Source organism: Candidatus Saccharimonadales bacterium, assembly GCA_035697325.1.
In the GTDB taxonomy this organism is placed as follows: domain Bacteria; phylum Patescibacteriota; class Saccharimonadia; order Saccharimonadales; family Saccharimonadaceae; genus JALRBM01.
The window spans coordinates 280522-507390 of record DASSDB010000002.1; the positions used below are offsets into that span (position 1 = coordinate 280522).

Sequence of the window (226869 nt, forward strand, 5' to 3'; positions counted from 1 at the left end):
TTCTGGTTAAATAATGCTATGGCCCCGAAAGACAAAATAATCGTCGGTCGAAATGAGCCTGTTGACTTTGCGAGATACGCTCGCAAAGTTCCTGCTAAAATTGATACAGGAGCTGATTCGTCCTCCGTATGGGTAAGCAATGTGCGAGTGGATAAAAACGGCGTCCTACGGTTTAGCTTATTTGGAGAGGGATCTCCCTTCTACTCGGGAAAAACCCTTAAGCGTGAGCATTACAAAGTAGCCATGGTACGTAGTGCCAGTGGCCATCAGCAAATACGATACAGAACACAACTCAGTCTTCGTCTTGGGGGTAAACGTATTCGAGCGATGTTTAATCTCTCCGATAGATCGCAAAATAAATTCCCCGTCCTTATCGGAAGGCGGACGCTAAGCGGAAAATTCATCGTTGATGTGACCAAATCTCATTATACCGACCCAGATACAACGATAACGAAAGAATTAAACGGACAACTTAGCGAAGATCCGTACATGTTTTACAAAAAATATTACAAAAAAAGTGGCGTAGCCTTGAGGAAAAAACTATGAATATCGCAATCCTTTCAAACGGACCAGGCAACTACTCAACGAAGCGCCTCAAAGAGGAGGCTATAAAGCGCGGACATACAGTCAGTATTATTAAGTATCGTGATTGTTATGTATCTATCGAGCAAAATAACCCAACCGTAAGCTACAAAGGGCAGGATTTGGCACGGTTTGATGCGATTATTCCCCGCATTGCTTCGTACATGACCCGATATGGCACCGCGGTAGTGCGCCAGCTGGAAGCTCAGGGTATTTATACACTTTCAAGCTCGATCGCTATCAACCGATCACGCGATAAACTTCGCAGCATGCAACTTTTGGCCCGCGCAGGAGTGGGTATTCCAAAAACCGTTTTTTCACGGAACTCAACAGATATTGATGATCTCATTGAAAAAATCGGCGGAACACCCGTCATTATTAAGCTGGCGCGTGGTACGCACGGAAATGGCGTGGTTTTGGCCGAAACGAAAAAAGCGGCAAAATCTGTACTTCAGGCATTTTATCTTTCAAATGACGATGGTACCAACGTCCTATTGCAAGAATTCGTCGAAGAGTCTGCCGGAGTTGATATCCGTACGTTTGTTGTAGGAAGTCGTGTCGTGGCGAGCATGAAGCGCCAGAGTCTCGATGATGACTTTCGCTCAAATCTTCACAAAGGCGGACAGGGAACACCGATCAAACTAACCGATGAAGAGCGCAAAATTGCCGTCAAAGCCGCAAAAGCTATGGGTTTGAATGTTGCCGGAGTCGATATGATGCGCAGCAGTCGCGGTCCGCTTGTACTTGAAGTAAACGCGAGCCCGGGGTTTGGCATTGAACAAGTAACGGGTCGCGATATCGCAGGTCCGATTATCGAATATGTCGAAATGAATGCCAAGCGACGAGCCAAAAAAGACAAAGTCGGCGCGTAATCCTCTTAAACTGATATAATAGTACCCATGAAACAGAGAGTGGGTACTCAAGTATGAGCGTTCGTAAGAATGTGCTTTCCTGGGGGCTGGTAGTTCTTGTCTTGGGGCTTATCGCGGCAGCGGCGTATTATGTTATGGCTCCCCAATTGCGACCCCATGTCACTATTCGTTTAGGTGACGGTGTATTTTTGGCCCAAGTTGCTAAAACGCAGGAGACACGCGAGAAAGGCTTGTCAAACACACCAGGTTTACGGCCAGAAGAGGCAATGCTTTTTGTATATGGCTCGGATGATAAATGGCCAATTTGGATGAAAGACATGAATTATCCGATTGATATTATTTGGCTTGATAAAGATAAAAAAGTCGTTTATATCGTAAAGAACGCACCGCCGGAGAGCTATCCCTATGAAAACTTCACGCCCAAGCAGGAGGCTCGCTACGTTGTAGAGGTGGCTGCCGGTACGGTAGGAAGCAAATCGATTTCGATAGGTACAATCGCGTCATTTGATGAAAATAACATCGAAGGGTGGAACTTATGAGTTTTCTTATTGTCGTAGGAGTTCTTTTTGCGGCATTGTTTTTAGCTGCATATGTGACCAAGCGACGGGTTGGCGTGTTAGGACTTGCACTTGCGGCCGGGTTTATCGTAGCTTCCTTTTGGACGAGTGAGTTGACGCCTATAGTTGCAAAAGCCGGCATAGAAATTATACGTCCGCCTCTTGGAAGTATCGTCGCGACACTTCTCACACTCCTTCCTGCATTCCTTATTTTCTTTAGCGGAGCGAGAGTAAAAGGAATGATACCGCGCCTTATGCATTCTGGTGTTTTTGCGATTCTGGCCATCGCGTTCTTGGTAGAGCCGCTTGGTTCGGCGTTGGTTGTTGATGGAACAGCCAAACCTATCTATGATTTCTTAGAAAGATATCACATGATTCTTATAACTGCCGGATTGGCATTTTCTACCCTCGACCTTCTTATTGGCGCGAAAAAGCCTCACCGCGAAAAAGAGTCCAAACATTGACAAATACCTCTTAAAAATGCTATCTTTACTGGAGCGTACGGCACGTAAAGTAAAATGACGTTAACAAATTATATGGGTCCATAGCTCAGCTGGTTAGAGCACCTGCCTTTTAAGCAGGGTGTCGTGGGTTCAAGCCCCACTGGACCCTCCATGAAATTATAAAATAGTCGCTTTCTAGCGGCTATTTTTGATGCAAAAACATTATGTACTATCACTCATGTAAGAAAGTGTGTTAACTTTCAGTTTGTGGCTTATGCTTATTGGTATAAAATAGGTCCATGAGTAGGATGATTTTTGTAAACTTAGCAGTAAAAGACCTCAATGCATCAATGGATTTCTTCAAAGCGATCGGTTTTGAATTCAACGAACAATTTACAAGTCCTGAAGGTACGGGTATGGTTGTGAACGACCGAGCATATGTAATGCTTTCTGTTGAACCTTTCTTCAAGACATTTATTAAAGGCAAAGAACTCGCCGATACATCCAAGACCGTAGAAGCAACGGTAGCATTCTCGGCTGAAAGTAAAGAAGACGTCGACACGGTGATTGAAAAAGCTATTGCGGCGGGCGGTATCTCGACAGGTGAAGCCATGGATCAGCCAGGTATGTACAGCCGCGGTTTTTATGACCTCGACGGCCATCAGTGGGAGTTCGTTTGGATGGACATGAGCGGTTCAGTGTCGTAATTTTTCAAAGATCAACAGGAATTGATATAGTAGAAGAGCCAGCAACTTCTGCGAAGGGATGAAACGTGTCGAGTATTACTCGTACGGAAGGCGACCTACGCTTGGAGGTCGTTTTTCCTGCCGGTGTCTACCCAAGAGAGCGGAATGCCGGGCTGGGACGGTGGGGCTATCAGGAATCTGAGGTAATGCCTGGTTCCGCCATCATCATCGACCTGCAACTCCGCACAGTGTTGGAAGAGGCGGATGCATCGTTTGAATACACCATATTTCAAGGTGATACCAAGCTTCTTCACGTGTATACGGAGGAAGGGCGGCGCAACTATGAGGGCGGTGAGATCGTGCAAGACGCCCAACCGAAGATAATTCGGTTCTAAGGTCCTGATGTACAGCTTTGGAACTGTGTAACGCGTGCCTGGCTTTTGTTGGTAACTTAAGCCAGGCACCATTAAAATGCTGCTCTAAATTACCATCTGGTTTGGATGCCGCCTTGAAAAAGCTTTTTGTTTGTTATATAATTTGACGCTGTTTATGGCGTCAAGATTTAAAGAACAATTTCATATTATTGATTCAACTCCCGCGGGCGATGACCTACTTGATAAGAATGAAGCCCTTCAGACTGCGATGGAGACATATATCGGGGCTGAAGATGCCCATCTTGAGCGCGTGTCCGGATCACGGCTTCTAGGCGCAGGAAAGTACTCGTTTACTTTTGCGCTTAATAATGAGCTAGCGATAAAAGTTAGTGGTCCGCGTACGAGTCAAATGGCACATGAGAAAAAGAAATCGTTTTGGCCGGAAGACCTTGGCGAACAATTTGCCGTACTTTCAGCACTTCGAAAACATGGTAGGTTAGCACGCGAAAATATTTCGGTGCCGAAGCAGTTTTTTGTTGCACATTCTCCTCATGACAATTTTATTTTAGCCCAAGAATATATGAAGGGCTGGGAACCAATAGTCGCCAGAACTTTGAGAGAATATGGTGACCGAGTTGATGACCCTGCGGCGCATGAAGAAGTAGGAAAGTGGACAGCAATTTTTCGTCGGAGGCTTCAGGCCGGTGTGGAGGATTTTGAACACGTAGATCGATTAAATGATCTTGGGTTGCAGCACGAAGCAGGTATTCATGCGGGCAATGTTCTTATTCCGGTGGGGGCTGAGTTAGGTGAAGAAACGCCGCTTTGTATTATTGACCAGCCAAAGATTAAAATGAATATATAAATCAGTATTGACCAAATAGCAAGAATCGTTTAACATAGCTCAAGTGCTCAATTGTCTACTCAAAGGAGGAGCACGGTGCACGGAATGGAAGAGCAGCGGTTCTGTTCGGCTTGTCGGAACCCCATGGAGAAGGTCAACAACCGCGGGGTGACGGTCGACCAGTGCCGGCGCTGCGGGGGTGTTTTCCTCGACCACGGTGAGCTGGAGATCATCATTTCCACCCTCGCCAGCCAGTCGGGTTTCCGGCCGCAGCCGGTCGAGGTGCTGCGTGCGCGTCCGGCGTACGGTCACACTGGCCACCACGGTGGTCACCGCCACCACCACACCAGCAGTCCGCGCTTGTTCGACGGGATCTTCTCGAGCAGCTGATACTGGCCGAGTGCTCGTCGCGTGAGTTCTGAGTAACATCAGTGCTTGGCTTGAGGGGTACCCTTCAAGCCAAGCACTGCTTAAAACGATTAAAAAAAGAGTCTTCGTGACTCTTTTTCTTTTGGTTCGTTATATACTGTGGCCATGAATTGGTGGATATTGCGGCGCCGCGTGCACATCTCGTGGCTGATTGCTTCGTTGTGTTTTGGCATTGCACTGGGAGTAGTATTTTCCAAGGAAAGTGCCGTTTTATTTTTTGGCTCCTGGATTTGGCTTTGTGTTGCCCTGAGCTTAATCGCACTGTCATTATGGCGAAGCAAGCTCTATGTTATTCCAATTATTATCATCGCGGGGGGTGTCGTGGGATTGTGGCGAGGCGCGATCGTACAGGTCGCATTACAGCCGTATGCAAATTGCATAGGTAAGCAAGTAATACTGCGAGGAGTCGTTGATGAAGACCCTGAAGTCGATGCCAAACAGGCGATGACGCTCCATGTTGCCGTAACCACGATTAACGGTCATTCACTTCCCGGAAAGATATGGATTACTCTACCAGAAAGTCGCGAAATAAAACGAGGTGACGTACCGACACTTAAGGGTATACTCCAGCCTGGTTTCGGGGCTTTTGTGGGAAGTATGTATCGGGCGGATGTACAGTCTGTCATGCGCTCGCACCCCCCGGACTTTGCGATGACCATACGCCAATGGTTTGGAGAGCAAATTCACAAGGTACTTCCTAGCGACCAAGCAGCTCTGGGTATTGGTTTTTTGACCGGACAAAAGCAAGCGATTCCTCCCGAACTTGACGAGGCAATGCGAACAGTCGGCTTGACACACATCGTGGTAGCAAGCGGATACAATCTCACCATTTTAGTGAGGCTGGCAAGAAGAGTATTTAGCCGCATATCAAAATATCTTGCAGGTTTGTTTGGAGCCGGTATGATCGCCGGATTCATGGCAATTACGGGGCTAAGCCCAAGCATGTCACGTGCTGGGCTGGTCTCCGGGTTAAGTTTAGCTGCTTGGTATTATGGTCGTAAGTTCCATCCGCTTGTATTGTTGCCGCTAACGGCTGCCGTGACACTTCTTATTAACCCTGCTTATGGGTGGGGCGATTTGGGCTGGCAGCTGAGTTTTGCAGCCTTTGCTGGTGTGATGATTGTTGCTCCGCTTTTGCAGGCTTATTTTTTTGGGAAGAAGAAGCCAGGAGTGCTTCGCCAGGTTGTTGGTGAAACGATTGCAGCCGAGATGGTAACACTCCCCATTTTGATTGCTGCATTTGGTCAGTTTTCGAACGTGGCACTTCTTGCCAATGTTTTGGTAGTTCCGCTCGTACCGGTGGCTATGGCACTCACGTTTTTGGCAGGAATAACAGTACCGATTTTTGGGTGGCTTGCGGCTGTGGTAGGGTGGACCGCCCATGCCGTATTGACGTATATGATTGCTGTCGTTGATTTTTTGGCAGTGCTGCCTTTTGCGACGACAGAATTAACATTGCCATGGTGGAGTGTGGCGCTGGCATACGGTGCTTTAATTTTAGGATGTTTTTGGATGTGGCGTGTCACGAGGTACGATTTACGAACGGCAAACCTGGTGGAATAACAGATAGGGAAATGGTATAATAATAGTAACGAACAGAATTATGTAACCTGGAGAATATCTATGTCAGGACACAGTAAGTGGTCAACGATCAAACGTGAAAAAGGGGCAAAAGATGCGAAACGCGGTGCTATTTTTACTAAAATTGGTAATCAGATTGCCATTGCGGCGCGCGGTGGCACCGATCCATCAATGAACTCAGCGCTTGCGCTTGCAATCGAAAAAGCAAAACAGGCCAACATGCCAAATGCCAACATTCAACGTGCAATTGATCGTGTAGACGACAAAAATGCTGCCGTGCTTGAAGAGGCTACCTATGAGGGATATGGACCAGGTGGTATCGGCTTAATCGTTGAAGTGGCAACGGATAATAAAAACCGCACATACCCTGAAGTAAGGACTGCTTTTACAAAAAATGGTGGGTCGATGGCCGAGCCGGGAAGCGTAGCGTTTCAGTTTACACGTAAAGGTGTCATTCGGGTGGGAGCGACCGGTGAAGATGCGCTTCTGACCGTCCTTGACGCAGGAGCGGAGGACGCAGTTGAGGAAGGTGATGGAATTACGGTGTATAGTGATCAAAAAGATCTGGCAAAAGTTAGAACCGCGTTAATTGAGGCGGGGCTTGAAGTAAGGGAAGCCGAACTTCAGTATGTGCCGAATGCTCCTGTTGAGATAAGCGATCCTGAGGTTGCTCGGAAGGCTTTCAAGCTGCTTGATGCGCTCGATGACCTTGACGATGTGGTGAATGTCCACACGAACGCTGACATTACTGTTGAACCTGCGCAGTAACATTTACTTAATAATTTGTTAATATCTGTTGCGTATATTGCTAAGCGTATGCGTTATTTGAAGTTAGCGTGGCTTGTCGCGAGTATTACGATTTGTCTTTTGATCGCTCCCAACGTTCATGCAATAATGGTCGGTGAGCCCGTGGTAGATACGCGGACTGATTCACCGGTTATTGTAACAGGGTATGGTATTGATGGTGCACAGGTATCGTACGTGCAATTATTTAATAGCTCGAACGATGTTGTTGATGTAACAAACTGGACCCTCCAGGCGGTGCATTCAACAGGAGCCATGGTGACACTTGCGAGCCTTCATGGGCTCGTGAAACCTGGTGGATACCTTGTGATCGCGGACACAGGCGTCATTTCTACGCCAGATATTGGGTACTCGCGACCGAATCTAAGTGATGCTGCTACGGTTACTTCTTTGCAACTTACAGCTCCAGCGCGCTATCTTGCGCACCAACTAGCAACAAAAGCGGATGTGAGCCATCCATATTGGCGCCGAAATATATCCTCGTCGACGGGCAATTATCTTTCGACATTCAGCTCGTTTACTCCCGATGCCCAGTTCGTACTATATGGAAATGGATTTTACGAGTACTCTGAGACTATGTCTTTGCAAGTAGCGGAAATTATGGCAAATCCACGGAATTGCTCGCCGCTGGATACAGCCGGGGACTGCACAGACTACATAAAGTTCCATAATCCGTCGATGCAAACCGTTGACCTTTCACAAACGCGACTGAGGATCGGTTATTTGGGTCAAACTCCCTCTTCAAGCAATACTTTTCAGCTCCAGGGAACTGTGGGTCCAGGCCAGTATATCGTAATTTCAAGTAGCGCGGATAACCGGCCAATAACTCTTACAAACAGTGGCGGGTTTGTTTGGCTGGAAGATATGTATGGCATCAAAAGGTATGATACTACCGTACTTGAGTACCCCGACGCCAGCGCAGATACGAAGAAAGGGCAGGCGTGGGCGTACGACTTAAGTGATGGCCTCTGGAAATGGACAACGCAGCCGACACCTCGCGATGCGCCGAGCGTGTTTCCGCCCCCTGCCCCTCCAAAAAAGGCAATTCAAACGGCTTCCCTGGCACCTTGCAAAGAAGGACAGTATCGCAGTGAAGAAACGAATCGCTGTCGTTCTGCGGGAAGCGTGACGGCATTGGCTCCCTGTGATGACGATGAAGAGCGTAATCCCGCTACCAACCGTTGTCGAAAAATAGCCACAGCCGCAAGCCAAGGACTGACACCATGCAAGGAGGGGCAGGAGAGAAATCCGGCTACAAACAGATGCCGTAACATTGCAAATAGTGTGCCAGGTGACGCTGCCTTCGCTATCGAGACAGCTCAGGATGCGGGAAAGGCGTTTATAGGATGGTGGGCGCTTGGCGGGGTAGGAGCGGTTGCACTCGGGTATGGAGTATGGGAGTGGCGTGAAGAAGCCCGCATGGCTATTCGAAAAGTCTCGTCGTTTTTTACCTCTCTTAAATAACGTATACTAGAAGATATGTTCAAGGCCTTTTTAATATGCGAATTATAGGAATCGACCCAGGCACGGGGATTTTAGGGTTTGGTGTGATAGACGCGGCGAAAGGGAAGACGGTACTTGTTGAAGCTGGAGTTATAACTACCCCACCGCACACTCCCCTGCCCGACCGTCTTGAAGAAATTTACACGAGCCTGACAGAAATTATTGCGACGACCAAGCCTGAAATCATGGCGATTGAAAAGCTGTTTTTTGCTCAAAATGTTACTACAGCTATGAGCGTTTCACACGCTCGCGGTGTTGCGATGCTGACGGGCAAACAGGCCAAACTGCCAATAGAGGAGTACACACCGCTTCAAATCAAGCAAACGATTACTGGCTATGGCAAGGCGAGTAAAAAACAGGTGCAAGAGATGGTGCGGATTCAGTTGGGATTAAAAGATGTCCCGAAGCCGGATGACTGTGCGGATGCGCTCGCTGCTGCTATTATGTGCGCATTTATGACCAGGGTGTAAAAAAGAAAGCCTCTTGCTTATATCTCTTTGATATAAATCAGGGGCTCACTTGCGAGCGGGAAGCGTACGTTGTGTACGCCTCCCGCTCGCGGGTGTTGCTAGACGAGACCGAGGTGCCGGGCGATCTGCTCCCACGTCATGTTGGTGACGTTGACGGAGTTGCTGTAGCTGCTGTCGTCCACATCCTTGCCCGGGGGCATGATGATGTCGACGACGTTGCTGTAGCTGGTCACCCGGCAGCTGTCAAGCACCACAGTGTTGCGCACGATGGTGTTGTAGCTGTGGATGTTGAGCTGCGAGCAGATCTTGCCCTTCACCTCACGGTTGTAGCTCGTGATGGTGATGTCGGACCTGTACAGTGCGGCGTGCTCGCGGACGAGCGCCTCGTAGTCGACCGCGGACGATCGACCGGCGGAACCGCCGCTCATGGTGACGCCACCGCCGCCGAACTGGCCCAGCATCTGCGTGGCCTGCTCTTCGGACATGCGGCAGACGACACCCTGAGCGACCAGGTCACCCTTGGTGACGGCCCGCTTGTGGTCGTCGATGATCCGGCGGACGCGCGCGGGCAGCCTGTCGTTGAACAGCTGCTCGAAGAACTCCTCCTGGGCGAACTTGTCCAGGTCTCGGGGCATGGCCTCGTGACCGGTGATCAGTGCCCAGTTGAGCGCCTTCAGGATCCCCTCGTCCAGTTCGCTGAGAACCAGGCCGAGGCCGTACTTGTCGGGGTCGCCGACGTAGACGAACTCCAGCGCGACGGGGTCGATCATCACCATGCGGGTGAGATTGAACGCCTCGTCGATGGTGATGGGGTACTGCCCGGCGACCTTGCGGATCGTGCGGCCGAACTTGGAGGCGAGGTTGGTGATGTACTTCACCGTCTCGTCCACGTTCACGCTGCCGTCGGCGTTCGGAACGATGATCTCGTTCGTGCCCTCGGTCTTGTACTGGGCCGCCCTCACGTCTTCGTGGGCCTTGAGGAAGTTGAGCACCTTGGAGGTGTCACCCTTTCCCTCGATCGCCAGCTGGAGCAGTTCCTTGACCGACATCTCGCTGAGCGGGGTCGGCGCCTTCAGGACGAACTCCTGGGGCTCGCTCACTTTAGTCTCCTCGTTGTCGATGATCGTGCTTTTGTTGGAAAACGACTGTCTTCGGTAAAGCAATGCAACTAAATTATTATACTATAATTTAAACATAAAGTCAATATATTATGCTGCGAGGTAATCAACTGCAAACGCTAAGTCTTTAGCACCACGACGAGTGGCGAGGCTACGGTGTGAGGCTTCTTCGATCATGATAAGATCAAGCGCTGATGCGCCAGCTTTTTCTCTGGCGGCAAGGAGCTCATCTGGTTTCATCATCCTATCCTTGCCACCGATTAGTAGCGCGGTCTTTTTTCCCTCTTCGCTTCGCGCCTCGGCTTGTTTTGTAAGGAGAGGGATCATGTCTTCGCTGAGGCCGATGCCGAGTTGAGTAAGGGTATGACAGCTGAGGCGTTTAAGAAGACGGTTTGCGACGTAAGCATTCCAGCGATCGTGAAAGATACTTTGGTCACTTTGAAAAAGGGTGGCGGCTGCGCGGCCAAGCAAGTTCTTTGCACGATTTCGCGGACTATTTCCGATCTGCTCTACATTCAAGCCGAGAGGGCGGAGCAATACGAGTCCGTTTATATCTTCCGGGCGATCAGCTTCGGCATAGATGGCACCGATAGCAGCTTGCGATTCTGCCACAATGTCAGGTATTAGGTAGGTGTCGTCGTGCATTTCTCGCCAGGCCTCAATAATCGCAGGTGGATAGGCTGGGCAAGAGCACGAATAGAGGGCCCTTCGGCGGGTACCTCCCAGTAGGGAAGCGCGCTTGCCACGTCAACTCCTTCTGTTAGTGTGGCTATCCTATGAGGAATGCGCCCGTCCTGGCCAATACCCGGAAGGACGAGCACACCAGGTTGGTTCGGTTCACGTATAACAAGCGGTACACGAATCTCGTGAGGGATATCGAAGCCATCTTTGCGGATAATGACGTCGGTGGAGGTGAAGGGGAGTTTTTCTGTCATGTGCGACTTTTATTTATAAGGTTAGATTGAATGGAGGTCAATTAAGATGATGTGGATAATTTTTTAGTTGGGGAGCTGTTGAAGCCTCCCCCATTGCCCTCCTACTGGATGTAGCGGGCGTAGCTACGGAGATCGAAATCACCGCTTGTCATTGCCAGCCACTGCTCAACGGGGAACAGTGGCCACTCCGAACGGTCGCCTGCCTCTGCGAGGGCGCGTCGATGCTCCCTCTCGGGCGCGTAAAAGAACCGCCGCCCCTGCTGTAAGGCGAGTTGAGCGCAGGTCATTCCGTCCAGATGGTCGGACTCGTGCTGCATGATCCATCCGTCCGTGCCGTCCATCCGAAAAGCCGCCTGTCCGGGCAGCGTGACCATAATCGCCTTCCAGCGTTTCACAGCCACAGCAATACCGGGGATCGAAAAACACGACTCTATCCGTTCGATGGTTCCCTCGCTCTTGATGGGCTCCACAACCGGATCAAAGAACGTGCGGATCGTCTTCTGTAAGTTCTCGCTCTTCAGATCGGGCATGCCGACGTTCATGGCAAGAATTCGCAGACTCCCCAGTGCTGCCTGCTGGAGTTGAGGGTATGCCATCCCGGCAGCCTTCAGGGCACCGTCCGGGTCGACGTACGACTCGAGCAGTTTGATCCCCCGGCGAACATTCTGGTTGTTGTAAGCCGCCTCTTCCGAGATTGCTTTGGCTTTCTTGCGGAGCTGGGGTGCGGACGGCTCGGCGAGACCCGCGCGACGTTTTTGCAAGTACTCTCGTACGAGTCCCGCTGTCGGTCGTTGCCATCCTGACGGGAGCGACGGACCGATTTGTTCGATTTTCGGTATCACGGTAGGAAACCCTTCTCTGTAGAGAGTTGACCTTCGCTACTATATGATATCTTTTGGATTCTGTCTAATCAGACTGCTCAATAATTTTAAGGTACTTATAAGTTGTTTTGGTATAATGTATACACGATGATTCGCCAGGGTAAATATACCAAAAAGGTGACTACCGTTCGTCAGGCGCGCCGCTCGGGTAAAAGAGGATGGCGATGGTTTCGAAAACTATCCAAACCCAAAAAGGTGCTCGTTATTGCCGGGCCAATATTGGCGTTCCTTATCCTAACTCCGCTGCTTACATACCTTTACTACGCAAACGACATTTCCGATCAAGAACGTTTGATGAACCGAAACAACACCGGAGTCGTACTGACCGATAAAAATGGTGAGACATTCTACACCGTGGGTAAGGCAGCACACCGACAGATGGTTCCGCTGACGGATATTTCAGATAACCTGAAGCATGCGGTAATTGCTTCGGAAGACAAGGACTTTTACCAGCATGAGGGCTTTTCTATTACGGGTATTGCGCGTGCTTTCTTTGGCAACATTACGGCCGGTAGTGTGACGGGTGGTGGTTCTACTCTGACACAGCAATTGGCAAAAAACACGTTATTAAGCGAAAATCAGACGTTTCTGCGGAAATATCAGGAGTTATTTATCGCTATTGCGATCGAGCAGCAATACACTAAAGACCAGATTCTCGATATGTACCTTAACTCCGTATTCTTTGGCGAAAATGCATTCGGTATCGAAGATGCGGCCAAAGTGTACTTTGGAAAGGCGCCAAAAGATCTTAATCTGGCTGAAAGCGCTATGCTGATAGGAGTACTGCCAGCGCCAAGTGCATACTCGCCTATTAGTGGTAACCCCGAATACGCCAAAGAGCGTCAAACGACAGTGCTCAGCCGCATGGTGACAAACGGTTATATCACAGAAGCCGAGAAGCAGGCAGCGCTTGCCGAGCAGCTTGCTTATGCACCGCAAACAAATACGAATAACAGCGAAGCACCGCACTTCGCTGAAATGGTAATGCAACAGCTGTATGACAAATATGGCGAAGAAGTGGTAACACGTTCTGGATATCAGGTGAAGACGTCGCTCGATCTTAACTTGCAGCGTCAGCTAAAAACCGACATAGCGAATCAAATGCCATACATTCAGCGAAATGGAGGTTCAAATGCTGGTGCGGTGGCGATAGATCCTACCAATGGCGAAGTACGCGCGCTTGTTGGTAGTGCCGATTGGTCAAACCCGGACTGGGGCAAAGTTAATATGGCGACGACAGCCAGGCAACCAGGCTCAAGTTTTAAGTCGATTTATTACTCCGGTGCGCTTGCCGACGGTGTCATTACTCCGGCTACGGTATTGCACGATAAGCTGACGGATTTCGGTGGTGGCTATAAGCCGCTAAATGCCGATAAGAAGTTCCGCGGAGATGTAACGGTACGCAGCGCCATTAGCCAATCGCTTAACATTCCAAGTGTTGAGGTGTTACAAAAATATGGTGTTTCGAATGCGGTGAAAATGGCAAAACAATTAGGCATTACGACACTCGATGAGAATAAAAACTACGGTCTTTCGCTCGCGCTTGGTTCGGCTGAAGTCCCACTGCTTCAGATGACAAATGCGTACGCCGCTTTTGCCAACCAAGGCCAGCAATATAATACGACGATTATTAATTCTATTAAGAACAAATTTGACGCAACGATATTCAAAGCGGATGAGAAGCCACGCACGGCAATCAGCGCAAGTGGTGCCTTTCTGATCTCAAGTATCCTTTCGGATAACAATGCTCGCGCACCAATCTTTGGGTCTTCTCTTACGATTCCTGGCCGGACCGCAGCAGTAAAAACGGGTACCACCGACGATTCACGTGATGCTTGGACAATAGGCTATACTCCGCAAATGGTAGTTGGTGTTTGGGTGGGTAACAACAATAATGCCGTCATGAAGAACGGTGGCTCCGGGATGGCAGGACCCATCTGGATAAACGCTATGAAGCAGGCATTAAAAGGTGTACCGAACACGCAATTTACCGTACCATCCGGAGTCATTCAGAAGCCGGTGTGTTATGGAAGTTACGGCCTGGCAAGCACGAGCGGCACAAATACATATAATGAGTACTTCCTTTCAAGTGCACTACCAACCACGACATGTAATTCTCAGCAAAAACAGGAAGAGCCGGTGAAAAAAGAAGAAGAACCGACCACAGAGACAGATAATTCAAGTACGGGCGGAACAGGAAGCGGTACTTCAAATGGCAACGGAGGTTCCACTGGTACAGGAAACGGCAGCGGCACCGGCAATGGAAGCGGTGGAACCGGGACAGGAAATGGCTCAGGGACAGGGAGCGGTAGCGGCTCCGGCACTGGCAATGGGGGTGTCGTTACTCCACCGGTCATCAATCCATAAGCCAGTAAGTATGTCATAATAGCAACTATGATTGCACATATTTCTGGTATTGTTTCTGAAAAATTTAACTCATCTGTTATCGTGGATGTTCATGGAGTGGGGTATGAAGTGGCGGTTGCCGCAGGTGATTTTGAACACGCACTTTTAAACGAGTCGGTGAAGTTTTACACGTATCATCACATTCGCGAGCAATCACAGGAACTCTTTGGTTTCAGTAGTTTGGCGGCCAAAAAGCTATTTGAGATGCTCATTACCGTACAAGGTGTCGGGCCAAAGGCAGCACTTTCTATCTTAAGCCTAGGCGATAGCGAAGTGGTGCGTAACGCACTTGCCAACGGAGACGTTGCCTATATTACAAAGGCATCCGGTGTCGGTAAACGTATCGCCGAGCGAGTTGTTGTTGATCTTCAAGATAAAGTTGGCTTGCCCCTAAGGATGAATCCTGGCCAAACCGGCATTTCCCAGCCCATTACGCATGCCGACGAGGCCTTAGAGGCGCTTATGGCGCTTGGTTACAACCTCGCCGATGCAACACGAGCGCTTGAGGGTATCTCTACCGACCTTTCAACGGCCGATAGGGTGACGCAGGCGCTAAAAGGATAGCTATTCCGTTATCTGTAAACTTGGTGAGAAGTTTGTTCGTGCGTGAGGCAGAATATCCTCAAAAGGAAGATAGAAATCATTCTTTCTAGATTTGCTCATCTTGTCACCGTCTGGAGCTAATAATAGAGGTGCAAAGGCCATTTTTACTGTAGGCATTGGTTTGTTGTATATATACTCGAAAAGAGCTTTGCGCACCTCGAAATCGCCCTGAAGGTAGTGATCGGCGCCACTTATGGTGATCTCAAAATCAAGAATTGCCAATCGTGGCGGAAAGAGTTGTTTGTGATAGAGCCAAAAGTCACAGTCGTCGTATGATCGTACTTCATGCTTACCACAATTTTCACAATTTGTCTCAAGTGATCCGTCAGTTAGCAATTGAGTGTTCGTGTTTGCGTCAAGGCATCGTGAGCATAGCGCATTAGCAAAATGCATCGTTTCTCCGAGTGTGGGTTTTCCCGTAGTCTTTAGTAAAAGCTCTTTATGCTCTTTGAAGTGCTCAATAGTATGGAGCAAGACATGTTTCATCAGCGGATGTGGTTTCAAAGATGAATTACGAACAAACGTAATGATAACGTGAGGAAAATCTTTTTTAATTTTACTTACCTCAGTTTCGATATGTGGCTGCCACTTATCTACCATGTTGTTACCGTCTGAATCTACGGCGTGGGCAATAGTTGTATGGAGCGGTTTTGCGTCGAATATATATTTATGGATATCGGGCCCAATAAGTTGATCTTGCTCCCAGTCGTTGATGGAAACAATAAACTCAAAACGGGGTTCAATTCCATGTTTTTTTACGTTTTCGCAGAGAAGATAGGGATACGCCACAATACTTAGCACATTTCCTGCATGAAGAGCGTATGGCCGGATGGCTGTATAAATCTTCTCATCGCCTCGAACCTCTTGGGCGAGTTGTTGAATTCCCTCTAAATACAAATATGCTTTCTCTTTACTCACGGCTTACATTCCTTCTGTATTTTTTGCAAATACCTAACACGAGCTTAACAAATTTAAGCTCGATTTGACATAATATGCCATTCTATCATTTAATGTATATATATGATAGTCCATCTTATTACCTCCAAAAAGAATCTGGATCAAACAATCCCTTATCTTCGCCGTATTACCGCGGCTATTCATGATAAGGAGAGTACGCTTGCTCGTGATTGGATCGAGCCAGCCTATGTGCGTTATTCCAAAGAATCGCAAGGCGTAAAGAGGCCCCCTGTAGATTGGAAAGCTGTCCAGAAAGACAACCTTGAGGCAATCGCGAAAGCAGATGTAGTAATTGCAGAAGCAACAGAGACAGGATTTGGTATTGGATACCAGGTTGCCTACGCGGTACAGCTCAAGAAGCCAGTTCTTATCCTTAGAAACGAAAAGGCAAATACAGACAGCTTTGCGAGTGGAGTTGATAATATCAATGTTCGTTACAAAGAGTACGATGATAAGACTCTTGAAAAACATGTCAATGACTTTCTCGATGAGAATGACATTTCAACCAAAGATATGCGCTTCAACTTCTTTATTGATCGGCCTATCTATAATTATCTTCGCTGGTCTTCTTTAAAGACAGGTAAGACGAAAGCTGAAGTACTTCGAGAACTTGTACAAAGAGAAATCGACAATACCACACAACATTAAGTTGTGGAATTGTCATATCCATGAGCGCGATACCCCCAATTCGTCCTTAAGTGGTATACTAGGGTAGTTATATGGCAGTCGAGCGAATTGTTGATACTAGTGTGCATGAAGACGCGGAGGAAGAGCAGATCGAGGTGAGTCTGCGGCCGCGTTTTTTTGCGGAGTATGTGGGACAAGAGCGGCTCAAGAAGAATTTGAAGCTGGCGATTGAAGCGGCTAAAAAGCGTGGTGAGCCAATTGACCACGTGCTCCTTTATGGACCTCCGGGGCTCGGCAAGACCACTATGGCTTCAGTGATTGCTAACGAGATGGGGACGAATATTCGTGTGACCGCAGGGCCGGCTATTGAACGAGCAGGCGACTTGGCAAGTATTTTAACCAATTTGGCTGATGGTGACGTATTGTTTATCGACGAGATTCACCGGCTTTCTCGCGCGGTTGAAGAAGTGCTGTATAGCGCGATGGAAGATTTTAAACTCGACATCGTCATTGGAAAAGGGCCGGCGGCAAGAAGTGTGCGGCTTGATTTGCCAAAGTTTACGGTGATTGGCGCTACCACACGCACAGGTGCACTGGCGGCGCCACTACGCGATAGGTTTGGGCATATGCATCGGCTGGAGTTTTACACGCCTGATGAAATCGCTGCGGTGATTACCAGGGCGGCCGGGATTTTGGAAAGCAAAATCGATAAACCGGCAGCGCACCTCCTTTCGACACGGGCTCGGTTAACTCCTCGTATAGCCAATCGGCTATTAAAACGTGTGCGCGATTATGCTGATGTGAACGGCGATGGCATTATTGATGCTACGATCACTACACAGGCGCTTGCTATGTTAGAGGTGGATGAGCTTGGTCTTGATCCGGCCGATCGGCGAATGCTCGAGAGTATCATTGAGAATTACGGTGCTAATCCGGTAGGCTTAAATACAATTGCGGCACTGACGGGTGATGAGCCAACGACGATTGAGGATTTTTATGAGCCATATCTCTTACAGATCGGATTTATTGAACGGACGCCGCGTGGCCGCCGCGTGACACCTAAGGCATACCGGCATTTAGGTAAAGAAGCGGGTGAACTGCTCGATAAATTGGTATAATAACAGTATGAATCCGAACTCTAGCCAAGACCAGGCAAACAATCAGGAACCTATTGCATACGATAAGGATGGTCGACCTATTGCCGTATCACCTGCCGCATCCATTGAGCCGACAGATCAATCGCAGCCTGTGCCGCAAGTCGTGTACGTAAGTCGTGCGGTTGAGCCAGTTACTCCGCAGATCCCGCCAGAAATAAAAGCCAAGCATGAAGAATCAGTTAAGCGATATCCCTCACTAAATCTAAGTGGGTCAGAGTATGTGATTAGTGCCGTACGCCGCCACCCTATCGGGTTGATTCTACCACTTGGTGTGACGATTTTTCTTGTGGCCTTTGTTGCATCGCTCATGATTAACTACACCATTATTGTGAATGCAATCGGTATAATTGATCCACCACCTCTAAGTTCAGCGTTATTTATTGGCATGCTTCTTATTATCCTTTTTCTTATTGGGGGATATATTTCGTACTGGGTATATACGAGCAACAGATTCTTTTTAACGAACGAAAGTGTTATTCAAGAGATCCAGACGAGCTTATTTACACGGCATGAGCAAACGGTGAGTCTGACCAATATCGAGGATGCGAGCTTTTTGCAACAAGGCTTTCTTCAGTCGTTGCTTGATTATGGTTCGATTCGATTGAGCACGGAAGGTGACGAAACGACGTATCGGTTTAACTACGTTGCTCATCCAAAACGTGAGATTGCTATTTTGAATAATGCGGTTGAATCCTTTAAAAATGGTCGGCCAGTCGTGGACGACAGCGACAATTAGATAAAGGCTGAATACAGTCTGATACTCATGAGTCAAACGGCTTCACGCCAGGTCTGATAAGGGTCCCGACGCCTTTTCAGACGTGGGTTGCAGATGTTTTCTTCGCGAGAGTATCAGACAACCGCGTACTGAGAGATTTGATAGCTACTTGTTGCGGCTCGTTTTAACGTACTCGGCCTCTTTTTCCATACTGCTGGTGAGCTTATATGATTTGCAAGTGTCGTTATTGCAATTAAGGCCTTCGTAGCGGTAGTTTGCGCCCTCATCACCCATTTTTATGCCACGAGGGTCAGTAAATAACTGTGGATCCATGGCGCGAAGAGTTTTGCTATCGATTTCGGAGGGGTAAAAGCCGTTTTTTTCGTAAAAGACTTCTTCAAGGTTGTAGTACATCGCGTTAATCGCGACTTTACGATCTTCGTCGCGGCGTGCTGCCTCGAGATTACCTTTTTGTAAGAGTAAAAGTAGCGCGGCTGCTCCGACAAAAACGATGGCAACTGCGATTTCGATAACTGTAAATCCCCGCTGGTGTTTCATTGTTCTCTATTATAGCAAATCTTGCCCGCCAGATGTATAATAGAAGTATAGATAAGAGAGGGGATTTTATGGCGAAAAAGGCTGACACATCTGACGCGGCTACAAAACCTGCTGCTAATGAAGGAAAATTAAAGGCATTAGGCCTTGCGATGGATCAGATTACCAAGCAATTTGGTGATGGTTCAATTATGAAACTTGGTGAGGCGCACAAAGTAGATGTGGAACTTATTCCATCCGGTGCTTTAAGCTTAGATATCGCGCTTGGCGGTGGCTATCCAAAGGGTCGTATCATTGAAATTTATGGCCCTGAGAGTTCGGGTAAAACGACACTGACACTTCATGCAATTGCCGAAATTCAAAAGCAGGGCGGTACGGCAGCATTCATTGATGCCGAGCATGCGCTTGATCCAAGCTACGCGAAGCGGCTCGGCGTTGATACCGACAATCTGCTTGTAAGCCAGCCGGACAATGGTGAGCAGGCACTTGAGATTGCTGAAACGCTAGTACGCTCCAATGCGGTTGATCTCATTGTCGTCGACTCTGTTGCGGCGCTTGTGCCACAAGCTGAAATTGATGGTGATATGGGCGACAGCCATATGGGTCTTCAGGCTCGCCTTATGAGCCAGGCGCTTCGTAAGCTGACGGGTATCATCAATAAATCGAAAGCAACGGTTATCTTCATTAACCAAATTCGTATGAAGATCGGCGTTATGTTTGGTAACCCAGAAACGACGACTGGTGGTAATGCGTTGAAATTCTATGCCTCGGTTCGTATTGACATTCGTCGTACTGGTCAGATCAAGGATGGTGAAAATATTATTGGTAACCGTACCAAAGTGAAGATTGTTAAAAACAAGATTGCGCCGCCGTTTCGTATTGCTGAATTCGATATCATGTACAACGAAGGAATTTCTAAGACCGGTGATGTGCTTGATCTTGCCGTTAACCATGGCGTCGTAGGTAAATCTGGCGCATGGTTTGACTACAACGATGGTAAGATTGGTCAAGGCCGCGAAGCTACCAAGAAGTACCTGAAGGAAAACCCTGAGGTATTGGCGGAAATTGACACCAAGGTCCGCGAAAAAGTCTCTACAGAAGAGGATGACTAACACTGAGAACATCGTCTTGAAGCAGCTGAGCCGCGAATACGCAGAAGAAAATGCCGAGCGTTTGGCTGTAATAGCGAGTGAAATTCCCGGCACGAGCTGGACATCCGAAATGGTGATGGCCGAGGAAGTACCGGGCGAATCAAAACAGGTGCCGCTACTGGGTAAGTGGCGACACTCTCTTGTAATGGAGGAATCGGAAGTTCCTATCGCGCTCGCAATTGGGTATGAAGTTCGAAATAAAGACGAAATAAGCCAAGCGCTTCACTTAGGCGCATTAGCTTGTGACAGGGCATATAAAGGAAGGAAATTGGGCGAACACTTGCTGGCGCGTTTTTTAAAAAATGCGATCGAACGAGGCTATGTTGCGCTAAGCGACACGACAATGACCTTTAGTTTACAGACGGGTGCTGATCCTGAGAATGTTTCTGTGCGGCACCTTTATGAGAAGTATGGGTTTGTTGCTGACCATGAAATAGTGAAGCCTGACGGTGTTAAGAACGTTGTTATGATTGCGCGCCAAGATGATGTCGAACGAGCCGTGACGAGCAATAAAGATCTTGTCTAACGCGTTTCCTAAGGTTTTTAGGCAATACACTAGATATAATAGAAAATATGAAGATAACGGCTATATCGGCCCAGGTGAAAGATAAGAACAGGGTAAACATCATGGTTGATGGTGTGTATCGTTTTAGTCTCGATATTTTTCAGGTTGGTGAGCTTGGTATCCGGGTAGGAAAAGAATACACCGATGAGGAGCTTAGCGCGCTTGAAACAGAAAGTATTTTTGGCAAACTGTATTCCAGGACGCTGCAATTTTGTATGATGCGGCTTCATTCGGCAAAAGAAATACAAGATTACCTTTGGAAAAAAACGCGAGATACACGGACGAAAACTGGTGAAGTCCGAAAAGGAGTCTCGGCAGAAGTAACCTCACGGGTATTTGCAAGGCTTACCGAGAAAGGGTATGTCAATGACGAGTTATTTGCGCGGCATTGGGTAGAAAATCGGCATATGTCAAAAGGTGCGAGTGCCAGAAAACTCATCGCGGAATTACGATCAAAAGGTATCGAGCAGTCGATTATTGAAAAAGTGATGCGGGAGACAACGCGCGACGACAGTGATGAGCTTATGAAGATGATAGCTAAAAAACGTCAAAAATATACCGATGAGCAGAAGCTTATCCAGTATCTTGCTCGTCAAGGATTTGCATTTGATGATATTAAAGCAGCACTTGCCGATATCTAATTTTTATCGGTGTGCTCCGCTTGCGGGTTTTTGCGAAAAGGGTTAACATACGTTCGCTGAAGGTTTTCTAAAACAGGTTCTGGGATCTCAGCATGGGACTTAACAATGATTTCTTTGTCATTGATTTCAGTGATTTGAGAGCGGTGGATAAGCAAATGTGTATCACCAAGACTTTTGAGAAGCGGCCGTTTAACATTAAGCTGCTGGATAATGAAATTGCCTGTTTCAATAGTATAACCATCTACTTTACCAAGCTTGTGATGTTTCTCGTCTCGTACGGGCATGCCGCTAAGGAAGAAGTGGAGATTGTAGATCTCGTTTAATTTCAGAATATCTTCCGGAGAAACAAATTCGTCGCTTGAATCAACGATGACACCGATATCACTGAATTCACGGACATCTGCAATTCGAAGTAAAGAAGGTTTGCGGTCTAAAAGGGGGCCCTCGAGCTCGTACGCAATAATGGCAAGGTTGTTCGGGTTAATAACAGGAGCGCCGATTCGTGCGAGTTCTGTGCCGGTCTGAAGCCCCATGACGGGAGCGTTGTTGAGTCGGGAGCCAGAGATTAGCATAACCTTAGTATAGCTGCTTTTGAGATGCTACTCAACAAACGGATTCGTCCTTCCTTTGGAGAGATCGAGCCCACCACCCGCTTGATCTCGGGTTTTTAGTTCCTCGATACGCTTAATAGTAGCTTGATCGAATTCACCACTGGTTTGTCCAGAGGTAGAGTCACTCGTATCGCTTGAGCGAATCACAATTGTATTAAGAACGAAGACGCTTACGGCAAGCCCGCCTAGTACCACTACAACAAACAAGATGACATGGTAGCGGTGCATGAACACGAAGAATGATTTTTTTATTGCTTCTGGTGAAATTGAAAGGTCAATGTTTTTCATAAGCTACCGTACAAATACCTCTATTGTTAATGCGTCACTGGTAATTGCCCCTGATGCATCTTTTGACAAGCCAACTTTAGAGATCTGCATCTTAGTAAGGTTTTGCTCAATAGAATTGATAAATTTCAGGATGGCTATGTAATCAACGGGATTTTTGAGTGTGACCGATACGGAGGTCGAATTAACGCCGCTGGGAATAGCTGCCTGAGGAGCAGCCGGAGTGGTAGCGCCCGCACTCGCCTTGGTCGTTGAAAAATCAAGATTCGTGATCGTTATGCCTGACCGGTTGGCGTAATCGGTAAGATCTTTGATGATCTGATCTTGATATTGATAACTTTTGCTTTCTGCCACGATACTGCTGGCGCGCTCAACAACATCGTGCTTAGCTTTGAGCTCAGTTTGAAGATGCTGAAGATTTTGGACATTATTTTGGCTGTTGTTGGCTTCGGCGAGTGTTTTGCTTGTGTCGACTGCCGTGTTACGAAGTCCATCGACTACCAGTGAAAATCCTACCGCAGACAACACGGCGATACCGAAGAGGGAGCCGACAAGGACCACCCGGAGCGTCGTTGCTGAGAATGGCTTTCCTTTTATCATTTTGCGGCATCCTTTTTAATTGTTACGTCAAGATTAACGGTATAGGGATAGGCGCCCGACTGGGTACCGACATTTGAAGTAATGCTTTGGAAGTGAACATCAGAAAAGAGTGAAGACTTTTGAAAGGCATCCTTCAGGGCGAGGGCATTTTCATAGCTCTTTGCCTGAGCTGAAAGAGTAGTTGGCGTACCAAAAGTAGATGAATCTAGCGAGAGTTTGTCGAGAGTAGTGCCCGGAGGAAGGAGGTTTGCAATAGCTAAAATTACCTTGCTGTACGTCACCTCATTTTCAAGGATTTGCTTAGCGATGGCGAGGTTGCTACGAAAAATATTTGCCTCAGACTCGACCGCCGCATAGCCGCTAGCTTTTGCTTTATTATCACTAATGATTTGCTCGGAGTTCGCTTTTGCTGTTCCAAGGTACACATAGACGACCCCAAGGGCAATACTAAGAAATACTCCCGCGCACAGTAAGGCGATATTATAGCGGATCAAGAGAGTATTGGTGCGTGCTGCGCGCAACTGTCTTTTTTCTTCAGCAGGAAGAAGATTGATCATCGCCAGATCTCCTTCTGGTTGATACTTGCAAGTCCGGCAACGGTGATATAGCGGGGGCGAAATTGCTTGTTAGGCTGAGGAAGTTTGCCAAAATCAAGTTTTTGCCATGGGCTGGCTACACGGGCGGGCATGACGAGTTCGTTCGTGAAATAATCACCGATGCCCGGAACGCTACTTCCTCCGCCGACAATCAGAACTTGTTCGATCTTGTAGTTTTCGTTGAGCCGCTCGGTATAATAACGAAGCACTTTACGGATTTCGCTGGCGATCCGTTGCAAACTAGGTTCAAGTGCGCTGACGATCTTTGCTTGACGAGGACCGGCGCTAAGGCCGTTAAGAACCTTCAGTTGATGGGCATTTTCAAGGGCAACATTAAGTTTTTTGGCTATCTCAAGCGTAAACGTATTGCCTCCGACACCAACACCACCGCTGACACGGATAACACCTCCGTCGAATACTGCAATGTCGGTGCTTGCCGGACCGATATCGACGATGAGGGTAGGCAGATGCCCTTCTTCGGCGGTTTCGATAATCCTTGCTACGGCATTAATGCCTGGCTCGACGACGATAGGGAGTAATCCCGCACTTTTAGCAGCGCTCATGCAACTATCGACGAGTACCTTTGGTACCGCCGACATAATCACTGTAAGCTGATCCTTACCTCGTTCGATAATCTCGTAGTCGACATAAAGGGAGCTCATAGGCACGGGGATATATTGGTCGACTTCAATTTCAACGGCGTCAGCTAGTGTTTTTTCGGCATTGAGCGGTATGGTGAACGTGCGTGAAAAGCTCTTGGCAGTAGGAACGCCTACGATAGCATGATGACTTGGCAGCTCGCCGACTATCTTTCCTCGTAGTAATGAAGCAATGTTCTCGCTTAAGTAGTGATCATTAGATTCAAGAGATTTCTGCACCTTGGCGGGATCGAGGTCTATTGATCCATAGCCAAGAACCAGCCATTTTTTAGGGTCGATTGCCATTACCTTCACCCCTGTTTGACTGATATCAAGACCGATTACTGGCTTGTCTTTATAAAATAATGTCGCCATGCCCACTCTTCTTTAGTCCTAGTATAGCATGAGCGAAATGGTTTGTCGTCTGCTACCTAGCCTTTAATGCTTTGCGCAAGTCCGGCGATAGGACCCATGACACTCGCTGCAATCAAGCCGACCATACTTCCCATAATAACGATCATAACCGGCTCAATGATCGAGCTGAGGCCATCGATGGCGACATCGACCTCTTCTTCGTAGAAGTCAGCCACCTTTACGAGTACCGTATCCGTTTGCCCTGTTTCCTCACCTACTGCGAGCATTTGGGGAACGATAGCAGGAAAAAGTGTACTTTTTTCAATGACAGAAGAAAGAGTGGCTCCGTTTTTTACTTTTTCGGCGGCATCTTTCAGTTCTTTTTCGTACACGACATTGCCGACAGCTCGGGAGGTGACGTCGAGTGCCTCAAGCACAGCAACTCCCGCACCCATTAACGCCGAGAATGTCCTTGCAAACCGGGCGACACACACCTTGGTCACAATTCCTTTGATGCCTGGAACTTTAAGCACGAGGTGGTGAAGCTGTGACTTACCTTTGGGTGTTTTTAAGTAGCGAAGCAAAAAGATAACTCCACCAATAGCCGCAGGAAGCAGGATAAACCAATAGTTTGTCATGAACGCGCTGATGCCAAGCATGACCTGGGTAAGGGCGGGCAATTCCGCATCTGGTCCGCCGAGGTCTTTAAGGAGTTTGCCAATTTGTGGAATAACAAAGAGCATGAGTCCGAAGAACGCAATAATGGTAATAACTATTAACACCATCGGGTACGTCATAGCACTTTTTACCTTTTTACGAATAGTAGAAGATTTTTCTTGTTGGAGGGCAAGACGTTTAAGAATTTCATCGAGAATGCCGGCCGCTTCACCAGCGCGGACCATGTTGACGTAGACGTCGCTGAAAGTATTGGGGTATTTTGCTAGGGCATCGCCAAGTTGTGCTCCGCCCTGAACATCTACGATGATTGTTGCGAGCACTTTTTTCAGCGCGGCGCTTTCTGTGTGCTGCTCCAGCGAATTAAGTGCCCGAAGCAGAGGAACACCTGCGCCGACCATAGCGCTCAACTGACGGGTAAACATGACGAGATCATCATTTTTTACTTTGTTTTGGCCGAGAAAATCTCCGAAGCTGAAGCCGCCGATAGTTTTCTTTATTTCTTTGACGCTAACCGGCTTAAGCCCGTCTTTAGTAAGGCCATTAATAACCGCCGCCCTGTCAGTAGCTTCAAACGTACCGGTGACGGTTTTGTTCTGCTTGTTTGTAGCGATATAAGAAAAATCAGGCATGGCTATTCTTTTGTTACTCTTAAGACTTCTTCGATCGCTGTTTCACCTCGGATGGCTTTTATGAGGCCATCAGTTTGCATCGTTGACATCCCTTCGCTTATGGCCTGAACTTGAATATCGGCGCTTGTCGCGTTGCTCATGATTAATTTCTGAACAGGGTTGCTGACGCCCAGTACCTCGTAAATACCGATACGGCCGCGATAGCCCGTATGGTTACATTCTTCGCAGCCATCAGGCGACGCTCTCCAAAGAGTTGTAATTGTAGTTGTGCTGGTGCCTGCCGGTAAACCTTCACCAATACGCTGCTTGATAGCTTCGGCTTCAAGATTGTGGATATAGCTAAAGTCTTGGTCTTTTCGCAGGTTAAAGAGGTGAATAATAGCCGCGGCTTCCTCGGTATTGGGGTTATATGATTTTCGACAATTTGTGCAAAGTTTGCGCACAAGGCGCTGACCAACCACAGCTTTCACGGTGCTCGCAATTAAGAATGGCTCGATGCCCATATCGAGAAGGCGAGGGAGCGAGGTGGCGGCGTTATTTGTGTGCAATGTACTGAACACCAAGTGTCCGGTGAGGGCTGCCTGAATACCAAGATCGGCGGTTTCTCGGTCTCGAATCTCACCTACCATGATGATGTTGGGGTCTTGACGGAGCAAGGCGCGAAGCCCGCCGGCAAATGTCATGCCAGCCTTTACATTAGTTTGCGTTTGGTTGACGCCCGGAATTCGATACTCCACAGGATCCTCAATGGTGGAAATGTTAACGTTTGGCGTGTTAAGCATGGTAAGGATGCTGAAAAGGCTGGTTGATTTACCTGAACCAGTCGGTCCGGTAATAAGGATCATGCCATTGGGTTCGGTAATAGCCGACATAATCACCTCAAGCGAATGGCCCCAATAGCCAAGATCTTGTAAGCTGACAGCTTGGTTGGACTCGTCTAAAATACGCATGACCACTTTTTCTCCGTCGACTACCGGAAGCGTGCTGACACGAAGCGCATATTGTTTACCGGCTACACGTATCTTAAAACGACCATCTTGAGGAACGCGGCGTTCGTCAATCTTTAGATTCGAGAGAATCTTTACACGGCTGATGAGTGCGTTCATCACATTGCGTGGCAAGCGGTTGACTTCTTTTAAAACACCGTCGATACGGTAACGGACTTGCACATAATCTTCGCGTGGTTCGATGTGAACGTCGCTGGCATTGGAGCGGATGGCGTATTCAAGGAGTAGATTGACAGTCTGAGCGATTGGCGAATCTTCAGAGACGTCGCTTTCGGAAACAACTTGAGCCTCACCATTATCTTCGCGCTGCACATCGATAACCTGGTTGAGTTCTTTTGTGACGTCGCCGCGATAATTTTCAAGGCAAGCAAGGATGTTGCTACGCGTGGCAATGTAGAGTTTTATACTTTCGCCGATTTGCTTTTGGATAAAGTTGAAGGCCTGAACGTCGTCTGGGTCGTCCATGGCGAGGTGCATAAGGCCCTCTGGGTCGACTTTGAAGAGAACGGCATTGTATTGACGGGCGATACGCTCAGGGATTTTATTGAGGGCCTCGGGGTCAATGCTTGAAGGATCGATCTCGATGAATGGGATGCCGGCATAATTGGCATATGTTTTAGTGAGAGTTACCTCGTCCATCAACTTGTTTTGAACGACAAGCGATTGTAACGAGCGTCTTGAACGGATACCCTCTTCTCTCAGAGAATTAATCTGATCTATGGCAACGCCATAATCGGCAAGCAGTTTTTCTACTATAGCATCAGAAATACGCATATCGCTTATGTCTATTGTAAGTCAAAATGTCCAAGAATTACAGCCGTCTGGCAGACGATAAGAAAACAAGAGGGATATATTGTAAACTAGTACATTTTATGGTATAATTTAGTTAACTTCGATTTTGGTATTGTTGTCGATCTTACTAGAGACAAAGGATAAATCACATGCGTATGATGCGAGTTTTGTGCGGCCTACTAGTGCTGGTGGCTGCGGTTGCTTGTGGGATCCCGGACATGACCTCGGCCAAGTCGGTTGTACCATCAACCCCCTCTATTTCGGCACCGGCCGAATCGGGGGGTCCGGTGACCTACTTCTATGGGCTGGGGTTGCACCTTGGCTCATCGTGGATTCAGGTCAAGGAAGAGATGGACCTGTCGCGTGCCGTGGTGGTAGATGCGAAATGCACCCAGCAGCCGCAACCTTCCTGCCTCGGTTTCGTGGTCGCTCCCATCGAGAGTGACCCGTCGGTTCGCTCGGACCTCCGCCTGGAAAATGGATGTTGGTCCAACGCCGTCATCGACGATCGCTACTACGGATTTCCCGAGCGTGTCGGGACCCTGATGGTGGGTGGCCAGCCGGTAGAATACTACAAGTACCACCTGTGCAGCCGCGAAACGGGCCAGCAGGGCAGCGAAATCATGCACATGTGGAAAGCCGTTGCCAAAGGAGTGGTTGTGTACGACCTCAACCTGGACGGTAAGCAGCCCACCCCTGGCCTGGAGTCGCTTCTGGCCGGAGTGACATGGCGGTCCTAACAATGTCAACCGAAGTACGCTCCGGACACCTCCTCTTATAGGGATGGTGGCCGGAGCTTACTTTTTGTATAATGTATCGTAATGACCATAGAGGTAGTGAACGAAGTAGCTATGAAAGCACTCGGCAAAAAGCTTGGCGCCCTTTTAAAGGGCGGCGAAATTATTGAGCTTGTTGGTGACGTAGGGGCGGGAAAGACGACGCTTGTAAAGGGTGTTGCCACAGGACTTCTGATTGATGAAGATATTCAAAGCCCTAGCTTCACAATTAGTCGGGTATACAATGCACGTGATGGCCTTACTCTGGCCCATTACGATTTCTATCGCTTGCATGATGCCGGTATTATGGCGGATGAACTTCACGAAACGGTGCACGATGTAAAAACTATCACCATTATTGAGTGGGCGGATGTTGTGGATGGTGTGCTGCCAGAAAATCGTATTACTATTCATATCACCTCACCATCAGAAGAATTACGTTCACTTGAAATGCATGCAAAAGATAAAGAGAATCAAGCGCTTCTGGAGAAACTTGCATGATTCTTTTACTTGATACATCAACGCCTGTATGTAAACTGACATTGGTCGATGGAACATGGCGTTATTACGACGAATGGCAGGCGGATAGGGAACTTGCAAGAAAGCTACTCGCGTATCTTCGAGATCAGCTTGAAAAAAATGGCAAGTCTTGGGGAGACATTTCGGGTATCGGTGCTTCTAGGGGTCCAGGTAGTTTTACGGGTCTGCGCATAGGACTCACTGTTCTAAATACGATTGCCGATGCAGAGAAAATTCCGATCGTTGGAGCCGAAGGTGAGGATTGGAAGGTAGCCGCTTTAGAAAAATTAAAATCCGGAAAAGGTGATACGATCGTACTCCCACTCTACGGCAGCGAAGCTCATATCACAAAACCGCGCAAATAATCTTGCGAATATATAGTAAAAAGAGCTACAATGAACGTAGTCTACTATTTGATAGACCCTGATGAAACTTTTTTGAAACTTCCGGTTTGCCCTACAACCTAGTTATTGATTACTTAAACAAAAATACATAGCGAGACTTAAAGGGTTACCCGTGAGAAAGGAATAACCATGATAGAGGGAATAATTGCCGCAGTACTTGGGGTGGTTTTTGGCGTTGGAGGAACGGTCGTATACGAGAGGCGCCGTGTTGCCAACGGCAAGGCTACTATTGAGAAGGAATTGGCTAAGGCTAAAGCAAAGGCAGGCGACATCGTCTTAAAAGCAAAAGACGAGGCTGTGACGCTTGAAAATGAGCGCCGAAAAGAATGGAAAAAAACTGAAAATCGTTTAGCCGAGCGCGAAACGAACTTAGACAAGAAGCTCGATGAACTCGACAAGCGTGCTGAAAAGCTTCGTAAAGGTGAAGATGAAGTTGAAGAATTAAAGTCTGAAATTCGTCAGATCCGCGCCAAACAGCAAGAAAAACTTGAAAAAATTGCTGGTTTAAAAAAGTCAGAAGCAGCCGATAAATTGATGCATATGACCGAACGCGATATCAAACACGACCTCGTGGGTTTGGTAAGCAAATTACAGCACGATGCCATGGAAGATGCCGAAGAACGTGCACAGACTATCTTAGTAAGTGCCATGGAGCGTATGTCGAGTGAGGTGACGGCTGAGCGCACCGTAACAGCGATCAAGCTCACCGATGATGAGATGAAAGGCCGCATTATTGGTAAAGAAGGCCGCAATATTCAGGCCCTACAACGTGCAACGGGTGTTGATATTCTTGTTGATGATACTCCAGGTATGATCGTGCTTTCGAGCTTTGACCCAGTGCGTCGTCAGGTTGCACGCTTAGCTGTTGAGATGCTCATGAAGGATGGTCGCATTCACCCCGGCCGTATTGAAGAAGTCGTTGAAAAAGCTGAGAAGCAGATTGAAAAAGAGATTGTTCGCGCCGGAGAAGATGCTGCGCGTGAAGTCGGTGTGGCAGGTATTCCAAAAGAAATGCTTCGTTTGCTCGGTGAACTGAAATTCCGTACGAGTTATGGACAAAACGTCTTGCTCCATAGTACTGAAATGGCGCATATGGCAGGTATGATCGCCGAAGAAATCGGCGCCGACGTTCGTATTACTAAGATTGCTACCTTGCTTCACGATGTCGGTAAAGCGATAACGCACAAGATTGAAGGCAAGCACCACCATATTGGTGCCGAGCTGGCACGCAAAGCTGGTATGGATGAGCGAATTGTTCATGCTATTGAAGCTCATCACGACGATATTGAGGCGACGACGCCAGAGGCACTTGTCGTGCGGGTGTGTGATGCGCTTTCAGCTGCTCGCCCAGGTGCACGTAATATTAGCGCTGAAAACTTCGTCGAGCGTATGCGTGATCTTGAAAACGTAGCAACCAGTTTCTCTGGTATCGACAAGGCGTATGCAATTAGTGCTGGCCGTGAAATTCGTGTTATTGTGAGTCCTAAGGATGTTGATGATCTTTCCGCAATCAAGCTGGCTCGCGACATCGCCACGAAGATTGAAAGCACTATGCAATATCCAGGCACAATAAAAGTAAATGTCATACGGGAGACACGCGCTATCGAGTTCGCTAAGTAGGTGGGATGCGGCTATTCAAAAAGAAAAAGACATACGAATCATTTATAGCATGGTCTAAAACCCTTGACCGGCGCGTTTCGAGTGCGGCGATGATCTTGGAAAATAGTGCGGGGCAGGTGCTGATTGTAAAAGCGGGCTATAAATCGTACTGGACATTCCCGGGAGGCATTATCGACGCCGGCGAAACACCCAAAGAAGCGGCGATCCGTGAAGTATTTGAAGAAGTAGGGATTACGGTGGATCCCTCAACTGTCGACTTTGTTGCGGTTGTAAATCGCAAAAGTAATCTTGCTCAAACCTACCAATTTATATTCAAGACAACTCTGACAAAAACTATGCTTGAGCATCTTGTGTTGCAAGCCTCCGAGCTCGAAGACTATGCGCTCATAACTAAAGCGGATGTAACGCGAGAGAACCGGCCATACGGTAAAGTGATCCACACCTGGGCGACAGGAGCTATTGGGTATGTTGAGCAGTTGTTTGATCGTCGGACGGACGGCTAGCAACGAGGGAGTTTTTGATTCCAAAGAAAGAGATGATACCGCCAGTAAAAAGAAGTGCAGCGGTAAAAATAAGCCCGGCATGAAACCCTTGTACATTCAGTGATGTGCCGACGATAACACCAATAGTAGCAATTGCAACTAGCCCGGCAATCCTCGAAACAGCATTGTTAATCGCCGAGCCAATCCCCGACTGACGACTGCTAATCGAGCCCAAAATTGCAGAAGTAAGTGGGGCAACGGTAATCGAGAGCCCTAGCCCGAAGCCAAGAATACCGGGAAGAAGATCGGTCCAGTAATTAACGGTGTTATCTGCCATCAACATGAGGAGGAAGCCGATACCGGCGACTATTGGCCCCACCGACATAAAAAATCGCGGCCCATACTTCCCTGCCAGGCCGCCAAAGTACGATGAAAGCGTAAACATAAGAACCGTCACAGGGAGAAATGTCAGCCCTGCGGCCAGCGCAGAGTATCCTGCTATCTGCTGGATAAATATCGTCACAATAAAAGTGGATAATGACAGTCCGCCATAAATAAATACTGTTGCAATGTTGCCGGCGGCAAAGTTGCGATTATTAAATAGTGATAAGGGAAGCATAGGATGGGGAGTTCGTTTTTCATACCAGAGGAAGCTCACGAAAGAAATGATGCCGATGATCAATGAGCTATCAATGAGTGGATGAAACCAGCCTAGGTTTGGCTGCTCGATAAGCGCATAGGTAATTCCGCCCAGTCCTATCGCACAAAGTAAGGCGCCGATTCCATCAACCCTCGTATTTTCATTTGCCTCACCCACAGGCTTTAGCGACCGTATGAGCCAGAGTGTTACAAGGATAGGAAGAATATTTATAGCAAAAATAAGCCGCCAAGAGGCAATATCAATTAAGAAGCCGCCAAGGAGTGGGCCCATTACTGAGGCAACAACCGTCCAGGAAGTCCAGATACCGATTGCTTTTCCTTGCTTTGATCCGCTAAACGACGACACAATAAGGGCAAGCGAACTCGGAACAAGTAATGCGCCAGCCGCTCCTTGGATGCCGCGACCGATGATAAGAAATAGCTCGTTAGGTGCGACTGCACACAATACGGAAGCCGCGCCAAAGCCAATAAGGCCAAAAACCAGGATCCGTACGCGGCCAAAGATATCTGAAAGTGATCCCGCTATCAACATTAACGATCCGAGGGTAAGTAGGTAAGCATTTACGATCCACTGCTGAGCCACCAGTCCCCCACCTAATTCGCGGACGATGGCCGGCAAGGCAACATTCACGACGAACCCATCTAGGAATGAAATAAAAGACGCAAGAATACTCACAATAAGGACGAGCCGTTGCTGCGGAGAGAAGCTTTTCATATACGTAGTATAGCATTATGAGAATATGAAAAGGCCCTAGGTGTCTCTGTGGATAGACGCCTAGGGCTGCCGTTATTCGTCCAGCTTGGCGATCTCACCGATGGCCAGCAGTTCCTTCGTCTGTCCCTGACCGTCACGAGTGGCTGCCAAAACGATGCTCCGAACTTCATCGGAGATCACGGCTTGCCATTTGTGGTTGAATCCCATCTCGAAGCCGCACTCGACGATGTGAGCGGCCGCCCGCTTTGTGAAGCGGTATTCGGGATCACGGCAGGCGTCGACGATCGCATAGAAGGCGAGAGTGTACTCGTTGTTGTCACGGTCGAGCAGAGCGTGTAACGCTTCCAGGACATCGATGAAAACTGCGCCTGACACCTCGGTGTTGCCCTCATCGAGCAACTGAATCCGCTTGCGAAACCTCGTGCGCATGAAGTCCCAGTCCACCAAGTCACTCATGGCTTTACTCCATTTCAGCTTGGACAATAGCAAAAAATATTATACCATATGTTTTGTTTTTTTAGTTTCTGACCGGAATCGTCTTATTGGTATATCAGAAAGTTAATATATTTTTTTGCGTTTTAAAATACAAGCACCCCGCCTCATGCTCGGCGCACCAGGTGAGGTGCTTGTATCTGCCGAGTAGGCAGGGTGAGTTAGTGTCCACCGCTGACGGTTAAGCCGGAAATTCTCTGTATGTCCGCAGCAACAGACCGGAGACTGAACGTCGCATGCCAGTTTCCGTTGCTTCCCACAAACAGGAAGCCGTGAGGCGCATCGTACTGGGCACCGTCTTGCCAGTCACTAGTTTTTTCCGGGAGTTTGGAGGGTAGCGTACTGCCAAGCACTTCGAAATACGCTTGAAGCGCTCGCATGCCTTTTCCTCGTGTGACGAGATTATCCATATTCTCCACTGGACCTCATTTACTAGAGAGCGGTAACGTTAAGATTTTACCATGGTCAAGCTATGGGTGGATAGTTTTATTGTTTGCTAATCTACTAGAGAAGTAGCTATAGTAGAGATATGAATAAAAAGCTTTTATTTGCGATAATCGGCATCCTCCTTGTTATCGGGGCAGCTGTCATGTATGTTATATCTCAAAAAGAAACAAAGACCGAGTCTCATACAACTACTAAAAATACCGAGGTACAGACCGATACTCAGCCTAGTTCTCCCAATGCCGTAAGAGGCAAGTATATTGATTACACAGAAGCTGACTTTGCATCTACTCGTGGTGTAAAGATGCTATTTTTTCATGCTCCCTGGTGTCCACAGTGTCGTGCTTTGGACGAAAGTATAAAAGCAAGCGAGCTGCCAGAAGGTCTTACTATTTTTAAGGTAGACTATGATTCAAACCAAGCACTCCGGACTAAGTATGGCGTGACTCTCCAAACCACGGTCGTTAAGACTGATGAAAAAGGGGATAAGATCAGCAGCTACGTGGCCTATGATGAGCCGACGTTCCAGAGTGTAAAACAGGCACTTTTGCCATGATTGAACTCACCATTGTTGCATTTGTCGCTGGAGTATTGACCGTTGCCGCACCCTGTATATTACCGCTTTTGCCGGTAATTGTTGGTGGAAGCGTATTGCACGGTGCGACGCAGAATGAGCGCGCCTCGTTCAAGCACCCTCTCGTTATTGTGTTGAGTCTAGGAATTTCTGTCTTTGTTTTCTCCCTACTTCTTAAAGCTACGACTATTTTTCTTGGCGTGCCAACAAGTATCTGGAGCTTTGTTTCCGGCAGTATAGTGATTCTTTTCGGCATTACACTCTTATTTCCAACACTATGGGAGAAGCTGATGATTGCAACGGGGTGGCAGGCTGGGGCAAACCGACTAATGGCAAGGTCTCAGAAAAGCAACGGTATTGCAAAAGATATTCTTCTGGGCGCGGCCTTGGGTCCAGTATTCAACAGTTGCAGTCCAACATATGCATTGATTGTTGCTGCCGTACTTCCAGCGTCGTTTGCCGCGGGAGCCATATATCTCCTTGCTTATTCTTTTGGCCTTGCATCCGTGCTCCTTCTCATTGGTCTGTTCGGACGAGTATTTGTTAATAAACTAAAGTGGCTTAGCAACCCTGATGGATTGTTTAAAAAGATAGTAGGCGCAGTTTTTATTATCGTTGGATTGACCGTACTGCTTGGGGTAGATAAAAAGGTACAAACATACGTTTTAGAAAACGGCTGGTACGACCCCATAATGAAAATCGAAGAATCATTTAAAAAATAGAAAATAGTATGCGGGAAAGCATACTATTACATAATGAATTCATGGTCGGGGTGAAAGGACTCGAACCTTCGACCTCACGGTCCCAAACCGCGCGCGCTAGCCAACTGCGCCACACCCCGATAGGTGTTTTCTTTAAGTGATTATACTGTACTTCGTTGGTTTTTTCCAGAGGTATTTTAGCGTGGTATGATGGAGATATGATAAAGCGTCTTTTAGGGTTATTTCACAAAACGCCACCGTGGTACGAACAATATTTTATGTGGCTTGTTATAGGAGCTGCTGTTATAGCGATGGTGATAAGTCTCGGTATCGGCTTGATGCAGAGCGTATGGTTTGATGAAGCATATTCGATTCTGCTTGCCAAGCAGTCCGTGGCGGATTTGATCCATCTTACAAGTATTGATACTCATCCACCTTTATACTATCTTCTGCTGAAGGTATGGGGTAGTGTTTTTGGCTGGGGTGAGTTTGCGCTCCGCTCGCTGAGTGTTCTTTTTATGGGCGGTGCATTGATCATAGGGGCGTTATTGGTGAAGCGCTTGTTTGGCGTAAAAGCCGCACTCATGACGGTGCTGTTTCTTGTTTTAGCACCCTTCCTTTTGCGATACGGATTTGAAATCCGCATGTATTCACTAGCGTCATTTATTGGCATTTTGGCCACATATGTTTTGGTTGTAGCGGTTGATAAAAACACGAAGAAGTCATGGCTGTTGTATCTTACCTATGCTGTTCTTGTTGCGCTCGGGATGCTGACACTTTACTACACCGTGCTCTTGTGGATCACTCACCTCGTATGGCTTATTTGGCTTTCGGTGAACAGAAGGGAATCTATTTTTAAACAGAGGTGGTGGTTTGCGTATGTGGGCGCGGTAGTGTTTTTCCTGCCTTGGCTCCCGACATTTTTAAAGCAGATGACCAACGGGGCACTCGCGCCTATATCGCAGCAATTGACCGCTGATAACATGGTAGGAATCGTTTCGTTTTGGTTTTTATATCAACCATCGTGGCAGTTAAATGGCCTATTGTCTCTTCTGCTTCTGGCCGTCTTTGTTGTGATTACGTATATTCTAGTAAAAGCATGGAAAGTAACTAGCAACAAACAAAAACCTGGCTTTATGTTGCTGATTTTTTATGCAGCTGTACCTGTCATGATGATTGCTTTAATCTCGCTTGCCCGGCCTATGTATGTTGAGCGATACCTTGCTCACGTGCTCATAGGATTCGGCCTTTTATTAGGAGTGGCGATCTGGCTATTTGCTTTAAAACAAGCAAGTAAAGCACGCCTACTTGGATTTGGCTTACTTGCCGTGTTGTTTTTAGGACTTTCACAGCTCGTTGGCTCTGGTAATTATAATTTTCAACGATTGCAACACCCTCAGGTAAAACAAGCAGCAGGTATTATTGATTGCTCCAAGGGTTCTTTGCTTGCTGCTGATCCGTACGTTGCAACAGAGCTGAGCTACTATATGCCAAACTGCGATATTCATTTTTATAGTGATACTGCCGATCTTCGTGGAGGATACGCACCGTTTGCAAATAGTAATTTGAGAACATCAGATCCTGAGAAAGATTTTGCTTCTGCGAAGCGCCTTACTTACGTGTATTACGATAAGGCAGAACTGACTCTTCCACACTCACTGTATTTGAAGGAGGATATTTCGTTTGGTCCACTTCATGTAAGTGAATTCAGCGTGGAATAATTTTCATTAAGAAACGCTTTTTTACGGCCAGCCATACCATCATGACTCCTGCGATAGCAAGGAAAAAATTAAGCCAAACCGACGATGTCGCGCCCGGAACAATGAGGTGAAGGAAGAAGACGAGAAACGCTTGGATGGTATAGACGTATAATGAATTTGTGCCAAAAGACATAAAAAGCCAGCCTGCCCAGCGTACGATATATTTTTCAAAGCGCCAGAAAAACCAAAAGGCCGCACCGAACCACAAAACAAATAGTAGCAGACGAGGAAGATAGAGCGGCTCTTTTGCGAATGTAGGGTAGAGATCATCAAAAATTTGCTTGAAAAGCGGGCTCAGCCCGAATAAATCGGTGCCATACGCCAGCAAAAAGCAAACTATCATAGTTGTTGCCGCAAGAGAGACGGTGGCTGTGACGATAATTTTTCGAAAAGGTAGGCTGATTCTTGTCCACCATTGCCGGATTTGTGGCCAATAATAGCCCACAGTGAGGCCACCGAAGAATACCAGCTGCCAACTATATATTTGAGATAATTCCATGGTTTCAAGGTGACTATTTGGAAATTGCATCCATATAAGTACATTAATACCGAGAAGGACATACCAAAGATTCTTCCGAAGTAACCATAAAGCGATGGGGCTGGCAAGGATATATACCGCATAGAGCCGCAAATAGTCTGCCCAGCCATAAATATATTGGAAGGTGAGGCCGCCCCATATTATTTCAAATATATTTTCACTCGGCAGACGAATCCCGGGCTTAAGGCCTGGATTAGTGAGAAAGAGCCAGCCGACGAATGTAAAGAACAGCATGAGGACAACCGCAGTGATGTATAGCTGAAGTCCGCGTTTTAGAAGGAGCTTTGCGGGGACGCTAAAGGGTTCATGAATAAGCTTGCCGCCGCGGACAATGCCCAAAACAATGCCCGAAATAAAAAAGAACCCCTCTGCTGAAGAAACAAAAAGGTTACCACGGCCACTCCACCAATCAAGTAAGTTCGGGTAGTATGCAAGATGGTCAAGAATAATCGCGACTAAAAAATAGCCACGAAGTAAGTCGAAAGTAAGAATACGGGATGATTTAATTTCAGACACTTGCTGTATATAGTATAGCGCGATTCTTAGGGTATACTGAAATAATGAAGCAACCACCATATGAAGCTCCCAACTTTATCTTGCCAAGCGATGACGGCCCTCGTAGCCTTGGTGATTACAAAGGTAAATGGCTCGTCCTTTACTTTTATCCCAAAGACGATACACCAGGTTGTACGATTGAGGCCTGTAGTCTGCGGGATGCGCGTGATGAAATTGTGGCATTAGGAGCAGAAATTGTCGGCATTTCACGCGATGACGCACCGAGTCATGAAAAGTTCAAGGCAAAGCATTTGCTTAACTTTACGCTCCTCACGGACGCTGACCACACGGTGATGGATGCGTACGGAGCCTGGGGCAAAAAAATGTTCGGCAAAGAAGGGGTTTTAAGAAAGACCTTCATTATTAATCCGGATGGAATCGTTGTGAAGGTGTACGGAAGGGTCACTCCCCAAGGTCATGGTGAGCAAGTAGCTGCCGAGTTGAAGTCGCTCCAGGCGAAGTAGCTGTTGCATTTAAGTCTACAATCGTGAGACAATGAATTTCGTCACTCAATCTGAGTGAGTTGGTGTTTTCGATAGCTCCACAAGAAGGGACTATGAATTTTCTCAGTGTGGAACGAGCAGGGGAGATCGCTTCCATCTGTCACAGAAAGATGGTGGAAGTGAAGTCTGATGCGGAATGGTCTGTCGCAACGACCGGAGTTGACAAACGGATCGTCGATTTCTCAACGACCTGGGCGTTACTCATGCAGGTAAACGGGAAGTCTCCGCATGAGGGAGCGGCCGACGAAACGGTCGGTGAGTCGTTGCAGTACTGGGCCATCCGATACAAGAATCCTGCGGATACCCTGGAGTTCCTGAATAAATCTGTCGCTCTTCTCGCAAAAGGGTGGGGCCATGGCATTCTGTTGAAAAAGTGGTGGAATGCGAGCCCGCCGACTAAGCGACGTCTGATGAGCAAGTGACCAAAGGCGATGCTAGCAAGGAGGCGCGTTTTTCTTGCGCTCCTTGTTAGCATCGCCTTACAAATTACCTTGGACGTTTGAGGGCGACGATACGAGCTTGCTCGGCAAAATGATCATCGATAACGGTGGGTGTGAATTCTCCAAATTTACGAACAACTGCTTTTTCAACCAGGAAATCTGCGATACGAGGATTTTTTGGCAAAAGTGACCCATGAAGGTAGCTTCCAATGACATTTTTATACCGTGCGCCTTCCGTTCCATCTTGGCCATTATTGCCTGCCCCTTTTATGATATGCCCAAGCGGAGCAACGTCCTTAGCGAGATATGTTTGTCCGCTGTGATTTTCGTAGCCGATAATCTCACCAAATTCGCCGCTTTTTACAATGGTATTTCCGATGAGCCGTTCGCTCCCTGCGTGCGTTTCAATGTTAAATAAACCGATTCCCTCAATAATGTGGCCATCCTGTGTTTTAAAGAATTTTCCAAAAAGCTGATAAAGACCACAAATAACAAGCATAGGAACGCCTCTATCGGCGAGCTGTCGTACTACCGGGCCAATTTTGAGCAGATCATCCTGTACGATATCTTGCCCAGAATCTTGGCCACCACCGCCTAAGATAATGTCGGCTTCTTTCGGAAAGGTATCACCCTGGTTGTACTCAATAAGTTCTGGCTCATAGCCATGCCACTCAAGCCGCCTTTTAATGGTGAGAACATTGCCCCAGTCTCCGTAGATGTTCATGTCCTTGGGATAAATCTGAACTATAGTAATTTTTTTATCGCTCATGAAATGCGCTCCACATCGGTGATTTTGCTTAATTCGCGCCGCAAAGCGAGCATGGCAGTATATGTACAGAAAATTCGTTTAGGCGAGTCGCTCGTGAGAAACTCGCGGAGGCCTTCATTGATGTCCGGTTCAACCTTGGTAATAGGAACTTCTTCATATTGAAGTCGAAGAGCCATCTCGTATGCCCTGATTCCTGAAACGACGGCGACGCCCGATTCGCGGAGGGAATCAAAGTCGACATCCCAAAGCCACGACATATCACGGCCATCGGCGTATCGGTCGTTTACGGCGATCATCGTGCTGTAACCATTCGGTTTGAAAGATTGCAAACTGAGCCGGAAGCCGCTCGGATTTTTTACAAGGACTAGCTCAAGAGGCTGGCCGCCGATATGGAGTGTTTCGCCTCTTCCGAACGCGGGTTCTATGGTCTCGAGCCGCGTAGTAATTGTTGTCGTATCAAGGTCTTTGCCTACGATTGCACCAACAAGTGCAAGCGCAGCCGCGGCATTGTAGATATTATAAATGCCATGAAGCTTAAGCGACGCTTCAATCGTTTTTTCGCCAACAGTAAAGGTGGCTGTATGATCGCCTATGGTCTTTAGTGTGACGCTTGCCTCTGGGAGAGCGTTTAATTTGTTGCTTTTTTGAGCACGCATATCATCGTCGCTAGGAAAAAGGGAAGTAAGTGAAGAAGCTAGGCCAAAGTAGCGCACATTTTGTGTGTTGAGGAGTTTTGCGATATTGCTTATTCGCGGATCTTCTCGGTTTAGAACGACAGTACCGGTTGTTTTTTTGGCGATTTGCGCAAGTAATTTGGCGGTGGCGTCAATTTCGCCGAAACGGTCGAGTTGGTCGCGCATAACATTAAGGAGCAAACTGTATTTGGGTGAAATCGTGCTGACAAAATGGACAGCATGGGCCTCGTCGAGCTCAAGTACGGCAATATCAGCATCGAGCCTGCCGTAATTATCTACTTCGCCCAATAACGCTGCGGCGACACCTCTGGTAAAGTTACTCCCCGTTCGATTGGTAAAAACTTTCAGACCCTGGCTTTCAAGCAGCTCAACCACGATCTTGGTTGTGGTGGTTTTGCCGTTGGTACCACTGATAACGACAACACCTCTAGGGAGTTGACTTAATGTGCGCTTAATGAAATTGGGATCTATTTTTTCAACAAACAGACCAGGTAGAGCGGATCCACCGCCTCGCAAGCGGGCAACATAACGGACAGCTTTTCCTAAAAGCGTAACATATGGCTTTGACATATATCTTATTATAGCGTAAGCAGGCGGCGTACGTTACAATAAGGATATGTTTATCGTGGGTATCTTGAGCTGGTGGTATGGAGCCGGCTGGAAACAGCGCTTCACGGTGCTAAGCGAACGAATCTCTAGTACGGCCGACTATTTCTCGATCGATCTTTTGCTTAAGACGCTTTTCTCTCCTTATAGGCAGATCTCTGCGGGCAAAGTGCAAGGGTCGATCAATGTGCAGATGCGCGCCTTTTTTGATCAGCTTCTCTCACGAATTATCGGTGCGATCGTACGAACCATGATGATTATTATTGGGATTGTGGGGATACTTTTTTATAGCATGGTTGGTTTGTTTTTGGTTGTCCTTTGGGGAATCGTGCCACTAATACCCATACTAGGAATCGTGTTGTTTATCATGGGGTGGATGCCGTGGAAAGTGTAGTTTTTCGGTACGATAGCCAGCGTGCAAAGTATGCGCGGCTGGCAAAAACGCTCGGTGGGCCATGGCAGGTGCTGCTTATTCTCTTTGCCGTATTGTTTTTGCTTGGTGGCGGTGCGCTTCTTTCTATTGACATGCCAATAGGGTGGCTGATCATAGGTGTCGCAGCCCTTCCGTATATGACATATGAATGGTATGCGCACTACCTGAAAAAAATACCCGTAGCATCATCTCCTAAGACGATTGACGATCAATTATCGTCGGATGTGCTTGGTCTTTTGCCAAAAAATCCCACACCCCGAGATATCGCGACTGCCGTTGGCAGTGTGACGGGGGGTCAGTTTTTTGGTGCACGATTTGGAGTAACTTCACGATTGCTACAAGAATTGGCGAGCGATGATCCTTCGCTTACATCTTCCATATGGGAAGAAGCCCTGCGCGTGAAGGAGATGACGAACTCAGGCGAAGTGACTGCGAGCATGTTGCTCCTTGCAGTCGTTAAGGCGTTTCCTCAACACGAAGGTATACTTGCACACCTTAAAATAGATTACGATGACCTTTTGAATGGTGTCCGTTGGCAGGAGCATATATATACCTTAATCTCGGAGCATAGCAAGCCTAAAAGAACAGGGGGTATTGCAAGGGACTGGTCGTTTGGATATATTCCGCTACTAATGCGTTTTGGTATTAATATAAGTGAGCAGATTTCGCGCAGCGGGTTGCTTTCCACTAAACTTGAAGCGCACTCTCAGGCGCTCGATCAACTTATCACTACTTTTTCCGCAGCTGGTCGACAAAACGCTGTATTAGTGGGAGGTCAAGGTGTAGGAAAGACGACCATTGTATATGCATTTGCGGAAAAGCTGCTTGATGCATCGTCGAAGTTGCCGGCCAGTCTGAAATTTCGTCAAGTATTTATCCTTGATTCGGCCGCGCTAATTGCCGCTGCTCCTGGTCGCGGTGAGGTTGAAAATCTCATTATGAAGGTTCTAGGCGAAGCGTATAATGCTAAAAATATCATCATATGTCTTGATAACGCTCAACTTTTCTTTGAAGAAGGTGTCGGTTCGGTTGATCTGACGAACGTGCTTTTACCAATTCTTGAAGCGGGTAATTTGCGTATGATTCTCACGATGGACGAGCAGCGCTTTTTACAAATCGGCCAGCGTAATGCAGCACTTATTAACGCACTGAATCGTATCACGATTGGACCTGCCACAAAGGATGAAACGATTGCCGCAATGCAAGACCAGCTTATAACCACCGAGTTTCAGCGTAAAGTGACTTACATGTATCAAGCTCTTGAAGAATCGTATCGTTTGAGTGAACGGTATGTGCACGATTTAGCAATGCCCGGAAGAGCCATCAAGCTCATGGAAACAGCAGCTAATTATTCTGAAGATGGTCTCGTGACAATGAATTCCGTTCAGCAAGCAATTGAGAAAACACTGGACATAAAGGTGGGTGTGGCGAGCGGTGAAGATGAACGCGAAAAATTGCTCAACCTCGAGCAACATATCCATGAGCGGATGATCAATCAAGTGCGTGCGGTCAATGTGGTAAGTGATGCCTTGCGGCGCGCTCGAGCAGGTGTGCGTAATCAAAACAGACCGATCGGAACGTTCTTATTTCTAGGCCCTACCGGTGTTGGTAAAACTGAACTTGCTAAGGCGCTGGCCGACGTATATTTTGGTGGTGAAGGACGCATGATTCGCCTCGATCTCAACGAATATGTTCGAAGCGAGGACGTCTCTCGCCTTATTGCAGACGGTGCGGATGATCCTGCTAGCCTGACAGCCCAGGCTATGAAGCAGCCTTTTAGCGTCGTGCTGCTTGATGAGATTGAAAAAGCACATCCGAATGTCCTCACGACATTGCTTCAATTGCTTGATGAGGGTATTCTGCGCGATATTAAAAACCGCGAAGTAAGTTTTCGTGACACTATTGTTATTGCCACGAGCAATGCTGGAGCAGATAGGATCCGCGAGTACATTGAGCGTGGCTATCAGCTCGAGCAATTTGAGCAACGATTCATTGATGAGCTCATAAACACCAATCAATTCAGGCCAGAGTTTCTTAACCGCTTTGATGAAATCGTCGTTTTCCGGCCACTCAATAAACAAGAGCTAGTACAGGTTGTTGATCTCATCCTGGCGGGAATCAACAAAACCTTGGCGCTTCAAAAGATAAGCGTTCATGTAGCTGATGATGCGAAGCTCTTTCTTGTCGATAAAGGGTATGACCCTCGTTTAGGCGCGCGTCCGATGCGACGCGTGGTCCAGCGCGCTGTTGAAAATACCGTGGCAAAGCAAATGCTTGCCGGTACCGTTGCACCAGGTAGTACAATAGAGATCACTTTGGCGCAAGTTCAGCAGATCCTCATGACCGAGCAAGAAGCAAACCAGATTGCGAGGGGTGTGCCGCCATCTGGTCAAGGAATGGCGTAATGCTCGCCATAAAACAAAAATTTGATACATTTCTTGCAGGTCTTTCAATGTATCTTTTGGTTACCTTGGCGCTGTTTTTGCTTTTTGGCGTTGCGCTCACGTATTCCTTTCTAGGTGTTACCACATTCCATCCCATTGATATCATCCCTAGCCTGACTCTTTTCATGGGAATAAGTTTTGGGGCAAGCTATGTGTTTGCCTATTTGTTCAGTGTCTCGGCACACCATAAATCAGCTCTCATCACCGGGGGTATTTTATTTTGTATCTTCTCCCCTACTTTATCTGTATCTAATCTATTGATATATGCGCTGGTCGCCGTGTTTGCGGTCGCTTCAAAGTATCTGCTTGTATGGCGGAGCAGGCATATTTTTAACCCGGCAGCGGTTGCGGCAGTTATTATTTCACTAACTGGATTGCAAGGAGCGAGCTGGTGGATGGCAGATGCATCATTTGCAGTTCCGGTGACTATCCTGGCGCTCATTATCTTATACAAAACCGAAAGATTGGAAATGGGTGGCATTTTTTTCGCCTCTTACATAGTGACGCTAAGTATTGCCGCCATCTTCCATCATCAGTCGGTGGGGGATCTTCTGGTGGTATCGCTTGCCGTATGGTGGCCGCTCTTCTTTGTTGGGTTCATGGTAAGTGAACCGCTGACATTACCGTCACGTCGCTATCAGGTAGCCATAGTTGCGATAGTCGTAGCTGTTTTAGCTGGCTTACATCCATCATTCGGCCCTATATATGTGACGCCCGAAATCGCACTCATAGTGGGGAATATAGTGAGCTTTGGTATGACACGACGGGTTGGCGTGAAGCTAAAGCTTGTTCGCAGAGAGCGCTTTGCGGGCGGCCAAGAGTTATTTGAATTTGAGCCGATGAGAAAGTTCGTATTTAAAGCTGGTCAGCATCTGGAACTTAGCCTCCCTCATGCTAAGGCGGATTTGCGTGGTGAGCGTCGTCAATTTACAATCGCTTCGGCGCCGGAGTCGAAAACAATTAAACTCACCACTCGCTACGCTCAAAAAACAAGTACGTTTAAAGCACATCTGAAAACTTTGAAGATCGGGCAAACGATAACAGCTGCTGGAGTAAAGGGAGATTTCTTGCTTCCCAAAGATTCAAATAAGAAACTACTTTTTGTTGCGGGAGGTATAGGTATTACACCTTTTCGTGCATTCGTTGAATCACTGCGATTAAGGGAGCAATCGCGTGATATCGTGTTGATATATGCAGTGCGTGCAGAAAAGGAAGTGCTATTTAAGGATATTTTCAATGTGAAGTCAGGCGTAAAACAGATCGTCGTGGCGCCGGATGCCGGTCAAAATCATATCCGGGCCACAGGCATTACCAAAGAGCTATTGAAGGACGCCGTGACAGACATAGATTCACGCCATGTATATATTTCAGGACCGCCACCAATGGTTGCGGCAGTCGCTTCAGAGGTGACGGCACTCGGTGCCGCGAGCGTGACAAAGGATTCATTTACAGGCTATTAGAGAAGTTCGATCTTGCTGACATTGATCAGCTCATCGATATCGTAAATAGTATCAGTCGACTTCTCGACTTTTCCTGTGACACGTACTTTTTTGTCGGTACCTGTCATACCGGAAAGCTTACTCTCCGTGTCGCCCGAGATACCATAAAAGATACCGTCGGTTGTTTTAATACCTACTGCGCACTCCATTGTTTGAGGGCCATTCGAATCTTTATGTGGCAAACACACAGCAGTTCCTTCAAATGTGGCAATGGAGTCAGGATTTGTAAAACGCTTGCCTTCAGGCGTTGTACATTGTTCAGGCGACGTCGTCATGATCTGGTTGCCCATTGCGACGCATTCGGCGTAGCTGCTCACGGACTTGTTTCGCTGGGTGTACCAGTAGTATCCACCGGCGCCCAGGGCAAGAACAATGACGATAATAAGTAACGTGATAAAAAATGTTCGTTTGGAGTGAGACTTCTCGCTAATAACCATGGGTCCAGTATAGCATAAGGACTTTGGCGTGGTTTATCATCTTATGCGTTGCTTGAAATCGCGTATGCACGCTCCGTGGCTTCTGGTAAAAATGCCCGTAATGCTTATTGGTGGAGGTTCACTTTTGTAAGCACTCTACGCTGATACGGATCATCGTTCGGAAACATATCGATGAGGCAGAGTGAGCTGATTGTTACTCGCTCATCCTTATTCAGCCGAGCATGAGCCTGGACGGTTGAATGAGGGCGGAAGCCACCTTCGTTATATTCAGGGTTGTTAAATGTCGCGCCCTCCTGCTTTAACAAATGGACTATAGTATAATGAAGTGCTCTCAACTCTTCATTGGGAATAAGCAATGCGACGCGTGTTTGTTTTTCCGGCCCAAAGAATTCGTCATCTCCTACGGTGACGGTGACTACTTTCTGATTAGCAAGCAGTGTTTGAAGCTTACTATCAAAATCAGTTTCTTGCCGCTTGATCGCGAACGTGTCAGCAAGCGTAATATGAAGCGGCCAGCCGGACGATGGAAACTCGGTCCCTACTTCAAGAGCTTCTAAGGGGGCGATGATGGCGTACTTTTGACTAAACATCAGTCTTGCTTACGCTATTGATTGCGTCCACGACTTTTTGATAAGTTCCGTCGATATCTCCTTTCGCGGAAGTAATTCGAAAAAGATTAACACGTGTATCTGCGGCTAAGTAAACGTTATCATATAGCTCTTCAAACTCGTCTCGATCATCAGGTGTTAATGGCGGTGCTCCAGGTTCACCTCGGGTACCTCGTTCAAATACACGATCAAGCGCATCATTTTTGTCTGTAGAAAGAAGGATCTCTATAAATGGTGCATTCATATCCTGGGCAACTTTTTCTAGCGCTTCAGCCTCATCAAGGTCGGTGAGAAGATGGGGTACGATGACATCGTGGCCATTTTTGAGATGTGTGGCAATCATACTTAAGGCTATATCAAATGCAAGGTGACGGGCAGGATCGTAATTTTTAGTAGAGGACCAATCTCCTATGGTCGTAATAATTTCGTCTGTTCGGATACATAACGCAAGGGGATGGGTATCGGTATACCTCTTAGCGATCGTATCTTTGCCGATACCTGCCGGTCCATTGAGGTGAATGAGTTTGGGGTTGAAGGATGCCATATCTTTACAATACCACTGGTCCTTTGTTAGTGGCAATGCCATGTAGGCTATAATGCGAATATGCCACTTACTAAAAAGAATCTTTCTATCGATAATGAAACTATTGCGTGTGAGTATGAACTTAAGACAAAGAATGTCGTCATTTTGCATGGTGCGGGCATGGCTAGCCGTGTACGCTACTACGCAATGGCCAAGCAATTGTTGAACAAAGGAATAGGAGTCGTCTTACTGGACTTTTCAGGTCATGGTGATAGCACCGGAAATATAAAAGAACTCTCACTCAAACGTCGACAAATTCAAGCAAGCGCCGCTATTGATCAAATTCTTCCAAAGAAGAGTGAGCTCTACTTAGCAGGCTTTAGTATGAGTGGTCAGACAGTGTGTGATCTTTTGCCCGTATATAGAGATCGTATCAAAGCAATTCTGCTGGGCTGTCCTGGGGTTTACACGACAAATGTATATGATTTGCCATTTGGAACGGAAGCTTTTACCGAATCCATTCGTCAGTTTGAAAGTTGGCGCCAAAGTGACGCATTTGTAAAGTTACGAAACTTTGAAGGAAAGACATTATTGGCAATAGGGAGCGAAGATACTGTAATTCTCGCCGGTGTGATAGCCAAACTTAAAGAAAGTGCACGCCATGTGAGCTATCATGAGTATGCTGGGGTTGATCATGGCCTTGCCGTTTGGTTGAGCGATCACCCCGAAGAGATGAAGCAACTCATAAATGAGCTCACTCAAGAAGGCTAGTAGAGTAAAACAATGAATACCTTCTTAATACTTCTCCGTGGTGTCAATGTCGGTGGCAAAAACAAAGTGCCAATGGCGAAATTGCGAGCATGCCTGGAAGATGCGGGGTTTTCGAATGTATCTACATATATTGCAAGTGGTAATGTTATTGTAGATTCCAATAAGCCTGCTGGTGAAGTAAAAACACAGATTGAGGAGTTGCTGCCGCGCTGCTTTAAGCTTGATAATAAATTAGTAAAAGCTCTCGTACTTACTCACGGTCAATTGCGCACTATAATTAATGCAAAACCTGAAAGTTTTGGTGAATATCCACATAAATACTATAGTGATGTGATCTTTTTGATAGATATCAATGCCGTCCAAGCGATGGCTATCTTTGATCCGCGCGAAGGTGTCGATAAGATTTGGCCAGGAGAAGGCGTAATATATTCACAGCGCCTTGGTGTCGAGCGCACAAAAAGTCGGCTAAACAGAATCGTAGGTACGCCACTGTACGCTTCGATGACAATTCGTAGTTGGAGCACGACGACCAAGCTATTAGATATTTTAAATGCTCGGAAATCTGTATAGTAAGACAAATGGCGGATGTAGAATTCTTGAGATTAGGCGAATTCGAGTCGGAAGGAAGAGAGTTCGATGCCGTAAGTTTCGGTAGGTTCCTATGGCAGGGCTTATTAAAGTTCGAAGAGTGGCCGGGAGAACCCCGAATCGCGGTCTATTCGGACAGGCGAAACGTACTGGATAGTGAATATGCGACTAGACCGGGTAAGAGAGAAGAGGTACTGCGCGCCGAGTTAGCAAGAGCGGCAATTATGAAAGCCATACTCTCCTGTTTCGACCATACTATTACGACAGAAGCACTTTCTGATGGTCGCGGCGGCTGGATACCGTTCGAAACGGATACCTAAAGTTCTAAGCATGCCTTATGTCAAAGATTATACATACTGCGGGCATTAATGTTACTGCGATGGGATTATCTCAGTAACACAGTAAGGATCCTTTATTCGCGGATAATTCTGCGCCGACCACTCGACAGTGCCACCCTTCATGTTGTAGGCATTGATATCCATTTGTTTTGCAAGGTATGTTGCTTTGGCGCTTCGATTTCCACTTCGACAAATGAAGATTACTCGGCTAGGGTCGTGGTCGTTTCTTGTTTTAATCCAGCTTGGGAGTTCCGAAAGAGGAATGTTTATTGAACCGGGAAGATGGTGGTCGGCAAATTCGTTCGGCTCTCGTACATCAATCAAGACAGTATCCTTAGCGGTTGATGTATCAGAATCGTATAATCCTCGCACAGCCTTCACGTCAAGTTCGGGCACAAGAGTGATAGAAGTTTGTTCGCTTATGGCGGCTTTATCCCGGAGCTGACTATTTTCGATGACGGGAAAATGCGCTGATCCTAGAACCTTCTTATATTCGGCCACGTAGGGAAAAGGCGTGTCAGGACAGACAAAAACAACGTGCTTACCTCTTAAGGATTCAATCTCATTGTTTTTTTCTAAGCGTTTTAAGTGGCGCATAACCCCAGCAAAAACAAAGCCCGAACTTGGGCCAACAAGCAGGCCCGTACGGATGAGAGATAAGCTGGTTTTATAGGCTTCCTTTTCATCAATTTCCATGAGAGGTTCGGTGAGAACTTTACTCCATGGGAATGCCACCTCATTCAAGCCGCGTGTTGTCCGCACACCCGGCACAGGATTGTTCGGCATGCGGACGACGCCCGCTACTTTTAAGTTTGGGATTTTTTTGTGAAGATAACGCGAGGTGCCCAGGAGGGTGCCTGTCGTTCCTAGACCCGCGCAAAACATGCCAATATCTTTACCTAATTGGCTAAATAGCTGTGGGCCAGTAATCTTTTCGTGTGCAGCCGGGTTTGAATCATTGTCGTACTGGCCAAGATTAACAAACCCTGGTTTTGACCCTTCTTGATATGCGGTTGCGATCGCGCCTTCTGGATCATCCGGATTGGGGCAAATGGGGCCTTCAACAAGTTTTACATTTACACCTGCGAGTTGGAGCAAATCTAGTTTTCCGTCACTTACTTCCGGTGAAGCAATGGCTCGCACTGATTTGACTCCAAAATATTGCGCGAGTAAACCTAGGCTGAATACAGTATTTCCCGACGATGCTTCGACCAAAGAAAGCCCAGATAGCTCACCTCCATCTTGGAGCATTTGCCACGCAGGAAGTGACTTGACGTTGCCTAGGGGAAGGGTATTCATGAGCTTAGCATCGATGTGGATATTGTACTTTTTAAGATATGGATTTAGTGATTCGGGTAGCTCGACAAGCGGTATATATTTATCTGGATCAGGGCGCAAATAATGGGTGACCGCCTCAGGGCCACTATAGTATTCGTTGTTCATATTCTATTCTTTCGGGTATTTAAAGTCGGAATCGATTTGCAGGGTGAGATCGCCGAAACGGTCTTTTACGAAGGCTTGGCTTACATACATTTTATGAAGCTCCCAGAGCTTTGGCAGACGCTGTTGCATGGGAGTGGCCTTCTTTTTGAGTAGTGTTTGCAGCGTGGCAAATATCTCCTGGTCTTTTTTATCCAGGGCACGAACATTTAACGTTTCTTGCCCCTTGTCGACACGAAGCAAATGGGATGAGCGCGCAATATGGCCAATGAGATTCTTTCTGTCTAATTTAGATTCAAGAAAATCATAATCCTCTTTATTTTCAACTTTGTTCGCAACAATAAAAAGTTTATCATCGACTCCACTATGCTTTGCCAAGCGTTGGTATTGCTCTAACACCGCCACACTACGCGCAGTTGGCTCAACGACAAAGACAAGCATATCGAATTGTGAAAATAGAGTGCTGGCAAATGCATCGGTGCCAGCGACCATATCCGCGACGACAATACCGCGATCTGTCGTATGAGATAAAATATTTTCGAGAACCGACAAGTTATTATGGTAACAACTTGAAGCAATACCTTCTTCCGAGTATGATCCTACGGTTATAAGCCCAAGATTCGTTGTTATTTGGTGACTATACGTTTTCATAAGCCAGTCGTCTTTATTGGTAATATCAACAAGGTTTGATCCAGACCCTGGAGGGGTAGACTTTTTGAAATGAGCATTTGTTTCGATGCGATTATTACTACCACGCAGGTAGTCGCGAATTTTATTACTTGGTTCTTTCTCGGATATAAGATGATCCTTTGTTGGTGATTCATTTGTGAGTAGCTCGGCCATATGCATATTTATGTCTGCGTCTATGGCGAGCGTTGATTCTTTCTCAGACTGATATTGGGCAAATAGAGATGATACAGTTGTTTTGCCACTACCACCTTTTCCTACGAATGCAATTTTCATATTTGTCACTATAACGCTTGCATGATAGTTATTGCAAATAAGTTTCAATAACATGATATACTGAAACTATGGACACCGATATAAAAGCATTATTTGCACGCAATCACCTACGCACAACGACATCGCGCATGGCCATCTTGCAAATATTTAAAGAAGCAAAAGCACCACTTTCTCCAGTTGAAATTACCAAGATAAATCCCGCTATTGATAAAGTGAGTGTGTATAGGACAATTGAAGTATTTACAAAAATTGGCCTTACGACAAGAGTGGCTCATGGCTGGAAAGAGCGCTACGAACTTGCCTCTCCTTTTCGTCCGCATCACCACCACCTTTTATGCAATAACTGTGGCGCTATTGAAGAAATCCAGTCTGATAATCTAGAAAAAATGATCGACATCATTGCGCATGGGCAAGGGTTTGAAGTAACAGGACACACCTTTGAAATAAATGGACTCTGTCGCAAATGTAAGACGCAAGCCTAGGCGATAGATAAGCTAATTTAACAAAGCAATCGCTGTTGTTAAGTAGGTCGCAAAACAAACCCAGGCGAGGTAAGGTGATAGGAGCCATGCCGCGGCTTTTTTAATCTTGTTAAACTCAAGGATTGTCATTACTATGCTAATAATAAGCGCGATAATTACCGCTATACCCAGCCAAGGCGAGTGAAGACCAAAAAATACCAGCGACCATACGGTGTTAAGTACAAGCTGAAGCCCAAACCAAAAATAAGCTGTTTGCTTTGGTCGCTTGACTGCTTGGAGAATTATCAATGCTAGTGCAATTCCCATTAGCACGTACAATACCGACCAAACAGGTCCAAAGATCCAATTTGGAGGATTAAACGCGGGCTTTTCGAGGTTGGCATACCACGAAGGAATATTCGGAATGGTGGCAAGTGAGCCGATGGCACCAGCCGCAAAGGACAGGCCAATAGATAGGATAAATACCGTAACCTTTTTAAGCATATATCTAGTATACCTAGAAAAAGCTTACATAAAAATATGAATCCCAAGAACATCACTATTTGCTCTCTCCTGACTATCGCCCTCATCACATTGAGCGCCTCTTTCGAACCATCGGGAGCAGAAGTATTTCAAATTATTGATATCATACAATCACTTGCTTATTTTATAAAAGTTAACGCAAAAAATGGCAGTTGAATAGCATTATCTTCCATCTTATGGTCAAAATAGATACTTCCAAGCTTATAGGACTTATTTTCTTCGCATGTATCCAACACTCCTTGTAGTAAAGAGGCGTAGTCGTATGCTCCTCCGTCATTCGATAGTTGTATGTGGACTAACTGTAGCCTATCACCTTGAACAACAGCCTTTTTTATGGTTGCCTTTTCAATCTTCTTATCAACAAGATCATCGTGTCTAAACGTAAAAAAGACACTTTCCTGTAAGTGCAAATTGCCAGTCCATGTAAACAGACCCTGAATCGTAAAATCAAAGATTGTAATAGGCCCAAGTGCCTTAATTTCTTCTATTGTGAGTTCAAGAAGTTTCTTAAGGCCTTGGTCTCGTTTATTCCGAGGCAAAATAATTTGTCTGTAGTCTATAAGTCCGGCTTCCATGATTACATCATACCAAATAATGTAGATTCTACATTAGATTAGCGCGAATGACATCGTGGCATAAAAGTCATAGAAATGATAAAGGCCTGACTGTAAAATTATAAATAATCTTGTTATCATCTAATGTAGATAATAGAAAGGAAAGCGATCTCTCATGAAATTTACTTCTATATTTTGCTAAGCATAAAGGCATTTTATTAGTAAGTTGAACTGCGAATGGAGTTCAGTATAGAGGTGAATATACATGGTTACAGGCAATTCTATTTCAAAGTCTTTTGGTTCCCGGGTGTTACTGGAGGACGTATCTTTTACGCTTGCGGATAACGATAAAGTTGTCCTTATGGGCAAGAATGGTAGTGGCAAAACTACACTTCTTAAGCTGCTCCAGGGCAGCATTAAACCCGATAACGGTCTTATTCGTCGAGATAGTGAGGTTATCGGATATGTTTTGCAAGATATTGACGAACATAATAGACCTAGCTTAGATCTGTTCGATGAATGGCGACTATTCTACGCTATGGAGCGAGTAAATCTCGAGCATGATATACTAACCAAACCACTTCGAGATCTCAGTGGTGGTCAGCGTACACGCTTAGCAATTGCCTATGTCCTGGCACAAAACCCCCAGCCCACCGTACTGTTGCTTGATGAGCCAACGAATAATCTTGATAAAGAAGGTGTCGATTGGCTTAAGTCCTTCATACGTTCTTTTCAAGGGAAGATTGTGGTTGTCACTCATGATCGAGCATTTATTAATGCTATTGCCGAGAAGCTATGGATACTCGACGACGGCAAGCTCCAAGAATTCAAAGGTAACTATGACGACTATAGCTTATTTCAAGAAGAGGAGCGGAAGCGGGCGACTAGAGAATACGAAAATCATCAGCAAGAACAGCAGAAGGTTAAAAAGCTTATTCGCGATGCCGCTGATCGCTCCAAAGGCGGTTCACGCGACCGAAAAGCTCGAGACAACGATAAATTTGTAAAGCACTTTAAAAACGAGTATGTCCAGAACTCTCTCGGAAGGAGAACGAAGGCGTTACGTGCCCGTCTGGAAAGATTAGATCCAGTCGAAATTCCGGATAGAGAAAAGAAATATAAAGTTGCATTGTCGGGAGAAGCAAACGCAACAAAGATACTTCTTAAGCTCGATCATGTTACAAAGAGATATCATGGTTTTGCCGTGCTTGAAGACCTGAATATGACTATTTTTGGCTCGGATCGTATATGGGTGAAGGGCCGAAATGGGAGCGGGAAATCAACATTACTAAAAATTTGTGCAAAAAAAATAAAGCCGGAGAGCGGCATAATAAAATATGGGGATGGGGTGCGTGCTGGCTATTTTTCTCAGGATGTATATGATTTAGACATATTTAAATCCGGTTATGAGGCGCTTTCCCGCCTTTATGCGGAAGATGAAAAGATTTATAAAGCCGCGAAAAATATAGGATTATTACCTGACTTACTTCATCAAAAGATTAGTAATTTATCACGGGGACAACAGGCAAAAATTGGCTTTCTGAAACTTCTTCTTGCGGAGTACGACTTATTGATTTTGGATGAGCCAACAAATCACCTGGATATCGCAACAAAAGAGTCCATCGAACAAGCTCTCAGCGATTATAACGGCGCCTTAATAATTGCGTCACACGATGAATATTTTATTGATCAACTTAGTATCAACAGAGAAATTGTTTTGAACAAGTAGTGTTTATGCTACTATCTTACCTTCAGATCGGTCATTGGATGGGCGGAATTGAGATCATATAATTTCTTCGCCTCTCCTAGCGAGCTGAAAGCGACTGGCCCGATGTCGCCTAGCTTATGTAAATACATTGCCTTATTTCGAGTGTGCGCGGGATATGCTGAATGCTCGTAACCATTTCCTCGGGTGAGGTTAAGGGGCATAAGATTAGGCATATCGTCATCTTGTATCTCATTTGTTAATGTTGTGTCTTCAAAATGGAACTTTCCGTGTAGACCGGGCTTTGGTAGTTCCATGCTACACATAAGTGCGACAAACGCCAAACAATCTATTACAGCGCCATTGCTTTCCAGTCTTTTTGTCTCGACTAACGCTCGATGAAGCCTATCTATAAGTTCGGTATCCCCAAAAAGCACAGGTTCACCTTTATCAATACGTAGACCCCTTACGTTTAAAAAGCGTGTTGGCAGTTCTTCATCATGAACAGGTATTCCTTGAGAAAAAGAAAAGTGCCGATTTTCAGGAGAGCTTGTAAACTCAATATATCTCGACATGTTGAGATATATTAAACCTCATTCTTGAAAACAATGAAAGTGCAACACCTTAGTGTGGTGTGTAAAGCTAGAACTAGGGTGTTGCACGGACAGATATTGCATCGGGCGGCAAATCTTTTACGATCATTACTTCAGGGCGTGCAATAGTGCCAGGTTGAAAGACAGCGAGATTTGTAATTGAACGCCAATATATCTGAGCATAGGTAAAAGCACGTTCCTTATTGTTATTTAGAAGACTCGATTTCACAGCATCATATTTATCCAAGTCTGAAACATAGCAGTATTTGCTATCGATAGTAAGTTCCAAAAGTACAGAGTCACGATCTGTCATATATTCCCGTAGTGCCATAGTGGCTCCATCCGTAATATCGATTATCGTGTCCTTGCTTCCGATGAAAGCGTATATATATATTATTACTCCTGGAAAGGTCGAGTTTCTTAAGGGCAGTGGGTCTAACGCTGTCCAAGTATCTGTCTGTCTTAATAATAGATTCATCATCACCCTTCTCACCTCGACTAGTGCGTTTTAGACCCTTGCGTAGAGTACCCTTAAGGGAATCGCTGCTTATCTCATGATAAAGTCTCATACCTTAAGTATAAGGAATAATTATGGGATAATGATAGGAATGGCTTATATGAGTTTATTATCTTCAAAAGCACGGGTGAAAGTAGGCAGTTATTTTATAGATGTACGACGTTCTTCGCCAGGAGAAGGTCGCCTGGTCATAGTTTTGCTGCATGGAATTGGTGTATAGGGCACTTATTTTCTGCCTTTTGCCGAAGTACTGGCCCGACATTTCGATGTTCGGGTTTTGGATATGCCCGGTTATGGAAGAACTCCTCGACCCGATCATGCACTTTCGCCCGCCGAATTGGCAGATGTAGTGGCAGAATATTTTGCTGAAACCCATGTACCACAGGCAGTGATTGTAGGTCAATCTATGGGATGTCAAGTAGCAGCTCAGCTCGTCGTGCGACACCCCTTGCTTTGTAAAAGGCTTGTACTAATAGGCCCGACGGTAAATAAATGGGAGCGAAATTTGTGGATGCAAGGGTTGCGTCTTTTACAAGACACCTTTCGTGAGCCCGCAAAAGCAAATTTTATTATCTTCAGTGATTATTTACTCATGGGCCTTTCTAGATACCTTAAAACTGCGAAATATATGATAGAAGACCGTTTAGATGAGCGTGTGCGGCATATTGCAACACCAACCCTTATTGTTCGTGGATCTAAAGATAAAAATCGCTCCGCATGGTTGGGTTATGCACGTTAAGAATAGCATGAAAAGTGCGAAAGTTGCAGAAGTGGCCAATGCACCACATGTTGTACAGTTTACTAATCCTCGGGAGCTCTTTGCCGTATGCAAAGATTTTCTAGCCGAATAAAACGTTTTTTAATCCGGTGGTATTATTGGATACTCGATTATATTTACGTGGGTTTTTGGCAAGCATTGGGGTTTATACGGCATGGTGATGCAAAGATATATTTAAAGCCTGCGAAAGTTCTACACAAAACGCCGGTTATTCTTATACCTGGTATATACGAGCGGTGGGAGTTTATGAAACCTATTGCCAACATACTTTTTAACGCGGGATATGTTGTTCACGTCGTTGAAGGCATAGGATATAATCGCGGAACAGTGGAGGAGGCGGCGCAAAAGGTACGTCATTATATTGCAGAAAATCACCTGACTAATTGTATAATCGTGGCTCATAGCAAAGGGGGACTAATAGGGAAATATTTGCTGCTCCATCATAACAAAAGAAATGTTTTTAACGGTATGGTGGCCATTAACACTCCGTTTTCCGGCTCTAAATACGCCTACTTGTTGCCTCTGCCATCGCTTCGTATTTTTACGCCAAATTCTTCCTTGCTTCAACAGCTGGCAGTAAACGAAGTGATAAATAATAGAATCGTGTCTATTTTTGGGCTGTTTGATCCGCATATTCCAAAAGGAAGCTTTTTAAAAGGGGCTACCAACGTTCGTCTTCACACCTATGGTCACTTTAGAACTATCAATGACAAAAGAGTTCATAAAGCAATACTCGATGGGCTTAAAGAGTTAAGTAAAAGCAAAATTTAGTTTATTCTTCTTATGCATAGGTATACAATAGAAGAGTAGCAAATTTAAATGAGGAGAATTCTATGCGATTTCTTTCATCAAAGGCTCACACAATTATTGGTTTACTGGTTGGAGTAGTGCTATTGCTAGCTCCATATATTTTTGGATTTAGCGATAATCCGGCGGCATCGGCTGTGCCCCTGTATGTAGGTATTTTCATTATTTTAAGTGAACTGGTAACTACCAGTAGCGCAAGCCCCTTAAAACTTATTCCTATGCGGATTCATCTGGTGCTCGATTACCTGACAGGTATTTTCCTTGCTTTGTCGCCATGGTTGTTTGGCTTTGCCAGTGCGCCTGCGAATGCTTGGGTGCCTCATGTTATTGTAGGTATTTTGGTAGTAGGATATGCCTTGGTTACAAATCCTGCGGTTGATTCAACTGAACCTGCCTTAAAGTAGCATGGCTCAAAAAGCACGAAGCACAACCGAAGTATTCTAGGATCATCTTACAAAGCGTTTAGAGGGTGATTTGCAAGGTGACTTGGAAGCAAATTACGCCAAAGACGTTATCTTCCTTACGGGAACCGGCGGTTTCAAGGGTTGGGAGGATGTGAAGGCTTCTGCCTCAGAGTTGGAAAAGTTTGTCGGGCCTGATGCTGTGTTTGAATATAGACATACCCTTATAGAAGAAGATTATGCTTTTTTGGAATGGACGGCAAACCTAAGCAAGGGCGAGGTTTGCGACGGGGCTGATAGCTTTGTAATAAAAGGAGGAAAGATCGTTTTCCAGTCGATTCATTATACGGTTAGTAGAAACTAGTGAGCTTAATCTAAAAAGCGCCTTCGAACGGCGCTTTTTAGATTAAGCCTCGATTGCTATTTGCTTTGGTTTTGGTAATTGCTTAAACTTTATTGCAATCTTTAAAACTCCATCCTTCATTGTAGCCTTAATAGAGTTTTCGTCGGCGGCTTCGGGTAAGTGAACATTGCGGTAAAAACTTGTGCTGCTTTCACGGACAATGTATTTTTTATCTTTATCTTTTTCTTGCTCGTGACGTTCGGCTCGAATCACCAAGGAGCCTTTATCGATATGAATATCGATGTCTTTCTGGTCGAAGTTGGGTAGGTGTGCTTCTATGTGGAGTTCCTTGTCGTCCTTTGAGGTATAAACGTCCATTGTGGGCATTTGCATGGATTTAATGGGTGAAAACCAGTCGTCCGTGAAAAGTTGTTTTTGTAAGGCCTGGATCTCCGCAAACGGATCAAATCTAACTAAGTTACTCACAATAACCTCCTTTATTTGATTAATTCGCGAAAAGGATTACCTTTTCTCTATTAATTTTAAAAAAATTGGCACTCATAAGTCAAGAGTGCCAGCAACAGATTAATTAGCTATTTTAAGCTTCCAACGCTCTCGAATGTTTGATAGAGAGTATAGCGGGTCCGTTTGAAGCTAAGCTCGCCACTTCGGCCTTCGGCATTGAAGTAAGTACCAGTTAGCTTTTTATCTGGAAGTTGCGTAAGGCGTATTACGCCTTTATGCGCTGATGCCCCACCTTCATATTCGATTCGAGGTGCCGTCTCAAACATTATAAATAAGATGCATTCGTCTTCAATAGAGATGAAGGAGCTCAGTGAGTGTGTGGTATGCCAGTTTTTGTAGTAGGTATTTACCCTTATTGTTGAGAAAGTTTGCTCTATTTCCATGATTACTCTGGATTTGCGAAACTTTCCATTCGCATCTTTAAAGGATGAAGTTTGTTCTCCCAGCCACCGCCCTCGCACATCTGGTATTGAGACAATTCCTAAGAGGCGGAAAATAGGCCAGTGCCATATTTTTCTCTCAAATAAAGCTATATAGCAGGCCGTATGCGCCTAGCGGAGAAAGTGTTTCTACCCAAAAAGGAACATTCGGGAATAGTTGCGAAAAACCATATCCTGCGCCAAAACTTATTGCCGGTAATGCAACAATAAAAAAGAGTATATGACTTGTTTTGTTGAGATTCACTCCCATACTTTACTTACCAAACCTTCTTGTCTTCGAGTAGAGGAAATACCTCATCGAGTGCGATAGGGGTTAGCAGTTCTTTGTTTTGCAAGGCTTCATCTCGACTCATCCACCATAATTTTTCTATTTCATTTTTTGCAGTCGGTTCTTGAGATTGCGTAGCGGCGAATAAATGCATTTCTAAAGGCACACCACTTGGAGTAGCACCTGTACTCACGCCTATTTTCTGAATATTTTCAATTTCGATATCGAGATTATCTTTTGCCTCGCGATGCAGGATAGACTCAAGGTTTTCATTCAATTCCTGAACGCCACCTGGAAAAATATAAAAATCTCTGTTATGGGTTTTAACAAAAAGGAGTTGTTTTTTTCCATTGAATTCACGAAAAAGAAGGAGGGCTGCTTTTGTAATCATAAAATAATGATAACAATTATACCTAGCAGCTTCAAATAGCTCTTCGATAAATCAGAGCGTGATTTCTATAGTTTATATCATCACTCTAAAATAGATGTATCAGTATAACTTTTATTGACGCTACTTAAAGTAAGTGTGATAATTAAAAAGTCGAGCAAAATGCGCGACAATGGTTGTGGCGGCTCAATCGTCACATTACCCTCGAAAGAGGTGCTACCCATGGCCTACAAGGGCTCTGGTAAGAAGGCGAAGATCCAGGGGAGCGGCCAGAAGCGCAGCTCCTTCGTCAGTCGCGTCGAGAATCTCGGTGCTCCGAAACCCAAGCGCAAGTCGAAGGGTCAGGACTCGCGGAAGGTCCACGACGCCAAGGGCAAGAACAACCACGGCCGCACGAAGTGGTAATGATTGCCCCTCTGGGCTGACATCAGCGCTAAGGCCTCATCCGAGTGAGCATTCCGCTCCTCGGGTGGGGCTGCTCTACTTTTTAGGTTAAATCAATTATACTAAGACTGTATTATGAAACGACTTATCCTCATCAAGCAGTCATCCGCGATTCAGCTCGGTCATCTCTACGAGCATATTTTTTGTGCGCATATCGATACTTTTCTCTATGAGCATCATCTATTTTCTCATTTAGATTATTCGCTCACTGGTAAAACATATTACGGTGGTATCGTTGCTATAGATATTGAACTCTATACTGATGCTGCGATTAAGCTATCAAATAGGCTTTCGAGTTTAGCGATTGAGTTAAATGAAGAAATAATCTCTATCGCAGCAACCCAGATACTTGCGGAGAAAGAGGAGCCTGTAGGCGGTACAGGTTACGATAATGTCAAGCAAGCGCTCGAAGAACTTCATAAGCAGCCGTGGCAGAATATAGATGAAGTGGAATGTATCGATACTAAAAGTATTCGTAAAAAAACAGGGCCATTCTATATTGCTGAAGGTAAGCCACTTCCTGCACGTAAGCTTACTGCCAGTATTCTCCTTGATGATAAACTTGCTGCATCGCATCGCGAACTACTCCCATTATTTCGACAGTTTGCATGGCTCATGACTTCGTCGTTTCAAGGAGTATTAGCCGATACCTACGGGTATTTCAGTCATGAGGATGTATATAAAGATCGGAGCCCTGTAGGGGTGATAAATACTTTTAAGGTTGCAAATGACAACGCCTCAGAAGTAGATTTGTCCGATATATTAGCGACTTGCCTTGAAGTTGTCCGTGATCTGCAACAATATGGTGCTTTTACCCGCTATATGGACGAGCTATGTAAAGCATCTTACTATAATCACTCTGGCTTAGCACCTAACCTTGAGAAAAACTACGAAGATACCTTCATTTTTATCGGACCTAAGGGGTGGCGGAAAATTGCCACTGATGAAAACTACAGGCTCCTGCTAAAACACATGTCCATTGAAGTAAAATTTGGCCGCGATAAAATATCGCAACCTTTGTGAAATTCAGTTTGTATAGTTTGAATATTTCTATGCACCACAGAAATGGTACGGCGTATTGTATGAAATTAGAACTGAGTTGGCAACTAACTAGGTGGGTGTTGCGATCTTTATAATGTCTTCCACGACTTGGTCGATCGGTTGAGTAGCGTTAACAAGGTATGCGCCAAGTTTTTCGTATTCGACCTTGGCTGTTTTTTGTCGCTCAATTAAGATTTCTAGTTCGTGTTTGGATTTACCAACATCGTTGTTTGTGCGAGTTGCTAGACGATGTTTCAGGGTATCTTCATCAATTGTCAGCGCGATGACTTTATCGAATAGATCCCATAACTCGTCCTTATCATTACGTGTAACAGCACACAGAAAGACGGGTTTATCTTCGCTATTTTGCTTTATTTCTTCAATTGTTTTGCGTGGGATCTTCCATGTATGATGTTCGTTCCATTCAGCCGTGCGATTGCTTGACTCAACCCAGTTGATTCTTTCGCCAGTCTCATTATTAAAAAATGCGGCTAATCCATCCTCGGCTCCGCCATATGCAGTAAAGCCCTTGCGTTGAAGTTCGTGTCTGACGGTAGACTTTCCAGAACTAGGCATGCCTGTGATGTAGATTAATGACATGTGGCTATCATAACAAATAAAATATAACCTTCGAAATAGTTTCCAATTCCAACTTGGCCTATGTAATACTCGAATCAGAATTACAGATCAGAATAATAAATTCTCGAAATGGTACAGCGTGTTGTATGAAATTAGAACTGAGCTAACGGTTTAATAGCTACAAAGAGATAATTTTAATCTGTGGATTCGGCACAACGATAGTAGAAGGGTTTTTTACCCTTATGCCTAAACCGTTCGACTTATTTCCAGATTTCTTCATATATTCATTATACACTGCCTGGTGTTTTTCGAATAGTATAGTAATTTATATTTTGCTTATACTTGCATATACTATCTCGTAAAGTCACAATAAACAATATGTTTCAATCCTTAGAGAATTTTATTAACTCACAGTTCTTTAATGCATTCGTTACTTTGGTTGTGGGATCTTTTGCGTACGGTGTATACAGGAAGGGAAAAAGAGACGAGAAGCGTCGTGCTGCCAGCGTAGTATTATTAGAAATTGAAGAAGCAGAACAACATCTTTCTAAGGTAAGCGTGAGCACTCCATTTCCATCTGCTGAGGCAGATCAAGTGAAGCTCATGCCGGTATCGAGTTGGGGCATTTATAAGCATTTATTTATAAACGATTTTGATCGAAACGAAACCGATAAGATATCGGATTTTTATATGCGCTGTGAAGATTATGATCATGCGGCTACCCTAAAAACGAATATTACGTTTGAACAAACACAGCAAGAACTTCGAACAAATATGCAACGTGTATTAGCAGATTATGCAAAAGACTATAATGATAATCTTGAGGCGGCTCAATCAGACGAACGAAAAAGTGAGCTTGAAAAAGCATATATTGAACGTAGAAAAAGGTTTGTAGATATTTATGGAAACACCTCCGAAACCCACATGTATACATATATACCAATCAAACCATACAATGATGCACAGAATGCGCTACAAGGCTTAGAACCCAGCCTCTCTCTTACAAGCGTAGGCACAAAGTTGAAATCTATCTCTCGCTCAAGAAGTCTGATAGGGATTATTATAGATAAGCTACGAGGACGGAATACCTAAGGATTTCTTGGTCTATTTGAATTAAATTCTAAATCAACTCTTAAAAAACATAAGCGCTATGGTACAGCGTGTTGTACGAAATTAGAACTGAATTGTTGGTATAAGCAGGGGTGTGCGGATGATTTGTTACAATGAGTACATGAGCAATATAAAAAGAATTCATTCAAACCTGTACTTCGTTAAAGACTTAGGTGCAACAGCAAATTTCTACAAAAATCTCGATTTTGAGGTGGCTGCGACGGATGATGCCGTGCGTGTTAAATTAAATGATTTTACTCTCGCATTTATGGACGAGAAACAAGTAGAGATCGCGGATGAAGCAGGAGTTACACCCAAAGGCATTGGTGTATTTACATATATAGAGACAGAAAATGTTGATGAACAATTTAACTTAGTAATAAATAACGGTATTAAAGTATCGAGTGAACCCAAGGATTGGCCTTGGGGTAAGCGTGAATTTGCGGTTAAAGATCCCGATGACTATAAGCTCGTCTTCTACTCGTCAATTAAAGGTTAGAACTAAATAACAGATAAGCCTACAAAATAGTCTATAAGTTCGAACTGAATCGTATCTATTAACGAGATTTGGTACAGCGTGTTGTACGCTATTAGAACTGAGCTGGCACTTGGCCGTTAACGATTCGATGCGTACCGTTTTCAAATATAACTGCTTGCGAATCTTTTAGCTCGATAATTTCTTCTTGCTGGTGCAGCTTCTTGAATAATGGCACAACTTCAGAGAATTCTGGATTATCGAGATGGGGAAGAATGCTAAAAGGAACGATACCTATACCGCTATTAATTACTTCTTCGGAAAAGCCGGGTTCGTCGGCGGATTCTATGCCGTTTATAGACAATCCAGCCACAAGTGCTCCTGCACTGTCGCCACCATATATAATTCCTTGATTCAGCAGATCTTGGATGATCTTATCAAAGCCGCTGCGTTTCATTTCATAGCGAAGCATGAAGGTATTACCGCCCATTGCCCAAATAAAGTCGTAATTTGACAGCTTATTTTTAAGTGCTGATTCTTCCATGTAATTCTTGAGGTCGACGACTTCAATATTCAATCCAAGACTTTTCATGTATTCAATACGGCTATTGATTGTAAATTCCCATGCTCGTTTACTATAGTAATCTTTGGCATTTGGAATGAGCGCAACTGTTGTGGTATCTAGAGGTTTTCCTAAAAGTGTTACAAGTTCTTCAGGAGCTGGAATGCCTATTGAGGAGAGATATAACTTCATGTATCTATAATATCAAATAAAAAAGACTTCCGGAGAAGTCCCCTTTAAAACATAAGCACTATGGTACCCCGGGTTGGAATCGAACCAACGGCCAAAAGCTTAGAAGTCTCTTGCTCTATCCACTGAGCTACCGGGGCATGTTTGGTATTATAGCGAGAAAACTTTGCCGCGTCCAACAGGGGTTCTCGTATATAATGAGATCATGCAACAAGAAGAAGGGAGTCGATGGTTTGTGGAGATGATTGGTGAGATCTGCCGCGAGCAGTCAATTGCGCTGCGTCTGCTTTCTGGAAACTGGCTTTTGGAGCTACGCAAAAACGACCGAACAGCTCGTATTTTGGGCTATACTTTTGATCTTAATAGCTCGGTGGCGAGTAGCATTAGCAAGGACAAGGTTGCAACCTCTGAACTTTTGGCAGCGTATGCAATTCCTGCAATCTCGCACACTCTTATTCGGCTTCATGATGCCAAGAAGGAGTGGCAGGCGCTAGATTGGAAAGATGGGGTTGTGGTAAAGCCGCTGACCGGCCTAGGTGGCCAGCACGTGAGGCTCTTTTATGATGACAAAAAAGCGGAAGAGTTTATGCGCAACCAACGTATTGAAGCTTGGGCCGTCTCTCCCTTGAGGAGTATTATTGAGGAAACGCGGCTTATTATGCTTGATGGGGAATTGCTTTTTGCCTACGGTAAGCAGCCAGTCGATATCGGCAACCTTAAGGTTTTCAATCTCAGTAAAGGGGCCCAGCCTATTGCAAGCTCGCCAGGAAAAGAATACATGGAGCTTGCCAAGCGAACCCAGGAAATAATTGGGCTTCGGGTGTGTGCGATTGATATAGTTCGGCTTGCCTCCGGTGAATTAACTATACTTGAAGTAAATAGTGGGGTTACGGCACAGAAATATCTTCAGCATAATCTGGACGATAAGGAAGAGGTGCGAAGGATGTATGCGCGCGTTGTGGAGGCAATGTTCGACAAAAAGTAAAAACACCCGAAAAGGTGCTTTTACTGATCACATCTTGGTGCGGGCGGCGAGAATCGAACTCGCATCACATGCTTGGAAGGCACGTATATTAGCCATTATACGACGCCCGCAGGCTAAAGATCTTTTCCATTATACCAGGAGGTCGGCTATAATAAAAAGCATAAGGATATTATGAATATACAACGCTTTGTTCACCCTACGGATCCCAATGAAAAAATATTCCACTCGAATGCGTATGCGCGAGTTGCTCACGGTGATTCAATCGGCTCAACCGACACGCAGAATTTTCAGGATCGCATGCACGTTCACCGCAACCGTAAGGCTGTGCGCCATTACGGAGACTCCCTTATTGGTCGGGGCGATATGCGTGAAACTGCCCGCACTGATATGGATAGTCCGCTGCGTCAGGCCGAAGATGCATCAAGTAGGCAACGTTTTAATACAAGAGGTGTGGGTGTTCCAAGGCGCACTTCACCACTTCCCCCGCGCCAGAGTTTTCGTGAGCCGCCATCTCGCGGCTATAATCCATTCGCGTAATTAAAATACCGCTCTATTTGCACGTGTGTACAAGTAGAGCGGTACCGACAGAGCGTACAAGCCGTCTCTAGAGGCAGTTCTTCAGCGCTTCGTACGCCTTCACGAGCCATGGTTCGCCGGAAGGATCACTGATGAGCCGGCCTTCGGTAAAAGATAGCCGCGCTGTCGTGGTGGAGCGAGCTGCTGCCAGAAGCACCCAGTATGGTGCGCTTCATGAAGGTGTCGGCTAAGTCTTTCGGCCGAACGATCATGTATCCCTCATCACTCGTCGGAGTGAGACGGTTGAGGCCGAAGCAGGAGCGTCCTGCTGGAGCAGTTCCAGACGTTGGGCCTCTTGGTCTTCGTTTTGCTGAAAACCCGAGACAAAAACGTCCATGTAGTTACTGAGTCGAGCGGTCTCTCCTTCCACCCCTATGCGGAAGTAATGCGCATCGTAGTAGTAGGTGCCGGATGATTCGAGGAGTATGCGTCGGCATACCTCATAGAGTTCTTCGGATGTGAATACTCGCAACTCCCTCCTGATCGATTCTTCTCGTGTGAATATTATAACATAAATTCTTATAAAAATAAAGCATAGGAGTGAGACAAACAGGAGAACGCTGCCTCACCCCGAAGAGCTAAAGGTTATACCGATCCTTCCAGGCCTGATTGACTTGCAATAGCTCATACCTTTCGTCTTCGGTGAGTTCCGCGCCTTCCTGCGAAGTCACCACAAGATCTGCACCGAACCGTGCGTGCAGTTCGCGAAGCCACGGGAGGTAGTGATTGGGATCAGTCTCCTCGTGAGGATAGGTAACTTTCGCCAATTCAGGGAACTGCCTGGCAAGAAAACATCCGGTAGTGGACGCAGAGACCACAAGCACGCGGCGGGTTGTGAGCATTTCGAGCTGTTCTTCGCTTGTGATTTCTCTGTCCATGAATGCGATGAGGTTCACGAGAGTCGGTTCGTTGGCCATGATCGGAATGTTGCTGTCGATCTTGTAGAATCCGATACAGGTTAGAACGACTTCGAGTGAAAACCTTTGCTGCGTCACGTTTGCTCCTGTTTGTCTGGTGATGAGGGCCTCATCACTTATTCACCCTAGCCGTAAGTATTTAATCTGTCAATTCTCCAAGTAAAAAGACCCTGCGTGCAGAGTCTATTTACTTGGGGCGAATGATGGGGATCGAACCCACTACCTTCGGAACCACAACCCGACGCTCTAACCAGATGAGCTACATTCGCCATACGTGTTTCGTAGGTTATTGTAGCACATTTAACAGAGTAAGACTACTATATTTCGCGGATTGTTTCTATTTCAGCACCTAGGGAATTAAGGCGATTTGCAAAGTCCTCGTATCCACGATTGATTGAGTAAACGTCGCGCAAAACCGAAGTGCCCGGTGCGGCCAGCATTGCAAGTAATACAACTACGGAAGGACGAAGCGCAGGTGGTGCAATGACATCTGCTGCCTTCCATTTTGTTGGACCTGTAATGTAGACGCGATGTGGATCTACCATTTCAATCTTGGCATTGAGTTTTGAAAGCTCGGTGAAGTAAATGGCGCGGTTTTCGTAGCTCCAGTCGTGAAGCAAAGTGCGGCCATAGGCTTTGGTGGCGATAAGGCCAAGGAAGGGGAGATTATCCATATTAACACCCGGGAAGGGCATGCTGTGAAGCTTGTCTTTTGGCGCATGAAGCTCGGAGTGGCGCACAGTAATATCAACCAGGCGAGTGTGGCCGTTGCGTGCTTTGTATTCTTCGCTTCGTGAGTAATCGAGCCCCATGCCTTCTAGCACGGCAAGCTCGATCTCGGTAAATTCAATCGGCACGCGAGTGATGGTAATCTCGGAATTGGTAACGATGCCGGCGGCAATAAGGCTCATAGCTTCAATGGGGTCTTCACTTGGGAAGTACTCGACATCTTTATTGATGGTTTTAAGTCCCGTAATCTTCAGCGTGGTCGTACCGATGCCTTCAATTTTAACGCCTAGTTTTTCAAGGAAGAAGCAAACATCTTGTACCATGTAGTTGAAGCTGACATTACGAATGATGGTTGTTCCTTCGTATAGTGCGGCTGCCATGATAACGTTTTCCGATACCGTCTCGCCGCGCTCTGTGAGGAGAATAGCTCGCTCAAGCCTCGTTTCTTTAACTGTAGCGTGGTAGTAGTCGGTGTTGGGTTTAGCTTCAACATCCATGCCGAATGGAGCCAGTCCTACCAGGTGCGGCTCAACCGTGCGTGTGCCGAGGTTGCATCCGCCGGCAAATGGTAGCTTAAAATCGTTGTACTGATGAAGAAGCGGGCCAAGAAACATAATGATTGATCGTGTGCGCTTGGCTGCTTCGACATCGATTTTATCGAGGGCAAGGTGTTTTGGGGGGATAATTTCAAGGTCGTTACTGTCGCCGATCCAGCGAACTTTTACACCGATACTTTGCAGCACTTCAATGATACGGTTAACTTCTTCAATACGGGCAACGCGGCGAAAAACAGTTTTACCACGATTAAGCAGCGAGGCGCAAAGCAGGCCGACGGCTGCGTTTTTGCTCGTCTTTACCTCAATTGTGCCGGATAGTTTTTTGCCGCCATGGACACGAAAGTTAATCTTGCCAGTCTTATTGAGGGTGACGATATCGCTTGAAAGAACGTCGCTGATACGGGCGACCATCTCAAGGCTAATGTTTTGGCCACCTTTTTCAATACGATTTACAGCACTTTGGCTCGTGCCAAGTTCTTTAGCTAGCTCTGCTTGGGTGAGGCCACGATAAAGTCTCGCCTCTTGAATAAGATTTCCGATTTTTACCTTATAATCATCTGTCATATAAAAATTATATCATACATGATATAAAAACAATAGGTGATATAATAGGGGTAAAGAGGAGAAAATGCTATGAATGACACGCAGGTTGCCGATTTAATTGCTGGGGAAGAAAAAAGGGAAAGAGAAGGTCTTGAGCTTATTCCGAGCGAAAATTATGTCTCTCGGGATGTCCTTACTGCGCTTGGAAGCATTTTCACTAATAAGTATTCTGAAGGGTATCCGGGCAAGCGATACTATGGCGGCCAAGAATTTACCGACCAAATTGAGCAGCTGGCGATAGATAGGGCCAAGCAATTGTTTAAAGCCGATCATGCAAACGTACAGCCTCACTCCGGTGCACCGGCAAATGAAGCAGTATATAGTGCATGGCTTGAGCCGGGCGATACGGTGCTGGCGATGGATTTATCTCACGGTGGGCATCTTACTCATGGAGCTCCCGTGACTCGTAGCGCCCATTTATACAACTTTATTCGCTATAAAATGAAAGATCCTGCGACTGGTGAGATAGACTATGAGGAGCTGCGAGCACTTGCGCTAGAGCACAAGCCAAAGATTATCTTGGCTGGTTTCAGCGCATATCCCCGTGAATTAGATTATGCGAAATTTGCAAGCATTGGTAACGAAGTTGGGGCTCTATTGATGGCCGACATGGCACACATTGCCGGCCTTATCGTTGGAGGTGTGGCGAAAAATCCGTTCGATTACGGTTTCCATGTTATTACAACAACAACTCACAAAACCCTTCGTGGTCCTCGCGGTGGTCTTATTCTTTCTAGAGGAACAGTCGGCAACCCTCTCAAGAAGCCGGAAAAAACGCTGGAAAATATCCCAACGCTCATTGATCGTTCTATCTTTCCTGGCATGCAAGGTGGCCCGCATATGCACGTTATTGCGGCCAAGGCTGTCGCATTTGGCGAGGCGCTGGAGCCCGAGTTTAAAAGCTACGCCGAGCAAATCGTAAAAAATGCAGCCGTGCTCGCGGATGAACTACAAAAACGTGATTTTCAGCTGATAACAGGTGGAACGAGTAATCATTTAATACTGGCCGATGTTTACAAAAGCTTTGGGATCGATGGCAAAGTGGCTGAGCGAGCGCTTGATAAAATCGGTCTTACGCTAAACGCAAACTCAGTTGCCGACGATCCATTGCCACCATTCAAGCCAAGCGGCATTCGCCTGGGTACACCAGCCATTACAACTCGTGGGCTTAAAGAAGAGCATATGCCTCAAATTGCCGAATGGATGAAACAAGCTATCGACGTTCGCGATGACGAAGCTGCGCTCGCAAGTCTACGCGAAGAAGTGAAACAATTCGTCCTCGACTTCCCCTTGCCAAGCGACAGATAGCATTAGCTTAATCAGTAGTTAATATTTTTAATTGACGCGCATGATATAGTGTAATCGCTCTTCAGCAAAGCATAAGCTAGTAGCTCGTTCATTGACAACTCAGAATAGGGAAGGTCATGAAACGGATTAAATATAGCATTCGAGCGCTATTGCTCGTAGCGACACTATTTGTATCACTTGTGGTATCTCCGGGTGTTGCAAGTGCGGCGAGTGATTATGATGATGTCATCAGCCATGTGGATAGTGTTCACTTGTCGAGGTCTGGAGTTCAAGGTACGCCAACTTGTGCTTCGTTGGATATAACCTCTTCATGGACAAGTATCTTGGTCAATTCATCGTCGTGGACTTCGAGAACACAAGTAATTGGAGGAGCAACCAGGGATGCAACGCTTGCAGATTGGGCTGCTGCTCGCACGGGTGGAGGCGGTTGGGCTGTTGTTCAGCAGCATAATAATAACGTTTCTTATCCGGATAGCGGGAGTCCTATCGGGGACGCTGTGTATGTGGTATTTACACCTTCAGCGTCTGCGCAAATTGCCTTCTCCTCTAATTCAATTTATTGGGGCCCTCAAAAGCAAGCATATTTGACGAATACGGATGATGGGTATGTATACTCCCTGCGTATTCAGTTTGATGATTTGGGTGCGGGTGGGGGTGACGATAAGTGTACTCCGGTAGTTTCCATGGCACTGAGGGAAGTAAGTTCGACACCATCCTACTGGGAAAATGAATCTGTCGCAGCAACTTCGACTGAAAGTATGGGTGGCTATAGCTTGAGGCCACTGTTCGTAAACGCTGCGATTAGCTACCCGGGATACGGAGGTGAAATTCCAGCGACTTCCGCGCCTCCTGCAAAATATGCGGCTTTGGGTGACTCATTTTCAAGCGGTGAAGGAAACCCGCTATTTGAGGCAGGGACGGACGAGAATGGAGTGGATAAGTGCCACCGAAGTTCTCGCGCGTATCCTCGGCTGATACAGAACGAGTTGGATCTTGGGCAAATTGCCTTTGTTGCATGTTCGGGCGCAACCACAAATGACGTACTGGGTATACCAGAAGGTGATGATCCGATAGGAAAGGGGATAGAGCCTACTCAAGTTGACTCTTTGTCGGAGGCTACAAGCACAGTAACGATCACAATAGGAGGAAACGACGTAGGATTTGGAGACTTTGCATATGAATGCCTATTCCCTATTAATTTGACGCACGGGACTTGTGACGAGTTCACGGATATCTACACGACTACGGTTGGGAAGATCAATAACGAGCTTCCGGACAAACTCAAGAATCTCTACACTGTCCTTCTGAATAAAGCGGAAAACGCTAACATTTACGTATTGGGATATCCTCAGATTGCCCCCTATAAAACCGTCGATGACCCGTTTGACCAAGATTGCGGTGGTCTTTATGACGAATTTCCAAACAATTGGGGGGATGCTCGTGCGGCTCATGAAGTTACGGGCTTGTTGAATGATACGATTGAGGGTGTAGTCGATGCGGTAAAGGTTCAGCATCAGACTAATCGACTGGTGTTTGTTCCTGTAAGCAATGGTGCCTTCGTGGGTCATGACGCGTGTTCGAGCAATTCGTTTTTCAACGGGATAGTCATCTCAAATCCTGAATATTCCGTCCATCCTAACGCAGATGGTCAGATCGCTTACAAGGATGATCTGAAGAGTGTGATGAATTAGGAGAGAATGCTGAAGAGTACGAGCCTCCGGAACTTATTCCCGGAGGCTCTCTTCATGTGGCATGAAAAGCCACCGAGTAATACCGGTGGCTTTTTAGAGATCAAACTGAATATTAAGTGGTTGCTAATGTGCAAGTACCGCCGACATCACCAGATGTAAAGGTAGTACCTGTGCTGACCGCGGCATTAGCCACGTAATCCCAGTAACCGATCTTAACACCGGCACCTGATCCACAAGTATAGAAGAGGATCGAGTTAGGCGATGCGGGTGCTGAACTTGGAACTGAAGTTAGTAGAGTGACAGTACCGGTTGGTACATTGTAGGTCGTACTACTTGCAGCACTCGTTAGAGCTCCAAATGTAGTTGGATATAACCCTGCGGTTGTATCTGAGGCATACGCGGCTGATTTTTTGACTATGGTCTGAGCTGCCGCTTGTGCAGAAGATAGGCGTGCTCGATTCTGAATACCATTATAGGCAACAATAACAATCGCAGCCAGGATTGCGATAATCACAATCACGATCAAAAGCTCAACGATGGTAAAGCCGCGTTCTTCCTTTAAAGTTTTTATCTTGTTAAGAGTCATTTTCTCTTGCCCCCTAATTATTTTTTGAAGTGTATGTTTGTAATATACTACTACGTCCGCATAAGCGCAAGCACTATTTAATAATTTATATGGGGTAGCTACTGATCCCCCATAAAGGATATGCCGTCAAGACCGGTGTACGTGGTGTTGGCAATAACTGGATATATCTTTCCGTCTGTGTCGATGTCGAGTCGTGAATAACCGGCTGCGCTAATAGTGTGCACGAGGACTTTTTCTTTTGGTCGGTAGCCGGCTGGGAGTTGTGCAACTGGCAGCGTTCCGGAAGAGGTTCCACCCTTAATAATACCTTTGATAGTCACGAGACCGTCAGACGCTTTTGTGTATTGTGCTGTTGTGAATCCACTGCCAAAGTTTGACCAGCTGTTTTGGAAGGTAAGACTGCTCCATCCCGCAAAGCTGCTTGGGTAATATATAGCTTGTGGAGAATACCAACCGTTAGGGTTTATGCCACCTTTGGATTCTATACCTCTTCCGGCCGCATAGTTTATGCCCAGGGCATTAAATCCGCTCCCTCCGCGCGCCGGAAAGATAAGATACTGAGAGGGCTGTTTTGACGCAGGCAGGGCCGCGATAAGAGTCTGGTCCGCAAAAGTACCCTGAACGATCATACCGCGTACGATGACCCGTCCTACCGTGTCCGTGGTGTACTGAAGGGCTGGTGGGTAAGGGCTGCCAAAGTTTGTCCATCCATTGCTCAGGGTAAGGTTAGTCCATGTGTATGAGGCTGTACTTGCGACAAAACGTATATTTTCAAGACTTACCCAGCCGGCGTTGGCGTTGCTAATAGTAACGTTGCCATCAGGCCATACGTCGATACGAGAGGCAGAATCTGGGCTGGAATTTTGGAATATTTGTGGGTAGGCGGGTCGTAGCCCTGGGGGCAGGGTACATACAGTGGTGCCGTCAGTTACAGTACCGCTCTTGATCATTCCTTTGAGCACTACAATGTCATTATTTGTCTTGGTATAGGCAGCTCCTGAATACCCAGGAGTGGGGCTGTAGTTAACCCATCCGTTTTTCAGATCGCAGTCCGTCCACAGTGGGAGAGTGGCCGCCTCTTGGTCGGCTGCTGAAGTGCCGGTTGAGTTGCGTGCGCTCACTTGAATAGTCACAGTGTCATTACGGTAAGCATTCACGCTGAAGCTGGTCGTGGTGCTGTCGTTAGTGGCGTTTACCCAGCTACCGCCATTGATGTTGTATGAGACATTGTAAGAAGTTGCCGCGGGTACTGCTGGCCATGAGAAGGTGATCGTATTAGGTCCGGAGACAGTCGAGGAGACAGTTGGTGTAGTGGGCGCGGCCAGGTCGGCATCGATATTGTTTATCTTTGCCGCGCGAACGGTTCCAGCATTTGTGACAGATCTTCCGGCAATAGTTTTTTGGCCATTGATCGTGACTTCAATTGAGGTTGCGGAAAGGGCATTGATGGCGCCGATATCCGTCGTACTTTGTGGCGTGGCATAATATTTGACACTGAAGCTGCTGACGTTTTGCATCATTTCGACGTCGTTTGTCTGGCAGCGTGAAGCGGTATATCCAGGGCTACATGAGTTTTGTTGCCATGGGGCCGAGCAAAGGGTTTCGTCATTTGGTGTGGCATTCTGATTCCAATTAAAGAGGTAGCTTCGGCGCCAGAGAGAGCCATTTTTTATAAAATACATCGTTTTGCTAATGAAAGGCCTATTATAGCTTTGCTGTGGGCCACAGTCATTAGGTTGCTTCGCGTAAAATACCAGCTGACGGGTTGTGTCTGTGGGATTTTTATCTGTTGTAAGTGTACCGAGAATCAGGGAATTAGTGTTGCTAAAGGCGGCTGTTCCGGTAAAGTTATTGTCGCTTCCTTGGGGTGACAAAAGAGTATTGGAAGTGGTAAGAAATTGGGTACTAAGGCGTGTGTCTTGTTCGATGCGGTCGAGCGTATTGCGTATTTCAAACGCCATGTTGTTACGGTCACGAATGGCAAGCACATCACCGACCATGGTGATAATAAGAGCGATAAATCCACTGATAACGATAATGACGACGGGGGCGATGATAAGAATTTCGACAAGCGTGAAACCCTCTTCTGCTCGTTTTTTAATTGTTGACAAAAATCGCATGAACGACCTCCTGCTGTGGGTTGCCATATTTTACAGAAACATACACTCTCCCTACCAAAGCGCCAAGTCCATAAGGGCAATCGATAGTAACGGTAATCGATGGATTAGACAGACCACTACCAGATGGAATACTTGGGGTGGGACTAGGTGTAACATTAGAGCAAGGGTTGGTAACCTGAGGAACATAACGGCGAAGGTTTTCGTATGCGATACCGCTGGCGATTGAGCGCTGATTAGCATCCGTACCGTTTTTTAATACGACAGAGTAAAGTTGGTATCCTGTAGCAATGAAAATCGCTGCTATAAAAAGCGTAATAAGCAATTCTACGGCTGAGAATCCATCTTGGTTTTTCATTGGACCTTGCTCGTTACTTGTAAAACGGTACTCGTGTCACTTTCAAGCGTGTAAAAGATGGTGAACTTTCGACATTCCTGGGAACTATTTTGGCAAAGTGAACCGTCTGAAGCCAGAGGCATGTAGGTATAGATACTGACATTCGGACTAGGGGTGGTAGTATTGGTGGCCACGGTGAAGCTTGTTGCACCAGAGGTATCGACATCGGGGGCCCAGAGCGATTTGGTGTCAATATCACGAAGCGCGAGTTTGATATTAGCAAGGCTGTTAACGAAGCTGGTTGGAGGGTATTCTCCTGGCGGATACGTGCTTGCGGGGTCGGAGCCGGAGCTGTAGTAGGATTCCAGTTGCTGAGCGATGGCGGTGACATCACTTTTGCGTTTTTCGTCGCGAGAATTTTGCTGATTGTTACGAAGTAACACGACGGAAAGCGTGATAAGCGTCACCATAATTGTAATAGTGATCAGTAGCTCAATAAGAGTAAACCCAGCCCTGCGGTTCATACTCTATAGCATAAGGGGTTTAGGCATGGTGTGCAAGTGCTATATTTCGAGCGGCTCTTGCTCTATCTCGATGCGGAATTTATCGCGCACGGCGGTTTGAATTTCATCGCGAGCAGCTGCGAGATCAGCGTAGCTTTTGGCGGATTTGTTAATGAGAACCAGCGCATTTTTATCATGAACTTTCATGCCATGGAGCGTTTGACCTTTGAGGCCGGTCTGTTCAATAAGCCAACCGGTCGGCACTTTAAAACGCCCGTCGGGCATATCGTAGGTAGGTATATCAGGATAGGTGGTTTTGAGATCGTTTAGTTGCCAATCTTCAACGATGGCATTCTTAAAGAAAGAGCCAGCGTTTGGAAGTACTTTAGGGTCGGGAAGTTTATCGGTGCGGATAGCGATGACAGCATCACGAATAACCTGAGGGGTAAATATGGTAATCGAGTTGGCTTCAAGATAATCTTGAACAGCCTTGTAAAAGGGCGGTTGAGGCGCGGCTTTGTAAAGCTTTAGTGTAACAGCAAGAATCATATAGCGACCGCTTGCTTCGCCGCGAAAAATACTGTGTCGGTACGAAAAACCAAGATCGTTATTTTGGAGTGTAACAAGCGTATCATTCTCAATATCGTACGCATCGACCGAAACGAGCGTGTCGGCAATTTCTTGTCCGTACGCTCCAATATTTTGCACAGGAGCGGCTCCGGCAGTTCCGGGAATTGCCGAAAGTGCTTCGATACCACTTAAGTTCATGCCAACCGCGCGCTCTACAACGCTATCCCAGTTCTCGCCGGCTCCAATTTTAATGATCGTGTGGCTTGGGTCATCACTTACTACTTCAAATCCAGGAATACGATTGCGGATAACTATGCCAGGAAAGCCGTTGTCGGAGACAATAAGATTACTCCCTCCGCCCAAGATAAAAATAGGAAGATTTTGCCTGTAGGCATTGCGGCATGCCTCCATTGCTTCTTCGGGCGTGTGAGCATCTGTCATGAAACGCGCATTACCACCAAGATGCATGGTGGTGTAATTTTTCATAGGTATATTGGTGTGTATATCCATCTTGCTTAAAATTATAGCTCATAGTCTGAAGATATTGCTAATCAGGAATGTGGTATATTGTACCGGTAATCGATCTGGATTTTCATCTATGAAAGGCCGAACTCGTGGTTAAGCGGATTTCGAAAGAAGAGCTTGTCGAGCGCTTGGAAATTGCCCAGGCTCTGCTTGAGCAATTTGGGCTGACAGCGAGCTTGAATGAGCCCGGTTTCACTCCCTTGGAAGCGGTTGGTCTGGCGGCGGTGCCGGCCGACTATCGCATCAGGGTTGCTGCCGAGCTCAGCCAGTCCTACAACGGCAACAAGGGCATCCTCTACGTCAGTGAGGCCACCCAGGATTGCCTCCGTAGCGTGGGCGTGCGCAAGCTGGATGAGTATCGAGACGAGGTCAAGGCTGCCCTGGACAGGATTTTGGACGGACCTCGCGCCGGGCTACAGTCGGACCGGCCGGGGCTCTTGGAGGACACCCTCGCGGCGGTCCTGAGTTCCAGGAAGTCCTGATCGATGGGTATCTGACGTCGGCATCTACTGTCCGACGTCAGATACTCTATCATTAAAATGTATTAATTTTAGCCTACCTGTAAGAACTAAAATTTGATGAACGTCATGGTGGTGTAAACAGATTAATCTGGTATAATTATTGAAGCATTAGTACGCACCCGTAGCTCAGTGGATTAGAGCACTGGTCTTCGGAACCAGGTGTCGTAGGTTCGAATCCTACCGGGTGTACCATAGGTATCATTTATGACAAATATGTTAAATAATTTTGGCCAGCAGTTTGCGGGTGCACTTCGCGGGGCGGAGGCCCGTATCGATGCAACGGCCGCAAATGACGGTCATGCGCAAAAGGTGCATGTTACCGGCGCAGGCCGGACGCTTACCTTTGCCTACGAACAGCTTCGTAACGCCGCAGAATACACTGAAGAGCATCTCCTTTTACAGCGGGCTATCCGTCGTTTTTATAAACGACTTTTCTTAACACGTGATGATGGGCGGATCCGATCAAGTGGAGAAGAATTGATCGTTGAGTTGACGCTCGCTGGCTATCTCCAGAATGACAGTGTTCCCGTTCATGCGGTTGAAAAAATCAGCAAGATGGCGGTGGAGTATTATGCGGCTCATACTAATTATAATAAAGACGCGTGGACGATCGATATCTTAGCAGTAGAGGCCGAACGTTTGCTTAACGATGACACTAAGCGCATCACGTTTTCGCAATTTTCGTACGATCATTTCTTGGCGAGTATCGATAAGCAGAAAGTTCTTGGCGAACCGATCCATCACTATGAGGTCGCTTTGTTTGTTGCGGTTCAGCGCGCACTCTTGAAATCTGATCAGGCATCAATCCGCGCCAGCCTTTTACGACGCTACGAGCAAACGCCAAATACAGGTGCGTATCGAACAACCAACGAAATGATCGATAAGGTATTTGCGGCCACAACCACAGAGCGCCTTATCCGCGCGGTTGATCGCCGCGGTGCACCGTTTCGTATCTTATGGCGGCTTATCGATGAGCACGAGGATTTCCTGCGTATTCTTAACTCGCGAGAGCAATTCCTTTCGGCCTACGAAACGCAAATTAATAAAGAATATGCACGTATTGATAAACGTATTAATCGTGGAATCATCAAAAGTGTTATTTTTCTGATCATTACTAAAGTATTAATCGGTGTATCTATCGAAGTACCGTACGATTATCTTATTCACGGTGCTATCGTGTGGTTGCCGCTGGCTATTAATCTTTTATTCCCACCTGTCTATATGATTCTGCTTCGTTTCACACTTACCCAGCCAAGCTCGGCTAATACGCAGGCACTCATTGATACGATCGACGAGCTCTTTTACGGTAAGGACGATGCGCTTGTCTTGTCGCAGCGTACTAATCGCGGGTTTGGGACTGCTTTCAATGTCCTCTATTCGCTCTTTTTCCTGGTCATCTTTGCAACCGCCGCATGGGGGCTTTACACACTTGGTTTCTCGGCCTTACATATGCTCATTTTCTTCGTTTTTCTTTCTACCGCCAGCTTCCTCGGTTTCCGCCTTTCTCGTCAGATTCGCGAACTCGAAGTGGTGCAAGGACAGCAAGATGGCTTTACGGTCATCCGTGACTTCCTCTACATTCCATTTGTAGTTGTTGGTCGCTGGATGAGTGAAAAATACTCTCGTATCAATATCGTTGCCACGGTGCTCGATATGGTCATCGAATTACCGCTTAAAACCGTGCTCTACCTCATGCGGCAATGGGGCGCCTTCATCAATAGCAAAAAAGACGAACTCTAGACAAAATAGCGTCTTTCCGGTATAATTCTTAGGAGTAAATGCCACTAATATTTTTAGATGCATCTTACAAATACGGGCCATTAGCTCAGCTGGTTAGAGCACCTGCCTCTTAAGCAGGGTGTCCTGAGTTCAAGTCTCAGATGGCCCTCCAGGATATTATTTACAAAGGACTTCTCCGGAAGTCTTTTTGGTGCTATGATCTTTTCTCTATGCTACCGGCTAGCGTTTACTGGCCTGGCTTCAATAACTTCGCGCCCAGCTTGCTCTCCTCTTAAATCACAAGAGTATAATGTCATCTTAGCATCTGTGGAGGGGCCCTCAATGGCAATGGCGTAACGATCTACTTGGTATTTGCGGGTAATCTTGTAGTCAAAACGCTTGCCATTATAATCTACGTAAATATCGCCGCCTTCTTTTAGCTTATCGATGTGGTAGAAGGGCGATTTTTCATTTGTGTGTTGAGGGGTGATACCCATTTGAAAACGGTGAGCACTAAGCACAAAGTTGCCGCCTTTTTCGGGGTTACCATTCTCTGGCTGACGATGCCACGCGCCTTTTTCGAGCACTGCTTCAGTATCACCTTCTACAACAGCAACATCAACGCCGATGGCAGGAATGTAGAGCCGATTTTCTTTTATCTCGGGCGCTTTCTCCAGCTTCTGTTCAATTGCTTGGGGCTGGACAGTAGGGATGTAGGCCGGTGCTAAAGCAACAAGAAGTATATAAATACCACTCACAAGGGCCAGGCAGCATGGGATGAGCCAAAGTTTGCGCGGGGCGAACAGTTTCTTCAAGCTACTTCCTATCGTGGTGCTGTTGCCTTCGAGCCAAAAGAAATCCAATACCCGACAAAACGGCTAATCCCGCGGCTACGATTATAGGGAGTATAATATTGCTTCCTGTACTCGGTAGGGGAGTTGTGTTCACGGTGTGATTCGTCTGGCAGTCGGAATCACTAACCACAAGCGCTCCGTTTACGACATCGGGATGACAGCTAGTGGAATGAGCTGCAGTAACAGTATTTAAAAGCTGACTATTGCCTAGCGTGCCAAGTGCTTTAATTTTTACTGTATAGGCTACCACTACAGATTGTCCAACAGGTATGTCACCAACAAACTCAAGGATATTTCCGTTAATGGTTGCCGTGCCCGCCGAGCCGGGGGTAACGGTTGGCATACCTTCTACGGTCGCATCGTCGAGTATGTTCGATAGATCGTCATCAATCTTGAGGTTTGTGAGTGCGGTAGCGCCAGTATTTTGGATAGTTATCGTATAGGTAACATTTTGGCCGGGGCTTACCATGCTTCCTTCTGCTGGGTTGGCGGTTTTGCTCGCATCGTAACTTCCTACTTGCACGAGAACGTCTTCCACTTCACCACCAGTTACTGGCTCGGTGGGAAGGGGATTAGCTACAGTACCACTGAACACACGAAATCGCGCATAAGTATTAGTGGTAAAAGTGGTGCTTGGGAAGTTCAGCTCATAGCTCACCGTTCCCGAATTTGCCGGAATACTAGTCGTGACTCGCTCTCCTGCTTCGAAAATCTGATCGTTATCCAGATCGATCCAGCCAGCAAGCGTTGCGGCTGACGCACTGGTATTCGTGACTTTAACCGGCACCCTTAAAGCAGTGGGAGTACCAGGTGTTGCAACGATACTTGTTACGCCGCGCTCATCATCGACATATGCAGACCCTTGGTGATCGTTATCGTCACCTTTTGCCTGCACACCTGGAAAGCCATCGGCTTCGATATCAATGTGCGTACCAAGCATTAGTGGGGCGGTACTTGTATTAATATTGAAGTTGGCAATACTGTGTCGAGGGCCATCGCTGCCAATTAATGTCTGGTAGGTGTCTGGAGCATCACCGAGGTCAACTGGTACTGATGCTAAGGCGCAACGGGCACCATCATTACTATTTGCATCGCTTGCTCCTAGCTGCTGTGCTGTAAATGGTGGCGTGCCACTTAAATCAACTCGCCATACTCTGCCAGACTGATGTGACGACATATAGAAGTTACCATCTGGATCGGCATAGACTGCCCCCATGTTGCGATCGGCGGCCGCGGTAATATTTGATACAACACCTATGGTTGAGTATGTTTTAGTTGTACGATTAAAGGCAACGATAGTGATATTTGTACCGTTGTCCATACCTCTATATAGACTATCGGTGCCGGGAATATATGCCCAGTCAGTACCTTCATTACCAGTTGGATTTGCGGTGTTGCCACTTCCAATGAAAGTAGGGACTGGGGTAGTAAGATCGACTTCATACCAGGTTGTTGTGCCACCCACCGTAAAGAACCAATAGTGGCCGTTCTCATCTACATCACCGGCGAAGATATTGGTTGTTGGCCCTGAGTAGCTGCTAATGGTAAGTGATTCAGGGGCTGCAGAAAAGTCGCTCTTAAAGCGCATGAAAGTTCCGCTACCTGTTAGATCCCAGCCGTAAAAGTAGTTATCATTAGGATTGTAGCCGACTGCGTTAAAGTTGCGGGCAGTTATCGTTCCGGCGGATGAATCGGTTCCGGTTACCATATCGATGGCTCGAACGTCAGTGTCTGGATTTCCTTGGTATTTAAATATAAATCCATTTGCGCTACAGCCAAGGTATGGTGCGGCTTGTGCTTGCTTACCCGGTAAAAGCACTGAGATCATCATTCCGGCAAGGATAATAACCGAGAGCATACCGAAAATAAAGGGTAACTCCATGTATTTTTTTATTTTAGCAGCGATCTCTTTGCGGATCGTTTTTTCTCGAATCATCACATGCCCTCTTTTGTTATCACGTTATCATAACTCTACATGAAATTGCTTATTCTTACAACTTGCGAGCAGCTAGCTTCGTGCTTTTTTGTGAGAGCCAGCTTATACTAAGCAATATGAGGAAGCGCTTCGTCATCATAGGTATTGGAGCCATTATATTACTGGCGGGGGTTGGCGGTTTGTTAGCTTATCAGAACGACAAAAAAGATAACAACCCCGTCGAGACTTCATCGCAATCGCAAAAACCGCAGGAGCAACCCAGTCCTTCTCCGCCTCCGCTATCCTATCCCGATGAGGTTTTGGCAAAAATGACCCTCCGCGATAAAATTGCTAGTCTTTTTCTCTTTCACTCGCCGGGCACCAACCTAGCCCCCTATCTTGCAGCCCATAAGCCTGCCGGACTTATCTTTATGGGCGACAACATTCCCGCAACACTTGCCGAACTTCAGTTTGAGACCAAAGCACTCATCACCAATCCGAAACTCCCGCCTTTGCTGGCTGTCGATGAAGAGGGTGATACGGTAAAACGCTTGGCTGCGGATACCTTTCCAGGCGCTCTTACGTTGCCCGACATGCCGCCTGCAACCACCAGGGATGCGTTCGGCAAACGTTCCGATCTGCTAAAGAGTGTGGGGCTGAATCTTAATTTTGGTATCGTGGCGGATGTCACTGCAAATCCGCGTTCGTTTATCTTTCCGCGTGTTTTAGGTACGACGCCTCAGACTGCCAGTGAGCGTGTTGCTCAAGCCGTAGAGGGTTCAAAAGGAAAAACGCTCTCAACGCTTAAACACTTCCCGGGTCATGGGGAAACGAATGCCAACTCCCATACCTCTATTCCTACAGCTTCGACCAGCTACCCCGACTGGCAGCAACGCGTCGCTCTTCCTTTTAAGGCTGGAATCCAAGCTGGTGCCGACATGGTGATGTTCGGCCATTTACGCTACGAGGTAGTCGACGACGCGCCGGCTTCATTATCAAAAAAGTGGCACGATATTGCACGAAATGAGCTCGGCTTCAAGGGCATAATAGTGACAGACGATATGATTATGCTTCAGAATTCCGGTGATAGCAGGTATAAAGACCCAGTAGTAAATTCCATTACCGCTTTGCAGGCGGGCAATAATCTTTTACTTTTCGTAACTGATCACCAAGATGAAGCTTCTGCTATCGATCCATCCGTGCTCATAAATGGTATAGAGGCAGCGGTAAATGATGGTCGTCTCGACGAGACGGTAATAAATGAAAATGCTAAAAAACTTCTTACTCTACGTTCCCAACTTGCCAGATAATCTCAAACTTTTTTCTACTGCTCTTGATCTAGGTCTACCTTGAGTACCTGGTCTCTCGTTATTATGGTTGCGATAGCGACCACTATGGCCCTCCAGGATATTATTACAAAAGGACTTCTTCGGAAGTCTTTTTGTTAGTTACTAAGCACGAGATTTTATACTATGATAAATAAGTATCATTCCAGTTGAGGAGGGTAAATGCTTGGCAGTCACTTGCGGGTTATGCTCGACAGGTGTGTGGAATGCATGGCCGTTGGCGCCGAAGACCGACAGCTTGACTTCCTTCCGGTATGTAGTCAATTAGACGGTTGTCGACTAGAGTGTGCCGCCTACTTGGCGAAAAGGCTCGAGCAATTCACCAACAATCGCCTCACCGTACGAGCGCTATCTGGTGCTGCCATTACAGTAAGCCCAGGAGGCCTCGATAATCTGTTTTTGGCAGTTTGCGCTGCGTCGACACCTCCTGGGCCGATCACTGTCCTCGCGGATGAGATGATGCCATACATTATCTCTCCGGATAAAGGAATAGGCTGCTCAAGGATATAGCAGAGAAGTCCTCAGGCTAGCGGCCAAAAGCTGCCGGTCTGAGGGCTACTAGCTTACCTCTCAGCAATAAAAAGACGTACAAGTGTACGTAGTGATTTTTCAGGAGTGTCGACCGCACGGTGGCGGTTCGGGGCCGGGTGATGTCGGTGATCGTGGTGAGCATCTCTGCCATAATATTTTCGTAAAAAATTACCCCTGATGATTTTTGAAAAAAGTCCTCTGCTATACTAGAAAAATGAACTCATCAACTCTATTTCAGTACTGCCAAAAACTCATTGTTCTATCAAACGACAAGTCGAAAGTATTGTTAGCACGCCGTAAGGGCGAGATGGATTACGACGGGGTCTATTCATTTATTGGCGGCAAGATGGAGGTTACCGACGAAACTATTCTGGCGGGGATGAAGCGTGAAAAAGACGAAGAAATCGGCAAGAATGCCAAGATAGCAGTATTACCTAATGAAACCTACAATTTACTTTTTCGTAAAAAAGACGGTAATAGTATGATATTGCCGCATATTGCGGGCATGTTTATATCTGGTGATATTACTTTGAACGACGAGTATAGTGATTTTGAGTGGGTAAAGATAGACGAACTTGAAACATTTGGGCCAAAGATCGAGAACATTCCTGAACTCACAAAATGGGCTCACGATAAACTACAAAAGAGTGATGAGTCTCAATTAGTCCAGATTTGACTTCATGACTTACGAGGATATTAGTCATGTATTATTAATATTAATTTCTATTCTTCGATGAGGGGATGCCTGGTGGAAAATTATTTTTACCTGCGCCTGGCGGGTATCTTTTTATGCGATTGTTTTTGTGAGTTTACAGATTTTTTGTGTCCGGTTCCGCAGCGTACGCAGAACCGGACATCACTAGAAGTCGACGCAGGTCATTCCCTGGCCTTTGGGGGCGAAGATCTCGCCAATCTGAAGCGCGGGAATGGCTCGCATGGCCCATATAGCTGTTCCGTTTCCTGCTCTGCATCCCGCCAAGGCAACTAAGGAGGAAGGGAAAGCAAAAAGAATCGACGTGACAAGGGGAACGATCAACAGCCACCGAAGTTGTCTGTGTAATACTGCCATAACAATCGGAAAGATATAGCTTGCGGCCATTGTGAGGATAATGTAAATCAGGAGTGTCGCACTGTTCTCTCCGATGAGTTGGCCTATGAGAGCCAACAGCGCCAGGATTCCCAAGAAAATGGCGAACCCGGGAGCAGACACCATCCAGGCTATGAAAAGCGCGAGAATGCCAACTTCGAGTTTACTCAAAACGTAGACCACCTTGTTTGCGAGGAACAACTGCCCGTAGTGTTAGGGCATGCCTTACTATACCAGATATTTGGTATCATTAACGTATGAAGCAATTACTGACATTGAGAGACGAAGACGTATTTACTGACGCTAAAAACCTTACACCCGACGGATGGTTTACGCGTAATGCAGCAAGGGCAGTACTCTTTTCGGATACAGGAGAAGTATATCTGCTCAAAATGTCGGCCCGTCATTACCATAAGTTGCCTGGCGGAGGAGTGAACGAAGGCGAGCCACGAGAAGATGCGCTGTATAGGGAATTGCTTGAGGAGGTTGGCTGTCCCGCCACGATAGAAAGTGAACTTGGTGAGATAGTTGAGTATCGTAACGGTATGCAAATGGAGCAGCACTCGTATTGTTACATCGCAAGGCAAAGCGCACCTTTAGGTGAAACTGCTTTGGAAGAAGGTGAGCTTGAAGAGGGCGCCGAGACTGTAGTAGCCAAGAACATTGATGAAGCAATCGCACTTCTTGAAAATGATGAACCGACAAACTACGGAGGACATTTTATTAGGCAGCGTGATCTCTGTTTTTTGCGTGAAGCAAAAGCACGGGTAAATGGCTGATACACTTGGTAATTAATAATTTAGAAAACCTGTATACTTAAGAGCATGAAGAAAGAGCTTTTATATGGTGTGGGCGGACTTATTATCGGGAGTGTTATCGCCGTAGCAGTAACTTGGGCAATAACGAATAACCAAAGCACGAGCTCGCAGATGCATAATATGGACGCGACAAACGGAAAAACAGGTGATGATTTTGATAAGGCATACCTTGATACTATGATTTCGCATCTGGAGATGTCGGTCGATATAGCAAAGCAAGCAGGCACTTCCGCCAAGCACGACCAAATCAAAATTGCCGCTGCCCAGCTTATTGAAACACAGTCACGTCAGATCGACGCAATGAAAGCATGGCAGATGGATTGGGGTTATATTATTAATGGAATGAACCATAGGCAAATGCATCACTAGGATTTTGTAGAGTGAGCTTTTATTTTCTTGTATCGCCATATCAGCCACATGGCGATTAGAAGAACAAGAATGACGGTGGTAATCTGCGTGGTCGTGTCTAAGTGGCCGAGAAGTTCTGCCGTTTGTACGCCGGAATATCCAAGACCGAGGAAAAATATCGCTGCCACGGCTGAGCCAAGGGCGGATGAGGTAAAAAATATGGAAAGTGGGAGTCTGATAAACCCACTTCCTAACGATAAAAGCGTGCCGGGAAAAACAGGCAGCGCGTGCATCGTAAAAAGAATCCACCAGCTTTTTGCCGGTTTTTCCTTGCCTAATTTTATACCGTAGGATTCAATTTGTCTGTGAGTATAGCCAAAAAACTTGCGGCCATTTGCAAATAAGACATTCTCTAATTTATCGGCAAGCAGATAAAGAATATATCCACTGAGAGCCCGTGCAACCCCTGATATAAGGGCGAGTACTCCCAAGTACCACCACGGTAAGGATTGGACATGAGCGGCAATACCGGCAGGGAGAAGGACGAGGAGGGCGGGTATGGGTGAAATGATCTCATCGATGCATGTGCCGATAAAAACAAACAATTCCAGCGGAACGGTCTTCATGAGCTGCTCTAAGAAATGGGCGATATCATTCATATGCGTTTACTTTCTGCTCAGCTGCTTCGAATTGTACCACCCAACCTGTTTGACGGATACTTTTATAGACACCATTTTGCAAGAAATCACCATTTGCTGTAAATGTTTCGGGGAAACCGCGTGTTTCGGCCATTTTTTGACGATATTTTTGCACGGCTTGCGTGGCATCAGTAAGGTAGCTGAGATTATGAGTTTGTTCGTAGGTATCGGCGAGCAGCGTAATGTATTGCGCGCCCCAATAGCTCCATATGGCATCCCCTCCATAATTTGGAACGAATGTTTTTACTACCCAGGGGACATCCTTTGCACTTAGCTTAGCCTGGTATTTTATAGGGAATGGGTCGGCAATATGTTGGTCACGAATAAAGTGAATGCTTTTTTCAATATAAGGGAGGTGGGCCGGATTGGCGGCGCTAAGAAAGCCGGTGGGAAGTGCGATAAGCCAATCTGAAGAATAGTTCGTTTTTGGGTCGTGATTGCGGATATCATCTTTGAAGTGCCCTTCGCTTTCATCCCAATATCGCGCCAGGATCACTTCATGGAGGGCTGCTAGCTGGGAATCGGGTGTGCTTTGGATTCCAAGGTCGTTTGCGAGCGAAAGAGTCTTCCACAAGATGACATTATCGTAAAACGAACTTTCGCGGGTAACTCCATCGCGGGCAGCCGCAAGGTGGAGATCATTACGGATAAGCTTTGTATGAGGATCCTGAACTTGAGAAAGATAAATGCCGAGCAATTTTTGCAGGTCCGCTCGCCTTGAGGCGAGGATATCCCGCACTGTTTTTGTCGTTTGAAGCTTATAAGGACTGTTTTTGTAGGGTGAATCGTTTTGAAGTGCATTAAATGCATACAGTATGCCATAAAGTGTATCTGAGGGTACCGAACCGGGGTGAACTTCTGTTAAGGCAACCGATTTAGCTCCCGTTGGGACGATTGTAGTCGTCAACGTATCGCCATTTGTGAACGCGTCAAGCGCATACAGTGCCGACTGAAGATAGATACGCTGGCGATTCTCCCAATCTTTCTGATTATGAATTGTCTTAGGATCGAGCAAAGAATTATAAAAGACACCAAGGTTGCGCGGATATAACACACTAAATTGATCACCTGAAATGAGGTAGGGTTTTGAAGGATCGAAGCGAAGATTGTGAATATAGTCGATGATCTCATTGGGGTTGGAGGTGGGTGCCTTTGGGCTGCCCGTGTACGCATTCTGTACTATGAGAAAACCTGATTTGTAGTAGCCCACAGCTTGTGCGGCAACCCCACTGTACACATGAAGATCGAATTGTTTTTTAGCTTCGATCCTATTTTCCGCTACGGTCGTGATGTACGGTTGCTGAACAATATTCCAGCTGGCGTAAGGGTTGGTAAGAGAAAGCCATATATGAAAAATACCTATCACCACAATTGCAATAAGTGCGGTGAAGAGGTATTTCTTTTTTTGCGGAGTCTGTTTTTTAGACTGAGCCATATGTGAAAATACGATTATGGTGCCGGTGTAGGAGTGGTAGGGGGAGGTGTTGCATTAGTCGATGCTGCTGGCTTTGCGGATTCTAGCCCTTTCCAGGTTGATTTGTCGAAAGCGAGCCAGATAAGCCATACAATAGGCAAGAAGATGGCAAGGAGCACAAACCAGCCTTCTTTTTGAAGCTTGAGACCAATGTTGTATTCGGCTATGATCAGCATAACGACCGATATGATGTTAACGATCGGAATAAGCGCGATAACGGCCCAAAAACCTTTTTGGTCACCCAGCTCGAGAAGAACCCACATATTGTAAATCGGTACCCAAGCTTTCCAGGCTTCAACGCCGGCTTTTTTAAAGATGCGGCTTAGGAGAAACGCGCTAATAACGTAACCGACAAGTGCAGCAATAAGGCCGAAAATAAGCATAAATGCCAACACGCCCGCCGCAGTCGCGCTGTCCATTTGCGAACTCGCGCCATACATTGAGTTTGTATCGTACATGTATGGATCACCGTAGTACTGATCTGACGCTTGTCCTAATAATGAAAGGAACTTCATTGTTGCTATTTCTCCCCTATTGTTATCTTGAGCTCATTGTAGCACGGTGGTAAAATAAAGCATAGTGACAAAAAGCTTAAATGGAACTGAATTAGTCGGCTATATTAAAGAGCGCCAAGCACGACAAGTGCGGGGGCTTCGTCAGGCGCGCAAAATATTCCCTAAGCTCGTTATTATCAAAACACCCGGTGCCTCAAAAGTTATAAATACGTACGTTCGTTTAAAGCAGTCGTACGGTGCAGACATTCTGATTCAAACAGATATAGAAACGGTTACTGAAGCCGAAATGCCGACAGTGATCAACCGGCTGAATAACGATGAATCGGTTCATGGTGTTATTGTGCAGTTGCCTCTGGACGATCCGGCCAAAACCGATGAAATTCTGAACCTCATTGCTCCTGAAAAGGATGTTGATGGGCTGGGTAATGACGCCGCCTTTGATAGTGCGACCGCCATTGCAATTAATTGGCTACTAGCGGGGTATGGGGTGGCTCTTGAAAATAAGCGCATTGCTATTGTGGGGAATGGTCGTCTTGTAGGAGCGCCGCTTGCTCGCATGTGGACACGCAGTGGTTTTATGGTGAATGTACTCGATCGCTCGACGGTTGATATAGCTAAGGAATTGCGCTCAAGCGACGTTGTGGTAACAGCAACGGGCGTCCCTCGCTTGGTCACTGCCGCAATGCTGAGTGTAGGCGCGGTGGTTGTTGATGCGGGAACGGCAAGCGAAAAAGGCGTTATTGTAGGGGATCTTGACGAAAGCGTGAGAGAACGTGACGATCTTACGATCACTCCCGAAAAAGGTGGCGTCGGCCCGCTGACGGTAGCGGCACTTTTTGATAACGTTATTGCTGCGGCAATGCGTAGGGTAGAGAACTAGGCCAGCCCGAGAGCTTCTTTAACCCGTGCGACAACTTGGCGTGGCGTGAGATCGGCTTTAACGATGTAGCTATGGATACCCAGTGAACGAAGCGACTTAGGTGCCTCTTCTTCGCCTAGGTTAGTAAGGATAATGACAGGAATTTGTTTGCCCCAATCGGCGGCGCGGATTTGCGTAAGCGCCTCTTCGCCATTCATATTTGGCATCTGGAGATCGAGAAGAATGATGTCTGGCAAAAAACTTTTTACCATGGCTACACCTTGTTTGCCGTTGTCCGCTAGTTGCACCTCAAAACCGTCGGCCTCGAATTTCATACGGTACATTTGACTAATAACTTGGTCGTCTTCAATAATGGCAATTTTTGTCATACGTAGTTCTTATAGTAGCACCATATGGCATATTCATACAGATGCTGGCATTTATACCGGTTATGTGTATATTTTCAAATCTTACTAGATAATTTATAGTGAATGGCTGAAGGATGTAACTATATCTATGAAAAAGCCTCTTTTAGCTTTTGCGGCAAAATCCCCAGCTTCGTTAGAAATGGCCGGAGAAAAGAGAGCGCTTGCGCTTTTTCACGAAACCGCTCAAAAAGTTCCTGCGTATAAGGACTTTTTAGCCAAGGAAAAGGTAGACCACAAAAAAATTAAAACCATTGCTGATTTTAAGGCGTACGTTCCTATTGTCGATAAAAAAAATTACTTAAGTCAATACCCGCTAAAAGATCTCTGTTTTGAGGGAGATCTTTTTTCAAATCATATTGTGTCAGTGAGCTCGGGGTCCTCGGGTGTGCCTACTTTTTGGCCAAGGGGAACTTACCAGGACATAGAGGGTAGCGAGATGTTTGGTGAGATTTATGATAATAGTTTCGCAATGCAAACCAAGAAAACGCTTGCTGTAGTGTGCTTTTCTATGGGAACCTGGATTGCCGGAACATTTACCACGACCGCTACCCTTTTGTATGCCGACAAAGGGCGTCCGGTAAATGTCGTCACCCCTGGTCTTGAGAGGGAAGAGACGGTAAAAGCGATTAAAAACCTGGCCGGAAACTATGAGCAGATTGTATTAATAGGTTACCCACCGTTCATAAAAGATATGCTAGACGAGGGAAGACGAGTTGGGATTAACTGGCGGCATTTGAAAGTGCGTCTTTTGCTTGCAAGCGAGTCATTTAGTGAAGAATGGCGTGATTATGTTTTGCGGGAACTAGGATCGAAAGATCCGTTTTATGACACAAGTAGCATTTATGGGAGTGCTGATGCTGGCATTTTTGGTGTCGAGACGCCGCTATCAATTTTGATTCGCAGAATATATAATCAGCGCTCGCGGGTACGGCAAAAGCTATTTGGTACACCAATTTTGCCCTCCTTTGTGCAATACGATCCTCGGCGGCGGTATTTTGAAAAAGTACAAGATAACTTAGTATTTACGGCGCGTTCGGGCGTTCCACTTATCCGGTATGATATTCAAGATGCGGGTGGAATAGTATCGTTTCAAGAGGCGATCGAGCCCATTCATGATCGACTGTATGAATTAGCTCAAAAATATAACGTGAATATTCCAAAGCTTCACCAACCGTTTTTGTATGTACATGGCAGGAAGCTGTTTTCGACAACAATTTATGGCGTCAATATCTATCCAGAAAATATAAAGGCCGCATTGATTGACCGCCGTGTAAGAAAGTGGACAACAGGCTTGTTTACCATGAGCACGAAAAATTATTCGGATATGGATCAGTACTTTGAAATTAACGTAGAACTACGCCCCGGGTTTATAGCCAAATCGCAGCATCAGCTTACACTTGAAGCAGTTATTTTAGAGAAGCTAGTAAAGTTGAACGCCGAATTCCACAAGCTTCATGAAGTGATTGGGGTGAAGGTTCGACCCCAAGTTCACTTGGTGTCGTTTGGTGATTCGACCCATTTTCCTCACGGCGCAAAACATAAGTGGGTCGAAAAGGAGACTTGATGGGCCAGGGAAGACTTGCGCAGAGTGATCATACAACCGAGTGGCCCGCCGTACTAAAGCGGGCGTATAAAGAAGCTCACCATGATAATTTGAGTTGGAATCCTATTATTGTTGAAATGGATAAGCCTAATGCCCACAAGACCTTTGAGGCACTGATAGAACGTGAGACTATTCTTAGGGTAATTGATAATTACGATGAACAGTTTGCTGAGCTTACTGTAAGTCGCCATCCGCAGTTATATCGAGCTTCGCTTGATGTAAAACGCGAATCGCTAAAAGAGTACTTACTAAAGCACTATGCGGGTCAACAGTCGTGGCAATTGGGATCATGGGTATATTTTCCCTGGACTGGTGTGTTGGTGCATATACTTCAAGATGAACTCTTTCAAGAATCGCGGACTATTCGAAATAAAAATCTATTAACAGTTGAGGAGCAGCAAAAGTATGCCGAATTTTCGGTAGGTTGTGTTGGCATGAGCGTGGGGAGCAATGTGGCACTTTCACTTGCAATTACCGGCGGTTCTAAGCGACTAAAAATTGCCGACGGTGCAGTTATTAGCGCCTCGAATCTCAATAGAATCGTGGCAGGTGTGGCTGATGTTGGCATGTCAAAGTCACTAGTGGTAGCTCGAAAGCTTTATGAAATGAACCCTTACCTTGAAATTGAGCGGTTTGATCAGGATATTACAAAAGATTCGATACAGCGTTTTTTTGAAGCCCCATGGCAGCTTGACGCTGTAGTAGATGAAATCGATGACTTAAAGATGAAAATATTGCTTCGGGTAGAGGCCCGCAAGCGTCGTATACCCGTTGTTATGGCAACCGATCTCGGCGACGATGTTATGATTGACGTGGAACGATTTGACAAAGACGGTAACTTGCCACTATTTCATGGGCTAGTGGGTAATATTGAGGAGCTACTTGATCGCGAAGTCGGTAAGCAAGAATGGTTAAAATACGCCATGCAAATTATTGGCGTAAAAAATGTCTCGTTGCGCATGCAGCAATCGCTTCTAGATGTGGGCACGAAAATAGTTACTCAACCCCAACTTGGGAGCACAGCCTTGATGTCCGGAGCCGTAGCAGCGTATGCAGTTCGTCAAATTGCTCTGGAGCATCCCCTACAAACAGGAAGAACACTTATCTCTCTCGATTCAAAACTACGAAAAGACATCGTATCATTTGCCTACAAGCGTGAGCTGTCGCGTCATACAAGACAGCTCACGCAAGCACTTGAAGCTATGTAAGGAGCTCTTCAGCGGGGAGTCGTGGAGACGTATGCTTGAGGGGGTGAGTCGCTTTGCCAATGCGAATCATGGATTGAATACGATCTGTCGTGTGGAGCATTTTCTCAATATCTTCATGAAATCGCGCTGCCTCAACGGGAGCAGTTAAGGTAGAGTGTGCGTACCCTTCTCGAGTGATTTCAAGAACTACTCGAAGATACGCCCTCCCTACCTCAAACCAAAAATGAGGAACGTCCCCTCGTGAAGTAATAAAAAGAAGCCCCGAAGCTTGTAAGACACGCTGTTTATCGGCTTTTGCTTGGCGCTGACCATCGACGCCTAATAGTATCGACCATTTTTGCCAGATGGAGCCTAGCCAATTATGGCCCATGACATATCCGTGGAGACCCGTCTTACTTTTTGACCAATTATAGTGTAAAAGGGGTGCCAGCTCCTTGCGAAACGCGCTGCTGCTAAGCGCTAAGCGCATACCTTTGTCTGTAATATCGGCAATCTGTTGAATAGTTTGAGTCGTTTCTACCAGTACTAGAGATGTGTTAGGAAGATCGTGGATTGTCTGACGGCATGAAGCAATGAGCGAAGGAGGCAGTGTGGTAGGCTTCATGTCATCACGATAGGAGTGGCGGTTTTGTAATAGTTCGAGTAATTCAGGCTGAGCTTCCGTCGCTTCTTCAAAACGTAATCGAGCAATCTCTTGGAGGGGATCGTCAGTTTGAATAAAAGTGATAGTGGCTGTATAGCCTAAGCCTTTGCTTGCGAGAATAACAGCCTCAAGACAAATACCAAGACTTACCCACAGCTCGCGAGTTGTAGGATCACCGGCCTTCAGAGTACGAGTTGGTTCAGAAAAAAGAGATAGTTCAACATATTTTGCTACAAATCGCCACGGCTGCGTGTTATGCACAGATGGGGCAAAACTGGCGTAGTGTAGTATTTTTGCAATAGGTATAGCCATAATTCTATGCTTTATGAATTTAGTATAACATCGTATGATGAATAGTATAATGCTTGAGCTTTATGTTGTAGGCTTTACGGTTATCGTTAACCTAATATTGGCGGTATTGGTTTTTGCCCAAAACACGCACAAGGAGGTTAATCGTTATTTTTCGCTCTTTGCGATTGCTTTAGTGGGCTGGTCGGTTACCAATTATATTTCAGTTAACCCTATTTTCTTCGATCAGCTATTTTGGATTCGATTGGATATGGCGTGGGCAGTATTTATGTCTATGGCAATTTTGTTACTCACAAATGTTTTTCCCACCAATATCCCTTATTACTCTCGAACGCCAAAATGGGCAGTTATTGCTGGTGTATTCTTGGCAATTGCCTCTATGAGTCCGTGGCTGTTTACGACAGTTGATTATTCTAGTGGTCAGGCTCAACCGGTACCTGGTCCGCTCATTGTGCCGTTTGCTTTGTATAGTGTTGGAGCCCTGGGGTTGAGCGGATTTATTTTGATCCGTCGCTTCTTTACTCTTAAAGATCGAGCTAAGGAGTATGTTCGGTATGCTTTAGTAGGCATCGTATCTATGTTTGCTGCGCTAATTTTCTTTAACTTTGTTTTGGTTGTCGTTTTTCATAATACATTTTTCGTCGTATTTACTCCGGCATTCGTACTATTGTTTAGTGCCAGCTTTGCGTATGGTATGATGCGTCGCCAGCTTTTTGATGTGCGTCTCATTGTGGCGCGCTTTATTGCGTACCTTCTCCTCCTTATCGTTGCCGGCTCATTGTATAGTTTTACGGCAGTACTTTTCTCTTTTTTTGTGACAGGTGTACAGCCCAATTTATTACAAACAGCTCTGTCCACCTCGGTGGTCGGTATTCTCATCCTTTTCGTCCAGCCGCTGCGACGATTTTTGAATAAGATTACGCGGGCTATATTTTACCAGGATGCCTATGACACAAAGGACGTCCTTGATCATCTTTCTTCAGTATTGGTGCGTTCAATTGACACGGGGTCACTGGTAAAAAAGAGCACACTCGTTTTAAAAGAGGCACTAAAGTCGGAAAATATCACGTTTATTCTTACAAATGCTTCGTCGCAAAGTAAGTATCGGGTATTAGGTTCGGGCGAGCGCTATGGGGATTTTTCACGATTGCTAGATGGTATTGCTGCCGAAACGGTTGATGATGTATATTTAGCCGATACGCTTGATGCTCGACCGGATCAACTTCAGGCTAAACTCCGAGCTCTCGATGTAGCCGTAATGGCGAGACTTGAGGCCTCCGATGGTATAATTGGCTATTGGTTTTTTGGAGATAAAACGAGTGGCACGGCATACAGCAAGCGCGATATCGACCTTATTCGAATCGCTGGCGACGAGCTGGCGGTTGCTATTCAAAACGCCATTCGGTTTGATGAAATCCAGGCCTTTAATGAAACCTTACAAGAACGTATCCAGGAAGCGACTAAGGAACTGCGGACAACCAATTCGCAGTTGCAGCGGCTCGACGAAGCGAAGGACGAGTTTATTAGCATGGCGTCTCATCAACTTCGTACACCGCTCACCAGTGTGAAAGGGTATATCAGTATGGTACTTGAAGAAGATGCGGGTAAGATTACCGGCGCGCAGCGTCAGTTACTTGACGAGGCGTTTGCCAGTAGTGAGCGCATGGTGCATCTGATCAATGATTTCTTGAATGTATCGCGGCTACAAACCGGTAAGTTCATGCTGGAGCAGCGATCGATTGATTTATCAAAAGTTGTTGCCGAAGAGGTAGATAGCCTTCAATCAACCGTAAAGATGCATGCTTTAAAGATAAAATATAAGAAGCCCTCGTATTTCCCATTGCTGCTGATCGACGAAGCAAAGATACGTCAGGTAATTATGAATTTTATTGATAATGCCATCTACTATTCACTCGAGGGCACGACGATTACGGTGACATTGGCTATCGAGGATGCTCAGGCCGTTGTGCGCGTTACGGATATGGGTATTGGTGTGCCGCAAAACGAGCAGCAGCATCTTTTTTCTAAGTTTTTCCGTGCTACTAATGCGCGTAAGCAGCGGCCCGACGGTACCGGGGTGGGCCTATTTCTTGCTAAAAAAGTAATCGACGCCCACGGTGGGTCAATCGTGTTCGAATCGACCGAAGGAAAGGGAAGTACGTTCGGCTTCCGCCTGCCTATCAAAAAGTTAACGCCCAAAGACGCCGACGGCACGAAGTAACTCAATCACGAGCCATACCACAATGACCGCAACGCCGCCGGCGATAAGAGCGGGCTTAACAAACTTTTGCTTTTCAAACCACCACTGAGAAATCGGTGAACGATTTGCGGCCGTCAGCTTGGTGACGGACGGCTGCTTAATGCTTGCATTTGCACCGGTGTATTGTTTGTTGCGCTTCTTCTTTTGTTTGGCCATAGTACTTTTAGTATACCAAAAAACCACCCCTTTTTACAGGGGTGGTTTCTTCAAGAGGCTAGGCCTTCTTTTTTAGAGCGGTCAGTCTCTTAGGCGCTAAGCGCACGGCGGCTGGCAATGTAGTAGCCAAGTGCTGCGATCAATGAACCTGCGCCGAGGATGGCGATGATGCCATCACCCGTACCAGTCTTGGGAAGTTCGCTTGGAATTTCCGGAGTTTTAGTACAAGCGGCGTCAGTACCAGGAACACATGGCTTTGGAACTTCAACAGTTGCTTTGTCACAGCTGTCTGGAGTGCCAGGAACCTGTGGTGAGTCAACACATGCGGTGTTAACGATGTTTCCTGCTACGTAGTTAGGAACTTTGGCGGTAATAGTAAAGCTTGTGCTTTGACCAACCTTAAGACTAGCAATTGTGTACGTCCAAGCATTGTTGGCAATAGTACCAGCACTTGCTTTGATAAACGTTACACCAGCAGGGGCTTTATCAGTCACAACACTATCGGTAAGGTCTACTTCACCAGTGTTGGTAACAACGAGTTGGTAAGTGAATTCTTGATCAACACCAACTTGTTTTTGCTTTACGCCATCAACCTTCTTTTCGATGACGATACCAGGAGTGTTCTCCTTTACAACTTCGAAAGGCTTCTTACAAGCATCACTGGTTACAGTCTTGTCTTGGCCATCAACCGTGACGGTAAGAATAGCTTCAACGGTGTACTTGCCAACCTTGTCCTGAGTGTAGTCAGAGCCACTTTGACGAGCAATTTCTTTACCTTGCTCATCGCGGATAACGTACTGGATACCCTTCAATGTTGCGTTTTCAACTGTGTACTTCGTTTCAAACTTGAACTTAGTACGCTCGATCTTTGTAACGGTTAATGCGTCACAGGCATACTTAGCTTCTGGCTTACATTCTTTAGGAATGTTTACATCTGCGCCATCTTCTTTAGGGTTTTGACCTTCAGGTTGAGCGGAAGCGATGTTTGTGAGTTTGTTGGGACCACAAGTAGGCAGTTGGTCGTTTGCGGCTACCTTCGCATTGAAGATAACAAGTGCATTTGAACCAGCGCTGTAGGCACCGATGTTGACACCACTTGTGACAATTTTGTCGCCATCTTGAATATACGCACCACCTGGGTTGTTAGCGTTAAGAATCTTCACCGTACCAGGCACGAAAGTCATACCAGTAGGAAGCTTGTCTTTTACGATAACGTTGTTAATCGTAGCGTTACCGGTGTTCTTTACTTCAATACGGTAGTTTACTGTGTCGCCAGGCATGACGTTGGTAGACTCAGCAAAAGCTGCGCCCGTACCATCTTTACGTACTTGCTTGTTGACTGAAAAGTCTGAACTTGGTGGAGTAGCAAACTGTGGTTTTACGACAAAGGTAAGGTAACCAGCGTATTGGAAACAACCAGGAATCTTACCATCAAGTTTGTCGTAACCAAGCTTAGCACCAGCGCTTGTGAAAACACTTTCAGGGATGTCAAATCCGTTTGCGCCAGATGCGTTTGTGAAGTACTTCAGTGTACCAGCCTGGTAGGCAAGGTTGAAGTCTTTATCACTATTCATAACAGCGTGGTCGTATACTTCTTGCGGGCTTGCGTTCGTAGAGTTGATGAAGCCATTTACTTGAAGTGACTTAGCTGTGTTTGTAGGAAGATTTACCTTCGCAGTTACATTTTGAGCAACAAGGTTGAGGCTTGAAGCTGCGTTGTTGTGGACGTACATACGAACCACGTATTCTTTACCTGGTTGGACGGTAATGTTGTCGCTCCAGGTGCTGTTGGAACCGTTTTCACGGATACCAACGAAGTTTCGCTCGTCACCGATACTAGGGTTGTCGGTGATTGAGTTGAACGTAATGTGATCGGCCGGATTATTAATTGTATAAGTCGGTCGGTCTGGACCCCATGCAAACAACGTTGCAGGGACAACGATTGCGGCAGCAACGATCGCAACAAGTGCAGTCGTACGCTTTGGCAAACGCTTTAATGCGTTAATGAGTTTACCCATCTCGTCTCCTCTTCTTATTAGCCGTCTCTAGGGCTAAATAAAGTTACTATTGGTAGTTATATCGTAAAAGTTGTAGAAAGTCAATATATATTGTATTGATGCTTATGCTTAGCGCCGAATTATTAATGAACGGACGGGAAATCAGACTATGCCTTATAGGTATTAGGTGATCTCCGAGGAGATCGGTGCATCGTGGGCTAATTAAAGCTCGAACGGAAACCGATCTCACTCGGTAGTCCGCGAAGTGGTATGAAGTTTAGGGGTGGATGGGTGCGGCAGCGTTATCGGCTACCGCACCCATCCGGGTGAAAAGGTCTAGCAGAAGTCCGGGTTGCCGCAACCGGGCCCGGTCGGTACAACTCCCGTGTTGGGAGGCTGGGTCGACGGGGCGACGGTGGGCGGGTTCGGATTCTGGGTGACCTTCACAGGCGGCGGGGGAGCCGCTGTGGTGGCCGCGGGCGGCGGAGCGTTCTTCCTGCTTGTGGCGGGCGGTTGCTCCATCTGGTTCGGCGGAATGTAGACACCCGATCCGGGGTCTTCGTTCCGGCCCAGGCCGTTGCCGTTGGTCGTGCCACGGGACGGGTCGTCCTTGCAGAGCGGCGGCTTGCCGTGAGGCTTGTCCGGGGGACAGACCTCGGGCGGCTTGCAGCCACCCGGCTTGGTGCATTCCGGCGGGGGAGGCGGCGTCACCGTTGTGCCCGGAGGCCGCTGGTGGTCCGTCGTTCCCATCGGGAGGTTGCCCGGCGCCGGGAGCGCTAGGTTGCCACACCGCTTCATCACGTACAGCTTGGAGCCGTCCGCGAAGGTGTAGACAACCGCGGCACGGTTGCCACCGATCCCCGGCTGGGAGTCAACCACGGGACGGCCGTTGACCATCCCGGTGTTGTAAAAATTTGCCGGAGCCTCACCATTGTTGTCCACCGTGGTGGACTTGGCGGTGAGGCCACCCTTGAGCTGGTTGAACACCTCCTGACCTCTCTGGGAGAGGCAAGAGTTGTCCGGGACCAGCAGCGGGTTCGGATCGTTCGCGACGTCGCCAAACGTCTGGCTTCCGATGAAACCAAGGTACCGCGCATCCTTGCCTGCGAGGGCCAGGATCGAGTTGGTGTCCTCGATCCCCTTGGAAGCGAAGTTACCGTGGTCGTTCGGGTCGAACGCCTGCTTCATGTTCTCGGGGCAGGGCCACGGCGCCGGAGCACCGTTTCCCTTGATGGGAGCGGCCGCAGGGGCGCCACCGCCACACTCGTGAATCTTGTTCTGGAGGGTGGTCTTCAGCGGTTCGAGGGAAGTGCTCCCCTCGTTCAGCTTCACGATGTCGCTCTCGGATTTGCCAGTGGCGGTGTTGACGAAGTTCAGTGTTGCCTGGAGCTTCGCCTTGTCCACCGTCTGGCAGTTGACCTGCGCCGCGTTGGCGGTGTTGAGCAGGCTCGGGTCGTAGGTGGTTTCCCCCGATCCGCAGGCCGTGAGGCCCACGGTGAGGACGATTGCCGGAAGAATGACCCTTCCGGCACGGAATGTGACCTTCATGGTCATTCTCCTTGTTCGAGTAGGGTCAGTCGTCCAGGGCAAGGACCGGGGTGGTACGCCGGCTCTGTCGGACGCGGCTGAAGCTCCGGATGGAGCCCGCACCGCGGAAGGCGAGGCCGGTGGGGATGGCCAGGAACACCAGCGACATCCAGCCGAGGCCGGAGGGCAGGTGGATCCAGGTCAGGCCGAGCCAGGCCACGAAGACGATGAAGACGACGCCGAGTCCGATGTGGAGCCAGCGACGTCCCTCGTCGTCGTCGTAGTTGGTCTTGCTCATGTAGTACAGGCCGTACACCACGATGCCGGTGACCGCGAGGGCCAGCAGCAGCGCGCCGAAGCTCGTGAGACCTCCGAAGAGGTCCGAGAGCGTGCCGAGCCCCTCGAACAGGTCGAAGGACTTGGTGACGGTGTTCCAGCCGAGGCCGGCCGAGAGGCCGAGGATCAGCACCAAGGCGATGATGGCCCAGTTGGCCGCATAGCGGCGGATGCTGAAACGCTTGACGCTGTCGGTGGTCTCGGTGTTGGTCGGGTTGTCGGGCATGATTCCTCCTCGTCGGGCCCGCGCTAGCGGACCTGTAGTTGGTCGCGAGCACGGTTGCTGCCCTAAAGGCTAGGGAGCAGCGCGATAGACAATCTCAGTGGTGATTGCCTGTCGCGCTGCTCTCGTAGAGGAGGAGCTAACTTCATATATTTCGCGCACTCGTATTCTTTTAAAAGAATACGGCTGCAAACGCAGCGCGCCGGGTACGGGTAAAAGTGCCCAGGGCGCTGCGTTTGCTATGAAATACAGATAAGGTATAATCTGATTTTTAATGAACCCATCTTAGGAAGTACCTCTGGTCTAGCCAGGGCTCTCCACCTCCTAATGCTATCTAATAATTTATCACAAAAGTGCTCAAATGTCAATACTGTCGGTGTTTTTACCTCTTGAAAAGCTAGCAAAAGACTGGTAAAATGTTTGAAGTCACACTCTCATATGGATACTATAGGTACCATATGAGACTTCGACGCTCCGGAAATTAGTGAAAAAATATGTAAACACATTTTGTTCACTATTTCGCTCACCGTCTGGTCTCATCGTCTAACGGTTAGGACACCAGGTTTTCATCCTGGCAATCCGGGTTCGATTCCCGGTGAGATCACCATAGAAAAAGCCTCAGGCAACGTGTCTGAGGCTTTTTCTATGGTTGTAAGATACGCAGTGAACCGGACATTAAAATATTGATCTTATCATATTTTTATTATATAAATATATACGAGAATTCAACTAACGACATCAGTTATAGTGTGATTCTATTCCTTGTACGTTTACAACTTGCGGATAGCTGTATTTTATCCGAGTGAGTAGCAGTCTGTGCATAGCCAAGGCGCTTAGGCTGCTGCTCAATCGGGTGGTAAGTGTATTCGACGGAAGGTAGACCATGGCACTGCCGAAAAATCGCCAGGCGGTTCAGGCACTCCTCAAAGAGCTGGAGCCGCGCGTTCTCGGAAAAGAGCGCCCGGGATTCAGTTGCAACTGCGGGGTGGTTCACTGCCCCACGGCCGTCGCGGAGAAAATCGAACCGGGTGGTGACAACTACCCAGGTCAAGAGACTAACTGGGCACTCTGGTCGGTCAGTATGAAGGCACACGCTGGCTCCAATTGGAGCTGTGGCTTGTCTTTCTTCGTGGAGGCGGACGAGTTGGAGGCGATGTTCGCTCGTCACTTCGGTGATCAGAGCGACATCGAGTATCCGTACAGTCTGTCCACCAATGGTAAAGACCGTGTCTACGCCCAGCTGTCGGCTGCTGTGCGCATTCAGGAGAACGACGAGCAGATTCGTTTCTGTTTCGACTGGGGGCGCGAGCAGGAGACCGCCGAGTACCTCAAGGAGTACTGGAACTCTCGCCGCGTGCCCGCTGGTACCGAGGCTTACAGGCGAATCGTGTCTCTTCTGGAGGATCTCCAGCCAGAAACTTACCGCGGTGGGCCGGATCCCGAGCTTCCGCACGAGAGCACGTGGCTCTTGGATTACCGCACCGCTCTAGTGCGGGCTTCGAAGGAGGCGAACCACATCTTCCTCCAGGGTGGAGGGAGCTTCACCGACCATCGAGGCACGGTGTACACCGACCTCGACGTGGCCTTCATGAGGCGCGAAGTGCAGTAGATCCGCCCGAGAAAGAGAGCAAGTTTGCTCGACGTACGGGGAAAACCGCCTAGGTAATACTAGGCGGTTTTTTCTATGGTCCAAAAATGAGGTGGAACGGGCGCTTTGTTAAAATAAGTGCCCGTTCCACATGTCTATCCCGTGAGGGGCTAGCGGAAGCTCAGGGCCATCGAACTGCCGGCGGGCATGCGGACGATCATTTCCAGGCCGGCGGTGAAGAAGGTGCTGACGTCGACTCCCTCGTGCCTAAGGAAGCAGATCAGCGTCCCTTCTGCTTTGCCGGCTGTGATGTCCTCGGCGGTGGCTTTCCTGATCTCCCAAGAGCAACCATCGGGGCAGGGGGCTTCGACCTCCACATAATCCGTGTTGGCCGGTAGCTCTTGGGCGGTGAGGTTTCCTGCCCAGAAGACTGCCAGGGCCGTGGCATCGCCAATCTTGTGCGTTGCCTTGCTGCTCTCCATGTAGTTCTCCCGTGATGGGTGGATAAGACCGACATATAATAGGAGGAATAAATAATAATTGCAAGTGAGCTATGGAAGGTGAGCCAGTTTCACGACATGGCTCGGGGTCGTTGTTCCTATGCCAAGTATTCCCAGGCGTCTTTCAAGAGTGCGAGAGCACGGTCGATCCGGAGCGCGTCGTGGCAGTAAAGAACCGCTACTGATTCATTCTCGGGTGTCGTGACACCGAAGCACATCATCGCGATGGGCAGCCTGTAGCGAGCTGTTTCTGCGCGTGCCGTACTAAAGAGCGCTTCTTCGGTTTTTGCCCAGGGGAATTCCTGCTCGATCGTCCTCTGGTGGAGGGTGATCCACTCCTTCCATTCGTCCGAAGGTGCGAAATCTCGGATGATCCGAGCTGCCTTGCGCTTGTTGATGTTCGGCCGACGCGTCGACCGTTCGCCAAGGATAGGAATTCCTTCTTGGCGCATCTCAATCCAGCGGTTTTTCGGTTCTTCTGCGTATATGCATGCCAGATCGGTGAACTCAACAATAGGGCTCTTATAAGGAATGAGTGAAGCGTGAAAAGGGTTCGGTCCGTACTCCTGTGCTAGCCATTTTGCAGCGAGTCCATCGTTGGGGTGAGGCACGTTTTTCCCTTCATTGTCGGGTAGGAACAGTCACTATTTTGAACCTCTTATTTGTTTGGTCAAGAGGTAAATGAAAAAGGTCAATGGTATGCGAGTAAAATATCACATACCATTGACCATGCTTGGCTACCAGCTCAGCCACTTACGAAGGCGCACCTTCATAGGTGCTCCGCTGAAATCGAACAGCTCGCCCGGATGCGCTTCACGCGGGTGCCAGTGAAGATAGCGGGCATCCGTCGCGAAGGCCGGGTTTCGTCCGTCGCTCTCGTCGAAGGAGACATAACGCCCCTTGTTGTCGACGCCCGACCACACCTCGCCGGGAAGCTCGTGGACTCGCTTGCGCAGTGAAATGAGTCGTCCGGACTTGATGAGATCGATGATCCGCCCGGCCCATCCTGAATCACTTTTCGCCATCCGCAGCTCCGAAGGCATTGAAGCCCCCTCCAGAACGTATACACATGGCTCGCCCCCCAGGAACTGCTCGCGCTCTTCGTCGTAGTCGTACTCCGCTGTGAAAAACAGCACGGTGATGCGTCCATCTTCCACCCACCCGTAGGGATAGGTTTCGGGGGTCAGCAGCGAGAAAGCGCTGAGTTCGCGAACACGCTGGTTGACCAGCGTGCGGGTCGGTCGCTCACCCTTGTAGTGAACGATGATGGTGGAGCTGTCTGCTTTGCACTCGAACGCAAGCGCCGGCCCCTCCTGATTGGAGAACACTACCGTGAACTCGCCACGAGGCCCATGCAACAACTGTGCACCCAAAAGAGGGGCGCTTGCGTTGGTCATGTAGTAGGTGACCGCACAGTGAATCGGCACGGCGAGGCCCAGTTTTCGAGCCTCCTGGGTCTTTCTGTCGACGATGCGATACAGTTGCGAAGCGAGGCTCCTGTCCTCGAAAGACCAAGTAGAAAGGCCCCATTCCTTTTCGACGACGGTGATCATGACACTCCCTCAAGCGTAGAAAAGCTACACCTTGTAGCCTTTTTGACCATATAACGGGTAAATGGAATTGTCAAACAACTAGATCACGAGATAGTGGTCGGTCTGGTTGTACATCGGCCACTCCTGATGCCTAAAGACAGAAGCGCACGTATGTCATAAAATAAGAGTATGAAACGTGCAGTAGTAATGCTTTATGGGCCATACGGCCAACATCCTTGGCAAGAGGATATGTTCCATCGTCCCGATAAAATACAAAGCGACCTCAAGGCATTAGGGTATGGTTTTGCTATTGCCATGGTTACTCATGCGCCGACTGGTAAAGATGAGATTCCGGAAGTGAGGGTAGCCGAAGATCCTCTTTATGATCAAAAGACAGGAATACTTCTTGAGGCTCACTTTAAACCTGGAAACCTTGAGGATTACCCAAGTATCATTGATCATTGGGTGCATAACTTTCAGGATGAAGTGCAGCAAGCGGACGGAACCTTTCAACGGACAGCCTATGGTATCGGGCTTCCGCCGGAAAGGGTGTGGAATCATAAGAATGTCCAAACGTTTGGTAATCGTAAAGAGTTAATGAATAAAGTAATTGTGAGTGAGGGTGTGGGAATACCCACATTTGCCGTGCTTGATTATGCTCAATTTACTCAACAATTCGATGCCTATAGCCCGGTTATTTATAAACCCCAGGGAGGGTCGCGGGGAATAGGTATAGAGGTGTTTAAAAATATAAAGGAACTCCATGCTGCTATCCAGACTGACCAAATTGCTACGAATGGTTTTATTCAGCCGTATCTGCGAAATAATCAGCCGATTGAGGGAGTAAAACCGCTCACGAAAGCCGATGATGAGCTCTTGAAAAAATATAATACAAAGACAGATCGTCCCCGGGAGATTCGGATGCATGTCATTGCGTGCACAACCGAAGCAGGCGAACTTTTAGTAGAATCATACCCGATAATGAAAGTAAGTGAACCCCATCTTCCGTATCTTAAGTTTAAGCAAGCCATCGGTTTGGACCCTTCGTGCTTAGGACCGGGAAGTTTTATTTATGACAAAACTGTTGCACTTGCGAGAACTGTGTGTGCGGCAGCAGAGGTACCGCAGTATTACGGTGTTTTTGACTGGCTTGTTGATGGAGATATTCATAACCCTAAGAACGTGTATGTCGTTGACGGAAATTGCCGTGGACCAGGCCTACCAGAAAATGCCCTGCCGGCTCGCGAGGCATTTCAGCGCGCCTTAGTCACCATGGGCGAGAGGTGTTTAGGGGAGACTAAAGAGCGGTTGTTTTGTGAAGGGTAGAGGCGTGCCGACCTCTTTTTGCGGGGTGGTCGCCCAATATCCATAGTTGAATCAAGCGATAGTAGCGCTCAAGATCACTCGCGAGCAGCCATTCTTGCTTGCTGTGTCGCCCGCCTCCGCGGGGCTCCATGACAATACAGGGGATATCATACTGGGCAAAGTAGCGGGCATCAGATGCACCAAAAGAGCTGGTATATTGAGGCGTTTTTCCTGTAATTTTTTCAAGCGCACGAAGAAATCCTTGAGCTTCAGGTGACGTCTTGTCGAATAAAAGCGGGTCACCTTCTTGTATTGGGGTAACTTCAAGGTTATATTCGGCACTGAGCCGGGCGACCTCGTCTCGAAATATGCGTAGATCTTCTCTGCTGAACGACCGGAAATCGACTTTTGCGGCTGCGTAGTCGGCGATTTGATTAATGGCATTTCCGCCTGCGATGTGGTTAACGGCAAGTGTTGAGCTATCTGGATGTTGGTGCGGAAAACGCTTACGAAGAACAGAGAGGACGTCCATAAGGTGGTGGAGTGCGTTGGTTCCTTCCCAAGGACGAGAGCCATGAGCCGTTTGACCGCGAGCGATAATTTCTATACCATAAAGCCCTTTGGCTCGCTCTTCGACATGCCAGTTATCTCCACCGTCAGGGATAAATGCGAGTTTTGGACGCCAGCCAGCCTCAAGAATAGGAGGCATGCAGGCACTATTTACCTCTTCGTCCGTGGTAAACATAATGCCTACATTGTGAGAACGAAGTTCGGCTATATGATGCTTGAAAAGAGTAAGATAGCAGGCAGCGGCGACCTTCATATCGTATACACCGCGGCCATACAGCTTGCCATCGCGGTTCGTGACGGCAAAATCCTCGGCTTCTGCGGGTACGACGTCGAGGTGAGCTACTAGCATGATATCAGGCTCTTTGGTAGCTTGGGTGGTAGCTATGAGCCACGGGCTTTCGCGATCTGTATCGCTGGTAATGTGAAGGCTGAGAGGGTGGAGGTAGCCTCGAACAAACTCGATAATTTCATGACAAGCGGCAGAATTACTACTGACGCTTGGGATAGAAACAAGCTGGGATAATATCGCTTCGAGCTCTGTTTGCATAAGTTCCTTTCTCTTTGGTGAGAAATAGACAGGTATAAGTATACGCCTATTAGGAGTAATAATAAAGTAAGGATTTGACGTAACAGTGGTACAATAGCAGTCATGAGTGTTATTTTTAAACGAACAAAAATTCTGGCAACCTTAGGGCCGGCGACAAATAGCTACGAAGCGATTGAAAAGCTCATCGTAGCGGGAGTGAATGGCTTCCGTTTCAACTTTAGTCATGGAAGCTACGAAGAACGTGATCAGCAATTAGTATGGATCCGTGATGCAAGCAAAAAAATCGGCAAACCAGTGGCAGTCCTCCAAGATCTTCAGGGGCCAAAAATCCGGCTCGGAAATCTTACCCAAGATGTGCAAGTGGCAAGTGGCGATGAGCTTATTCTTGACTATGCTGCCGAGCACCACGAAAACGTGCTTCCAGTGCAATATAACCTGGCCGAAAAGGTGAAACCCGGTGAGCCGATTTATATTTTTGACGGAAAGGTGCGCACAACTGTACTTGAGATCGCATCGGAAACTGCGATTAAAGTTCGAGTTGAGAATTCTGGTGTGCTCATGAGCCGTAAGGGTATTAATTTGCCTGATACTAATTTTGGTGGCGATATCCTTACTCAAAAAGATATCAAGGATGTAGAGTACGGGGCTCCCAAGGACATCGACTATGTGGCATTAAGTTTCGTGCAATCTGCCGATGATATTAATAATTTGCGCCAGATGCTTGTAGGGCTTGGTTCGAGCGCACAAATCATCGCAAAGATTGAAACGAAGGCAGCTATCGAAGACGAGGCACTCGAGGAAATTGTAAAAGCTAGCGATGGAATCATGGTAGCGCGTGGTGATTTGGCAGTAGAAGCAGGTGCTGAGATCGTGCCGATTGTGCAGCGGAAGATCATTGCGCTTTGTCGTCAATACGGTAAGTTAAGTATCGTTGCGACGCAAATGATGGCAAGTATGGTAGATAATCCAGAGCCGACTCGCGCCGAGGTAAGCGATGTTGCCAATGCGGCTATTCAGGGCGCAGACACCGTTATGCTCTCCGATGAGACGGCAAACGGAAGCTACCCGCTTGAAACAGTTGCGGCAATGAAAAAAGTTATTTTGTATGCCCAGGAGCATGTTGCTATCAGGCCTCTTGACCAGATCGTTCACATGAAGAGTCCGACACTTGATGCCATCAGCACGGCAGCGGTAAGTCTTGCCGAGCAACTGAAAGTTCATGCCATCGTGGCCGAAACGAAATCTGGTGCAACCGCGGGTAATATCGCAGCCCATCGGCCGAATCTTCCTATTGTGAGTGTTACAAGCGAAGCGCGGACGGCGCAGCAACTGGCTTTGAGTTATGCAAATAAGAGTTTCGTGCGACCCGATGGCGAAAAAGCAGGTCTTGATCTTGTGAAAGAACTGAAGGCGAATGGTTACTTTGGGGATGAAGAAAAAGTCCGCGTTGTTATCGTAAGTGGCCGCCAACCAGGACTCGTTGGTGCTACCGACACGATCCGTGTTCGTGTGATAGAATAAAGGATATAAATAAGTATCTAGGGTGGGAGTTTGTGACGTTTTTCAAGCAGACAATTACATCGGTGCCATTAGAGCATAAAACCGTGCTGTTGCGGGCAGATTACAACGTGCCGCTTGCGCCTGATGGTACCATTGCAGATGATTTGCGGATCCGAGCAAGTTTAGCAACCGTCAAGAAGCTGCTCAGCGAAGGTTGTAAAGTGGTGATTATCAGTCATCTTGGTCGTCCAGAGGGTCGGGATGAGAAACTTTCTCTAGAGCCCGTTGCTGCCCGACTTGCACAATTACTTGGCGAACCGGTACGTTTTGTCGACCAAACCATCGGTGACAAGCCACATATGGCTATTAAACGGGCACCAAAAAGAAGCGTAATCGTTCTTGAAAACCTCCGTTTTCATAAAGGCGAAGAGGCGAACGACGATAATTTTGCACGTGAGCTCTTAAAAACGACCGGGGCGCGCTATTTCGTGCAGGACGGATTTGGTGTGGTTCACCGAGCTCATGCGAGTACGGAAGCAATCACACATTATATTCCCAGTGTTGCGGGGTTGCTTTTGGAACGCGAGTACACCACCATCACTCGTGCCATGCGCGCGCCCAAGCGCCCACTGGTGGCTATTTTAGGCGGGGCGAAGGTGAGTGATAAAATTGGTGTCGTAACCGAGTTTATTAACGTTGCCGATACCATAGTTATTACAGGGGCAATGGCCAATACTTTCTTGGCGTATAAGGGGTATAAACTAGGTAAAAGCCGCGTTGAAGCAGGCATGAATGACACCGTTGCTGAGATTTATAAAGCAGCAAAAGCGAAAGTTGGTGAAGCAAACGTTGATGATTTCTTGGTGCTTCCCGCGGATTTGGCTGTTGCAAAAAGTGCCGACAAAACTCAAAAAAGACGAAATGTTTCGCTTGACGATATCCAATCCGATGATATGGCATTGGATATGGGTGATAGAACGATCGAGCATATCATTAAGATCGTAGAGGCAGCAAAAACGGTGATATGGAACGGTACTCTCGGCGTTGCTGAGCTGCCTGAGTTTGCTCATGGATCGGCGAGGCTGGCGCTTACCTTAGCTACTCATCCCCATATCACGTCGATTATCGGAGGAGGCGACACAGCGGACTTTGTGCTTGATTGGGACGCGCGTGGCGGCGAAAGCTTTACGCATGTTTCTACCGGAGGCGGAGCAAGTATCGAGTTAATGGCGGGTGAAAAATTACCAGGGATCGAAAGCTTACTAGACGCCCCGCGGTAAGTGCGGTACACTGAAATACAGTAAAGCATAAGCGGTATATGGCAAGTCGTAAAAAACTCATTGTTGGCAATTGGAAGATGAACCTCAATACGCATGAGGCGAGTTTATATCTCCATAAGTTAGCTGGTCTTATCGAATCTCATCGTGACGTTGAGGTTGTGCTTGCGCCGACACTTCTTGCACTTCAGTCACTTAGCTTGCAGATTGATCGTCGCCAATTCAAGCTCGCCGTCCAAAATCTCTACTGGCGGGATCATGGTGCCTTTACGGGCGAAGTATCCGCTAGCCAACTCCGAGGCGTAGCAGACTATGCCATTATTGGTCATTCTGAGCGTCGTCATATCTTTGGCGAAACAGATAAAGATGTTCGCCACAAAGTACAGGCGGCAATTCGAAATGACATCCGGCCGATTCTTTGTATTGGCGAAACTGCCACCGAGCGCGCAGACGGTGAAACAAACGATGTATTACACGACCAGCTTTTAGGTGGTTTGGCGAATCTTACGGCCGAAGAATTGAGTAACGTCGTTGTGGCATATGAGCCCGTGTGGGCTATTGGAACCGGTAACAACGTCAAGCCTGATGAACTTAAGAATGCAGCAAAAGCCATTCGTCGACAAATAGCCCACCTCTATGGGGAAAAAGCGGCAGAAGAGCTACGCGTTCTTGATGGGGGAAGTGTCACATTGGCAAATGCTGCGGATTGCCTGGGAACGGAAGGAATAGATGGGCTGCTTATTGGGGGCGCGAGCCTTGATGCGCATGCGTTTAGTGGTATTGTAAAAAGAGCACATGATAATGCTGGTAAAAAGTAGGGGTGGGAAGTGAAAGACATAGATTTCGACGAACTTGACAAGGCAGTAAACTCCTTGATGGCGGATGTGCCAAAAACTCCAACGCCCAGCAGTCCAACAGAAAAAACTGTTGAGATTCCAACAACAGGTAATTCTACTACAAGCACCTTGCCGACGCCAGTAACGTCACCTGAACCTAAAACGACGCCGACACTCCAGACGGCGCCAGCTTCTCGACGAGGGGGACGTTTTATGGATGTCGTTCATCCCTCTTCTGATATGAAAAAGCCTGAAGCAACCAAACCGGTTTCGCGGCAAGGTGTGACAATTGCACCCCGCTCTACCGCTAGTGAACCTTTGCCTACCGTGGATAAAACTATCCCTACTCCTATTAGCAAAGAGCCCTCGGACTCACCCGTATCCGAACCGCCGCAAGATCCCGTAGTAAAAACCGATTGGCCGGACCCTCTGGATATGGCAGGTTTTGGGGCGAAGGACAACACCGCTTCTCCTGTTGAGAAAGAGCCACCCGTGCCGGTACCGGATCAAAAAGATGAATTGGATGAACCGCAAACTTCTACGGAAGAACTCGCGGCAGAACCCCCGCTCACTTCTCCATTTCTTCCTGATACAAAGGTGGAAAAGCGACCCCTAGGAGGTAACGCTTCGGAGGAATCAAGCAAGAATGACTTGCCGGTCGAAGTTAACGATGATCAACTTCCGGCGACGGCTGACGATGTCAAACCGCTCCTGCCTGAAGAGCTTCATAGCGACTTGGTGGCTATCGAGTCTGATGCGACCGAACATAAAGAGGATACCGAACCACAAACTGATGAGCACCCTGTTGACTCAAAACCTGAAAAGCCCGCCCCTTGGGTTGAACCTATGAAAGAGGAAAAGCCAAAAGAAGCCCCTACGCCTACTGGACCAGCTTCTATCCCTCAGCAATATCGAGAAGAGCCCTCTTCTGGCGATCAAAAAAATGGTGCAATCTATGATACAGCTAATTACCACCAGCCCCTTGCTCATCCGGCCAAGCAAAAGTCAGGTTGGATGTGGGTTGTTTGGATCATATTGATTCTTATTATTGGTGCCGGCGGTGGTGCGGCGCTCTACTTTTTGCATATTGTCTAGGAGTATTCAAGGATAGCCGCTTATGAGCAAAAGTCAATGCTCCCGGCGGCTATCCTTGAGGTATGAATCACTCTGGCCACTTGGGGCGTAACCCTTGAGCCTGGTCGGCATGCCGCGAAAACTCATCCTGAAGTCGATCTGCCTCGTTCTCGTAGTCGCCCTGGATCTTGTCGAAGGCTTCTTTTGCGGCTGCGGCATTTTCGGCCACGGAATGTCCCGGAAGAACACTTGATTGTTCCGAGCCTCCTGGCTGTGAAATGGGTTTGGTTACTTCTGGTTTCTCAAACCATCCAGACATGACTGCGCCTCTTTCGGAGTCGATACCATAAGCAGTATATACTCACCGTATACATACATCAAGTAAAGATGTAAAGATTACTATAATGTCATCATTCTGGCCCTTCGTTAGCTATAATAGAAGCAATGGATTTACTAAAAGGACTTAACCCCGCGCAAGCCAGCGCGGTTCAAACGACGTCAGGGCCTCTGTTGATTTTAGCCGGAGCTGGAAGTGGAAAAACAAAAACTCTCACGCATCGTATCGCTTATCTCATTGCTCATGAGCGAATATGGCCAAATGAAATCCTCGCGGTGACATTTACAAACAAGGCAGCCAAAGAAATGCGCGAGCGCTTGGGTCATCTTTTAGGGCAGGATGGCAGTGTGCGGGAGTTTATGCCCTGGATGGGTACATTTCATGGGATTTGTGTGCGCTTGTTGCGAATAGATGGCGACAAACTAGGCATCCAACCTAATTATGTAATTTATGACGAAGATGATCGCCAGGGCCTTATAAAGCAGGCTATGAAACAACTTTCTATTACAGATAAGCAGATTAAGCCCTCCGCTGTGAGCAGTATGGTTTCAAATGCTAAAAATGAGTTGGTAAGCCCTGAAGAGTTTAGTGAAACAGCGAGCTATCCGTTTCAAAAAGAAGTTGCAAAAATTTACGCACTGTACGAAAAACTTCGCCGTGATGCCGGGGCGCTTGATTTTGATGATCTGCTTATTGAGACAGTTCGGCTTTTTAAAGAGCATCCTGATATTCGTGCCAAATGGTGCTCACAATTCAAGCATATTCTGATCGATGAGTACCAAGACACGAATGCGGCTCAGTACGCGATTGTTAAAAGTTTGGTTGGCGACGAACGCAACATTTGTGTTGTGGGAGATGATTGGCAGTCGATTTATAGCTGGCGCGGGGCTGATTTTACCAATATTCTTAATTTTGAACGCGACTTTCCGGGCGCGACAATTGTAAAGTTGGAGCAAAACTACCGCAGTACGAGTGCGATCCTTGAGGCGGCGCAAAGTGTCATTACGAAAAACACACAGCGAAGCGATAAAAAGTTATGGACTGATGGTCCGGCTGGTGCACCAGTGCAAGTTCATAGCGTATACGATGAAGCTGAAGAGGCGTATACGGTAGCAACGAGAATTGCTGCTCAGGCGGCCATAGGTGCTCGGACCTATGGTGATTTTGCGGTATTATACCGAACCAATGCGCAGAGTTACACCTTAGAACGTGCCTTGTTACAGCAGCGCGTTCCGTATCAGATCGTGGGCGGGGTGCGTTTTTATGATCGTAAGGAAATCAAAGATATTGTGGCGTATCTTCGCTTGCTCTACCAGCCAAGCGATCGCATGAGTTTCAGCCGAATCGTTAACGTGCCGACACGTGGCATTGGGGCGACGAGCCTTGAGAAATTTCTTGTATGGCAAGGTACGAGTGGTCTGGATATTATTAGCGCGCTTACAAATGTCGAGCAGACAAGTAGCTTGACGCCGCGGGCAAAAACGGCGCTCGAAACGCTCGGCGAGCTGCTTCGTCTTTTACAGGCAAAAATAAGCAGCGATACGCCGCCCGCAGAGCTTATCGAGTTACTGATTAATAAGACAGGTTATCGCGATTTTATTTTAGACGGAACACCGCAGGCGGAAGACCGCGAGGCGAACCTTGGTTCGCTTATATCGGATGCCAAAACATTTGCCAGTCTCTCTGATTTTCTTGAAGAAGTAGCGTTAATGTCGAGCGCAGATACAAGCAGTGATACCGAAAAAGTGACGCTTATGACTATGCACGCGGCTAAGGGTCTGGAATTCCCTGTAGTCTTTATGGTGGGTATGGAAGAAGGAATACTGCCTCATTCGCGCGTGTATGAGGCAGGACCGAGCGAACTTGAAGAGGAGCGCAGGCTTTGCTACGTGGGGATGACCAGGGCGCGTGAGGAGCTTCACTTAAGCTATGCACAGAGTAGGTTGCAGTTTGGTCAACGGGGATACAGCTCACCATCCCGTTTTCTTGAGGATATGGGGCATTCGGTGGTTTCAGCTCCGGTATCGTCATTTACGAGTCGAACACCAAGCGATTATGAATATAGCGATGATATTGGGCTGGACGTTGGTGACCAAGTACGATCGAGTCAGTTTGGCGTTGGCGAGGTTATTGATGTCGATGGAATGGCGGTAACGGTTGAGTTCGCAAGCGGTCAAACGAAAAAACTGAACGTTGAGTATGCTCATCTCGAAAAAATATGACATGGTACTATCGGCTAGCATCAGCGATATGCAACCCGTTTTTCCTTGTTTTTATTCGTATCAAGTCGCGTTTTTCAAGACCGCGGGTGCGAATTATAGTTCGTAATATAAAAGGTGAAGTACTTCTTGTAAAATCGGTACTCGGCATGACGGAGTGGGAGCTTCCTGGTGGCGAGGTGAGGCGTAGCGAAACGGAGCTCGCGGCCATTGCTCGCGAATTAAAGGAGGAAACGGCACTTATTATATTAGAAGATACGATCAAAAAAAGACGGTCACTTCTTCAGCCATTTCCTCTTGAGCTGTTTGAATGCATAGAACCGATAACTGCCAATGCACAGATTAAGCGCCCCTGGGAAATACGGGAGATACGATGGTGCAATCCGCAGGAGCTGCCGATAGATACGGCAGGGTATGTCACGTCTTTTTTTATGAAATGAGGGTCACTCCGGGAGAGCTAAAAAGCCCTCCCGGAGTGACCCTTGGTGCCTACGACCCGAGCAGCAGGTGCGTGAGCTTCTTGAGCCGCGCAGGACGCTGGAAGTGCGAAGGCTCTTGTGCCTTCGCCCACACCAGGTCAAGCGTCGTGTTCAACTCACTCGCGGCCGTGCAGACGAACAGGCGATCGTCTTTGAGCGCGGTACGCATAGTGTCGAACTGGGTGTACGTTTTCGGCAGTGAGTCAGGGCTGTAGTCTTTCAATGCCAGCAGCAGAACGACGCTGCCGTTTCGTAGGGCAGTCTCGCACTCACGCCTAGTGCCGTCGAGTCCGCCCACGCACACGAGCACGTCGGGGATGGTACCGACCAGGATCTCGCGATCCTTGTAAGTGTCTCCCCAGGCGATCATGAACGACCGCTGACTAGCACACTTCAGGCCTTGGAGCGGAATGCACCCCAGCGTCTGAACACCATGCATCGCAGCGATGACGGCGTTCAAGCCGAGATTCCCATCGCTGACCCCGCCATCCACCGAAAGGCTCGGTGCACGTTCGGTGCCAACGAGATACCCGTAGAGTTCGCTGAGTGCTTTGGCTTCCGTGGTGTAATTGAAGCCGGCGCTGGCGAACCCCGAGACACCCCAGATGAGGTCGTCCTGCTGGAAGCGCCGTTCGATCAAAGCGACGGCATCTTCCAATGGGGCCGCGTGGATTCCTTTCTCCCCCAGGGCCAGCCGTACATCCGGTCGGGCATGGATGCACCCCACCGAGCGGAGTGATTCCTTCTCGATAAGCACACTCCGTTCGCCGTCGTGGGGATGAGTGTAGGTCAGGTTGGGAAGGTGGAAGGTGCGGGCGTTCAGGGCGGGCGGAGTCCGACCCGTCAAGCAAAGTTCGTCGTAGGTCCGTCGAAGCTGAAGGCTGTTGTTCAACGATTCACATCCTCACCTCGCTGTATCAGAACGTAAGAATCATACCATAAAAACGAGCTTTTTACGAATAGGTATAGTAAAGCGAATAGACTTCTTTAAAAAAATAACAAGAAACAGTAAGCTAGAAGAAGTATGATTGCCGCTATTAAAAATACACTCAATGCTTGGTTTGCGGGTAATGAGCCCCTAAAACTTATATTCGTCATGATTGTGACGGCGCTACTTGCCTATTGGCTCAGTAAACTTATCGCGAATATCATCATTTGGATTGCTAAAAAGATTGCGGGTGAGTCGGACGTAGCTTCAAGTGAAGAGCGCTTTATCCAACTCCGACGTGTAGAAACGTACTTAAGTGTGTCTATCGCGCTCGTCCGTTTTGGGGTTGTTGTTGCGGCGGTGCTTTTTGCATGGCTCGTCCTCTCCGACAGTAAGGCGACGAATGCCAACGCTGCCACGGCAATCGGGGCAGGAGCTATTTTTGCCGTTCTTGCGGGTGCAACGATAGGTCCGTTGCTTCGTGATATTACGGCGGGAGCAACTATGATTATCGAGCGATGGTTCGATGTGGGCGACTTTGTGCAAATCGATCCTTTTATGGATGTAAAAGGCGTAGTTGAGCGTCTCACGCTGCGCTCGACCCGGATCAGAAGTATTTCCGGAGAAGTGATTTGGCTTCATAATCAGCATATTCAAGGGGTGCGAGTAACACCGCGCGGGGTGCGCACGATGGCAATAGATATCTTTGTGAACGATGCGGATAAAGCTAAAAAATCAATCGAAAAGCTCCTTAAGACTCTTAAGGCCGGCCCGACAATGCTGGCAACACCGCTTCATATCGTTGAAACAGAGAAGATATCCGAGGATTTTTATCGTATTACGATCATGGGACAAACCGCTCCTGGCCGCGAATGGCTGATTGACAACTTCTTCGTTGAGGCACTCGAGAAGGCAGACAAGCGCAATCCGAACTTTGGTATTGCTTATGGACCGCTGGTTCGTTATGCCGATGAGGCCGCCGAACGCCGTTTCCGCCGTGCTGTTCGCGTTCAGCAATTCACCGCCAAATCTGATACGAAGTAATTGCTGCGACGTTTGACCGCAAATGGTATAATAGATTTTAGTGCACCACGTGGAGGTGTTAACTGAATTTATGAAAATACTATCGAGAAGGCCAGTAAAATTGTACGGCACGCTTGTTATCCTGCTATCCGCGTTTTTTATTGGCGCTGGAGTTGTTTTCGTTGCGGGACAAGTGAGCGCAGAGTCAACCATTGAACCTACTCCCGGCGAGCGTCTCATTACGCTTCATGACGATGGCCAGGATAAAGGAATCCTCACCAAGGCAACTACCTTAAAAGATGCACTAAAGGAAGCTAATATTCTGATTGACCCGAATGATATCATCGAACCGGGTCTCGATGAAAAGCTAATTGCTTCGACCTATGATGTGAATATTTATCGCGCACGGCCGGTGACGGTTGTTGATGGAGCTATTCGTCAAAAAGTGATGTCACCGTATCAAACAGCAAAACAGATTGCTGAACATGCCGGTATTTCACTTCATGATGAGGATATTACAACGTTGGAGGCAAACACAGATATGGTTAGTGAAGGCGCCGGAATCCAACTGAACATTGATCGCGCAATCGAATTTACGTTTAATTTTTACGGAACGAAGGCAACCACCTACACCCAGAGCAAAACCGTTTCCGAAATGCTTAAACAAAAAGGGATTACTATAGGAGAAAACGATACGCTGTCCGTTCCTCTCGATACTTCTATGACACCGGGGATGGTGATAGAACTCTGGCGAAACGGTAAGCAGACGGCCGTGGGTGAAGAAGACGTCGCTTTTGACACGGAGAAAATTCAAGACGCTGATCGTCCTATCGGCTACCGTGCTATAAAAACACCCGGCGTCGTCGGAAAGAAAAAAGTAACCTACGAGATTGAAATGAAAAATGGCCAAGAGGTACGAAGGACCGCGATCCAAAGCGTCATAACGAAGGAGCCTGTAAAGGCCGTGGAAGTTGTCGGCGCAAAGGCCGGATTTGGCGGAGACTTTGCCGAGGCGCTCGCAAAGCTACGAAGCTGCGAGGGCGGCTATAACAGTTGGAACCCAGCCGGGCCTTACTACGGAGCGTATCAATTTAACGAAGGAACCTGGAATAGCGTTTCGAGTGCGCCATTTGGAAATGCAACACCTGCCGAACAAGATGCGGCTGCTCGCGCCCTCTACCTGCGCCGTGGTTGGCAGCCTTGGCCTTCTTGTTCACAAAAAATGGGCCTCCAGGATATCTACCGATAATGGGCAGCCTAAGAGACGCCTTAATACACAGAGCACATATCGTTGTTATATCGTGCCTGGCTATAGCCACTCTGGGAGTAATATTGGCACATAGAGTAGGTGCTCAGCCGGTAGCGCCTGAAGGTGGCCAACGCCTTATCTCAGTGCATGACGAAGGGACGGAGCGCGGAATTCTAACTCATGCAACAACGCTTCGTGGTGCGTTTCATGAGGCAGGTATCCCTATTGACCCGAGTGATCTTGTTGAGCCTGGCCTTGACGAAAAACTTGAAGGAAATAACTATCAGGTAAATATCTATCGCGCGCGGCCCGTGACGATTGTCGATGGTAAAACGAGCATAAAGGTCATGACGCCGTATCGGACTCCTGCGCAGATTGCTCAACAAGCAGGCATGATACTTCACGATGAGGATATCGCGAACATGACCGTCAATACGGATATCGTAAGCCAAGGGGCGGGCCTCCAGCTAAGCATAACTCGAGCAACAGAATTTACTCTTATGCTCTACGGAACAAAAACCACGGCGTATACACAAGGCAAAACCGTGGCAGCGATGCTAAAGGAAAAAAATATCAAGCTCGGTGCGAGCGATACGATCTCTTCTGGTTTGGATAGCACAATTCAGTCTGGAATGACAATTGAGATCTGGCGCGATGGTGCCCAGACGGTTACGCAGGAGCAAGAAATACCCTTTGATACTCAGAAAGTATTAGACATGGATCACAGTATCGGCTACCGCGAAATAAAAACACCAGGTAAAACAGGTGCACGACTTATAACGTATGAAGTAGTGAGACAAGACGGCAGGGAAGTCAGCCGCAAAGAAATTCAAAATGTAATAAGCAGGCAACCAGTTCGACAAGTAGAGCTTGTTGGCAATAAGCCGAGCAACCCACTTACTAAGTCAAAGGGCGCTGCCTACTTTGTGGATAGTCAGAGAATTGGGCATCGTGAAACATATTACGATCTTCCTATGAACGTTGTCATAGGAGCTTGTGGAGGAGGCACGTATGGTATCCGTGAGGATGGTGCCAAGGTAGATCAAAATGGGTATATCCTGATAGCCGCAAATTATAGCCGCTATCCGCGTTGTTCTATAGTAGAGACGAGTATGGGTTTGGGGAAAGTGTACGATACAGGTGGTTTTGCTAAAGTGCATCCCGATGGCTTCGATCTTGCGACGGACTGGACAAATTATGACGGAAGATAGGAAAAGATGACAGCGCCCAAAAAATCACTCGGTCAGCATTGGCTTAAAGACCGTGAGATTCTTGCTCAGATTGCCGATGCTGCTGGCTTGTCTGCTAACGACACGGTGCTGGAGATTGGTCCGGGCCTCGGAACTTTGACGAGTGAATTGCTTCGCAAGGCGCATAAAGTGCTTGCTGTTGAGTTTGATGAAGAGTTAGCGGCAAAACTTCCGGGACAATTTCCTGGTAAGAATCTTGAAGTAGTTCATAACGACATCCTTTCCTTCGACCTTACGCAGCTTCCTTCGGGGTATAAGGTAGTCGCGAATGTGCCGTACTATATCACGAGTAAAATCGTCCAGCTCCTCATGACGTCGAGCAATAAGCCGGCTACGACAGTTCTCCTTGTTCAAAAGGAAGTCGCGCAGCGTTTGGCAGCTCACCCTGGTGATATGAGTATATTGGCAGTGAGTGCCCAAGTGTTCGCCGAAGTATCTCTAGGCATCTTGGTTCCCGCCCACTATTTTACGCCGCCACCTAAGGTGGATTCGGCAGTGGTAACACTAAAAACAAGGAGCCAGCCACTTTTCGGTAGTATACCTGAAAAGACATTTTTCCGGGTGGTACGGGCCGGATTCTCTTCACCCCGCAAAAAACTACACTCGAGTTTGGCCGCCGGGTTGGGTATTTCAAAAGAGGCTGCTCGCGACCTTTTGGAAAAGAGCTCAATCAACCCTGACGTACGAGCGGAAAACCTGTCTGTTGAAGACTGGGTCAGGCTGGCTGGTGAGTTTGATGGCGCTTAAGAGATTCGGTATAATAAAACGTGTATGATTCAAATTAAATCGATCACGAAAACTTATGGAAAAAAGCAAAATATCTTTCAGGCGCTGAGCAATGTTAGTCTTGAAATTCCCGATGGCGCAAGTGTCGCAATTTTAGGCAAATCAGGCTCGGGTAAGTCGACACTTATGCACGCGATGAGTGGACTTGATCGCCCTGAAACTGGCCAGGTAATCATTAATGGCCAGGACATTCTCCAGTTGAAGGCAAAAGATGTAGATACATTTCGATCAAAGACGATCGGGTTTATTTTTCAAGCTTTTTTCGTTCAGGGTAATGAAACATGTTATGACAATGTCAGCCTTCCACTTGAAATCGCGAAAGTGCCCAAAAGTCAGCGCAAAGCACTTGTAGAAGAAGCCCTGACTAAGGTGGATTTGGCGGATAAAATTAAAGAACGTGCTAAGAATCTTTCGGGTGGACAAAAACAGCGATTGGCAATTGCTCGAGCCATCGTTAATAATCCAAGTATCATTTTTGCGGATGAACCAACCGGAAATCTTGATAGCGCAACAGGTGAAATGGTTGAACAACTCCTCTTTGACTACAATAAAAAATCAGGCACGACGTTGGTAATTGTGACGCACGATCCCGACCTTGCAAATAAATGTAATATGCAAGTTCATATTAAGGATGGCCAAATTGAAGCAGTAAAAGGTGTCGCGCCTACTGTGCGGGCAACTCAACCCCAGCCTGCTTCGGTAGCAGCTCAGGGGGTAAAGTAATCATGACATTTCCTGATATACTCCGTCGAAGTTGGCATAATCTTGGTCGAGCGAAAGTGCGCGTCGGCCTTACGGCTGCGGCTCTTGCTATCGGTGCGGCCACAATGACTCTAGCATTGGCTATTACACAGGGTGCTCAAGATAGCATTCAAAAAGGATTTGGTAATTTTAAAAATAACTTCGTGAGTGTCGATGGATTTACTGTGAAGAATTCTTCGGCAAATGGTATTCAAACCACCGATGAAGCCAATAAGGCCAATCAAGATGCTCAGGATAAAAGTTTGGGAGTCAAGGACGTTGAAAAGTTCAAAGCGATTCCTGGCGTAACACAGGTTTTACCCCTCAGTTATTACAGGTTTGACGAAGTTGATATTAACGGCCAAAGTTACAAAGCTCCGTATGTTTCTCCACTTACACCACTCGATGATTTGAATGATCTAGTCGCGGGTAAGCGCGAAAACCTGAAAGGTGATACAGTCATTGTCCCTGAGAGGTACGCAAAACAGGCGGGCGTCGATGCATCCGCATTTATTGGCAAAAAGCTTACTTTTGTTAAAAAAGGTACGCCGGCATTCTTTAGTCGGCCAGCTCAGCCCGATACCGAAGTTGACTTAACGGTTGTAGGCGTCACAAAAAGCTCAGGCGAGAACAAAGACGCAAGCACTGAATATGCGTACCTTTCACCCGAAACTATGAGCAAGCTGGCTGATGACAGTCGTGGTACGACCAAACCGGAAAATGTCTACTATAACCGAATCCTTATCTTTACCGATGAATCGCAGACAGAAAAGGTAAAGTCAAAGCTTCAGTCCGATGGGTATGAAGCGAAAACGCGTGCCGATAGCGTAGGCAAAGCCCTTGAAGCAGTCAGCGCCATCCGTACCGCCCTGCTGGTATTTGCTAGTATTGCCATCTTCACCGCCATCTTTGGTGTGGTAAATACTCAATTAATGTCAGTCTTAGAGCGCACCCGTGAAATCGGCGTCATGAAAGCACTGGGTCTTTCTAGAGGTGGTGTGCTTCTTATGTTCAGTATTGAAGCAGGCTGGATTGGCTTTTTGGGAAGTATCATAGGAACGCTGATCGCCATACCGTTTGCACTGTTGCTTAGCGCACTTGGTGGAAGTGCAGGCTTCAGCGTGCCTATTACGATTCCGAACTTCCTTCTTGTCGTTGTTGTGCTTGTTGTCATTGCGATGCTTTCAGGCTTCTTGCCTGCCCGCCGTGCTTCCAAGCTTGATCCTGTTGAGGCTTTAAGAAGCGAATGATAACTACCGACCAGCCCAAAATATTCGGAGATGCTGTTATTGCTGCGGTTTCATCGCGGAGTGATGGCAATCTGAAGTTTGGGCTGGGCGATGACTCTGAAACGCTTAAAAATCGTACGGCGTTTCTCTCCAAAATTGGTATTGATATATCACAGACAAGCCTTGTGGGCATCACCTATGATACAGATGACTTTACCAAGTACCGTATCGCAGATGTGAGAGATAAATCTATCGGTATGTTGGAAGCGGATATGAGTGAATATGTAGATGCACTCGTGGTTCGAGACACAAGACATGCACTTTTTCTTCCGCTCGCTGACTGCGCTGGCGTGATTTTGTATGACCCCAACAATCGAGCCCTTATGGTATCGCACCTTGGTCGTCATAGCGTCGAGCAGGAGGGTGCGAAGAAGAGCGTCGCATATCTTGAAGCTCACTGTAACTCGGATCCTGGAGAGTTACTGGTCTGGATAAGCCCGAGCGTCGGTAATGCTACGTACCCACTTCATACGTTTGGCGGCAAAAGCTTGCAAGAAGTTATTGTGGCACAGTTTAAAGAGGCTGGTGTGAAGGACGATCGTATAGAGACGAGTCATATCGATACTGCGCACGACCCAAATTATTTTTCTCATAGTGAGTACCTAAAGGGAAATGAGCCAGAAGCTGGTCGTTTTGCGGTTGTCGCTGAAATGACCGCGCAGGGTGAGCCTGCTATTTGATTTTCACTAAATTAACTGTTTAATCTGTTACACTGGAAATAACTATGGGAAAAAAGCTATATATTACGACCGCAATACCATATGTCAATGGCACGCCGCACATTGGCAATGCACTTGATTACCTCTTGGGCGATATCTGGACGCGTTATCAAAAACAAAATGGCAAAGAAGTCCGTTTTCAGGTGGGTACCGATGAGCACGGCAACAAAATAGCCGCGAAAGCCGCCGAATCTGGTCTCGATCCACAAGCCTTTACTGATAAAATGTATATTAATTTTGAGAACCTCATGAAAAAGATGGGTGCCGAATACACCGACTTTATCCGCACTACTGATATTCACCACAAGGCCGCCGTGCAATATATTTGGCAAAAACTCCAGCCGTATATTTACAAGGGCAAATATGAGGGCTGGTACTGTATCGGTCACGAAGCCTTCTTTACTGATAAAGAAGTAGAGGCAACCGGGGGTGTTTGTCCGGATCACCAAAAACCGTACGAACGAGTTAGTGAAGAAAACTATTACCTAAAGGCGAGCGCCTTCAGTGATCAAATCCGCGAAGCTATCACAACTGGTCGCATGCAAATCGTACCTGATTTTCGAAAGAACGAGTTTCTTGAACTCATAAAAGATGGGCTGCCCGATGTGAGCATATCCCGACCTAAGAAAACACTCACCTGGGGAGTTCCTGTGCCTGATGATCCGGAGCAGATCATGTATGTATGGCTGGATGCGCTTTCGAATTATATTACGGTAATTGGCTACCCTGATAAGCAAGAATGGAAAGATTACTGGCCAGCTGATGTACAGGTAGTAGGCAAGGATATCTTGCGTTTTCACGCGGGAATTTGGCCAGCGATGCTCTTGGGGCTTGATTTACCACTGCCTAAAAAGCTCCTCGTGCATGGTTTTGTGAATGTTGGCGGCGCCAAGATGAGCAAATCTGTAGGGAATGTCGTTGACCCGAACGAAATCATCGATACCTATGGTGTTGATGTATTCCGCTACTATTTTTCGCGCCATATTCCAACGCTTGATGACGGCGATTTTACCTGGGAAAAGCTTGAGAATGCCTATAATAACGAGCTCGGTAACGATCTTGGAAACCTTGTGTCGCGTGTGGCAAGTATGGTGACGCGTTATCAGTCAGGTGTTATTGGTGAAGCACCTACGGGTGAACACGACATGGGTCCATACCGTCAGGCGATGGAACAACTCCACTTTAACCGAGCAGTAGACGAAGTGTGGGTGATGGTCCGCTCTCTCAATCAGTATCTTGAGAGTGTGAAGCCATGGGAAATCGCTAAAAAACGTGAAGACCCCGAGGCCGAACAACACCTTACGGAAGTGCTTGGGCATGCCGTTAATACACTTCTTCAAATCAGCGACTTGCTTCGTCCCTTCATGCCTACTGTTGCCGAAACGATTCACAAAACGTTCGATTCTGGCGTCATTGTGCCTATCGAGGCTGAAGGCGGACTGTTTCCTAAAATTTACAATCACACAGAAAATCCCAGAGCTCCTAAGCCCCAGGCATCGTGAACTATGCTGGTCGACACCCACTGCCATATTCACGAACCAAACTATCAGCTTAATGCGGACGAGACGATCGCTCGGGCGAATGCGGCGGGTGTTACCGCGATGATTTGTGTCGGTACGAGTGAAACAAGCTCAAAGCAAGCGGTGGAATTTGCGGCCACACGTGAGGGTGTGTATGCTGCCATCGGTGTTCACCCTCACGATACAAAGGATAATTGGCGAGGCATTTTTGGACTGGCTGATACCCCAAAAGTAATAGCTGTAGGAGAAATTGGGCTCGACTATTATTATAACCATAGTCCGCGTGAGATTCAGCTAAAAGCGCTCGAGGAGCAGTTGGATTTTGCATTAAAACACGACTTACCTGTTATTTTTCATGTGCGCGAGGCATTTGACGATTTTTGGTCGGTGTTTGATAATTTCCACGGCATAAGGGGCGAATTACATAGTTTTACCGACTCAATGGCGCATTTGGAGGAGGGGTTGAAACGAGGCCTGTACATAGGTGTCAACGGAATCAGTACGTTTACGAAAGACACAAAGCAAAAAGAGATGCTTGCCAGCATTCCGCTTGATAAAATGCTTCTAGAAACAGATGCCCCCTTCTTGACGCCAGCGCCACTCCGTGGTAAAGTAAATGAGCCAGCGTTTGTACGGCACGTAGCGGAATTTCATGCTCATGCTCGCGGTATTTCACTCGATGAAATAGCCACCGTGACAACGGCAAACGCTCGTGTAGTATTTACACTATCTTAAAACAAACACCTCTTTAACTAACCGATCCCCGGAGGAAGCGGGTTTTATTATGTCTGAAACTAACAACCACTTACCAGGCTACAAATTTGAGACAGGCGGCGAAGTTCGCGTTGATTTCCATATGGCAAGTGAAGATCTTTCCTCGTGGCAAGAAGGTCGGGAAATTGCCGATGCACGAGTGCTTGTTGAGCAAGCCCAGGCAAAAGAGGTAAAACTGACAGAACGAGACATTGCGCTTGGTTTGGGTCAGCGTGTTCTGACAATCCGTCGCTGGAAAGCATCTGATGTCGAGGAATTCTCTAAGAACTAGTAGGATAGATTGTGAGTGTTTTTTCTAAAGTACTGAAACTAATAACCGGTGATCCCATGTCACCTTCGCTAAAAGTTCCCAAAAACCGTCCTCTTAAAAAACTTACCGAGCGTGAGCTTCTCCAAATGGAGAGCGAAATCGGTGCTAAGTTATTTGGTGATGTGCCTGCTGGACACCGTCGTGAGTTCTTTTGTTTCGATGAAAAGACCTGGATTTGGTATGAAGAATGGAAAGATGCAAAGACCGGAAAACTCCACAATACGACTACTCGTTATGAAGTCCACGAAAAAGGCATTCTCAAAGTTCAGGAAGGAGCGCGCTACTCATTTATTGAAGGCGACGAGCTCAAAAACCTGATTGCTGCTATGACAATGTACTACGAGCAAGTTGCGCGTCACGTATACGGATTCGATCCAAAAACCGGGCTGCCTCTCCAGGTGGCGTAAGCTCGTTCGCGAAAGGGATAAATGCTATACTAAATACAATGATGGACGAGCCTATCTATCTTGATCATGCCGCTGCAACCCCGCTTGATCAGCGGGTATTTTTAGCGATGGAGCCCTATTTTTCACAGTTGTTTTACAATCCTTCCAGCCCGTACGCGCCCGCGATTTCTGTCCGCCGGGACTACAATGAGGCAAAGGCTGTGATTGCAAAAACTATCGGTGCAAAGTCCGATGAATTGGTAATGACAGCAGGCGCGACAGAATCGATTAATTTAGCATTCGGAAGCATTGGCGGCCATATAGTTACGGCAGCGATTGAACACCATGCGGTGCTTGAAGCGGCTAAGCGATATGACCACACGATCGTACCGGCTGATAAAAGGGGCATTATTTCTGCCGATGTTATTAAAAAAGCAATCACGCCCAAAACGCGGCTGGTCAGTGTTGCACTTGCTAATAATGAGATTGGAACCGTACAGCCACTTCGTGATATCGCTCAAATTATAAAAGGAGAGCGCGAAAGGCGTCTTAAGGAAGGTGATACGACACCTCTCTATCTTCATAGCGATGCGTCCCAAGGAGCTGGCTTGCTTGATATTCATGTTGCTCGGCTGGGTATTGACCTGCTGACGTTGAACGCGGGAAAAATCTATGGACCAAAACAAGTCGGGCTTCTGTTTGCCGCATCACACGTTCGTCTTGCGCCGCAGATTGTGGGTGGCGGTCAGGAGCGAGGACTTCGTAGCGGTACAGAAAATGTTGCTGGTGTTATTGGTTTTGCCCGGGCTATACAACTTGCCGAGGCAGGACGAAAAACAGAAGTCGAGCGGCTTCATCAGCTGCGAAATAATCTGGAGCAGCGGCTCATAACGGCGTTTCCCGATGCGGTCATTTCGGGTCATTCTAAACGCCGGTTACCTGGTCATCTTCACATTTCGTTTCCTGGAATTGATGCTGAACGTCTCGTTTTTGCGCTTGAAATGCGTGGAATTTTGGTTGCAACCGGGAGTGCATGTGCCGCAAACAACGGGACGCGTTCGCATGTACTCACAGCTATAGGGCTTCCGGACGAAGTGGCCGACGGGAGCCTTCGCCTCACGTTAGGTCATCTTTCGAATAAAGAAAATACAGTGCGAGCGGCCGATGGAATCATAGAAGAAATTCAGCGCGAGAAAGAGCGGGTTGCACGATGAAAACGATCATCGGAATCATTCTCGTCTTTGTCGGTATCGTTATCGGACTAAGTATATATTTGACACCAAATGATCTCGCCGGGTGTGGCTCTGAACCAAGTACGACAAAGCCATGCCAAGCTGCGGATGCAATCGTGGCAGTAAGCGGTGGCGACACGCTTGCGCGGACACGCGAAGCGATCGCACTATATAAGAGCGGATGGGCGCCGAAGCTCATTTTTTCTGGAGCAGCTCAAGATAAATCTGGCCCAAGTAACGCCGAAGTGATGCGTCGTGAGGCGAGAAGTGCTGGAGTGCCGGATAGTGACATTATCACCGAAGAACTTAGCGCAACCACAAAAGAAAACGCAGAAAATACCCAAACCATCTTCACGCGCAACGAAATTTCTTCAGTTATTTTGGTAACGTCCGCGTATCATCAGCGCCGGGCTGGGCTCGAATTTGCAGCCCGTGCGAAAGGGGCGGTGAATGTGCGAAATCATCCTGTCGCGCAAGATAATCAATGGTCATCATTGTGGTGGCTGACGCCTACTGGTTGGTATCTTGCTATCGGCGAGCTTATTAAAATCATCGCTTTCTATGTGGGAGGTTCCAGATGACAAAAGTGTATGTTGGTATGAGCGGCGGTGTCGATAGCAGCCTTACGGCCGCACTCCTAAAGGAGGAAGGCTATGATGTTACTGGTGTCTACATGAAGAACTGGACGCAAGATCTGCCTGGGATGAAGTGCCCGTGGGCAGATGATTTGGCGGATGCAAAACGCGTGGCTGTACAACTTGGTATTGATTTTAAAGTATTTGATTTTGAGAATGAGTACAGGCACAAAGTGGTCGATTACATGATTGAAGAATATAAGCGCGGCCGAACACCCAACCCCGATATCATGTGCAACCAAGAGGTAAAGTTCAAGCTTTTTTTGGAGGCGGCGCTTGAGGACGGAGCGGACCTGATTGCAACCGGACACTATGCCCAAACTGAAAACGGCATATTAAAACGAGCGATTGATGACAATAAAGATCAGACATACTTCTTGTACCGAGTGACCGGCGAAGCACTCAAAAAAACACTCTTTCCACTCGGAAAATTTACAAAACCTGAAGTCCGTGAAATGGCAAAAGTGCGTGGCCTATTTACGGCAAGTAAAAAAGATAGTCAGGGGATTTGTTTTGTCGGCAAAATTGGTATCAGGGAATTCTTAAGCCAATACGTTGAAAAAAAACCGGGCGCGATCATCGATAAGCAGACCGGTAAAATACTGGGCATGCACGACGGGGCAATATTCTATACCTTGGGGCAGCGCCATGGTCTGGAAGTTGGTGGTGGTTTACCATATTACGTCGTAGGCAAAGACATGAAGAAGAATGAAGTCTATGTCACTACGGACTTGAATGACTCCACGTTGTGGAAGCGAACGGTTTTACTCAGCTCAGTCCATTGGATCAACGAAAAGCCCGAGGAAGGATCGTACCAAATCCGTATTCGGCATCGCGCGTCACTAGAAAAAGCGAAGCTCCAATTTATTGATAACGATGTTATGCTAGAGCTTGCCGATGAGCAGCGGGCAGTCGCTCCCGGCCAGTCCGTCGTTATTTACGACAGCAATAAAGTGCTCGGCGGCGGTATTATCTCTGCCAATTAAGTTTTTTATCAGAAAAAGTCGCTATACTGTAATCCTTAAGTAAAGGAGCACAATAATGAGTTTTTTTGATGACATCAAAGCCAAAGCAGAGGAGCTACTCGGCAATTCAGGAGAAGATGTACGCACTACCATCGAGGATATGACAGGGAACGTTACAGATATCACGGGTCAAGTCCAGGATTCGCTTTCGGGCGAAAAGAATGAGAATGAATAAAGGCCGCAGGCTACAACGATAGGCGATAAGGATTTTGCCCCCTCTTCACCTCTCGTTGTAGCCACACGGCCTCTTCCGACTTCCTTTTAGAGTCGGGCGTCAGTACTACAGCGACTTGAGAAATGGCATCGCGAACATGACGAATGCAGCGTAGAGAACGGCGAAAACCAGCATCGCGATCGCGCCGTTCCGTGCCCACTCCGACTTTCCCTTGCTCACCACTGCCATGATGACGAAAAAGGCGAACAAAAGGATGGAGTACCAGCCCCAGTCGATGACACCGAAGTCGATCGTCACCTTACCGGGCTCCGGCGGAGCGGCTACCGCCAAACTGAGAATGAGATTCATCTCTCATCTCCCTTCATCTCGTCGGTACTAACGATTATTTCATTATGTCACATAAATTCTGCCTTTGTCAAAGCGTACACCTCTGTTATAATAGGGAAACATGAATGCACAACAAATCCGCACCGAATACTTAAAATTCTTTAATGACCGAAATCATACGGTTATTCCGCGGGCCAAACTTGTGCCATATAATGACCCAACTACACTTTTTACCGGTAGTGGTATGCAGCCACTCATTCCTTTCTTGCTGGGTGAAGAGCACCCAGGCGGCGTACGTCTTGTTGATAGCCAAACGTGTATTCGGGCTCAGGATATTGAGGAGGTGGGTGATCGCACGCATACGACATTTTTTGAAATGTTGGGTAACTGGAGCCTTGGTGATTACTTTAAAGAGCAGCAGATTCGCTGGTTTTTTGAATTCCTGACAGAAAAAGTCGGTCTGGACCCAAACAAGCTCTACGTTACGTGTTTTATCGGTGATGAGGCAAACAACATTCCACGCGATACAGAAGCTGCGGAAATCTGGCAGCAAGTATTTAAAGAAAAAGGTATTGATGCGAAAATCGCTGAAATTGGTTCTGGGAAAGATGGTGACGCGCGTGGCATCAAGCCTGGGGAGCGTATCTTTTACTACGACGACAGCGAAAATTGGTGGAGCCGCAATGGGGGTATTGCTACGACACCTATTGGCGATCCGTGCGGTCCTGACAGTGAAGTATTTTATGACTTTGGAGAGCAAAACCACAACCCCGAATTTGGCCTTGCTCATCCTGCGAGTGACGGCGGTCGGTTTATGGAAATCGGCAACCAGGTTTTCATGCAGTATCGTCGCAATGATGACGGCAGCTTCTCGCCGCTTGAAAAGCAGAATGTTGACTACGGCGGAGGCTTGGAGCGTATCGCAGCGGCTGCTATCGACAGCCCTGATGTTTATAAAATCAGCTTGCTGTGGCCAATAATTGAAAAGCTTCAAAAACTCTCTGGCAAGCAATACGAATCTCACACGAACGCGATGCGCGTGATTGCTGATCACCTGCGGGGTGCAACCTTCCTGGCTGTTGACGGCGTAAAACCAAGCAATAAAGAACAGGGCTATGTTATGCGACGGCTGCTTCGTCGTGCGATCCGCTTTGCTTTTGATCTTGGCATCGAACAGAATTTCCTAGAAGAAATTGTTCCGGTCATTGCCGACCTTTACACTGAAGATTACCCCGAGGTAAAACAAGCCCGCGATGAGATCATTGCCACGCTTGTAAAAGAAGAAAAAGCTTTCCGTCAGACGCTCCGAAAAGGACTAAAACAGATGGAAAAGTATGCGACTGAAGGACTTACTGGTGCTGAGCTATTTACCCTGTATGATACCTTTGGTTTTCCTGTAGAGCTCTCTACAGAAGAAGCTTTTAAGCGCAATATTACGCTGAGTCTTACGTGGCAAGAAGAATTCAAAGCTAAGATGCAAGAGCAGCGCGAACGTTCACAAACCGCCGCCAAAGGTACCTTCAAAGGTGGCCTCGGCGGTCAGACGCTCCAGCACAAAAAGTATCATACGGCTACTCACTTAATGTACCAAGCGCTTCGCGATGTCTTGGGTGATCATGTCGTGCAGCGAGGTTCAAACATCACCGAAGAACGTCTCCGGTTTGATTTTTCTCACCCAGAAAAAGTAACTCCAGAACAGCTCAAGCAGGTTGAGGATATCGTGAATGCGCAAATCGCAAAAGACCTCAAAATTTCGTTTGCCGAATATCCAACCAAAGTAGCAATTGAGGAAAAGGGCGCTCTGGGCCAGTTTGGTGACCGCTATGGAGACACGGTTAAAGTATACAAGATGATTGCTGATGACGAAGAAAAGCCATTCAGCTTTGAAGTCTGCGGCGGGCCTCACGTTGACCATACCCTTCAGCTGTTCGAGGATGGCAAAAAGTTCAAGATTATCAAAGAAGAAGCAAGTTCAGCCGGCGTTCGGCGCATTAAAGCCGTATTAGCGTAGTATGCAAAAAGCCGGGAGATAGTATCTACCGGCTCGTCTTCCGCTTGCCCGTCATCGTTGTCGGGCAAGCCCTCTTTTTTGGATGTCACCACGCGAGCGAGCGATTCCTGGCGCGTGCCTGGTGCGGCTCCATTCTCTTGACGACCTTCCCTGTCACGGCGATCGAATTGATGACGATACCCGCCACGCACAACAGCCAGCCGATCTCGTTCACGTAGATCCAAAGCTGCCATCCGATGGATAACGTCGTGAAACGCTCATCGAATACGAGTTTGGCGAGCGGACTGATCTGGTCGAGCGACCAGAAGCAGACGATCAGACAGAGGACCGATCCAACTTCTCGGCTCAGCACCGTGAGAATACTCGGCGGCACCGGCCGCCGGATACCCAGGGTGCGCGTGGGGATGGTAAGAGGTGCGATGTTCTTCCTGTTCATGAAAGCCTCACTCTCGATGGAAGATTAATTTAATTATAACATAAATTATAAAAAAAGTAAACATCAAGAAAGTGAGATATTTCATATGCACAAAGAACTTATAAGGGGTATTGGTATTTTGAAGCCGGTGGTATAATTGATACCAGTTATGGTTTTCGATAAATTGCGAAATAAAGTTCAGGATAAAACTATTGATAATTACGTAGTTGGTCTTGATATTGGAACAGAATATGTAAAGGCGCTTATTGCTAAGATTAACAATGACAACCTCGAAATCGTAGGGGTGGGCAGAGCACACCAAGCGATCAGTGATATGCATAGTGGCGCTATTGCCGATATTTCGGGGGTAGTAAAAAACTGCGAAGAAGCACTTGCAGATGCCGAAGATCAAGCGGGGTTACAGGCAAAGCGAGCGGTTATTGGTATCGCCGGAGAGCTGGTAAAAGGTGTCACAAATACTATCCGTTACCGTCGGCCGCAGCCCGATAAGCCGCTTGACGTTGCCGAAATGGAATTTATCATCGAAAAGGTACAAGAGCGCGCTCAGGGTAAGGCTCAGGCCCAGATCGCTCTTGAAACCGGTAACGAAGAAGTTGAGGTAAAGCTGGTTAACAGCGCGCTCGTGAGCATTCATATCGATGGCTACAAAGTATCCAACCCCATAGGGTTTCAAGGTCGGGACGTTGCCGTTCAAATCTATACGGCATTTGCTCCGATGGTGCATATTGGGGCACTAGAGCGAGTGGCAGACGAATTAGCGCTGGAGTTGGTTGCGGTTGCCGCCGAACCCTTTGCGGTGAGTCGAAGTGTGCTTGGTAACGATGCAAGTAGTAATTTCACCGCAATCTTAGTCGATATAGGAGGTGGAACGACAGACATTGCCGTCGTAAACGACGGCGGAGTTGAGGGAACGCGTATGTTTGGTATTGGTGGCCGAAGCTTTACGCGTACTATTGCAAGCGAAATGGAGCTTGGCTATCCCGAAGCTGAAAAACTCAAAGTTAATATTGAAAACTCTCAGATTAAACCAAGCGTCAAAAAGGAGGTCGAAGCGGCGGTCGATAAAACCCTCGATGTATGGCTTGCGGGTGTAGAGCTGGCGCTCAGTGAATTCGACTCGGTAGATCATTTACCAAACCGGATTCTATTATGTGGAGGTGGGGCAAGCTTGAAGCAGCTCACCGAAGCTCTCTCCGAGCGGGATTGGTGGAAAGAGCTGCCATTCACCAAGCGCCCAACGGTTCATCATATTTCCCCTGATGAAGTGATCGGTATCACAGACAACACTGGTGCCGCCAGCGACCATACTTTCATCACAGCCATGGGTCTTTTAAGAGTTGGCTATGATACAATGGTAGGCAGCACGGAAAGTGATACCATAAAAGAGAAACTTAACCGAATCCTTCGAATCTAACATGAATAAAGACGTCATATATATCGATGTAGAAGACGACATCACCGCGATTATCGGCAAGGTAAAAGACGCGAAAGAAAAAATTGTCGCACTTGTACCACCGAAAAGAGTGGGCGTTTTGCAAAGTGCGGTGAACCTTCGCCTGCTTTCGCGGGCTGCCGAGCAAGCAGATAAGAGACTTGTCGTCATTACGAATAACTCCGCCCTAACGGCGCTCGCCGCCGCGGCTAAAATTCCAATTGCTAAAAATCTTCAAAGCAAGCCGGAAGTGCCTGAAATTACGGCACTCGATGTTGATAACGAAGAAGATGTTATTGATGGTGCATCACTTCCTATAGGGGATCATGCCAGAACGGCTGGAGGCGCGCTTGGTAGTGCCGCTGTAAATGAAGCTATTCGAGAAAATGCGGCCGAAGACTCACCAAGAGCTGCGCCACCTACTCCGGGGAGTACTCCAGCTAAACCTCGCGTAAAGAGCGGTATTCGTGTACCTAATTTTAATAGTTTCCGTAAAAAGCTTATTTTTGGCATTGGCGGCGGCGTGTTGTTGGTTGCTTTCCTTATCTGGGCGATCTTTATTGCTCCGCGTGCTACAGTCATCATTACTGCTCGCACGACCGATTCGTCGGCGAATGCAAAAGTGGCGCTCGATCCAGCTGTCACGACGAGTTTTACAGCAAACAGCCTCAAGACGACCGTCCAACAGCAAAAGAAGGATGCCTCGGTAGAATTTGAAGCTACCGGATCAAAAGAGACAGGTGAAAAGGCAAAGGGCCAGATGACGCTTAATCGTACGTCCGTATCGAGCAATCCTATCTCGGTACCTGCCGGAACAAGTTTTAGCTATGGCAACTATACCTTTGTAAGCACTCAAAGCGCAACGTTGAATGGTACAACTATCGGTCCCGGCGGAATCGTCCAAGACTCTGCGACGGTTGGTGTTGTTGCCACGGCAATCGGTGACGACTATAACCTTTCGGCGCGAACATATCAATCAAGCGTCAGTGGGCTCAGCGCTCAAGGAAGCGATATGTCGGGTGGTAGTAAGCGACAAATCAAGGTGGTGAGTAACGATGACGTCCAAAAGGCGGCCGACCAAATTGCCCAACAAAGCAGTGATGACATAAAAAAGCAGCTCATGAAGCAGTTCGATGACACGTTTGTTGTGCTAGACCAATCGTTTAAGACGGATCGCGCTAACCCACAGGCTACGCCGGCTGTTGATCAGGAAGTGACCGCAGGAACCAAGCCCAAGCTGACTGTCAGTGTGACATACTCGCTATCTGGGGTAACCAAGGCAGATGTGAGTAAATATCTGGACGATTACTTCAAAAAACAGCTAGAGGGGACGAGTGACCAGCGAGTATACGACAACGGTAGTAGCAAGGCGACATTTAACGACCTTAATGCAAATGGCGCGGGCTTTACGGCTAATTTGGTTGCTACGGCCAAAATTGGACCAAAGATTGATGATAATGCCATTAAAGAGTCTGCCAAAGGAAAGCGCTACGGTGATATCCAGTCCTCGATAGAATCTATTCAGGGTGTTGATAATGTTGATGTGAAGTTCTTCCCTTTCTGGGTAAATGCTGCGCCAAACGATACAAATCGAATAAGCATAGAATTTAACCTGAATGGCGCTAAGTAAGACATACCTGGCGCTTGATGTGGGAGAGAAGCGTATCGGTGTCGCGGTGGGTGATACCATGGTGAAGATATCAGTTCCACTTGATACGGTTGAAGTAGATGGCAACGAAGTTGAAAAAATCGCCCGGCATATTGTACGGGAAAACCCGAACGCTGTTGTTGTAGGGTACCCTCGCAACCAGTCAGGTGAACCAACCGCTCAAACGACGTTTGTCGAAGCGTTTGCGGCCAAAATAAAAGATATTGCGCCCGAAATCATATTTCAAGATGAGTCATTAACCAGCGTATTGGCCGAAAACCGCCTTAAATCATATGGAAAACCGTACACGAAGGCTGATATTGATGCTCAGGCGGCGGCTCTCATTTTACAGGATTATTTGGAGCAGCATGCATGAATGACATTCTCCCTCCCAAGAGGCCGTTAAGTAGACCGGGTGGCGATGTTACACGTCGGCCTCGAACAGCACAAACCCCTGTGGCGAGCCTTCCTCCTCAACCACAGCTACCGCCCAAGCCTAATACCCCAGTTACTTCGACTCCAACGCAACAAGTGGCTCCAGCAGATTTAAAACCACCAAGAAAAGGTAAGAAAAAAGTAGTCATTTGGGTCATCGCTTCTATATTGTTTTGCATCGTAGCAATGGTCATCGCAGCATATATCTGGTATACCCAAGCGCTTCTTCCTGTTAATGCGAGCGACCAAAGCAAAGTGCGGGTAGAGATCGCCTCTGGGAGCTCACCGGATATAATTGGTAAAACACTTGAAGCTAAAAAACTTATAAAAAGCCAGGCTGCGTTTGATATCTATACACGAATTTCTGGGACGCGCTCTAAACTTCAGGCGGGTACGTATAATCTTTCGCCATCGGAGACGACAGAAGCTATCGTTTCTCACCTTGTCTCAGGGAAGGTTGATCAATACACTCTGACGTTCCTCCCTGGTGCAACTCTTCAGGAAAACAAAAAAGTCTTATTGAGTGCTGGCTTTAAGGGAGAAGATATCGATGCAGCATTTGTTAAAACGTACGACCACCCGCTTTTTACGGACAAACCCGAAGGTACGGACCTAGAAGGATATATATATGGAGAAACGTATGCTTTCAACAGTAGTGCGACACTTGAGTCTATTCTGATAACCACGTTCGATCACTATTATAAGGTAGTTAAGGAGGATAACCTTATTGATGGATTTAAACATCAAGGGTTAAATCTTTATCAAGGAATTACGCTTGCCTCTATCGTTCAGCGCGAAGTACCGACTTCTACTGACCAAAAGCAAGTGGCGCAGGTATTCTTTAAGCGGTTAAACACCGAGATGCAGTTAGGGTCCGATGTAACATACCAGTATGCGGCTAAAAAACTGGGAGTTGCGCCGACACCTAGCCTCGACTCGCCATATAACACCCGTAAGTATACCGGTTTGCCGCCCGGACCGATTGCTACACCGGGGCGATCGGCGCTCGATGCGGTAGCTAACCCGGCCAGCGGTGATTTCCTCTACTTCCTCAGTGGTGATGATGATAAGACATACTTCTCACATACCTCAGATGAGCATGAGGCGAATATTAGGGATCATTGTCAGGTGAAGTGCTCGATCTTGTAATTCTGGCTAATTCGCAAGCTCGGGTGATACTCGGCGGGGCAGCGCCCAGGGATCGGCTAATACAGTGAGGGTATTTGACAGAAAACACATTCTATAAAATAAATTGACATGTTTAGCAATAGTTGATAAAATAGGGGGTAGCACATTTGTGTGCTCGTCTACTCAGTATAGCTTTAGGGCTCTACCTGCGAGTGGGGAGTACGGGACATAAGTGAGCCTACCAGAATTGTCGTACGGATACTTGCTTTAAAGCATCTTCCCCTAATATCAGCTAATAAAAGGTCGATATGTATCCCGTTCTTTTGCGAGAAGAAAGACTCAGTACGGTAGACGCCTTTACAGTAATGTAAACGGCAGGAGAACGATTATTCGTGCATCAGATAATATCTTGGACTCATCCAAGGTTACCACTGCTGAGCTAAAACGTCAGATTTTTTCTCGACAGTTGGGCCACAAAAAGGCAAAATTATCACCGAAATCAACAACAATTGCGGCATATGCTGGAGTTTTCCTGCTTATCGTTTCTATGGTAGCGATCGGTTACCAACCACCTCAAAAAATGGATGTTGTCGCTAACGCGACGACAACCGACACGCAATCTGCCCTTACGACTCCTGAACAACCCTCGGTTGATCAGCTTGTTGCAACTAATGTTGCGGCCGGTATTGCTGAGCGTGCGGAGCTTCCAATTGCTTCAAACGTCGCCAACTTGTCCGTTTCGCTCTCTGCGGAAAGTGAACTTGCTCAGAGTAGCAATATCGTAAGTAAACCCCAGATTGTACAGCCGACCGCCGACGGTCGCGAGATGAAAAAATACACCTCAAAGGCTGGCGACACCGTTCAATCAGTTGCTCAGACTTTCGGGGTCTCTGCTGATACGGTTAAATGGGCTAATAACCTTGCCTCAGATGCTCTTGAGGCAGGTAAGCAACTGACCATTCCTCCAATAGATGGTATCGTGTATACCGTCAAAGAAGGTGACACAGTTGATAGTATTGCGGCTAAGTATCAAGCAGATAAGTCTCGTCTTGTGTCGTTTAACGACCTTGAGCTAGGAGGTTTGACCCCAGGTAAGTCGATTCTTATCCCTGGTGGTGTTCTACCTACTAACGAACGACCCGGTTACGTTAACCCACGGAGTGCAGCAAGCCAAGGTTCATACTATGGCGGCTACTCAACCGTTAACGCACAAATTGCACGTGCGTCTGCCGGTAACCGCTATGCGTTCGGTAACTGTACGTGGTACGCATACGAGCGTCGTCTTCAGCTTGGTCGACCAGTAGGCAGCTTCTGGGGTAACGCGGCAACATGGTCTATGTATGCTCGTGCTGCTGGCTACCGTGTGGATAATACCCCCGAGGTTGGAGCAGTAATGCAAAACGGCGGCGGCTATGGTCACGTGGCAATCGTTGAAAGTGTTAACTCCGATGGAAGCATTACTATTAGTGAGATGAACTATGCGGGTAACTTTAACCGCGTAACAAGTCGTACGGTAAGTGCCGGTACCGTTGGCGGATTCAACTACATTCACTAAAACTATGAGCGATAGAGGAACCGCCCCTGGGAATACAGGGGCGGTTTTGGTATAATAGAACTAAATATGTTTGTTGATACGGCAAAAGTGCTAGTTCAGGCAGGAAAAGGCGGCGATGGGGCCGTCAGTTTTCGGCACGAAATTTATGTAGATAAAGGCGGTCCAGATGGGGGTGATGGTGGCAAAGGTGGCGATGTTATCTTTGAAGCAACAGAAAACCTTAATACGCTCATTGACTTTCGTTTCAAACCTGAGTTAAAGGCAGAACCTGGAACGAATGGTTCAAAAGCTAACCGTCGGGGAAAATCAGGTGAAGATCTTATTGTAAAAGTACCGATGGGTACATTAGTAACTAAGAATGGTGTAATAATTGCCGATCTCACTAAGAATGGTCAGCGAAAAGTAGTAGCACAAGGTGGAGAGGGTGGCTTTGGTAACGCACACTTTAAGTCTTCTGTCCGGCAGACTCCTCGTATGGCTGAGCTTGGTGAGCCTGGCGATGCGTATGAGGCGGAGCTTGAGCTGAAGCTTTTGGCTGATGTGGGCCTCATAGGGTTCCCAAATGCGGGCAAATCGACCTTTCTTTCAGTAGTAAGTAATGCGCGGCCGGAGATCGCCGACTATGCTTTTACGACACTTACGCCAAATCTTGGAGTTGCCGATATAGATGACGGCAGCCTGTTGATTGCCGACATCCCGGGGCTTATTGAAGGAGCAAGTGAAGGCAAAGGACTTGGTGATGCGTTTTTGCGGCATGTTGAGCGCACCGCAGTACTTTTGCATCTTATTGACGGATATAGTAACGATGCCGGTGAAGCATATAAGACGATACGCCAAGAATTATTGCGGTATAGCGAAACGCTCGCCGAACGTCCTGAGGTGGTCGCTATCACAAAGACTGAGGGTCTTGACGACGATATTATTCAAATGCAGGTCGATGCAATTCGGGCCGTAGCGCCTAAGGCTGAAGTGTATGCTATTTCGTCGAGCGCACATAAGGGACTTAAAGAAGTACTTCGCGCCCTCCGAGGTAAAGTTCAGGCTGCGCGCCAGATCGAGGAAGAAATCAATGACGACATCGAGGAGACAACGGTTATCGGACTTTCTGGCGCTCAACTCGCAAACGCTTGGCAAGTTAATAAGGATGAAAATGGTATATTCAATGTAACCGGAGAGAAGATAGAGAAGTTTGCTCGTCGTACGGATTTTGCAAACTATGAAGGAGTCAATCGGCTTCGTGACATTATGAGCAAGATGGGTATTACCCATGAATTGAGACGTGCTGGTGCTGAGGGAAGCAGTACGATTCGTATTGGTAGGTATGAGTTTACGCTTGTTGAGACAGACTAATACACATAATATGTGTTGATTTATTAATTCCGGCGATATAGTATAGTTTCTGGACTATTACTACGGACGAGGAGGCGACATGAATTCGCTGATCGACTACATCGTGGAATGTGCGCAGGCGACCGAACGGACGCCATGGGAGGTAGAGCCGAAGGTTCAAAGGGGACTGGTACAGAATACGGGGTATTTTTTGCCTCGTAAGGTGTTGGCGCAGGTCTTCGAGTTTCCGGACATGTTTGGGCACAACGCAATCCTCTCGTATAAAGGGGGTGAATTCCCGGCGAGCATGTTAACCAGCGAGACCGCACTTCGTAGCTTTATGGACGAAAACGGTGCTTCGCTAGTAATTCCCGGATTGCAAAAGCTGAGCGAGCCGCTCCGAATGGTGTGCGAACGTGCATGCAACCAGACAGGCCTGGAAATGTTCGCAACAGGATTCGGTACGCCTGCCGGAAAAGAAGGGCTCGAGGTACACTGGGACATGGGCACGGTAGTCGTAGCCCAACTCGATGGTGTGAAGCATTGGCGGCTATGGCCGCCGGTTGTAAGAACACTCGAGGAGCTTCGTCAGCCGCGGCATATCACGCCGGAAGAAAAAACCGCCCAGCCCTTTCTCGAACTACAGCTTCAGCCGGGGGACGTACTGTTCCTCCCCCGAGGCTGGCTCCATACCGCCGCGTGTCGGGAAGTTTCGTCTTTTCATGTAAGTATTGGTGTTGTCCATGGAGACATGCGACGCCTAAAACTGCGCAGCATGTCGTAAGAGTCTGTGATTTCGGGGGTAAGTAAAAATGCCCCCGAAATCACTCAAAACTATTGACTTATTTTTATTAAAGTTATATAATTGAAGTATATTCAGTGAAACAAGTATTTCATCTGAGTTTTTAACAAGTTGAATATATGCAACGTGTGAGTGTAGATTTTTGGAATACAATATATATGCCAAAAACCTGCACTCACCGCAAAGGGCCCTTGCGGTCGGGAAGTGCAGCAACAAGCAGACGATTCTAAAGGATTGGATGGTTGCATGCGCGACCCGCCGTAGCGACTTTTGTTTTTGTCCGTGCGGTAACTCATGGCGCACTACCCCCCCTCGACAAAGCCGGCCTGTGATGGGCCAAAAGGGAGATCTAATGGAGATGCACCTGTGGCCTTAGGGTGTCTTTGGCTTTAGGTGTCCGGACACCTTTGGCTGAAGAGACCCGCCCCAACCCCAAAGCGATTGGCTGGCGGAAAACCAGCTAGTCACCGGCATAAGGCTTGCCGAGCTCGGATGTGATTTGACCAGACCTGTCCATGCGGTCGGCAAAGAGCAAGCTAGTACTGGGAGATCGGTAGAGCGCTTGTGACCCTTGTGGCTCTAAGTCGGGGAGAGGCGGCGACATATAATGCCGCTGCCTCTCCCCGCGCCTCGCATATATTCAACTTGCGCTTCCTTGCTCTGTGATGCTCGCCCTGGCGAGTTCTTTTTGTCCCAAAACAGATTTGCCTGTATGATAAAGAAATGGCACAGAGTTTTTTCTTTTATGACCTTGAAACAAGCGGACTCGATCCTCGCTCATCTCGAATTATGCAATTCGCTGGTCAGCGGACCGATATGAATTTGGAGCCGATCGGATACCCATATAATGTTTTGGTAAAGCTAAATGACGATACCTTGCCAAGCCCTGAAGCATTGATGGTAACTGGTATAACTCCGCAGGCGACTCAAGCTGATGGCTACACGGAAGCCGAATTTACGAAGATGTTGATGGGTGAAGTGTGTCAGCCGGGCACTATAATGGTAGGTTTTAATAATATTCGATTTGATGACGAGTTCGTGAGGGCGCTTTTGTGGCGGAATTTTTACGATGCTTACGAATGGGCCTGGAAAGAGTCGCGCTCGCGCTGGGATTTACTTGATGTTGTTCGTATGACGAGAGCGCTGCGCCCCGAGGGAATTAATTGGCCGGTCGTAGACGGTAAAGCAACGAACAGGCTTGAGCTTATTACGAAAGAAAATGGCATTGATCACTTTAAAGCGCACGATGCATTGAGCGATGTCGAAGCGCTTATCGCTGTGACAAAACTTATCAAAGAGAAGCAGCCGCGCTTGTACGAATATCTTCTTTCTATGCGCGACAAAAACAAAATCAAGGAGCTCGTTAATCTCGATAATAAAGAACCGTTCGTTTATTCAAGCGGTCGTTATAGTAGCGATTTTCACAAAACCACGGTAGCATTTCCGCTAACGTCGGGCAAAAATGGAAACGTCGTTGTTTATGATCTGCGTCATGATCCGAACTTATTTGTTAATTTAAATCCCGAGGACCTACGAAAAAAGTTTTATGCAACCTGGGAAGAACGAAAGGCAGAAGACTTTTTGCCGCTGCCCGTAAAAGAACTCCAGTATAACCGGGCCCCTGCCGTGGCTCCGCTTGGCGTATTGCAGCAGAACGATGGCTGGGTCAAGTTGGGTCTGAGCCCTGAAATTATAGAAGCACACAAAATGGCGCTGCTTCACGCGCCCCATTTTGCTGAAAATATTCGTTCGTTATACGAAAATCGGCCAGAATACAAAAAAGCGACGGATCCAGAAGCGCAACTGTATGATGGTTTTTTGAACGATCGTGACAAGTTAAAAAGTGAGACGATACGTAATGCTTCGGAGCGTGAACTTGCCGATTATCATCCAGAGTTTACAGACGAGCGCCTAGCGCCCCTACTCTTACATTATAAGGCGCGTAATTTTCCAAAGAGTTTAAGTGAAGATGAAGCATATGCCTGGGAAGCATGGCGCTCCGCGCATATTACGGCTCAGCTTCCACAATTCATGAAATCGTTGCAACGTCTCAGCGCAACCGAGACGTCTGATGAAAAACAATTCATTCTCCAGGAACTTCAACTGTGGGCCGAGAGTGTCATGCCGGCGGATATTGAGCGAGTTCCCGAAGATTAAATTTGGCTATATCGTCGCTTGGGAAGTTTTTTGCGAGTTGTTTTAACTTTTGCCAAAGCTTTTTCATTGAGGTTAAAGAAAAATTCAAGGACCGCGGCGCCTACAAACCATACGATAATGAGTGAGATAATGCCGAGGATCGCAAGATACATGGCATGCGACGGAATGGAATAGTTTGTGCCTGGCACAGCACCGGCAAGAAGAAGCATCATGAAACCTTCAAAAAAGCCAAATTGACCTAAAATAATAATTGCTGAACCGACCAGACAGGCCGTTATGATGACTTTTTGCATGTCCCTACCTCTTTTTTGTACTAAACTTTCCTAAAATATAGCAGCCCTGTCAAGATCATGCAAAGATAAGCAGTATAGTTTGCCTAAAGTATGCCAGGTGAGCCTTGACATACAACTTTATGGGTATACTATAAAGTAGTCCTTTTAGATTCTCATCTTATGGAGACCTTGATGGAACGGGAATTAGCGTTTGCAACCCATTTCGCCACTGGTGCGGGAAGATACATGTTTGCCACTCGAGACAGGGCGCTTGAGTCGCGGAAGCTAGATCGAACGGTGGTAACAAACATCGATCGTGAGCTCAACCCAGCATTCATTCGTGAAGTTCGGGCGGCGTTTGGCCGACACACGGTCGTGGTTGGCGAGGAAGAGTCGGCTGGCCATTTTGACAGCGGAAAAGCGTGGGTAATCGATCCCATTGACGGGACGGGTGAGTACGTCAACAGGTCCATCGCCGATGAGGCTCGCACGACATGTGTGGGGATTGCGCTGCTGGATGCTGGCGTCGCTCAGCTTTCGGTGGTATACAACCCCTGGCGCCAAGAAATGTGGGTAGCGGACCGAGCGTCGGGTAAGGCTAGCTGAAATGGCTGGACACTCGACTTGCGGTCCAAGCAGCGTGACCAATTGTCACCGCTCATGACCTATGACTTTTGTCATTGGGACAATGTGGCACCCGACACTCGGCTGCTGGAGGGCTACATGCACAATCCGCCGCTGGGCTACTACTCGGCCATCAGCCAGGTGTGTGCAGTCGCGGCGGGGGAGTCTGACCTTGCGGTTTTTCCGGGCGACACGCTTCATGACATCGCTCCGGGCGCATTGCTTGTCGAACTGGCAGGTGGTGTCATCTGTGACATCGCAGGTCGGCCGCGTGTTGATTTCTACGATCTGAGCGGTGGAACCATCTACGCTACCAACCAGAATGTCTGTGAAGGCGTGGCGCGTATTTTCGCATGATCCGACGTTCTCTATAAAGGATTAAGTTGTGGAGGCTTCGTTCACTAAAGAGGCCTCCACAACTACGCTACATTGCCGACTGGAAATAATGAGGTAAAACGTGATATAATAAGGCGTTATGCCAGAGGTTATTCGTGTTACTGGTGCTCGTGAGCACAATCTAAAAGATGTGAGCGTAGAAATTCCGCGTGACAAACTCGTAGTGATTACGGGACTTTCAGGGTCGGGTAAGTCTTCTCTTGCTTTTGATACAATTTATGCAGAAGGACAGCGCCGATATGTAGAGAGTCTTTCAAGCTATGCCCGGCAATTTCTTGGAATTATGGATAAGCCGGATGTCGATTCGATTGATGGTTTAAGCCCTGCTATTTCGATCGACCAAAAGTCAACGAGTCGGAACCCTCGTTCAACTGTAGCAACGGTAACTGAGATTTATGATTATCTTCGTCTTCTCTATGCGCGTATAGGTGTGCCGCACTGTCCAGTTTGCGGAAAGCCTGTCTCCCGCCGAACGCCACAGGCGATCATTGATGAAATTATGAAAATTGAGGCCGGTACACGGCTGATGATTCTGGCGCCGATTATTAAAGAAAAGAAGGGCGAATTTGCCCATATTCCTGAACAATATTCACGTCTTGGGTTTGCCAGAGCACGCGTTGATGGCGTGGTGTACGCATTGGATGAATTTCCTGAACTTCAAAAAAGTTACAAACACACAATTGAAATCGTTGTTGATCGTATTGCGATGGCCCCAGAGGTTATTAGCCGTGTAACACAATCTGTCGAACAAGCGCTTGAGATCGCTGATGGTGTCGTTGAGCTTTTAAACGCAGATACGAATGAAGTCATGACATATAGCCAACGCTATGCTTGCGTCGATCACCCTAATGAAGAGATTCCCGAGCTCGAGCCCCGCCTTTTCAGCTTTAATGCGCCGCAAGGAGCCTGTCCTGTATGTACGGGTCTTGGAAGTCGCCTTGAAGTTGATCCTGAGCTTGTTTTCAATCCCAACCTCACTATCGCAGAAGGCGCTATTCGTCCGTACAATCGGGTAAACAGCGATGCGTGGTATATGAAGCGACTAGCTAAGGTGGCTCAAGCTCATGGGTTCGATTTGCATGTCCCCGTGCGCGATCTTCGGGCTGATGATCTTGAAAAGGTACTGTATGGAACAGGCAACCAAAAGTATACGGTAGATATTGGCAGTGGGCGTTCGTATGAGTCTACGTACGAAGGAGTGATTCCCAACCTTGAACGTCGTCATAAAGAGACCGATAGCGAATTTATGCGAAAAGATATCGAGCGATTCATGCGTGAACGTAAATGTCATACTTGTGGCGGTGCTCGACTTAAACCGGTTGTATTGGCAGTGACTGTGCATGGCCTGAGTATTATGGATATTTGTAGCCTGGATGTTGATTCGGCCCTTGATCTTTTCAAGAATAATCTAAAACTTGATGAGAACGAGCAGTTTATCGCTCGCCAGATTATGAAGGAGATCACGGAACGTCTTGGCTTTATGAGCAATGTCGGTCTTAATTATCTTGAACTTGCACGTGCGGCAAACACACTTTCTGGCGGCGAAGCGCAGCGTATTCGGCTTGCTACGCAAATTGGCTCTGGTCTTCAGGGGGTGCTCTATGTTCTTGACGAACCGTCTATTGGATTGCATCAACGCGACAACGATCGTTTGATCGCGACCTTGAAACGCCTTCGTGATCTTGGCAATACGGTACTCGTTGTGGAACACGATGAAGATACGATTCGTCAAGCAGACTATCTGCTTGATATTGGACCTGGTGCGGGTGTTAATGGTGGTGAAGTAATTGCTGCGGGTACGCCTGGCGAAGTGGCAGCAAATGAACACAGTGTGACGGGTCGGTATCTTTCAGGCAATGAGCAGATTGAACTTCCTAAGAAACGACGCAAACTGGAAAAAGATCGAAAACTCATCGTGAAAGGTGCGCGCGAGAATAATCTTAAAAACGTTGATGTTGAATTTCCATTAGGAGTTATGACAGTCGTGAGTGGGGTGAGCGGAAGTGGCAAATCGACGCTAGTCAACGACATCTTAGCCAAAGAACTCTCGGCACAATTGCATCGTGCACAGACTGTACCAGGTGCTCATGATAATATCGAAGGCATTAAGCAGCTCGACAAGGCCATTGTGATCGATCAGTCGGCAATCGGCCGGACGCCGCGCTCCAATCCGGCAACGTACACGGGTGTTTTTACACCGATTCGTGAACTTTTTGCCGGCACGCCGGAAGCGAACATTCGTGGCTATAAGGCCGGACGTTTTAGTTTCAACGTTAAAGGCGGACGCTGTGAAAACTGCCAGGGCGATGGTGTCATTAAGATTGAAATGCACTTCTTGCCCGATGTATATGTAACTTGTGATGTTTGTCATGGTAAGCGTTATAATCGTGAAGCTCTTGAAATTAAATACAAGGAAAAGACAATCAGCGATGTTTTGGAGATGACCGTTGAACAGGCGGCAACTTTCTTTGAAAATGTACCGTCAATCGGTCGTAAGCTCGAAACGTTGGTTGAGGTGGGGCTTGGCTATATTAGGCTCGGACAACCGGCCACAACGTTTAGTGGCGGTGAAGCGCAGCGCATAAAGCTGGCAACTGAACTTTCTCGTCGTAGTACGGGGCGAACAATGTATATTTTGGATGAGCCGACAACTGGACTCCATAGTGCTGACGTAAAGCGACTGCTCGGTATTCTCCATAAGCTCATTGAAGGCGGCAATACGATGATTATTATCGAGCACAACCTGGATGTTATCAAATCGGCCGACCACGTTATTGATATGGGTCCCGAAGGCGGTGTCGGTGGTGGCACCGTGGTTGCAACCGGTACGCCGGAAGAAATCGTAAAAGTCTCGGCCTCATTTACCGGTAAATATCTCGAAGATCTTCTTACAAAGTAATATGCAAAACAATGTGTGTAATCGGCGTTTTGTTATATTAGGTTTTGAAAAGATAAAGCAAAAGCTATCGTCGCTTAAATAAACCGGCAAGTTCTCGCTTGGTAGCATCCCAAAACGTTGCGCGTTGCTCTTTATCTTTGAGCAAATGAATAAGGGCTGGTGCAATTGAAATGAGGATGATGAGCGCCACTACAGGTAAGATTACTTGATCGATATCAAGACCCAAGCTTGTAAACCAGCTCCCGAGGAAGTAGCCGAGATAGGTAATGCCTCCCGCCCAAAGAATACCTCCGATGAGGTTGTAGGCGAGGAAGGTAGTGTAGTTCATTTTTCCAACACCCGCGACAATCGGTGCGAAAGTGCGGACTACCGGGATAAAACGAGCGATGATGATTGTTTTTCCACCGTACTTTTCGTAAAACGCCTCGGCTCTTTGGATATTTTCTTGTTTGAAGAGGCGAGAATTTGGGCGGGTAAAAAGTCGACGCCCAATTCGTCGACCAAAAGTATATCCAACGCTATCACCCAGAACAGCGGCTACAAAAAGCAGCGCGACCAGGGCATGAATGTTAAAGTGCAGGATGCCAACGTTAACCAAGAAGCCTGCTGTAAAAAGAAGGCTATCCCCCGGAAGGAAGAAGCCGATAAGAAGACCCGACTCGGCAAAAATAACAAGGAGTACTCCCAGGACGCCCATACTTGATAAGATAGACTGAACGTCGATTCCAAGTAGTGCGCTAAAGAGAGTTGAGGTAGAAAGTAAATGGGAAAACATAGCCTTATTTTAGCATGCGAAAGGGGAATGGTATAATAAGAACGTACCGAATAGGAGGACCAAAGTGAACGACATTTCATTGAAATTATCAGAGCGGACGGTAACGGGTAAAAAAGTAGACAAAATACGCCACGAGGGCCTTGTGCCTAGTGTTGTATACGGAGGAAAGTCGACGCCACTTGCAACGCAATCTCAGTTTGTTGATACGACAAAGGTTGTGCGGTCGGCGGGCAAGCATTCTCCAGTCCATCTTGTTATAGACGGCAAGAAAAAACTTGCAATTATTAAATCCATTGATCGCGATCCGGTAAGGCATACGGTGCGTCATGTGGCATTTCACACGATCAAGCAAAACGAAGTTATTACGACCGAAGTGCCGATTATACTCATAGGAACAGGTGAAAGCGAAGCGGAAAAAGCTGGATTGGTTGTGCTTCAGGCTCTAGAAAAGGTAGAGATTAAGGCAAAGCCTGCCGATCTCCCGGAGAGTATAGAGCTGTCCATTACAGGTTTGGCTTCAACTGATGACAAGCTGACGCTTGCCGACATTACGCTTTCAGATGGGGTCGAGTTCGCAGATGCCGAACAAGACACTGAGCTTGTAGTCGCGAATGTTTACGAACCCTCTGCCCTTCAAGCGGCCAACGAAGCAGCTGGCGGTGACGCAGATGAAGAGACGGTTGTCGATGCTGAAAATGGTGAAGATACAGACCAAAACACTCAGGCTGAGGAAACCCGCCCGGGTGGCAAAGGACAAGACGAACCTAAGCAATCAAATGTTGACGCGAATAAATAGTAAGAATACTCCGCACCTGCGGAGTATTTTATTCTTCGATAAAGCCGCCGCTCTGGTGTTTCCAGAGTTTCGCGTACAATCCCCGGCTTTTTAGCAGTTCGTCGTGAGTTCCGTCTTCGACGACCTTACCCTCATTTAAAACGAGGATCCGATCCATTTTTTGGATGGTAGAGAGCCGGTGAGCGATCACGATCGTTGTTCTGTTTTTCATGAGTGAAGACAAAGCTTTTTGAATATAGACTTCGCTTTCGCTATCCAGTGCCGACGTTGCTTCATCGAGGACAAGGATCGGTGCGTCTTTTAAAATAGCTCGGGCTATTGCAATTCGTTGTCGCTGGCCACCGCTTAGTTTTACCCCGCGTTCGCCCACGATAGTTTCGTATTTAAGGGGTAGTTTTTCAATGAAGGTGTCGGCATATGCCAATTTTGCGGCCTTCTTTACGTCTTTGAGTGATGCATTCAAATTTCCGTAAGCTATATTTTCAAAGATGCTTCGATGAAACAGCAACGGTTCTTGAGGGACATAGGATATTGAATGACGAAGGCTTGTTTGAGTGATGGTGCGAATATCTTGGTCATCTATAGAAATACTTCCGCCCGTAACGTCGTCGAACCTGAGCAATAATCTGGTGAGGGTTGATTTTCCGCCTCCGCTTGGACCTACGAGCCCTACCTTCTGCCCGGCGGGGATCAAAATATCAAGTGAATCGAACACCTTCTCGTGAGTCTGATTATCCTGATAGGCAAAGCTGGCATTCTTCAGGTGGATTGACCCGTTTGTGACTCGGAGATCTTTTGCATTCGGTGCATCCCTTATCTCAACCTGCTCCAAGATAATGTTAGTCATCGTGCTAGCAGAGAGGAAAGCTTCTTCGACGTTACGAAGCATCGTAGCGACTTCAAAGAGCTTGTTTGTGAGAGATAAGGTATAAGCGAATGAGAAAATTCCTACACCAAGGACCAAAGGATTTTCGTGAACGAGATGAGCGATGAATGCGATAAAACATATCTGAAGTCCAAGTAGTATGGCCATCCGTCCGCTACCGGCAACACCCACACTTGTCCAGTCCTTAAGGCGAAGCATCCGCAAATTATCATTTAGTTTGAAATGGGCGGCAAGCTCATCTTTTTCCCTGGCAAAGGTTTTGACTGGCTGTGCGTTGACGACTGTATCGGATAAATTGGCGATTGTGCGGTCTTGTGCTCGCTTTCGCTCTGCCCGAAGACCAGAGCGGCGATGGCTATCGATGAAAATAAGCGTAATCGTTACTGCTGACACAGCAAATAGGGCAGCTCCCATTGCTGGTGAGTAGAATAACACAATACAAATGCCGATAATTAAGGTAAGGCTAAAGGGAATAATATTGATGTAAAAAGCATCAATAAGTTTGCCGAAGGCCTGACCGTATTCAAGGGCGTTATTAACGAGCTTACCACCGATATTATTAGTATGAAAGCCAACGCTACGCTTCAAGAGGGTTTCAAGAGCAAGGTCGACGGTATCGGCCTGCCCGTGAGCATTAAGCCTGATCGTGCTAATGAATCCTATCAAGTTACCTAGAACGCCCAGCGTGGCGGCGATGATAAGAGGAACAAAACTTCCGGAAATATCGCCGTGATTGGTAACGATATTCGCGAGTGTCTGGCTAATGAAAAGCGGAACCAGCACGACGATATTAACCGAGCCAATGAAAAAGACGAGCGAGAGCAGAAATAGCCTTCGATGCTTACTCCAAACGAGCTGCCAGAATATCCTCAGCGTTTCTTTTTCGTTAGCCGGTTTACGGGTTGTTTTTTTCACGATTATTCCTCTATGAATCCGCCGCTCTGATGTGACCACAACTTAGCGTATGTACCTTTTTGTTTCAAAAGCTCGCTGTGCGATCCATCCTCAACAATCTTACCGTTTTCTAAAACGAGAATCCTATCAAGTTTGGCTATGGTAGAGAGCCGGTGTGCAACGACGATGCTCGTTCTGTTCTTCATCAGCTTTGCGAGGGCTTCTTGAATGAGTTTTTCGCTCTCGCTATCCAATGCCGACGTTGCTTCATCCAGCACGAGGATCGGCGCATTTTTTAATATGGCACGAGCAATCACAATACGCTGTCGCTGGCCGCCGCTGAGCTTGACGCCACGCTCACCAACCATTGTATCGAGGCCGTCGGGAAGTTTATCAATGAACTCCTCGGCGTTCGCCTGCTTGGCGGCATTACGTATCTCTTCGTCTGTTGCATCTGGTTTGCCATACGCGATGTTTTCGCGCAAAGAACGATGGAAGAGCAGCGGCTCTTGCGGTACGTAGGCAATGCTTTTTCTCAGCGAGCTCTGGGTGATCTTGGCGATATCTTGACCGTCGATAGTTATGGCGCCACTGTCCAAATTTGAAAATCGTAGGAGCAGGCGAGTAAGAGTGGTTTTACCTGATCCTGAATGACCAACAAGTCCGACGCGTTGACCGGGCTTGATCCTCATGTTGAAGTTATCAAAGAGAGTGTCTTGTGCGCCTCCATGGGTGAAGGTGACCCTGTCAAAAACAATCTCACCCTTAGTGACAGAAAGCGTGGTATCGGAAGTGTCTGTAACATCGGGAACAAGTTGCAAGATTTCGGTCATGTCGTGAGCATCCCCCATAAGACGGTTGTAGTTACGCATGATGCTGTTCATTTCCCAAAGCTGGCGCGCAACTGTAAAGGTATAGGTGACTGCCAAATACACGGTGCCAATTGAAATGATATGGTGCTCTGACGCCCAAATTGCGGCCACAAGTGCAGTAATATTGAGCAGCGTATTTATAGAGGAATATATACTACTCGTTTTTAGAAAAGCACTCATCATGGCGAGCGATTTTTCGCGCCACGTTTCAGCTCGTTCTGTCAGCTTTTCAAGTTCTTCAGTTTCATAGCCATGGGATTTTATGGTCATGACGTTTGTGACAGCATCGGCAACATAAGCGTTGGTTGCGGTGCTGGCCTGTGCCTCGGCTTTAGTGCGAGCAAACATATAGCGTGAGCCGATTATCACGGCGATGACGAAAATAATCGCCAGCCCGGCCAAGAAGAGTGCGTACTGCCAAAAGATGAAACTTAGGATGATGGTGGCCGACAAGACACTTGTAAGCGACGGCATTATCTGGAAGAAGATAGTATCCCAGAATCGTTCGAATGCTCCGACGAGTTTTGTCGTCTGCGAAACAAGTGCGCCACCAAAACGATCCGCATGAAAAGTGAGACTTTGCTGAGTGAGTGCCGTGAATATTTTTCGGTAAAGGTCACGCTGTGCCGCGGTTTCCATGGTCCACGTAAAGAAAAGATTAATACGCCAACCAAGAAGCTGTCCATAGATTTCTACGATGGTGTAAAGGAGGATGAGCGGCCAAGCTGCTTCAAGTGTGAGTGTTCCTGTTTGAAGTTGCTCGAGTAAGCGGGAAATGATGTAGGGACCGACAAACGACCCCACGAATGGGGTGAGGACCGTGCCGAGGAGTGCAAAGCAGGTACGAAAAGGATACCGCATTGCCCCGCGCCAAAATAGGGCGATGATCTGTTTTTGCATAAATAACCTCTAGTTAGATGAAATTTTGTTTGAATTTAGATAATTGGTAGCGGATCGGCTCGTCCGATCGTTTCCTAATTGAGAGGATTCGTGCCGCGAATCATACGATATTTTTAGTATACGGCGACTCTTTTGAAATGTAAATGCCAAGTGTCTTGGATAAGCTCGGAAAATGACAAAAAAAGTGGTATACTATAGTACGTTTATGGCTCAAAAAATACTTTTGTATTATAAATTTACTCCCATTGCTGATACTGAAATAATGCGGTTATGGCAAAAAACGCTGTGCGACAGCCTTAATCTTCGCGGCCGTATTTTGATTTCGCCCCATGGTTTGAACGGTACGGTGGGTGGTGATATTGAGGATCTTAAAAAATACATCAAGGCGACAAAAGAGTTCGCCGGCTTTAAGGGCACGGTCTTTAAATGGAGCGAAGGTAGCCGGGAGGATTTCCCGCGCATGAGCGTGAAGTCTAAAAAAGAGATCGTCGCATTTGATGCTGCTGATGAGCTGGAAGTCGATGAGAATGGTGTGGTGAATGGAGGTGTTCACTTAAAGCCTAAAGATGTTCATAAACTTGTGGACGAACGGGGGGATAATGTCGTCTTTTTCGACGGACGTAACCAATACGAAGCCAGTATAGGCAAGTTTAAAAATGCGGTTGTACCCGATACACGAACAAGCCGCGATTTCATAAAGGAACTTGAAAGTGGTAAGTATGACGATCTGAAAGATAAGCCCATTGTGACGTATTGTACTGGCGGGATCCGCTGCGAAATTCTCTCCGCGCTTATGAAGAACCGTGGATTTAAAGAAGTCTACCAGATTGATGGTGGTATCGTGAAGTACGGCGAAACTTATGGTGACGATGGCCTCTGGGAGGGGAGCCTTCATGTATTTGACGATCGTATGAAAGTTGATTTTTCTGATCATGCAAAGACGATCGGTGAGTGTACGCATTGTGGCGGACCCACCAATAATTACGAAAACTGCGCATTTGCGAATTGCAATAGTCTTGTGTTGATCTGTTTATTCTGTAAACAAAATCCTGACCTCCTTTTTCATACGGAAGAATGTAGAGCCCGGTCGGCAGAAGTCATAGCTCCCTGAGTTAACTACCGGCGTGATATTGGTCTGGTTGACCGGCTTCAGCGTAAATTTAAGTAACTCATTTAACTAAGGTTACTCTTCACGCCGTTCAACCACGATAGTACATTTCGTCACCAATGCCGCGATTGCTCCAACGGCGGCAAGTACAGGTGCAAAGAGTGCTCCGACAACACCGATGGTAAGAGGGAACTCAACCAATACTTTGCCTGACTCATCTTTAATAATAAGGCGACGAATATTGCCCTCGTTAATAAGCGATTTTACCTTTGCGATTAATTCTTCTCCGTTGACTGTAAATTCTTCGGTGTTTTTACTTGGCATGTTTATTCTCCTTATTCATTTGTTATATTGTTTCAGCTTTCCTATCTTACGGCAAGCCCTGCTGGTATACTAATGAGGTGAATAAACAGCTTGAGGCAAAACTAAAAACACTCCCACGAAATCCTGGGGTGTATTTTCATAAGGCAAAAACAGGCGAAATTATTTATGTTGGTAAGGCTGCCATTTTGAAAAATCGTGTGAAGCAGTATTTTCAAAAAACACGTGACATGGACCTCAAAACCCAGGCGCTGGTTGCTGAAATTGATATGACCGATTGGATAGAAACGGAAAGTGAGATTGATGCACTGTTTTTGGAAAGCGAGATGGTCAAGCGGTATATGCCGCGCTATAATATCTTGCTCCGCGACGACAAATCGCAGATGTTTGTGCGAATTGATATGAAGAGCGAGTGGCCTTTCGTGAGTTTTACACGTAACCCGGCAGATGATGGAGCGGATTATTTTGGCCCATACTATAACGGTTTTGCCGTGCGAAAGGCATTACGGTATTTACGTAAAAGTTTTCCGTACTTTACACGTCCACCAAAGTTGGGCCGACCTGATCTTGATGTACATCTTGGCTTGAGCCCTTCGGCTGATACAACCTCTACCGAATACAAAGCTACTCTAAAAAAACTGATCCGTTACCTGAAAGGCGAGCGCAAAACGTTAATACAAGAGCTTGAGCGTGACATGAAAACGGCCGCAAAGCTCCATGATTTTGAACAAGCGGCCATTTACCGCAACCGGCTTAATAATCTTAAAGAACTACAACGTCGTATTATGTTTGGCGATAAGGAGTTTCTTAATATTAGTAAGGACCAAGCTTTATCCGATCTGAAAGAATTACTTGGGCTGAAGGTTCTTCCCGCCCGCATAGAAGGATACGATATATCGCACATGAGCGGTACGAATGTGGTGGCGAGTATGGTGGTATTTACCAATGGAGTGAGTGATCGCGCGAATTACCGCAAGTTTAAAACCCGAATCGAACACAATAATGACTTCTACAATATGAACGAAACGATTCTTCGGCGTCTAAGTGAGAAGAACCTAAAGGCATGGGGCGTGCCCAATCTCGTGCTTATAGACGGTGGAAAAGGTCAGCTTTATGCGGCACTTCAGGCTCGCGATGTGCGTGATCAGCAGGCAATTCCTTTTATAGGAATCGCAAAAAAACAGGAACAGATCGTTATTCACCATACAAAATCAGGCGTGACGCTTAATAAAGAGAAGCTTGAGGAGCTCGAAGGATATGTGACAGTGACGGATGAATTTACTCTGGTTAACCTGCCTCACGCAAGTCATATTGTTAAACTTTTGCAGCGTATCCGCGACGAGTCGCACCGATTTGCGGTGAGCTATCACACGGTGCTCAAACGTGCCAAGCAGACGGCAAGTGATTTGGAAGAGATTCCCGGTATTGGGCCGGCAACTAGGCGCAAACTTATTCGTACGTTTGGGAGCCTTCGTGCCGTAAAAATGGCAGGCGATGAAGAGCTGTCTGCGGCAATTGGTGCCGCTAAAGCACAGACGCTTCGCCGCTATTTGCCACGTGACGAACGCGCATGATATAGTGACAGCAATAAACTATAAGCGGATCGGATAGATGGGCATATTCGGAAACAAACGCGCTCCCTCAAAAGGTTTTACGGTTGTCGAAATTATTACGGTGCTCGCCGTGATTGGTATTTTAGTGTCAATCGTGATCCTTCTTTATCCTGGATACCAAAAACGATCAAGAGATAATGAGCGCAAGAGCGATATGAGCCAATTGGCGGCAGCCATGGGCGCGTACGCTGTCCAGAAAAATAACTATATGAGCACAGGAAGCGGCTGCGGATTGTTTGGCGACGGTAGCGGTTGGATCAGTCTTGGCCCACCAGATGGCGGTGGTTGGTATCCAAAAGCAGTTACGACGTGTTTACAAGAGGCAGGCGTGATTTCGAATGCCAGTGATTTCATGGATCCTTTAGGGTGCAAGTCAGACTCGGGAGGTGTGTGCGGCTCATGGCAGTCTACACCGGCTCAGGCCTACATGAAGGCCACTTGCACGAAAAACGGCGCCCCGATCACCTACTTTATGACGCACCTTGAAACAGAACCGCTCAACAATTCAGCTATCGATGCGCTTTGCGACGTAGGGAGCCTCCCGTGGTTTGATGCCAACGGACAAAAATGGGGCACCAACTACGGTATGAACTACTATGTCGTGGCAAAGTAAACTCGACACGAGAGCCTTGCTACGCTATAGTAGGGGAAGCGTATGAAAAAACAATTTATTGTCTTTGTCCTCCGTTGGATATTGAACTCGTTTGGTTTGTGGGTGGCTGTTCGTATATTTGGAACAGGATATAGTGATGCCGAGCTTACAGCCAGTGTATGGGTATTTCTTTTTGCCGGACTTATCTTTTCGGTGATAAACGCAGTATTACGGCCGGTTATAATCATTTTGTCGCTTCCTGCGATTCTCGTGACACTTGGCCTGTTTACCATTATCGTGAACGGCTTCATGGTTTATGTGTCTCTTATCTTGGCTCCTGGGCTTCATATGACATTCTGGAATTCAGTACTTACCGGGCTCGTACTCAGTTTGGTAAACTATATAGTAAGCAGTGCGCTTGAACTTCACTATTCTCGGGTACAGGGGAGATAAAATATGAATATTGATAGTATTTTGCAAATTATTACCGTCGCTTCCGCGCTTCTAATGGTTGTTTCCGTTTTGTTGCAGCAGCGCGGCGCAACGTTGGGAGCAGGGTTTGGCAGTTCCGGAGAACTTTACACGACTCGCCGTGGTCTCGACAAGAATCTGTTTGAAGTAACGATTATTTTTGCAGTTATTTTCGTCTTGTCTATTTTAACAGGCCTGCTGCTACCGGCATTTCGATAGGAGTTATAGGCGTGGGCAACGACGAAGATAAAAAAGGATGGAAGCAATTTCAAAAGCTTTCATTTGATAGCCGTCGTTTTTCAAAACGAGTTAAAAAGGCCGAAGGTGCGACGATGCGTCATGCCAAGCGGTTTATTACAACCCGTCTGGATAATATCCGTAATGTCCGTCGCCAGGTTATCAGCTGGCTTTTATTGATTGGGGTTATGTTGTTTGCAGTTGGCGCCCAATTTATGTGGTTTAGAGATAGCTATCAAACCGTGGCAGCGGCTCCGGGCGGAACATACGCTGAGGGGTCACTAGGGCCTATCGAAACGCTCAATCCGTTGTATGCATCGTCGAGTGCCGAAATTTCCGCAAGCCGGCTTTTGTTTTCTTCCCTTTATACCTATGATTCAACGGGACATCTTCATGGTGATCTTGCTACGTCGCTTCAGGCGGAAGCAGGTGGTACGGCGTACATAGTAAAACTACGCTCCGACGCGAAATGGCAAGATGGTACCGCACTTACGGCTAAAGATGTTGCGTTTACGGTAAATCTTATTAAAAATCCCGAAACTCGATCACCACTCCGCATTAACTGGCGAGATATCAACGTCACAGCAAAGGATGATTCTACGCTTGAATTTAAACTGCCCGCAACCTATGCAGCTTTTCCGTTTGCACTGACATTTCCCATCTTGCCTCAGCACATTTTAAGCGATGTGGCGCCTGCGGCAATTCGTGAAAATACGTTCAGTCGCTCCCCTACGGGTAGTGGTCCTTTTTCGTTCCGCTTACTTCAGTCTGCGGGAGACTCACACAAAGTAGTACACATGGTAGCGAACGATCACTACTACGATGGTGCACCGCTATTAAGCCGCTTTGAGGTGCATGCGTACGGTACGCAAGAGGCGATCGTAGGTGCTCTAAGAAGTGGTGAGGTCGGTGCGGCGACGGATATTACTGGTGTTGATACGTCCCAGATTGATACGCAAAATTACGACATTATAAATAAGCCGATCAATAGCGGTGTGTATGCGCTGCTTAATACCGCAAGTCCACTCCTAAAAGATAAAGAACTCCGAAAAGCACTCCAGATAGGAACCGATACCAAAGCAGTGCGAGAAAGCCTTGGCGTGAAAGTACCCGCGCTCGATCTGCCGTTTGTGAATGGGCAAGTAACCGGCATTGATGTGCAAGCTCCCTCATATGATCCGACTAAAGCGGCGGCTATGCTTGATGCCAGCGGGTGGGTCGTAAAGGATGGTATTCGCCAAAAGGGAGAGCAGAAACTTGCCCTTAATGTAATTACGACAAAAAACCGACAATATGAAAAGGCCCTGGAAACGTTGGCGGGACAATGGCGCAAGCTAAATATAGGGGTGAGTACAAAAGTTGTCGACCCTAATGACCCTTCTATAAACTTCGTACAGGGGATTTTGCAAACCCGCGATTATGATGTACTCCTCTATGAATTGTTTATTGGTGCAGATCCAGATGTGTACGCATACTGGCACTCTTCGCAAACGGTCGCAAACGGCTATAATTTTGCGAACTATACCAACAGGGCGGCAGATGACGCTTTGGCGAGCGCTCGCTCACGATTGGAGCCAACACTTCGTGCGGTGAAGTATGTCGTATTTGCACACCAGTGGATTGATGATGCCCCTGCCATTGGACTTTACCAGGCGACTTCCGAGTATGCTTTCAATAAACATACTCATTCGCTAGATACGAATACCCAGCTCGTTTCTTCATATGATCGCTATGCGGACGTGCTCGACTGGAGTGTTAATCAGCGATCTGTTTACAAAACACCGTAGCTAAGCTATAATCGTACGAGATTAGCTCATGCGCGAGTGGCGGAATTGGTAGACGCGTCAGCTTGAGGGGCTGGTGGCCGCTTTAGGCCGTGGAGGTTCAAGTCCTCTCTCGCGCACCAAAGCAAAACCCGGTCAATGACCGGGTTTTGCTTTGGTGCGCAACCATTGGGTATGTTAATTTATTATGTTTGACAGTTTGTCTACTATATAATACCATTGTCGCGGCTCTATCCTAATGAAAGGGACCTTTATGTTTAGTGAAGTTGAGGCAGTTATTTTCGACCAGGGCGGGGTCTTGTCTCGGGGAGGTGAGAAGGGAGCGAACGAGAATGCTGCTGCGCGGGCCATGGGTCTGGGCGGTACTATCGATGTTCCTGATCTCATCGAGGATCTGAAGCGAGGCAGGATCGACAACACTCAATATGTGGAAGGAGTTAATCTTCGCTATCCCAACGCGCCGGTCAGGCTCACGGATGCGATGTGGGACGATGTTTACGCATCGCTGAAGCCAGAGCCGCTGGCATACGACCTCGTTCGCCGGTGCCGGGAATCCGGGCGACGAGTGGGCTTACTTTCGAACATCAATCCGGCCATGGCCAAGCGTTTGCGGTCGGACGGTTCATACCAGATGTTCGACCCGCTCGTGCTCTCCTGCTATGTCGGCTATGCCAAGCCGGATCCGGAGATCTACGCCGCCGTCGAAGCCGGCCTGCCGGGTATCGAGCGTGGGAAGATTCTTCTGCTCGATGATCAGGAAAAGTGTGTCGCCGGCGCGCGTAGCCGTGGTTGGCAGGCGCTGAAAGTGACGAGTCCGGAGCGAATGGTCGATGAAGTGAATACGCTTCTCGGCCTGCGTTAAGCAACACCCCAGGGGGTCGGCCTGGCTGTAGTATTGTGCAGCCAGGCCATTTAAATTCCTCAAGATATCGTTGTTTTATCGTCGGATTAGTCGTACTATGAATGTAATTATGAGGTTAGCAGTTTTACGGCAAAAGCAATTTCACGAACCTGTATGGCATGTCGTTATCGCATTGTTGGCTATAATGCTTTTGCAATTATTTCTTGTTGATTATCTTAACGCCGAAATTCGCTATGTACTTATAGGGCTTGAGGGGCTCCTACTTATTTGTATAGGCACGAAGCTTGTAAGGCAAAACACGCAGCGGATATTGGCGATTATATTTCTTGCACTGCTTTCAATCGTAAATGTAGTTTCACTTGCGGTGGTTATTTACGACTTAACCCACGATGCTCATACCGATGGCCATCAACTATTGCTTTCGAGCGTAGGTATTTATCTTACGAATATCATCGTGTTTGGTATATGGTTTTGGGAGCTCGATAATACGAGGAAATCACAGACAGATTTTCAATTTCCTCAGTCAACACTAAAGCCGAATTGGCGCCCGACCTTCTTTGACTATATCTACGTGTCGGTAACGAATGCGACGGCATTCAGCCCTACGGATACGCTGCCGCTGTCTCACCGGGCCAAACTTTTAATGACGATTCAGTCGGTTGTTTCACTGGTCATAGTTGTGCTTGTCACGGCTCGGGCGGTGAATATTCTTACCTAAAAAAGCAAAGAGCCGCAAGATGACGCGGCCCGATGCTTCGGTATACCACGCGCTTTCTGGCGGCTTATTTTGTGAAACGAAGCGCGGCGTCGAATTCGCCGTAATTAACGTTGTCGCGCTGACGAACCTGTAACTTGACAGGTCCTTTGCTCGTCGCGGCTTCGAAGATGGTTAACTTACCATCTCCTCCGTTGCTTACTACGATAACGACATGGTCGACATCGTTCTTCCGTTTCTTCAGCCGATACATAATGTCACCGGCTTTTGCTTCTGTGAATGGGATTTGGGTCCAGTGTTTGCTGTTTCGAAAACTTGCCGCCGTATTGTTCTCATTGACCTGTGTGGCCTCAAAAACGGCACGATCTACCAACCCGCTACAGTCGAGCCCACTTCCGGGTTTGAAGCTTGCGGGAGGATGCCCGCCGCCCCAGACATAACGCTCGCCATCGTACTTTTGCGCGGCCGCTAGGATGGCGCTTCCATCAGCACTGACTTCGGTTTCTGAAGCAGCGAAATGCCACTCGTTTGGGGAAACGCTGGAAACCCAATCGGAGACTCCCCACCACTCATGTGACTGGCCAATGGCAATGCCAAGGACGACAAGACAAACGACAACACCCGCGCCTCCGCTTCCAGTGTCTTTAGGGGGCTTGGTCAACAGAATCACCTCGTCTTTTTGGTACAAGAAGCTGTCTATTTTATATCATATAAGAATAATTACGTAAAATATATACGCTCCTTCCTCTAGGTTTGGTATAATGACCTAGATGGCGCGTTGGCGGAGCGGTGACGCAGAGGTCTGCAAAACCTTTTAGACGGGTTCGACTCCCGTACGTGCCTCCATATATGCGCGGATGGCGGAATTGGTAGACGCGAGGGACTTAAAATCCCTTGTCCAAAAGACGTGCGGGTTCGATTCCCGCTCTGCGCACCAGAATTTATTTGAAAAACTCTTTGGATTTTCCTGAGAGTTTTTCTATGTTTTTAGGTGTCATTACTCCGATAATCTATGTCTTTAGGCCTTGAAGATGATATAATAATGTCACTAATCAATGTAGCTACAGCAAAGGGGATAACGAAAATGATGGCAGTATGGATTATTTTAGGGGTGGTCGTGCTCTTGGGTTTGTTCTTATGGATGACCTACAACGGGCTCGTTACGCTCAAGATTCGTGTCGATGAAGCGTGGAGCGATATCACTATTCAGCTGAAGCGCCGTCTTGATCTTATTCCAAACCTTATCAACAGTGTAAAGGGGTATGCCGCTCACGAATCAGGTGTTTTTGAAAAAGTAACCGAAGCCCGTGCCAATACTCTTAATGCAAAAGGTGTGAAAGAAACAGCAGTGGCCGAAAATGAGTTCGAAGGTGCTCTAAAAAGCCTGTTCGCTGTGGCAGAAAGCTACCCCGATCTTAAAGCCAACCAGAATTTCCTCCAACTACAGCAAGAGCTGGTTGATACGGAAGATAAAATCCAGGCGTCACGTCGGTTCTATAACAGTGGCGTTCGGGATTTAAATACTAAAATTCAGGTATTTCCAAATAACCTCTTCGCTGGTATGCTCGGTTTTAAGCAGCGAGAATTCTTTGAAGTTGAAGATATGGCCAGTGTTGAAAAACCTGTTGAAGTTAAATTTTAATACGGTTCTTTAGACTTTTATTTATATGTACAGTGCAATAGCAGCCAACAAGCGAAACACGATAATCATCATGGCACTTTTTATAGGGCTTGTTGGTGCTGTGGGCTGGACAATCAGCTACTTCTACGGTAATCATTCTATCGCCTATTGGGTTATTGGTGTGGCTGCAATATATGCACTAATTCAATACTTTTTGGCGGCAAAATTAGCAACACTTGTAACGGGTGCAAAAGAAATAGAAAAAAGGGACAATCCACGGCTATACCGAATTGTAGAGAATCTTACGATTACGACAGGTATGCCGATGCCGAAAGTATACGTTATTGACGACCCTGCTCCGAATGCATTTGCAACTGGGCGCGATCCAAAGCATGCGATTGTAGCGGCGACAACAGGTATTCTTGAAGTTATGAATGATCGGGAATTAGAAGCAGTGATGGCGCATGAAATTAGCCATGTCCGTAACTATGATATTCGGGTAAGTATGATCGCCTTCGGGTTGGTAAGCGCGATCGGTATTCTTTCGGATATCGCACTCCGTATGATGTTTTTTGGGGACCACCGTGATAATAACAATAGCAGTAACCCGATAGTTTTAGTCATAGGCATTGTGTTGATTATACTCGCCCCCATTATCGCTACCCTTATCCAACTTGCGATCAGTCGTCAACGAGAATATTTAGCTGATGCAAGCGGTGTCATGACAACACGCGATTCAGAAGGGCTCGCACAAGCCCTAGAGAAGTTAAAAGAGTATGGACGTCCTATGAAACAGCAGAGCTCAACTACTGCGCATTTATTTTTAAACGATCCACTAAAACCAGGCTTCTTTAGTAAGTTATTCAGCACACACCCACCGCTTGACGAACGTATCGTGCGACTTCGTAACAATGCCGAGAAATTTTGATGGTACAAAAAAATAAAAAAGCAAAGGCATTAGGCGAGAAGAGCGCGGCAAAGGAGTCCCGGAAAAATTGGGCAAAACAGTGGCTAGTCATGCTGCGCGGTAAGTTAGAGAACTTAAAACTTCGTCGGCCGCACCGCAGTTTCAAACGGACGTATAAACGTGATTACGCTCGTTCATTGAAAATTCCTGGATATTGGGCATTCACGAATGAAGTGCGCGCCACACTCTGGAAGCATAAAAAAACATTCTCCTGGCTCGTTGTGGTTTATGGCGCTCTTACAGCAGCTATTATCGGCATCGCTTCGCAAACAGCCTACGAAGACTATAGTAATACTTTGAAGGAGAGCGGTGACCAGCTTTTCCAGGGCAACTGGTGGGAAGCGGGTAGAGCGGGTATATTGCTTGCATCAGGCGTACTCGGTAGTCTTAATAATGCACCAAACGATGTAGAGAAATTTGTTGCGGTTCTTCTGGGATTGATGGTGTGGCTTACTACCATATGGTTACTGCGCGCCATGATAGCCGGTAAAAAGCCGAAATTTCGTGATGGTCTGTATAACTCGAGCGCTCCGCTTGTCTCCACGGCGCTTGTATTTGCTGTCGGTGTAATTCAGTTGCTTCCGGTAGCCTTGGCGGCAATCGCATTTGCGGCGGGCTCGAGCTCCGGTTTGATCAATGATGGTATCGAGGCAATGATATTCTGGCTTTTTGAAATACTGCTCCTAGCTCTCTCACTTTATTGGATAACGAGCACATTATTTGCACTCGTCCTTGTGACACTCCCCGGCATGTACCCTATGCGGGCGATTGAAACGGCAGGAGATTTAGTCATTGGGCGTCGCCTTCGCATCTTGCTGCGGTTTATTTGGCTATTTGCACTGACAATTGTCGTATGGGCGATCATCATAATTCCAATTATCTTCTTCGATGCCTGGATAAAAAGTGTGTGGCCGGCGATCCAGTGGTTTCCGTTAGTGCCTATTTGTCTGCTTATCCTTGCTTCAATTAGTATAGTTTGGCTCAGCTCGTATACGTATTTGCTTTACAGAAAGGTAGTCGATGACGATGCATCACCAGCCTGAAACACGCGCAAAAGAACTTCGTGAATTACTGGCAAGATATAGTTATGAATACCATGTGCTCGATAAGCCATCGGTTGACGATGCGGTATATGATAGTTTGTTTGGTGAACTGAAGAAGCTGGAAGCCGAGCACCCCGAGCTCATTACTTCAGACAGCCCAACGCAACGCGTAGGTGGTGAGTTGCTTGGTGGTTTCCAAAAAGTGCAGCATTCAAGCCGCATGCTCAGCCTCAATGACGTGTTTGATCGTAAAGAGGTTGAGGCTTGGGTGCAGCGTATGGACAAACTGCTTCCTGGTCGCCAGCATGAATTTTTTGCAGATATCAAAATGGATGGACTTGCGTGTGCGCTTATCTACCAAGACGGTGTTTTAGTGCAAGCTGTAACACGTGGTGACAGTTTTATCGGAGAAGATGTCACGGCAAATGTCCGTACGATCAGCAACGTCCCGCTGCGATTGCGATATGACCCTCAATTTAAAACCTTCCTCAAAGGCCGCACAGAAATTCGCGGTGAAATCGTCATGCTCAAAAAAGATTTTGCTGCTCTGAATAAAAAACGCCTTGAACGTGGCGAGCCGGAGTTTGCGAACCCGCGTAATTTGGCTGCGGGAACGATTCGCCAGCTCGATCCAAAGCTTGTTGCCGCCCGCCCGCTCCATTTTAGGGCATATGACCTCATCAGAAATACAGCAAGTGATATTCCGACGAATATGTTTGCCTACGAAGCTCTCTCAGCACTCGGACTTACTCGTAATAAACAGGCGAGTGTGTTCGACAACCTGGACGGAGTAATGAAGTTTGTCGATGAATGGGACAAAAAACGTGGAGACCTGCCCTTCAATACTGATGGTCTTGTTATTAAAGTAAACAACCGCGCGCAGTTTGCCGAGCTTGGTGTTGTAGGTAAGCAGCCACGTGCCGCTGTGGCTTATAAATATGCCGCCGAACAGGCAACGACAATTGTAAAAGATATCGTCATTAGTATTGGCCGCACTGGGGCGGCAACCCCGGTAGCAGTGTTTGATCCCGTTGTGGTAGCGGGAACGACGGTGCAGCATGCCAGTCTTCATAACGCCGACGAGATAGCCAGGCTTGATGTTCGGGTTGGAGATACGGTGATTATCTTTAAAGCCGGTGATATTATTCCTCAGGTAAAGAGTGTCGTTACAGAGCTTCGACCAAAAGGGACCCACGCCGTAAACTACGAAGCCTTACTAAAAGCTCAATACCCAGAATTAGAGTTTGATCGACCGGAAGGTGAGGCGGTGTACCGGGTCAAAGGCGCGTCTGGCCCGTTATTATTAAAGCGAGGTCTCGAGCACTTTGCCTCAAAAGGCGCGCTTGATATCGATACGCTTGGTGAAAAGAATGTCGTGGCTTTGGTGGAGGCCGGATTTGTTGCTGATCTTGCCGATATTTATTCCCTGACCAAAGAACAATTACTGACACTGGATCGTTTTGCTGAAATATCGGCCTCGAAGCTTATCTCTGCTATTCAGGACAAGAAGCACCCTCAGCTTGAAAAGTTTATTTATGGGCTTGGTATTCGCCACGTAGGAGCGCAGACAGCTGTCGATCTTGCAAAAACATTCGAGTCGATTGATGGCTTACAGCATGCAAGTGGGGATGAGCTGGAGGCGATTGAAGGCGTGGGAACTGTCGTTGCAGAAAGTATCTTAGGGTGGTTTGCGGACGAAGATAATATCCTACTTTTGGAAAAATTCAAAGATCTTGGTGTTCATCCGGTATATAAAAAGGCAGCCGGTAAGCTTGTGGGTCAAAACTTTGTGGTTACAGGAACGCTAGAGACTATGGGGCGCGATGAGGCGGCTGATAAAATTCGTCAGCAAGGCGGTACCTTTCAAACCTCCGTTGCAAAGGATACAACCTATCTTGTAGCTGGTGGAAACGTGGGTGCTAGTAAGCTTGAGAAGGCTAAAAAATACGGCACGAAAATCATCGATGAGCAGGCTCTGTTGGCACTTTTGAAATAACTATAGTTTTGGTTTGTGCATATTACCGCGCTCTTCAAGCCATACAATAATTTGGTCGTAATACGGCGCAACGTAGTCGGAAACGAGAATAGTCACTTTGTTTTTTCGTTCCATATCAAGGGTAATTTTGTGCCGATTCCAAAAGTCGCTACCTTCGCCTTGCTCAATAATAATGAGCGGAAGAATTTTATCGACTGCTTTTACAAATTTTGCCTCTTCATCTATCTTTTCTTTGTAACCTTTTGCGTAATCGACCATTTCGGAAAAATCCGGCCATTCTTCGTAAAGTGTCTCAATTGCGGCATCCTCCCGTTCGGATTTGCTGGCAACTTCTGCTGTGTCGGCAAAAACGAATGTGTCGCCAGCATGAAGCTCCACAATATCGTGAGACAACGCATATTTGAAGATCTTTTCCAGGTTGAGATCGGGTGCTATCTTTGGCGCTAGGTACCAGCAGGTGAGCGCTAGCCCGTAGCTATGATCCACGTCATTCTCAAGCCGATTGGTGTCACTAAGCAGGGGTACTCGTGTTACCTTACTAAAGTCTGCGACAAACTGCTGTAGATCGGCGATGCGTTCAATCGAGGGTTCCATAGGAGTACTATATCACGTATGCTACAGTAAAAGCATGACCGAGACGAAGGAGAGCGTAATGGATGACCTCCCTGTATTTATTACTGGCAATCAAGATAAAGCAAATTATCTGGCGAGTATGCTGGGCATTTCGCTTGAGCATCAAAAAGTGTCGCTTGATGAATTACAGTCAACACATTTGGAAGAAATTGTTGAGCACAAAGTCAAGCAAGCATACAGCATACTTCAGAAGCCCGTATTGGTCGAAGATGTCTCGCTTGGTTTTACGGCACTCGGTGGCCTCCCGGGGCCTTTCATTAAATTTTTTGTAGAAACTCCTGATGGACTCGAAAACGTATGTCGTATGCTGGATGGCTTTTCTGACCGCTCGGCTGTTGCCGAATGCGTTTTCGGGTACTATGATGGCCAGCGTATAGAAACGTTTCGAGGGAGCTTAAAGGGAACTATTGCAAAGCACCCACGAGGTCAAAATGGATATGGTTGGGATACCATTTTTGAACCGTTAGGTTACGGAGGTAAAACTCGTGCCGAGTTAGGCCCAGAAGATGATAAGCATACGTACGAAATGATAAAACCGTTTCAAGCGTTGAGGGATTTTCTTGGAAAGGAAGCCAGCTGACGATGCGTTTTATAAAGACAGATAGGCTGTACTGCTTTTCGCCGCCTATTATGATACTGACATTTCTTCTTGAAATAGGTTTTGCCGCCTATATACTATTTCGGCACAAGTTAACATCCATATCTCGCTTGGCAATAGCCATCCTTGTGGGTTTGGCCGTTTTTCAGCTTGCGGAGTTTAATGTCTGTGAAGGAGCATGGGGCGTCGATAGTCTTATGTGGGCACGGATAGGATACGTCGCAATTACACTACTGCCTCCTCTTGGACTTCACCTTGCAACGAAGCTTGCCGGTAAGAAGCAGCCAATTCTTGTTGGTATTAGCTATTTGAGCGCCGCAGCGTTTGCCATACTATTCCTTTTTGTTGGTCATGGCATGACCGCACAGCAATGTCTTGGCAACTATGTTATATTTTCTATCGCTTCATGGTCGGTTATTCCATATACGATTTATTACTATGGCTGGCTGGTGGTGGCGGTTGCCTACTCAATATATTGGGCGCTGCGTCGAAAAGGAGCGGTACGATCAGCGCTCTTAGCGCTCGCAGTCGGATATCTTGCGTTTATTATTCCGACTACAGCAGTTAATATTATCGATCCTTCTACTATTGCAGGTATTCCTTCGATCATGTGTGGATTTGCTATTATCTTGGCCTTGATTCTAACATTAAAAGTTGTGCCTTTGGCGGTAGGCAAGAAACCCTAACATGGCACGACAAGACAAAAAGAAGCTGACTAAAAAGCAGTATATTGTCGCTATTGCACAGGTGGGAAAGATCACCTACCAGGCGCACCACTCATGGTGGTCCTTCAGGTAGTAGGGGCGATTATTAGCGCGCTATTACCACTTATCACCACGTACTATGCGGCACTAACGACCACCGCGTTGGCGGGGGCGTATGCGGGTGATCACGCGGCAGGCCAGCAGGCGATTTTATATGTAATAATAACGTCTATTCTCGGTATATTAATGACCGTATGGCGGAGTATCGAGCAGTTTACTACCCAGCTGATGAGATACAAAATCGAGGCAGGGATCAGCGATCGTATGTACGAGCATTTTTTATCGCTTGATTTTTGGCGCTACGACGACAAAGACACGGCCGATATGTACGATAAAGCAAAACAGTTTTCACAATTTTTTGCCTATGTTTTTGACCGACTCGCTGGTATCGTTGCGCTTGTTTTGGTTAACTGGATACTCGGTATTATCCTTGTACTGGCTATAATTCCGGGCATCATCATTCAGTTCAAATTGTCGAGAGCACAAACGAAACACTGGAACGAAAATGTTGAGGTCCGTCGTGCCAAAAGCCAGATCGAATGGAATCTTTTTGAGCCGCAGTACATTGCAGAATTACGACTCTATTCTCTTGTTCGTCATCTGCTCGACCTTCGCACAAAGCTTCGTGACAAAGATGAAAAACAAAGGATAGAGTTTGAGCGTAAATATATCTTTAAGCGCCTCGGTGCAGATGCTTTAGAGGCGGGCGCCGAAGTAATCACACTGCTTTTCACAGTTGTACAAATAATAGGTCGTGCGCAACCTGTGGGTCAATTTCTGTATGTTCAGCAAGTTGTGAGTCGGGCACTTGGCGGAGCGAGCAGCTTTGTCGGCCAAATAAATATGGTTGACGAAGATATTGCAAATCTATTTGACTATCAAAAGTTTATGTCCTTACCCGAACATCGTTCGGGTCATCATATGGTTCGTGAAGCTCCGAATATAATTGAGCTAAGAAACGTTTCGTTTCGCTACCCTAACGCCAAAGCGGATGTTCTTCAAGGCATTTCTCTCACTATTAAAAAGCATCAGCATGTAGCGATTGTGGGCGAAAATGGTGCAGGTAAATCCACTCTCATTAAAATTCTTACAGGCCTTTACATACCATCGTCAGGAAATGTTGAGGTGGACGGGAAAGACCTCCGCGATATAAATACGGAAAGCTGGCATCGCTTACTTGGTGTTTTGCGCCAAGACTATCTAGCTTTTAGTTTTGCGACGGCACGCGAAAATATTTATTTTGGCGACGTTACCCGGCCTATGGATAGTGAACGTTTCAACAAAGCTGTCGATAAGGCAGAGGCACGGAAGTTCCTGAGAAACTCCCGAAACAATACGACAGCTATGTTCATCCATGGATGGAAGACTCTGAAGGTAATGTAGGAACCGACCTTTCTGGCGGCCAGTGGCAACGGCTGGCGTTAGCGCGCAACTTTTATCGCGACAGCCCGATACTCGTCTGGATGAGCCGACATCGGCAATTGATGCACTCGCCGAAGAGCGTATTTTCCGTCATATATTTGCCGATGCAAAACGGACGATCGTGACAATTTCTCACCGTCTCACAACCATCGAAAAAGCAGATGTAATTTATATGCTTAAAGATGGAAAAGTTGTTGAGCAGGGGACGCACAAAGAACTCGTTGCGAAGCATGGTGCGTACTATACTATGTTTGCCTCTCAGCTTCATGAGAAGTAACCGTAGCCATTGTCGCTTTCTGTAAAATCTTATACTATTACAGCATGAAGCAAGAGCCTGCCATTGTCTCGAAAAACCTGGTGGTAAAAAAAGAGCGCGACACTATTCTTGACGATCTCTCCTTTGAAGTAACAAGAGGAACGGTGACTGGACTAATCGGCCCAAGCGGCTCAGGCAAGACGACACTTATGAGGGCCATTGTTGGTGTTCAAAAATATAAAGGCTCGCTGACAGTACTGGGTGAGGCCGCTGGAAGTAAAGAGCTGCGAAAAAAAATCGGATATGTCACGCAGGCGCCCGCCATCTATCAGGACCTTACTATTTTAGAAAACATTCGTTATTTCGGAACACTCACGGGAGCATCAAAGTCTCAAGTAAAAGCTATTATCGACAAGGTGCATTTAACTGAGCAGCGCCATCAACTGGTTGAGCGGCTTTCGGGAGGGCAGAAGGCGCGTGTTTCGCTTGCCGTTGCTCTGCTTGGTGATCCTGATATGCTGGTGCTTGATGAGCCAACCGTAGGACTTGATCCACTGCTTCGCCAAGATTTGTGGCGGCTTTTTAAGGATATGGCACTGGCTGGCAAAACGCTTCTTGTTTCAAGTCATGTAATGGATGAAGCAGAACAGTGCGATAATCTCCTTCTTCTTCGCGAAGGAAAGCTATTGTGGCAAGATACAAAAGACGAATTGTTGGCTGCTACAAAAACAAATTCCGTACAGGATGCGTTTATGGTTGCGATCAAAAAAGAGGGAAAAGCATGATGTATCATATTAGGGCTACATTCGCTACAACGCGTCGCATATTCGGTCAGCTCTCGCACGATCCACGCACGGTGGCTCTTATCTTTGTTGTCCCGTGTCTACTCATGACACTTTTTAGGTGGTTATTCAGCGACAACCTGGCAGTATTTGATAGAGTTGCTCCTGCGCTACTTGGCGTATTTCCGTTTGTTATTATGTTCATAATTACGTCTATCACAACGCTCCGTGAGCGTACAGGCGGTACGATGGAGCGTCTTATGGCGCTTCCTATCGGCAAATTCGACCTGATAATGGGATATATGATGGCATTCGGTCTGTTGGCTATTATCCAAGCTTTGCTTGTAAGCGTTCTTATTTTATACGGATTCAATCTGGACGTTACGGGCCCTCATTGGTTCTTGGTGGCCATGGCGCTTGCCGATGCACTTCTTGGAGCCGCACTGGGCCTTTTTGTAAGTGCGTTTGCAAAGACAGAGTTTCAAGCTGTTCAATTTATGCCTGCGCTCGTATTCCCCCAAATCCTTATCGGTGGCTTATTTATTCCGCTAAGTCAGATGCCCAGTGCACTTGAGTCGATCGCGTACTATTTGCCGCTGACCTATGCCATCGATGCCCTTAATGAAGTCGTGAGCCACATGGATGTTACGGATAATGCCTGGCGGGATATGTCGGTAGTCGGCGCATTTGTAGTCGGTGCACTTCTTTTAGCTGCCATTACACTTCGTCGTCGCAACAAATAAAACACCCCGTATAAAACGAGGTGTCCTATTTGCGTTAGGTAGTAAACTACCAGCTGCGCTGACGGAATGAACCACCGCCATTGTTGTCGCGGTTGCCGCCGCCATTGAAATCGCGTCGTGGACGGTCTTCCTTAGGGCGGGCAAGGCTCACACTAATAGTGCGGCCATCAAGCTCAGTATTGTCGAGCTTGTCGATAGCTTTTTGGTTGTCATCGTCGTTGACGAAGCTAACAAAACCGAAGCCTTTGCTGCGGTTGTTGTTGTCACGATCAGTGATGATACGTGCACTTTCAACTTCACCAATTTGCTCAAAGTAAGCTTTGAGACCATCATCGGTAGTAGCGAAAGCTAGCTTACCAATGAATAGATTTTGTTGTGCCATAAAACGTAGGTAACTCTTTCTTGTTTAAATCGTTGTCAGATCGACCATGCTGCGAACGTTTACAGAAAGAGTAGCCCCTTATAGAGAGATACACTTGCTTATCGCGTGTGCTTCTGAACAAGCCTATTTAAGCATATTTCTACATATCGAGCTAGCATAAGCTTGAAAAAGTTAATAAATAAGAGCATACTAACGTCAAGCTGGTACGCTTGCAGGGGTACCCTCTGGCGTATAAAAACAAACAGTTGAAAACAAAAGAAAGTGCCCCAGGGTGGGCGCGTAGCAGCTTATAAAAAACCTCGCCTCTATGGAAATAGGGGTGAGGTTTTGCTATAGTAATTAAGAACTTCGGGGCATTGGCGCAGTTGGCTAGCGCGCTTCCATGGCATGGAAGAGGTCATCGGTTCGAATCCGATATGCTCCACCAGCGCGGTCTTACTTGAACCGTGGTCCGAAAGGACCACGGAGAGTGGGGCCACGTCGGTAGCAAGATCAAAACCGCCTCCACCCTCATCGAGGGTGGAGGCGGTTTTGTTATCTCCATCACTCGCACCCTGTTCACCCGATCGGGTGTCATCTAGTTGTGTCCCATGGGTGCGCACCTCCCATTCTGACTTCTTCTTCGATGGCATGCATTGGTCCTCCTAGTATTTTTTCAGCGGCTTTCATCTGTGCCAAGAAAGGTGAGCCTGCCCTGATCGAGGAAAGGCAGTCCTATCTCTGTTGTCGCGGTGCTGTGTTTTTTGCAGCCCCAGCTTTCAGTCGGGTGATTGTGTGGCGACGGGTAGCACTTCAAGTGCTACCCGTCGCCCTTCGAGGTGGAGTGCTGCTCAGGCGGTGCTACTCGCTGGCTCCGGCCTTACGGGCGCGGGTGCCAGTGGGCTTGGCCGGCGGCGTCGTGATCTCGCCTCCGCCGAACAGTCCTTCGATAGCGCCTCGCCTGGCTGCTGCCTCGCGTTCGATCGCCGCCGACAGCGACGTGCACTGGTGATCACATGAACGCCATAAACCATAATCACCATGTTTTCGCCTCGACGGACGAGGTGCGAAACTGCTGGGATGGCATGGTAGGACTTATTAAGGTGATGTTGAAGCCGTGACCAGTGCGTATGTCGACAAGAGCAAACTGCGGCGGGTAACAATCTCGCCGTTGCGCTACCCTGGCGGCAAGGGGGCGTTGTATTCCAGGCTAAAATCGTTCATTCGCGCGAATGGTCTGACGGCGGGAACCTACGTCGAGCCATACGCGGGCGGTGCCGGTGCCGCTCTGGCGCTGCTAGTGACTGGCCAGGTGCAACGGATCGTAATTAACGACCTTGATCCGGCAGTCTTTGCCTTCTGGTCGGCAGTTGTTGCTGAACCGGTCAGGTTTAGCGAACGACTTACGAAGGCTGAGCTCACGGTGAAAGAGTGGAGTCGGCAAAAGGAACTCTATCTCGATCCCTCGGCTGATCCGTTCGAGCTCGGATTTGCTACTTTCTATCTTAATAGAACTAACCGGTCTGGGGTCCTCAATGGCGGTCCAATCGGAGGGATGGACCAGACTGGCAACTATAAGATCGACGCTCGCTTTATTGAAACACCTCGCCGTTTAAGCGAAGTGTTTCAAACTGCGCGCGGCGAGGTAACGTTCGGGCTATGCGGCGAGCAGGCGCTCGTATGCTTCGACGATGATGTGACTGGTTGATGCGAAGTGGTTGTAGAGAGTTGCTGGGCTGATGTTTGCCAGGTTTGCCAGCTTGTCTCTGTTCCATGGTTCGCCTCGTTGGATCAGCGTTTCTGCCACATCGAGAATGGCGTTGTGGGTGTGCCCAGCTCGTCCGCTCCTCTGTTGCCCGGAGGGCTGTGTGCCCGTGGTACGCTCCGATTCGGATGATTCCAGCGCAACGGCGTCCAGTGCCGCACTGTACTCGGCGTACATCCACATCATGCGCAGCTCGGGGCGAGCGGCACAGAACCGGATGAGTGCCGCCAGCTTCTCCTGCTTGGCGAACATGTGTGCGGCAAGCGCATCGATCTGAGGTGCTGACTGAGGGAACTCTTCTCCGAGCTCCGAGAGCCAATTGCTGTGAATCCTGACGCGTGAGGTCATCGCACTCTCCCTTGAACGGGTCAGGTTGGAAAAACCTGAGTAGAATATTTATAGCATAAAAGCTAGTTTGGTTCAAGTCCCCTGAAGCTAGTAGTTGACCAATAAAACATGAGAGAGATAGTATATAAAAGCACTCCATTCTGGCGTGTTGTTGCAGTTCGTGCTGAGTGAGGAGATAGCATAATGCTCTTGTGTGCGGAGCACGACGACCCTCTTCGGGTCGACGAACCGCTGTACAACCTGAAGGCTGCCGGGAGACCATACGACTTCACGGTATGCGAGGGCGCGATGTCTCAGGTCCCTGCCGAGGTGCGCGTTGCTGGACCGGCCAGGGTTGATGTGTACGAGATAACGTCAACTCCTAGTCATCGCGAGTCGGACGACGCGAGCATTGCTGGTCAGCAGTGGCATGGTCGGTTGTTCGGACTCTCCGAGGAGACCGCTCGGTATTACCTGCCGAATGCGTCGCTCCGTCTTCTGGGGCGTCCGGCTCTGGAGAGCTGAAAATGCCTTGTCTTTCGCGGTATCCGTGAGAGGCAAGGCTATAAAATAAGATTGTGATGCAAGCCCCTGTGCGACGCGAGAAACGCGAATCGCACAGGGGCTTTTTGAGATGAACTACTTTTCGAGAATCACGCGTAATGGCTTTTTGCCAAATGGCCGAACCCATAGATCTCCGTGAAGGCAGAGGATGAGAAGGAACGTTGCGTGCATGATCGCGGCTGCCTCCGCTACAGCACGCCCCTGTGTGTAAGCGCGAAGTGAGTTGTACGCCTTTTCGTCTACCTGGACAGGGATTTTTCGCGGCTTGCTATTGATGCTCTGACCGACCTTTTCCAGGTGGATCTCCTGGCCATAAATAGTCTGAAACGCTTCTACCTCGGATTGAGCAGTGTAGCCAGGAACGTGAACAACTTCTTCGCCAGCTTGCTTGGCAACATCTACGCCGCCAAGAACTTTCAAAGCATGACTCAGTGCCACGTTGAATGAGCATCCCTTGCGTCTCATGTACGAAATCAGAGACGTCTCGACTTCAGGAAAGATCTCCATTTCTCTCTCGATAAAACCCGGAACGGACATGGCAATCCTCTCTCTAGGCTCTAATCTCTCTTCATATATATCACACTGAGAGGAGAGTGGTAAATTGTAAGTAGCTCATTTATATGATATAAGTAAGCCAGAGCCGCCTACGAGGGGGACTTGCAATCGTACACGCACTTTTTGGAGGTAGTGTGTCCGAAGAGGAAGAAACAAGCGGTGGTGGCGGCGTCGCATTTTTGTGCACCGTTGTCGTCTTGGCTTTGGCCGGTGCCCTTTTCTGGGCAACGAATCACTTCGACGAAGGCAAAAACCTTCCGTGGAGGTTCGATCTCAGTAATCTAGCTGTTGCGACCGATGCCGGCCCCGCCGACATTCAGGAGGCCGACCCACCCGCACCGGCACATCCCGCGCAAAACGCGACCGAAAGAGAGAAGGTGAAGAACGAGGTCTGGAAGTTTCTCCGGGCCAATGGCCTATCTCGTGAGCAAGCTGCTGGCGTGATGGGCAATATCCAGGCCGAGTCTCACTTCGACCCGAAGATCGTGGAGTACGGCAGCGGTATCGGGTATGGCCTATGCCAATGGTCTCGCGGTCGTCGCACTGCGCTTGAGCAGTCCGTCCCCAAGGGGAAGAAAGTCAGCGACCTGGATTATCAGCTTGACTATATGTACAGGGAAATGCATGTTCGAAAACCGCATCTGGCCGAATACAGTCGGTTTCCAAACGAGTGGGCCATGATGCTGAAACAGGGTTCTCTGGAGGATGCCGTGGTTGCATTTCACAATGAGTTCGAGCGATCGAATCTCATGAACCTCGGTAGCTCTCGGGCGATTCGACAGGCCGTCCTCAATCAACGGCTGGGGCTGGCCAGAGAATCGTACAACAATCCGTCGCGCTTTCCGTAGGACTGCTCGTCGCTGCTCCCCCTGTGCTACGAAGGGCACGGGGGAGCAGCAAACAACTTACGCTTGACTTTGCAGCTATTATTTTGTATTTGTAAGATGTTACTTTCGTCCAACCGACTACCCAAGGAGATTGGGATGAGTACGAACAGTAAAAGTAAACCGGGGTGGCTCTTCACCGTAGGGATGGGCCTCGCGTCGGTGTTCATGGGCTTGGGAGCCTTCGCGCTTCCTGTGCTTTTCGTGGGAATCGATCTCTACTTGGGCCCACAGTTCATGACCAACTACATCGACAAAACGGGCATGTACTCGGGTTCACTCTCGACGATCATCTCGTGGGCATTCTCGGTCGCAACGACAGGGTTTCAGTACCTGTTGTTTGTGACAGTCCGGGGCATCAACTGGAAGAGCGCATTGTTCGAGGAGTGGCTGGTCATTCTCTTTGGTCTCTTCGTCGCGACTATGGATTCGGCCGTTGACTTGGCTGGGTTCACAAGTCTGGTGTACGGGCCGGAGCAGGGACTCAACATCACTCCCGACGATCCCAGCGTGGGCTTCAAGATCATTGCCACGATCGTCGTCGCTATGTGCTTCCTCCAGGAAGTGATTCTGAAGCCGATGTATGACCGGGACAAGAATGCTAGGCCGCCGTTCGACTGGCCTGGGATCGGGATCTTCCTCTGGTTCTTCAAGAAGGCCGGGCTGCTGTACGAGCTTTTCTGCCAGTCCGCTCGCGGAATCGCGATCCTTGGCGTTCTGGTGCTGGATGTGTTCCTGACGTATTTCTTCTTCAAGTCGTCGTTGGGAACCGACATGCAGCTTCCGGTGGCTCTCGACCTCATCGCGCTCGCAATTGCAATCGGCCTGACGGTGGGACAGTTCATTTTGTACTACGTCGGGAGGGAGAGATCAGGCGAGGGCGGCGGTGGAAAGTTCAAAATCAAGGAGAAGTTGAACACACTGACGGTCGTCGCGTTCCTTTTCAGTATCGTTGACACTGTGATCGACCTGTCGGCCCTGACCATCATGATGTATGGGCCGAATCAGTCCGGCGGGTTCTGGTTCCTTTACCTCCCGGACAGCGCGTCGATGGCGTACTTCCTCATCGGAGGCTCGATCGTGCTGATGTGTGCGCGGTACGAGTCTCTCATGGTGGCGGCGTTCAAACACGGGTTCACGAAGACGGTCAAGGGCGTCTAAGCGAATCAGGCCGTAGGACGAAAGTAGTAAGGGGGTGCGGCGACGAGTAAAACTGTCGCAGCATCCCCTGCTTTCTTGGATTTATAAACAAAAATATGTTAAGATTTATTTAGAGAGGTGCCCCCAAGGGCTTATTTTTATGTTAAAAACAGAATTTATACGAAATATCGCGATTATTGCTCACGTTGACCACGGTAAAACGACGCTTGTTGATGGTCTCTTGAAGCAAAGCAAAACCTTTCGTGATAACCAAGCAGAGATGAGCCAGGAGCTTATTATGGATAGTGGCGACCAAGAGCGTGCTCGTGGGATTACTATTACTGCTAAACAGACATCTATTTATCACGGTGATTACAAAATTAATATCATCGATACTCCTGGCCACGCTGACTTTAGTGGTGAAGTAGAGCGAACACTCAACATGGCCGATGGCGTACTCCTTATTGTAGATGCCCAGGAAGGTCCGATGCCACAGACCAAATTCGTGCTTTCTAAGGCGCTGGAGCTTGGTCTCAAGCCGGTCGTGATTATTAATAAGATTGACAAGCCGTCGCGCCGCATCGACGAAGTTATCGATGAGATTTCGGATCTCTTTTTGGAACTCGCCATCGACGATAGCCAGCTTCATTATCCGGTGTACTTTGCTATTGGCCGTGATGGAAAAGCCTGGACCGAGCTCCCCGACAACCCCTCCGAACACGCTGATCTCGAACCAATTTTCAGCGCTATCATTAACGATATCCCCGCCCCGTCCGTTGAAGCAGATAAGCCATTGCAGCTACTTGTAACTTCACTCCAATACGACTCTTTCCTCGGTAAATATGCCATTGGCCGTATTACTCGCGGAAGTGCGAAGCGCAACCAACAGATCACGCTCATTAAGCGTGACGGTACACAGGTAAGCGGTAAGATTGAAAAAATCTTTGGCTATCGTGGTCTGGCCCGCGAAGAAGTTGAGAGTGCTATTGCCGGCGACATCGTCGCACTTACTGGTATCGCGGATGCCCACATCGGTGAAACGATCGCTGATCGTGAAAATCCGGAAGCGCTTCCAGTTATTGACATTGAAGCCCCAACCCTTAGTATGTATCTCGGTCCCAATACCAGCCCAATGAAGGGTAAAGAGGGTGAGTTTAATACTTCGCGCCAAATCGGTGATCGCCTTAAAAAAGAGCTCGAAACTAATGTTAGTCTCCGTGTGGCAGAAGATGGCATTGGCTTTATCGTTTCGGGCCGCGGCGAATTGCACCTTTCTGTGCTTATTGAAACGCTTCGCCGTGAAGGCTATGAGTTTGAAGTTGGTCGTCCGCAGGTAGTCACTATTGAGGAGGATGGTGTAACAAAAGAACCTGTCGAAGAGCTCCTCATTGAGGTCGCTCCAGAATTCCTTGGTGCTGTCAGTCAAGAACTTGGCGTTCGTCGTGCTGAGCTTGTAAAGCAGGAGCAAACCAGTAGCGGCACGTCGCGTGCTACCTACATTTTGCCCACCCGCGCCATGATTGGACTTCGCAATCTTCTCCTTACTGCCACCAAAGGAACAGTTATTATGAACAGCCTCCCGCACGGATATCAGCCTCTCGGCCCTAAGCTTCAGCAAAGTCGAAATGGTGCGCTTGTTGCTTTTGAAGCAGGTGTTACCACGCCGTATGCATTGCAAACCGCCGAATCACGTGGTGAATTGTTTGTTGGTCCTGGCGTGCAAGTATACCAGGGAATGATCGTTGGTCTTTACAACCGCCATGATGATCTTGACATTAACGTGTGTAAGGCAAAACATCTTACCAACATGCGCAGTAGCAGCAGTGACGGTACGGTGCAATTGACGCCGTTTACCGAACTTTCGCTCGAGCAATGTATTGACTTTATTGAAGACGATGAATTGCTTGAAGTAACACCAAAGTCGCTTCGTCTTCGTAAACGCTATCTTGACCCCACGCAGCGTAAACGCGCCGCCAAGCAGTAGCATCATAGCGCCAAAAAGAGCTCGGGATGGCTCTTTTTGGAAAGGAGATACTACTATGACAATCCCTAAAGGTAATTATCCGGAGGCATTTTATCGGGTGTCAATAAAGGCAATCATTCGCAATAAAAAGGGCGAAGTGCTGCTGGTCAAAGAAGACGGAGGAAGCTGGAGCTTGCCTGGCGGTGGCATGGACCACGGCGAGACAGCCGAGGAAGCGCTTGCACGGGAAATGTACGAGGAAGTACTTATCATCGAGAAATTTCAGGCCAGAATCATAGGGACCAATCCACGGTTCGTGAAAGCTAAGCAAGCGTGGATATTATGGGTGGTCTTTGAGCTCGGTATGCCTGAACAATTCGAATACGGTAAAGGTGCTGATGCGGATGAAGTGGCATTCATCGATCCGGTGATATTTAAGGATAGCACTATCGTCTCGGAGAGGCTTGTTTATAAGTGGTGTGTTGATCAAAAAGTAGTCATCATTTAGCGGTTGCATCAGGGGTAGGGTGTGGCCTATACTAAGTGTAGAAATGAAAAAAGTCCGTATCCCTATCCCTAGTATCGACAGTTTAAAAAGTACGTATGTAAAGACGGCAGGGGGGTTGTTGCCCGTGGCAAAAAGCCCCGACGAAGCGTTCGATGCGCTTTTTACGGATGTGCAGACAAAACGCGTTTTTGACGACACAAAAATCTTCATCGATCTCGTGCCGCGACAGAGCATGAAACAAATAAAAAAAGAATATATGCTTGCAAAAGACGATCCGCAGTTTGACCTGCGGGATTTTGTGATGCGTCATTTTTACGAATACAGTGAAAAGGGCAAAACGTATCAAACCGATACATCAATGACACCACGGGAGCATATCGCTACTCTATGGAATGTTTTGGAGCGACGCAACAGACTTTCGCGCGGATCTCTCTTTGCGTTGCCCTATGCATACGTGGTTCCAGGCGGGCGATATGTCGAACATTTTTACTGGGATTCGTATTTCATTATGCTCGGTCTCGCTGTTGATGATCGCTGGGATATGATTGAAGGCATGATGAAAAACTACGCCTATATGCTTCGTAAATTCGGCTTTATCCCTACGGCAAACAGAACGTATTATTTGAGCCGCAGCCAACCGCCGTTTTTTTCGCATATGGTAAAGCTATTGGCGCAGCATAAGGGTAAATCCACGCTGGTTGAGTATTTGCCGTACATGCTTATAGAGCATCGCTTTTGGATGAAAGGTCGCAGACTTCTCAGTAAACAGGAGAATAAGGCATATGCGCGTGTGGCCGAAATGCCAAATGGCATGTTGCTTAATCGTTACTATGATAACAAAAAACGACCACGCCCAGAGTCGGTATTGGATGACCTTGAAACGGCTGGTGCCGCACCAGACCGCGAGTCGGACCGCCTTTATCTTCACCTTCGTGCCGCGGCAGAATCCGGCTGGGACTTCAGCTCGCGCTGGTTACTCGATTCTCAAGATCTAAGTACTATTCATACCGCTGATATTATTCCGGTCGATCTTAATTGCCTCCTTTACGATCTCGAAATGACCATAGCCCAGAGCTACAGACTACTCTACCAGCCACTGCTAGCAAATAGATTTGAAGCTATGGCAAACCAACGTGTGCGTGCCATCCAGGAATATTGCTGGAGCCACACCGAGAATTTCTTTATGGATTATAACTTTCATCACCACGAACAAACCCCGCATGTTACGCTGGCGGGTGTATTTCCGCTCTATGTTCGCATTGCAACAACCAAACAGGCGAATCTCGTCGCTCGACGCATCGAAAAAGATTTCTTGAAAAAAGGCGGCGTGGTGACGACGCTTGTTGAGACTCCACAGCAATGGGATTCTCCAAATGGTTGGGCGCCGTTGCAATGGGTGGTTATCCAAGGACTCAGAAATTACGGCCACCATGGTTTAGCGGATGAAATCAAAAAACGCTGGACCGAAGAAAATATAAAGCTGTTCAAAGAAAAAGCCAAGCTTGTCGAAAAGTATAATGTTGTCGATCCCGGCCAGATGGGTGGCGGCGGGGAATATCCGTTGCAGGATGGGTTTGGCTGGACGAATGGTGTTCTTGCGGCGTTGCTTGACGAAGAATAGTATCTCCGGGATCTTGTCTTTGCTATGATAAAGATATGATTTCGTTTATATGGCCGCGGTCGGCAAACAATTTCTTATCAGGTATTGGTGGATCAGAAAGTTATACTATCGGCCAAACAAGAGAACTGAATGCTCGTGGAATAGATGCGCAGGTTGTAACCTTGAAGAGCGATGATGATGGTGATCTGCCGCAAATTCCTCGTGTCCCTTTTCTGCCTCTCAGTAAAGAGGAAACTGCCAAGCTAGAAATACCCATTTTTGTGCTTGAACCCCAATTGCTTAAAACGCGTCACCCCTCTTATGTTATTTTGCACTGTCCACCGCCACCACTAGAACGAGGTGAGCATGACTTTTATGTTAAAGGTGTGGAGGGCCGGAAAGTTATCGTTTCAAGTCAGTATGCAGCGCAGCTTTGGGCTGATGATTTGGGCATAAGGCGCTCTGAGATAGGCGTGGCTTATCCATTTGCTGACAGCGTGTTTGCAAAGCAGCCCCGGCAAAAAAAATCCTCGAAAAAAAAGCGGGTTCTGCTCGCAAGCCGACTCCATCCAGATAAAGGAATTTATACTTTTTTGGCGGCACTTCATTTTACGTACATTCTTCCCCCTGATGAATTTGAATTTGATGTAGTGATGGCAGCTACTGACACGCCGGAGGGAAAAATAATTGAGCCGATGCTAAAGGTTCATCCGTACCTAAACCTTCTCCCGCCCGCCGTTGGTCCTGGGGAGGTGGCAAAAATGATGGCACGCTATGATATTGTGCTGATGCCATCGAATGCTCAATTTTATCATGAAACATTTGGAATGAACTCTGTTGAAGCTCAACATGCGGGATGTCGTGTCGTTGCCTCACGCGATGGAGGCTTAGTTGAAACGGATTGCGGCGGAGTGACATTCGTCGAGCCGGATAATCCGTATGAGCTCGCCAGGGGCATAGCTACAGCAGCCGGACTTCCTCCGCTCACCGATGAGCAAAGGAGGCGGGCGTCCACTATGTATACAGTGAAGCAATCCGTGGACCAACTTCTCAATATATTAAAATAAAGTTCAATGGTATCGTTTGGTCTCAATCCTTCTTGGTAAAAGGAGTATAATAGATAATGGTAGCTAGTAACATAAAGGCAAAGACTAGATTAGTGAGAGTCATGCGGTGCCGCGTGACATTTTGATAGGCAACATTACAGTAGAAGACAAAGGTACTTCTAAGTTGTCCTTCTCGCAAGCTAGCTTTATGTTTGTGTCGCCAAAGAATATGGTTGATAAGACTAGAATAGGTATTATCCTGGTATTCTCTCTTCTCATCGGTGCAGTGATACCGCCGATCGTGACTTTTGTTGTTGTCGTTCTCCTTGCTCTTCTCGTTGTCATTATCACACTTCTTAAGTTCAGCCATCCTTCCAATAAACGTCCGCCCGAGCCTGTTTTCGATTCTTCTTATACTCCCTATGTCGCTGTTATCATTGCATGTTCCAATGAGCCCGCCCATATCGTTAACCGTGTTTTGTCGGCGCTTTCCAAGCAAGCTTACGAGCACTATAAAGTGTACGTTATCGATAACAACAACACTTGGGAAGCAAATTGGAAAAAAATTGAGCAGAAATGTCAGGATCTAGGGGATAGATTCGTCTTTCATCACGCCGATAGCATAGCTGGATACAAAGCAGGCGCGCTCAATTATGTACAAAACTTACTCCCCGCTAGGGTTGAAATTGTTACGATCGTCGATGCTGACTATATTGTGACACCTACCTTCTTAGCAGAAACAGTAGGTTACTTTAAAGATGAGTCTGTAGCGATCGTGCAAACTCCTCAGGACTATTCAAACAAAAATGAAAACACAAGCCTTTATAACGATTATGAATTGTTTTTCTCTCGATTTATGAACCAGGCCCAGGCATTTAATGGCGTGACTTTTACCGGAACCATGGGGATGATTCGAAAGAAGCTCTTTGATTCTCAGCTAACATGGAGCGAAAGCAGCATTACAGAAGATACCGAGCTAGGTATCTCCATTCACAAGCTTGGATATAGCGGGGTATACGTCGATAAGAGTTTTGGGCAGGGGGTGATGCCGTTTAATTACGATTCTCTTGCACGGCAGCGAACTCGCTGGGTGTACGGCAATATGCAGATCTTAAAGGCTCGACTATGGCAATTAATAGGCGATTCCTCGTTGACACTTCGCCAGAAAATCAGTTTTGTAAATCAATTATTTGCCTGGATCCATTTTGAGTTACTTCTTGCGATCATTTTTGTAGCGAATGGCCTGAGCTGGTTTTTGTACGGAGATACGTTTCAATGTCTTATTGCAAAAATTATCGCAGTAACATTAATCGCTTCTATGGTTGGCCAGCTTGGGCTTTTCCTCTTTTATTCAAGATCCCACACGAGCATTACAGATAGAATCAAGGGTTTTTTGGCTCACTATAGTCTACTTCCTGCCATGACGTATCCTTGGATGTACTGTCTTCTGGGTGGAAGATTAGGGTTTGTCGTTACCAATAAGGAGCAAGAAGCGCGTCGTCGCTCAGGTAAGCGCATAGTAAAAGGTGCTTTTATCCCCGTCCTCCTTACGATCGGGCTTCTTCTTACGGGATGGGGGAAGATGTTTGGTGAAGGCTTATTCGTGTCGATCGGAGTTATTACACTGATAGAGATTGCTTCTCTTATCTATATGCTTGAAGAATTTAAAGAACTTTAGCTAAAAAATCTTCTCGTTTTTTAATTCGTCGGGTAGAAAACCTTTGTTGTGTTTAAAATCAGCTTCCCATTTGTAGCCCCCACCATAGCCGAGGTCTTTCATGAGTTTTGTCGGGGCGTTTCGAAGATGAAGCGGAACAGGCGCATCTGGATACTGCCGCGCTAGTGCCAGGGCCTGTGTCATGGCATCACTCGTTTGGCGCGACTTCTCGGCTTTAGCCAGTGCTGAAGCAACATGGAACAATACATAGTTACTCTCTGGCATGCCAATTCGTTCTACGGCCTGAAAAGCCGCTACCGCTAAGCCGAGTGCGCCGTTTCCTGCGAGACCAACATCTTCTGAGGCAAAAATAACCATGCGGCGTGCAATAAATTTAGGATCTTCGCCTGCTTCGATCATGCGGGCAAGGTAGTAAAGTGTCGCATTTACATTGCTTCCACGCATACTTTTAATAAACGCAGAAATGACATTGTAGTGCATTTCGCCTTTTTTATCGTAACCAGGCACCCGTTTTTGGGCGGCAACCCGCACTACTTCGGGTGTTACTTTTTCCTTCATTGATAAAGCGAGCTCAAGATTGCCAAGAGCGACACGTGCATCGCCGCTAGACAATTGGGCTAGATAATCCAGGCCTTTTGGAGTGACTTGCTTCGTGGCCTTCAATTCCTTTAGTGCGCGCTTAAGAATGGCTATGATTTCATCTTTCGTGAGCGGCTCTAGTACGAGTACGCGAGTTCGCGAAAGAAGTGGGGTAATCACCTCAAAGCTTGGGTTTTCGGTTGTAGCGCCAATAAGTGTAATGAGTCCGCTTTCAACATGAGGCAAAAATGCATCTTGCTGAGCCTTATTAAAGCGGTGAATTTCATCAACGAATAAGATCGTGCGAAGCTTTAAATTCCAGTTTTGCCTGGCATGCTCAATCACACGCTCCACATCTTTTTTGCCGCTTGTTACGGCAGAAAGTTCGATAAACTCGGCGTTTACCTCCTTGGCAATAATCCGTGCGAGCGTCGTCTTGCCGCTGCCCGGTGGTCCCCACAAAATAAGGCTTACCGGTTCTTTGTTTTTGACGATCCGACGCAAAATTTCCCCGCCGCCCAAAAGGTGGGTCTGGCCTATTACCTCATCGAGGGTCTGCGGTCGCATACGTTCGGCTAATGGTCGTCTCTCCATACTATTATTATAAAATATTATGGTAAATGAAGAAACCCCGAGAGGGGAATCTTCAAGCCGTATTAAGGCGAGATTCTCCTCCCGGGGCGGGTTCAGGCGCTCACGGAGAGCGGGTGGTCGCAGACGTTGCAGGCGGGCGCGCTTTTACGCGTCTCCATGAAGCAATTTCCGCAGATGGTCATCTCGGCCTGGCGGGCCGTCGGCGACCCCGACAGCGGCTTGCGCCCTTTGTCGGTGTTGTTTTCCGGGTGGAACAGATCGGCTTCGTCGCACGGTCCGAGGTTGGTGACAACCCAGGTGTGAACGATGTCGATCGTCCTGTAGTTGAATGTCCCCGTGAGGTCGTGCAGCACCTTGAAGCACGTCGACAGGGACAGTCCGGTGCCCTCCGCCAACTGGGCTGCCGACACGAGGCCGGAAAGGATGCTGGCGACAGGGTTGTTGCAGATGATAATCGCAACCACCTCCAAATTGTTAACCTTACCGACTTTCGGTAATTAACTTAAATTATAACATAAAAATTAATAAAAAGCAATAGTCTTATTGACTAAAGTATCGTGGGATAGTATGAATATATGCATGACGGAAGCGCCGATTACATTCTGTAAAGGTTGTCCCAAAATCCCGGAAGGAGTGTGCGCGCAGTTAATCAGTGTCACTAATGTTACTGAAGCCGAAATGTGTCAGTATCGCATCGGTCGGGATGCACCCGACTTGCTTCGTAACATAGGGGTTATCGATGGAGCCAGGATCACCGCCGTGGTCCTGTCATCGGAGAATCCGGCTGTGGAGGTGAGACGAAGCTCAGCCTATTGTTCTACGCGAGGGCAGGACGGATGAAGAAGTCGCCATGGCGGTCAAAGACTGCCCCGGGGTGAAACGAACGCGCACCGACAAACTTCTGGGACGCCCGGGTGTGTGCGGTGCCCTAAGAGATCTCACCCAGAGACGCTAGTCCGCTTCGCGTAACGTCAACCCCGCCGATAGTGAATGTCGGCGGGGTTTTCAAAGTTCCTAAAATATCCCATGGTATAATAAGACCACAATATGGATCGAACAACCGTTTTGCTATTATTCGGCGGTGAATCTTCCGAGCATGAGGTCTCGATCTCTTCGGCGCGCAATGTATATGCCGCCATTGATGACACAAAGTATACGGTGCTCCTTGGATATATTGATCGTCATGGTAAGTGGTGGCTTCTTGACAGTTTTGGTGAATCTATCGTTACCCATGGTGCGCCGCAACTTATGCCAGTTCTCGGTGCGGGAAGTTTTGTCACTATGCCCGAATCAAGAATCGTCAAACCCGACGTTATCTTGCCTGTTCTTCATGGAAAAAACGGCGAAGACGGCAGTGTGCAAGGTTTGGCTCAGCTTCTTCATATACCTATGGTGGGCTGTGATATGATAGCAAGCGCGCTCTGTATGGACAAAGTTGCGACAAAACAACTCCTTCGCGCCAATAATATTTCGGTTGTTCCGTACGAAAAGCATTTCATTACCGATGAACTTCCTGATTTCAATAGGCTTAGTATGAGGCTGGGAAGTCCACTCTTCGTCAAGCCTGCTCGAGCTGGCAGCTCGGTAGGGGTGAGTAAAATATATAGTGAAGACGAGCTCGAGCAAGCGTTAAGCGAAGCACACAAGCACGACGATATGGTATTGATTGAGGCCGGTGTTGCTGGGTATGAACTCGAAGTAGCGGTCTTAGGTAACCCGCCATATCATCAAGCCAGTGTTGTTGGTGAAATAGAACCAGACGGTGATTTTTATAGTTACGATGCAAAATACGCCCCCAGTAGCACTTCAAAAATCACCATTCCTGCTCAAATAGAGGCGGATACGAGCAAAACCATTCGTGATATCGCTTTAAAAGCATATGAGATCCTCGGTTGCAAAGGACTTTCTCGAGTTGATTTCTTCCTTCAAGATGACGGAACAATTTTTGTTAACGAAATCAATACATTGCCAGGTTTTACAAACATCAGTATGTATCCTAAGCTCTGGCGCGAAGAAGGTATTTCGTATCCCGAACTTATAGAACGCTTTATTTCACTCGCGTTAGACGCTACAATAAAGCCAGCAGACAAAACGGAGGAATAGCACGCGTGGATGGATTTATCATTTTTATCATAATCATTGTTGGTATTTATATTCTGAGTGGAATAAAAATCATTAACCAATACGAGCGTGGCGTCGTGCTCACACTCGGGCGTTTTACTGGCCTTCGAAATCCTGGTCTTCGAGTCGTCGTACCGGTTTTTCAGCGGATCATTCGAGTTGATGTGCGCTCAACGCCTATTGATGTTCCAAAACAAGAGGTGATTACTAAAGACAATGTAACCGTTGGCGTTGATGCGGTTGTGTATTTCAAAGTGATTGATGCGCCAAAGGCAGTACTTGAAACGACCAATTATATTTATGCAACTAGCCAGTTTGCACAGGCAGCTCTTCGCGATGTGACAGGTAATGTTGATCTCGACGACCTGCTTTCGAAGCGAGAGGAAATCAGCCAGCAGATTAAAGAAATCGTCGACCGTCAAACCGACCAATGGGGAATTGATGTTGAGAACGTAAAGGTGCAAAATATCGAACTTCCTCAGGATATGAAGCGCGCAATGGCCAAGCAAGCTGAGGCTGAGCGTGAGCGCCGAGCGGTTATTATTACGGCAGATGGTGAAAAAGCGGCGGCGCAGGCTGTGGCGGATGCGGCAGCAATGCTTACAAAGATTCCTGGCGGTATTAATATTCGTACGCTTCAGACGCTCGAAAAAATCAGTGCCGAACCGAGTCAAAAAACCTTGTTTGTCCTTCCTGCCGAGCTAACTGAAGCTGTCGGTAAAATACTCCGTAAATAAATATGTAACTCAGGAGGGCTCATGGCGTCTTAGAGCTATGAGCCCTTGAAAATCCTCAAGAAATACCTTATACTACCTCAAGTTACCATCTGTTTTCTGGCTCTTTAGCTCAGTTGGTAGAGCAGAGGCCTGAAGAGCCTTGTGTCCCCAGTTCGAGTCTGGGAGGAGCCACCAAGATTATTTACAGATACGAAAAGTTCCAGATTTTATTTTCTGGAACTTTTTTGTTTTGTCTGACCCCCTGTTATCTTTAGTTCGAGTCTGGCGGGGACGGATTACTACAATTTTTAAGGTAGAATATGAAATGTGAAGGTCAAATAAGTAAGAGATTACAGGTATTGTAAAATGGCTCATGAAATTCCCAACCTAAACGAATTTGAAGGCACAGTCTTCCTTGATCAAGATGACACACTTGCTCCGACTGCCGGAGGCATTGAAGCTATTTTCGCAGAAGTCGGCGATCCTACTCGACTTGTAAGCGAGCGCCAGCGCCAGCGAATTCAAAGTCAAGAATTAGCGGCGGCTCAAGGCACTTTAGTTGTACCACCCTATGACATCCGTGACCATTTAGGGCCAAACCCTAGCTTTGAGCTTGAAGGCGAGCCATATAACCTGTCTGAAGAGGATATTATCGCAATTGCACGGCGACTACGAGAAAAAAATCCTGACCGGCTTTTTCCGGATGCGCGTCGGTCACTTGGCAGGCTGGCAACACGTAACCTAGTTCCAGTCATACTTTCATATGGAGATGATTTCACTCAACGCCTGAAAGCATCTTTGAATGGACTTGACGAGTATCCCGTAGAAGTAGTTGACGAGCTAAAGGGCGACTATTTAAAAAAGCGGGCGATAGGCCCATACCTTCTCGTCGATGATCGCAGTAAACATCTTCCCAAACGAGGTGGTGTTTTGTATAACCCAAGCGGAAAGGCTACAACGTATGATGGCCCGACTATACGGAGCCATGATGAGCTTTGGCGATAGAGCCGCTGCGACTAGTCATTCCAGTAGTCTCAATAGCGAACCTTCCAGAAGTCCGAAAAAAATATCTCGGATTTTATTTTCTAGAAAAGGTCCACTGGTATCCGTGCTGATATACTAAAAACATGAGTACGGTTTCTCGGCTTCGACGGACTGTTGGCACCACCATGCTTACTTTGTATGGTATTGGCAATATCGTGGGGGCCGGTGTATATGTGTTGGTGGGAAAGATTGCCGAACCGGCAGGGTATCTTGCGGTGCTCGCCTTTCTGCTGGCGGCGCTCGTGGCTTTTTGTGCCGCGTTGAGTTATGCAGAACTGGCGGCGCGGTTTCCTGTAAGCGCCGGCATCGCCGTATATTTACACGAGGCTTTCAAGGCCAAGCGGCTATCGACAGTTATTGGCCTGCTGCTGGTGTTGGCCGGAACTATTTCAACCGCCACACTTCTCAAAGGTTTTAGCGGTTATTTCACGCACTTCGTATCAGTTGACCCACGGCTAGTGATTGCATTGGCAGTGGTAGCACTGTTGGCTGTCATGCTGCGCGGGATTAAAGAATCGGTAGGTACGGCGGCGATTCTGACTATTATTGAGGTTGGTGGATTGCTGTTCTTGATGGCAGCGATTCTTATAGCTGAGCCCGGTGCGTTAGCTGCCTATGGCGGTAGTTTTTCGCATGCAATTGGTACGGTAGACGCAGCAGCGCTGGCTGGCATCCTGGCCGCGGCTCTCATTGCATTTTATGCATTTATTGGGTTCGAAGATATGGTCAATATTGCAGAAGAAGTGAAGAGACCGCAACATGCCTACCCGAAAGCCATCTTGGCAGCGATGGCCTGTGTTACCGTACTGTACGTTGCGGTCGCCGCGGTGACATTGGGCGTACTAACTCCGCGGGCGTTAAGTGAAAGCTCTGCTCCGCTGGCCGATGCCTATGCTACAGCTACCGGCCAATCACCGGCATTGATTATCGGAGTCAGCTTGGTGGCTACGTTGAATGGAGTGATTGTTAATGTGGTAATGGGGTCACGATTTTTGTACGGGCTGGCCAGCCGGGGATGGATTCCTTCGTGGTTTGGCGGAGTATCAAAACGGCACGTCCCGGCACGTGGGCTAGTGGTGGTTGGCGTCGGTGCGGCGCTGTGTGCCTTTCTGTTGCCGATTGAGCAACTTGCCCAAGCTACGAGTTTGCTCCTGCTGGTTGTTTTCCTGGCTGTCAACATATCGCTCATTGTTATTCGAAGGCGGCATTCTGTAACAAGTCGCGAGATACGGATTTCTCCGCATTTTGTTCCTTGGGTAGGTGCCGTAGCTAGCGGTTTACTGTTAGCGGGTCAGGTAGTCCTCTTTGTAAAAGGCTGAATTCGTTTTATTTATCGAAGTTTTTTATCTGTTCTTTGCCGTCACTGCGTACGGGTTGTTCGTAACCAGTTTGCCAGGCTGTTTGTATGAGTTTATGGAGCTCATCTAGGTCTATATCGGCAAGTCTCCGTATATAAATACAGCCTTTGCCTGTTTTGTATGTGCCCAAATCCGGAAACTTACTTGTCAGTTTTACAGCATCAAAGGTGACGTAAAGCGATATTTTGCCCTTGCGCGGACTAAAGCCGACTTGTAGCCACTGTACGTGACGGCCGCTCGCGTATGTCAAGTCGACTGAGCCAAAACCAATAAGTGCCGTTCCCCACATAACTGGCCTCGCACCGGTTATATCACTGAATATCTGTAATAACTTTCTGCTATCAGCCCGCTGTACGGGATCGTCTAACCCATCGATAAAGTCATTGACGCTTGCCTTATTGGCCGTGGTTTTGTTGCTCATCTTGGCTCCTTTTTTATTCCCCAAGTTTCGTAAGATCGGCGATCCGATATCACTCATATATCTATTAGTATACGCCATGTCTCTTTTAAGATTCGACTCAATAGTTACTTTAATGTTCGATCCATTTAGTCGTTAAATCTTCAAACAAATAGCTCGAATCCAAGGGGCGTATGTTAGTTAGTTGTATCTAGGCACGTTATACTAGATAAGAAGGAAATATATATGGCAAATGTAGTGTTTTTAATGGCAATGTCGCTCGATGGATTTGTAAACGATAAGAATGGCGATTCCAGTCTCTTGTATCCCGATTTTGAAGAGTTGAATAAGAGTGAAGTAATAAAAGAGTTAATTCAGAAAACAGGTGCTGTCATAATGGGTCGCCGTACCTTTGAGATGGCCGAGGATCCAGACTGGTATGTAGGTAATTATGAATTCCAAGTGCCCATTTTTGTATTAACCGAACAGGCACCCGAAAAACAACCCAAGGAGGACAAAAATATTAGTTTCACCTTTATTAACGATATCCAGGCGGCTACAAAAAAGGCTAAATGAGCAGCTGGAGACAGACAGGTTACCGTCGTTGGTGGTCCTAATGTCGGACGACAGCTTTTATTATTAGACTTGATTGATGAACTACAGGTGGCTATTATGCCTGTGCTAATTGGTGAGGGAACTCGCTTGTTCGATCACCTCGAAAACACCCCGATTACATTGGAAAAAACGCGAATTGTCGAAAGCGGCCCAAGAACCGACATCTGGTTTAAGGTTGTTAAGTAAAGCTATAATTCCACGAAATATTCGTGACAACCCAGGCTCCATTGTGAGCTTAGTTATATCATATTTTGAATACATGTACCATTGACTCTAATGTTTTTATACAATCGTCTTTTAGTTAATGAACGGCAGTTGGAAGTTTGTTATAATCGTGAGCATTATAAAATAGGAGGATCTATGCAAATAGTACAGAGCATATGTCGCGCCGGTGTCAGGTTGGGCGTGGCCGTTACGATAGGTGTTGGTTTGGCAATTGTCGGCTGTGTGCCCTATGGGTTGCAACAAGCAAAGGCGAGTCAAAAGAATGCCGCAGCGTCAATAGTATGGCAGCCGAATTGCACTGAGCTCGATCCAAGCGCAGCCAGTAATCAGCAGTGCGGTACCTTGCAAGTTCCTCTTAATTATAAGGATCCGGGTGGTCGCAAAATTACGGTAGCGGTCTCTCGAATCGCAGCTGCTGATCCTAGCCAGCGACGCGGTGTCCTGTTTCTTAATCCCGGCGGCCCTGGTGGTCCTGGGCTCGATTTGCCTTCTCAGTTTGCAACACTTATGTCGCAGGATGTGCTTAATCAGTATGATCTTATCGGTTTTGACCCCCGCGGGGTTGGACAAAGCACCCCAGTATCGTGTGGGTTGACGAGCGAGCAAGCCGAGCAGGCACTTGTTCCGCTTACTCAAAACAATAATTTTAACGATACGGCTGCCTTTATGAAGATGGTTGCAGGCAAATGTGCTGCTACCTCAGGAGATTTAATGCCGTATATTACGACAAATAATACTGCCCGCGATATGGACCAGATTCGCCAGGCACTTGGTGAATCCAAGATCTCATACTTTGCTTATTCGTATGGCACATACCTTGGGTCTGTCTATGCATCATTGTTCCCGCAGCAAAGTGACCGCTTTGTATTGGATAGTAATGTCGATGCAAACTGGGTATGGCGCAAGCAATTTCGCTCATGGAAATTAGCCGATTACGATCGTTTTCCAGATTTTGCTAAATATCTGGCCGCTAATGATGCGACGTACCATCTCGGCACCACCGAGAGTCAAATTAATGCAAAATACTTCGAGCTTATTAATAAACTTCGGCAGAATCCGGCCTATATTCCTGATTTGAATACTACGCTTAACGACACGATGTTCCGTGAAATAGCCTTCTCAATACTTTATAACGATGCTACCTTCCCGTTAGGTGGTAGGATATGGCAATCAGCCGATGGACAGACACCAGCCACTTCACTTGATAAGAATGCCATAAAGTCGCTGCGATCCGTCTCGCCGACGCTTGCCTCCGTGCCAGTAGATAATGGCGCAGCATCGGCATTGGCTGTGGTTTGTGGTGATGTGGCTTGGTCTCGCTCACCGTCGCAGTATCAGCAAGAACTCGCCTCTGACAAACTACTATTCCCTAAGTTCGGTGAGCTTGGCTCAAACATTTGGCCTTGCGCGTATTGGCACTACCAGCCACAAGAGCAGCCAGTTGCCATAAATGCAAATGGACCAACCAATATTTTGATGATTCAGAACAAGCGTGACCCAGCTACACCATACATAGGCGCACTTGAAACGCGCGTGCTTTTCTTGAATCGTGCCCGTATGGTAACTGTTGACCAAGGTGGTCATACGGCGGCATACTTGGCAGCAAACCAATGTGCTACCAACTCTGCCAACAACTACCTTGCCACTGGGGCAATGCCAGCTCATGATACTACTTGCGTGGCGGAGAATTTGCAAAGTCAGACGCCTAAGTCTCAGACTCAGCAGCAAGCCATTAATAGACTGCGGGAGCTAGTGCGGTAATTGTAGTTTTCTTACTCAAATATATGAAATTCTAGTGATTAATGTTGTACCCCGCCAGGATATCCTGGCGGGGCGATGGGGCGCGGACAAATCTGGTCAGAATGTGAGCTGTCGTACCTCACACTGACGTGGTACGGGTCGCTCGTACTGGCTGGCCGTACCGAGCATGGTGCACAGGCCAGCAACCAGCAGGCCGTGCGTCACCCAGATATTTTCGGTGGGCGGCCGCTTCAGGGTCTTTTCGGCTGCGGCCAGCGCAACGGGCGGAATCCGGTTCTGTCGAAGCATGCCTCGGAGCACGTCGAGAGCCATTCCGTGCTCAACCTCATTGAGCTCGGGATGCGGCGTGCGCTTTTCGAAGCCGAGCGATTTCGCTGTGAGCTGTGTTCGGGTGAACTCTGACACGGCCACAGGAGTTGTAGCTGGGGTGATTCCGTACTTTTCCGGAAGCAGAGCGGCAAGAGCGAGACACTCAGTTGTCCCTCTCTCGGTGAGCCCGGCGGACCGATTGGCAAAAGCCAGTCCTTCCGCAGTCATCGAAGCTGAAACTTCTGTCGTGTTGGCGGTCGAATGTGCATGACGAATAACCCATACTGTTCGCATAACCGGCTATTATACAGGGAGGAGAACCCATATACAAGATAATGAAATGGAAAAAATATTTCGAACAAACCCGCACCATGAAGATGCGGGTGTCCGTACCTTTTGTTGCTAGTACGTGATGATCACCGTCCTCGTTCGGCTCGGCGCTTCAGAAGGGCAGCCCGCGCGCTCTGGTAAGCGGCCTTGCAGAACGTCGCATATTCCGGCTTCTCGTTCACAAGTTCCGTCAGCTGCGGATTCCCAACAAACATGACGCCACTGGCGCCGCGATAACCGCCTGTGTGAAATCCGTATCTGCGCGACCTGTCGACGAGGGAGAAAGAGGAGCTGGAGTCATACCAAGAAGGCCATGGGCCTTTGCCCCAGCCTCCCTCGGGCACTCCCGGCTCTCTCACTAGCTGCTCAAGGAGAAAACCGTAAAGGCTCCTTGAGCCATCGTGCAGATCGCTGTCCGGAACTTCTGCCCCCGCGAGAATCGCTGCTGCGACTATCGTCTTGCGTCGTCCGGAGTAGTTGATGGCTACCTCTTTCAAGCTGACCGATCCTTCGAGGACGGGTCGTGTGGTTTCGAGATCTGCCGCGGTAAGCTCCACAGCTCCTACCTCCAAAAAGTGTTGGACACTTCTCACCATACAATATTGTATGACAGTAAGCAAGGACATGAAAAAAAGTTTATAATAAGTATATGCAGCTTACTATGAAACCATGGAAACTGGTAAAATCTCAGATTGTTTTTGATAACTATACAAAAATAGAAGAGCGAACTTACGAATTGCCCGGTGGCCAAACAAAAAACTTTTATATCAAACTCTCCGGTAGAGCGGCATGTGTTGTTGCATTTACGGAGGATGGTAAAATCATTACCGTCGAACAATTCCGCCCCGGCCCAGATAGAGTGCTCTGCGAACTCCCGGGCGGTGGAGTTGATGGTGACGAAACATACGAGCAAGCTATTGCTCGCGAACTAAGAGAGGAGACCGGCTATGAGGGCGAACTTCAATTTGTAGCCGAATGTGTTGATGATGCCTATGCAACGATGCTACGCGGGTGTTTCGTTGCGACGAATTGTAAAAAAGTAGGTGATCAGCAGCTTGATGACAGCGAGTTTATGAACGTGAAATTGCTGGAATTGCCGGAGTTCCTTGAAATCATCCGCGCGGGCCAAATGACCGATGTTGAAGCAGCATTTTTAGGATTGGATTTTCTTGGGGTGCTTAGACCGCAAGAATCGTAAATATGAAAGTCAAAACAGGAGAAAACTGATGGCGAGAACTATCGTGTGGAACAATGAAAACGAGCCTGGTGTAGAAAAGCTTAATTTGGATACGAAAGAAAACAGCATCGTTGCAAAATCTCACGTCATAGGCGGCGATGCAGATCTCCATACTAAATGGGATGCGGAGTACGAAATTACTTGCGGTGCCAATTGGCACGTACGTGATGTTTCCATCTACGAAAAAACAGCCGGTCGCCACCTCATTATTCATAGCGATGGAGCGGGCAATTGGACCAATGAAAGTGGTAAAGAAATAGAGGTCATTCACGGCTGTATAGATATCGACTTTCGCGCAACACCATTTTCAAATACATTTCCCATTAAACGCCTTCAGTTAGCGGAAGGTGAGACTGCTACTATCGAAGTGGCATATATCAATGCGCCCGATCTTGAAATAACCAAAGAACAGCAAGTATACACGCGGCTCTCAAGCCATACATGGAAGTTTATTCAGCCGAGTGCTGATTTCGAAGCAACCATTACGGTTGATGATGAAGGTTTCGTCGTGGATTATCCCGGGTTATTTACAAGAGCCAGCTGATCCAATTGCAAGTCCTCCCGTGTTTTCATAAAATCTTTCCCTCTTGAAAATCAGAGGTATGTCCTTTATAATCATTTCGTACATGCGGGTGTAGCTCAGTTGTCTAGAGCGCGTCCTTGCCAAGGACGAGGTCCAGGGTTAGAGTCCCTGTACCCGCACCAAGAACGAAATCATTGGCCTTTAAGAACCCGTCCCAGGGTTCTTTTAGTTTGTAAGTAACATCCGACCCCTGTCGAAAGTCCTTTCCTCGTGCCGTAATTGTGAAGTTAGAGAAGAAGATTCTAAGCAACGAATCCATCTGCTTCATATCCTGAATTTTACCCAAAATAACAGGGGTAGATTCAAAAAGTTTAAGATATTCTTCAAATGTTGGAAGAGCATTCGGTGCTTCCTTGCGCAACTGTAATATTTCGTTATATCGCCCTCTTGTTTTCTCAATTTCGGCAAGTGATGCGTCAAGATTGTAATGCTTGTGGAGCTTTCCTGTCTCATCGTTCTCGATAAGCTTCTTGATTTTTTCGTACGATGCTTCTTTATTGCCAATTTCGACTTTAAGTCGAGCAATTTCAGAATTCATCTTTTTCTGGCTTTGTTTGATTTGCTGTTTAGCGTTTTCGATGAACACATTATAATTGCTCTTCGTAACAAATAAGTACTTTGTAAAGAATCGCTGTGCCTCATCAATTACAAATTTTGCTCTAGCAGATCTGCCTTCAAGTTCACAATCGGGAGTGTCGCATCTGTAATAATAGCGATATTCGTATACTTCACCGTTCTTTTTCTTATTGGTCATCATTGATGTCATTGTTTCGCCACAATGTCCGCAGTAGACCATCTGTCGCAGCATATTAGCTTTTATATCGCCCCCTCGTGGTCGATTGATAGTAAGGATCTTTGGAGAATCAAGGCTGTCAATCCTGTTTATTTTCAAGAAATCATCAACTGTAACCATGGCTTGGAAGTCATATTTTTCATTCAAGGTTATGAGAGTTGCACCCCATTTATGTACACCGGCGTAATGAGGGTCTCTTAAAAGCTCCGAAACATCATCTTTGCTCCATTTGTGGGACACGGGATCAGCCTGGGGACGTTTCTGGACTTTATAATCTTGTTCGTTGATCCAGAAACGAATTTCTTTCTGTGACTTACCATCCAATGCCATATCAAACATATGCTTCACTTTTGTGAAGTTATCGGGGTCGGGCTGAAAATGACGGTCAACATCAACGATGTAGCCATGTTTGAATTTACCAATAAATTCACCATCTTCTACTGCACGACGATTGCCACGGTTTACGGATTCGCTAAGATGTTCTGAATACTGTTTTGCCATCACGAAGGTAATGCCAAGTAGCATTTTGCCAGCAGGAGAGTTCTCAAATGTAAAAGTCGGGAATTGAAGGTCTTTAATAAGATGGCGATCAACAAGATCAATAACCGTCCCTGCCTCTTTCATGTTGCGTGAAAGTCTATCGGGGTGCCATGCAATTAAACCATCAATTTGACCTGCCTGAATATCACGAATAAGTCGTTTAAATTCTTCTCGTGTATCTGCAACTTTTGCTGAAAAATTTTCTTGATAAATACGAACCACATTAAGATTTTGGGGTGTAATGATGCGATCCATGCAATCCCGTATCTGGTCTTCGACAGATGATTCTTGCTTTTCATCTCCCGCTGTTGATTTTCTGGCATAGAGAGCATACCGAATTTTCTGTCTATCAAGCTCTTCTGGGTCATCTCCTTTAAGCATTTCAAGGAGTTTCTGCTGTTTCTTTAGCTCATCCATATATCTGATTATATAGGGAGGAGTGCAGAGTTAGAGCTTTTTTAGGCTATGAATTATAAGATGATTTTAACGCCGTCGTCACTAATAAGAAACGGTTTATTGGTACCGTCCTTCTCGCAATTTTTTTTAAGGATATTGAGTAAACTCTCGTATCTAACAGATTCGTCATTGGAGTCTGTATTTTCAGTAGTTACAGTTTCAACGGTGTCGATATAGGGATCATAAAAGGATGAAGTTTCCTTCTTATTATTGTCTTCTATATCATCCATGCCTTAACAATAGGCAAGTTTGAATCGATAGTAACGGGATTTTAAAGAGTCTTTTTAATACCCTTTACAACCCTGTGGTAATAGTCGATAAAATCTTTGTACTCAGTATAATGTCTTTCGCCGTTATAACCTTCTAATCTCTCGTGCTGGTAATCATCATATATTTCAGATAATTTCTTTTTAGGATTACGGAGTTTTTGTTTGTAGATTGCGAACGCGAGAGTCGTGTCCTTAGACGTAGCCGATCTTTTTGATCCCTGTAATTGCTCTTGCAACTTCTCGATGTGATCCCATATGACAATCACATCTTTTCTTCGTGTTTCAGAACCGATGACAATATTTATCCGATTATTTTCGATATATGCAACAGGCGCACGGTTGCGGCTCCATGCCTGACTGTATTCGTTATGTAGTAGGAGTCCTTTACGAGCAACTTCTTCGTGGATGTCTAGCTCGGCACCTAGTAGCTTCACATAATGTGCAACGATCTCTTCTTCACTTTTAACCATGGGTTTACCGGTAAGCTTCATTATTCCCAGTGGATCAACAGCCTTCACACTCTCTAGGAAGTGCTGCTTTATTTCTATGAAGTCGCTGTCGGTAAAAAGATCGTAAAGAAACCAATCTTTATCAGTGCGCGGACTATATAGCCCACGGTCGTCTTCTCGCTTCATGCCCACTATTATAACCGATCTATCGTAGCATCACTGCTGTGGTGTAATATCCTCACCAATATCGTATGTACTTGGGTCAATCGTGGGAAGCACAAAACCTTTAATAAGCGGTGGGCCACCTTCACCCTGAACATTCAAATCCACATCAGTCTTACGACCATACACCTGATTCATCATCTGATCGAGTTCTTTCCATTCGCTTTTTTGAATCGCTTCGGCTAGCTTTCTTTCAAACGTTGGAGTAGCTGGATCTTTAACAACCTCTTCTAGCTCTGGATCGGTGAGCTGCATCATTTTTTCGAGCTTATACCGTGCGGTATCTTCACGCTTCCAGGAGCCATTACTACGACGCTCTGGATTAGTATGAAAGCCAGCCTTTGGTTTGTTGCCCGGTAAGAATTTTCCCTGCTCATCACGACAATTAACCGCTTGCTTTGTAGCGGTATTTTCGTCATCGATATATGCGTCTGTTCCCATACCTTATTTGCTCCTACCTCTATTATATCGAGGACATTAGCGAAAAGGCTGGGCGTTTTTGAAATTAATAACAGCGCGTATAGGCGGATGATCCAACCGCATTCGATATACAAGTCATGCCTGAATTGTTTTGGGTGTCAGCCTCTGCTTTTGTCTTGTACGTCGTTTGTTCGTCCTCTTTCTTTTCATTCAGCCGTTGGATATTAGTATCACGATTGGCGGTCGTATCGTACTGTGTATGGCAATCGATCTGGTTGTTGTAGTAGGTCATCGTAAGCTGATGTGCGCTATCTACGCTCATATCGTCTGTCCATTTGCCATCGAGGGTATCCCAAGCCGATTGTAGGCAATTATTTAGTGACTTGGCTTCTGATACTTGTTTCTGGTATTGACCTGCGTCTCGCTGTAGCAGTACCCAAATTAGGAGAATTGCTCCTGCTGCTAATGCAAATAGAATGACAATAGCAATAATTGCATGTTTTGCCGTTGGGCCTGGTCGCTTGGTTTGTGATTTCATATAATCCCTTTCTTTTTCGCGGCAAATAAAAAGGACACCGCGCAGGTGTTCTAAGCCTTTATCCACATTTGAGCGGTAAAGCCCAACTGTTTCGCACGGTGCCCATTTCAGACCTTTACCGCACGAAAAGAAGTCGCAATTCAAATGTGAAAAATGGCTTAGAACATTTATGATTATAGCGTGTGTACACTCTGTAGTACAGTAGATTACTAGTATTACAAAATAGTCTGTATAATGTAGATCATGAAGATCGCCGCTATATACGCAGATAATTTTAGAGGTTTTACAAAAACAAAAGTCCCGCTTTCAAGGATGAATTTTTTAGTCGGCGAAAATAGTACAGGAAAAACTTCATTTCTAAAATTAATCGAGTTAATTACTTCTAGTGATTTCTGGTATAACGGAGAGTTTCGCACCCAAGACGTAGATTTAAGCTATTTTGGCGACATATCTTCAAGTAATACGACTGATAAGGTAGTAAAAATAGGTATTCTCTATAGTGATGTAGTGAGTGACAAGAGCAATGCAGAAGAAAAGTTCTATCCAATAGCGATTACACTTGTACGAGGCCCAAATGGAAAAACCACCGTTAAAAATTTAAGAGGCGTATCTGGTGACGGTACTGAAGTCACTATAGTTAGATCGATTGCTTCAAATGTTACAAAGTATAAGTATAGAGAGGCTGTCAAAGTCGATCTTGTCAATTTCGATAGCTGGGTAGAGGAAGAAGTTACTAATATAGGCTACTCCAAAACAGATCTGGATAGTGAGCATCGTTTTGAGCAGTCTCCATACTTTTTGTTATCTTATACCTCCCACATTACTAAAAAAGAGAAAAGGAAAGGTGTAAAGAACGATGGTGATAAGTCTATTAGCTTACCTAATGTAATTAATTCGTACATTTGGATAGCTCCGATTCGAATTAAACCAAAGCAAACATACGATGGGAATGTCTATGACTATTCATCGGATGGCGCGCATGCACCTTATGTATTGAAAAATATTTTCAGTGGCCGCAATTCCAAATCTTCCACTCAGTTAGTTTCAGCCCTTAATAAATTTGGAAAGTCTAGCGGTCTATTTGAGGAGATCAAGGTCAAGAGCTTCACTCGTCAAGACAATGCACCATTCTCCATAGAAGTCATTATTGGTGGAGAGCCTAGAAATATAGAAAATGTCGGATACGGTGTTTCACAGGTTCTGCCTGTTGTTACTGAAATACTTAATCACGACCATGCACGATTTGCGATCCAACAACCAGAAGTTCACCTACATCCAAAAGCACAAGCTAGCTTGGGCGGTTTATTCTACGATATCACAGATGCTGCTAACCCATCGTTCATTATCGAGACTCATAGTGACTTCGTTATCGACAGGTACAGGCAAAGGATGTCAAAAGACAAAAGGAATAGTCGGGCTAAAGATGCCCAGGTGGTCTTTTTTGAAACTAAGAAGTCAGTCAATAGTGCGATACAGATAAAGATAAATTCAGACGGTTCCTATCCAAAAGATCAACCTACTAACTTTAAAAAGTTTTTCTTTGATGAAGAGCTTCAAAACCTATCGATCTAGAGAGTAATCTGTGTGTATTATTGTTGACATAAATACGCTTGCTTCAGTTTTCAAAACAAGCAGTGCAGATCATGGACAATTCGCTCCTGTCTTATCTCATATTCGATCACGAAAATCCAACTTAATCATTGGCGGTAGTAAATTTGAAGCAGAATTAAAACTTAACAAAGAGTTCTACAAAATTCTTTCTATTATGAAGAGTAATGGCCAAGCAGTGGAGGCAGATAGATCTCGTGTAGACTCACTTGAGGCGTCTATAGCGGCAAAGTTTTCAGACCCGTTATTCAATGACAAACACATCGTAGCACTCTGCTATATTTCGAACGCTCGGCTTGTCTGTACGAAAGACTTGGTGTTACAAAGTTATATTAAAAAGAGAGATTTTTATAATAAAGGCAAAACACCAGCCAAAGTATTCAATTCAAAAAGCCCCGCCAAAATAGTGCCAGGGGGTTCTTTTAAACCGAAATGTGGACTGTGCTAAGGCTTCTCGAGGAGAATGCGTACGGCTTAGAGCCTAAGGAACTCCGCCCTCTTTTTGTTATACTTAGCACAAAGGAACGAGAGTGCAGCAATATATATCGACTTTATATGCTTTAGAACATTTTAGCGACCAAAGCGCTTTTGAAAGACTGGCTTTGGATATTTTGAATTTATCTGGCAATGCCATCGCAATTCCCATGGCAAATCGAGGCGGCGGAGACGATGGACAGGATATAGTCTATACAAATCCCTCTAATGAAAAATCTTGCGTATTTGTTAGCCTAGAGAAAAAAGGATTAACAAAGTTTAAAAAAGACGCAGCTAAACATAAAAAGGGGGAATATAGAGAATATTCTTACTTTACTACTTCGTATATATCTTACCCTAGTAAAAAGAAGATAACACAAATTGCCTTGGACGATTTGGGTGCAATTATTCATATCTATGATATCGAAACACTCCGTAGTCTACTGGATACAATATATACAAATTTACGCTCAAGCTACTTAGGGGTAGACTCAGTACAGCAATCCAACTATGAGATCACGTCTAGTCACACTAGACAATATGGTGCTGTTATCTTAGAAAGGTCTGCCCAAGACCTATACGAAGCTACGAGAAATAAGTTTGCTTTTAAAAGCAGTATGGCGAACGCAATTCCAGTCTCACTTACAGCTTTTGGTGGTATACGCTCAACTGAGGAAATATTAAACGGTATTAAATATTATCAGCAGGAAGTTGATGAGTTTAACAAGAATTTATCTAACTTATACTCCTTCACTTTAATCGTACAATCAGATATATATGATGAAAACGTGGAAGTGCAAATTACTAGCAAAGATGACATTTATTTTTCTTTTGAAGAAGAGAAACTTGATCAACCTGTTGCACCTGAGTTATCGCAATACAAAGAACTCTTTCCTAATATAGCTCCTGTCATGCCAGGTTTAACTAATTTTACTTCCGCACATAGAAGTAGGAATGAATTCTTTGCAACTTTGAGTGAAGACGGAAAGGTAATAACGTCAAAAATTGACATCATTAATCCTAATCAGCCGAAAGAACTTTTCGATGAACGAATTTTTTTTAAAAACCCGAATAATCTACAAAGGATAAAATTAAGTTATATTGTTTATTCTAAACATTCTAAGGTGCACGAACAAGAATATATACTTGATCTTAAGGACACCGAACTAATTGAGTTTAAGCCTGATTTCGAATCATAACTCTACAAGTAGTCCATGGCATGACAAAAATGAGGCACTATTACCTACAGGTTAATAAATAATCATAATGTCGCTGCTTCTTTCTTCGGGTATTTGCAGCGTAGGTAGGTGCTGTTTAGAAATAAGCCATTCAAAAAGTTTAAGTAGATTCTGTTCCGTCGCACCAAGAACTAATTCATTGGCCTTTAAGAACCCGTCCCAGGGTTCTTTTAGTTTATAAGTAACTTTTTACCCCTGTTTGAATAACGTATCATGATCGTAGTGCTTTATCTAGCTCTGGATTTTTGACCAAATGCGAAGTGGCAAATTGAGCGATTACTACGCGGCTGTGAGCCGCGTAGTAATCGTAGCCTCTAACTATGCGATACAGCGAAGTTGGTCCGCCGCTTCTGGCGAAGCCTTCAGAGCCTTTGCGAGGAGAAACAGGCCATCTGTCTCAGGGCTGACTTCTGTGAGTGGTTTGCCGTCGATAGAGAGCACCGTGAAGGACACCGGATAGATAGTCTCCTCGGCTTCCTGTGCTGCCACCGTGATGTTCGCATTGCAGCCTGGGATACGAACATTCGACATCCACCTCCCATCCTTGTAGTGGGGCATGCCCCATACCTCGTATCCGGCTGCCCTGGTCAATCGCGTCAGCACGTTCTGCTGCTCGACTGGAGCGATGACATCGTTGCCGCATGCAGCAGTCACTAGCAGCAGGCTCAGTAAAACAAAAAGGCGTTTCATGCGTACCTCTCGTAGAAACATAGTTAACCGGCAAATGCTACTATGACATAGAATAGGACAAAGCGAAAGAGGATATAAATAACGTCGATCAAATACAAATCTGGTAACAAGTGGTTTTTACTTACCGCGCCAAGAGAGACTTTTTAAGTTTCGGAAGGTCTTTTTTGTTATGATGGAGAATATGGCAAAGCGATATACCGAGGAACAGAACAGACAGTGGCAAGCAAGTCTTCCTAAAAAGAAAGTTGCCGTGAAGGTTATCCTTAAGTCAGACAAGGGTAATATTCTTCTTGTAAAGCCAGGCTATAAAGATACTTGGCAAATGCCTGGCGGGGGCGTTGAAGAGTTTGAAGATCCTAAAGTGGCGGCTATTCGCGAGACTGAGGAAGAAACAGGCATTAAGATTGAAACACGCGATCTGCGACTTCTAGATAGTATCTTTAAGGCAAAGGAGGATTATTTATTTCTTCTTTTTGAATATGCAAAACTACTTCCCGAGAATGAGGATTATAGTGTAGAAGACGAAGAGATTGAGGAATATAGATTTATGCAACCATCGGACGTTACTAATTTCCTTCCTGGGTACTATACGGAAGCTTGGAATAGTTACATGAGTAGAGGCTAGCTCTATGTCGCTCATTCTGATTACGGGCATATCTACATCAGGAAAGTCCTCTATTGCTGAAGAACTCGTCGAACGTGGGTTTGAGGCATACGATACAGAACATAACGGCATTAGTGCCTGGTTCAATAAAGAAACAGGTGAGAGAGCTGCTGAATTTGGACAAGTAGCTGATCGAAGCAAAAAATGGATGGATCAGCACGAATGGCGCATGTCAATGGACTGGGTAAGGCGAAAAGTTGAGGAGTCAACGAACAAACAAATCTTTCTTTGCGGTGGGTGTCAACGAGCCTGAAGTTCGAGAGTTATGCGATAAAGTTATCTGGCTAAAAACCGATGAGGCGACCATTCGTTCACGAGTCAATAACCCTCGTGATCATACCTATGGTACGCAACCTCACGAATTAGAAAGCATTCTTGAAGGGAATAAGCGAAAAGAGATCGAGTATCAAGAATACGGTGCAATTATGGTAGATGTTAGGCGGCCTTTCGTGAAAGTTATTGACGAAATCCTCGTAAAGGCTATTTGATATGAGCATTGGACTAGAGCGAGGCACTGTCCGGTTACAAGCATATGATCCTAACTGGGCAATTGAATTTGAACGGGAAAGGCAAAGGTTGCTAGATGTATTTGGAGATAGGCTGATTGCTATCGAGCATATTGGAAGTACTTCAGTTCCAGGTCTACCCGCAAAGCCGATCATTGATATGATCGCTGCCATTCGTTCGTTCGATGAATTAGAAAACTTTGTCGAACCACTCCAGGAACTTGGCTATGAATACTCGCCAGAGAGAATGTTTACTGACAGGAAGTTCTTTCCAAAAGGCCCTCACTCTAGTCGAACACATCATCTTAATTTCGTTTTAAACGATGATGCTAACCAGTGGGCGTCACCGTTGCTATTTCGAGATTACTTAAGAAATCATCAAGAGGCTAGAAATGAGTATGCTCGACTAAAGTTTTTGCTTGCTGGGAAATATAGCAACGACAGAGAAATGTATACAAAATCAAAAAGTGATTTTATTCAACGAGCGTTAAGTGTAGCCAGGTTGTAGACGGCTAATCACTAAAAATTACACCTACGAGTTTTCTTTTATCGTAAGATGTATGGAGCTCCTGATTTAGGAATTCCTCTTTTGTAAACCATTTCCACTCGGAAACATGCTTTGTTTTCCTTATAGAAGCTTCGGGTATGAAAACTTTGAAGAAGAGATTCATTCGAGGTACGGCATTCACGACGTTACCAATATTGTAATATACGATTTCAAAATCAGATGATACATCGCTCGCGGGTACGCCCAACTCTTCTTCTATTTCGCGTGTGACCGTTAGTTCAATCGACTCACCATGATCTATGCCACCACCTGGGAGTGCCCACCAATCATCGTCAGCTTCTTTCACAAGCAATATCTTATTGCCATTAACAATGAGTACTCGTGCAGCTACACGATACAAACAATCATCTATTTCATTTAAGCGAGGGTCTATATTCATTCCCTCATCTTAACAGGTTGCTCGATAAGCTAAAACTTTACTCTAAATGCTAAAATCATAAAGGATATAACTTTAAGCAAGGAGTGGATAAAATGGCTAAATATGTTGATGGATTCGTTTTGGTAGTGCCAAAGGGTAAGGAAACTGATTATGAAGAAATGGCTAAAATGGGGCGAGATTCCTGGATGAAGCATGGCGCGCTTCAGTACTTTGAATGTAGGGGCGACGACCTTAAGCAACAGGAAATGGGTGACCAAAAATCTCGAGCTTTTCAGGAGATGGCTGGCGCTGGCGGCGATGACAATGTATGGTTCTCTTTTATCGTCTTTAATTCCAAAGAACATCGTGATGAAGTAAACAAAAAAGTAATGGAAGAGATGGACGAGAGTTATAGTGATCAGGTTAATTTCGAAATGCCTAACGACATGACGAAGATGGCGTATGGTGGATTTGAAGTAGCGGTTGAAGGGTAGCCATACACAACAAATCTTCGTACGGCTGGAATAAGCCTGAGGAAGTGCCCCCTAATTGACAGCAATAAAGTCGCCACAGAACGATGGCGACTTTGTTTTTGACATATTGGTGGTGCACCGGTGGGTTATGGTAACAAACCACAACCCACCGGTATTTCCCAGGAATTTCCTGGGAGTTCTAATCCTTGTCTCGGCCAAAACGATCTTCGTATGCTACCGCGCTTCCACGTCGGGGATGATGACCTCCGGCTTGAAGATGACCTTGTAGTGGTCGACACTCACGTTCGCGGCGTCGAGCTGCTCGACGAAGTACGTCGTGTTGTCCGACAGACCGACGAAGTGCTTCTTGTCAATACAAAGAAAAGTCACTTATATCTATTCCCGTATAATAAATAATATGCCTCGTAAAGTTAAAAAGACTCATTCAGCAGCCGAATTCAACCTCGATGTACTGTCGGGTGAATTGGATATGTTTCGTTGGTTCTTGCTCTGTTATCTATTTGGAAAACCGATTCAATCTGGTGTGGCGGTGACGACGTGGAAATTGTTTATAGAAAGAAGGCTCGACACTCCTTGGGCAATTGCCGATGCTTCGGATCGTACACTTGTAAAAACCTTACACGAAGGCGGATACACGCGGTATCAGCATGTTACTGCTGCTGGATTGCATGCATGCACGGAGCAATTAATTCGTGAATATGAAGGATCTCTCTATCTTATGCTTGAGAGCAGCTTTAATGAGGATGAGTTTTCTAAGCGCCTCCAAAAACTATATGGCGTCGGTCCTAAAGTAGCGGAGATTTTTACACGCGAGACAGAAGAAGTATTTGCTAGAAGAGTAGAGTAGCTACGACTTCCGATCCTCTTTGTGTAACTTCATCATCTGCTGATACTCAGGGTCGTTTTTGGCTGTTTCGTATCGTTTATAAAATATACGTGCCGATTCGGCCTTTACGGGATCTTCCTCGCTGCGTGGAAGTTCTTTACGGCCGTGAGCACCACTTTGTCCTTTTTTATCTAAAGGTACCGGTCCTTCATATTTTTTGCCGCCTTTATGGTTCGCGTACCGGCGCGATCTGGTAAATCCCATTTGGAGAAATTTTCGAGCCATATCCATTCCTACAAAATCATGTTGTTTTTTGTATTCATAAAACATCGCAAGTAGTTTATCTGCCGATTTTTCTGCTTTGTCTGGCGTTGCAAACCGCCAATGAGGAAGGAGTTCACTTTTGTACGGTTCTGCGAGCAAGACTCCTTGCTCACCGCGGCCAATTTCGTATGCTTCGGGGTGTTCTCGAAAGTTGATGCTCCAATCCATTGTTGTGTAGGCCATAAGCCTATTATATAACGCGCTTAAGCCTTTGCTTGCTCGCCAAGCCGTTCGAGCAGTTGGCGGGATCCTTCATCGGCGTGAAATTGATTAACGTGCTTGTCTTTTTCTTCCTGTGATACAAAACGCATCTTTAAAGAAAGTTTTGTTTTGCCGGCATTTTCTTGGATGTCGACGACAGATTGGAACGGTGCGAGGTCGAACTGCTCCGAACCTTCATTCGTGTAAATTAGTTGACTTAAGGGGTGGATTTCATCGAAAGTGTAAATGTTCGGATAATCTACACCGTCGGGGCCATGCATAGTAATGCGCATCTTACCCCCAGCCTGTACGTTTAATTCGTCTACAGTGCTAGTAAATCCAGCAGGTCCCCACCATTTAGCGACCTTTTCAGGGTTATTCCATGCATCCCAAATTTCTTGCGGGGAAGCATCGGTCACTACTTCGGCGGTAAGTGTATAGATATCATTCATTATTTTTTGCTCCTTATTTAACCTTTTAGTTAACTATAGCGTGAAATACCTCGGCAAATCAAGAGCTGTTTTATATTTTAATAAAATACCTTGACTGTCATAGTAATATGATATATGATGTAATTATGATAAATAATAAATTATCATCAGATCTGCTTCGTGGACATACGGATACGATTATCTTGAAGCTCCTTTTGAGCAGTGATAAGTATGGGTATGAAATAACGAAACTCGTACAAGAACATTCGAAAGGGCTTTATGAGCTAAAAGAAGCCACAATGTACTCAAGCCTTAAACGCCTCGAGAATAATGGTCACATCGTCTCCTATTGGGGTGATGAAAGTCAGGGTGGTAGGCGAAAGTATTACCGTATGACAGCAAGCGGTCGCGATGTATACCAAGACAATAAACGGAACTGGATTTTTTCGAAGGAAGTTCTAGAAAAATTATTATAAGGAGAAAGTATGGAAAACAAACTCAAAACATTTTTAGATGAAACGTTCAAGCCATATGGCAGCTTTCCGGCACGCGCTGAAGTTGAACAAGAACTCCTCGCAAATCTAACTGAAAAGTTTAATGATTTGAAGCACCAAGGGAAAAGCGATGATGAGGCGTATCGATTAACGATCGACTCATTTGGTGACGTTTCAGAAATAATGGCGGAAGTTCGACGTGCTCCGCAGAGTATAGAAGAGGACGAGCGTTCCGTATCTAAAACGCTTAAAAAGGCTTTTAAGCTAGCAAGACAGAGCCATTCGAAGTTTTCTTCGACCGAACTGAAGCAGTCTGATCTTAGCGGTACACAGCTTGCCGAGGCGGATTTTAGTTTTAGCTCTCTTTCTGGGTCGAATTTTCAAATGGCAGAGCTGACCGGAGCTAAGTTTAGGGGTGCTGATCTTCGCGGCGCTTCATTCGAGAAGGCAAACCTAACAGATGCCATATTTGTAGGCAGTGATGTACAGGACGTTCATTTTGACGATGCAAACTTAACGCACGTGCAGTTTAAAGCAACCGCGATGAAAAATGCGTCATTTAAAAATGCCACATTAGACGGCACGCGCTTTAGCCATTCCGATCTAAGGGACGTATCGTTTGAAAACTTTACTCTCAATAGAACGCAATTTGAGGGTACATCACTTAAAAATACATCTTTTAAGAAAGCCATTCTTAATGACGTCTCGTTCCATCATTCTGATGTGAAGCATACTGTCTTTGACGGAGCAACGATGGATAAGGTTACGTACGCGTTACTAAAGGGCGCTAAGGCCAAGCTCGATAACGTGATTATAAAATAAGAAGGTGCTCTAGGTGAGCTTTATGGCTAAGCCTTTGTGATGGTTATTAAGTAATCACATACTAAGCGTATTCTCACGTTGGACCAACTATCATAATTATTATATTATGATAGTTGCCAGTTGTTTCAGCCAAGACAAGGAGAGCCATGAACGTCAACAGTGGGATGCTTCCTGTGGGCCCGATTTTGTGGAAGCACATCGGACCCTACAAGCGGGTGCTGAACATCGTGGAGAATCCCAGCGTCGGCTTGCTTGCGGCACCGCCGGAAGTGTGCGAACTGATCGATCTCGCGCTGGAGAAGATGCTCCAGGTGACGCTGGATCGCGGAAGTGAGCGGGTGCGGGTATATTGCACGACCTCCGGCCGCAATTTGGTGCTGGGGGTTGCCGACGAAGGCCCGTGGTACGAAGATGACGACCAGCTTGCGTTCGCAGAAGTCATCGACAGAGTTCAGAAGCTATCCGGCGACTTCAACCTCGGAAAACTCGAGAGCGAGGCGGAGACAGCGGTCGAACTCAGGGTGCCTCTCTCCAACTAACCCCGCCAGGGTCGAGAAGCGTACATAAAGTACCTCACTCGTAACCGGGCGGGGTGCTTTATTATAAGATGCTTGCGCTTGAAGTACTTGGGTGCTTAAATAACGGCATAGACGTGTAATTATTGAAACAAAAGGAGTCCGTCTGATGGCAAAAACAAAATCATATCCCGTTAGTCTAGAAATAGAGCATCAGGAAAAGCTCGACCGATTTACATCGTTCTTTCGACTCTTATGGGTTCTTCCTATTCTGGTCGTACTCACGCTTCTTCTTGGTCCGAGTGATGGCGGCAGCATGAACGAAGCTGGAAAAGAAATGGGCAAGAACGGCGGAGGTATCATTGTGGGATTATTTGCCGCGACCGCACTTATGATTTTATTTCGGCAACGCTATCCCCGATGGTGGTTTGACTTTGCACTAGAGTTAAATCGTTTTTCAACACGCATAAGCGCTTATATTTTTTTACTTACCGATAAGTATCCTTCAACGGTTGAAAATCAGTCCGTTCGTTTGGAAATTGAATACCCCGAGGTAAAGCAAGACCTTAATAGATGGCTGCCACTTGTGAAATGGTTGCTGGCATTGCCACATTACATCGTGCTTGCTGTGCTTATGGTGGGTGTGTTGGTAGTGACGATCATCGCGTGGTTTGCGATTCTTTTTACAGGCAAGTACCCGAAGGGAATGTTTAATTTCGTTGTCGGATTCATGCGCTGGAATATGCGCGTGTACGCGTATGCGTTCCTGCTTTCAACCGATCAATATCCTCCATTCAGCTTTAAGTAAGCTTTGCAATAAACTTTGATTATTTTCAAGGCTAAGATACACTGAAGAGGATCCGACGACCGTCGGAAGTACCGAGCTCGAACGAAAGAGTGAGGACGACAAAATGACAACGACTTCTGAAGTCACTCACGACGAAGATGAGGTTCCCCGGGGCAAACCACTCCTGGAAGCGCCGCCTTCGTTCTGGATGCGGGTTCTGGTTGTAGTTTTCGTGGTGGTGCCCTTCTTGGCACTCGCTGCCGCGTTGCCGCTGGCGTGGGTGGCCGGATGGGGCCCTGATCTGCTGATAGTTGCCATGATCGTGGTGATGTATACCATCACCTGCGCGGGAATTGGCGTGGGATTCCACCGCTACTTCACGCACGGGTCTTTCAAGGCCAACCGTGGTTTGCGCATTGCGCTTGCTGTGGCTGGCTCACTGGCTGGCGAGGGTGAGTTGATCCAGTGGGTTGCCGATCATCGGCGGCATCATAAGTTTTCCGACATGGAGAACGATCCCCATTCTCCGTGGCGATTCGGCGGGGGTCCCTGGGGGCTGACGAAGGGGTTGTGGCACGCTCACTGGGGTTGGCTGTTCACACGCGAGCTGTCCAATCGTGAGCGCTTTGCCCCCGATCTCCTGAAGGACAAAGATATCGCGCGCATCGACAAGTTGTTCCCGTGGTTCGTTACGGCCTCCCTTGGGCTGCCGGCGCTCGTTGCGGGGCTAGTGACGTGGTCGTGGCAGGAGGCCTTGTTGGCGCTTTTTTGGGCTGGCATTGTGCGGTTCGCTGTGCTCCACCACGTGACGTGGAGTATCAACTCCATCTGTCACGTGTTCGGTGAGCGGCCGTTCAAGTCCCAGAAGGGCGACAAGGCGGCCAACGTCTGGTGGCTGGCTATCGCTTCTTTTGGGGAGTCGTGGCACAACTTGCATCATGCCGATCCCACTTGTGCCCGCCACGGGGTCGACAAGGGTCAGATCGACATCAACGCCTGGTTCATCCGTCTGTTCGAGAAGTTTGGCTGGGCGACGAGGGTCAAGTGGCCGAAGCCGGAGCGATTGGCCCAGAGGCGCCTGTCGCAGACGGTGTAAGAATTCGGGTGTCGTTATCCAAAAAGGCGTGCGAGAGGTGGTATCACTCTCGCACGCCCATAAAAACTATTATTTCTTCTTCTTGAAAGTATTCCAGACCTTTTGGAAAAGCAGGATGGCGGTTTGAACCACCATCCTGCCTCCTTGTAGTGCTACAGCTCGCTCAGGCTGCCCGCGGACTTCCAGGAGTCGTGGGCGGCGTAGAACAGCGCGATCGGCAGCTCACTGCCCGCCTGGGTGAACCAGCCGGCGAACGGCTGGTCGAAGGTGATGGGCTTGGGGCTCATGCCACGGGTTGCGAAACCAGTGGCGACCTTCGCCCGTGCGCCCTCCTCATTCATCCGCACCTTGAACTGCTGGAACGCCTGGTCGATGTACTGGCTGCCGCAGTTCACGCCGATCATCCACTCCAGCGGCACGCTGGTGGAAATGTCGATCATCGGCACGATGGCTCCGTCGATCCAGGTACGATCGGCCGGACGCTTGTCCGACATCGCTTGCATGGCAAGCTCAAGCAGGTCCAGCTCGTGATCGGGCTGGTCGGCCATCATGACCCAGACAGCCGAACCATCCTTGGTGTCCAGCCGAACCAGGTTGTCCTTCTGGCCCGGCACGTCGAAGACCTCGATGCCGTGATCGGGCACTTCGAAGGCGGGGTAGGGCAAGTCCTTCAGACCTTCGTAGGAGAAGATCATGGTGCGGCTGGCCTTCGCCTTCCATTCCACCAGCATGTCCAGGATCGCAGCGGCACCGTAGCCGCCGTGGCCGATCTCACGGAACATCGGCTCGAAGCCGTTGTCCGTGAGGAACTTGTTGAGGATGGCTGCGTCGCTGGATGCCTCGGTCTTGAGGTCCTTCAGCTCCTCGACCTCCCCCTTGTGCTCGTGGTACCAGGTGAGAAAGCGCTCCTGAACCTCATCGCTCATCGTCTCCCAGGTGGAGCCGTTGCTGATCTCGCCGGCCAGCCGCGTGAGGGCCTTGGCCATGGTGACGGGGTCGAGAGCGATCGTCCGGGAATCGAGCTTGGTCACAATTTACCTCCGGTAGATGACGCCAAGTGCCAGAGTGGCAAATGACTGTCAGTACACCAAACTGATGCACTCGCAGCCATTTGCCACAATCATATGTACTACAAGGAGTCGGAAATAAGCGAACACACTTGCTTCCGACTCCTTACAGAGTTTATAAAGGTACAAAACCAGGCAATTTAAACATATATAATTAGTTGCGTCAATGGCATCACTGTCTGGATTTGTCATGAGGACAAAAACGTTTATTATGAAAGGAGTTATGTTTAAAACCTATGTTCAAAAAAAGCTTGAAAAATATGTACGACAGTACTTTTTAAAACACCCCGAAGTAAAACTTATTGCCGTGGCGGGAAGCGTCGGTAAAACAAGTACTAAGCGAGCTATTGCGACACTCTTGTCGCAAAAGTATCGGGTTGCGATGCACGAAGGCAATCATAATACAGAGATGAGCATCCCCCTGGCTATACTTGGGGTTGAATATCCTGAGAAGGTGAAGAGCGTCGGGGCGTGGCTTTCTGTATTCAGGGCGATGCGCCAGCGAGTCAAGGCACCTACTGGTGTTGACGTTATCGTCGCGGAGCTGGGCACGGATCATCCTGGTGAAATTGCTCATTTTGGCACGTACCTCCAGCCGGATATAGGTGTACTTACAAGTATTACACCAGAACATATGGAATTCTTTAATACTATTGAAGCTGTTGCGGAGGAGGAAATGGGCGTTGCCAACTTCTCTAAGCTCGCACTTATCAATCGAGATGATATCGACAGTAAATTTGCCAGCTTGCTTACGAACAGCAATGTCGATACCTATGGTACGACCGGAATGGCGGAATATCGGTTTGAGATAAAAGATTTTTCGGTAGATGAAGGATATGTGGGCATGGTTATTACGCCCGATTTTGACCAGCCTATCGCGGCGACGGTCAAGGTGGTAGGCGAGCACAGCTTGCGGCCAGCTATGGGTGCTGTAGCGGTGGCAATAAAGTTAGGCCTTGGCCCGGACCAAATTGCAGCGGGTTTGAAGCAGATTCGTGCCGTACCGGGGCGCATGCAAATACTTCGAGGATTAGAGCAGTCGATTGTTATTGACGATACGTACAATTCAAGTCCGTTGGCGGCTAGCTCGGCGCTTCAGACACTTTACGGTCTTCAGGCGCCGCAGCGAATTGCCGTATTAGGGTCAATGAATGAGCTAGGCGCAAGTTCGGCCGTAGAACATGAAAAACTGGGTGCAATGTGTGACCCAAGTTTGCTCGCCTGGGTAGTAACAGTGGGTGAAGAAGCCGAGAAAAACCTTGCTCCGGCAGCTCGCGCTCGCGGTTGTCAGGTGCGAAGCTTTAAAAATGCCATTGAGGCTGGCGGCTTTGTGCATTCGGTAATGGAACGCGGAGCGGCTATTCTTTTTAAAGGTTCTCAAGGAGATATTTATCTGGAAGAAGCGGTAAAAGTAGTGGCGCTAATGACTGAAGATGATAAACTTGTTCGTCAGAGCGATGCCTGGATGGAAATCAAAGACAAGTTTTTCTCGCAATTTGAGGATGCCCCCGTACAACAGAGATAAAGTTTGGTATAATAGGCGCATATGAAGCGCTATAACCCAACCGAAATCGAGCAAAAATGGCAGGACCAATGGGAAAAGGATGGTACGTACACTGTCGATCTGTCTGATCAGTCGCGCCCTAAATATTTTGGTTTTAGCATGCTACCGGGTATTACTGGTGCCGGAATCCACATCGGTCATGGTCGAACATATCAGTTTAGCGATATTAAAGTACGCGCTAAGCGGCAGCAAGGATTCAACGCCTATCATCCTATCGGCTGGGATTCGTTTGGTCTTCCTGTAGAAAATTACGCGATAAAAGTTGGCAAAACTCCCCGCGAAGCACACGATGACGCTAAGGTTAATTTCAAGCGGCAGCTTAAACGGCTTGGGTATAGCTACGATTGGTCAAAGGAGATCAGTACAGCTGATCCAGAATATTACAAGTGGACACAATGGATTTTTAATCAGCTCTATAAGCATGATTTGGCCTATCAAAAAGAAAGCCCGCAGTGGTGGTGTGAAACCGACCAGACGGTCCTTGCGAATGAGCAAGTTGAAGGCGGTAAGTGTTGGCGCTGTGGCAACCCAGTAGTAAAGAAAAACCTCAAGCAATGGTTCTTTAAAATTACCGACTACGCGGATGAAATCTTGGAAGCAACCGACGCGCTCGATTGGACCGAATCGGTAAAAGTGATGCAAAAAAACTGGATCGGCAAATCCGAAGGGTCTGAAATTGACTTTATGCTTCAGTTTGATAATGAAAAGCGCAATGAATGGCGGGATGAAGATGGCAATCCGGCGCATATCACAGTGTTTACCACCCGCCCTGATACGATTTTTGGTGCGACCTGCCTCGTGCTCGCCCCTGAGCACCCGTGGGTGACAGCGGCTCTCGAGCAAACCGACACGCTTCCCGGGATGGAACATGTCCGTGCGTACGTAAAGCAAGCGGCAGCCAAGTCTGAAATTGAACGCATGAACGATACGCGTGAGAAAACAGGTGTCTTTACGGGTGTGCATGCGATTAATCCGGCTACGGGCAAAAAGATTCCTGTATGGGTTGCAGATTACGTATTGGCGGGTTATGGCACCGGTGCGATTATGGCTGTGCCCGCACATGATGAGCGTGATTTTGCTTTTGCGGACAAATTCAAGATCCCTATCGTTGACGTTGTTGCTCAAGATTTTGGTGAGGAACTTCCCGAACCAAAAGAAGTTGAAGGCGTCGTGGTAATCGGGTACGACCCAAAAACTAAGCAATTTATGGGGCTAAAAAATCGTCGGAATGATCGAGGCTGGCTGGTTGCGGGTGGTCGAGAAGACGGCGAAACATTTGAACAGGCGGCATACCGCGAACTTCGTGAAGAGGCGGGGTTTGTTGAAGTTGAAGCTATGATTCCTCTTGGAGCCCCTGTTTATTCGTACTATTACAATAGCAATAAACAAAGCAATCGCCGCTCAAAAGGATACAATTTCTTGGCGATAGTTGATGCGAATAACCAAGGAGAAACGGCTCAAGAAGCGCATGAAGACTTTGAAGTGTACTGGGATACCATCGACGGCCTGAGGCGTCAGACTAATCCTGATGGCGGTGCCGGTCACTGGATGGAGGGAATTGACCGCGCTGCTCAAGCTGCTAAAGCATACGATGCGAATGAGGCCTACCAGGCGCGGCTTTACCACGGTGAGGGTATTTTGGTTAATTCGGGTGAATTTGATGGCATGCGAACCGAAGAGGCTCGTGAGCATATTACCGCATGGCTTGAGCAGCAGGGTATTGGCCGGCTCAAAACAACGTATAAAATGCGCGATTGGCTTATTAGCCGTCAGCGTTACTGGGGTGCGCCAATTCCTATTATCCACTGCGAAAAAGACGGTGCTGTTGCCGTGCCGGATGACCAATTGCCGGTTATTTTACCCGAAGTTGAAGATTACAGACCTAAAGGCGGCACGACCTCTGTGCTTGCCGGTGTGGAAGCTTGGGTAAATACCACGTGTCCTACATGCGGTGGTCCGGCAAAACGAGAGACAGATACGATGGACGGCTATGCATGTAGTAGCTGGTATCCGCTTCGCTATCTTGATCCGTTCAATGACAAGCAAGCTTGGAACCCTGAGGTTGAAAGCTACTGGGGTCCAGTTGATTTTTATAATGGCGCCGACCACGCGGTGGCTCACTTGCTGTACGCTCGCTTTTGGACACGCTTCTTTTATAAGCTCGGTCTCGTCTCTCATCCAGAGCCATTCAAGCGGATGATGTATAACGCGTATATTATGGCGCCCGATGGGCTTAAAATGAGTAAATCGAAGGGTAACGTGATTGATCCACTAGAGATCATGAACAGTGGCTACGGTGCCGATTCGCTTCGTATTTACGAAATGTTCATTGCACCATACGACATGGAGGCGCCGTGGGATACGCGTGGTGTTCCTGGAACATACAGGTTTTTAAACCGGGTATGGAATCTTGTGCAAGAGTATATTGAGGCAGGTGATGTCATCGTCGATGAAAAACATACGGAAGCTATCCTTAAAACCGCTCATCATACCGTTAAAAAAGTAACTGAAGATATTGAAGGTGAAAAGTTTAATACGGCCGTCTCATCCATGATGGAAGCAGTAAATACTTACTACAAATTGAAAGAAGAAAGCCCATTGGGCGTATCGGTAGCATGGACCTTCGCTATTGAAAGTCTCCTTAAGGTACTTGCGCCATTTGCGCCGCACATTACCGAAGAGCTATGGCATCAGCTTGGAAACAATACGACAATCCACATCGACACATGGCCAAGATGGAACAACTCCTACCTCACCACTAGTGAAATGACGATCGTCGTTCAGGTTAATGGCAAGGTGCGGGCAAAGCTTACGCTTCCTATAGAAAGTTCGGAAGGTGAAGTAAAGCAAAAAGCACTTGATGAAGAAAACGTGCAAAAATTTACTGATGGAAAAGAACCCAAGAAAGTGATCTATATTCCTGGCAAACTCGTCAGTATTGTTTTATAGTTCGATTTACTTGAGAAATAGGAGTTATTTAGGTATAATAGTACCAAGTTTAATACCACAACCTATAAAGGAGATCTTTTCATGGCTCAACCTAAAAAGCAGAGTAGTCCGCGCAAAACCGGTCTGCGCCGCAGTCATCTTCTCTTGAAGTTGGCTCGTCGCGTGAACGGTAAATCACCTGTAAAAGCACGCACGACCAAGCGACAGAACGGCAAAGCAGCAAAACCCGACGCAAAATAGTTGTCGTATTGTTAGCAAAACCTAATTAACAAGAAAGAACCAACCTATGGCATCAAACCGCCACCTCGGACGTATCGTTGCATTACAGAGCTTATATGAGTACGAATTTCGTACCCAGTCTGAAGATAGTACCGTTTCGATAGACGAAATCTTAGAGCGTAATCTTGCTCGTTATGAAGATATGATCGACGATAAAACGTTCGTAGAAGAGCTTGTAAAGGGAATAATTGCCGATCAGGCAGATCTTGATGACAAGATTCGCCCTATCGCGCCTGACTGGCCTATCGAACAGATCGCTCGGGTCGATCGAGCGGTGCTTCGCATGGGTCTTTACGAACTTCTTAAGCTCGGCGATGTCGTTCCTCCAAAAGTTGCGATCAACGAAGCCGTGGAGCTTGCCAAAGCGTTTGGTTCCGATAACTCCAGCAAATTTGTGAACGGTGTGCTAGGAACAGCCTACCGTACACTTATTGGAGGGGAGCCCGAAAGTGCAAAATCCAAAGTTTGAACGTTTTAAAAAGTACTTCAACCGCCACAAGCCGTCGATTCAGGAAATTGTTCGTGAGCCGACTGCTGGAGGTGTGGTCTTTCGCCGTAATAAGGCCGGTGAAGTAGAGATCCTCTTAATCCAAGATGCTAAAGACCGCTGGACGATTCCAAAAGGTCATATTGAAGAAGGCGAAACGGCTCAACAGACAGCCCGTCGCGAAATTGGCGAAGAGGCTGGCCTTAAGGACGTAGAAGTCCTCGGGTGGTTGGGTAAAATCCATTTTCGTTACCGCCGGGTCGATCGCCTTGTACTGATGACTACTCAAATCTATCTTGTGCGCGCCAAAGGCGACACGGATGCAATTAAGAAAGAAGAGTGGATGAACGGTATCAAATGGTTTAAATTCCATGACGCCCTAGAACAAATCGAATATGAAGATATCGGTAAATTAATGCTACTCGCAATGAAAAAAATTCGACAGGAGAATTTGTAAATGAGTGGAATGCAAGTTGCGCCATACCAGGAATTTGCACGCGAACACCTTGGTTTCGAATATAAAAACATAGAGTTGCTTGTGACAGCCCTCACGCATCGCAGCTATGTTAATGAGCACAAAAAAAGTGTCAGTGAGCACAATGAGCGCCTTGAGTTTTTGGGGGACGCCGTTTTAGAGTTGGCCGTGACCGACTATCTCTTTCGTAATTACAGTGAGCCCGAGGGAACACTTACGAGCTGGCGTGCCTCTTTGGTGCGAACAGAAAGTATTAGTGATGCGGGCGATAAGCTTGGTTTTGAATCGCTCCTTCGTATGAGCCGTGGTGAAAAAAACGGTAGTGCGCGTGCTCGCCAGCAGATCTTAGCGAATGCATTCGAGGCGGTAATCGGTTCGATTTACCTCGAACGGGGGTATAAAGACGCGGCAGATTTCATTGATAAGCATATCCTTTCAAAGCTCGATGATATCTTGGCCTCAGGTAGTTGGCGCGATCCAAAATCGCATTTACAAGAAGTATCCCAGCGAATCGATGGCTACACGCCGCAGTATCGAGTGCTTGAAGAGGTGGGGCCAGATCACGATAAGGTATTTACGCTCGGGGTTTTTGTGGGTGACAAACTAATGGGCAAGGGAACAGGCCCAAGTAAGCAGAACGCTCAGCAAGATGCCGCTCGGGCAGCCCTCGTGGCTTACGAGAAACGTACCTCTAAAACAGATTGACCAAACAAGAGAAATAGTGTAAACTTGACCAAAGAACGATAGTAGTCTAAAGAGACAAGAAAAGGAAGTTTTAATTTTATGCTCGCAATTCGTTTGCAACGTATCGGTCGCAAGGGATTCCCTGTGTACCGCGTCGCTGTGCAAGAAGCTCAGCGTCACCCATCTAGTGGCCGTGTTGTGGCCTACGTAGGAAGCTACAATCCTCACTCTAAAGAGGCTAAAATCCAGGTTGAAGAAGCCCAGAAATATCTTGATAACGGTGCGCAGCCAACTCCTCGTGTCGTGAAGCTCCTCAAGGATGCTGGTGTCAAACTCCCTAAGTGGGTGAAACAGCCAAGTGCGGACAAACAGAAATCTATCCGTAACGCTGAAAAACTTCGCAAGAATCAGCCAAAAGAAGAAGCTCCTGCTGAAGCGGCAGATGCGTCTGAAGAATCCGCTGAATAAAAATTAGTTTTCCATTTAAAATATCCCTTAACCAAAGAGGGATATTTTAAATGGAAAACCCTCTCTAAAAAGAGAGGGCACTTCCAACCGAAGCTATACGCGAGAGTTGATCTCGTGAAACGCAGCCTCCACCTTCATACGAGCGTCACGAATATCCGCTTTGCTCACGAGCTTTCCAAGGCGCAGTTCAATGATCGCCTGTGTGAATAGCCGGGATATCCGCATCTCGACAGTCGGGGCTTCATCCTGGGGGATTCGAGAGAAGTCCAAGAACAACTCCAGCATTTCGTCTGCGAGCTTGCGTGCGCGTGTTCCGTATGGAACACTTACGAACAAAGAGCTCTCTCGCACCAGGTCGGCTATTCTCTCCATCTTCTCCGATGTTTCATCGACATCGGAGGCGCGAGACATAGTTGCCGGCTGGGCGATCATTCCTTGCTGAGAACGTCCGTGTGTTCTGCGATTTCTTCCCATCTCAACCTTCTTTCTATCGGCAGGAGTATAATAATTCTATAACATATTAGCTTAAAAAGGAAAGCCCCGCGACAGCGATTACTGTCGCGGGGACGATCCGTTCTACTAGGATGGGTGGGCTTGAGTTATTCCGTGGCCACCCAGTACGAGTCTTCGTCCGGGTCTTCGCCGTTGATGAACACCTTGTTGGCATTCGAGAGGCGACGAATGGCGTCACGGAGAGCCTTGTACTGCTGAACCACGGAGTCGTGTGTGTCGAGATTCACCTCGACATTCTTCGTCTCCAAGTAGTTCGCAATACGCATGTATACGCAGTCAAGTCCCTGGGGACTGGCCAGCCGGACAGGGATGCCTCCGATGGTGCGCGAAATTCCATCGGCAGCCACCGCACGCAACGCTTCCAGCACTAACTGGTCGATCGTGTCCTCGGTCACGCGTTACTCCTCCCAAGTAAACGGTTGGATCGTAACTATATTGTGACATAAAATAATACCAACACAAGCATTAGTACTAATGAGTATTTGTTAAAGTTACCAATGGTAGGATCTCGCGGGATGTAGGCCCAGTACCTACATCCCGCGACCAGGTGGTGGGCTAATCGCCCATAACCACCCAAAATGCACCAACAATAGAATCGTCTCGCTTGAGTAGCTTCCGCTCTACCAGCCGATTCGTAGCACGGATGATCTTGAGGAGTGTCACAGAAATACTCCGGGGACGAGAGAGGCCATTCTCCTCAATCTGCTCAGCCGCAAGAACGTAGACACACTTGTTGTCATCGGGGGTAACCCGACGTACCGTGACGTCATCGATTTCACGAATGGCGCCATCCCGGCTAACAGCAAGTTGTCGGAGTGCCGCCAGGATGTCTTCATCGGTAAAATGATTCACTGTCTTTAACCAGCTTTCTTTACGAACGAATGATGCCACTTCACTTTACCATGACAAATAGGAAGGAGTAAGTCTTAACTGAATAGGGACCGTTTTCTACTTACGTTTTCTGCGTGGTATAATGAGAATACGATATTAGTGGATAGTTTCGCTTACGGCAATGGAGGGCATATGTCGACAATAGATCAGCAATTTGTGGAATATATCGTAAAATCACTTGTGAATCATCCTGACGACGTTGTGGTGGAGCGTCAAATCGATGAGAAGGGGGTGCTTCTTACACTCACGGTAAATCCCGAAGATTTGGGGCGAGTAATTGGTAAACGGGGAGTAACTGCGCAAAGCCTTCGAACGTTGCTTCGTGCATTTGGCACCAAAAATGATGCCAGGTACAACCTAAAAATCGTCAATAATGATGAAGACCGTGAAAATTATGAAGCAGAGCCTGTACAATCTGATAACTCCGCAACCCAGTCTGTGAAAAACTCTACAGATGAAGATGTGGAAAACGAGTCTAATCTTACGAAAAACACACGAAAAGAGCTTGCAGAACTCGACGATCTCGATATATAATCATAAACAGTTCAAGATTACATGAACTGCGAGAGAAGCTCTATGCGAGCAACAACTATTTGTTGAGAGCTTATATGTGCCACGAAATGAATCCGCCTTATAGGCGGGTTTCGTGGTTTTAAGAATATTCAGCAATCTCAAATTTGAAATATTTCAAACCTAAGGTTGTTGCCCGAGAATCTGGCTTTCGGACAACAATGTGTCTTTTAAAAGCGATTCTCGGGAGGCCTAGAGGCTCAGCAGGGTGCAGCTTGCCGCCTGGGTGGCGTTGAGCTGGACTTCTCCGTCATCCCTCCTTCTGGGGAAGGTCGTAGCTCTCCATGAAGGTGGTGGCCTTCCAGCCGAACCGGAAGTACCTGAAGTAGGAAAGGATCGGGATTTTGCCGATGAGGCTCACGTAGAGCCTCGCAATGTCCTGAGCCGCCTCGTAACGAGGCAACAGCTCCGGCTGGTCGGGCGCGGGGCCTTCGCCTAGAGCGACGATCCGGAGAATCTTCTCTCCTTCTTCTCCACGTCGCCGCATGGCGCCGTCCAACATTTCACGGGTAATTCCCATGTCGGTCTCCAATCGTAGTGGCCTGAATATATTTTAACATAATTAAAGTAGTTGTCAATATTTATCAGGGGTGCTACACTAAAGAGAATGAAGAAAATCCAAGTGATAACGCTATTTCCTGAAATGTTTGAAGGGGTATTTACTACTTCGATGATGTGGAAGGCGCAAAAAGAGCAAGTGGTCGAGTTTTCGCTTGTTAATCTCCGCGACTTTGGTATCGGTCCCCGCAAACAGGTGGACGACACGCCTTATGGTGGTGGTGATGGTATGCTTTTAAAACCTGAGCCGCTTTTTGCAGCCGTAGGAAAAGCCAAAGAGTACGATCCGAACGCTAAAGTAGTTCTTATGACCCCCCGTGGAAAGCGGTGGAAGCAATCACTCGCTCAAACATGGGCTGATGATAGCCGAGGCCTGATATTTATTTGTGGGCGCTACGAAGGGTATGATGAGCGGATCGTGAGCCTGGTTGATGAACAGGTAAGCGTTGGAGACTACGTATTAACTGGGGGAGAGTTACCGGCCATGACAGTGATTGATAGTGTCGTTCGGCTTATACCCGGTGTCCTTGGGGGAGAAATGAGCGCTGAAATAGAAAGCTTTAGTGATGGAGAAACACTCGAGTTTCCGCAGTATACTCGCCCTGAGGAATTTCAGGGTATGAAAGTACCAGACGTGCTTTTAAGCGGAAATCATGCCTTGATCGCTAAGTGGCGAAGCGAAAAATCCATAAAAGCGGATTAAAAATGATATTTTTGTCAATGTAAAACACCTCCTATGGAGGTGAATACAGTTGTGGTGTTATATCGTAGAGCGATCAGTCACAACATTTTTTTGTTGGAGTATGTTTGTTTTTGTAACCTTCGCTGCTTTGTACAATACGGGAGTAGAGGAAAAAGCGCAAGCGAAATAACAAAAATAACAACACTTTTCATTGGAGGTGGCCTGACGTATACTAAAAGGCATGAGCTTTTTCGCGCAAGCCACCCCTCCTTCTAAACCTCGGACAAAAAATATTCAAGCGGTCAGCCTCCTCGCTGCGGGCATTATTGCCCTGATGGCAGTAACCCAGCTATTTACGTTTGAAGATCTGCCAGCGGTTATCTCTGGCCTTTGGGTGCCAGGAGGTATCGCCGCTGCCCAGACCATTGCTGCGGTACTCGTTGTTACCGAGGTCTTGTCGTTGCCTTTCCTACTTTCGTTACGGCTTAGTCCACTCTTTCGCTTTGTTAGTATGCTACTAGGGTGGGGAGTGGCCGCACTATGGATACTACTGACCTTCTGGGAAAACCTTATGGTCGGCACTATATCGAATAGCGGGATGCTCGGTGCAACAATACCTTTACCGCCAGGATGGTGGAGTGTTCTCTTTTCAATAGCCTTGGCAATACTTGTCGGGTGGGCATCATGGGGAATGTGGCCCAATTTAAAGCAAAAATCTAAAAAATAATAATTCTGTCTATTGTTCCTCGCGGATCTTCAGCGTACTATAAGGATAAGTAAAAAAGAGAGGAAATTATGGAGTCTGTGAGAAAACTAGAAGTAACGATTGCATCCTGGTACAAATCTGTACCGCATCTTCCAAAAAAAGGACAAGAATGGTTGGCTGTGAATGCATGGTGGCTCACGCTCATAGGAGTTATCTTAGGGGCTTTAGCCGTTGTAAATATCCTGTTCTTTAGTCTGCTTGCAGGTGCGTTTCTTACAGCAATTGCCGGACCTGTTGGGGCAGTTGCAGGTGGCTTGGTGCTGGTTGGGGTTATTATTTCGCTGTGTTTAGGAATTGTTTGTATTCTCTTGGGAGGTATGGCTATAAGTCCCCTCAAGGCCTTGCAAAAGAAGGGCTGGACGCTGCTTTTTATTCTGCTGCTTATTGAAGTCGCGGCCATCGTTATTTCAGATGTACTGAGCTTTAACCTGTTGGCACTCGTATGGGAGCTTCTTTGGGCGGCAGTCGCCGGGTATTTCTTGTTTGAGATTCGCGGTCAGTTTGAGGCGAAAGCTCGCAAGCAAAAAGAAAAAGCTGCTAAGTAAGGCATCAATTAAAATAAATCTCCTGTGGCATTCGTCGGGGGATTTATTTTATGCTTGCGTATTCCATCTCCAGTCACGAATTTCGGGCATATCGACTCCATGGGTAACTATGTAAGTGCGGTGCTCGAGAAGCTTTGTTTCCATGAGTTGTTTGAGCGGCTGTGCTTTTTCATTGGTAATCCCCAAGCGTTCAATTACATCAAGTACAAGATGAAAGCAGTCGAGATCGTTAAGGACGGTCATATCAAAAGCGGTAGTAATGGTTCCTTCTTCCTCGTAACCCCTTACGTGTAAATTACGATTTGCACGTCGGTAGGTCAGTCGATGTATTAGCCAAGGGTATCCATGAAATGCAAAGATAATCTCTTTTTCGCGAGTAAATAGCCTATCATACTCGGGATCGCTCAGGCCATGTGGGTGCTCGCTGGTTGGCTGTAGGCGCATGAGATCTACTACATTTACGACGCGGATTTTCAATTCTGGCATATGTGAGCGAAGAATCGAGACGGCTGCTAGGGTCTCAAGTGTGGGAACGTCTCCGGCGCACGCCATGACAACATCAGGATCGCCCCCATCATCGTTGCTGGCCCAGTCCCATACAGAGATGCCTCGTGCGCAGTGAAGGGCCGCTTCCTCCATGCTGAGCCACTGTGGGCTACTATGCTTGCCTGTAATGGTGAGGTTAATATAATTACGGCTTCGCAAGCAATGGTCAACTACCGACAAGAGGCAGTTGGCATCCGGGGGTAAGTATATCCGAACCACGTCAGCTTTCTTGTTTACTAAGTGATCAATAAAACCGGGATCTTGATGAGTAAATCCGTTATGGTCTTGTCGCCAGACATGCGAAGTCAGAAGGTAGTTCAGTGATGGGATTTTAGCGCGCCATGAAAGCTCGGAAGCCATTTTGACCCACTTGGCGTGCTGATTAACCATCGAGTCAACAATACGGACAAACGCTTTATAGCTATGAAATATGCCGTGTCGTCCCGTAAGTAGGTACCCTTCAAGCCAACCTTGCGCTTGATGCTCGCTGAGCATGGAATCCATGACCGTACCTTCTATACTAAGCGATTTATCCGCGTCTTTAATACGCGCTGACCACTTACGGTCTGTAACTTCAAGAACGGACTCGAGCCGATTGGAAATAAGCTCGTCTGGTCCGAAGATTTTAAAATTGCGACTGGCTTTGTTGAGCACAACAACATCTCGTAGGTAAGGACCGATAGCATGAACGTTACCTTCACTGGCCGCCCCTCGGTAGTCGATTTTGACCTCGTAGTCTCTGAAGTCTGGCAGATGGAGTTCGCGCAGAAGATTGCCGCCATTTGCATGAATATTCTCTCCCATTCTTTGACCTTCGGGTGGAATAAATGTGCTGTATTCATGGTTAAGTTGGCCATTGGCATCAAATAGCTCGTCGGGGCGGTAGCTTTGAAGCCACTGTTCAAGGACTGCGACATTTTCTGGATGAGCCTCATCAACCGGAAGAGGAACTTGATGTGATCGAAAGTTGCCTTCAACCTTATGGCTATTAATTTGTTTTGGCCCTGTCCACCCTTTTGGGGAGTTGAAGACTATCATTGGCTACCTCGGACGTGTTGAATCATTATTGGTGCGGGCGTTGGATTGATCGTTACCGCCACTCGCTCGTTGCGAAAGGTGATACGCCAACGATTGACTTTCACGTGTTCGATGCTCGGCTCAAGGCCGATGGCTTTTTGCATTTCCTTTGCTTGTCGCAGGACTCCCACCGGGGGAGTGGTTTCCGTGGACATGCTACTCCTCACTGAAGTTTCGAGTAATGGCCATGTATACTCTAAACTTAAGTCCAGCATAAGTCAAGGTACATATGAAGGTCAGACGTTTTTAATAAGATGAGAGATTTTTTCTCGATAATCGCGCTGATTAAACTGGCCTGGGTAATCGACAAGTTCGGTATTGAGCACGGTAAAACCAGCTTTTTTGAGCGGCTCTGCGGCCACATCGAACACGTTTGATTTTATGAGGATGATTTTGGTTTTTGGGTTGGCGAGTTTTTTAATACGCTTTATGAGACTGGGAAGAGCTTCGGCAATTTTTTCTTGACGCTCTTGCTTCGTAGTTTTATGAGACTGTGATACTTCAAGTGCTTCGATCATATAAAATCCATCGTCTTTGAAGCGCTGGAGCCATTTTTCTTTCTGTTCTTCGAGTGCGGGCTCCGGGATTTCGAGTGTTTCGGGGTATAGCGCACGGATGGTATTAATAAAAAGCCTATCGTCTTTTCTGATGCGATCTGTGTAATAGAACTGCCGGCTGCTTTGGGTAGACGGAGGTGGTGGCGGTGATTCGGCAACGAGTAGACACGCTATATGGTCTGGTTTATACGTTAAACGAAGTTTTTCGTAAGTGTGCATAGCTTTATGATACAGGCTATAGAAATAAAGAACAGCATCCGTATGTTTTATGGAATCTTAGTTATAGCATAGTTGCACTATTTTCAAATATGTTTTTATAGTATAATCGTACGCAAGTAGCAGGGCTTGACGCACACTGAAGCAATATTGGTGAGCATTGTCTCTTCAAGGAGACCTCGATCTGTTACGGATCGTTAACATCCAAAACTGTCGAACAAGGAGTAGCCATCATGGCGCGCAACGTGCAGCTCGTGGTGATCGACCCGCAGTACGACTTCATGGACTACCCCGACTCGGCTCTGCCGGTGCCGGGTGCCCACGAGGACATGGTGCGGTTGGCCGCGATGGTCGACCGCATCGGTGACAAGCTGAGCCGCATTCACGTGACGCTCGACAGCCACCAGCTGGTCGACGTCGGTCACCCCACCATGTGGGTGGCTTCCGACGGCAAGACGCCGCCGCCCCCGTTCACGCCCATCACCTCGGACGACATCAAGGCCGGCATCTGGACGCCGCGGTACGCCAATGCCAAGCCGGCGGACCTCGGCGGGGAGACCATCAAGCAGTACATGATCAGGTACGCCTCGACGCTGGAAGCGCAGGGGAGTCACTTGCTCATGGTGTGGGCGGTTCACTGCCTGATTGGTAGCAACGGCCACGCCGTGCAGGCCGATCTCAAGGCGTCGCTCGAACGCTGGGCGGCGAAGAACTTCGCCACGGTTGACTACGTGACGAAGGGCACCAACCCCTGGACGGAGCACTACGGCGCCCTCAAAGCCGAGGTGCCCATGCCCAACGACCCCGGCACCGGTCTCAACACCCGGCTGCTGGAAGTGCTGGAGGAGGCGGATATCATCGCCTTCTCCGGTGAGGCCCTCACGCACTGCGTGATGGAGACGGTGAAGCAGGTGGTCAACGAGGTCGACGAGAAGCTGATCCGCAAGTTCCACTTCCTGACCGACGCGTCCTCGCCGATCCCGGCGGTGCCGAACGGTCCGGACTTCCCGGCCATGGCGGACGCCTGGCTCCAGGAGATGGTGGGCAAGGGCATGGTCCTGACCACCACGCTCGAGTTCCTGTCCTGATCCACAACCACACGGCGTAGCCTGAAAGACTGCGCCTTTCGAGAAAGGGTCATCATGCCGAGACTGGCAGCGGAAAACGACGGTGAAATGCAGAACTACCAGGTGGGTGGTTCGAACTTCACCTTCACGGCCGCACGAATCGGTTCGCTTGGTGCCACGGAGTACACCCTCGTCACCATCGCGGTCGACGTCACGGGTTCGACTGCGGGGTTCGCCGACGAGTTGCACAAGATGCTGCTCACCGCGATCGAGTCCTGCAAGAAGTCGCCGCGATCGGACAACCTGCTGGTGCGGGTCGTCACGTTCTCGACGTACATCGGGGGCGTGAACGAGCTGCACGGCTTCAAGCCGCTCAGCGAGATCGAGCCCACCGACTACCAGAAGTTCGTCCCGGAGGGGCTGACGCCCCTCTACGACGCCACTTTCGACGCCATCGGCGCGACGGTGGAGTACGGCGGGGAGCTGATGGAGAACGATTTCCTGGCGAACGGGATCGTCTTCGTCATCACCGACGGCTACGACAACATGTCGGACGCCACGCCGCGGGAGATCCGCGAGCAGATCCGGAGGGTCAAGGGCGAGGAGCGGCTGGAGTCGCTCCTCACGGTGCTGATCGGCATCAACGCCGCGCAGTACCGGGACTACCTGGAGACGTTCCGCAACGACGCGGGACTCGACCAGTACATCGACGCGGGTGACGCAACGCCCGGCAAGCTCGCGAAGCTCGCCACGTTCGTCAGCCAGTCGGTCTCGTCTCAGAGCGCCGCGCTCGGGACGGGTGGGCCTTCCCAGACCATCTCCGCGACCATCTGAACGGTCGCACCCAACTGAGGAGTGGTGGGGCAGCTGGTATAATGCCGCTGCTCTACTACTCCTCCTTTTCAATTGCGGGAGGTCTTGCAATGTACGCGGATTCGTATTTCATGATTGGCCATGCACACCTGCAAGGAGGCAAGCCGTGCCAAGACTACGCAACGGCGGCGGCTCTTTCTGAGAGTGCGGCCTACGCCATCGTGGCAGATGGGTGTTCTACCGGCGGTAAAACCGACGTGGGCTCCCGAGCCTTGGCGTTGACGACGTCACAGGCAATCGTCAAGCACTGGAATACGGTGGGCAATGCGTTGGAGCGGACTGCTCCAGCCCGCATCAACCTCGAGCAACAGGTGAACCTGGCGCCCGTGCGGCAATCGTTCGGGTGTGCCACTCGCGATATGCTGTCGACCTGTGTCTACGCCTGCTATTCACCCGAGGGCGGATTTATCCATATCCAGGGTGATGGTGTCGTAGCATGGGAGGAAAGCGGGCACACGGTGATGGGTTGTTTTGAATGGGACAACAACACTCCATTCTATCCGGCGTACAGTGCCGACAATTATGCGGAGTTCATCAAGGCTCACGGAGGTGACGTCAATGAAGACAAGCTGACGTATACCTCTTGGGAGCGAACTCCGGATGGTTCGTTGAGTCAGCTGGATACGACTCGTTATACTCTCGGAAGGGGAATTCAGGGAATCACCCTGCCGCTTTCTGGAGGTCTGGAAAAAGTGGCCGTCTTCACCGACGGTGTTACTCAAGTTGAAGGGATGAAGTGGCAAGATGTCGTTTCGCAGCTATTGGCGTTCAAAACGACGGCGGGTGATTTTGCCAAACGGCGAATGATCCGCGCGGTCAAGGACGCGCAGCGGGAAGGCAAGGGGCCTATGGATGACATCTCGTATGCTGTCATTCTTTCGGACATGTAAGGACGGAAGGTCATGAAACTGAACCGTCGGATTGACATCGAACTGGTGGGTAGAGGGAGAGTCTCGCTCAACCCGAATGATCACCTGGCAACGGGTGGTGAAGCGTCGGTTTACCGGCTTGCCGGCTCGGTGATCAAGCTGTATACTGATTCGGACAAAATGCGGCAGCAGGGGATGATCGAGAAGCTTGACATACTCGCTGGTTTCACGCATTCGGACATCGTCGCACCGCGGGGATTGGTTCTCGACAACCGAGGCAATCCCATCGGCTACTACATGGATTTCGTTGATGGAGGTGAGGCACTCTCTCGTGTCTTCACCAACGACTTCCGAAAGCGGACTGGCTTTGGGAATTCAGGCGCTTTGCATCTGGTGGATCGGATGTTCAAGGTGCTTGAGTTTGCCCACAGCCACGGCGCGATCATGGTGGACCCCAACGAGCTCAACTGGACGACCGTTGGTTCGAAAGGATCGCAGAGGGATCCGCGTGTTCTCGATGTCGATTCTTGGCTGGCGGGCAACCATCGGCCGCCGACCATTCCTATGATGCCATCCATCCGTGACTGGCACTCAAAGGGAGTCGGGCGTGAGTCGGACCGCTTTGCGCTTGGAGTGGTGACATTCCAGGTTTTTGCGGGAATCCATCCGTACAAAGGGTCGCTCGACGGCTACAAGCCCAACGAGCTTGAGCGACGCATGCAGAACAACGTCTCGGTGTTTACTCGTGGCGTTCGCCTGAATCAGGCTGTGAGGGACTTCAGTTGTATCCCCGGACCGCTCCTGGGGTGGTACGAAGCGGTCTTCCAGCAGGGAGATCGTAGCACGCCGCCTTCTCCATATGCCACCGTTGGTCGTACCGCTCGCACCACAAGGGTGGCGCGTATTGCGACAACCTCGAGGGGTTCGCTCAATTACAAGCGGCTGTTCGAGGTGCCCGGTGACGGCATCACCCGCGTGTTCCACTGCGGTGTGGTGCAGACGGAGTCAGGCAAGCTGATCGATGTGGCGTCACAGCGTACTCTATCGCAGAGCGCGTCCGAGGTCTGCGAGGTTGTCAAAGCGGATGGCGGCTGGGTAATTGCTGAGCCTGGAAAGCGTTCGGCATTCAGCTTTGTCAATGAGATTAACCTCGTGTCTACGTCGCTCAGT

General features: G+C 47.4%; 252 protein-coding genes, 14 tRNA genes and 1 pseudogene (1 of these 267 only partly in view). 173 read left to right on the forward strand and 94 right to left on the reverse strand.

The genetic code is table 11. The features are described from left to right. The first annotated feature begins 18 nt into the window (after positions 1 to 18). From VFH06_01925 to ruvC, 13 genes are all read left to right on the forward strand, one after another. Positions 19 to 546, forward strand: a complete 528-nt coding sequence (locus VFH06_01925) for a RimK/LysX family protein (protein ID HET6746844.1) — start codon at positions 19 to 21, stop codon at positions 544 to 546. Further along, the gene (rimK, locus tag VFH06_01930) at positions 543 to 1454 is read left to right on the forward strand and encodes a 30S ribosomal protein S6--L-glutamate ligase (protein ID HET6746845.1); all 912 of its coding nucleotides are present in this window, start codon (positions 543 to 545) and stop codon (positions 1452 to 1454) included. The genes VFH06_01925 and rimK overlap by 4 nt, the downstream gene beginning before the upstream one ends. 53 nt (positions 1455 to 1507) lie before the next feature. Then, positions 1508 to 1993, forward strand: a complete 486-nt coding sequence (locus VFH06_01935) for a DUF192 domain-containing protein (protein HET6746846.1) — start codon at positions 1508 to 1510, stop codon at positions 1991 to 1993. Continuing rightward, the gene (locus tag VFH06_01940; protein HET6746847.1) at positions 1990 to 2475 is read left to right on the forward strand and encodes a hypothetical protein; all 486 of its coding nucleotides are present in this window, start codon (positions 1990 to 1992) and stop codon (positions 2473 to 2475) included. Before VFH06_01935 ends, VFH06_01940 begins: the two co-directional genes overlap by 4 nt. Positions 2476 to 2549: 74 nt before the next feature. Beyond that, a tRNA-Lys gene (locus tag VFH06_01945) sits at positions 2550 to 2626 on the forward strand. Between the two features lie 127 nt (positions 2627 to 2753). Then, positions 2754 to 3161: a VOC family protein gene (locus tag VFH06_01950; protein ID HET6746848.1), complete on the forward strand. Its 408-nt coding sequence runs from the start codon at positions 2754 to 2756 to the stop codon at positions 3159 to 3161. Between the two features lie 65 nt (positions 3162 to 3226). Continuing rightward, a complete protein-coding gene (locus VFH06_01955; GenBank protein ID HET6746849.1) occupies positions 3227 to 3535 on the forward strand; it encodes a hypothetical protein in 309 nt (102 codons plus the stop codon). 154 nt (positions 3536 to 3689) lie between these two features. Beyond that, positions 3690 to 4379: a hypothetical protein gene (locus VFH06_01960; protein HET6746850.1), complete on the forward strand. Its 690-nt coding sequence runs from the start codon at positions 3690 to 3692 to the stop codon at positions 4377 to 4379. A gap of 84 nt (positions 4380 to 4463) precedes the next feature. Further along, positions 4464 to 4748, forward strand: a complete 285-nt coding sequence (locus VFH06_01965) for a zf-TFIIB domain-containing protein (GenBank protein ID HET6746851.1) — start codon at positions 4464 to 4466, stop codon at positions 4746 to 4748. 144 nt (positions 4749 to 4892) lie between these two features. Next, entirely contained in the window at positions 4893 to 6350 is a 1458-nt protein-coding gene (locus VFH06_01970; protein HET6746852.1) for a ComEC/Rec2 family competence protein, read from the forward strand. Positions 6351 to 6410: 60 nt separating this feature from the next. After that, entirely contained in the window at positions 6411 to 7136 is a 726-nt protein-coding gene (locus VFH06_01975; protein HET6746853.1) for a YebC/PmpR family DNA-binding transcriptional regulator, read from the forward strand. A gap of 15 nt (positions 7137 to 7151) precedes the next feature. Then, positions 7152 to 8636 (forward strand): hypothetical protein, encoded by a 1485-nt coding sequence (locus VFH06_01980; GenBank protein HET6746854.1) that lies wholly within the window; start codon positions 7152 to 7154, stop codon positions 8634 to 8636. A gap of 35 nt (positions 8637 to 8671) precedes the next feature. Continuing rightward, positions 8672 to 9145, forward strand: a complete 474-nt coding sequence (gene ruvC / locus VFH06_01985; protein ID HET6746855.1) for a crossover junction endodeoxyribonuclease RuvC — start codon at positions 8672 to 8674, stop codon at positions 9143 to 9145. Between the two features lie 98 nt (positions 9146 to 9243). On the opposite strand, the gene VFH06_01990 is transcribed toward ruvC, so the two are convergent. The 4 genes from VFH06_01990 to VFH06_02005 form a co-directional block, all read right to left on the reverse strand. Then, the gene (locus VFH06_01990) at positions 9244 to 10245 is read right to left on the reverse strand and encodes a hypothetical protein (GenBank protein HET6746856.1); all 1002 of its coding nucleotides are present in this window, start codon (positions 10243 to 10245) and stop codon (positions 9244 to 9246) included. 108 nt (positions 10246 to 10353) lie between these two features. Then, the gene (locus tag VFH06_01995) at positions 10354 to 10875 is read right to left on the reverse strand and encodes a hypothetical protein (protein ID HET6746857.1); all 522 of its coding nucleotides are present in this window, start codon (positions 10873 to 10875) and stop codon (positions 10354 to 10356) included. Positions 10876 to 10886: 11 nt separating this feature from the next. Continuing rightward, a complete protein-coding gene (locus tag VFH06_02000) occupies positions 10887 to 11198 on the reverse strand; it encodes a hypothetical protein (GenBank protein ID HET6746858.1) in 312 nt (103 codons plus the stop codon). Positions 11199 to 11299: 101 nt separating this feature from the next. Then, on the reverse strand, positions 11300 to 11959 hold the full coding sequence (locus VFH06_02005; GenBank protein ID HET6746859.1) for a peptide deformylase: 660 nt from the start codon (positions 11957 to 11959) through the stop codon (positions 11300 to 11302). Between the two features lie 207 nt (positions 11960 to 12166). On the opposite strand from VFH06_02005, the gene VFH06_02010 reads away from it, so the two are divergent. Next, positions 12167 to 14446: a PBP1A family penicillin-binding protein gene (locus VFH06_02010; GenBank protein HET6746860.1), complete on the forward strand. Its 2280-nt coding sequence runs from the start codon at positions 12167 to 12169 to the stop codon at positions 14444 to 14446. Positions 14447 to 14473: 27 nt separating this feature from the next. Further along, positions 14474 to 15049, forward strand: coding sequence for a Holliday junction branch migration protein RuvA (gene ruvA, locus VFH06_02015; GenBank protein ID HET6746861.1), 576 nt, complete (start codon positions 14474 to 14476; stop codon positions 15047 to 15049). Here the strand turns inward: ruvA and VFH06_02020 are convergent, their stop codons facing one another. After that, positions 15050 to 16006, reverse strand: a complete 957-nt coding sequence (locus VFH06_02020) for a hypothetical protein (protein ID HET6746862.1) — start codon at positions 16004 to 16006, stop codon at positions 15050 to 15052. Positions 16007 to 16108: 102 nt separating this feature from the next. On the opposite strand from VFH06_02020, the gene VFH06_02025 reads away from it, so the two are divergent. From VFH06_02025 to VFH06_02035, 3 genes are all read left to right on the forward strand, one after another. Continuing rightward, the gene (locus VFH06_02025; protein HET6746863.1) at positions 16109 to 16693 is read left to right on the forward strand and encodes a hypothetical protein; all 585 of its coding nucleotides are present in this window, start codon (positions 16109 to 16111) and stop codon (positions 16691 to 16693) included. A 71-nt stretch (positions 16694 to 16764) separates the two neighbouring features. After that, positions 16765 to 17790 carry a Holliday junction branch migration DNA helicase RuvB gene (ruvB, locus tag VFH06_02030; protein HET6746864.1) on the forward strand — a complete coding sequence of 342 codons (1026 nt, stop codon included), beginning with the start codon at positions 16765 to 16767 and terminating at the stop codon, positions 17788 to 17790. Positions 17791 to 17797: 7 nt separating this feature from the next. Continuing rightward, the gene (locus VFH06_02035) at positions 17798 to 18565 is read left to right on the forward strand and encodes a hypothetical protein (GenBank protein ID HET6746865.1); all 768 of its coding nucleotides are present in this window, start codon (positions 17798 to 17800) and stop codon (positions 18563 to 18565) included. 144 nt (positions 18566 to 18709) lie between these two features. Here the strand turns inward: VFH06_02035 and VFH06_02040 are convergent, their stop codons facing one another. Then, the gene (locus VFH06_02040; protein HET6746866.1) at positions 18710 to 19102 is read right to left on the reverse strand and encodes a prepilin-type N-terminal cleavage/methylation domain-containing protein; all 393 of its coding nucleotides are present in this window, start codon (positions 19100 to 19102) and stop codon (positions 18710 to 18712) included. A gap of 68 nt (positions 19103 to 19170) precedes the next feature. Between VFH06_02040 and recA the strand changes: the two genes are divergently transcribed. Genes recA through VFH06_02055 form a run of 3 tightly spaced genes read left to right on the forward strand, consistent with a single transcriptional unit; the run spans position 19171 to position 21456 of the window. Continuing rightward, positions 19171 to 20211, forward strand: coding sequence for a recombinase RecA (gene recA, locus VFH06_02045; protein ID HET6746867.1), 1041 nt, complete (start codon positions 19171 to 19173; stop codon positions 20209 to 20211). After that, positions 20204 to 20776 (forward strand): GNAT family N-acetyltransferase, encoded by a 573-nt coding sequence (locus tag VFH06_02050; protein ID HET6746868.1) that lies wholly within the window; start codon positions 20204 to 20206, stop codon positions 20774 to 20776. Before recA ends, VFH06_02050 begins: the two co-directional genes overlap by 8 nt. Before the next feature lie 47 nt (positions 20777 to 20823). Further along, positions 20824 to 21456, forward strand: coding sequence for a RecX family transcriptional regulator (locus tag VFH06_02055; protein ID HET6746869.1), 633 nt, complete (start codon positions 20824 to 20826; stop codon positions 21454 to 21456). On the opposite strand, the gene VFH06_02060 is transcribed toward VFH06_02055, so the two are convergent. From VFH06_02060 to VFH06_02090, 7 genes are read right to left on the reverse strand one after another with little or no spacing between them, the layout of a single operon-like run. After that, positions 21453 to 22028 carry a hypothetical protein gene (locus VFH06_02060; GenBank protein ID HET6746870.1) on the reverse strand — a complete coding sequence of 192 codons (576 nt, stop codon included), beginning with the start codon at positions 22026 to 22028 and terminating at the stop codon, positions 21453 to 21455. The two genes, VFH06_02055 and VFH06_02060, sit on opposite strands and share 4 nt — an antisense overlap. Before the next feature lie 27 nt (positions 22029 to 22055). Further along, a complete protein-coding gene (locus VFH06_02065) occupies positions 22056 to 22355 on the reverse strand; it encodes a hypothetical protein (GenBank protein ID HET6746871.1) in 300 nt (99 codons plus the stop codon). A gap of 3 nt (positions 22356 to 22358) precedes the next feature. Further along, on the reverse strand, positions 22359 to 22952 hold the full coding sequence (locus VFH06_02070; GenBank protein HET6746872.1) for a hypothetical protein: 594 nt from the start codon (positions 22950 to 22952) through the stop codon (positions 22359 to 22361). Continuing rightward, positions 22949 to 23509 carry a PilN domain-containing protein gene (locus VFH06_02075; protein HET6746873.1) on the reverse strand — a complete coding sequence of 187 codons (561 nt, stop codon included), beginning with the start codon at positions 23507 to 23509 and terminating at the stop codon, positions 22949 to 22951. The genes VFH06_02070 and VFH06_02075 overlap by 4 nt, the downstream gene beginning before the upstream one ends. Beyond that, a complete protein-coding gene (gene pilM, locus VFH06_02080; protein ID HET6746874.1) occupies positions 23506 to 24561 on the reverse strand; it encodes a pilus assembly protein PilM in 1056 nt (351 codons plus the stop codon). Before pilM ends, VFH06_02075 begins: the two co-directional genes overlap by 4 nt. Positions 24562 to 24617: 56 nt before the next feature. After that, a complete protein-coding gene (locus VFH06_02085) occupies positions 24618 to 25847 on the reverse strand; it encodes a type II secretion system F family protein (protein ID HET6746875.1) in 1230 nt (409 codons plus the stop codon). 2 nt (positions 25848 to 25849) lie between these two features. Beyond that, a complete protein-coding gene (locus VFH06_02090; protein HET6746876.1) occupies positions 25850 to 27628 on the reverse strand; it encodes a GspE/PulE family protein in 1779 nt (592 codons plus the stop codon). Between the two features lie 236 nt (positions 27629 to 27864). On the opposite strand from VFH06_02090, the gene VFH06_02095 reads away from it, so the two are divergent. From VFH06_02095 to VFH06_02115, 5 genes are all read left to right on the forward strand, one after another. Continuing rightward, the gene (locus VFH06_02095; GenBank protein ID HET6746877.1) at positions 27865 to 28386 is read left to right on the forward strand and encodes a hypothetical protein; all 522 of its coding nucleotides are present in this window, start codon (positions 27865 to 27867) and stop codon (positions 28384 to 28386) included. A gap of 81 nt (positions 28387 to 28467) precedes the next feature. Further along, positions 28468 to 28923 carry a tRNA (adenosine(37)-N6)-threonylcarbamoyltransferase complex ATPase subunit type 1 TsaE gene (gene tsaE, locus VFH06_02100; protein HET6746878.1) on the forward strand — a complete coding sequence of 152 codons (456 nt, stop codon included), beginning with the start codon at positions 28468 to 28470 and terminating at the stop codon, positions 28921 to 28923. Next, the gene (tsaB, locus tag VFH06_02105; protein ID HET6746879.1) at positions 28920 to 29306 is read left to right on the forward strand and encodes a tRNA (adenosine(37)-N6)-threonylcarbamoyltransferase complex dimerization subunit type 1 TsaB; all 387 of its coding nucleotides are present in this window, start codon (positions 28920 to 28922) and stop codon (positions 29304 to 29306) included. The genes tsaE and tsaB overlap by 4 nt, the downstream gene beginning before the upstream one ends. A gap of 168 nt (positions 29307 to 29474) precedes the next feature. Further along, positions 29475 to 30965 carry a ribonuclease Y gene (gene rny / locus VFH06_02110; protein HET6746880.1) on the forward strand — a complete coding sequence of 497 codons (1491 nt, stop codon included), beginning with the start codon at positions 29475 to 29477 and terminating at the stop codon, positions 30963 to 30965. 5 nt (positions 30966 to 30970) lie between these two features. Then, the gene (locus tag VFH06_02115; GenBank protein ID HET6746881.1) at positions 30971 to 31468 is read left to right on the forward strand and encodes an NUDIX hydrolase; all 498 of its coding nucleotides are present in this window, start codon (positions 30971 to 30973) and stop codon (positions 31466 to 31468) included. On the opposite strand, the gene VFH06_02120 is transcribed toward VFH06_02115, so the two are convergent. From VFH06_02120 to VFH06_02130, 3 genes are all read right to left on the reverse strand, one after another. After that, on the reverse strand, positions 31422 to 32822 hold the full coding sequence (locus VFH06_02120; protein ID HET6746882.1) for an MFS transporter: 1401 nt from the start codon (positions 32820 to 32822) through the stop codon (positions 31422 to 31424). The genes VFH06_02115 and VFH06_02120 overlap by 47 nt on opposite strands. Before the next feature lie 72 nt (positions 32823 to 32894). After that, positions 32895 to 33305 (reverse strand): hypothetical protein, encoded by a 411-nt coding sequence (locus VFH06_02125; GenBank protein ID HET6746883.1) that lies wholly within the window; start codon positions 33303 to 33305, stop codon positions 32895 to 32897. 170 nt (positions 33306 to 33475) lie between these two features. Next, positions 33476 to 33724 carry a hypothetical protein gene (locus VFH06_02130; protein ID HET6746884.1) on the reverse strand — a complete coding sequence of 83 codons (249 nt, stop codon included), beginning with the start codon at positions 33722 to 33724 and terminating at the stop codon, positions 33476 to 33478. A gap of 119 nt (positions 33725 to 33843) precedes the next feature. Here VFH06_02130 and VFH06_02135 point away from each other — a divergent pair, with 119 nt between their 5' ends. Both VFH06_02135 and VFH06_02140 read left to right on the forward strand, forming a co-directional pair. Next, positions 33844 to 34314 (forward strand): thioredoxin domain-containing protein, encoded by a 471-nt coding sequence (locus VFH06_02135; GenBank protein HET6746885.1) that lies wholly within the window; start codon positions 33844 to 33846, stop codon positions 34312 to 34314. Continuing rightward, positions 34311 to 35054 (forward strand): cytochrome c biogenesis protein CcdA, encoded by a 744-nt coding sequence (locus VFH06_02140; GenBank protein ID HET6746886.1) that lies wholly within the window; start codon positions 34311 to 34313, stop codon positions 35052 to 35054. The genes VFH06_02135 and VFH06_02140 overlap by 4 nt, the downstream gene beginning before the upstream one ends. 42 nt (positions 35055 to 35096) lie before the next feature. On the opposite strand, the gene VFH06_02145 is transcribed toward VFH06_02140, so the two are convergent. Next, positions 35097 to 35173, reverse strand: a tRNA-Pro gene (locus VFH06_02145). A gap of 78 nt (positions 35174 to 35251) precedes the next feature. Between VFH06_02145 and VFH06_02150 the strand changes: the two genes are divergently transcribed. After that, on the forward strand, positions 35252 to 36754 hold the full coding sequence (locus VFH06_02150; GenBank protein ID HET6746887.1) for a glycosyltransferase family 39 protein: 1503 nt from the start codon (positions 35252 to 35254) through the stop codon (positions 36752 to 36754). Here VFH06_02150 and opgC read toward each other — a convergent pair. Beyond that, positions 36741 to 37847, reverse strand: coding sequence for an OpgC domain-containing protein (gene opgC / locus VFH06_02155; GenBank protein ID HET6746888.1), 1107 nt, complete (start codon positions 37845 to 37847; stop codon positions 36741 to 36743). The two genes, VFH06_02150 and opgC, sit on opposite strands and share 14 nt — an antisense overlap. A gap of 44 nt (positions 37848 to 37891) precedes the next feature. Here opgC and VFH06_02160 point away from each other — a divergent pair, with 44 nt between their 5' ends. Both VFH06_02160 and VFH06_02165 read left to right on the forward strand, forming a co-directional pair. Then, the gene (locus VFH06_02160; GenBank protein HET6746889.1) at positions 37892 to 38350 is read left to right on the forward strand and encodes a peroxiredoxin; all 459 of its coding nucleotides are present in this window, start codon (positions 37892 to 37894) and stop codon (positions 38348 to 38350) included. 92 nt (positions 38351 to 38442) lie between these two features. Further along, the gene (locus tag VFH06_02165) at positions 38443 to 38811 is read left to right on the forward strand and encodes a hypothetical protein (protein HET6746890.1); all 369 of its coding nucleotides are present in this window, start codon (positions 38443 to 38445) and stop codon (positions 38809 to 38811) included. 64 nt (positions 38812 to 38875) lie between these two features. On the opposite strand, the gene VFH06_02170 is transcribed toward VFH06_02165, so the two are convergent. Both VFH06_02170 and VFH06_02175 read right to left on the reverse strand, forming a co-directional pair. After that, positions 38876 to 39598 (reverse strand): glutamine amidotransferase, encoded by a 723-nt coding sequence (locus tag VFH06_02170; GenBank protein HET6746891.1) that lies wholly within the window; start codon positions 39596 to 39598, stop codon positions 38876 to 38878. Continuing rightward, entirely contained in the window at positions 39595 to 40863 is a 1269-nt protein-coding gene (locus VFH06_02175) for a MurT ligase domain-containing protein (protein HET6746892.1), read from the reverse strand. Before VFH06_02175 ends, VFH06_02170 begins: the two co-directional genes overlap by 4 nt. A gap of 46 nt (positions 40864 to 40909) precedes the next feature. On the opposite strand from VFH06_02175, the gene VFH06_02180 reads away from it, so the two are divergent. From VFH06_02180 to VFH06_02190, 3 genes are read left to right on the forward strand one after another with little or no spacing between them, the layout of a single operon-like run. Beyond that, a complete protein-coding gene (locus VFH06_02180) occupies positions 40910 to 41293 on the forward strand; it encodes a hypothetical protein (protein HET6746893.1) in 384 nt (127 codons plus the stop codon). Next, positions 41281 to 43737, forward strand: a complete 2457-nt coding sequence (locus tag VFH06_02185) for an ATP-dependent Clp protease ATP-binding subunit (protein HET6746894.1) — start codon at positions 41281 to 41283, stop codon at positions 43735 to 43737. Before VFH06_02180 ends, VFH06_02185 begins: the two co-directional genes overlap by 13 nt. Beyond that, a complete protein-coding gene (locus VFH06_02190) occupies positions 43737 to 45236 on the forward strand; it encodes an FAD-dependent oxidoreductase (protein HET6746895.1) in 1500 nt (499 codons plus the stop codon). The genes VFH06_02185 and VFH06_02190 overlap by 1 nt, the downstream gene beginning before the upstream one ends. On the opposite strand, the gene VFH06_02195 is transcribed toward VFH06_02190, so the two are convergent. The 3 genes from VFH06_02195 to VFH06_02205 form a co-directional block, all read right to left on the reverse strand. Beyond that, a complete protein-coding gene (locus VFH06_02195) occupies positions 45233 to 45712 on the reverse strand; it encodes a hypothetical protein (protein HET6746896.1) in 480 nt (159 codons plus the stop codon). The two genes, VFH06_02190 and VFH06_02195, sit on opposite strands and share 4 nt — an antisense overlap. A 104-nt stretch (positions 45713 to 45816) precedes the next feature. After that, positions 45817 to 46302 carry a 2'-5' RNA ligase family protein gene (locus tag VFH06_02200; protein ID HET6746897.1) on the reverse strand — a complete coding sequence of 162 codons (486 nt, stop codon included), beginning with the start codon at positions 46300 to 46302 and terminating at the stop codon, positions 45817 to 45819. Then, complete coding sequence (locus VFH06_02205) at positions 46295 to 46864, reverse strand: AAA family ATPase (protein HET6746898.1); 570 nt, start codon at positions 46862 to 46864, stop codon at positions 46295 to 46297. Before VFH06_02205 ends, VFH06_02200 begins: the two co-directional genes overlap by 8 nt. Before the next feature lie 60 nt (positions 46865 to 46924). On the opposite strand from VFH06_02205, the gene VFH06_02210 reads away from it, so the two are divergent. The 3 genes from VFH06_02210 to VFH06_02220 are packed head-to-tail and all read left to right on the forward strand — an operon-like array spanning position 46925 to position 48522. Then, positions 46925 to 47614, forward strand: coding sequence for an alpha/beta fold hydrolase (locus VFH06_02210; protein HET6746899.1), 690 nt, complete (start codon positions 46925 to 46927; stop codon positions 47612 to 47614). A 12-nt stretch (positions 47615 to 47626) separates the two neighbouring features. Then, on the forward strand, positions 47627 to 48184 hold the full coding sequence (locus tag VFH06_02215) for a DUF1697 domain-containing protein (GenBank protein HET6746900.1): 558 nt from the start codon (positions 47627 to 47629) through the stop codon (positions 48182 to 48184). An 8-nt stretch (positions 48185 to 48192) separates the two neighbouring features. Beyond that, positions 48193 to 48522: a hypothetical protein gene (locus tag VFH06_02220; GenBank protein ID HET6746901.1), complete on the forward strand. Its 330-nt coding sequence runs from the start codon at positions 48193 to 48195 to the stop codon at positions 48520 to 48522. Positions 48523 to 48573: 51 nt separating this feature from the next. Here VFH06_02220 and VFH06_02225 read toward each other — a convergent pair whose 3' ends face one another. Together VFH06_02225 and VFH06_02230 are read right to left on the reverse strand one after the other, a co-directional pair. Next, positions 48574 to 49983, reverse strand: coding sequence for a pyridoxal-phosphate dependent enzyme (locus VFH06_02225; GenBank protein ID HET6746902.1), 1410 nt, complete (start codon positions 49981 to 49983; stop codon positions 48574 to 48576). Positions 49984 to 49986: 3 nt separating this feature from the next. After that, complete coding sequence (locus tag VFH06_02230; GenBank protein ID HET6746903.1) at positions 49987 to 50943, reverse strand: hypothetical protein; 957 nt, start codon at positions 50941 to 50943, stop codon at positions 49987 to 49989. 68 nt (positions 50944 to 51011) lie between these two features. Here VFH06_02230 and VFH06_02235 point away from each other — a divergent pair, with 68 nt between their 5' ends. After that, positions 51012 to 51425: a Fur family transcriptional regulator gene (locus tag VFH06_02235; GenBank protein ID HET6746904.1), complete on the forward strand. Its 414-nt coding sequence runs from the start codon at positions 51012 to 51014 to the stop codon at positions 51423 to 51425. A gap of 12 nt (positions 51426 to 51437) precedes the next feature. Here VFH06_02235 and VFH06_02240 read toward each other — a convergent pair whose 3' ends face one another. After that, positions 51438 to 51908, reverse strand: coding sequence for a TspO/MBR family protein (locus VFH06_02240; protein ID HET6746905.1), 471 nt, complete (start codon positions 51906 to 51908; stop codon positions 51438 to 51440). Between the two features lie 158 nt (positions 51909 to 52066). Continuing rightward, positions 52067 to 52522, reverse strand: a complete 456-nt coding sequence (locus VFH06_02245) for a hypothetical protein (GenBank protein ID HET6746906.1) — start codon at positions 52520 to 52522, stop codon at positions 52067 to 52069. 340 nt (positions 52523 to 52862) lie between these two features. Here VFH06_02245 and VFH06_02250 point away from each other — a divergent pair, with 340 nt between their 5' ends. Beyond that, positions 52863 to 54230, forward strand: a complete 1368-nt coding sequence (locus VFH06_02250) for an ABC-F family ATP-binding cassette domain-containing protein (protein ID HET6746907.1) — start codon at positions 52863 to 52865, stop codon at positions 54228 to 54230. Between the two features lie 11 nt (positions 54231 to 54241). Here VFH06_02250 and VFH06_02255 read toward each other — a convergent pair whose 3' ends face one another. Both VFH06_02255 and VFH06_02260 read right to left on the reverse strand, forming a co-directional pair. Continuing rightward, positions 54242 to 54781 (reverse strand): hypothetical protein, encoded by a 540-nt coding sequence (locus VFH06_02255; protein HET6746908.1) that lies wholly within the window; start codon positions 54779 to 54781, stop codon positions 54242 to 54244. Between the two features lie 73 nt (positions 54782 to 54854). After that, entirely contained in the window at positions 54855 to 55130 is a 276-nt protein-coding gene (locus VFH06_02260; protein ID HET6746909.1) for a hypothetical protein, read from the reverse strand. Between the two features lie 418 nt (positions 55131 to 55548). Between VFH06_02260 and VFH06_02265 the strand changes: the two genes are divergently transcribed. The 4 genes from VFH06_02265 (at position 55549) to VFH06_02280 (ending at position 57666) form a co-directional block, all read left to right on the forward strand. After that, positions 55549 to 56055 (forward strand): alpha/beta fold hydrolase, encoded by a 507-nt coding sequence (locus tag VFH06_02265; GenBank protein ID HET6746910.1) that lies wholly within the window; start codon positions 55549 to 55551, stop codon positions 56053 to 56055. 285 nt (positions 56056 to 56340) lie between these two features. After that, on the forward strand, positions 56341 to 56865 hold the full coding sequence (locus VFH06_02270; GenBank protein ID HET6746911.1) for a hypothetical protein: 525 nt from the start codon (positions 56341 to 56343) through the stop codon (positions 56863 to 56865). Positions 56866 to 56927: 62 nt separating this feature from the next. Beyond that, positions 56928 to 57305, forward strand: coding sequence for an SPW repeat protein (locus VFH06_02275; protein HET6746912.1), 378 nt, complete (start codon positions 56928 to 56930; stop codon positions 57303 to 57305). Between the two features lie 82 nt (positions 57306 to 57387). Beyond that, entirely contained in the window at positions 57388 to 57666 is a 279-nt protein-coding gene (locus VFH06_02280) for a nuclear transport factor 2 family protein (protein ID HET6746913.1), read from the forward strand. A gap of 42 nt (positions 57667 to 57708) precedes the next feature. Here the strand turns inward: VFH06_02280 and VFH06_02285 are convergent, their stop codons facing one another. From VFH06_02285 to VFH06_02295, 3 genes are all read right to left on the reverse strand, one after another. Then, entirely contained in the window at positions 57709 to 58131 is a 423-nt protein-coding gene (locus VFH06_02285; GenBank protein ID HET6746914.1) for an Hsp20/alpha crystallin family protein, read from the reverse strand. A 107-nt stretch (positions 58132 to 58238) separates the two neighbouring features. Next, positions 58239 to 58703 carry a hypothetical protein gene (locus tag VFH06_02290; protein HET6746915.1) on the reverse strand — a complete coding sequence of 155 codons (465 nt, stop codon included), beginning with the start codon at positions 58701 to 58703 and terminating at the stop codon, positions 58239 to 58241. A 164-nt stretch (positions 58704 to 58867) separates the two neighbouring features. Continuing rightward, on the reverse strand, positions 58868 to 59269 hold the full coding sequence (locus VFH06_02295) for an NUDIX domain-containing protein (GenBank protein ID HET6746916.1): 402 nt from the start codon (positions 59267 to 59269) through the stop codon (positions 58868 to 58870). Between the two features lie 219 nt (positions 59270 to 59488). Between VFH06_02295 and VFH06_02300 the strand changes: the two genes are divergently transcribed. Continuing rightward, on the forward strand, positions 59489 to 59671 hold the full coding sequence (locus VFH06_02300) for a hypothetical protein (GenBank protein ID HET6746917.1): 183 nt from the start codon (positions 59489 to 59491) through the stop codon (positions 59669 to 59671). 114 nt (positions 59672 to 59785) lie between these two features. After that, the gene (locus VFH06_02305; GenBank protein HET6746918.1) at positions 59786 to 60733 is read left to right on the forward strand and encodes a hypothetical protein; all 948 of its coding nucleotides are present in this window, start codon (positions 59786 to 59788) and stop codon (positions 60731 to 60733) included. 87 nt (positions 60734 to 60820) lie between these two features. Here the strand turns inward: VFH06_02305 and VFH06_02310 are convergent, their stop codons facing one another. Further along, entirely contained in the window at positions 60821 to 61351 is a 531-nt protein-coding gene (locus tag VFH06_02310; GenBank protein HET6746919.1) for an AAA family ATPase, read from the reverse strand. Between the two features lie 357 nt (positions 61352 to 61708). Here VFH06_02310 and VFH06_02315 point away from each other — a divergent pair, with 357 nt between their 5' ends. Together VFH06_02315 and VFH06_02320 are read left to right on the forward strand one after the other, a co-directional pair. Beyond that, complete coding sequence (locus VFH06_02315; GenBank protein HET6746920.1) at positions 61709 to 62422, forward strand: hypothetical protein; 714 nt, start codon at positions 61709 to 61711, stop codon at positions 62420 to 62422. A gap of 139 nt (positions 62423 to 62561) precedes the next feature. Next, complete coding sequence (locus tag VFH06_02320) at positions 62562 to 62939, forward strand: VOC family protein (protein HET6746921.1); 378 nt, start codon at positions 62562 to 62564, stop codon at positions 62937 to 62939. A 91-nt stretch (positions 62940 to 63030) separates the two neighbouring features. On the opposite strand, the gene VFH06_02325 is transcribed toward VFH06_02320, so the two are convergent. Then, entirely contained in the window at positions 63031 to 63669 is a 639-nt protein-coding gene (locus tag VFH06_02325; GenBank protein ID HET6746922.1) for a Type 1 glutamine amidotransferase-like domain-containing protein, read from the reverse strand. 61 nt (positions 63670 to 63730) lie between these two features. Next, a tRNA-Arg gene (locus tag VFH06_02330) sits at positions 63731 to 63806 on the reverse strand. A gap of 65 nt (positions 63807 to 63871) precedes the next feature. On the opposite strand from VFH06_02330, the gene VFH06_02335 reads away from it, so the two are divergent. Beyond that, positions 63872 to 64651, forward strand: coding sequence for an ATP-grasp domain-containing protein (locus VFH06_02335; protein HET6746923.1), 780 nt, complete (start codon positions 63872 to 63874; stop codon positions 64649 to 64651). A 35-nt stretch (positions 64652 to 64686) separates the two neighbouring features. Here the strand turns inward: VFH06_02335 and VFH06_02340 are convergent. Beyond that, a tRNA-Gly gene (locus VFH06_02340) sits at positions 64687 to 64761 on the reverse strand. Positions 64762 to 64822: 61 nt separating this feature from the next. On the opposite strand from VFH06_02340, the gene VFH06_02345 reads away from it, so the two are divergent. Further along, positions 64823 to 65188 (forward strand): hypothetical protein, encoded by a 366-nt coding sequence (locus tag VFH06_02345; protein ID HET6746924.1) that lies wholly within the window; start codon positions 64823 to 64825, stop codon positions 65186 to 65188. Between the two features lie 247 nt (positions 65189 to 65435). On the opposite strand, the gene VFH06_02350 is transcribed toward VFH06_02345, so the two are convergent. From VFH06_02350 to VFH06_02365, 4 genes are all read right to left on the reverse strand, one after another. Beyond that, positions 65436 to 65699, reverse strand: coding sequence for a hypothetical protein (locus VFH06_02350; GenBank protein ID HET6746925.1), 264 nt, complete (start codon positions 65697 to 65699; stop codon positions 65436 to 65438). A 106-nt stretch (positions 65700 to 65805) separates the two neighbouring features. Beyond that, positions 65806 to 66222 (reverse strand): hypothetical protein, encoded by a 417-nt coding sequence (locus tag VFH06_02355; GenBank protein HET6746926.1) that lies wholly within the window; start codon positions 66220 to 66222, stop codon positions 65806 to 65808. A gap of 114 nt (positions 66223 to 66336) precedes the next feature. Beyond that, positions 66337 to 66413, reverse strand: a tRNA-His gene (locus tag VFH06_02360). 48 nt (positions 66414 to 66461) lie between these two features. Next, positions 66462 to 67994, reverse strand: a complete 1533-nt coding sequence (locus VFH06_02365; protein ID HET6746927.1) for a UDP-N-acetylglucosamine 1-carboxyvinyltransferase — start codon at positions 67992 to 67994, stop codon at positions 66462 to 66464. A gap of 69 nt (positions 67995 to 68063) precedes the next feature. Here VFH06_02365 and glyA point away from each other — a divergent pair, with 69 nt between their 5' ends. Continuing rightward, the gene (gene glyA, locus VFH06_02370; GenBank protein HET6746928.1) at positions 68064 to 69341 is read left to right on the forward strand and encodes a serine hydroxymethyltransferase; all 1278 of its coding nucleotides are present in this window, start codon (positions 68064 to 68066) and stop codon (positions 69339 to 69341) included. Positions 69342 to 69457: 116 nt separating this feature from the next. Continuing rightward, positions 69458 to 71032, forward strand: a complete 1575-nt coding sequence (locus tag VFH06_02375) for an SGNH/GDSL hydrolase family protein (protein ID HET6746929.1) — start codon at positions 69458 to 69460, stop codon at positions 71030 to 71032. Positions 71033 to 71144: 112 nt separating this feature from the next. Here VFH06_02375 and VFH06_02380 read toward each other — a convergent pair whose 3' ends face one another. The 5 genes from VFH06_02380 to murB all read right to left on the reverse strand — a co-directional run bounded on the left by VFH06_02380 (position 71145) and on the right by murB (position 75655). After that, entirely contained in the window at positions 71145 to 71618 is a 474-nt protein-coding gene (locus tag VFH06_02380) for a prepilin-type N-terminal cleavage/methylation domain-containing protein (GenBank protein HET6746930.1), read from the reverse strand. Positions 71619 to 71716: 98 nt separating this feature from the next. Further along, positions 71717 to 73738 (reverse strand): fibronectin type III domain-containing protein, encoded by a 2022-nt coding sequence (locus VFH06_02385; GenBank protein ID HET6746931.1) that lies wholly within the window; start codon positions 73736 to 73738, stop codon positions 71717 to 71719. After that, a complete protein-coding gene (locus VFH06_02390; GenBank protein ID HET6746932.1) occupies positions 73716 to 74093 on the reverse strand; it encodes a prepilin-type N-terminal cleavage/methylation domain-containing protein in 378 nt (125 codons plus the stop codon). Before VFH06_02390 ends, VFH06_02385 begins: the two co-directional genes overlap by 23 nt. Further along, the gene (locus tag VFH06_02395) at positions 74090 to 74596 is read right to left on the reverse strand and encodes a type II secretion system protein (protein HET6746933.1); all 507 of its coding nucleotides are present in this window, start codon (positions 74594 to 74596) and stop codon (positions 74090 to 74092) included. The genes VFH06_02390 and VFH06_02395 overlap by 4 nt, the downstream gene beginning before the upstream one ends. Before the next feature lie 39 nt (positions 74597 to 74635). Then, positions 74636 to 75655, reverse strand: a complete 1020-nt coding sequence (gene murB / locus VFH06_02400; protein HET6746934.1) for a UDP-N-acetylmuramate dehydrogenase — start codon at positions 75653 to 75655, stop codon at positions 74636 to 74638. A 104-nt stretch (positions 75656 to 75759) separates the two neighbouring features. Here murB and VFH06_02405 point away from each other — a divergent pair, with 104 nt between their 5' ends. The 4 genes from VFH06_02405 (at position 75760) to VFH06_02420 (ending at position 78082) form a co-directional block, all read left to right on the forward strand. Next, on the forward strand, positions 75760 to 76152 hold the full coding sequence (locus VFH06_02405; GenBank protein HET6746935.1) for a hypothetical protein: 393 nt from the start codon (positions 75760 to 75762) through the stop codon (positions 76150 to 76152). A 154-nt stretch (positions 76153 to 76306) separates the two neighbouring features. Further along, positions 76307 to 76383, forward strand: a tRNA-Arg gene (locus tag VFH06_02410). A gap of 12 nt (positions 76384 to 76395) precedes the next feature. Next, positions 76396 to 77931: a hypothetical protein gene (locus VFH06_02415; GenBank protein ID HET6746936.1), complete on the forward strand. Its 1536-nt coding sequence runs from the start codon at positions 76396 to 76398 to the stop codon at positions 77929 to 77931. Positions 77932 to 78005: 74 nt separating this feature from the next. After that, positions 78006 to 78082 (forward strand) — tRNA-Lys (locus tag VFH06_02420). Positions 78083 to 78143: 61 nt separating this feature from the next. On the opposite strand, the gene VFH06_02425 is transcribed toward VFH06_02420, so the two are convergent. Further along, positions 78144 to 78725, reverse strand: a complete 582-nt coding sequence (locus VFH06_02425) for a class E sortase (protein HET6746937.1) — start codon at positions 78723 to 78725, stop codon at positions 78144 to 78146. Position 78726: 1 nt separating this feature from the next. Then, positions 78727 to 80700: a GEVED domain-containing protein gene (locus VFH06_02430; protein ID HET6746938.1), complete on the reverse strand. Its 1974-nt coding sequence runs from the start codon at positions 80698 to 80700 to the stop codon at positions 78727 to 78729. Between the two features lie 116 nt (positions 80701 to 80816). On the opposite strand from VFH06_02430, the gene VFH06_02435 reads away from it, so the two are divergent. From VFH06_02435 to VFH06_02445, 3 genes are all read left to right on the forward strand, one after another. Next, positions 80817 to 81989: a glycoside hydrolase family 3 N-terminal domain-containing protein gene (locus VFH06_02435; GenBank protein ID HET6746939.1), complete on the forward strand. Its 1173-nt coding sequence runs from the start codon at positions 80817 to 80819 to the stop codon at positions 81987 to 81989. Between the two features lie 246 nt (positions 81990 to 82235). Continuing rightward, positions 82236 to 82535, forward strand: coding sequence for a hypothetical protein (locus tag VFH06_02440; protein ID HET6746940.1), 300 nt, complete (start codon positions 82236 to 82238; stop codon positions 82533 to 82535). 235 nt (positions 82536 to 82770) lie between these two features. Then, positions 82771 to 83232, forward strand: a complete 462-nt coding sequence (locus VFH06_02445) for an NUDIX hydrolase (GenBank protein HET6746941.1) — start codon at positions 82771 to 82773, stop codon at positions 83230 to 83232. A gap of 183 nt (positions 83233 to 83415) precedes the next feature. On the opposite strand, the gene VFH06_02450 is transcribed toward VFH06_02445, so the two are convergent. Further along, the gene (locus VFH06_02450; GenBank protein ID HET6746942.1) at positions 83416 to 83814 is read right to left on the reverse strand and encodes a hypothetical protein; all 399 of its coding nucleotides are present in this window, start codon (positions 83812 to 83814) and stop codon (positions 83416 to 83418) included. Positions 83815 to 83900: 86 nt separating this feature from the next. Here VFH06_02450 and VFH06_02455 point away from each other — a divergent pair, with 86 nt between their 5' ends. Continuing rightward, the gene (locus VFH06_02455; GenBank protein HET6746943.1) at positions 83901 to 84422 is read left to right on the forward strand and encodes an NUDIX domain-containing protein; all 522 of its coding nucleotides are present in this window, start codon (positions 83901 to 83903) and stop codon (positions 84420 to 84422) included. Positions 84423 to 84467: 45 nt separating this feature from the next. Next, positions 84468 to 84830 carry a DUF305 domain-containing protein gene (locus VFH06_02460; protein ID HET6746944.1) on the forward strand — a complete coding sequence of 121 codons (363 nt, stop codon included), beginning with the start codon at positions 84468 to 84470 and terminating at the stop codon, positions 84828 to 84830. Here VFH06_02460 and VFH06_02465 read toward each other — a convergent pair. From VFH06_02465 to VFH06_02475, 3 genes are read right to left on the reverse strand one after another with little or no spacing between them, the layout of a single operon-like run. Beyond that, positions 84827 to 85468, reverse strand: a complete 642-nt coding sequence (locus VFH06_02465) for a VTT domain-containing protein (protein ID HET6746945.1) — start codon at positions 85466 to 85468, stop codon at positions 84827 to 84829. The two genes, VFH06_02460 and VFH06_02465, sit on opposite strands and share 4 nt — an antisense overlap. Beyond that, entirely contained in the window at positions 85461 to 86942 is a 1482-nt protein-coding gene (locus VFH06_02470) for a hypothetical protein (GenBank protein HET6746946.1), read from the reverse strand. Before VFH06_02470 ends, VFH06_02465 begins: the two co-directional genes overlap by 8 nt. A gap of 14 nt (positions 86943 to 86956) precedes the next feature. Then, positions 86957 to 87496 (reverse strand): DUF5684 domain-containing protein, encoded by a 540-nt coding sequence (locus tag VFH06_02475; protein ID HET6746947.1) that lies wholly within the window; start codon positions 87494 to 87496, stop codon positions 86957 to 86959. 64 nt (positions 87497 to 87560) lie between these two features. On the opposite strand from VFH06_02475, the gene VFH06_02480 reads away from it, so the two are divergent. Beyond that, positions 87561 to 88376, forward strand: a complete 816-nt coding sequence (locus tag VFH06_02480) for a bifunctional 5,10-methylenetetrahydrofolate dehydrogenase/5,10-methenyltetrahydrofolate cyclohydrolase (GenBank protein HET6746948.1) — start codon at positions 87561 to 87563, stop codon at positions 88374 to 88376. On the opposite strand, the gene VFH06_02485 is transcribed toward VFH06_02480, so the two are convergent. Then, entirely contained in the window at positions 88373 to 88744 is a 372-nt protein-coding gene (locus tag VFH06_02485; GenBank protein ID HET6746949.1) for a response regulator transcription factor, read from the reverse strand. The two genes, VFH06_02480 and VFH06_02485, sit on opposite strands and share 4 nt — an antisense overlap. A 127-nt stretch (positions 88745 to 88871) precedes the next feature. On the opposite strand from VFH06_02485, the gene VFH06_02490 reads away from it, so the two are divergent. Further along, complete coding sequence (locus VFH06_02490) at positions 88872 to 90347, forward strand: hypothetical protein (GenBank protein ID HET6746950.1); 1476 nt, start codon at positions 88872 to 88874, stop codon at positions 90345 to 90347. Then, positions 90347 to 91594 carry a ThiF family adenylyltransferase gene (locus VFH06_02495; GenBank protein ID HET6746951.1) on the forward strand — a complete coding sequence of 416 codons (1248 nt, stop codon included), beginning with the start codon at positions 90347 to 90349 and terminating at the stop codon, positions 91592 to 91594. The genes VFH06_02490 and VFH06_02495 overlap by 1 nt, the downstream gene beginning before the upstream one ends. Here VFH06_02495 and VFH06_02500 read toward each other — a convergent pair. Continuing rightward, on the reverse strand, positions 91587 to 92549 hold the full coding sequence (locus VFH06_02500; GenBank protein ID HET6746952.1) for a hypothetical protein: 963 nt from the start codon (positions 92547 to 92549) through the stop codon (positions 91587 to 91589). The genes VFH06_02495 and VFH06_02500 overlap by 8 nt on opposite strands. Before the next feature lie 49 nt (positions 92550 to 92598). On the opposite strand from VFH06_02500, the gene VFH06_02505 reads away from it, so the two are divergent. Next, positions 92599 to 94767 (forward strand): ATP-binding protein, encoded by a 2169-nt coding sequence (locus VFH06_02505; GenBank protein HET6746953.1) that lies wholly within the window; start codon positions 92599 to 92601, stop codon positions 94765 to 94767. Here VFH06_02505 and VFH06_02510 read toward each other — a convergent pair. From VFH06_02510 to VFH06_02525, 4 genes are all read right to left on the reverse strand, one after another. After that, positions 94735 to 94962: a hypothetical protein gene (locus VFH06_02510; protein HET6746954.1), complete on the reverse strand. Its 228-nt coding sequence runs from the start codon at positions 94960 to 94962 to the stop codon at positions 94735 to 94737. The genes VFH06_02505 and VFH06_02510 overlap by 33 nt on opposite strands. Positions 94963 to 95051: 89 nt before the next feature. Beyond that, on the reverse strand, positions 95052 to 96980 hold the full coding sequence (locus VFH06_02515) for an isopeptide-forming domain-containing fimbrial protein (protein HET6746955.1): 1929 nt from the start codon (positions 96978 to 96980) through the stop codon (positions 95052 to 95054). Positions 96981 to 97295: 315 nt separating this feature from the next. Further along, positions 97296 to 98507 (reverse strand): hypothetical protein, encoded by a 1212-nt coding sequence (locus VFH06_02520; GenBank protein ID HET6746956.1) that lies wholly within the window; start codon positions 98505 to 98507, stop codon positions 97296 to 97298. A 25-nt stretch (positions 98508 to 98532) separates the two neighbouring features. Beyond that, entirely contained in the window at positions 98533 to 99048 is a 516-nt protein-coding gene (locus VFH06_02525; protein HET6746957.1) for a hypothetical protein, read from the reverse strand. 529 nt (positions 99049 to 99577) lie between these two features. Here VFH06_02525 and VFH06_02530 point away from each other — a divergent pair. Both VFH06_02530 and VFH06_02535 read left to right on the forward strand, forming a co-directional pair. Further along, positions 99578 to 99652 (forward strand) — tRNA-Glu (locus VFH06_02530). A gap of 276 nt (positions 99653 to 99928) precedes the next feature. Continuing rightward, positions 99929 to 100654, forward strand: coding sequence for a hypothetical protein (locus VFH06_02535; GenBank protein ID HET6746958.1), 726 nt, complete (start codon positions 99929 to 99931; stop codon positions 100652 to 100654). Between the two features lie 149 nt (positions 100655 to 100803). On the opposite strand, the gene VFH06_02540 is transcribed toward VFH06_02535, so the two are convergent. The 3 genes from VFH06_02540 to VFH06_02550 all read right to left on the reverse strand — a co-directional run bounded on the left by VFH06_02540 (position 100804) and on the right by VFH06_02550 (position 102686). After that, positions 100804 to 101115: a hypothetical protein gene (locus VFH06_02540; protein ID HET6746959.1), complete on the reverse strand. Its 312-nt coding sequence runs from the start codon at positions 101113 to 101115 to the stop codon at positions 100804 to 100806. 116 nt (positions 101116 to 101231) lie between these two features. Next, positions 101232 to 101744 (reverse strand): hypothetical protein, encoded by a 513-nt coding sequence (locus VFH06_02545; protein ID HET6746960.1) that lies wholly within the window; start codon positions 101742 to 101744, stop codon positions 101232 to 101234. Between the two features lie 126 nt (positions 101745 to 101870). Then, a complete protein-coding gene (locus VFH06_02550) occupies positions 101871 to 102686 on the reverse strand; it encodes a hypothetical protein (GenBank protein HET6746961.1) in 816 nt (271 codons plus the stop codon). Between the two features lie 168 nt (positions 102687 to 102854). Between VFH06_02550 and VFH06_02555 the strand changes: the two genes are divergently transcribed. Next, entirely contained in the window at positions 102855 to 103991 is a 1137-nt protein-coding gene (locus tag VFH06_02555; GenBank protein HET6746962.1) for a hypothetical protein, read from the forward strand. Here VFH06_02555 and VFH06_02560 read toward each other — a convergent pair. After that, complete coding sequence (locus tag VFH06_02560) at positions 103963 to 105087, reverse strand: M20 family metallopeptidase (protein ID HET6746963.1); 1125 nt, start codon at positions 105085 to 105087, stop codon at positions 103963 to 103965. The two genes, VFH06_02555 and VFH06_02560, sit on opposite strands and share 29 nt — an antisense overlap. 102 nt (positions 105088 to 105189) lie before the next feature. Between VFH06_02560 and pyk the strand changes: the two genes are divergently transcribed. The 4 genes from pyk to VFH06_02580 are packed head-to-tail and all read left to right on the forward strand — an operon-like array spanning position 105190 to position 109795. Continuing rightward, entirely contained in the window at positions 105190 to 106608 is a 1419-nt protein-coding gene (gene pyk / locus VFH06_02565; protein ID HET6746964.1) for a pyruvate kinase, read from the forward strand. 32 nt (positions 106609 to 106640) lie between these two features. Then, on the forward strand, positions 106641 to 107867 hold the full coding sequence (locus VFH06_02570) for a phosphoglycerate kinase (GenBank protein HET6746965.1): 1227 nt from the start codon (positions 106641 to 106643) through the stop codon (positions 107865 to 107867). A gap of 38 nt (positions 107868 to 107905) precedes the next feature. After that, entirely contained in the window at positions 107906 to 108682 is a 777-nt protein-coding gene (gene tpiA, locus VFH06_02575; GenBank protein ID HET6746966.1) for a triose-phosphate isomerase, read from the forward strand. Positions 108683 to 108691: 9 nt separating this feature from the next. Beyond that, a complete protein-coding gene (locus VFH06_02580) occupies positions 108692 to 109795 on the forward strand; it encodes a hypothetical protein (protein HET6746967.1) in 1104 nt (367 codons plus the stop codon). 67 nt (positions 109796 to 109862) lie between these two features. Here VFH06_02580 and VFH06_02585 read toward each other — a convergent pair whose 3' ends face one another. Continuing rightward, complete coding sequence (locus VFH06_02585) at positions 109863 to 110093, reverse strand: hypothetical protein (GenBank protein HET6746968.1); 231 nt, start codon at positions 110091 to 110093, stop codon at positions 109863 to 109865. Positions 110094 to 110218: 125 nt separating this feature from the next. On the opposite strand from VFH06_02585, the gene VFH06_02590 reads away from it, so the two are divergent. Further along, a complete protein-coding gene (locus VFH06_02590; GenBank protein HET6746969.1) occupies positions 110219 to 112333 on the forward strand; it encodes a UvrD-helicase domain-containing protein in 2115 nt (704 codons plus the stop codon). Positions 112334 to 112419: 86 nt separating this feature from the next. After that, entirely contained in the window at positions 112420 to 112770 is a 351-nt protein-coding gene (locus VFH06_02595) for an NUDIX hydrolase (protein HET6746970.1), read from the forward strand. A 49-nt stretch (positions 112771 to 112819) separates the two neighbouring features. Here the strand turns inward: VFH06_02595 and VFH06_02600 are convergent, their stop codons facing one another. Further along, positions 112820 to 113701, reverse strand: coding sequence for a hypothetical protein (locus VFH06_02600; protein HET6746971.1), 882 nt, complete (start codon positions 113699 to 113701; stop codon positions 112820 to 112822). A gap of 132 nt (positions 113702 to 113833) precedes the next feature. On the opposite strand from VFH06_02600, the gene VFH06_02605 reads away from it, so the two are divergent. The 15 genes from VFH06_02605 to VFH06_02675 all read left to right on the forward strand — a co-directional run bounded on the left by VFH06_02605 (position 113834) and on the right by VFH06_02675 (position 126851). After that, positions 113834 to 114781, forward strand: coding sequence for a mechanosensitive ion channel family protein (locus VFH06_02605; protein HET6746972.1), 948 nt, complete (start codon positions 113834 to 113836; stop codon positions 114779 to 114781). Positions 114782 to 114851: 70 nt separating this feature from the next. Further along, positions 114852 to 116009, forward strand: coding sequence for a ubiquitin-like domain-containing protein (locus VFH06_02610; GenBank protein ID HET6746973.1), 1158 nt, complete (start codon positions 114852 to 114854; stop codon positions 116007 to 116009). A gap of 83 nt (positions 116010 to 116092) precedes the next feature. After that, the gene (locus VFH06_02615) at positions 116093 to 117220 is read left to right on the forward strand and encodes a G5 domain-containing protein (GenBank protein HET6746974.1); all 1128 of its coding nucleotides are present in this window, start codon (positions 116093 to 116095) and stop codon (positions 117218 to 117220) included. A 6-nt stretch (positions 117221 to 117226) separates the two neighbouring features. Continuing rightward, positions 117227 to 118006 carry a 16S rRNA (adenine(1518)-N(6)/adenine(1519)-N(6))-dimethyltransferase RsmA gene (gene rsmA, locus VFH06_02620; GenBank protein HET6746975.1) on the forward strand — a complete coding sequence of 260 codons (780 nt, stop codon included), beginning with the start codon at positions 117227 to 117229 and terminating at the stop codon, positions 118004 to 118006. A gap of 24 nt (positions 118007 to 118030) precedes the next feature. Beyond that, on the forward strand, positions 118031 to 118768 hold the full coding sequence (locus tag VFH06_02625; protein HET6746976.1) for an ABC transporter ATP-binding protein: 738 nt from the start codon (positions 118031 to 118033) through the stop codon (positions 118766 to 118768). A 2-nt stretch (positions 118769 to 118770) separates the two neighbouring features. After that, positions 118771 to 120036 (forward strand): FtsX-like permease family protein, encoded by a 1266-nt coding sequence (locus VFH06_02630; GenBank protein HET6746977.1) that lies wholly within the window; start codon positions 118771 to 118773, stop codon positions 120034 to 120036. Next, positions 120033 to 120755 carry a laccase domain-containing protein gene (locus tag VFH06_02635; protein ID HET6746978.1) on the forward strand — a complete coding sequence of 241 codons (723 nt, stop codon included), beginning with the start codon at positions 120033 to 120035 and terminating at the stop codon, positions 120753 to 120755. Before VFH06_02630 ends, VFH06_02635 begins: the two co-directional genes overlap by 4 nt. Positions 120756 to 120799: 44 nt before the next feature. Further along, positions 120800 to 122296, forward strand: coding sequence for a methionine--tRNA ligase (gene metG, locus VFH06_02640; protein HET6746979.1), 1497 nt, complete (start codon positions 120800 to 120802; stop codon positions 122294 to 122296). Between the two features lie 3 nt (positions 122297 to 122299). Beyond that, entirely contained in the window at positions 122300 to 123049 is a 750-nt protein-coding gene (locus VFH06_02645; protein ID HET6746980.1) for a TatD family hydrolase, read from the forward strand. Positions 123050 to 123098: 49 nt separating this feature from the next. Continuing rightward, entirely contained in the window at positions 123099 to 123359 is a 261-nt protein-coding gene (locus tag VFH06_02650) for a hypothetical protein (protein HET6746981.1), read from the forward strand. Positions 123360 to 123370: 11 nt separating this feature from the next. Continuing rightward, entirely contained in the window at positions 123371 to 123805 is a 435-nt protein-coding gene (locus tag VFH06_02655) for a hypothetical protein (GenBank protein ID HET6746982.1), read from the forward strand. Between the two features lie 38 nt (positions 123806 to 123843). Continuing rightward, a complete protein-coding gene (locus tag VFH06_02660) occupies positions 123844 to 124998 on the forward strand; it encodes a cysteine desulfurase family protein (GenBank protein HET6746983.1) in 1155 nt (384 codons plus the stop codon). Then, positions 124995 to 125597: a YdcF family protein gene (locus tag VFH06_02665; GenBank protein HET6746984.1), complete on the forward strand. Its 603-nt coding sequence runs from the start codon at positions 124995 to 124997 to the stop codon at positions 125595 to 125597. The genes VFH06_02660 and VFH06_02665 overlap by 4 nt, the downstream gene beginning before the upstream one ends. Further along, positions 125594 to 126637, forward strand: coding sequence for a tRNA 2-thiouridine(34) synthase MnmA (gene mnmA, locus VFH06_02670; GenBank protein ID HET6746985.1), 1044 nt, complete (start codon positions 125594 to 125596; stop codon positions 126635 to 126637). The genes VFH06_02665 and mnmA overlap by 4 nt, the downstream gene beginning before the upstream one ends. 55 nt (positions 126638 to 126692) lie before the next feature. Further along, entirely contained in the window at positions 126693 to 126851 is a 159-nt protein-coding gene (locus VFH06_02675; protein HET6746986.1) for a hypothetical protein, read from the forward strand. A gap of 105 nt (positions 126852 to 126956) precedes the next feature. Here the strand turns inward: VFH06_02675 and VFH06_02680 are convergent, their stop codons facing one another. Further along, entirely contained in the window at positions 126957 to 127199 is a 243-nt protein-coding gene (locus tag VFH06_02680) for a hypothetical protein (protein HET6746987.1), read from the reverse strand. 100 nt (positions 127200 to 127299) lie between these two features. Here VFH06_02680 and VFH06_02685 point away from each other — a divergent pair, with 100 nt between their 5' ends. Further along, a complete protein-coding gene (locus VFH06_02685) occupies positions 127300 to 129189 on the forward strand; it encodes an alanine--tRNA ligase (protein ID HET6746988.1) in 1890 nt (629 codons plus the stop codon). 85 nt (positions 129190 to 129274) lie between these two features. On the opposite strand, the gene VFH06_02690 is transcribed toward VFH06_02685, so the two are convergent. Next, positions 129275 to 129625 (reverse strand): hypothetical protein, encoded by a 351-nt coding sequence (locus VFH06_02690; protein ID HET6746989.1) that lies wholly within the window; start codon positions 129623 to 129625, stop codon positions 129275 to 129277. Positions 129626 to 129773: 148 nt separating this feature from the next. On the opposite strand from VFH06_02690, the gene VFH06_02695 reads away from it, so the two are divergent. From VFH06_02695 to sbcB, 8 genes are all read left to right on the forward strand, one after another. Further along, on the forward strand, positions 129774 to 131039 hold the full coding sequence (locus tag VFH06_02695; protein HET6746990.1) for a cell division FtsA domain-containing protein: 1266 nt from the start codon (positions 129774 to 129776) through the stop codon (positions 131037 to 131039). A 1-nt stretch (position 131040) separates the two neighbouring features. Continuing rightward, entirely contained in the window at positions 131041 to 132687 is a 1647-nt protein-coding gene (locus tag VFH06_02700) for a hypothetical protein (protein ID HET6746991.1), read from the forward strand. Then, positions 132674 to 133081 carry a Holliday junction resolvase RuvX gene (gene ruvX / locus VFH06_02705; GenBank protein HET6746992.1) on the forward strand — a complete coding sequence of 136 codons (408 nt, stop codon included), beginning with the start codon at positions 132674 to 132676 and terminating at the stop codon, positions 133079 to 133081. The genes VFH06_02700 and ruvX overlap by 14 nt, the downstream gene beginning before the upstream one ends. Beyond that, positions 133078 to 134289, forward strand: a complete 1212-nt coding sequence (gene mltG / locus VFH06_02710) for an endolytic transglycosylase MltG (GenBank protein ID HET6746993.1) — start codon at positions 133078 to 133080, stop codon at positions 134287 to 134289. Before ruvX ends, mltG begins: the two co-directional genes overlap by 4 nt. A 388-nt stretch (positions 134290 to 134677) precedes the next feature. Continuing rightward, the gene (locus VFH06_02715; GenBank protein ID HET6746994.1) at positions 134678 to 135823 is read left to right on the forward strand and encodes a CHAP domain-containing protein; all 1146 of its coding nucleotides are present in this window, start codon (positions 134678 to 134680) and stop codon (positions 135821 to 135823) included. A 66-nt stretch (positions 135824 to 135889) separates the two neighbouring features. Continuing rightward, the gene (obgE, locus tag VFH06_02720; protein HET6746995.1) at positions 135890 to 137173 is read left to right on the forward strand and encodes a GTPase ObgE; all 1284 of its coding nucleotides are present in this window, start codon (positions 135890 to 135892) and stop codon (positions 137171 to 137173) included. A 79-nt stretch (positions 137174 to 137252) separates the two neighbouring features. Beyond that, positions 137253 to 137936 (forward strand): cupin domain-containing protein, encoded by a 684-nt coding sequence (locus tag VFH06_02725; GenBank protein HET6746996.1) that lies wholly within the window; start codon positions 137253 to 137255, stop codon positions 137934 to 137936. 741 nt (positions 137937 to 138677) lie between these two features. Continuing rightward, the gene (gene sbcB, locus VFH06_02730; protein HET6746997.1) at positions 138678 to 140111 is read left to right on the forward strand and encodes an exodeoxyribonuclease I; all 1434 of its coding nucleotides are present in this window, start codon (positions 138678 to 138680) and stop codon (positions 140109 to 140111) included. On the opposite strand, the gene VFH06_02735 is transcribed toward sbcB, so the two are convergent. Then, positions 140108 to 140404 (reverse strand): hypothetical protein, encoded by a 297-nt coding sequence (locus VFH06_02735; protein HET6746998.1) that lies wholly within the window; start codon positions 140402 to 140404, stop codon positions 140108 to 140110. The two genes, sbcB and VFH06_02735, sit on opposite strands and share 4 nt — an antisense overlap. A 171-nt stretch (positions 140405 to 140575) precedes the next feature. Between VFH06_02735 and VFH06_02740 the strand changes: the two are divergent. Together VFH06_02740 and uvrA are read left to right on the forward strand one after the other, a co-directional pair. Then, positions 140576 to 141364: pseudogene (locus VFH06_02740) on the forward strand (inositol monophosphatase family protein). A gap of 118 nt (positions 141365 to 141482) precedes the next feature. After that, on the forward strand, positions 141483 to 144302 hold the full coding sequence (uvrA, locus tag VFH06_02745) for an excinuclease ABC subunit UvrA (protein HET6746999.1): 2820 nt from the start codon (positions 141483 to 141485) through the stop codon (positions 144300 to 144302). A 64-nt stretch (positions 144303 to 144366) separates the two neighbouring features. Here the strand turns inward: uvrA and VFH06_02750 are convergent, their stop codons facing one another. Further along, positions 144367 to 145077, reverse strand: a complete 711-nt coding sequence (locus tag VFH06_02750; GenBank protein ID HET6747000.1) for a VTT domain-containing protein — start codon at positions 145075 to 145077, stop codon at positions 144367 to 144369. Positions 145078 to 145141: 64 nt separating this feature from the next. On the opposite strand from VFH06_02750, the gene VFH06_02755 reads away from it, so the two are divergent. Beyond that, complete coding sequence (locus VFH06_02755) at positions 145142 to 145873, forward strand: 50S ribosomal protein L25 (GenBank protein ID HET6747001.1); 732 nt, start codon at positions 145142 to 145144, stop codon at positions 145871 to 145873. A gap of 28 nt (positions 145874 to 145901) precedes the next feature. On the opposite strand, the gene VFH06_02760 is transcribed toward VFH06_02755, so the two are convergent. Further along, entirely contained in the window at positions 145902 to 147674 is a 1773-nt protein-coding gene (locus VFH06_02760) for an ABC transporter ATP-binding protein (GenBank protein HET6747002.1), read from the reverse strand. A 2-nt stretch (positions 147675 to 147676) separates the two neighbouring features. Beyond that, positions 147677 to 149425 carry an ABC transporter ATP-binding protein gene (locus tag VFH06_02765; protein ID HET6747003.1) on the reverse strand — a complete coding sequence of 583 codons (1749 nt, stop codon included), beginning with the start codon at positions 149423 to 149425 and terminating at the stop codon, positions 147677 to 147679. Between the two features lie 205 nt (positions 149426 to 149630). Here VFH06_02765 and VFH06_02770 point away from each other — a divergent pair, with 205 nt between their 5' ends. Then, entirely contained in the window at positions 149631 to 150536 is a 906-nt protein-coding gene (locus tag VFH06_02770; protein HET6747004.1) for a rhodanese-related sulfurtransferase, read from the forward strand. A 72-nt stretch (positions 150537 to 150608) separates the two neighbouring features. Here VFH06_02770 and VFH06_02775 read toward each other — a convergent pair whose 3' ends face one another. Then, a complete protein-coding gene (locus VFH06_02775) occupies positions 150609 to 150857 on the reverse strand; it encodes a DUF4342 domain-containing protein (GenBank protein ID HET6747005.1) in 249 nt (82 codons plus the stop codon). A gap of 77 nt (positions 150858 to 150934) precedes the next feature. Here VFH06_02775 and VFH06_02780 point away from each other — a divergent pair, with 77 nt between their 5' ends. From VFH06_02780 to VFH06_02815, 8 genes are all read left to right on the forward strand, one after another. Beyond that, positions 150935 to 152428: an excinuclease ABC subunit UvrC gene (locus VFH06_02780; GenBank protein HET6747006.1), complete on the forward strand. Its 1494-nt coding sequence runs from the start codon at positions 150935 to 150937 to the stop codon at positions 152426 to 152428. A 37-nt stretch (positions 152429 to 152465) separates the two neighbouring features. Beyond that, the gene (locus tag VFH06_02785) at positions 152466 to 153080 is read left to right on the forward strand and encodes a prepilin-type N-terminal cleavage/methylation domain-containing protein (protein ID HET6747007.1); all 615 of its coding nucleotides are present in this window, start codon (positions 152466 to 152468) and stop codon (positions 153078 to 153080) included. Between the two features lie 42 nt (positions 153081 to 153122). Then, positions 153123 to 153512, forward strand: a complete 390-nt coding sequence (locus VFH06_02790) for a phage holin family protein (GenBank protein HET6747008.1) — start codon at positions 153123 to 153125, stop codon at positions 153510 to 153512. A gap of 3 nt (positions 153513 to 153515) precedes the next feature. Next, positions 153516 to 153749: a preprotein translocase subunit SecG gene (secG, locus tag VFH06_02795; protein HET6747009.1), complete on the forward strand. Its 234-nt coding sequence runs from the start codon at positions 153516 to 153518 to the stop codon at positions 153747 to 153749. 11 nt (positions 153750 to 153760) lie between these two features. Beyond that, entirely contained in the window at positions 153761 to 155554 is a 1794-nt protein-coding gene (locus VFH06_02800) for a peptide ABC transporter substrate-binding protein (protein HET6747010.1), read from the forward strand. Between the two features lie 30 nt (positions 155555 to 155584). Continuing rightward, a tRNA-Leu gene (locus VFH06_02805) sits at positions 155585 to 155673 on the forward strand. A gap of 131 nt (positions 155674 to 155804) precedes the next feature. Beyond that, on the forward strand, positions 155805 to 156413 hold the full coding sequence (locus VFH06_02810; protein ID HET6747011.1) for an HAD family hydrolase: 609 nt from the start codon (positions 155805 to 155807) through the stop codon (positions 156411 to 156413). A 109-nt stretch (positions 156414 to 156522) separates the two neighbouring features. Beyond that, complete coding sequence (locus VFH06_02815) at positions 156523 to 157131, forward strand: hypothetical protein (GenBank protein ID HET6747012.1); 609 nt, start codon at positions 156523 to 156525, stop codon at positions 157129 to 157131. 64 nt (positions 157132 to 157195) lie between these two features. Here VFH06_02815 and VFH06_02820 read toward each other — a convergent pair whose 3' ends face one another. Continuing rightward, positions 157196 to 157789 (reverse strand): NlpC/P60 family protein, encoded by a 594-nt coding sequence (locus tag VFH06_02820; GenBank protein ID HET6747013.1) that lies wholly within the window; start codon positions 157787 to 157789, stop codon positions 157196 to 157198. A 111-nt stretch (positions 157790 to 157900) separates the two neighbouring features. On the opposite strand from VFH06_02820, the gene VFH06_02825 reads away from it, so the two are divergent. The 6 genes from VFH06_02825 (at position 157901) to ligA (ending at position 162755) form a co-directional block, all read left to right on the forward strand. After that, a tRNA-Cys gene (locus VFH06_02825) sits at positions 157901 to 157974 on the forward strand. Between the two features lie 5 nt (positions 157975 to 157979). Further along, positions 157980 to 158065, forward strand: a tRNA-Leu gene (locus VFH06_02830). A gap of 105 nt (positions 158066 to 158170) precedes the next feature. Then, positions 158171 to 158770, forward strand: coding sequence for a LemA family protein (locus tag VFH06_02835; protein ID HET6747014.1), 600 nt, complete (start codon positions 158171 to 158173; stop codon positions 158768 to 158770). Positions 158771 to 158795: 25 nt separating this feature from the next. Beyond that, on the forward strand, positions 158796 to 159677 hold the full coding sequence (locus tag VFH06_02840; protein HET6747015.1) for a M48 family metalloprotease: 882 nt from the start codon (positions 158796 to 158798) through the stop codon (positions 159675 to 159677). Beyond that, positions 159677 to 160759 carry a hypothetical protein gene (locus VFH06_02845; protein HET6747016.1) on the forward strand — a complete coding sequence of 361 codons (1083 nt, stop codon included), beginning with the start codon at positions 159677 to 159679 and terminating at the stop codon, positions 160757 to 160759. Before VFH06_02840 ends, VFH06_02845 begins: the two co-directional genes overlap by 1 nt. Next, entirely contained in the window at positions 160737 to 162755 is a 2019-nt protein-coding gene (gene ligA / locus VFH06_02850) for an NAD-dependent DNA ligase LigA (protein HET6747017.1), read from the forward strand. The genes VFH06_02845 and ligA overlap by 23 nt, the downstream gene beginning before the upstream one ends. Here ligA and VFH06_02855 read toward each other — a convergent pair whose 3' ends face one another. After that, positions 162756 to 163349 carry an HD domain-containing protein gene (locus tag VFH06_02855; protein HET6747018.1) on the reverse strand — a complete coding sequence of 198 codons (594 nt, stop codon included), beginning with the start codon at positions 163347 to 163349 and terminating at the stop codon, positions 162756 to 162758. A gap of 34 nt (positions 163350 to 163383) precedes the next feature. Here VFH06_02855 and VFH06_02860 point away from each other — a divergent pair, with 34 nt between their 5' ends. From VFH06_02860 to VFH06_02885, 6 genes are all read left to right on the forward strand, one after another. Beyond that, positions 163384 to 163968, forward strand: a complete 585-nt coding sequence (locus tag VFH06_02860; protein ID HET6747019.1) for a non-canonical purine NTP pyrophosphatase — start codon at positions 163384 to 163386, stop codon at positions 163966 to 163968. Between the two features lie 128 nt (positions 163969 to 164096). After that, the gene (locus VFH06_02865) at positions 164097 to 164672 is read left to right on the forward strand and encodes a hypothetical protein (protein ID HET6747020.1); all 576 of its coding nucleotides are present in this window, start codon (positions 164097 to 164099) and stop codon (positions 164670 to 164672) included. A gap of 93 nt (positions 164673 to 164765) precedes the next feature. Continuing rightward, complete coding sequence (locus VFH06_02870) at positions 164766 to 166133, forward strand: ABC transporter ATP-binding protein (protein ID HET6747021.1); 1368 nt, start codon at positions 164766 to 164768, stop codon at positions 166131 to 166133. 22 nt (positions 166134 to 166155) lie between these two features. After that, complete coding sequence (locus VFH06_02875) at positions 166156 to 166449, forward strand: hypothetical protein (protein ID HET6747022.1); 294 nt, start codon at positions 166156 to 166158, stop codon at positions 166447 to 166449. Positions 166450 to 166493: 44 nt separating this feature from the next. Next, a complete protein-coding gene (locus tag VFH06_02880; GenBank protein ID HET6747023.1) occupies positions 166494 to 167213 on the forward strand; it encodes an ABC transporter ATP-binding protein in 720 nt (239 codons plus the stop codon). Then, entirely contained in the window at positions 167210 to 167953 is a 744-nt protein-coding gene (locus tag VFH06_02885) for an ABC transporter permease (GenBank protein HET6747024.1), read from the forward strand. The genes VFH06_02880 and VFH06_02885 overlap by 4 nt, the downstream gene beginning before the upstream one ends. Before the next feature lie 46 nt (positions 167954 to 167999). On the opposite strand, the gene VFH06_02890 is transcribed toward VFH06_02885, so the two are convergent. Continuing rightward, positions 168000 to 168335: an RNA-binding protein gene (locus tag VFH06_02890; GenBank protein HET6747025.1), complete on the reverse strand. Its 336-nt coding sequence runs from the start codon at positions 168333 to 168335 to the stop codon at positions 168000 to 168002. A gap of 350 nt (positions 168336 to 168685) precedes the next feature. Between VFH06_02890 and VFH06_02895 the strand changes: the two genes are divergently transcribed. The 3 genes from VFH06_02895 (at position 168686) to VFH06_02905 (ending at position 170022) form a co-directional block, all read left to right on the forward strand. Continuing rightward, positions 168686 to 168762: transfer RNA gene (locus tag VFH06_02895), tRNA-Ala, on the forward strand. A gap of 347 nt (positions 168763 to 169109) precedes the next feature. Then, on the forward strand, positions 169110 to 169334 hold the full coding sequence (locus VFH06_02900; GenBank protein HET6747026.1) for a hypothetical protein: 225 nt from the start codon (positions 169110 to 169112) through the stop codon (positions 169332 to 169334). Between the two features lie 97 nt (positions 169335 to 169431). After that, positions 169432 to 170022 carry a DNA adenine methylase gene (locus VFH06_02905; GenBank protein ID HET6747027.1) on the forward strand — a complete coding sequence of 197 codons (591 nt, stop codon included), beginning with the start codon at positions 169432 to 169434 and terminating at the stop codon, positions 170020 to 170022. Here the strand turns inward: VFH06_02905 and VFH06_02910 are convergent. Beyond that, positions 169972 to 170427, reverse strand: coding sequence for a hypothetical protein (locus VFH06_02910; protein ID HET6747028.1), 456 nt, complete (start codon positions 170425 to 170427; stop codon positions 169972 to 169974). The genes VFH06_02905 and VFH06_02910 overlap by 51 nt on opposite strands. A gap of 288 nt (positions 170428 to 170715) precedes the next feature. On the opposite strand from VFH06_02910, the gene VFH06_02915 reads away from it, so the two are divergent. Further along, positions 170716 to 170931 (forward strand): hypothetical protein, encoded by a 216-nt coding sequence (locus VFH06_02915; protein HET6747029.1) that lies wholly within the window; start codon positions 170716 to 170718, stop codon positions 170929 to 170931. Positions 170932 to 171045: 114 nt separating this feature from the next. Here the strand turns inward: VFH06_02915 and VFH06_02920 are convergent, their stop codons facing one another. After that, complete coding sequence (locus VFH06_02920) at positions 171046 to 171507, reverse strand: hypothetical protein (protein ID HET6747030.1); 462 nt, start codon at positions 171505 to 171507, stop codon at positions 171046 to 171048. Between the two features lie 152 nt (positions 171508 to 171659). On the opposite strand from VFH06_02920, the gene VFH06_02925 reads away from it, so the two are divergent. The 7 genes from VFH06_02925 to VFH06_02955 all read left to right on the forward strand — a co-directional run bounded on the left by VFH06_02925 (position 171660) and on the right by VFH06_02955 (position 180344). Continuing rightward, positions 171660 to 172373 (forward strand): phage tail tip lysozyme, encoded by a 714-nt coding sequence (locus tag VFH06_02925; GenBank protein HET6747031.1) that lies wholly within the window; start codon positions 171660 to 171662, stop codon positions 172371 to 172373. A 135-nt stretch (positions 172374 to 172508) separates the two neighbouring features. Then, positions 172509 to 173570 carry a hypothetical protein gene (locus VFH06_02930; GenBank protein ID HET6747032.1) on the forward strand — a complete coding sequence of 354 codons (1062 nt, stop codon included), beginning with the start codon at positions 172509 to 172511 and terminating at the stop codon, positions 173568 to 173570. Positions 173571 to 173709: 139 nt separating this feature from the next. After that, positions 173710 to 175533 (forward strand): translational GTPase TypA, encoded by a 1824-nt coding sequence (typA, locus tag VFH06_02935; protein HET6747033.1) that lies wholly within the window; start codon positions 173710 to 173712, stop codon positions 175531 to 175533. 55 nt (positions 175534 to 175588) lie between these two features. Beyond that, entirely contained in the window at positions 175589 to 176020 is a 432-nt protein-coding gene (locus tag VFH06_02940) for an NUDIX hydrolase (GenBank protein ID HET6747034.1), read from the forward strand. 43 nt (positions 176021 to 176063) lie between these two features. After that, complete coding sequence (gene treF, locus VFH06_02945; protein ID HET6747035.1) at positions 176064 to 177641, forward strand: alpha,alpha-trehalase TreF; 1578 nt, start codon at positions 176064 to 176066, stop codon at positions 177639 to 177641. 35 nt (positions 177642 to 177676) lie between these two features. Further along, the gene (locus tag VFH06_02950; protein HET6747036.1) at positions 177677 to 178687 is read left to right on the forward strand and encodes a glycosyltransferase family 4 protein; all 1011 of its coding nucleotides are present in this window, start codon (positions 177677 to 177679) and stop codon (positions 178685 to 178687) included. 208 nt (positions 178688 to 178895) lie between these two features. Next, entirely contained in the window at positions 178896 to 180344 is a 1449-nt protein-coding gene (locus VFH06_02955) for a glycosyltransferase (protein ID HET6747037.1), read from the forward strand. On the opposite strand, the gene VFH06_02960 is transcribed toward VFH06_02955, so the two are convergent. Beyond that, the gene (locus VFH06_02960) at positions 180345 to 181517 is read right to left on the reverse strand and encodes a replication-associated recombination protein A (protein HET6747038.1); all 1173 of its coding nucleotides are present in this window, start codon (positions 181515 to 181517) and stop codon (positions 180345 to 180347) included. Positions 181518 to 181543: 26 nt separating this feature from the next. On the opposite strand from VFH06_02960, the gene VFH06_02965 reads away from it, so the two are divergent. The 6 genes from VFH06_02965 (at position 181544) to VFH06_02990 (ending at position 186717) form a co-directional block, all read left to right on the forward strand. Further along, positions 181544 to 182014, forward strand: coding sequence for a hypothetical protein (locus tag VFH06_02965; GenBank protein ID HET6747039.1), 471 nt, complete (start codon positions 181544 to 181546; stop codon positions 182012 to 182014). Between the two features lie 550 nt (positions 182015 to 182564). Next, positions 182565 to 183620: a D-alanine--D-alanine ligase family protein gene (locus VFH06_02970; protein HET6747040.1), complete on the forward strand. Its 1056-nt coding sequence runs from the start codon at positions 182565 to 182567 to the stop codon at positions 183618 to 183620. Between the two features lie 5 nt (positions 183621 to 183625). Next, positions 183626 to 184375 (forward strand): slipin family protein, encoded by a 750-nt coding sequence (locus VFH06_02975; GenBank protein HET6747041.1) that lies wholly within the window; start codon positions 183626 to 183628, stop codon positions 184373 to 184375. A gap of 98 nt (positions 184376 to 184473) precedes the next feature. Next, a tRNA-Phe gene (locus VFH06_02980) sits at positions 184474 to 184549 on the forward strand. Between the two features lie 171 nt (positions 184550 to 184720). Further along, complete coding sequence (locus VFH06_02985) at positions 184721 to 185359, forward strand: HAD family hydrolase (protein ID HET6747042.1); 639 nt, start codon at positions 184721 to 184723, stop codon at positions 185357 to 185359. A gap of 122 nt (positions 185360 to 185481) precedes the next feature. Next, on the forward strand, positions 185482 to 186717 hold the full coding sequence (locus VFH06_02990) for an amino acid permease (GenBank protein ID HET6747043.1): 1236 nt from the start codon (positions 185482 to 185484) through the stop codon (positions 186715 to 186717). A gap of 7 nt (positions 186718 to 186724) precedes the next feature. On the opposite strand, the gene VFH06_02995 is transcribed toward VFH06_02990, so the two are convergent. Beyond that, positions 186725 to 187234, reverse strand: coding sequence for a DUF1801 domain-containing protein (locus VFH06_02995; GenBank protein HET6747044.1), 510 nt, complete (start codon positions 187232 to 187234; stop codon positions 186725 to 186727). A 165-nt stretch (positions 187235 to 187399) separates the two neighbouring features. On the opposite strand from VFH06_02995, the gene VFH06_03000 reads away from it, so the two are divergent. Together VFH06_03000 and VFH06_03005 are read left to right on the forward strand one after the other, a co-directional pair. Next, a complete protein-coding gene (locus VFH06_03000; GenBank protein ID HET6747045.1) occupies positions 187400 to 187729 on the forward strand; it encodes a dihydrofolate reductase family protein in 330 nt (109 codons plus the stop codon). Between the two features lie 399 nt (positions 187730 to 188128). Next, positions 188129 to 189754: an alpha/beta hydrolase gene (locus VFH06_03005; protein ID HET6747046.1), complete on the forward strand. Its 1626-nt coding sequence runs from the start codon at positions 188129 to 188131 to the stop codon at positions 189752 to 189754. Positions 189755 to 189850: 96 nt separating this feature from the next. Here VFH06_03005 and VFH06_03010 read toward each other — a convergent pair whose 3' ends face one another. Together VFH06_03010 and VFH06_03015 are read right to left on the reverse strand one after the other, a co-directional pair. Then, positions 189851 to 190357, reverse strand: coding sequence for a hypothetical protein (locus VFH06_03010; protein ID HET6747047.1), 507 nt, complete (start codon positions 190355 to 190357; stop codon positions 189851 to 189853). Positions 190358 to 190479: 122 nt separating this feature from the next. Further along, positions 190480 to 190989 (reverse strand): hypothetical protein, encoded by a 510-nt coding sequence (locus VFH06_03015; GenBank protein HET6747048.1) that lies wholly within the window; start codon positions 190987 to 190989, stop codon positions 190480 to 190482. A 53-nt stretch (positions 190990 to 191042) separates the two neighbouring features. On the opposite strand from VFH06_03015, the gene VFH06_03020 reads away from it, so the two are divergent. From VFH06_03020 to VFH06_03030, 3 genes are all read left to right on the forward strand, one after another. Next, complete coding sequence (locus VFH06_03020) at positions 191043 to 191591, forward strand: NUDIX hydrolase (protein HET6747049.1); 549 nt, start codon at positions 191043 to 191045, stop codon at positions 191589 to 191591. Positions 191592 to 191619: 28 nt separating this feature from the next. Then, on the forward strand, positions 191620 to 192174 hold the full coding sequence (locus VFH06_03025) for a putative glycolipid-binding domain-containing protein (protein HET6747050.1): 555 nt from the start codon (positions 191620 to 191622) through the stop codon (positions 192172 to 192174). A gap of 84 nt (positions 192175 to 192258) precedes the next feature. Further along, positions 192259 to 192335 (forward strand) — tRNA-Gly (locus VFH06_03030). Positions 192336 to 194273: 1938 nt separating this feature from the next. On the opposite strand, the gene VFH06_03035 is transcribed toward VFH06_03030, so the two are convergent. The 3 genes from VFH06_03035 to VFH06_03045 form a co-directional block, all read right to left on the reverse strand. After that, positions 194274 to 194906: a hypothetical protein gene (locus tag VFH06_03035; protein HET6747051.1), complete on the reverse strand. Its 633-nt coding sequence runs from the start codon at positions 194904 to 194906 to the stop codon at positions 194274 to 194276. A gap of 30 nt (positions 194907 to 194936) precedes the next feature. After that, positions 194937 to 195383: a hypothetical protein gene (locus VFH06_03040; GenBank protein ID HET6747052.1), complete on the reverse strand. Its 447-nt coding sequence runs from the start codon at positions 195381 to 195383 to the stop codon at positions 194937 to 194939. Between the two features lie 64 nt (positions 195384 to 195447). Beyond that, positions 195448 to 195900 (reverse strand): hypothetical protein, encoded by a 453-nt coding sequence (locus tag VFH06_03045; GenBank protein HET6747053.1) that lies wholly within the window; start codon positions 195898 to 195900, stop codon positions 195448 to 195450. Between the two features lie 243 nt (positions 195901 to 196143). Between VFH06_03045 and VFH06_03050 the strand changes: the two genes are divergently transcribed. The 3 genes from VFH06_03050 to VFH06_03060 all read left to right on the forward strand — a co-directional run bounded on the left by VFH06_03050 (position 196144) and on the right by VFH06_03060 (position 199181). Beyond that, positions 196144 to 197472, forward strand: a complete 1329-nt coding sequence (locus VFH06_03050) for an AAA family ATPase (protein HET6747054.1) — start codon at positions 196144 to 196146, stop codon at positions 197470 to 197472. A 10-nt stretch (positions 197473 to 197482) separates the two neighbouring features. Further along, positions 197483 to 197956 carry a hypothetical protein gene (locus tag VFH06_03055; protein ID HET6747055.1) on the forward strand — a complete coding sequence of 158 codons (474 nt, stop codon included), beginning with the start codon at positions 197483 to 197485 and terminating at the stop codon, positions 197954 to 197956. 82 nt (positions 197957 to 198038) lie between these two features. Next, positions 198039 to 199181 carry a hypothetical protein gene (locus VFH06_03060; protein ID HET6747056.1) on the forward strand — a complete coding sequence of 381 codons (1143 nt, stop codon included), beginning with the start codon at positions 198039 to 198041 and terminating at the stop codon, positions 199179 to 199181. 357 nt (positions 199182 to 199538) lie between these two features. Here the strand turns inward: VFH06_03060 and VFH06_03065 are convergent, their stop codons facing one another. After that, positions 199539 to 199931 (reverse strand): hypothetical protein, encoded by a 393-nt coding sequence (locus VFH06_03065; protein ID HET6747057.1) that lies wholly within the window; start codon positions 199929 to 199931, stop codon positions 199539 to 199541. Between the two features lie 160 nt (positions 199932 to 200091). Between VFH06_03065 and VFH06_03070 the strand changes: the two genes are divergently transcribed. From VFH06_03070 to VFH06_03085, 4 genes are read left to right on the forward strand one after another with little or no spacing between them, the layout of a single operon-like run. Beyond that, positions 200092 to 200535 (forward strand): NUDIX hydrolase, encoded by a 444-nt coding sequence (locus VFH06_03070; GenBank protein HET6747058.1) that lies wholly within the window; start codon positions 200092 to 200094, stop codon positions 200533 to 200535. Between the two features lie 4 nt (positions 200536 to 200539). Continuing rightward, positions 200540 to 200827 (forward strand): hypothetical protein, encoded by a 288-nt coding sequence (locus VFH06_03075; protein ID HET6747059.1) that lies wholly within the window; start codon positions 200540 to 200542, stop codon positions 200825 to 200827. After that, on the forward strand, positions 200772 to 201062 hold the full coding sequence (locus VFH06_03080; protein ID HET6747060.1) for a hypothetical protein: 291 nt from the start codon (positions 200772 to 200774) through the stop codon (positions 201060 to 201062). The genes VFH06_03075 and VFH06_03080 overlap by 56 nt, the downstream gene beginning before the upstream one ends. Position 201063: 1 nt before the next feature. Beyond that, complete coding sequence (locus tag VFH06_03085) at positions 201064 to 201588, forward strand: GrpB family protein (GenBank protein HET6747061.1); 525 nt, start codon at positions 201064 to 201066, stop codon at positions 201586 to 201588. A gap of 4 nt (positions 201589 to 201592) precedes the next feature. Here VFH06_03085 and VFH06_03090 read toward each other — a convergent pair whose 3' ends face one another. Continuing rightward, positions 201593 to 202027, reverse strand: coding sequence for an NUDIX hydrolase (locus VFH06_03090; GenBank protein HET6747062.1), 435 nt, complete (start codon positions 202025 to 202027; stop codon positions 201593 to 201595). Between the two features lie 92 nt (positions 202028 to 202119). Between VFH06_03090 and VFH06_03095 the strand changes: the two genes are divergently transcribed. The 3 genes from VFH06_03095 to VFH06_03105 all read left to right on the forward strand — a co-directional run bounded on the left by VFH06_03095 (position 202120) and on the right by VFH06_03105 (position 203347). Further along, entirely contained in the window at positions 202120 to 202500 is a 381-nt protein-coding gene (locus tag VFH06_03095) for a DUF1428 domain-containing protein (protein ID HET6747063.1), read from the forward strand. Positions 202501 to 202620: 120 nt separating this feature from the next. Then, positions 202621 to 202896 carry a hypothetical protein gene (locus tag VFH06_03100; protein HET6747064.1) on the forward strand — a complete coding sequence of 92 codons (276 nt, stop codon included), beginning with the start codon at positions 202621 to 202623 and terminating at the stop codon, positions 202894 to 202896. Position 202897: 1 nt separating this feature from the next. Continuing rightward, positions 202898 to 203347, forward strand: coding sequence for a hypothetical protein (locus tag VFH06_03105; protein ID HET6747065.1), 450 nt, complete (start codon positions 202898 to 202900; stop codon positions 203345 to 203347). On the opposite strand, the gene VFH06_03110 is transcribed toward VFH06_03105, so the two are convergent. Together VFH06_03110 and VFH06_03115 are read right to left on the reverse strand one after the other, a co-directional pair. Continuing rightward, complete coding sequence (locus VFH06_03110) at positions 203348 to 203833, reverse strand: DUF4385 domain-containing protein (GenBank protein HET6747066.1); 486 nt, start codon at positions 203831 to 203833, stop codon at positions 203348 to 203350. A 20-nt stretch (positions 203834 to 203853) separates the two neighbouring features. Beyond that, positions 203854 to 204303: an SRPBCC domain-containing protein gene (locus VFH06_03115; GenBank protein ID HET6747067.1), complete on the reverse strand. Its 450-nt coding sequence runs from the start codon at positions 204301 to 204303 to the stop codon at positions 203854 to 203856. 125 nt (positions 204304 to 204428) lie between these two features. On the opposite strand from VFH06_03115, the gene VFH06_03120 reads away from it, so the two are divergent. From VFH06_03120 to VFH06_03140, 5 genes are all read left to right on the forward strand, one after another. Continuing rightward, complete coding sequence (locus tag VFH06_03120; protein ID HET6747068.1) at positions 204429 to 204758, forward strand: PadR family transcriptional regulator; 330 nt, start codon at positions 204429 to 204431, stop codon at positions 204756 to 204758. Between the two features lie 9 nt (positions 204759 to 204767). Continuing rightward, a complete protein-coding gene (locus VFH06_03125; protein HET6747069.1) occupies positions 204768 to 205598 on the forward strand; it encodes a pentapeptide repeat-containing protein in 831 nt (276 codons plus the stop codon). 146 nt (positions 205599 to 205744) lie between these two features. Next, positions 205745 to 206137 carry a hypothetical protein gene (locus tag VFH06_03130; GenBank protein ID HET6747070.1) on the forward strand — a complete coding sequence of 131 codons (393 nt, stop codon included), beginning with the start codon at positions 205745 to 205747 and terminating at the stop codon, positions 206135 to 206137. Between the two features lie 145 nt (positions 206138 to 206282). Then, positions 206283 to 206921 carry a DUF4389 domain-containing protein gene (locus tag VFH06_03135; GenBank protein HET6747071.1) on the forward strand — a complete coding sequence of 213 codons (639 nt, stop codon included), beginning with the start codon at positions 206283 to 206285 and terminating at the stop codon, positions 206919 to 206921. 103 nt (positions 206922 to 207024) lie between these two features. Beyond that, positions 207025 to 207996: an acyl-CoA desaturase gene (locus VFH06_03140; protein HET6747072.1), complete on the forward strand. Its 972-nt coding sequence runs from the start codon at positions 207025 to 207027 to the stop codon at positions 207994 to 207996. A 152-nt stretch (positions 207997 to 208148) separates the two neighbouring features. Here the strand turns inward: VFH06_03140 and VFH06_03145 are convergent, their stop codons facing one another. Continuing rightward, positions 208149 to 209027: a hypothetical protein gene (locus tag VFH06_03145; GenBank protein ID HET6747073.1), complete on the reverse strand. Its 879-nt coding sequence runs from the start codon at positions 209025 to 209027 to the stop codon at positions 208149 to 208151. Positions 209028 to 209229: 202 nt separating this feature from the next. Between VFH06_03145 and murF the strand changes: the two genes are divergently transcribed. From murF to rpsP, 7 genes are all read left to right on the forward strand, one after another. Continuing rightward, positions 209230 to 210588 (forward strand): UDP-N-acetylmuramoyl-tripeptide--D-alanyl-D-alanine ligase, encoded by a 1359-nt coding sequence (gene murF / locus VFH06_03150; GenBank protein HET6747074.1) that lies wholly within the window; start codon positions 209230 to 209232, stop codon positions 210586 to 210588. A 21-nt stretch (positions 210589 to 210609) separates the two neighbouring features. Further along, entirely contained in the window at positions 210610 to 213576 is a 2967-nt protein-coding gene (locus VFH06_03155; protein HET6747075.1) for a class I tRNA ligase family protein, read from the forward strand. A gap of 81 nt (positions 213577 to 213657) precedes the next feature. Continuing rightward, positions 213658 to 213816, forward strand: coding sequence for a hypothetical protein (locus tag VFH06_03160; protein ID HET6747076.1), 159 nt, complete (start codon positions 213658 to 213660; stop codon positions 213814 to 213816). Between the two features lie 46 nt (positions 213817 to 213862). Further along, a complete protein-coding gene (nusB, locus tag VFH06_03165; GenBank protein ID HET6747077.1) occupies positions 213863 to 214324 on the forward strand; it encodes a transcription antitermination factor NusB in 462 nt (153 codons plus the stop codon). Beyond that, positions 214305 to 214799: an NUDIX domain-containing protein gene (locus VFH06_03170; protein ID HET6747078.1), complete on the forward strand. Its 495-nt coding sequence runs from the start codon at positions 214305 to 214307 to the stop codon at positions 214797 to 214799. The genes nusB and VFH06_03170 overlap by 20 nt, the downstream gene beginning before the upstream one ends. Next, a complete protein-coding gene (rnc, locus tag VFH06_03175; GenBank protein HET6747079.1) occupies positions 214800 to 215522 on the forward strand; it encodes a ribonuclease III in 723 nt (240 codons plus the stop codon). Between the two features lie 78 nt (positions 215523 to 215600). Further along, complete coding sequence (gene rpsP, locus VFH06_03180; GenBank protein HET6747080.1) at positions 215601 to 215969, forward strand: 30S ribosomal protein S16; 369 nt, start codon at positions 215601 to 215603, stop codon at positions 215967 to 215969. Between the two features lie 93 nt (positions 215970 to 216062). Here the strand turns inward: rpsP and VFH06_03185 are convergent, their stop codons facing one another. The 3 genes from VFH06_03185 to VFH06_03195 all read right to left on the reverse strand — a co-directional run bounded on the left by VFH06_03185 (position 216063) and on the right by VFH06_03195 (position 217373). After that, entirely contained in the window at positions 216063 to 216443 is a 381-nt protein-coding gene (locus VFH06_03185; protein ID HET6747081.1) for a hypothetical protein, read from the reverse strand. 125 nt (positions 216444 to 216568) lie between these two features. Next, positions 216569 to 216877 carry a hypothetical protein gene (locus VFH06_03190; protein HET6747082.1) on the reverse strand — a complete coding sequence of 103 codons (309 nt, stop codon included), beginning with the start codon at positions 216875 to 216877 and terminating at the stop codon, positions 216569 to 216571. Positions 216878 to 217037: 160 nt separating this feature from the next. Next, positions 217038 to 217373 carry a hypothetical protein gene (locus VFH06_03195; GenBank protein HET6747083.1) on the reverse strand — a complete coding sequence of 112 codons (336 nt, stop codon included), beginning with the start codon at positions 217371 to 217373 and terminating at the stop codon, positions 217038 to 217040. A gap of 132 nt (positions 217374 to 217505) precedes the next feature. Between VFH06_03195 and VFH06_03200 the strand changes: the two genes are divergently transcribed. Further along, positions 217506 to 217907 (forward strand): KH domain-containing protein, encoded by a 402-nt coding sequence (locus VFH06_03200; GenBank protein HET6747084.1) that lies wholly within the window; start codon positions 217506 to 217508, stop codon positions 217905 to 217907. 286 nt (positions 217908 to 218193) lie between these two features. Here the strand turns inward: VFH06_03200 and VFH06_03205 are convergent, their stop codons facing one another. Further along, the gene (locus tag VFH06_03205) at positions 218194 to 218445 is read right to left on the reverse strand and encodes a hypothetical protein (GenBank protein ID HET6747085.1); all 252 of its coding nucleotides are present in this window, start codon (positions 218443 to 218445) and stop codon (positions 218194 to 218196) included. A 105-nt stretch (positions 218446 to 218550) separates the two neighbouring features. On the opposite strand from VFH06_03205, the gene trmD reads away from it, so the two are divergent. From trmD to VFH06_03220, 3 genes are all read left to right on the forward strand, one after another. Continuing rightward, a complete protein-coding gene (trmD, locus tag VFH06_03210) occupies positions 218551 to 219204 on the forward strand; it encodes a tRNA (guanosine(37)-N1)-methyltransferase TrmD (protein HET6747086.1) in 654 nt (217 codons plus the stop codon). Positions 219205 to 219424: 220 nt separating this feature from the next. Continuing rightward, positions 219425 to 219910: a hypothetical protein gene (locus VFH06_03215; GenBank protein HET6747087.1), complete on the forward strand. Its 486-nt coding sequence runs from the start codon at positions 219425 to 219427 to the stop codon at positions 219908 to 219910. A 68-nt stretch (positions 219911 to 219978) separates the two neighbouring features. After that, positions 219979 to 220494, forward strand: coding sequence for a hypothetical protein (locus VFH06_03220; GenBank protein ID HET6747088.1), 516 nt, complete (start codon positions 219979 to 219981; stop codon positions 220492 to 220494). 48 nt (positions 220495 to 220542) lie between these two features. On the opposite strand, the gene VFH06_03225 is transcribed toward VFH06_03220, so the two are convergent. The 3 genes from VFH06_03225 to VFH06_03235 all read right to left on the reverse strand — a co-directional run bounded on the left by VFH06_03225 (position 220543) and on the right by VFH06_03235 (position 222893). Further along, positions 220543 to 222078: a phosphoketolase family protein gene (locus VFH06_03225; GenBank protein ID HET6747089.1), complete on the reverse strand. Its 1536-nt coding sequence runs from the start codon at positions 222076 to 222078 to the stop codon at positions 220543 to 220545. Continuing rightward, positions 222075 to 222272, reverse strand: coding sequence for a hypothetical protein (locus VFH06_03230; protein HET6747090.1), 198 nt, complete (start codon positions 222270 to 222272; stop codon positions 222075 to 222077). The genes VFH06_03225 and VFH06_03230 overlap by 4 nt, the downstream gene beginning before the upstream one ends. An 81-nt stretch (positions 222273 to 222353) precedes the next feature. After that, complete coding sequence (locus VFH06_03235) at positions 222354 to 222893, reverse strand: hypothetical protein (GenBank protein ID HET6747091.1); 540 nt, start codon at positions 222891 to 222893, stop codon at positions 222354 to 222356. 230 nt (positions 222894 to 223123) lie between these two features. Here VFH06_03235 and VFH06_03240 point away from each other — a divergent pair, with 230 nt between their 5' ends. The 4 genes from VFH06_03240 to VFH06_03255 all read left to right on the forward strand — a co-directional run. Further along, positions 223124 to 223978: a hypothetical protein gene (locus VFH06_03240; GenBank protein HET6747092.1), complete on the forward strand. Its 855-nt coding sequence runs from the start codon at positions 223124 to 223126 to the stop codon at positions 223976 to 223978. A gap of 54 nt (positions 223979 to 224032) precedes the next feature. Then, positions 224033 to 224791 (forward strand): hypothetical protein, encoded by a 759-nt coding sequence (locus VFH06_03245; protein HET6747093.1) that lies wholly within the window; start codon positions 224033 to 224035, stop codon positions 224789 to 224791. 89 nt (positions 224792 to 224880) lie between these two features. Then, positions 224881 to 225720 carry a protein phosphatase 2C domain-containing protein gene (locus VFH06_03250; protein HET6747094.1) on the forward strand — a complete coding sequence of 280 codons (840 nt, stop codon included), beginning with the start codon at positions 224881 to 224883 and terminating at the stop codon, positions 225718 to 225720. 543 nt (positions 225721 to 226263) lie between these two features. After that, on the forward strand, positions 226264 to 226869 hold the beginning of the coding sequence (locus VFH06_03255) for a hypothetical protein (protein HET6747095.1). Its footprint extends 606 nt past the window's final position; only the first 606 of its 1212 coding nucleotides appear in the window; the start codon lies at positions 226264 to 226266; its stop codon lies beyond the right edge, outside the window.

Bases quoted from the DNA above. Each gene is read 5' to 3' on its own strand.
- VFH06_02150 (HET6746887.1), top strand. From the start codon at position 35,252: ATGATAAAGCGTCTTTTAGGGTTATTTCACAAAACGCCACCGTGGTAC.
- VFH06_02920 (HET6747030.1), bottom strand. From the start codon at position 171,507: ATGTCCGTTCCGGGTTTTATCGAGAGAGAAATGGAGATCTTTCCTGAA.
- VFH06_02660 (HET6746983.1), top strand. From the start codon at position 123,844: ATGATGGACGAGCCTATCTATCTTGATCATGCCGCTGCAACCCCGCTT.
- VFH06_02025 (HET6746863.1), top strand. From the start codon at position 16,109: ATGATAGTCCATCTTATTACCTCCAAAAAGAATCTGGATCAAACAATC.
- VFH06_02950 (HET6747036.1), top strand. From the start codon at position 177,677: ATGATTTCGTTTATATGGCCGCGGTCGGCAAACAATTTCTTATCAGGT.
- VFH06_02870 (HET6747021.1), top strand. From the start codon at position 164,766: ATGGTGGTCCTTCAGGTAGTAGGGGCGATTATTAGCGCGCTATTACCA.
- VFH06_02790 (HET6747008.1), top strand. From the start codon at position 153,123: ATGAAAAAACAATTTATTGTCTTTGTCCTCCGTTGGATATTGAACTCG.
- VFH06_02210 (HET6746899.1), top strand. From the start codon at position 46,925: ATGCCACTTACTAAAAAGAATCTTTCTATCGATAATGAAACTATTGCG.
- VFH06_03235 (HET6747091.1), bottom strand. From the start codon at position 222,893: ATGCACACTTACGAAAAACTTCGTTTAACGTATAAACCAGACCATATA.
- VFH06_03010 (HET6747047.1), bottom strand. From the start codon at position 190,357: ATGCGAACAGTATGGGTTATTCGTCATGCACATTCGACCGCCAACACG.
- VFH06_02460 (HET6746944.1), top strand. From the start codon at position 84,468: ATGAAGAAAGAGCTTTTATATGGTGTGGGCGGACTTATTATCGGGAGT.
- VFH06_02310 (HET6746919.1), bottom strand. From the start codon at position 61,351: ATGTCATTAATCTACATCACAGGCATGCCTAGTTCTGGAAAGTCTACC.
- obgE (HET6746995.1), top strand. From the start codon at position 135,890: ATGTTTGTTGATACGGCAAAAGTGCTAGTTCAGGCAGGAAAAGGCGGC.
- VFH06_02205 (HET6746898.1), bottom strand. From the start codon at position 46,864: ATGGCATCCTTCAACCCCAAACTCATTCACCTCAATGGACCGGCAGGT.
- VFH06_02535 (HET6746958.1), top strand. From the start codon at position 99,929: ATGGCACTGCCGAAAAATCGCCAGGCGGTTCAGGCACTCCTCAAAGAG.
- VFH06_02275 (HET6746912.1), top strand. From the start codon at position 56,928: ATGCGATTTCTTTCATCAAAGGCTCACACAATTATTGGTTTACTGGTT.
- VFH06_03130 (HET6747070.1), top strand. From the start codon at position 205,745: ATGAACGTCAACAGTGGGATGCTTCCTGTGGGCCCGATTTTGTGGAAG.
- VFH06_02990 (HET6747043.1), top strand. From the start codon at position 185,482: ATGAGTACGGTTTCTCGGCTTCGACGGACTGTTGGCACCACCATGCTT.
- VFH06_03065 (HET6747057.1), bottom strand. From the start codon at position 199,931: ATGTTTCTACGAGAGGTACGCATGAAACGCCTTTTTGTTTTACTGAGC.
- rsmA (HET6746975.1), top strand. From the start codon at position 117,227: ATGACAGCGCCCAAAAAATCACTCGGTCAGCATTGGCTTAAAGACCGT.
- VFH06_03110 (HET6747066.1), bottom strand. From the start codon at position 203,833: ATGGCCTACACAACAATGGATTGGAGCATCAACTTTCGAGAACACCCC.
- VFH06_02855 (HET6747018.1), bottom strand. From the start codon at position 163,349: ATGGAACCCTCGATTGAACGCATCGCCGATCTACAGCAGTTTGTCGCA.
- VFH06_02630 (HET6746977.1), top strand. From the start codon at position 118,771: ATGACATTTCCTGATATACTCCGTCGAAGTTGGCATAATCTTGGTCGA.
- VFH06_02315 (HET6746920.1), top strand. From the start codon at position 61,709: ATGTTTCAATCCTTAGAGAATTTTATTAACTCACAGTTCTTTAATGCA.
- VFH06_03095 (HET6747063.1), top strand. From the start codon at position 202,120: ATGGCTAAATATGTTGATGGATTCGTTTTGGTAGTGCCAAAGGGTAAG.
- VFH06_02490 (HET6746950.1), top strand. From the start codon at position 88,872: ATGAAAAAGCCTCTTTTAGCTTTTGCGGCAAAATCCCCAGCTTCGTTA.
- VFH06_02605 (HET6746972.1), top strand. From the start codon at position 113,834: ATGATTGCCGCTATTAAAAATACACTCAATGCTTGGTTTGCGGGTAAT.
- VFH06_02085 (HET6746875.1), bottom strand. From the start codon at position 25,847: ATGCCTGATTTTTCTTATATCGCTACAAACAAGCAGAACAAAACCGTC.
- VFH06_02560 (HET6746963.1), bottom strand. From the start codon at position 105,087: ATGCAAACAGAGCTCGAAGCGATATTATCCCAGCTTGTTTCTATCCCA.
- VFH06_02915 (HET6747029.1), top strand. From the start codon at position 170,716: ATGTCTCAGGTCCCTGCCGAGGTGCGCGTTGCTGGACCGGCCAGGGTT.
- VFH06_02700 (HET6746991.1), top strand. From the start codon at position 131,041: ATGAATAAAGACGTCATATATATCGATGTAGAAGACGACATCACCGCG.
- metG (HET6746979.1), top strand. From the start codon at position 120,800: ATGGGAAAAAAGCTATATATTACGACCGCAATACCATATGTCAATGGC.
- VFH06_02610 (HET6746973.1), top strand. From the start codon at position 114,852: ATGAAAATACTATCGAGAAGGCCAGTAAAATTGTACGGCACGCTTGTT.
- VFH06_02200 (HET6746897.1), bottom strand. From the start codon at position 46,302: ATGTTTAGTCAAAAGTACGCCATCATCGCCCCCTTAGAAGCTCTTGAA.
- VFH06_03230 (HET6747090.1), bottom strand. From the start codon at position 222,272: ATGTCCACGGAAACCACTCCCCCGGTGGGAGTCCTGCGACAAGCAAAG.
- tsaE (HET6746878.1), top strand. From the start codon at position 28,468: ATGACCATAGAGGTAGTGAACGAAGTAGCTATGAAAGCACTCGGCAAA.
- ruvC (HET6746855.1), top strand. From the start codon at position 8,672: ATGCGAATTATAGGAATCGACCCAGGCACGGGGATTTTAGGGTTTGGT.
- VFH06_03125 (HET6747069.1), top strand. From the start codon at position 204,768: ATGGAAAACAAACTCAAAACATTTTTAGATGAAACGTTCAAGCCATAT.
- VFH06_03115 (HET6747067.1), bottom strand. From the start codon at position 204,303: ATGAATGATATCTATACACTTACCGCCGAAGTAGTGACCGATGCTTCC.
- recA (HET6746867.1), top strand. From the start codon at position 19,171: ATGGCGAAAAAGGCTGACACATCTGACGCGGCTACAAAACCTGCTGCT.
- VFH06_02345 (HET6746924.1), top strand. From the start codon at position 64,823: ATGAATATACAACGCTTTGTTCACCCTACGGATCCCAATGAAAAAATA.
- murF (HET6747074.1), top strand. From the start codon at position 209,230: ATGGCATCACTGTCTGGATTTGTCATGAGGACAAAAACGTTTATTATG.
- VFH06_02075 (HET6746873.1), bottom strand. From the start codon at position 23,509: ATGATCAATCTTCTTCCTGCTGAAGAAAAAAGACAGTTGCGCGCAGCA.
- VFH06_02170 (HET6746891.1), bottom strand. From the start codon at position 39,598: ATGAGCGATAAAAAAATTACTATAGTTCAGATTTATCCCAAGGACATG.
- VFH06_01940 (HET6746847.1), top strand. From the start codon at position 1,990: ATGAGTTTTCTTATTGTCGTAGGAGTTCTTTTTGCGGCATTGTTTTTA.
- VFH06_03135 (HET6747071.1), top strand. From the start codon at position 206,283: ATGGCAAAAACAAAATCATATCCCGTTAGTCTAGAAATAGAGCATCAG.
- VFH06_02135 (HET6746885.1), top strand. From the start codon at position 33,844: ATGAATAAAAAGCTTTTATTTGCGATAATCGGCATCCTCCTTGTTATC.
- VFH06_02520 (HET6746956.1), bottom strand. From the start codon at position 98,507: ATGAAGGTCACATTCCGTGCCGGAAGGGTCATTCTTCCGGCAATCGTC.
- VFH06_01950 (HET6746848.1), top strand. From the start codon at position 2,754: ATGAGTAGGATGATTTTTGTAAACTTAGCAGTAAAAGACCTCAATGCA.
- VFH06_02270 (HET6746911.1), top strand. From the start codon at position 56,341: ATGAAACCTATTGCCAACATACTTTTTAACGCGGGATATGTTGTTCAC.
- VFH06_01975 (HET6746853.1), top strand. From the start codon at position 6,411: ATGTCAGGACACAGTAAGTGGTCAACGATCAAACGTGAAAAAGGGGCA.
- VFH06_02835 (HET6747014.1), top strand. From the start codon at position 158,171: ATGTCACTAATCAATGTAGCTACAGCAAAGGGGATAACGAAAATGATG.
- VFH06_02585 (HET6746968.1), bottom strand. From the start codon at position 110,093: ATGTCTGGATGGTTTGAGAAACCAGAAGTAACCAAACCCATTTCACAG.
- VFH06_03185 (HET6747081.1), bottom strand. From the start codon at position 216,443: ATGGGAAGAAATCGCAGAACACACGGACGTTCTCAGCAAGGAATGATC.
- VFH06_03085 (HET6747061.1), top strand. From the start codon at position 201,064: ATGAGCATTGGACTAGAGCGAGGCACTGTCCGGTTACAAGCATATGAT.
- VFH06_02000 (HET6746858.1), bottom strand. From the start codon at position 11,198: ATGACAGAAAAACTCCCCTTCACCTCCACCGACGTCATTATCCGCAAA.
- VFH06_02910 (HET6747028.1), bottom strand. From the start codon at position 170,427: ATGACCTCACGCGTCAGGATTCACAGCAATTGGCTCTCGGAGCTCGGA.
- VFH06_02250 (HET6746907.1), top strand. From the start codon at position 52,863: ATGGGCAAGAATGGTAGTGGCAAAACTACACTTCTTAAGCTGCTCCAG.
- rnc (HET6747079.1), top strand. From the start codon at position 214,800: ATGAGTGGAATGCAAGTTGCGCCATACCAGGAATTTGCACGCGAACAC.
- VFH06_02860 (HET6747019.1), top strand. From the start codon at position 163,384: ATGACCGAGACGAAGGAGAGCGTAATGGATGACCTCCCTGTATTTATT.
- VFH06_02380 (HET6746930.1), bottom strand. From the start codon at position 71,618: ATGACTCTTAACAAGATAAAAACTTTAAAGGAAGAACGCGGCTTTACC.
- VFH06_02455 (HET6746943.1), top strand. From the start codon at position 83,901: ATGAAGCAATTACTGACATTGAGAGACGAAGACGTATTTACTGACGCT.
- VFH06_02735 (HET6746998.1), bottom strand. From the start codon at position 140,404: ATGCAAAAAGTCATCATAACGGCCTGTCTGGTCGGTTCAGCAATTATT.
- VFH06_02445 (HET6746941.1), top strand. From the start codon at position 82,771: ATGAACTCATCAACTCTATTTCAGTACTGCCAAAAACTCATTGTTCTA.
- VFH06_02165 (HET6746890.1), top strand. From the start codon at position 38,443: ATGAATTTTCTCAGTGTGGAACGAGCAGGGGAGATCGCTTCCATCTGT.
- VFH06_02695 (HET6746990.1), top strand. From the start codon at position 129,774: ATGGTTTTCGATAAATTGCGAAATAAAGTTCAGGATAAAACTATTGAT.
- VFH06_03200 (HET6747084.1), top strand. From the start codon at position 217,506: ATGTCGACAATAGATCAGCAATTTGTGGAATATATCGTAAAATCACTT.
- VFH06_01935 (HET6746846.1), top strand. From the start codon at position 1,508: ATGAGCGTTCGTAAGAATGTGCTTTCCTGGGGGCTGGTAGTTCTTGTC.
- VFH06_01965 (HET6746851.1), top strand. From the start codon at position 4,464: ATGGAAGAGCAGCGGTTCTGTTCGGCTTGTCGGAACCCCATGGAGAAG.
- VFH06_02175 (HET6746892.1), bottom strand. From the start codon at position 40,863: ATGTCAAAGCCATATGTTACGCTTTTAGGAAAAGCTGTCCGTTATGTT.
- VFH06_02305 (HET6746918.1), top strand. From the start codon at position 59,786: ATGAAACGACTTATCCTCATCAAGCAGTCATCCGCGATTCAGCTCGGT.
- VFH06_02060 (HET6746870.1), bottom strand. From the start codon at position 22,028: ATGCTAATCTCTGGCTCCCGACTCAACAACGCTCCCGTCATGGGGCTT.
- VFH06_02815 (HET6747012.1), top strand. From the start codon at position 156,523: ATGAGGTTAGCAGTTTTACGGCAAAAGCAATTTCACGAACCTGTATGG.
- VFH06_02120 (HET6746882.1), bottom strand. From the start codon at position 32,822: ATGAAAAGCTTCTCTCCGCAGCAACGGCTCGTCCTTATTGTGAGTATT.
- VFH06_02070 (HET6746872.1), bottom strand. From the start codon at position 22,952: ATGATAAAAGGAAAGCCATTCTCAGCAACGACGCTCCGGGTGGTCCTT.
- VFH06_02190 (HET6746895.1), top strand. From the start codon at position 43,737: ATGCTCGCCATAAAACAAAAATTTGATACATTTCTTGCAGGTCTTTCA.
- VFH06_02430 (HET6746938.1), bottom strand. From the start codon at position 80,700: ATGATTCGAGAAAAAACGATCCGCAAAGAGATCGCTGCTAAAATAAAA.
- VFH06_02500 (HET6746952.1), bottom strand. From the start codon at position 92,549: ATGGCTATACCTATTGCAAAAATACTACACTACGCCAGTTTTGCCCCA.
- VFH06_02475 (HET6746947.1), bottom strand. From the start codon at position 87,496: ATGAAGTTCCTTTCATTATTAGGACAAGCGTCAGATCAGTACTACGGT.
- VFH06_02810 (HET6747011.1), top strand. From the start codon at position 155,805: ATGTTTAGTGAAGTTGAGGCAGTTATTTTCGACCAGGGCGGGGTCTTG.
- VFH06_03025 (HET6747050.1), top strand. From the start codon at position 191,620: ATGGCGAGAACTATCGTGTGGAACAATGAAAACGAGCCTGGTGTAGAA.
- VFH06_02995 (HET6747044.1), bottom strand. From the start codon at position 187,234: ATGAGTGATATCGGATCGCCGATCTTACGAAACTTGGGGAATAAAAAA.
- tpiA (HET6746966.1), top strand. From the start codon at position 107,906: ATGGCAAGTCGTAAAAAACTCATTGTTGGCAATTGGAAGATGAACCTC.
- VFH06_02550 (HET6746961.1), bottom strand. From the start codon at position 102,686: ATGATCACCGTCGTCGAAAAGGAATGGGGCCTTTCTACTTGGTCTTTC.
- VFH06_03045 (HET6747053.1), bottom strand. From the start codon at position 195,900: ATGAAATCACAAACCAAGCGACCAGGCCCAACGGCAAAACATGCAATT.
- VFH06_02510 (HET6746954.1), bottom strand. From the start codon at position 94,962: ATGGCCAAACAAAAGAAGAAGCGCAACAAACAATACACCGGTGCAAAT.
- VFH06_02665 (HET6746984.1), top strand. From the start codon at position 124,995: ATGAAAACGATCATCGGAATCATTCTCGTCTTTGTCGGTATCGTTATC.
- VFH06_03140 (HET6747072.1), top strand. From the start codon at position 207,025: ATGACAACGACTTCTGAAGTCACTCACGACGAAGATGAGGTTCCCCGG.
- VFH06_01925 (HET6746844.1), top strand. From the start codon at position 19: ATGGCCCCGAAAGACAAAATAATCGTCGGTCGAAATGAGCCTGTTGAC.
- VFH06_02140 (HET6746886.1), top strand. From the start codon at position 34,311: ATGATTGAACTCACCATTGTTGCATTTGTCGCTGGAGTATTGACCGTT.
- VFH06_02750 (HET6747000.1), bottom strand. From the start codon at position 145,077: ATGTTTTCCCATTTACTTTCTACCTCAACTCTCTTTAGCGCACTACTT.
- VFH06_02335 (HET6746923.1), top strand. From the start codon at position 63,872: ATGCAACAAGAAGAAGGGAGTCGATGGTTTGTGGAGATGATTGGTGAG.
- VFH06_02515 (HET6746955.1), bottom strand. From the start codon at position 96,980: ATGGGTAAACTCATTAACGCATTAAAGCGTTTGCCAAAGCGTACGACT.
- VFH06_02055 (HET6746869.1), top strand. From the start codon at position 20,824: ATGAAGATAACGGCTATATCGGCCCAGGTGAAAGATAAGAACAGGGTA.
- VFH06_03205 (HET6747085.1), bottom strand. From the start codon at position 218,445: ATGTTGGACGGCGCCATGCGGCGACGTGGAGAAGAAGGAGAGAAGATT.
- VFH06_03090 (HET6747062.1), bottom strand. From the start codon at position 202,027: ATGAATATAGACCCTCGCTTAAATGAAATAGATGATTGTTTGTATCGT.
- VFH06_02840 (HET6747015.1), top strand. From the start codon at position 158,796: ATGTACAGTGCAATAGCAGCCAACAAGCGAAACACGATAATCATCATG.
- VFH06_02130 (HET6746884.1), bottom strand. From the start codon at position 33,724: ATGGATAATCTCGTCACACGAGGAAAAGGCATGCGAGCGCTTCAAGCG.
- nusB (HET6747077.1), top strand. From the start codon at position 213,863: ATGGCATCAAACCGCCACCTCGGACGTATCGTTGCATTACAGAGCTTA.
- VFH06_02555 (HET6746962.1), top strand. From the start codon at position 102,855: ATGAAACGTGCAGTAGTAATGCTTTATGGGCCATACGGCCAACATCCT.
- VFH06_02215 (HET6746900.1), top strand. From the start codon at position 47,627: ATGAATACCTTCTTAATACTTCTCCGTGGTGTCAATGTCGGTGGCAAA.
- VFH06_02685 (HET6746988.1), top strand. From the start codon at position 127,300: ATGAATGCACAACAAATCCGCACCGAATACTTAAAATTCTTTAATGAC.
- VFH06_02325 (HET6746922.1), bottom strand. From the start codon at position 63,669: ATGAAGTTATATCTCTCCTCAATAGGCATTCCAGCTCCTGAAGAACTT.
- ruvX (HET6746992.1), top strand. From the start codon at position 132,674: ATGGCGCTAAGTAAGACATACCTGGCGCTTGATGTGGGAGAGAAGCGT.
- VFH06_02245 (HET6746906.1), bottom strand. From the start codon at position 52,522: ATGGAAGCCGGACTTATAGACTACAGACAAATTATTTTGCCTCGGAAT.
- VFH06_02880 (HET6747023.1), top strand. From the start codon at position 166,494: ATGAAGCAAGAGCCTGCCATTGTCTCGAAAAACCTGGTGGTAAAAAAA.
- VFH06_02985 (HET6747042.1), top strand. From the start codon at position 184,721: ATGGCTCATGAAATTCCCAACCTAAACGAATTTGAAGGCACAGTCTTC.
- VFH06_03225 (HET6747089.1), bottom strand. From the start codon at position 222,078: ATGATAGTCTTCAACTCCCCAAAAGGGTGGACAGGGCCAAAACAAATT.
- VFH06_03155 (HET6747075.1), top strand. From the start codon at position 210,610: ATGAAGCGCTATAACCCAACCGAAATCGAGCAAAAATGGCAGGACCAA.
- VFH06_02295 (HET6746916.1), bottom strand. From the start codon at position 59,269: ATGATTACAAAAGCAGCCCTCCTTCTTTTTCGTGAATTCAATGGAAAA.
- VFH06_02010 (HET6746860.1), top strand. From the start codon at position 12,167: ATGATTCGCCAGGGTAAATATACCAAAAAGGTGACTACCGTTCGTCAG.
- VFH06_03120 (HET6747068.1), top strand. From the start codon at position 204,429: ATGATAAATAATAAATTATCATCAGATCTGCTTCGTGGACATACGGAT.
- trmD (HET6747086.1), top strand. From the start codon at position 218,551: ATGAAGAAAATCCAAGTGATAACGCTATTTCCTGAAATGTTTGAAGGG.
- VFH06_02385 (HET6746931.1), bottom strand. From the start codon at position 73,738: ATGCGATTTTTGTCAACAATTAAAAAACGAGCAGAAGAGGGTTTCACG.
- VFH06_02785 (HET6747007.1), top strand. From the start codon at position 152,466: ATGGGCATATTCGGAAACAAACGCGCTCCCTCAAAAGGTTTTACGGTT.
- pilM (HET6746874.1), bottom strand. From the start codon at position 24,561: ATGGCGACATTATTTTATAAAGACAAGCCAGTAATCGGTCTTGATATC.
- VFH06_02505 (HET6746953.1), top strand. From the start codon at position 92,599: ATGCTTGAGCTTTATGTTGTAGGCTTTACGGTTATCGTTAACCTAATA.
- VFH06_03250 (HET6747094.1), top strand. From the start codon at position 224,881: ATGTACGCGGATTCGTATTTCATGATTGGCCATGCACACCTGCAAGGA.
- secG (HET6747009.1), top strand. From the start codon at position 153,516: ATGAATATTGATAGTATTTTGCAAATTATTACCGTCGCTTCCGCGCTT.
- VFH06_02300 (HET6746917.1), top strand. From the start codon at position 59,489: ATGGCCTACAAGGGCTCTGGTAAGAAGGCGAAGATCCAGGGGAGCGGC.
- VFH06_02540 (HET6746959.1), bottom strand. From the start codon at position 101,115: ATGGAGAGCAGCAAGGCAACGCACAAGATTGGCGATGCCACGGCCCTG.
- mltG (HET6746993.1), top strand. From the start codon at position 133,078: ATGAATGACATTCTCCCTCCCAAGAGGCCGTTAAGTAGACCGGGTGGC.
- VFH06_02050 (HET6746868.1), top strand. From the start codon at position 20,204: ATGACTAACACTGAGAACATCGTCTTGAAGCAGCTGAGCCGCGAATAC.
- VFH06_02970 (HET6747040.1), top strand. From the start codon at position 182,565: ATGGATCGAACAACCGTTTTGCTATTATTCGGCGGTGAATCTTCCGAG.
- VFH06_02680 (HET6746987.1), bottom strand. From the start codon at position 127,199: ATGAATCTCATTCTCAGTTTGGCGGTAGCCGCTCCGCCGGAGCCCGGT.
- VFH06_02235 (HET6746904.1), top strand. From the start codon at position 51,012: ATGGACACCGATATAAAAGCATTATTTGCACGCAATCACCTACGCACA.
- VFH06_02115 (HET6746881.1), top strand. From the start codon at position 30,971: ATGCGGCTATTCAAAAAGAAAAAGACATACGAATCATTTATAGCATGG.
- VFH06_02625 (HET6746976.1), top strand. From the start codon at position 118,031: ATGATTCAAATTAAATCGATCACGAAAACTTATGGAAAAAAGCAAAAT.
- VFH06_02650 (HET6746981.1), top strand. From the start codon at position 123,099: ATGTCTGAAACTAACAACCACTTACCAGGCTACAAATTTGAGACAGGC.
- VFH06_02775 (HET6747005.1), bottom strand. From the start codon at position 150,857: ATGCCAAGTAAAAACACCGAAGAATTTACAGTCAACGGAGAAGAATTA.
- rpsP (HET6747080.1), top strand. From the start codon at position 215,601: ATGCTCGCAATTCGTTTGCAACGTATCGGTCGCAAGGGATTCCCTGTG.
- VFH06_02465 (HET6746945.1), bottom strand. From the start codon at position 85,468: ATGAATGATATCGCCCATTTCTTAGAGCAGCTCATGAAGACCGTTCCG.
- VFH06_03220 (HET6747088.1), top strand. From the start codon at position 219,979: ATGGAGTCTGTGAGAAAACTAGAAGTAACGATTGCATCCTGGTACAAA.
- glyA (HET6746928.1), top strand. From the start codon at position 68,064: ATGAATGACACGCAGGTTGCCGATTTAATTGCTGGGGAAGAAAAAAGG.
- VFH06_02890 (HET6747025.1), bottom strand. From the start codon at position 168,335: ATGGCACAACAAAATCTATTCATTGGTAAGCTAGCTTTCGCTACTACC.
- pyk (HET6746964.1), top strand. From the start codon at position 105,190: ATGAGTGTTATTTTTAAACGAACAAAAATTCTGGCAACCTTAGGGCCG.
- treF (HET6747035.1), top strand. From the start codon at position 176,064: ATGAAAAAAGTCCGTATCCCTATCCCTAGTATCGACAGTTTAAAAAGT.
- VFH06_03050 (HET6747054.1), top strand. From the start codon at position 196,144: ATGAAGATCGCCGCTATATACGCAGATAATTTTAGAGGTTTTACAAAA.
- mnmA (HET6746985.1), top strand. From the start codon at position 125,594: ATGACAAAAGTGTATGTTGGTATGAGCGGCGGTGTCGATAGCAGCCTT.
- VFH06_02635 (HET6746978.1), top strand. From the start codon at position 120,033: ATGATAACTACCGACCAGCCCAAAATATTCGGAGATGCTGTTATTGCT.
- VFH06_02195 (HET6746896.1), bottom strand. From the start codon at position 45,712: ATGGTTATTAGCGAGAAGTCTCACTCCAAACGAACATTTTTTATCACG.
- VFH06_03035 (HET6747051.1), bottom strand. From the start codon at position 194,906: ATGAAGCGAGAAGACGACCGTGGGCTATATAGTCCGCGCACTGATAAA.
- rny (HET6746880.1), top strand. From the start codon at position 29,475: ATGATAGAGGGAATAATTGCCGCAGTACTTGGGGTGGTTTTTGGCGTT.
- VFH06_02365 (HET6746927.1), bottom strand. From the start codon at position 67,994: ATGACAGATGATTATAAGGTAAAAATCGGAAATCTTATTCAAGAGGCG.
- VFH06_03015 (HET6747048.1), bottom strand. From the start codon at position 190,989: ATGGTGAGAAGTGTCCAACACTTTTTGGAGGTAGGAGCTGTGGAGCTT.
- VFH06_02930 (HET6747032.1), top strand. From the start codon at position 172,509: ATGAGTACGAACAGTAAAAGTAAACCGGGGTGGCTCTTCACCGTAGGG.
- VFH06_03215 (HET6747087.1), top strand. From the start codon at position 219,425: ATGAGCTTTTTCGCGCAAGCCACCCCTCCTTCTAAACCTCGGACAAAA.
- VFH06_03040 (HET6747052.1), bottom strand. From the start codon at position 195,383: ATGGGAACAGACGCATATATCGATGACGAAAATACCGCTACAAAGCAA.
- uvrA (HET6746999.1), top strand. From the start codon at position 141,483: ATGCCAGAGGTTATTCGTGTTACTGGTGCTCGTGAGCACAATCTAAAA.
- ruvB (HET6746864.1), top strand. From the start codon at position 16,765: ATGGCAGTCGAGCGAATTGTTGATACTAGTGTGCATGAAGACGCGGAG.
- ruvA (HET6746861.1), top strand. From the start codon at position 14,474: ATGATTGCACATATTTCTGGTATTGTTTCTGAAAAATTTAACTCATCT.
- VFH06_02395 (HET6746933.1), bottom strand. From the start codon at position 74,596: ATGAACCGCAGGGCTGGGTTTACTCTTATTGAGCTACTGATCACTATT.
- VFH06_02955 (HET6747037.1), top strand. From the start codon at position 178,896: ATGGTTGATAAGACTAGAATAGGTATTATCCTGGTATTCTCTCTTCTC.
- VFH06_02255 (HET6746908.1), bottom strand. From the start codon at position 54,781: ATGTCGAGATATATTGAGTTTACAAGCTCTCCTGAAAATCGGCACTTT.
- VFH06_02485 (HET6746949.1), bottom strand. From the start codon at position 88,744: ATGACAAAAATTGCCATTATTGAAGACGACCAAGTTATTAGTCAAATG.
- VFH06_02440 (HET6746940.1), top strand. From the start codon at position 82,236: ATGGCCGTTGGCGCCGAAGACCGACAGCTTGACTTCCTTCCGGTATGT.
- VFH06_02435 (HET6746939.1), top strand. From the start codon at position 80,817: ATGAGGAAGCGCTTCGTCATCATAGGTATTGGAGCCATTATATTACTG.
- VFH06_02415 (HET6746936.1), top strand. From the start codon at position 76,396: ATGACAAATATGTTAAATAATTTTGGCCAGCAGTTTGCGGGTGCACTT.
- VFH06_03245 (HET6747093.1), top strand. From the start codon at position 224,033: ATGCCGAGACTGGCAGCGGAAAACGACGGTGAAATGCAGAACTACCAG.
- VFH06_02260 (HET6746909.1), bottom strand. From the start codon at position 55,130: ATGGCACTACGGGAATATATGACAGATCGTGACTCTGTACTTTTGGAA.
- VFH06_02690 (HET6746989.1), bottom strand. From the start codon at position 129,625: ATGAACAGGAAGAACATCGCACCTCTTACCATCCCCACGCGCACCCTG.
- VFH06_02160 (HET6746889.1), top strand. From the start codon at position 37,892: ATGAAGCAACCACCATATGAAGCTCCCAACTTTATCTTGCCAAGCGAT.
- VFH06_02960 (HET6747038.1), bottom strand. From the start codon at position 181,517: ATGGAGAGACGACCATTAGCCGAACGTATGCGACCGCAGACCCTCGAT.
- VFH06_03000 (HET6747045.1), top strand. From the start codon at position 187,400: ATGGCAAATGTAGTGTTTTTAATGGCAATGTCGCTCGATGGATTTGTA.
- VFH06_03020 (HET6747049.1), top strand. From the start codon at position 191,043: ATGCAGCTTACTATGAAACCATGGAAACTGGTAAAATCTCAGATTGTT.
- VFH06_02390 (HET6746932.1), bottom strand. From the start codon at position 74,093: ATGAAAAACCAAGATGGATTCTCAGCCGTAGAATTGCTTATTACGCTT.
- VFH06_02090 (HET6746876.1), bottom strand. From the start codon at position 27,628: ATGCGTATTTCTGATGCTATAGTAGAAAAACTGCTTGCCGATTATGGC.
- VFH06_03075 (HET6747059.1), top strand. From the start codon at position 200,540: ATGTCGCTCATTCTGATTACGGGCATATCTACATCAGGAAAGTCCTCT.
- VFH06_01970 (HET6746852.1), top strand. From the start codon at position 4,893: ATGAATTGGTGGATATTGCGGCGCCGCGTGCACATCTCGTGGCTGATT.
- VFH06_02525 (HET6746957.1), bottom strand. From the start codon at position 99,048: ATGCCCGACAACCCGACCAACACCGAGACCACCGACAGCGTCAAGCGT.
- VFH06_02940 (HET6747034.1), top strand. From the start codon at position 175,589: ATGACAATCCCTAAAGGTAATTATCCGGAGGCATTTTATCGGGTGTCA.
- VFH06_03070 (HET6747058.1), top strand. From the start codon at position 200,092: ATGGCAAAGCGATATACCGAGGAACAGAACAGACAGTGGCAAGCAAGT.
- VFH06_01960 (HET6746850.1), top strand. From the start codon at position 3,690: ATGGCGTCAAGATTTAAAGAACAATTTCATATTATTGATTCAACTCCC.
- VFH06_02965 (HET6747039.1), top strand. From the start codon at position 181,544: ATGAAGAAACCCCGAGAGGGGAATCTTCAAGCCGTATTAAGGCGAGAT.
- VFH06_02725 (HET6746996.1), top strand. From the start codon at position 137,253: ATGAATTCGCTGATCGACTACATCGTGGAATGTGCGCAGGCGACCGAA.
- VFH06_02320 (HET6746921.1), top strand. From the start codon at position 62,562: ATGAGCAATATAAAAAGAATTCATTCAAACCTGTACTTCGTTAAAGAC.
- VFH06_02240 (HET6746905.1), bottom strand. From the start codon at position 51,908: ATGCTTAAAAAGGTTACGGTATTTATCCTATCTATTGGCCTGTCCTTT.
- VFH06_02845 (HET6747016.1), top strand. From the start codon at position 159,677: ATGGTACAAAAAAATAAAAAAGCAAAGGCATTAGGCGAGAAGAGCGCG.
- VFH06_02065 (HET6746871.1), bottom strand. From the start codon at position 22,355: ATGAAAAACATTGACCTTTCAATTTCACCAGAAGCAATAAAAAAATCA.
- VFH06_03160 (HET6747076.1), top strand. From the start codon at position 213,658: ATGGCTCAACCTAAAAAGCAGAGTAGTCCGCGCAAAACCGGTCTGCGC.
- VFH06_03105 (HET6747065.1), top strand. From the start codon at position 202,898: ATGCCTCGTAAAGTTAAAAAGACTCATTCAGCAGCCGAATTCAACCTC.
- tsaB (HET6746879.1), top strand. From the start codon at position 28,920: ATGATTCTTTTACTTGATACATCAACGCCTGTATGTAAACTGACATTG.
- murB (HET6746934.1), bottom strand. From the start codon at position 75,655: ATGGATATACACACCAATATACCTATGAAAAATTACACCACCATGCAT.
- VFH06_02180 (HET6746893.1), top strand. From the start codon at position 40,910: ATGTTTATCGTGGGTATCTTGAGCTGGTGGTATGGAGCCGGCTGGAAA.
- VFH06_02035 (HET6746865.1), top strand. From the start codon at position 17,798: ATGAATCCGAACTCTAGCCAAGACCAGGCAAACAATCAGGAACCTATT.
- VFH06_02765 (HET6747003.1), bottom strand. From the start codon at position 149,425: ATGCAAAAACAGATCATCGCCCTATTTTGGCGCGGGGCAATGCGGTAT.
- VFH06_03005 (HET6747046.1), top strand. From the start codon at position 188,129: ATGCAAATAGTACAGAGCATATGTCGCGCCGGTGTCAGGTTGGGCGTG.
- VFH06_02495 (HET6746951.1), top strand. From the start codon at position 90,347: ATGGGCCAGGGAAGACTTGCGCAGAGTGATCATACAACCGAGTGGCCC.
- VFH06_02645 (HET6746980.1), top strand. From the start codon at position 122,300: ATGCTGGTCGACACCCACTGCCATATTCACGAACCAAACTATCAGCTT.
- sbcB (HET6746997.1), top strand. From the start codon at position 138,678: ATGGCACAGAGTTTTTTCTTTTATGACCTTGAAACAAGCGGACTCGAT.
- VFH06_02675 (HET6746986.1), top strand. From the start codon at position 126,693: ATGAGTTTTTTTGATGACATCAAAGCCAAAGCAGAGGAGCTACTCGGC.
- VFH06_03240 (HET6747092.1), top strand. From the start codon at position 223,124: ATGGCGCGCAACGTGCAGCTCGTGGTGATCGACCCGCAGTACGACTTC.
- VFH06_02885 (HET6747024.1), top strand. From the start codon at position 167,210: ATGATGTATCATATTAGGGCTACATTCGCTACAACGCGTCGCATATTC.
- VFH06_02040 (HET6746866.1), bottom strand. From the start codon at position 19,102: ATGAAACACCAGCGGGGATTTACAGTTATCGAAATCGCAGTTGCCATC.
- VFH06_02770 (HET6747004.1), top strand. From the start codon at position 149,631: ATGGCTCAAAAAATACTTTTGTATTATAAATTTACTCCCATTGCTGAT.
- VFH06_02590 (HET6746969.1), top strand. From the start codon at position 110,219: ATGGATTTACTAAAAGGACTTAACCCCGCGCAAGCCAGCGCGGTTCAA.
- VFH06_02230 (HET6746903.1), bottom strand. From the start codon at position 50,943: ATGAAAATTGCATTCGTAGGAAAAGGTGGTAGTGGCAAAACAACTGTA.
- rimK (HET6746845.1), top strand. From the start codon at position 543: ATGAATATCGCAATCCTTTCAAACGGACCAGGCAACTACTCAACGAAG.
- VFH06_02095 (HET6746877.1), top strand. From the start codon at position 27,865: ATGACCTCGGCCAAGTCGGTTGTACCATCAACCCCCTCTATTTCGGCA.
- VFH06_02225 (HET6746902.1), bottom strand. From the start codon at position 49,983: ATGAACAACGAATACTATAGTGGCCCTGAGGCGGTCACCCATTATTTG.
- ligA (HET6747017.1), top strand. From the start codon at position 160,737: ATGACGATGCATCACCAGCCTGAAACACGCGCAAAAGAACTTCGTGAA.
- typA (HET6747033.1), top strand. From the start codon at position 173,710: ATGTTAAAAACAGAATTTATACGAAATATCGCGATTATTGCTCACGTT.
- VFH06_02375 (HET6746929.1), top strand. From the start codon at position 69,458: ATGAAACGGATTAAATATAGCATTCGAGCGCTATTGCTCGTAGCGACA.
- VFH06_02470 (HET6746946.1), bottom strand. From the start codon at position 86,942: ATGGCTCAGTCTAAAAAACAGACTCCGCAAAAAAAGAAATACCTCTTC.
- VFH06_02220 (HET6746901.1), top strand. From the start codon at position 48,193: ATGGCGGATGTAGAATTCTTGAGATTAGGCGAATTCGAGTCGGAAGGA.